We start from the raw sequence: 227,132 nt of genomic DNA, 5'->3' as shown, positions 1-227,132 counted from the left end.
ATGGTAGACGAAAAATCCGCTTCCGACTTGCACACCCTGGCCAACTGGCTGGAGGGCTACTACAGCAACCGCACCCAGGCGATGGCAGAGCCGGTGTGGTTTGTGCCGGTCAGCCTTTGGTACGTGCGCCTTCCCCACCTGTTCTCGGAGGGGATCGGCTTTTTTACCGAGCAATTTAACCAGCACACGCCGGGCCAGTTTTATCGCAGCCGGGTGCTCCAGGTATTGGGGGATCCCTTGCGGATCGAGAACTACAAATTGCGGGATCAAGCAGCTTGGGCAGGTGCCTCTCAGGATCCGCAGCGCTTGGCGCAGCTCTCCTTGGCCGACCTGGAGCATTTGCCCGGTTGTCGCATTTTGGTGGAAAAGCGCCCAGACTGCTACCACGGCGAAATGCTGCCAGGTGGAGAATGTCGTCTGAACCCCGGGGATAGCACCTATATCCACATCGAGTTCGACCTCACCCCCAGCGAATTCATCACCTGGGATCGGGGCTTTGACGCCGCCACTGGCCAACAAACCTGGGGATCCCGCGCCGGACCCTACCGCTACCAAAAAGGGATCCCACCGGCTCCTCTTCAGGTCTGAACCTTCAAAACAGGAAGGGAAACAGATCTCGAAACCCTTTGCGCAGCCTGAGCAAAAAGATCAGCCGCTCCACCTCTGGAGAGACAGATCCGGTTTCGGGCCGAGCTGCCAAGGCTTCCTGGAGTTCTAGAGCTTCGGCGGCGGTGAGGGGCTGATTATCGACCGGAGAGGGAGCCCGCAAATCTGGCTGGGCCCGCAACACCTCTTCCGGGATCTCATCGGCAGGGGGCAGTGCCCAAGCTTCCGGCCAAAGCAGCAGCAGACCCGCGCAGCAGCCCAGTCCTGCACTCCAGAGCCGTTGGCCCATCCGACCGGTTCTCCTAGCGTTGTCCACTGAACTCCACCCCTTGAAGGGATCCCTCCCAACCTTTCCCAACCCCTCGACCTGTTGCTGGGGGAAAGGGGGGGATCCCTTTAGCTGGCCATGGCTTCCGAGCGCTCTTGGATCACCCGATCCACGATGCCGTAAGCCTGAGCTTCCGTGGCCGAGAGGTAAAAGTCTCGCTCCACATCCCGCTCGATTTTCTCCAGCGGTTGGCCGGTGGTTTGCGCCAAGATCTCGTTCATGCGTCGTTTGACTCGCAGAGTTTCGCGGGCGCGAATTTCAATGTCGCTGGCTTGGCCTTGGATCGTGCCCAGAGAAGGCTGGTGCAGCATGATGCGGGAGTGGGGCAGGGCAAACCGCTTGCCCTTGGTGCCAGCAGCCAACAAAAAGGCTCCCATTGAAGCTGCTTGGCCCACGCAAACCGTAACGATATCTGGCTTGATGTGGTTCATGGTGTCGTAGATGGCCATGCCCGCCGTCACAGAGCCACCGGGAGAATTGATGTACATCACAATGTCCTTTTGCGGATCCTGCGAGTTGAGGTAGAGCATCACCCCCACGATGGTATTGGCCAAGCTATCGTCAATGGGCTCGCCGATAAACAAAATCCGCTCTTGGTACAGGCGATCGTCAAGGCTAATCCACTGGCTATAGGGCTCGCCGGGCAAACGGTAGGGAACCCGAGGCACTCCAATCGGCATAAGTTTCTCCTGGCAAAGTATGAAACACAGAACGACGCGCTTGTAAGATATCTTCCGCGCTCAAATCCAGCTGGGGCAAAACCGAGGAAACAATGCGTCCAGATCCAGTTTTGACCTCGCCTTCGTATTCTCCGCCAACCCAGCGCACCGCGGAAACGGACTGCTTGGCTGGATCCACTGGGATCCCACGGGCAGCGTAATCTTTGCGCTTGTCTTGATAATCGTGTTTTTCATTGTCTACTCCGGGGGAAACGACTTCCACCACCAACAGCGGCAGGGGCATGTGCAGGCAAGGATTCCGCAACCGTTTCCCAGCAAGCTCACATAGCGGGATGCAAAGCCATCACCTCTGGATTGCGCAACCGAGCCTTGGCTGCGGGCACTTCGACCTCAACTTGGCCCAAGCTCAGGCGTTGGATGGGCAAAAACTTGAGCAATTCCGCAACCAGAAACAGCTCAATGAGGGTGTTGATGCGCTCCTCGGTTGGCACTTCCCGAATAGACCCGTCTTCAAGTTCAATCCGTCCTCCATAAGGCCAGTCCGTGAGGTGGAGGTACTCCTCCGCCGTTAAAGGCTGTACGGGAACTTGAACCATGGACGGATCCCTCTGCTTTAGTTTTTGGCTGCTGCCAACTTCGGCACGCCTTTGGAACTGGTCAGCACCTGATCGATGAGGCCGTAGGCTTTGGCTTCCTCTGGTGTCATGAAAAATAGCCGCTCCGTGTCCTTCTTGATGCGCTCCATAGGCTGGCCCGTGCTGCGGGACAGTTGCTCCAGCATCATGTTGCGCAAAGTCAGAATCTCGCGGGTGCGAATTTCGATGTCGCTGGCCTGTCCACGGGTGCCCCCATAGGGCTGGTGGAGCACGATCGTGGCATTGGGCAGACTGGCCCGAAATCCTTTGGCTCCTGCTGCCAATAACATGGCCGCCATCCCAATGGCATTGCCGATGCAGATAGTATGCACAGGCGGCTTGATGTAGTTCATGGTGTCCAGAATGGCAAAGGCCGCTGTGTCGTAGTTATAGGTGCCCGTCGAGTTGATGTACATCTTGATCGGCTTTTCCCGATCCTCGTACTGCAGATACAGCAGTTGCTCGATGATCAGCTTGGTGACGTTGGCATTCGACTCCTCTGCAAGGGGCAAGCCCAGGTAGACAATGCGCTCCTGCAGCAGCAGCGAAGCCAAATCTGGGGGTGGGGTACGAACCGGAGCGCCGCCATAGTAGTAGTAGGTCGATTGCACCATGCCAGAGATCTCCTACGCCTGGGTCTGTTCAACTGAAAAACACCAGAAAAACAACACTTGAGGACCACAAGGGATCCGCAGCATCCCAACGGATCCCTTGCAGTCTGAGGACCTCTCAAAGCCAGCTTTACTCCGCCCCTTGAGGCAAGAGAACCCGCTCCGGCTCCGTGACCAGCACCTTGGGCTTGCGCTCCTCATCCACATCGATGAGCACCTCCGATCCCTCCCGGACATGCCCAGTCAGGATCTCTTCCGCCAGGATGTCTTCCAGCAGGCGTTGGATGGCGCGGCGCAGCGGGCGTGCCCCGTAGCTGGGGTTATACCCCTCCTCCACCACCAAGTCTTTGAAGCGGTCGCTGACCGTAAGGCGGATTTTCTTCTCCGTCATGCGGTCAAACACTTCCTTGAGCAGGATGTCGGCAATCTGCTTCACCTCATCCTTGGTCAGTTGCCGGAAGACGATGATCTCGTCCACGCGGTTGAGGAACTCCGGACGGAAGTACTGCTTCAGCTCCTCGTTCACCAGGTTGCGGATGCGGTTGTAGTTGGCATCCTCGTCGTTGGTGTTGAACTCGAAGCCGAGGCTACCGCCGCCCTTCTCGATGACCTTCGAGCCGATGTTAGAGGTCATCACGATCAGGGTGTTCTTGAAGTCCACCGTGCGGCCTTTGGCATCGGTCAGGCGGCCATCCTCCAGGATTTGCAGCAATAGGTTAAACACATCCGGGTGCGCCTTCTCGATCTCATCGAAAAGCACCACCGTGTAGGGGCGACGCCGCACCGCTTCTGTGAGCTGACCCCCCTCGTTGTAGCCCACATAGCCCGGCGGGGATCCGATCAGCTTGCTGACCGTGTGCCGCTCCATGTATTCCGACATGTCGAGGCGGATCATGGCCGACTCGGAGCCGAAGAAGTAGGCTGCCAAAGCCTTGGTCAGCTCGGTTTTGCCCACCCCTGTTGGGCCGGAGAAGATGAAGCTGGCGATGGGGCGGTTGGGATTTTTCAGCCCCACCCGAGCGCGGCGGATGGCCCGGGAGATGGCCCGCACCGCTTCGTCTTGGCCGATGATGCGCTGGTGCAGGGTTTCTTCCATGTTCAGCAGCTTCACTGACTCGCTCTCGGTCAGCTTGGCCACCGGCACCCCCGTCCAGGCGCTGACCACTTGGGCCACGTCCTCTTCGGTTACCTCAGGCATTTCGCTGCGGCTGCTCTCCTCGGCTTTTTTGGCAGCGGCAATGGCGCGGATCTGCTGCTTGATCTCCATCTCCCGATCCCGCAGCTCACCAGCCTTGTCGAAGTTCTGGGCCCGCACCGCAGCGTCTTTCTCCTTGAGCACTCGCCGCAACTCTTGATCCAGCTCCCGGGCCGCCGGGGGCAGTTGAGAGTTGATCAGGCGCACCCGCGAAGCAGCCTCGTCGATCAAATCGATGGCCTTATCTGGCAAGAACCGGTCGGAGATGTACTGGTCGGCCAGCTTGGCTGCCGCATCCAAGGCGGCATCGGAGATCTTCAGCTTGTGGTGCTGCTCGTAGCGCTCCCGCAAGCCAAACAGGATCTCGATGGTCTCGGAGACCGTCGGCTCGCCCACCATGATGGGCTGGAAGCGGCGCTCCAGAGCAGCATCCCGCTCGATGTGCTTGCGGTACTCATCCAGGGTGGTGGCGCCGATGCACTGCAGCTCGCCGCGGGCCAAAGCAGGCTTGAGGATGTTGGCGGCATCAATCGCCCCTTCCGCAGCCCCGGCCCCGATCAGGGTATGCACCTCGTCGATGACCAGGATGATGTTGCCGGCATTGCGGATCTCATCCATGATTTTCTTGAGGCGCTCTTCAAACTCGCCGCGGTACTTGGTGCCGGCCACCAGCAAACCAATATCCAGGCTGATCACCCGCTTGTCGGCCAAAATATCCGGCACATCCCCCTGCACGATGCGCTGGGCCAAACCCTCGGCGATGGCGGTTTTGCCTACCCCCGGCTCGCCAATGAGGACGGGGTTGTTCTTGGTGCGGCGGCCCAAGATCTGGATCACCCGCTCGATCTCCCGCGTCCGACCGACCACCGGATCCAGCTTGCCCTCCTGGGCCAGTTGGGTGAGGTTGGAGCCGAATTCGTCCAGGGTGGGCGTTTTGGTGCGGCTGGAGGATCCCCCCCCTGCCGTCACTTCGGCAGTCTCGCCCAACATGCGGATCACCTGGGTGCGCACCTTGGACAGATCCACCCCCAGGTTTTCCAAAACGCGGGCTGCCACCCCTTCCCCTTCTCGGATTAGTCCCAGGAGCAGGTGCTCAGTGCCGATGTAGTTGTGGCCGAGCTGGCGGGCCTCTTCTAGGGAGAGTTCCAGCACTCGCTTGGCGCGGGGAGTGAAAGGGATCTCGACGGCCACAAAACCGGATCCCCGACCGATGATTTTCTCGACTTCAATGCGGGCGTCCTTCAAGTTCACTCCCATGGACTTGAGAACTTTGGCGGCGACCCCAGTGCCCTCGCCGATTAACCCCAACAAAATTTGCTCGGTGCCAACGAAATTGTGACCTAACCGTCTGGCTTCTTCTTGGGCCAGCATGATCACCTTGATGGCTTTTTCTGTAAAGCGTTCAAACATGATCCTCGGGCTCCCTACGCCTGCATCAAGGCGGACTTGATAGGGGTAATCCTAGCACAAGTTCTGGCGAAACCAAGGGACGGTAAATACCCCAGACGGAAGCTGTCTGGGGCCAAAACGCGCCTGGAGAGATTTGAACTCCCGACACCGTGGTCCGTAGCCACGTGCTCTAGTCCACTGAGCTACAGGCGCAAAAGGGGCGGGCCAACCACGGTTGACTGTCTGTCCATACTATCTGTCCATAGTTACTCAGATACTATCCAGTACTATCCAGAGATAGAGATGGACATCTATCAATGTGGCTTAGGCATTCTAGCACAAGAGCGTTTTTTGGAAAGTCCAACGGGGGTGTAGATATCCGCCAGCGTTAACATTGCCCTTGCCAAGGTTGCCGGACTTCTCCCCCCACTTCCAGGCCGGCTTGGGGGCTGGTGGCCTTGATCACCGGCGTCCAGACTTGGCCGTTGCGCTGCCAAAGCTGCAGGTGCAGATGTCCTGCCAGGGTATCCCGACAGTTGCGCTGCATCCCTTCTGGGCCAGGGGCGAATACAGTTTGGCCAGGCCGCCGCGTGTGCCCTTCTAGCTGAATACACCAGAGGGCGCTCTCTCCCCGGATTCGCCAAGATCCCCAGGGATCCACTTGCCAGGTCAGCCGAGCGGATCCGGGTCGCCATTCCAAAAAGGGCTGGGATCCCCATCCATGCAGGCTGATCAGGGCCACTTCTTCGGGGCGGGTGAGCACCTGCCGCTCAGCTCCGGCACAGGTGAGGCTAAGGCCGGGATGTTGGGGAAAGGCGTTGCACTGGATCCAAAACCAGCGGCGAGGAAAGCTTTGGCCCCAATTTTTTTCGGCGTAGGCGGGAGCCTGCTGAAATGCATAGCGCCTGCCTCTCCACTCCACCCAGCCGGTGGCCAAGCCATGGCTCATGAGGATCTGCCAGCCCGGCTCAAAGATGGGCAGATAAGACCAGGCTCCCATGGTGGCTCGGGGTGGGATCCCATAGGCAAAACGAGGCTGAATGCGGTAAAGCCAGCGAATGGGCTCAGAGCCCAAGGGATCCGGCAAAATCCCCTGATTGAGGTGGGCGGTGTATTGGTAGCCACTGGCGGTGCGCTGGAAGAAGGTGAAGGGATCCTGAAGGCCGCGACAGCCGGGGCCTGGGATCCCTGAGTGCCCCAAGGCCAGATGGGTTGAGCTGGCCCAAAAGCGGCGGGGATTGGGGAAGGTGCGCCAATGCAGCTCCTCCTCTGGCCCCAACACCTGAGCCATGCCCCCGCGCTTGGGATCGATGGCGTACATGAAGGCAAAGCTAATGGGCGGATCCCCGGGCAAGGTGACGCGGCTATACCAACCCTCAAAAAACCGCTCTGTGCAGCCATCCCAGTGATAGCCGGCATGGGGCAGGGATCCCCAATCTGTTGAGTTGTTTTGCCCAGAGCAAGCCGCCGTTGGAGGAAACGCCATTGAGACCTAAGCCATCGCAACAATGATAAACGAAAGTCTATGCTTACCAAAATAATAATTGTATTGTTTCTATATTTATTTGCCCTTAGGATATCAACCAAGCTGAGATTTAAGGATTTCTTGAGATTTCACGAAGGAAATCCGTGGGTCAGGCAACTTGAACCGGAAAGCTTCCATCTTGCCTTCACATATCCTTTCGATGAGGTGAGCATGACGTCACGTCGTAACTTTTTGCTGTCTGCGGGTGCGGCCACCGTGGGTGGACTCGTGAGTGGCAGCTTAGCACGGGCCAGCACAGGCTACTGGGTTGCCCAGGCCAGCGGCCCAGAAACCCCCAATCTCAGGTTAGGCTTTATACCGATTGTGGAGTCTGCCCCCCTGATCATCGCCAAGGAGAAGGGCTTTTTCGACAAGCACGGCATGACCGGTGTAGAGGTGTTGAAGCAGGCCAGTTGGCCGGCAGCCCGTGACAACGTGGTCATCGGCTCAGCGGGTGGGGGAATCGACGGTGGCCAGTGGCAGATGCCGATGCCTCACATGATCCACATTGGCGCCATCACCAACAATCAGCCGGTGCGCATGGCAGTTCTGTGTCAGCTGATCACCCAAGGCAACGGGATTGCCATTGCCGGAATGCATGCTGGCAAGGGTTTGGGGCTGGATATCTCGGGAGCCGCGGATTACATCAAAAATTTCAGCGCCAGCAACGGGCGCAAGTTCAAAGCTGCCTATACCTTCCCCAACGCCAATCAAGATTTTTGGATCCGCTACTGGCTTGCCGCCGGGGGGGTGGATCCGGATCAAGACATTGACCTGTTGGCGGTTCCCTCTGCCGAAACGGTGCAGGGAATGCGCAATGGCACCATGGATGCTTTTAGCACGGGGGATCCCTGGCCCTACCGGATTGTGGCCGATGGGATCGGGTTTATGGCGGCTCTTACTCAACAGATTTGGCCCTTTCACCCCGAAGAATACTTGGCCATTCGCGCCGACTGGGTGGAGCAAAACCCCAGAGCCACGCAAGCGGTTTTGATGGCGGTGATGGAAGCGCAGCAATGGTGTGATGATCCGGCCAACCGAGAAGAACTGACACGCATTCTCTCAGGGCGTGCCTACCTGAATGTGCCGGTTGAAGTTCTCACCCCTCCCTTTCAAGGCAACTACGAATTGGGAGACGGCAAGCCAGCTGTTCAAGATTTCAATGCCGGGCCCTTGTACTGGGAAGATGGCCGAGGCAGCGTCTCTTACCCCTATAAGAGCCATGACCTTTGGTTCCTGACGGAATCCTTGCGTTGGGGCTTCCACGCTCGCTTCCTTCCCGATCTGGATACTGCCCGTCGTCTGGTGGATGAAGTGAACCGTGAAGATCTCTGGCGTGAGGCCGCCCAGGCACTGGGGGTGAAGAACATCCCCAACAACACCTCGCGGGGAACAGAGCGTTTCTTTGACGGTGTGGTGTTTGACCCACAGGATCCGCAGGCTTACCTGAACAGCCTGAAAATCAAAAGGGTCTAGCTGAATAGCTTGATTGGGCCAAGTTCCTCACCTTCTTTCGCAGGAAGTCCATGGCTTACCGTTTCCTTGTTCGAATCTCTCGCGCGACAGGGATCCTGCCTACCTGCGGGATCCCACGAGGTCGAAAAAAGCTGTGCCGAGCTTTCTGCCCAAACGATGGAAAGTTGATGGATGCTATGAGCCTCGCACTTTTTGAATAACTTTGAATGCTATGTTGAGGATCGGCTATGTTGGCTCTACTTCACGTTCCGCGCGAACTCTTCAGGGATCCTCCTTTTGAGAGGCCGGCCCAGCCTCGCTGGGACAAGCTCATCCTTTCAATAGCCGTAGGAATCCTGAGTTTTCTGATTGTCGTGAGAGTTTTGTTGAGTTTGCAATCCCTGTGTTTGCCCATCCAACGAAAAGGCAAGGCCAATCCCAGTTCATGCTCTGTTTCCAACACGTTGTAGAACCCTGCGGCTGGAATGTTCTGAGAGCGCGACAACAGAGAACCTTGTAAAACCCTATCCTCTCCAGGAGCTATGACGACAACACTTTCTTCTCCGGCAAAATCTGCAACGGCGAAGTTCGATTTGGCGAAGTACCGAGATCAGATTCTCCCCCCTGTGGTGGGTATTGTTGGATTTCTGCTCATCTGGCAGATCTTGGCCAGTGCCAACCTAATTCGGCTGCCGGGGCCCTGGGATGTGTGGATGGATGAGCGCAGCCGGTACCTGATCCTGCATCCTTTGTATCGCAACAGCGACCTCGACCAAGGGCTGCTGCGCCAAACCTTGGCCAGCTTACAAAGGGTGGCCATCGGCTATTGCAGTGCCGCTTTGGTGGGCATCACGTTGGGCATTTTGGTGGGAAGCAGTGTGTGGATCAACCGAGCTTTGGATCCCATTTTCCAATTTTTGCGCATGGTAGCTCCCTTGGCTTGGGTGCCCATTTCCTTGGCTGCTTTGCAACGCAATGAGCCGGCTGCCCTGTTCGTTATTTTTATTACCTCAATTTGGCCCATTCTCATCAACACGGCTGTGGGGGTGAGACAGATCCCGGAAGACTACATCAACGTCTCCAAAGTGCTCAAGCTCTCCAAAGTGGACTTCTTTTTTAAGGTGTTGCTGCCCTCAGCCCTGCCCTACATGTTCACAGGTCTGCGCATTGGTATTGGCCTGTCTTGGCTGGCCATTATTGCCGCAGAGATTGTGATGTCGGGTGTGCCGGGGATCGGCTTTTTCATCTGGGATGCCTACCAGCAGAACTACGTTACGGAAATCATCGTTGCCGTCATCTACATTGGAGCGGTGGGATTGCTTTTGGATCGCCTGATGTCTGTTTTGCAAAACAAGATAGCCAATCAATGATGTGTTGGATGTGTTGTCAGTATGTGGTTGGTTTGAGGCTAGACGGGTGATAGGTTGGGAGGTTTTCTGTGTCTGTATTGGTCAGTGTGGAGCAGGTGGAAAAATCTTTTCCTCTGTCCGGAGGGCAGGAATACCTTGCTCTGAAAGGGATCGATCTGCAAATCCATCGAGGGGAGTTTGTCTCCTTAATCGGCCACTCCGGCTGTGGCAAATCCACCCTATTGAACATGGTGGCGGGGCTGTCTTTGCCTACGGGGGGGATCGTGGCTTTGGATGGGCATACCATCACCGCTCCCGGCCCCGATCGCATGGTGGTGTTTCAGCATTACTCGCTTTTGCCTTGGCTAACGGTTCGGCAAAACATTGCGCTAGCGGTGAATGCCGTTCTTAAAAACCATTCTCCAGCCGAGCGTCAGCAGATCGTGGAAGAGCACATTGATCTGGTGGGCTTGCGCCACGCAGCAGATAAGCTCCCAGCCCAATTGTCCGGGGGTATGAAGCAGCGGGTGGCCATTGCCCGTGCCCTGGCTTTGCGGCCCAAAGTGTTGTTGTTGGATGAGCCATTTGGCGCTTTGGATGCGCTCACGCGCGGGAACTTGCAAGAGCAGTTAATTCGCATCTGTGAAGAACATCAGATGACCACCCTCATGGTCACCCACGATGTGGACGAAGCGGTTCTTCTGTCAGATCGTGTGGTCATGCTCACCAACGGGCCGGGATCCCGAATTGGGAACATTTTGACCATTGACATTCCTCGGCCCCGCCGTCGGCTGGAGGTGGTCAACCATCCCAGCTACTACAGCTACCGCAGCGAGATCATCTACTTTTTGAACCAACAAAAACGCATCAAGCAATGGCGTGCTCGCCGCAGCACTGTGGTGGCCAAGCATGGCTTGGAAAAGATCAACCTGGAGATTGGCTTTGTGCCCCTCACTGCCTGTGCTCCCTTGGCTGTAGCTAAAGAAAAAGGGTTTTTTGCCAAACACGGCTTGGAAGAAGTGAATTTGGTGCGGGAAACCAGTTGGCGAGGGATCCAAGACGACATTCAGGGAGGTTATCTGGATGCGGCCCAAATGCCCGCCGGTATGCCGGTGTGGATGTCTTTGGGCGGAGGGGATAACCCGCCTCAGCCGGTGGTTACGGCCCTCACCTTGACCCGCAACGGCAATGCTATCACCTTGCACAAGCGGTTCTATGAGCAAGGGATCCACACCCTCAGCCAGTTGAAGGCTTACATTCTGGATAGTCCCAGCCGTCGGCTTACCTTTGGGGTGGTGCATCCCAGCTCTATGCACAATTTGCTGTTGCGCTATTGGCTGGCAGCCGGCGGGATCCACCCGGATCACGATGTGGTACTGAAAACGCTGCCTCCGGCCCAGATGGTGGCCAACCTGACAGCCGGCAACATCGATGGGTACTGTGTGGGAGAGCCCTGGAATTTGCGGGCAGCCTTAGAGGGCAGTGGCTTTACGGTGGCTACAGATCTGGAGATTTGGCTGGGCCATCCCGGCAAAGTGTTGGGGGTGCGAGAAGATTGGGCCAGAGCCTACCCCAACACCCACATTGCCTTGGTCAAAGCGCTGTTGGAAGCCTGCCGCTACTGTGAAGACCCGGCCCATCACGACGAGATTCGCGAGCTGCTCAGCCGCCGCGCCTACCTGAGCACCGACCCATCCTACATTCATCTGGGGGATCCCCAGCGTCTGATCTGTGACTTGGACAGGCCGATGCGGGAATATGCCCACCACCGCTTCTTTCTGGGAGCCGGCAACCGTCCCAGCCGCACCGAGCATCTGTGGATGATGACCCAAATGGCCCGCTGGGGGGATCTGCCCTTCCCTCGCAACTGGGTGGAGATCGTGGAGCGGGTATGTCAGGTGGGGGTATTCAGTACGGCAGCCCGCGAGCTGGGGCTGGATGTGTCTTACCAGCGGCAGCCCATTCAGTTGTTCGACGGGATCCCCTTTAATGGTGAGGATCCCCTGGCCTACCTCAACAGTTTGGCGATTAAGCACGATATTTATGTAGCCGAGGTTGCCTTAGATCGTCGTCCTGTGTTGCTCTAGATACCCACTTGGGCGCCCTTGCAAAAGCACATTCCCCGTTGTGAGAAAATCATGAGTTGGAGCACCCTACGATGACTGCCCTCTTGACAACCTCTACCCCAGCGAACGTAGCCGCAGAACCCTACCTAAGCCTTGAGAATGTCAGCAAGACCTACTCAACTCCCAAGGGGGATTATCCCGTCTTGCGAGATATCAACCTCAGTGTGAACGAGGGAGAGTTTGTCTGCTTGGTTGGGCATTCCGGCTGTGGCAAAACCACCCTGCTGAATATGGTTTCCGGATTTGCCCAGCCCACCAGTGGCTCGGTGAAGCTGAAAGGGCAGCCGATTACAGCTCCTGGCCCGGAGCGCATGGTAGTGTTTCAAGGGTATGCCCTGTTGCCTTGGCTCACGGTTTATGAAAATGTTTATTTGGCCGTTCGGTCGGTATTTCCCCAAAAGAGCCAGTCGGAAAAGCATCGAATTGTGGAAGAACATTTGGATTTGGTGGGGCTGGGGGAAGCCGCTCAGAAATATCCCTCGCAAATTTCGGGAGGGATGAAACAGCGGGTAGCCATTGCTCGTGCGTTGGCCATCCGTCCAGAAGTGCTGATTTTGGATGAACCCTTCGGGGCCTTGGATGCCATTACCAAAGAGGAGCTGCAAGAGGAGCTGTTGCGCATTTGGGATGAACATCGCTGCACGGTTTTGATGATTACCCACGACATTGATGAGGCGCTGTTTTTGGCCGACCGCCTGGTGCTGATCGCGCCAGCGGGACGGAGTCCTTTCGCGCCAGCGGGACGGAGTCCTTTGACCAATGGCCCTGCAGCCACCATCGGGCAGATCGTGACCATCCCCTTCCCGCGCCCTCGGGATCGCGAGCGGATTCTTGAAGATCCGCAGTACTACCGCCTGCGCAACTCGGTTCTCAGCTATCTCTACGGCCATGAAGCCAACCCAGAGGCGGCTTACCGGTAAATCCAACCTGGAGCAGTTGACGGAGCGAGAGGGCGACAAGGCAACCCAAAACCCAAAAACCACACACCTTGGCCATCAGGTGCAGCCCCTGGTCAGGCGATCCGCAAACCTCTCTTGGAACTCGCACACAACGCCGTGCAACCGCTCGTCCAAAACGGCCAGCGTCCGGGATGCGATCTCGTCCGGCACGCCGCCGAAAAACGCCTCCGCAATGCCCCCGGCAATGCAGGCCATGGTGTCTGCGTCTCCACCAAGGGAGATGGCGTTGCGCACCGCGTCTTCAAAACCGTCTGCCTCTAGGAACGCGATGATCGACTGGGGCACCGAGCCCTGACAGGAGACATCGAAGCAGTAGTGCTCCCGGATATCGTCCAGCCGCTCGGATAGGCAGTATCCGAACTCTTGCTCGATGTACGTCTTGATGTCGGCCTTGGTGTACCCTGACCGGGCGAGAAACACGGCGGCTGCCGTAGCCTGAGCGCCGCGGATGCCCTCCGGGTGGTTGTGGGTTACCTCGGCACTGGCCCGCGCCTGGGCCAGCACTTCTTCCAGCGTGTTGCAGGCGATGCCAATGGGGCTAACCCGCATGGCGGCTCCGTTGCCCCAACTGTAGTACGGCTCACGGCAGCGATGCTCGGCCCAGTGGATGAAGCTGCTCCCGTACCCAGCCTCTGGGTAGGCGTGGAAGTACTCATGGTACCAATCGACGTAGCTACCGCCCCGCAGCAGCCGCTCGGCCACAGCGACCGTCAGAACCGTGTCATCGGTAAATTGGCTGGCCTCGACGAACAGCGGAAAGTTCTTCGTTTTGGTGCCCGAGTGCTCATGGACAGAGCCGATAACATCCCCGGCAATGGCTCCCAGCATCAGTACCCTCTCCTTTTTCTTTTCCCAGTTCTCAATCTCCCGGTTCTCAATCTCGCCGTTTCCGAAAAGGCTCGCCCGCCCATCCAATTCTGAATCCGCACCCCTAGGCAATCAAGCGGCGCACCGCCCGAAGCAGCTCCGCGGGGGGAGGAGAGTTGGGATCCCAGCGAATTTCCAACTCAGGTGAGTCTTTGAGCACTTGAGGAGGGCCGGGCGAGGTGTGCAGGATGGCCACACAGCGCAAATTGCCCCGGTCTCGACAAAACTCGTGCCAGAGAGGGATAGCCTCGGGATCCCGGCTGACCACCAGGTAGTGGGAGCAGGCTTCCAGGATCGGCTGCTTTTGCGGATCCACCTTGCCGCCCACATCCACAATCACCAAACTCTTTTGCCGGCGCAAAGCCAGAATGGCCTGGGCATGGAAGCTGAAAAATTCGGGGGTAAAAGAGCCCCGGTACTGGTGCTTGAGGATCTTCGCCTCTTCTGGTGGCAAGTCTAAAGTCCAATTGCCTTCCCCATCCCAATGGGCCCGTTGCAGATAAATATCGGGATGCTCCGGCAGCAGAGCTTCGAAGAGGGCGCGGGCAAGACGGCTTTTGCCACTGTCGGGGGGGCCCACCACCATCACCGCCGCTGCCAATTCTGTTCGCGTCAGCGGGCCGTAGGCCTTGCCCGGCCTTCCCTGCACCCAGGGGATGACCTGGCCCACCCGCACTTCGGGGGTATGGCTGGAGACCACCACCGCGCCCAAGCGTGGGTCATAACAGGCCACCCAACGGGTGAAGTGGCACTCATGCACCAGCCAGCCATACAGCCAAATGGGGGCCCGCCCCGTCAGAACCACCCCCAGCTGGGCATTGATCCCGGCAGGCAGCTGAAGCTGAGCCAAATCCTCTGGAAAAACCAGGCGATCCGGTCGGGTCAGCTCAATTTCGATGACCTGAAAAGACAGTTCCGAAGAATGGGATCTTCGAGGGTCCAAGGACTCCGTCCCGCTGGCGCGAAAGGACTCCGTCCCGCTGGCGCGAGCGGCCAGACAGCCGGAAAGCAAATGCAGTGCCACAGCAGCCATGGGCAGATTTGACGAGACAGGTTGACTTCAGTATGGAAGAGATTGGAAGTGGAAGGTTCCAACTCATGTCAGAGTGGTCAGGCTCTCACTTGCGCCTTGCTCCAAGAAAACCCCTGGCCTGGAGTGCCATCAACTGGTTGACCTAAGAACCGAGGGAACTGTCGGATGAGCGGATTTGAGCTGCCTTTGACGGTGGAAGTGTTGCGTTGGTTAGCGGGCGGTCAGTTGGCCGAGCGCCTGGAGCGGGCCGTGCGCCTGTGGGTACTGCTCCACTGCCTCTATGGCGAAAACCGCTGGCCAGACCTGCCGGAAACCTTTGGCTACACCCACATCCGGGATCGCTTGCTCTCACCACGGCACCCCAAGCAGGATCTGGCACAAGGGATCCCTTCACCCTGTCCTGATGTTGACTGCATTTGCTGGAAACCCTTGAGGTTTTGGCTGAAGGATCCCAACCTATTGGCCGCCTTAAAAGTAGAAGTTCCGGATCTGGAAGCGCTGCTATCTGCCCGACCCTTTCACAAGACCCACCGCACCCTGCGCAAAGAGCTGGACTACCTGGCCGCCCAGGGTTGGCTGCAGCAAATTCAGGCCAACCCCAAGCGAAGAGACAACTTCCGCTGCTGCGCCCCAGGGGCTCATCCCCAGTTGCCGGCACCTTCATCCACTTGGACTCTATCGGGCAAGCAGCTTGAGCAGATTTATCACATCCTCAGCGATGTGGCCTTTGTGCATCCAGATGTCCAGGTTTTGCTGGATGAAATCTGGGCCAACCAAAGGACTCCGTCCCGCTGGCGCGATCAGCACTCGCAGCGGCGGCTGTTTGTGTGGTTTGAGTACATCCTCTCGGACGAACAGCAAGAACGGGTGGATGAATATCAAAGCCAGCTAGAAGCCCTTTGGGCCAACCCAGAAGCAGGGGTGATCGGTTTTGACTACGCCACCCGCCAACATGGGATCCGACACGTTCTCACTTACCCAGTCTGTTTGTTCTATGCCCGCCGCGCCAAGTATTTGGCAGCCTTTGGCCAGCTTCCCACCCCCGAAGGATCCCTGGGCTGGCACAATTTCCGCTTAGATCGGATCCAGTCTGAGCGCCTGGCGGTGATTCCCTGGGACGCTCCTTCCATTCCGCCAGAGCTGGCAATCCGCAAACGGCAAAAGAAGCTGCCCAGCCCAGAGGAAGTCCAAGCAGCATGGGAAGAAGCCTGGGGATCCGATTTTTACTTGCCCAAGGCATTGTTGATCCTTCGATTTTCCCCGGAGTTTGCCCGTCGCTATGTGGAAAGCACAGTGCGACATCCCACCTTCCAGCCCATTGCCTACGAGCGGATCCCGGCTTTGGTGCAGCAGGCAGTGGCGGATGCGCGGGAGCGCGAACAGATTTTGAACATTGTCCGGCAAAGACCAACCAGCGACCGGTACTTCCGCGCCTGGGTACGGGTGGGAGATACCAATTTCACCATGCGCCTGCGGGATTGGCGGCCCAACGGCGAGGTCATCGCTCCCCTGGCCTACCGGGAACAGATGGCTCGGGAAGCCCAGGCAGAGCTGCAGTTTTATCGCCCCGACGTAAACTACCCGGCTCCGACCGCTAAGCGGTACGGAGCGGGCTTTCAGTAGCCCTGAGCCTGTTCTGCTCTACCAGAGAACAAAACAAGCCCGGACCTCTAGGCTGGTTTACGACAGCCCCCAAGAGCGCAATCACATTCGCACCATTCAAATCCGCATCCCCTTCCCATCCACAGTGCCCACACTTGAACGACTTACCACTGCGATAGGATTGCGTAGGATCGGGATGGATGTGCAAACACCGGTGGCAGGTCTGCGACGTGTAGGCGGGCGACACCAGTACCACAGGTACTCCGGCGATGGCAGCCTTGTAGGCCACGAACATCCTGAGCTGGTAGAATGCCCAACTATTGGCCCGCCTGCACTCTGTCTTACCTCGTGGCTGTTGATTGACCCTTTCCCGGATCCCTGTCAGGTCTTCCAGGGCAATAGCGCTGTTTGTGGTCTTTGCCCTAGAGACAATAGCTTTGGAGATGCGATGATTGACCCACGCCTGAAAGCGCCTCTCCTTGCCAGACAGCCGTTGCAGCAGTTGACGGCATCTGCGTCGCGAACTGCGTGTGCCCTTACTGGCTTTGCGTTGGAGTACCGCCCTCAACCGCGAGTAATGGTCTCGGACTTTGTTCAGCTGCTGTCCATTCCAGTTATCTCCTTCCGATGTATGAGCAATATCCGTCCTGCCCAAATCCACCCCCAACACTCTGCCCGTGCGTTGCGGTGGGGATGGCTCCGCTTCCACACAGATTTGAATGAAGTAGGAGCCATCTTTGCGTTTGACCAGAGTGGCGGATTTTGGATTGGAGCCTGTCAGCTGTTCTCTCTGGTAACGGCCAATCGCCAGCTCAAAGCGCTCTCGACCCTCCACCGTGGTCAGCGACACCGTCCAGTCTTTCTCGCGGAACGAAAAGATACGTGCATCGTAGGTAGCGAAGCCACCCTTGAACACTTTGACGGGGCGGTTTTTCTGTCGGGCAACTTTACGGGCGCCGGCCAGCCGTCTGCAGACCTGCTGGGCCAAGTTACTGGACAAGCCGAACCGGGCCCGGATTTCGCGGTAGCACAGAGACTGGAGCTTAACGGCGTTGGCGACTTTCTCCGGCGTGTTCTGGTTGACCCAGTTCAAGGCTTGGCCAAAAGCCTCCATCGTCGCGTCCAATTTGGCGGCTTGCGACTGGGACACCTTGAGCTTGCAGGAGACGGTCAGGACTTGGGTCATGGTTCTATCATAACTTCCGCATTCCTCCCGACCCTCGTCCTACGGACAGAGGGCGGGGCTCCTGCGATTTCTAGCTGACTCTGCCGGCACAAGATTTTAAGGGAAACTTTAGATCTTTTGCCCCGATTGGCCCAAAAACGTGACATAATGGCCGTAGCAAGCTCAATTTCCCCGCTTGCGCTTGGCCGCGAGGACAATGTTAACATCTGTGTCGAGGAATCTCCGTACTCCCTCGCGAACGCACCTTGAAAACCTCATGAATTCAGGCTTTTCCGAGGGTAGGGTTGATCCCTACCTTTTCCCCGCAAGGGGACGGAAACGCCCAGTCGAAATGGGGAAAACCATCGACGATGTTGTTGATCCCTACCTTTTCCCCGCAAGGGGACGGAAACGCTGAATAGAGTCTCTCCCACCCGGTTTCCCGGATGGTTGATCCCTACCTTTTCCCCGCAAGGGGACGGAAACCCCCATTTGATCGTTGCGCCTTCGGGAATGTCGTGTTGATCCCTACCTTTTCCCCGCAAGGGGACGGAAACGAAAGACTCCGATTCGGATCCAAAATTAGTCTCGTTGTTGATCCCTACCTTTTCCCCGCAAGGGGACGGAAACAGTCATAGAAGTCTATGACCAGGCCATCCTTAACCAAGTTGATCCCTACCTTTTCCCCGCAAGGGGACGGAAACTTGTGCTTAGAACGGTAGGAGCAGTCCTTGCTCGTCAAGGCTTGTTGATCCCTACCTTTTCCCCGCAAGGGGACGGAAACCATAGTAGTGAGGAATATCGCAGTCAATTCGCTCGTATTGTTGATCCCTACCTTTTCCCCGCAAGGGGACGGAAACTAGAGAGAAGCGAGTAATGAGCAAAGAGAAGTGAGGTTGATCTCTACCTTCTCCCTGCAAGAGCATGCCTCTAACCCCCAAAACCCTGAACTTTGCTGAATTTACTGAGCTTTAGGCGGTTTGGCAAAAGTCATTGAGAGGGATATAGTAGACCAAGTTTCCCCCTGATCCTTGAGTCCACCGCAACGGTTGCCGGGAAGTGAAGGGGGAAAGCGCTCGGGGGGTATTCCTCAGGGCTTTGCGGGATACCGCCTTCCTGCTCAGAGATAGGCAGGATGCGATCGCTTCTTTCCTGAACCATGTTCAGGAGAGTTCAGCGTGAATGTATCAGGCTCAACAAAGTACCTCAAGTCATCTAGGGAAGACTGCTCGACGAGTAGTCCTGGGATCCAGACTGGAGAGAGCGGCGGGCCAGCTTGGCATAGGTCTTCACCGTCTCGTAGGGCATCTCCAAATCAGCGGCGATCTGTTGTAAGCTCTCTCCACCTTCGCGGCGGGCCAGGATCGTCGCCCACAGTTGGGCAGTTTTTTCGGCGCGGGATCCCCCTTGTCGTTGCCGCTGGCTGAGAAAGAGGGCGCTCAGCTCCTCGATCCGCTGGGCCACCTGCTCTTCCCGGGAAGGGACAGGGGAGGCGGGTAGCTCTTCGGCCAACCAACCCAGGCGGGTTTGCCCTAGCCCAAAGGGGGTTTTGTGGCCGGTGCCGCAGTAGGGGGCAAGGTGGATCAGGGCTTGGAGCTGCTGCTGCAACAGCTCAGGCGCACGGGAGGAGACAGCCAACTGCACACAGCCGATGAATCCCGTCACGGATCCCTGGCGACCTGCGGTGGTTTTGACCGATTCCAGACGGTGCCGCTGGATGATCACTTCCCCATCCACCCAATCCAGAAAAGGCTCCGCCTCGATGGGCAGACCGGAAAAATCGTTCCAACGGCGCAGATAGCTGTGGAACAGGTTGCGAGGGATCGGCAGCGGCAGATGGTGGCCCCGGTGGCGAAAGCTGGTGGGCGAGACGAAGGAAAGGCTCCAGGAGCGGGGGGAAAGAGGCTGCTCCAACAGTTGACGATAGGTGCGCGGGGGGATCGAGATCTGCCATCCCAGGATCTGCAGCGGGGATCCCCGCAATTCCAGCCAAGTGGGCAGCCGTTGGCACCACCCTCGCAGCCACTCCACCACCGGCGGGTTGAGGCCGGTGATCCACCAGCGGAAGGGGAGATGAGGCGGGATCAGCGGTCGCCCCCCCTGCTCGCGGAACGGCCCCATCAGCCGGGAGAGGGTAAAAGGTTTCTCCGATTCTCCATCGTGCAAATAGGCCGATAGCTGCGGGTCTGTCTCTTGCACCTGGCTCAAGAACCAGGCGTGCAGCCCTTTGGCATAGTGGGGATCCAGCAGGTAAGACCGAGGAGCCTGAACTTCCAAGGTGATCCCCACCAACTCGGATCCCGTCGGCCACTTGCCGTTCGCTTCTCTATCAGCAGATGGCTCTGAGAAACTCAGCATAGGCACAGCCCATTCCCAGTCCACAGCAACAATCAACACAAAACCCAACTTTCCATTGAGAAAATTTTAGAAGGGATCCCTTCTTATTGGGTTTACTCTCGAATTGCCCGTTGTACAGGCAGAAAAAATCTCACAATCTGAAGAAAGCCTTGAAATCGTCTGCAACCCATCGCACTCGATCTATACTGCCAGCAAGCTAGAGGACTGAAAACCATGAGGCGAGAGCGTTTATCGGATATGGCTGAAACAATCGGTAACCTCAATGGCATCTCTCGGCTTGATTCGATTGGTTACCCACCCAACCGGCAAACCCTTTTTTGAAGGGCTTTGGTCTTCCGCGAAGGATTAAAAATCGAGGCCAATTGCCCCCAGCCTTTAGGGATCTGTCCGTCGCAGCCGATGGAAGCCCTGTCCAAGACTTGTCTTCCTTTTTCGCATTTCGCAGGTGCTGCTCATGACCCCTACTTCCGCTCCCTCTCCCGTTCCTGTTGCCTTGGCCTGGTGCCTGGCGTGGGGAGACCAGCGGGATCCCCAGTTTGCCCTGGAGACCTTGCAGCAGATGCGGGCCGCCGTTCGCGCCGACAACGAGGCCGGGATCCCAGAAGAGCTACGGCCCATTTTGGCTCAGGTGCGCCAATTTCAGGAGAGCATGGCGGCGAAGACCTTTCCCAGAACCCCGGCGGAGCTGCAATCCCGCTACCCGGAGCTGTGGCAGCAGACAACCCGCATCGGCTTGGTTTACGGGGGGGCCACCAAGATCAAGAGCTATGTCTTCGAGTCGGCCAAGCTGTCGGAAATCCGCGGGGCCTCCGCTTTGTTGGATCGCATTAACCTGGTGGATCTGCCCGCCTTTTTCGGGGATCCCGAGCAAACCTACCTGGGATGGGAAGGTTTGGGGAAAGAGTCTCAAGCAGAGCTGAGGGCCTATGTGGCCGAGCAGATCCGGCCTTGGCTGCAGCAGCACTACCCGGCTTTGGCGCAAGCCCTGATCCCGGAGCTCATCATCTACTCCACCGGGGGCAATCTCCTGGCCTTTTGCCCGGCGGCCCATGTGGACGATCTCTGTGAGGCCATCGAGCGGCGCTACACCGAAGAAACCCTCACCGCTAACGCCTGCGCCGTGGGATCCGCCTTTCGGCTGCTGGAACTGCGCTACGGCCTGTTGCGGGATCCCATCGAACGCACCCCCTGGCTGGATTGGCTGGCGCAACACAAAACCCATCCCCTGGTGAGAGCCTATTTTGGGGATGGCAGCGAAGCCAGATTTCAAGACCGCAAAAGTTTCAACGAGTTGGTGGGTTACCTGGCCGCCCGCTTCAACCACCGCCGCAACGGCAATCCGGATCCCGGTCGCCCCAGCCGCGCCCATCCCGCCTTTTTTGAAACCCATCCCTACCTGCGCCGCGACAGCACCGACCGTCGCCCTGCCATCGCCAAAGCCGACCTGGTCGATCAGCCCTGGCTCTCGGAAGCCACCGCTCGCAAAGCCCTGGTGGGTCGCCAGGCCAAGCGCATTGAAACAGGCAAGCAAGGGTGGTTCCGCAAGTTCCCCACCTGGGATCCCGGCTTTGTGGAAAGCTGGGTAACGCGATTTGCCCGCTTTCTCAACTCTCCCGCCGGCGAGCCCTACCGGGAGCGCTATTTGCAGCCCCATCAGGGATCTGTCCAGGGGATCGGCGAGGCCCAATCTCTACGGGAAGTGGCCAACGCCAGCCTGGGCAGCCAGGGCTTTGTGGCTTACCTTTACGCCGATGGCAACGACATGGGGGGCTATGTGCAGCAGATCCAAACCCCAGAAGCCTACCGACAATTTAGCCGGGATGTTTCCGAGGCAACGGAAAAAGCCGTTTACCACGCCCTCGCCCAGCACCTGCAGGCCCATCGGCTGCACGGCCTATCCCCAGATCCGGAAACCGGCAGAGACCGCAACGGCGAGTGGATCCACCCCTTCGAGATCCTGACCATCGGCGGAGACGATGTGTTGGTGGTGGTGCCTGCCCACAAAGCCCTGGAAATTGCCGCCACCTTCTGTGAGCAGTTTGAGCAGCTCCTGCTGGACACCTCGGCAACCTATGCAGCTCAATCTTCCGGCAAGGTGCCTCACCGCTACCCGGCGGCAGATCGGAAGCTCTGTCGGCTCTCCGCCTCGGTGGGGGTGCTGATCGCCTCGGAAGACACCCCCATTTACTACGCCGAAAAGCTCACCGAACAACTGTTGAAATCCGCCAAGAGCTACGCGAAAAAGCTGAAGCCCAAAGACAAGGACTGCTCTGTGGCCACCATCGACTTTCTCTCGTTGAAGTCGGTCGCCCTGGTTGTCTCCAGCATCCAGGATTTTCGTCGGGAAGCTCTGGAGATCCGCCAGAACAGCCACACCCTCAAGCTCTACGCCGGCCCCTATACCGTCCCGGAAATCCACGGGTTGCTGAGAACGGTACAAGCCCTGCAGGAGGCCAATTTTCCTCGCTCCCAGCTTTATCAGATTCGCAGCTTCTTGGAAAAAGGCAAACGCACCGCCACCCTCAACTATCTCTATTTCCGCAGCCGCCTGGGCAAAAAGGGGCAGCCGCTGATGGAGGCTTTTGAGCGCACCTGGTGCAAGGCCAAAACCAACGACGGCCACCTTCCCCCCTGGATGTATGTTGAGCCACAGGTATCCTCGTCAACGCCAACCTATGAAACCATCTGGCGGGATCTGGTGGATTTGTACGCCTTTGTGCAAAAACAGCCCCAGGCCGAGGGTCGGCCCGTTCTGGCGGAGGTGGAGTGATGGTGAGACTGGCAGAGCTGCCCCAAGCGGGGCGAACGATCACCTCTATCCCTTTGAGGGCCACCCTCGCCTCTGCCCTGGCGGTGGGAGCCGGCGGCTCCAGCGGCTCCCTGGCGGATAAGCCCCTGCTCAAAGATGCCTTTGGCAGGCTGATCATTCCCGGCTCCCAACTGAAGGGGCGGCTGCGCCACGAGTGCGAGAAACTGGCCCGTGGCCTGGGCTGGGCCATTTGCCGCTCTCCCGACCCAGAGCGCATGTGTCCGCAGCGGGAGGGCAGCGCAGGAAATTTCCACCGCCCCGAATACCAGGTGGAGGGCTACGCCGGATCCCATTGTCTGGTCTGCCAGATATTCGGCAATCCGGCCCTGCCTGCCCGCCTGTGGGTGGAGGATCTCGTCTGCGAGGTGCCGCCAGCAGCTCTGGAACCAACCCTTCGCCCTGGGGTCACCCTCAACCGCCGCCGCCGCACCGCCGAGGATCAGCGGCTCTACCTCATTGAGACCTCTCCCGCGGCTGAGCTGACTTTTTCCGGATCCCTGCAGCTTTTGCCCGATTGCCCTTCCTGGGGCAAAACTCTCCTGTTGGCGGCCCTGCACCACCTGATCGCGCTGGGGGGCAGCAAATCCGCAGGTTTGGGCTGGCTGCACTGGGATCCTGGATCCCTGCAGGCTCTCCAGCCCACCGCAGCCGATTGGGCTTTCTTGGCCCAGGGAGGGAGCTGATGGAAGCCATTCAACTCACCCTAACGGCTCAGTCTCCCTTGGCCATCGGTCGGCAAAAGCCGGGCGGCTCCATCAGCGAGGCCCAGGATTACATTCCCGGCAGCGTGATTCGCGGTGCTCTGGCCGACCTCATGCTCAGCCAAACCCAACATCGCCCTGCCGAGGCGCTGGAAGGAGATTTGGCCGCCCTGTTTACGGCAGCTCGGCCTGCTGTGTTTACCCACGCCTATCCGGGATCCGGCAGCAAGGTCTTGCCGGCCACGGCCTTCAGCTCGAAAAACAATCCCGGCTTCCGCTCAGAGGCGGGCAAAACGGGGGTGTTCGACACGCTCCTGGATCGCTTCTGCTCACAGCGGCTGGGGATCCCGTTCGATCCCACAGAGCCGGACGGTTCCGGGGGAAGAGTGGAGCCCTTCGGGGGGTTCTACAGCCAGCAGGAGTCTGACCTGGGGCCCCGCTACGAACGAGCTGCTGTGTCCAAACGCCTGCTCACGCGGGTGGGGATCAACCGTCGCCGCGCCACTGCTGCCGACCAAATCCTCTACAGCCTAGAGGTGATGAACGAGGGCAAAGCCCGCCCCAATGGGCATCTGGAGCGCTCCCTTTTCAGCGGCTACATCTACCTGCGGGATCCCAAGCTGGCCGAGACCCTCACCCGCTACCTCAACGCCCACGCCCACCTGCTGCGCTTGGGAGGAGGGGTGTCGCGGGGATTGGGCCGGGTCAACGTCACGGCTCGGTGTCTGGCTGCTCCCCGGCCTTCCCTGGCCCAGCGGGTGGAAGCCTTCAACCAAAAGCTGCGGCAGCGCTGGCAACAATGGCAGGTGTTCGGGGATCCCTGGCAGCCCCTTCCGCCGGAGCGGCAGTATTTCTCCATCGGGCTGCAGTCGGGGGCCATCCTCAAGGAGCGCTGGCAACGCACCACGGTGCTCACGCCGCCGATGCTCCAGGAGGAGGCCAACTGCGAGGACGGATCCCTGGTCTTGGAGCTGGCCTGTAGCAGCTACGCCTATGTCTCCGGCTGGAACGCCGCCTGGGGTCTGTTCAAAGATGTAGAATTGGTAACCACGCAGGGCAGTGTCTTTCTGCTGAGCACCACGCAACTGGAGCGTTGGATCCCGATTTTGGCGGAGATGGAATACTGGGGGATTGGCGAACGCACTGCTGAAGGATTCGGCCAAATCGAAGTTTGCAGTCCGTTCCATCATCATTTCTGGGAGAACCCGCTATGACCTTCGCCACCAGCGAGATCACATCGGAACAAGAGCTCAAGATCCAACGGCAAATCCGGCTGGCCGAAGATGATCTGGTCGCCAGAATTCAAGCCGCCTTGGATAACTTCAGAGGTCTCAACAGATTGGAAGAGGCCCAATATCGCAACCTATTGCACGTGGCAGCTTCCACCGAAAGCTCAGAGGTGATCAAGAACTTTTTGCGCTACCAGGTGGGGCGCGGTGACAAGTGGGGGCGGGGCAAAGACTCTTTGGCAGAAGCCATCATCAAAGACATCGACAACTGGATTCATCAAAGGGCTATAGCCATCGCCAGGGAAGCCGGAATTGAAAGAGCATCCCCCAAAGTCAACGAGATCAAAATTGACTTGATTCGGCGCTACCTGGGCTATGGGGCCCGCTACCTCAAGTACAAGCGAGAGGGAGGAGGATCCTAGACCGTGACCTACAGCAGTTTTACCCTTGAGAGAGCCATTTCGACCTTTCAGCTCAGGTCAAGAATCATCCATGGCCTGTTTGCAGAGGTTCCACTGACTGAGTGCTCCGATTACTTGAAAATAACCCTAGATCGCTATCTCGGCTTGGCCACCTCGGTCAACAGCGAAAAAGCCCGCTCCGAGTTTATCATCGCCCCTGTGCTGGGAGAGGTGAAGTACCTATGTCGGGATCAAATCTCGCTGTTTTCCGGCAAGGAATTCAACGTGGATCCCGAGAGGGGGTTGGTGGGCCTATGCGACTACATCATTTGCCTATCCCCTCTCCAACTCTACATTCAAGATCCGGTGGTGATTATCGTTGAGGCCAAAAAAGAAGACTTGATCGGGGGTCTGGGCCAGTGCGTTGCCGGTATGGTGGGGGCACAGGTCTTTAACAAGAACTCCAATTCTCAAGTAGACAGTGTCTATGGAGCAGTAACCTCAGGAACCAACTGGCGATTTGCAAAACTCGAGGGTGACCAACTCTTTATCGATGACAGGGAGTACTTTATCTCAGAAATTGCTCAGATCCTAGGGATCCTCTTGAGTTTTATTAAGGGCTCCGTCTCGCTTCGGGAATGGCAAACCTCTGCAGTACAAGCCTTAACTTGAGCAGCCATTTGAGGGAACAATGTTCGACGTTTTCAAAAACCGCTTGGAAATCACCGGCACCCTCACCACCGTGACCGCTCTGCACATCGGGGTGGGCCGCTCCACCGAACCCATCGGCTCGGATTTGCCGGTTCTCAAGGATGCGCTGGGCCGTCCGCTCATTCCCGGCTCCAGTTTGAAGGGGGCGATGCGCTCTCGCCTGGAAAGTTTCTTGCGGGGCATCAACCCAGAGCTGGCCAGGGATCCCGGCGAATTGACCAGCAGCGAGCAATTTCAGATCATCAACCAAATTAAAAATGACTACAAAGGGGACGATGCGGCTCTGACTCAAAAGCTCATTGAGGCCACCGACTGGGTCTCGCAGGTGTTTGGATCCCCTTGGTTGGCCGGCAAGGTGCAGATCCGAGATTTGCCCGTGGTGCCGGAAGCCTGGTTTGGCCAGTACCAAGAGCGGGATGGCGTGGCCATCGATCGGGATACGGAAACGGCGGCAGATGGCAAGCTGTACGACTTGCAAGTGGTGCCTGCCAGCACCCCCTTCCGGTTTCATGCCGTCGTCGAAAATGCCGAGGAATGGGAACTGGGCCTCTTGGCCATTGGCCTGCACCAATTGGAAACGGAACAGATCCCCCTGGGAGGGGGGCGCTCCCGTGGCTTGGGGGTTGTCCGCCTGCAGATCTCGGCAATCTATTGGTTCGACTCGGAAGGGGATCCAAGACGGCTGCTGGCCTACCTTCAAGAGCTGGTGGCCGGATCCCGACAGCCGCTCAGCCCGGAGCAGGCTGCCGCTTTGCGCCAAGACTGGGTGGAAGCCCTGGTTGCCAAATTAACAACGGCCTCTCAACGGCAATCGGTCGGCCCCCGCCGCTAGCCCTATTTCATGTCAGGAGGGATCCCGATGGTCTTCATGGACTCTACAACGGTTGGCGATACGGTCAGCGTTTTCCACCCCTATCGGTTGACAAACTGGACAGACTGCTTGCCGCCCCAAGCCCCTCAACCAAAAGCTCCTGTTCTGGTGTGAAGGATCCCAGGCTATGCACAAACGCTACGTTAACCATTGCACCCTCTGCCTCACCCTCAAGCCCGATGGCCCTGTTCTCATCAAGGCGGGCAAAGAAGGGGCTGACCCGACGAAGCCGGATATGGAGTTCGTCGAAACCTATCACGGCGGCGGGCGAACGGTCTATTTTCCCGGCAGCTCCCTCAAAGGGGCAATTCGCGCCCATGCGGAGCGCATCGTCCGAACGGTGGGCAGCGACAGACGTCCTGAGGGGGGAGGCTTCAAACTCTGGGCCAGCGATCCCCTCGACCAAAAGGCCAATCAATGGCTGGAAAAAATTGAAGAGCCCCACCAGGTTTACGCCCTTTCTTCCTTTACGGATCAGATGTTCGGCAACACAGCCATCGCCAGCCGGGTCCGCATCGAAGATGCCTATCCCAAGCCGGGAACCCCTCTGCGCCTGGAGGAACGTAATGGGGTGGCCATCGACCGCGTCTTCGGCTCAGTGGCGGTGGGGCTGGGGCCGTTCAGCTATCAAGTGTGCGTAGAGGGATCCTTTCAAACCAAGATCCACCTGAAAAACTTTACCCTGGCCCAACTGGGTCTGCTGGGACTGGCGTTGCGGGATCTGGATGAAGGCTGGTTTGGCATCGGCTTTGCCAAGTCCCGCGGCATGGGCACCGTTCGGGTTGAGTACGAGTGGGCGACGGTGGACTACCCGGGCTGCCTGGTGGATGAGGCAAACAGGCAGATTCGACTGCTGGGATCCCCCCTGACCTGGCCACAGGGATCCCTGTTGGGGGCGGGCGAATTTTTAACCCCCGAAGAGGCAGGCAAATACGGCTTCCCCAAACCCGATTGCCAAGCGGTGCCGGTGGGAGCGGAGCCAATGCCTTTGGGATTTGGGGCGCGGCTGACCTGGGATCAGACGTCTGAGGCCAAGGTGGAACATCTGCTCGCCACCGCCGTCAACAGTTGGGCCAAACTCCTGCAAGCGGAGGCCAAAGCCGTATGAAACCAGCCTACGTCGCCTCCCTCAAGATTCAAGATGGGGCAGAGTCCTCGCTTTCCCAAGTGCTCTCGGCTTGTTTTTCCACTTCTGAAAAAACCTACTCCTTTCTGCGCTGGCCCCATCGAGTCAGCGGCATTCAGGTGGGGATCCCGGCGGATCCCGTCTGTCCAGAGGGGCAAGTTTTCTCCCAACAAGGGGAACTGCGCTGGAAAAGCACCCCCCACGGCTGGGATCTGCTGTATCTGGGGATCCAAGCTCCCCCGGACTCCTTTATCCCTCTGCCGGGAGAGTGGCGGTGGGAGGATCACGCAGCCGACCTGTACGGATCCCAAAATCGAGAAACCCGCTTTCCCAAGCCCCTCAGCCATCCCCAAGATCTCAAGGTGGGCCAGCGCTACTTCCGAGATGAGCGAACTGCCCGCGTTCACTTTATTGCCCTGATTCCGAGGTGACCATGACCCCCCAAGGCCCTCGCCCATTGCCCAACCAGGCCGCATCTGCAAGATCGTCTGCCGGCAACAGCAGTCGAGGTGGAGGTAACCCAACCGTGTCTCCCAAACCCTATGAGCTGATCCCGTTTCCCACCCAGCCCCCCAAGCTGGAGCGGCCCGCCGGCCACGCCCAGTTCCATCCCGATAGGTTGCACGGCACCCTCTTCCTCACCCTAACGGTGCAGACTGCCGTCCACATCTCCACCGGCCACTTGGCCTTGGGCAGCGATGTCGGGGTGAAAGGGATCCCGGTGCTCAAAACCATGACCACCACTCCCAACGGAAGGCTTAAAATCCAGGGCAGCTCCCTCAAGGGGGCCATCCGGGCCATGTACGAGGCGATCACCAACAGCACCCTTGCGGTGATGACGAGCCGGTACCGAAATCGGATCCCCCCAGAGCGGCACCCCTGCCGCAACAAAGAGCAGCTTTGTCCGGCCAGCCGCGTTTTCGGTGCCCTGAACTGGCAGGGATTGGTGGAGTTCAGGGATGCCATTGCCACCAGTGCCGGATCCGGCGGCGGATCCCTGCCCCCCCTGTACCGTCCACGCCCGGATCAGTGCAAAGCTTATTTTCAGAAGGAAAACGGCAGAGTCATCGGGCGCAAGTTCTACTACACCCACAGAAACGCGTTGCAGGACAGTTCAAGGGGAACGCCCACCCAGCAAGCGATACAAAACACAGTTTTCAAAACCCAAATCCATTTCAAAAACCTCACCCCTGCTGAGCTGGGCACCTTGCTCACGGTCTTGGGGCAGGATCCCAAGCATTCCATGCTGCTGAAGGTGGGGGGCGGCAAGCCCGTGGGCCTGGGATCCCTGCAGGTGACCCTCGACAAGATCGAGCGGCCCGGCAACCTAAAAGATCGCTACAGCCGCTACGATCCCCCAGAAGCCGATACCCTGGAAGGAAAACGCCTCCAAGCCTTTGTGCAAGAGCAAATTGGAGCTGCCCAGGGCTACATCTTGCCCGAACAACTCAAGCGATTGGCCGCCATCCTGAGTCCCACTGCTCTGCGCGAGCCACCCACCGGAGTGTACTGAGGGTTCCCCCATGCTGTCAGACACTGTCGATCTCAGCCCCCAATCTTGGGATCTCGCCCACGGCATCGCCATGACCTTGGCCAAAGAAAGGGTGGATGTCGACGAGTTGAGCAAGTGCATCGCCTATCTGCGCTCGGTTGCCCATCACCCTGACGCGGGATCCCGTTTCTTCCGATTCACCGGCGAGCTGGTGCGAGAAACTGGCCTCCACCGCAGCAACGAAACCCCACGCTACTACCGGCTCATCGACCAAACCTGTAAAAAGTACTTGCAATCTCTGCAGGATAGGCCGGCTGAGATGCTGCAGATCCTGGGCTGGGCCGCCCGCCTGGCCCGCTACTACAAAGATGGGGGAGTGCCCATTGGCGAGATTCCGCCGCCTCAGGGATCCCAACCCAACGACAACTCCGGTCGCAAGGACTCCGTTCCCCAAGGGGCGGGAAACAAATCCCAGGACGACAGACAACAACAAAACCATCAACACCAACAAGACCAGGCCCAGCATCAGGCCCGCAAAGCTCGCTTCCAGACCGGGCAAAAGCTGAAGGCCACCATCACCAACATCAAGGGCAACGAAGTCACCTTCCAGATTCTGGACACAGACACCAAGCTCACCCAGAAGGAGCCCAAACGGGCGGGATCCCTCTCGGTGGGGCAAGAGGTGCAGGTGGAAGTTCTGGGTCTAAAGGAAGATGGCAGAATCCGCAAGGCCAAGCTGCTCTGAGCACAAAGCGGAACAGAGCCCTCGAAAAGTTTGAGTTAACCGGCCATCCATGCAGACCATCATCATGACGGTGGGCACTTCCTTGCTCACCAATCCCGACAAGAACCTAGAGCCGCAGCGCCCCTGGCTGGGACAAAAAACCATTGGGGATCCGGAGCAAGCGCTGGCCTGGATGAAAAGAACCGATCTGGAGCTGATCAGCGCCGAAACCAACACCTACTTGCAGCTGGATCCCACCTCGAATGATGCCTTGATTTTGCTGCACTCAGAAACCCCCGACGGATTGGAGTGTGCCCAGATTTTGAAGCTCTTTTTTGAGCAAGAGCTGGGTCAGCAGCAGGTCTCTTTGGTTCCCCTTCCCGGCATCAACTACGAGCTAGAGGGATCCTCACTGGAGCGGATGGCCGAGCTGTTGAAACAGTTGGCAGAGAGCGCCAGGGGGATCGTCACCTTTGCCGCTACCGGCGGGTTTAAAGCCCAAGCCATGATCATGGCTGTGGTGGGCAGCCAATTGGGGGTCCCGGTTTGCTACATCCATGAGCAATACAAATCCCTGGTCTACTTGCCCTACCTACAGCCGCAAGTTCAGCCCCGGATCCCACGGGCAGATCTCCCCGATTCAGGCCGAGATCGCTCCCAGATCATCCAAATCCGAAGCGATGCCAGCCATCACCGACCCCGCAGTTGGGCCAAAGTGGAAAGACTCCTGCGAGACATTCCCTGGGTGGATCTGGTTCGATACGATCCACACGCCTACGCTGCCCCCAAAAACAGCGTCAAAGCCTCAAACCGCAAAACCGAAGATGGCCGCCACATTCTGTGGATCCACCTCCACGAGAGCCAGGACACCCACCTCGCTGTCAGAGTAGAAACCACCGGCTACACCCCCGAGCACCTAGAGCTGGCTGCCACCGAATTGCGGCAACGCTTGGGCCGTCTGCTTTGAGTGTTTCCATGAATCCCGCTTCCCCAAAGGGAAGTGACTTATCAGGTATAGGGTTTTTGCTACGCAAACCTACATAAAATAAGGTATCGCATTCGGAACAACGGTTGATCCGGGTGGCGTGGAAGTTGCTTGCGGCTCAGGATCGGTTCCATTAACAGGAAATTACCGAGTACAGCGTATTCGCTTCGACCATCATCCGTTTCAACTACCCCTGCCAAAAGTGCCAGATCAGATCTAGATCATCACGTCTGCAGTTATTAAGCTTGTCTGAGACACATATTACGAACAACGCGAAAAAAGGAAGTAATATGGTAGAACATGAAAGCCTGAATACACCAACCAAACTTCTCCTAGTTGGAGTGGAGATCCTTTTTGTCTGTGCCCTGTTTCTCATGCGTCTTGGAGTCGCCGGTTGGCTTCTAATGATGTTTGGAGCGCTGCTTATTTTGCTGCTTACTTTATGGGCATTTGTGCATATAGCTTTGATGATCACATTCATTAGCGTTTTTGAATCAAGAAAGAGCGATATTGCGCTCTACCTCGCGACTCATTTTTTCTATCTTTGGGCCTGGTTATTTCAATTCGATGGCGATGATACCAGTGTAAAGTGGACTATTCGTCTCCTCCCATGCACGAACTTTCTGGAGCCTCTCCTCCGGAAATGGGGCGGAGTTCTATTTTTAACCACGAGTATCGCTACATTTGTTTGCTATTTGATAATCTTCATTTTAATAGTTATTCGCTTGGCTCGATTAATTTTCCATTGAGTTTTCATTAATTCCACTGCCCCGAAAGGAAGCGACTTCCGCCGATTATAACCCTTGCCCAGAGCGGGATCCAGGGGCCTAGATCGACAGGGTCTCGTTTAAGGACTCCGTCCCGCTGGCGCGAACGGCTGCAATTTCCCCTTATTTTTCTCCGCCGAGGGGCCTGAAACCCTTGCCCAGAGCGGGATCGACCGGGTCAACGGAAGAATCAGGGTTTGAGGCTTGTCGCCGACCCTGTCGCTAACCATGTTGGTGTAGAAATTAACATGGATCCCTGTGTGGAGGTTGCTGGGGAGCTGCTCCTGAGACGCTGAAGTAGGGGGCCAATGGGGCGAAAAAAGGACTCCGTCCCGCTGGCGCGATGAGAGGCTAGGGAGCAACGACATAGCGATCTTGGGAGAGGCGCTCGTTACCCCGATACACGCTCACCTGCAAATGCTGGGGATCCAGCCGGTGCCCCTCTACACGGATGGGTGGGATCCTCAGGGCGTGGCGGGATCCCCGTCCCAGCACGGACACAATCAGGTTTGGGCCGCGGATCTGAACTCGTAGGCGCACCGGCCAGGGGAAAGGGTTGCGCAGCTTGAGGTCGGCCAAGCCGTACCAAACGGTGGCATCTAAGCCAGGGGGCACCGACTCTACCTGCCGGTAATGGGGGTGCCTCTCCACCACCTCCAGCCCTGCCAACAGAGCGGCATTGTAAAGGCTAGAGGACACCTGACAGATTCCTCCCCCAACCGAATCCAGGGTTTCGGCCACCATAAACACCGGCGCGGGCACATAGCCTCGTTCCAGGCTGCGCGGCCCCACCACTTGGTTGAAGGAAAAAATCACTTCTGCCTGTTCCTGTGAGCGTGTCGCAGGCATGATGTAAACTCCATCCAGGCTTTGGACGGCTCGGCGAATGTTGTGGAGTTGAGAAGGAGTGCGCTCCTGCAAAGAAGTAACGTATTGGCTTAGGGTTGTTGGCGTGGGATCCGTCCACCACAAGGCCAGAAGGGCCAGTAGCGCCCCCACCAGCACAGCCAACCTCCGCAGGTCAACCCTTCCTCTCACCTCACACCTTGCCCGTCAGAAGGGGTTTCAAGGACTCCGTCCGAGTAGCGCGAGCGGGCAGTTGGCGGGAACCGGTCGCGACCAGCAGCTCTTGGGCGCGGGTACCTGCCGGCAACGTGCGGGATGGGCGTAGGGCCACCAGAGCAGAGCCTTGAGCATCCACCTGAAAGTCACCACAGTGGAGGAACTCGCCATTATCCAGCTTGAGCCAGAGGGAGTAGCGCTCCCCCGCCACCGGTTGGGGCAGATCCCGTGCGGCCAAGATAACCTCCTGCCAGTCTCCTGGGCGAAACAGCACATTGGCCGTCCCCACCTCCCCCTGCAAATGCACCAGACGGGATCCCGGCTGTTGCAAGAGATGGGATAATGCCCGCACCGATTCTAGCTGGGCCAGTTGCAGTGCTTGCCGCAGTCGCCAGTTGTCTAAGCTGAGCAGAACCAAAATTGCCGCCACCAAGCCTCCCAGCCAGCGCCACCCAACCCCAAAAGCAGGCAATGGGGAGTGAAGGGGGATGGCCATCTCCTGTTCGCGCAAGCCCATAGCCCCCACCTCTGCCATCACCTGGTCGCGCAAGCTGGCGGGCGGGAGCACTCCTGGCAATCCGTAGGGCAACAACTCCAAGGTTTCTTGCATAGCTTGCAGCTCGGCCACCAGCCGAGGGTCTTGAGTTAGGCGTGCCTCTAGAGCACTCGCCTGTTCAGGAGATAAGTCCCCCAGCAGATAGCCGGCCAGTTCTTCCCGTTCCTCTGTTAAAGGGGGCGAGGTGGATAAGGACTCCGTCCCGCCGACGCGAAAGGACTCCGTCCCGCTGACGCGATCAGACATGGCCATCCCGACACCAGAACTCAACTCCAAACCTAGGACTCCGTCCCGCTAACGCGAAAGGACGCGGTCCCGCTAACGCGAGCAGAAACCCAGAAGGGCGCGCAGGGATCCCCGCAATTTGCAGAGAGCTTGGCGAGAGCGGGTCTTAACCGTCCCCAACGGGATCCCCAATTGGCGAGCAATGTCCGCCTGGCTCAACCCTTGGTAATAGAGCAACTCCAGGATCTGCCGTTGGTTTTCGGGCAATTGGCTGAGGGCCGCTTGCACCGCTTGCCGCCGCTCCTCGATGGAAACCTGCTCAAAAGGGAACCGAGTCTTGCTAAAGGACTCCGTCCCGCTGACGCGATCGGCGCTGAGAATGGTCTGCCAGCGTTTCAAAAGAAGTTGGTGGCTGCCCTGAGAACGCAGACGGTCAATGGCCCGCGAGCGGGTCAGGATGCACAAAAAACTGCTCAGGGATCCCCGCCGCTCGCGCGACTCGGACGGAGTCCTTGGATCACAGCCAACCTTGCGCCACAGCTCGACAAACACCTCCTGAGTCAGGTCTTCTGCCTCGGCCACGTGGCCCAGGATCTTGAAGGCCAGCCCATAGACCAAGCCGGCATAGCGATCGTAGAGCGCAGCCAGAGCAGCAGGTTGCCCCGCCTTGAGCGCTTCCATCAGCTCCCAATCGGCGCGGGATGACCAATCTCTCACCCGCTCACGCCAGCGGGACGGAGTCCCTGGTTGCTCACCCATGCTACACCCAGTTTCGCCCCACACAACTAGAGGATAAACCTGCCCGATCGCGCCAGCGGGACGGAGTCCTTAAGTCTACCCCCTCAGCCACGACGGGCCGCCCATTCCAGGCTGAGCAAGGCTGTGTTCACCAGCAAGGCCAGGGATCCCACCGCCAGGGATCCGGCCCAGATCTTGTCGTAGCGACCGGCCTGGGCAATGCCATCGAACAGCAGGGTTCCCAGTCCCCCTGCCCCAAACTTGGCGCCCACGGTGGCAATGGCAATGGCCACAATTGCCGCCAGCCGCAGCCCTGCCAAAACAATGGGCAGCATGAGCGGCACCTGCACCTGCCACCACCGTTGCCAGAGGTTCATCCCCATGCCCTTGGCAGCTTCCAGGATGGCAGGCTCGACCGAGCGCAGGCCCACGCAAAAATGGCGCACCAAGATCACCTGCGTGTAGATCACCATCGCCACCACCACCGAGCGGGCATTGAGGCCAAGCCAGGGCACCAACAAAATGATCAAAGCCAGGCTGGGCACTGTGTACAGGATGCTGAGGATCCCCATGACCGACAGGGCCAACCAGCGCACGTGGTGAACCAGCAGAGCCAGCGGCACCGCCAGCACCACCGCCATGCCCAAGGTCATCCCCACCATCGCCAGATGCTCTTGGGTGAGCTGCCACATCAGGCCGGGGTGGTTGAGGAGATAGCTCACGCGGATCCCCCCTCCAGCATGGCCAAGCTGCGAATGTGATCCAAGGTCAAAACGCCGATGGCCCGCCCGTCCTCCCACACCGTCAGGGCTGCCGCCCCTGTGCGCAACAGCAGGGACAAGGCTTGCCGCAAAGTGGCCTGGGGCCTCACCATCGCTCCCTCTTGGATTTTGTGGTTGTGCGGGATCCCGGCCATCGCCGTTTCCACCCGCAGCACACTCAACTGCCGTACCATGTCATCTGCCCCCAGCAGTTCCCTGACAAAGGGAGTAGCCGGCTGGGTGAGCAGCCGAAAGGGAGTGTCGAACTGCACCACCCGCCCCTTCTGCATCACCAAAATGCGATCCGCCAGGCGCAGCGCCTCTTCCACATCGTGGGAGACGAACAGGATGGTTTTTTTCAATTGCCGTTGCAGGCGCAGGATCTCCTCTTGCAGCTTGCTGCGGGTAATGGCGTCGATGGCCCCAAAGGGCTCGTCCATCAGCAGCAGCCCTGGATCCCCGGCCAGCGCCCGCGCCAGCCCCACCCGCTGTTGTTGTCCGCCCGACAGTTGGGCAGGGTAGCGGTGGCGGTACTCGTGGGGGGGCAAATTAACCAAGCTGAGCAGCTCGTCCACCCGCTCGCGGATGCGCTCCTTCGCCCATCCCAAAAGTCGCGGCACTACCGCCACATTCTGGGCCACCGTCATGTGGGGAAACAGCCCCGATTGCTGGATAACATAGCCGATCCGCTGCCGCAGAGCCGTGACGGGAAACTGGCGGATATCCCGCCCGTCCAAGCGAATCTGCCCCTGGGTGGGATCCAGCAAGCGATTCACCATTTTCAGAAGGGTGGTTTTGCCGCAGCCAGAAGGCCCCAAAATGACCACCAACTGGCCCGACTCCACGGAAAAACTGCACTCCTCCACAGCCGGCTGGGAACTGTGGGGAAAGCGCAGCGATACCCGCTCGAACTCGACGGTGCTCACCTCAGGGTCTCATGCAACAGGCAAGGTTATTTCTTGAGAATGCCGGCTTCCACCAAGAAAGTTCTGGCCACCTCCGCCGGCTCCTTGCGGTTGCCGCTCACCTCGTAGTTCAACCGCTGCATCACCTCGTCCGTCAGCAGGGGGGAAAGGGCATTTAAGGCAGCGGCAATGCCGGGGTTGGCCTCCAGGGTGTCCTTGCGCACCACCGGCGCCACCTGGTAGGGGGGGAAAAGCTGCTTGTCATCCTCCAGCAGCACCAGGTCAAAGGCGGCAATTTCTCCATCGGTGCCGAAGGCCACTGCCACATCCGCTTCCCCATTGACCAAGCCCTGGTAGCGGAGGCCGGGATCCACTGCTTTGTAGGCCTTGAGCCGGAAATTACCGTAGACGGCTTGGATCCCGGGTAGGCCATCCTCGCGGGCTTGAAACTCCGGCGGCCCGATCATCACCAGCTCGCCCGCTTTGGCCACCATGTCCGAGATGGTGGCAATGCCCAGCTCAGCCGCTCTGGCGCGGGTCATGGCCAGGGCCTGGGTGTTGTTCAGGGGGGCGGGATCCAGCCAAATCAGTTGGAACTGGCTCTCGTACTCGCGGGCCACCGTCGCGTACACCTCTGCCGGGTCGCCGCTGCTGGGCAACTTGAGCACTGTCAGCAGGCCAGTGCCGGTGTACTCGGGGTAGAGATCGATCTCGCCGCTCAACAAGCCCGCATGGGCTACCGGCGTGCCCCCCAGGTTGAGCTTGCGCTCCACCGTGAACCCTGCCGCCTCCAGGGCTAAGGCGTACATTTCCCCCAAAATAAACTGCTCGGTAAAGTCCTTGGAGCCGACGGTAATGGGCTTGGCGAGGCCCCCTAAGGACTCCGTCCCGCTGGCGCGATGGGGAGTGAGAACAAGAGCTGCCAGCCCCGACAGGGCCAGCAAAGCCAAGCGACGAGTGGTTTTCAGCATAGGCAAGGGGAGAAGGGATCCCAGGCTAATGACAAGAGGCCCTGCCGAGAGCGTTCCGGCCTGGGCCAGGAAGTTTCGACTGTTAAGTCACCATTAAACCATTATTTTCCCTGAGCCGTAACTGCAAGAACCAACCGTAGAGATCGCCAGTACGGTCACTGCAAGTTGGTTTGAAATAGCCCAAGTGTAAGGACTCCGTCCCGCTGGCGCGAAAGGACTCCGTCCCGCTGGCGCGAGCAGCACCGCCCCAGCCCCTCTCCCAGGGGAAGAGGGAAGTTCACCCCCATTGAGAACAACCCTGCTGTGTCGCTGGGGTCTGGTTGATACTTGAGGGGCGGTCAACCATGCCCAATCAGCCTCCGCTGGGGGCCGGGAAAGAGCCTGTTACCGCGCGGATCTTCTGTCGCCGCCCGGCTCGCTCGATCTCCAGCTCCAGGGTGCTGCCCACCTCAGTGCGCTCCACCTCCTGTTGCACCTGATCGGCTGTGGTTACGGCACGACCATTGATGGAGAGAATGACATCCCCAGACCGCAGCCCTGCCCGTTCCGCCGGGGATCCCTGGATGACTTCGCCGATCAGTACACCCTGATCCACCGTTATCAAAATGCGGCTATTGGGATCCTGGTTGAGGCGCTCCTTCAGCTCTGGAGTCAGCGTCAGCATGCGGATGCCCAGGTAGGGGTGATCCACCTTGCCGCGAGTAATCAACTGATTGGCCACCCGCTGGGCCGTCTCAATGGGGATGGCGAAGCCCAACCCTTGCGCTCCCTGGATGATGGCGGTGTTCACCCCGATCACCTCCCCTTGGGCGTTGAGCAGCGGCCCGCCGGAGTTGCCGGGGTTGATGGCCGCATCCGTTTGGATAAAAGATACCCGCTTGTCAGGCACCCGAATCTCCCCGCTGGAACGGCCCAAAGCGCTGATGATCCCAGCCGTAACGGTGTTATCCAAACCCAGGGGGTTGCCGATGGCAATGGCCCACTGGCCCGGCTCCAGGGTTTCCGAGCGCCCCAGCTTCACGGTCGGCAGGTTCTGGGCGTTGATCTTCACCACGGCGATGTCCGTAACCGGATCCGAACCGATGACCTGCCCATCAAAGCTGCGGGTATCCTTGAGCGTCACCGTTACCTTGTCGGATCCCTCGACCACATGGGCATTGGTGATGATCTGGCCGTCTGGGCTGATGATGAACCCAGAGCCGGTTCCCTGCTGTCGCCGCTGCCGAGGGATGGAAGGGATCGCTTGGCCAAAGAAATCCCGGAAAAAGGGATCGCTGAAAAACTCCTCCGGAAAAGGGGCAGGGGCGCGCACCGTCCGCTCAGCATCGATGCGAACCACCGCCGGCCCCACCTTTTGCGCCACATCGGCGATGAAATTCAGGTTCAGTTGGGGCGGGGTTGCCGTCGTCTGGGCAGATACCCCCTTGCCCCCCACCAGAGCCGCTCCCAGCCCAATGCCCAGCAGCACCAGCAGCACTGACGAGAGAAGAGACTTCCAAGTGGAGATGGCAAAAGGCTGGAAAGAGGATTGAGCAGGTTGGGCGGAAGCTTCTGACCCGGGAGAGGGCTGGCCCGGCATGGATGTGCTGCGCTTCATAGCTACAAGAAGAGGGTTGGGATGCTGCAAGACTTCGGCCCCACGCAGGGGAAGAAACCTAGAGCCTAATCTAACATGGACAGCAGGGATCCCAGAGTGGGCAACCCTAGCGTTTTTCCGTACTTCTATCTGGAGCGAAGAGCAGCGGAATCTGCTCACCTGAGGTAGCCCATTTCCATTCAGTTGGCTTTGATCAAGATAGGTAAAAGATAGGTAAGGCCCGAAAGGCTCCCGGTTTTGTCCGGTTTGCAGCTAGCGTAGGAATGATGAATGGGGGTAAGACCATGACCAACCCAGCCAGCCGCCTGTTGGCTCCTCTGCTTGGCGGATTGCTCTCAGCGCAGATGGCCGCCCCAGTTTTGGCCCAAATGGGGCCCTTGCCACCACCGCCTGCCGGTGAGGGATGGCGTCCTGTGAATCCTCGCCCCCTTCCCCCTGGCCCTCAACCCCTGCAACCTGGCCAGCCCTTTCAACTGCAAACCACGTTGCTATTGCGCTCTGGGGATCTGATCCAGGCGGTGCATCGCTCCCCAGAAACCCTCTTGATTGCCCCTGGGGAAACCCGTGCCGTCAGCCTTAGCTTGGATACCCCTCTGCGGGACATCTACGGCAACATGGTCGTCCCGGCGGGGGCTGTTTTGGAAGGCCAATTTCAGCCGGTGAGCGGCGGCACCCAGTTTGTTTCGCGGGCTTTGATTTTCAACGGCCAATCCTACCCCCTCTACGCTCAGAGCCAGGTTATCCCGCTGCGCAAGGATCCCCGCCACACTTCCGGGGAAGCGATTGTGCAAGATGCCTTGATTGGGGCAGCTGCGGGGGCCATCTTGGGAGGCTTGTTCGGCGACCGCGTGATCTCGACGGAGAAAGTGCTGGGTGGAGCGGCGGCAGGGGCTGTCATCGGCAATGTAACGGCGCCGGAAGTGGCGGTGATCGACGCCAATGCCAACTTGACGCTGACGGTCACCCAAGATTTTCAGCCCTACCTGCCCTAGCGAGCTTCTGAAAACAGCTCTGGCCAGGGATCCCTTTCTAGGGACTGGCCGTGAGCCGATCCAAAATCTCGTCGTGGGAGAGGCCCTTGCGCACCCATTCCTCGCAGTGGTGCAGCCGCTGAGCCGTGCCGATGAGGAAGCGGTTGAGATCGGCCCCCAGGGATTCGCAGGTGGTCTGTACGCAGATGAGATCCCGCCCCGAAAGCAAGGAGAAGAGGCTGGCCAGCATTCCCGCCTCCAAATATCCGGCAGGCTCTCGCCGTGCAGAAGGTTCCTCCGGGTTGAAGCTGGCGCGAGCGGCAAGGGCAAACCCGGAATTGCGGATCCCGGCCTGAACCAAGCCGTGGTCAGCAGCGGAAAAGTCCAGCTCCAGGCGTCCCCAACCGTGGGTGGCCCAGAGGTCGCTGAGGGCATCCAGGAAGATCCCCATCGGCAATTCCTGCAGCAGCTGCTGGTAGTAGCCGGAAAGCTCGTCTTCAACACGGCGGAAAAATGCCTCTCCCCAATCGCGGCCACAGTTGTAGAGAATGACGCGGGTGGCTTGGCCAGTTTCATAGCGCAGGCCGGAGTAGAGAGCTTCCAGCAGGGGCATGGGAAAGGCCGCCAAGCGGTATCCTCCGCGGCTGTACAGCAGTCCGGTGTGGATGTCAGGGCGGATGTAGTAGGCAGGGCTAAAGCAGTGCCCAGGCAAGATCTGGTCTTGCAGAATCTCTTGCAGGGAGATCATGGCTATTCTCGCAGTCAGGTGGACAAGAGGGCGGGGATGGATAGATTGGGGAGCGGCTGGAATTTTTGGCGTGAGGGAATGAATGATTAAGGAGTGAGCTGTATAAGCTGTATACAGTAAATCGGGAGAAGGAGGTCGCTATCGGAGGGCGCAGGGAACTTTGGTGAATAGATTGAGGGCGAATGGACCTAGTTAACCAGCATGGATTTGGCCAAAAGCAGATAAGGACGGATCATCTCGCTCTCTTCTGCCCCAAAGATGTAGGTCAGGGAGTCGAGCATTAACTTGTAGGCAGGCTGGCATTGGTCGCGCATCTTGAAGGATTTCAGGATCGTCTCCAGCCAGTAGAGCAATTTATCCCTCAGGTAGTCTTCGTCGTTGAGCAGCATGGCCATGCAGCAGTAGCGCCACACCATGCTCAGATCCCGGCGGCAGCGCTCCCAGGCCAGGTGACCATGCTGGCGGATTAAATTCGGCATCATCGGCTGAAACTTCTCCATCACCCGATCCAGCAGCTCTTGTTCTTTGGCCTGCAGAACCTGGTAAAGGCGAACCCGCTTCGGGATCCCTTCCACGTAGGCGTGTAGAGTTTTCAACTCATCTGGGCGCAGATAGCGGCCCTCACTTTGGTGCATCAGCTCGGCAACCCTTGAATTCATAGATAGAGCCTCCTTCAGTGGGCTTCACACAAACATTTCCGCCAAGGTGAGAGCCCTCTCCGGCGGAACTGTGGGCAGGTCAACCTCGGCCTCAGACCTAGAAGAAGAGGGGGAAGGGAACTGGGCCTGAGAAGTGGCGCAGACAGCTTGTAGCTCTTGCCAGTAGGGGGCAAGCAACCCCTGCTGATCCGCCGGCAGGGATCCCTGAACCACTGCCCGTAGCTGAGCGAGCGCTTGCGGCAACCCTAGGTACTGTTCCATCGCACCAAGAGTTACCTGCTGCACAGGGGTGGGATCCCCTATCAACAGGCTCAGGCCCAGGGAGCGCAAGCAAAAGGCCAATTGACGAGCCAAGAGGCGCTGAGCCGGGGTTAGAGAAGGTTCTGCCCCCTCTCTGGCGGGATTGCTGCTGGGCAACGCTGTCGCGACGGGGGTTGGCCCCTGCTGTTGCAAAACCTTTTGGATCCAGGTCAGCTCCTGCTGTTGTAAGACCTGGTAAAGCTCCAGCCGTTCTTGAAAAGAGAGAGAGTAGCGAATCAGGTCTTGCAGATCGTCGGGTGTTAGGTAACCCCCTTCTCGATCGGCAATGCGCTCCGGCCAAGAGTGAAGGTCATCCATGGGTGAAGTCTCCTTAAAAACAGAGGGCAAAACAAAACCGAGATCCCTGAACAAACCAGAGCTAGAGCAAAGCTCCGCCAAACAAAGCGGCAAAATCCTCAAGAGTAAAGGGATCCTCTGCCGGAAATTCCGGCAGCGGCTCTGAGCGTGGGCAGATGCCCGACCAATTGAAGCCGGCAAAAAACTGTCCCACCGACTGGGCAAAGAGCACGGGGGACTGCGGCGGCAGTTCTTGAGCGGAGGAAGCCTTGGCCGGGGGTCGGTTATCCCAGTTCAACCCCTGCAAAAAGACCGCCAGCGGCTGGGTTAAGTCCAGATCGGTGTCTAAGTTGAAGGTGACCATGGGCGTTTCTCCAAAGTGTCGAGGGATCCCAGAGAGCCTTCAAAAGCCACAAGCAAGCCTCACAACTGGTGCAAACGCTGCTCGATCTCGCGGGCGCTGGCCCCTTCGGTGATCCAAAAATTGGCGGCATCAATGCGTTCTTGCCCGCCCAACAGGAATTTGCAGTAGGTTTCCCCCATGGCGTAGCACTGGATCTCGATGCAGGCCAGCTCGCGGGAAGTCATAGCGGTGAAAAACCCGGCAAATAGCCCGGCATAGAGATGACAAACCGGCTTGCCCACATCCCCAAGGGTGCGAGCCACCATCGAGTCAAACAAGTTGATAAACAGGAAGCCTTTTTGTTTGGATTCGGTTTCCACCTCCCACTTGCCCCAGCCCTGAGCCGTAAAAGGCCACCACCAAGTCTCCAGCAAAAACAAAAGGTTGGACTGTTTTACGCCAATCCCATACTCCCGCTCGTACCACTCGGAGAAGTGCTTGGCATCGCGGATGCCCCAATCTCTGCCAATGGTGTACATCACCGCCGCCGAAGCATCCCCCACTTCCCGTTCCAGGCCTGTTTGCAAGCCCACAATAAAGTCTTCGCTCAACAGCAGATTTTGGGTGTTGTTCCAATCGATAATCGTGCCCTGATCTCGGTTGAAGCGAAAGAAATCGCGGTAACTGTAGTGAGCATGCTTGTCACGGCCCACAGGCATGGTGACTGCAGGACGGGGATCCGGTCGAGATGTGGTGGCCATGGCGCTCTCCTGATAAAAAATGGATAATTCTAGATTGCAAAGCAACAGGATTTGGTGGGATTTGTAGGGATCAACTGGGCCAGACAATGCCAATGAGTCAACAAAATGAATGGCTAAGCATTCGATAAACTTGTCAGCTATCTGAGGGATCCAACATTGTTCAACTCTTGTTTGATTGTTTATAAAACAACACCTGCCGAGCCCAAGGGATCCCTGAACATCGACAATCCATCAAACTTCCCGAGTTTGGGCAAGTGTACTGCCGATGATGCGGAAATCTTCATTTTCTAGCTGCTTAACAGTAGAGCGAGTGATGATCTTGCCCTGCTCCACCAAAACCTTCCCCGTCCGTGGGTGCAGCAGGTCTTGTTCGGCCCGCCGACCGATGAGCACTTCGATATCCCTCAGCGAGTTCACGTACATCCCCGGCGGCAGCTCCACCACCACGCCATCGGAAACCACCCGCGCCTGACAGGCCAGCCGGGAATTGCTGCGGGCGCTGGTAATGGTCTCCAGAGTCTTGGCCTCGCGGGGGGTGATGGGAGTGAGGCTTTCCATTCCCTCTTTGACGTAAACATGACAGGTGGCGCAGAGGCCGCGACCGTTACATTCCCGCGAAACCTGCAGCTCCTCCGACAAAATGGCCGACAGCAGATTGCTGTAGGTATCGACCTCCGAGACACGAGATAAAGGCTCTAGCCGGATTTGTTTAACCATAGACGGGATCCACATTAAGGGCAGACAAAAAACCCCGGCGGGCAAGATCTACTGCAAAAGCAACGCAAACAAATCACAACAATTAACTCCCTTCCCTGCAGTCCTTCTGCAGGTCTACGGCAACACCTGATTTCCCAGTCGATTAAAGTTAAATGTAGGTCACCTCAGATGATGAGTCCCGCACAAGCAACTCTGGGGAAGGCTATATTCTTTACTTTATTTTGGATTTGGATGAGGTCATCTTGGATGAAAATGTCATAATCCTTAACTACGGATAAACACGGAATCTTTTTATCGCCCAGAAAGCCACAAAGTGAAATCACGTAAATCAGAGCCAACGACAATCCTTTTGTAAATATTTATCGCGGATCTACGTCGGTTATTCTATCGTCAAGGTAAATCTCAAGTAGGCTCTTCATAGTCTTTTGTTGGCAGTTTTGTTGCAGAGGGATGTGCTGAAGTCCGCCGTAAAAGCGTATCGAGCCATTTGCTATTCCCTTCATAATTTCTTTAAAGTAGTCCCCCATTTTGTCTGTAAATCGATCTTTTCTGTTTTTGTTGGCTTCGTCGATTGGGAGCTAGGGTTATGGAATCGCGCCAGCGCCGGCAGGATCCGCAAACGTTGCAAAACCTGTTGCGGGCTGCCTACCAACAGCTTTTGGAACGCCAGCCCTACCAGCACGAGAAAACAGGAGAGCTGGAGAAAATCGAGCAGGACTTCTTGCGGGGGCGGATCGGGATTAAGCGCTTGGTTCGCCAGATTGGGGGATCCCGGCTCTACCGGCAACTCTTTTTCAGTGCCGGCTGCAACACCCGCTGTGTAGAGCAGGGCTTCAAGCACTTTTTGGGACGGGCCCCGGCCAGCAAGGAGGAGGTGGCCGCCTACCACGACATTTTGGTGCACCAGGGCTTGCAGGCCATGGTCAATGCCTTTATCGACTCGGAGGAGTACCGCCACCAGTTCGGCAACGACCATCTGCCCCACCCCCGCCAACGGCTGAGCGGCCACCCACCTTTGGCCTACTTGCTGACAAACCAAATGCACCGGCGCCATGAGCTGGGGATGCAGGGATCCCCGCTTTTGCACAGTTTGGCGGCGATGGAAGTGGGGATCCCTTAGGCAGTGGGGCCGGGGAGGAAGTCGAGGGTATAGGCTTGGCCCACATCCAAGTTGGCTTCCACCGTTCCCAGGGCCACCATCTCCTGAAAGTAGGTTTGCCAGCGCTGGTGGGTCATGGCCCCGATCCCCAGCGTGGCGGCATCTCCACTGGTGAGAAGGCCGTAGTCTTTTAGGGCTTGGTGGGCGTAGGCCAGGAGGGCCTCGCTCATGTTGGGGTTGTCTTGGCGGATGAGGCGATTGCCGGGGCGGGGATCCTCTAGGTAGCTCTGCCAGCCCTGGATGGAGGCAGCTACAAATTTTCGCACCTGCTCCGGGTGCTGTTCGGCAAAGGGGCGGGTGGTCTCCAGGGTGGTGGCGTAGGGGGAATAGCCGTAGTCGGCCAGCAGAAAAACGACGGGATCAAAGCCCCCCTCCTGGCGCACGCGGAAGGGCTCGGAGGTCACATAGCCCTGCTGGGCAGAAGACTTGTCCAGCAAGAAGGGCGTGAGGCTGAGGTTGTAGGGGCGCTTCTGCTCGTCGGTAAAGCCAAATTTGGCCCGCAAAAAAGGCCAGTAGGTGAGGTTGGCCCCCGGTGACACCCAGATGGGCTTGCCCCGCAGGTCTTCCAGGCGCTCGATGCCCACCCCTGGATGGGCCAAGAGACACTGGGGATCCTTCTGGAAAAAGGCGGCCACGGTGAGAACAGGGATCCCAGCTTGCAGAGCCGCCAGAGCGTCGGGGCTGCCGCCGAGCACAAAGTCTGCCGCTCCCCCGGCTAGCAGTTGCAGCACGTTAACCGCCGTTCCCCCCATGCGGATTTCCACCTGCAGACCGTAGTCGGCGTAGATGCCGGTGGCCAGGGCTTGGTAAAAGCCGCCGTGTTCGGCCTGGGCGTACCAGTTGGTGACCAGTCGCAAGGGCCGGGATCTGGCCGAAGAGGGGCGGGAGCCCGCTCCTACTGCTAGCAGAGCAGCTCCACTGGCCAAAAAACGCCGCCGCGGCCAAGGCTCTGGAGTTACACCGGACATAGGCAGGGATCCTCAGGCGGCCACGCTTTCAGTATCTCGCAAGTAGACCAGTTTTTCCTCAGGCTGGCCACCCCTTGGAAGAGGAGCTGTTGGGAGGCGTCTTCGATTTATATTTATATTTGCAAAGCAAGCGGGATCCCCTTCTTACAAGGGGCAAGATCGACATTCCAAGGGGTAGGGCATGGGCAAGGTGTATCTAGTGGGGGCAGGGCTGGGCGGGCGGGCGGGCCTGACGCAGGGAGCACTGGAGATCCTACGGCAGGCTGAGGCTATCTGGATCGACGAGCTGGTGGATGAGCGCTTGTTGGCAGAGTTGCCGCCGCAGGCGCAGGTGTGGCGACGCTCTGGGCCAGGAAGCCTCCAGGAGGGCATCCACTGGCTCATCCAGCGCTGCCGAGAAGGCAAACAGGTGGTTCACCTCAAGTCAGGGGATCCCTTGATCTTTGGCCGCGCTCGCGAAGAGATCCAAGCCCTTAGGGAGGCGGGCTGTCCCTTTGAGATTTGGCCGGGGTTGTCGTCGGCCCTGGCTGGCCCCCTCTGGGCAGGGATCCCCCTGACCGATAAGCACTTAAGCCGCGTTTTTGCCGTGCTGACTGCCCACGATCTAGAGGCCTTGCCCTGGAGCGCCCTGGCCCAGTTGGATACTTTGGTGATTTTGATGGGATCCCGGCAGCGACAGCACATTGGCGCACGGCTGATGGAGTCTGGGATCCCGGCAGACCGACCGGTGGCCTTGATCTGGGGGGCGGGGCAAGCAGAGCAGCAGGTGTGGGTGGGCACCTTGGCCGAGCTGCAGCAGGGGGAGAGTCAGGCAAAGTTGCCGGGCCTACTGGTGGTTGGGGAGGTGATCCGGTTGCGGCAGGACTTTTTGCCGGGGATCCCTCCTTTGCCTCCGCCGGCTCCCCTGGCAGGCAAGACGGTGCTGGTTACCCGTTCTGAGGGGCAATCGCCAGCTTTTCGGGAGCTGCTACAGGCCCAGGGAGCGCGGGTGCTGGAAATGCCCACCCTGGTGATCCAGCCGCCCACCTGTTGGGATCCCTTGGATGCCGCCATTGCCCGCCTGGGCCAATTCAACTGGCTGTTGCTGACTTCGGCCAACGGGGTGCAGGCTTTCTTTGAGCGGTTGCACCGGCAAGGTCGGGACAGTCGGGCTCTCCACCCCGTACAAGTGGCGGTGGTGGGATCCAAGACCGCTTCCGTGCTCGCCCAGTACGGCATCCATCCCGATCTCATGCCCCAAGAGTTTGTGGCCGAGGCCCTGCTTCAAGTTTGGCCGGAGCCGATCTCAGGGCAGCGGATTCTCTTTCCCAGAGTGGAGTCGGGAGGCCGGGAGGAGGTGGTACAGGGTTTGCGGCAGCGAGGGGCAGAGGTGGTGGAGGTGGCCGCCTATCAGTCTGCCTGTCCAGCAGCAGCGGATCCCCAGGTCCTGGAAGCTCTTAAAGCCCACCAGGTGGACATCCTCACCTTTGCCAGCTCCAAGACAGTACAGCATTTTGCCCACTTGATCCGGCAGGCAGGGCTAGGCCCTGAGATCTGGGATCCACCCGTGCAGATTGCCGCCATTGGCCCCAAGACGGCCGCAACCTGCAAGGCTGCATTTGGTCGAGTGGACATCGCAGCCCAGGAGTATACTTTGGAAGGATTGGTGGAAGCCCTCATCCAAGCGACCAACCGTTCTACCTAGCCTTTTCAGGCCGTTCGCGGTAGCGGTGCAGAGTACCCAGGTGCTCCTCTATAATGAACCCGCCCATGCCGCCCGCGTCAGCCAGCCGGGCATCCCAAGCAGATACACCCAGACACCATGTGGCAGACGGCCAAGCTCTACGAAGACATTCTTTACGAAAAAACGGATGGCATTGCCAAGATCACCATCAACCGTCCCCACAAGCGCAACGCCTTCCGCCCCAAGACCATTGCCGAGCTGATTGATGCGTTTGCCGATGTGCGAGAGGATCCCAGGATTGGAGTAGTGCTCTTAACAGGCGCCGGGCCCCATACCGATGGGAAGTATGCCTTCTGCGCCGGCGGGGATCAAAGCGTACGGGGCGAGGCCGGTTACCTGGATGAGGCCGGGATCCCTCGTCTCAATGTGCTGGATCTGCAGCGCATCATCCGCTCTTTGCCCAAGGTGGTGATTGCCCTAGTGGCAGGCTACGCCATTGGGGGTGGCCATGTTTTGCATCTCATCTGCGACCTGACCATTGCCGCCGATAATGCCATCTTTGGGCAAACCGGCCCTAGGGTGGGCAGCTTCGATGGGGGCTTTGGGGCCGCCTACCTGGCGCGAGTGGTGGGGCAAAAAAAAGCCCGCGAGATTTGGTTCCTCTGCCGCCAATACACCGCAGCCCAAGCCCTAGAGATGGGTCTGGTCAATGCCGTGGTGCCAGTGGAAGAGCTAGAAGCTGAAGGGATCCGCTGGGCGCAAGAAATTCTCCAGCACAGCCCCTTAGCCATCCGCTGCCTCAAAGCCGCCTTCAACGCCGACTGCGATGGGCAGGTGGGGCTGCAGGAGCTGGCCGGAGATGCGACGTTGCTGTTCTACATGACCGAAGAAGCTGCTGAGGGCAAACGCGCCTTTTTGGAAAAGCGCCCACCTAACTTTCGCCAGTTTCCCTGGCTGCCATAGTTTGTTTGTTTTCATTAATTCCACTTCCCCGAAGGGAAGCGACCTGTAGGGCTGGGCTTTACCTCAAACTCAAGCAGCAGCACCACCTGACGGAAATACCGCTGTCGATATTCCGCCAGGTAGTGTCGCGTATTTTGTGGGTTAAGCATGGAGGGCGGAATGGACCGAGAGGAGCTCAATCGGCCTTGCGTGCTTGCGCCTCAATCTCTGGTGTACAGAGCTGAAGCTTACCAGCTTTGAGCGCCCTAGCGAGATCTTTTTGTCGTTCAAGGGCCTCTGTGAAAGCTCCCTTAACCAGGGTATCGCGGGCGCGCGTGAAGGCCACATAGGTCAGGTTGGCCTCCTCTGGGTACAGCTTCACACACCGATGTGTAGGGTTCTCCTGGGCTAAGGTCACCCCTGTGAAGTCTTCTGCCAGAGTCACCCGATCCCACTCGCGGCCCTTGGAGCGGTGAGCGGTGGAGACTACCACCTCAGCATGTTCTTCGTCCACCAAACTGTTGCTCAAGGTATGGCACACCTTGGGAATCCTGTCCTTGTACTCCTCGACAAGGCGCTCGTAGGGCCTGTACTGTGCGGCTATAGAGGGAAAGCGCTCGATGAGGTACTTCAGTTGCTCCCAGCTTCTGAAGAGCGAGAACTCTGGGTGGCGGGGCTTCTGCCCCCGGTAAAGGTCGTAGGCGGCTTTCAGGACATCGGTGAGCTCCTCTATCTTATTCACCAGAGCTACTTTTTTGCCCTGATCTAATAGTACCAGCACCTCCCGAAGGGCCCCGACGTTGGTGCGGCTGAGGATGGCGGTAGAACCGTCCTGTTTTGGGTAAGGGTTGCCCCGCACCCGGCGGGTCTCCCCTTTGAAGAGATAGAGCAGCTCGCTGGCCTCGTCTGCAATGTGTTCCTTGAAACGAAAAGACTGAGAGAGGGGGAGCTCCTGCCCGTCAAGGCGTTCCATAGCGTTCACCGCGCCCCGCCAGGCGTAGATCTGCTGGTGGGGGTCACCCACGAAGATACGCCGAGCAGCCTGGGGCAGCAGGATGCCCAGCATGGCAGGATTGGCATCCTGCGCTTCGTCAAAGAGAATCACATCATAGGGGAGCTGAGGGCGGGAGAGCTGGTAGAGCTTGAGGTAGACATCGTGGCTGACCGGATAGCTGGCCTCTGGATCTACTAAAAGCTCCCAGGCCCGCTGGGCCAGGGGCACCAGGCAGGCCGCAAAGTCATCAAATCTCTCATCTTCCGCCTCGATCTTCAGGCGCAGGATTTCAGGGATGTGTTCAGCTGTGACAGTCTCAACCTCCGACTGGGTGAAGCGATTTACGGTCTCAAGCACCGGGAACAGGGCTTCTTCCCGGTCGCGGGAGCCCCACTCCAGAAGGCAATCGAGGTCGGGCATGTCCTCTGCCAGCTTGCGGCGGGCCTTGAAGAGGCTGCCCCCCAAGCGTTTTTTCTCTGCAAAGAGTTTGCCCGTCTCCTTGTAGGCCAGGGCGTGGTTGGTCATCACGTCGGCCAGGCTGCCGAACTTCTGCTTGGCCTCTTCTGCCAAGGCCTTGCTAAAGGTCAGGTAGAGGATGCGCTTGCCTGCCAGCGCCTTGGCGACCTCTACCAGGGTGAAAGTCTTGCCCGCTCCGGCGAAGGCCACCACCTTGAGGTGACTACCAGTCTTTGCGGCTTCTACGACCGCTTTTTGTTCATCCGTTAGCGTTGCCATTAATTTGGATTATAGGCTGTCGTAAAAGTCCTCCACGGGCAGTTACGCGGCCTTGGCTAGCCGCTTCACCAACAATCGTAGCATGCCCAGGTAGACCCAGGCCTCGCTTACCCGAGGGTTCTCCTCATAGTCCTTAAGTAAACAGGGATCTGATCATTATACAAACTGCTTGTAGGTCTGCACCTGCCGGTTGATGACGGCCCAGCACAGTACCCCATGTGGGAAAGATAGGCGATGGGGATGTTGCGCTCTAGGCAACTCTGGATCAGTTGGGTTGTGACTTGGGCATGGCCAAAGATCAAAATCTGATCCAAGTGGGGCAATTGAGCCTGTTGAAGAACAGCTCCAGCCCGTTTGACAACCAGGCGTTCCTGGTCGAGGCTGAGGTAGCAATCCTGTTGGGACACATAGAGTGTTCTACCCATGAGGCCACTCCCAGAAGCCTAAAATTGAAGCTGAGGTGGGAACAAAACGGGGTCTTCTTCAAGTTAAAAGTCAGGCCCAAAAATGCTGTAAGGGAAGATGCGAATGGCGAAAAAGCAGAGCAGGGTTTCTGGTGTGGGATCCGTTCGTGACGGTGCGCTCCTGATGAAAGATCTGCAAACCCTGAGACACTACGGCATCCTTGGGGATCTGGTGTATCGTTGGGGCTACTATCTCGGCTCTAGCACCATGACCGAAGTGGAGTTCAACGCCGCCCTCAGCGAGGGGATCCCAAAGCCCAAGAGGTCTTTCAGGCCCAAAAGCCGCGGTTCGGTTGACGCAGACGAGACAGAGCAAATCAGGGCACTGAAGGTCTCACTCTGGCAAACGAGCAAAGCTGACCCCTCGGTAGTAGTAGGCCAAAATTTGGCGGTAAGTCCAGCCTCGGCGGGCCAATTCTTGGGCGCCCCACTGGCTCATGCCAATGCCATGCCCAAACTTGGGATAGGGGCTGACATCCGGTAAGCTCCTCAAATAAGGGATCCCACTCACCCCGACGGTTTGGCCGCCGCTGCTGGCGCTGTACATGGCATTGACAAACTGACCCCCATACACCATGACCACACCACGGGTGGCTTGTGTTGCTTCCAGGGCGGCTGCCGACCGCTGGGAAAGCCCTCGGTACACCTGGGAGCGAGTATCGCTAAACACATCAAACCAACCGCGGGAGTTGCGATGGTAAAGAACGTAGCTGCGGGCTGCCACCGCTTGCGCCTTCAGGGCTTCTGGGAAGAACCGGGATCCCATTTCTGCATCCACCACACTGGCCACATAGTCTTCTAGATCCACGTAGTTGATGGCCATCACCATGTTGTAGCCAGTCAAGAGCACCTTGCCGGAGTACCAGCGGCCATTCACTGCCACCAGGCCACCCTCCTGAGGTTCGATGAACAGCACCGGGTCAACCACCCCATGCAGACGCACCCCTTGAGGGCTGGGCTGAGCCAAAAACCCTTGCATAGGGGGCAGATCTGCCAGCACCTCTCCCCGACCGTTGATCAGTTGGGCAGGGAGAGAAACGCCTACCACCAGAGGGGCAGTGGTATCGGCCAATTGCACTCGCACTGTCACCCCCCAGACAGACTCCACCCATCCCCAGAAGGCACTGACCACCAGGGATCCCATCAGGGCCAGCCAATGCCGCGCTTCCATAGCCCGTGCCCAGAGTTGCTTTTTGTACACCAACTCCAACTTAGGATAGGGCGAGTTTCCAGAAATGGGCCGGTTTGTCTGTAGAAACTGCAGAGGGCTTGAGTCTCAATTCAGGTGTGGATCAGGTGTGGAGCAGGGGGGATCTGATAGAGATATGAGACTATCTATGAACGGGATCCCGTCTCCGGGGGAGCGGGCTGACCCGGTGGCTCCAGGAGGTCGGGTTGCGGCTGTCCTCCAGACAACCCGAAAGGCTATCCGGCCCCAGGCCCAAGGCAAAGCGCAGCGAGTCCCCCGGTCGTCCATTGGAGAAGAAGAGAAAAGAACCCAAGGAAGCCAAGGAAAGAAGAGCCGCATAGCCAAACATGGCTCGATAGCCGGATCCCGCTGCTAAGGTGCCCAAAAGGGGCCCCGCCAGGCCAATGCCCAAATCAAACCCGCACATCACCAAGCTAAACAGGCGACCCCGCTCCGCCGGCTCCGAGCGATCGGCCACGAGGGCAGAAATGAGAGGGATCAAAGTCCCAAAACCGCAGCCTACCGCGACCCCAGCAGCCAGAAAAGCGCCGCTGCTATTGGCAACAATCAGGATCCCCATCGCCAGGGCATAGGTGACCAAGCTGAGGGAGATAAACGGCCCCCGCCCATAGCGATCGGAAGCGCGACCGGTGAGCAGGCGCACTCCAAAGCTGGCAAAGGCCACTGCCGTATAAAAAAGACCTGGATTCAGGGGAGCTCCGGCTTCTTGGATTAACAAGGCCACAAAGGTGGTCTGGGTGCCGAAGGCCAACCCCACCAAAAACATCACCCAAGCGAGGGAGCGCACCTTCGGGCTGCCCAGAAAGCTCCAGAAGGCCCCATCCATCGGCAGGGATCCCCAATGCTCACGCCGCTGTTCTCGAACCAGTTGGGTACAAAGAAAGCCCACCAACCCCAGCAGAGCAGAGAAGAGAAACGAAGGGCCATAGCCGGCAAACTCCTGCAAAAAGCCGCCCAAAGCAGGGCCAATGGCTGCGCCGATCGGATTGACCAAACTCATGTAGCCCAGGATCTCACCCCGTTTTTCTTCTGGGGCAAAATCCACCACCAAAGTCACATAGGCCGTGGCAAAAGCGGCGATGCTAACCCCATGAAAGGCTCGCACCAGCGCTACCCATGGGATCCAATCGGAGAGCCAGTATCCTATGGGGGCCATCCCCACCACCCCCATGCCGATAAGCAGCACGATCTGCCGGCTGTGGCCATCCGCCAGGCGACCCAACGCAGGGCGAAAGGCCAGCAACCCAATCGAAAAGGCCCCCATTACCCAGCCCACTTGCTGGCTGGTGCCACCGGCATCTCTGACGTAGAGAGGCAACGTGGGCAGCAGCGAGGATAAACTGGCCCAAAAGAGCAGCCCAGCCACAAACAAAATGCCCAAGTTGCGCCGCTGTGCCGGCTGCAGCTGCCCGAATACCCTCACGCCAACTCCTTATGCAAAATGGAACTCAAAGCGTTCTCCCAGAACCGCGCCCTAGGATAAGCCCACCTTCGCCGGATCCCTCAGCCCGAAATATTTAGGTACTAACCTTTCTGATTGTAACCGTATGGTCTGGGGCTGGGAACCGGCCCTGCTCGCCTTTGCAGGCGCCTCCAGTCTGGGATAACAGCTAACCTCAAGTTACCTAGAGATGCGCTTTTTGGACTCCGACCCATGCCTGAACGATCGGATCCCCTCACTCGCAGCTTGATTGCCCTGATCCGGGGTTACCAGGTGGGTATTTCTCCTTGGCTGCCGCCTGCTTGTCGCTACTACCCCACCTGCTCCCAGTACACCTTGGAAGCGGTGCGGCGCTACGGTGCCCTACGAGGGGGTTGGCTGGGGATCCGTCGCCTCTGTCGCTGTCATCCCTGGCACCCAGGGGGCTACGATCCAGTTCCCGATTTGCCGGGATCCGCGCCGACCCAGAAACCATTCCGCTAGCCGGACTCAGGAGACATTTAGGTCGATTGTGGGTAGCAGGCTACAACCTCGATTTCCACTCGGGCATTGAGGGGCAGGCGAGCCACCTGCACGCAAGAGCGGGCCGGAGCCGGATCGGTGGCAAAAAACTCTCGATAAACCTCGTTCATGGCCGCAAAGTCCTCCATATCGGCCAGGAAAACCGTTGTCTTCACCACATTGGCGAGAGTGGTGCCCCCCGCTTCCAGCACTGCCTGCACGTTCAGCAACGCCTGCCGAGTTTGAGAAACAATGTCCTCCCCCACCAGTTTGCCGGTTTTGGGATCCAGGCCCACCTGTCCGGCGGTGAACAGAAACGGCCCCAGAGCAGTAACGCCCTGGCTGTAAGGGCCGACAGGAGCGGGGGCAGCCTCAGTTTGCACAGCACAAGGGCCTGGCCCGATTTGGCCCTGCTGGTGGCCGATCTCTGGCTGGGCCGGCTTCGTCTGCTCCATAGAGGTTTGCCCAACTCTGTCGCTACGCTACCACAGGTGGATTGCCGAAGAGCGGGGCCAAGAATGCCAAGATGAATTTCAAGATGAATTTGTTGATAGGGAGAGGGATCCATGCCTTTGATCAAGCTGCAAACGTCTGTGCAACCAGAAATCGCCGCAGTAGAGGAACTGCTCAAGGTGCTGTCTGCTGCTCTATCGGAACAGTTGGGCAAGTCGGAAGCCTACGTGATGACTGCCTTTGAAGGTGGGATCCCGATGACCTTTGCTGGCAGTGGGGATCCCTGTTGTTACCTAGAAATCAAGAGTATCGGGCAATTTTCCGCCCAACAAACCCGGGCCATGAGCGAGTTTTTTTGTGGCACCATCGAGGCCCGATTGGGGATCCCCAAGAAGAGGATTTACATTGAGTTCAGCGATGCCAAAGGCTATCTTTGGGGATGGAACGGCACGACTTTCGGGTAAAGATACTTCCCCCACTCCAAGAGCTGTCTACTCTGGCTTGCCCTAGCTCGCCTCACAAGAACTTTGTAGGAGTTTAGCCAATGGAAGAGCTACCTCAACTCAACACAAATCCCCAAAAGCAGCGGATTTTGCTTAAGCTTGCTACCGGCTTGGGCTTGGCCATTTTTATCTTTTGGGCAGCCCATCGATTGGGATTTTTTGGAGTTATTCAAGACTGGCTCGCCGAAGCTCTGGCTTGGATTGAAAGCTTGGGGTTGCTGGGGCCGATCCTCTTCATTGCCATTTACATTGTAGCGACGGTGCTGCTTCTACCAGCCTCGGTGCTGACCTTGGGGGCAGGAGCTGTGTTCGGGTTGCTGGCCGGAACTGTGTACGTGCTGATCGGGGCAACCATTGGAGCCAACTTGGCTTTTTTAATCGGGCGCTACTTGGCGCGGGAACAGGTGGCGAAATGGATTGAGGGAAATGCCAAGTTTGCGGCCATCGACCGAGCAGTGGGACGTGAGGGATGGAAAATAGTCGGCCTGATTCGGCTGTCGCCTGCGTTTCCCTTCAATGTGCTCAACTACGCCCTAGGGCTGACCCGAATTTCTTTTCTGGATAACTTGTTGGGCACTGCCGGGATCGTGCCGGGTACTTTTATGTATGTGTACATCGGCTCGTTGGCGGGATCCCTGGCCGACATGGAAGGCGCGGAGTTGGATCCTCAGGCTCAAACCGCCCAATGGGTCGTTCGCCTCGTGGGGCTCATCGCCACCATAGCCGCTACCGTCTACGTCACTCGCATTGCCCGCAAAGCCCTACAAGAAGCGGTGGAGCCTGCCTAGGGAATTGCATTTTAAACAAGAATGAAATCTGTTGCATTGCTTCCCAACTCCTCTCTCTCTGGGAGAAGGACTGGAGGTGGTCGCGGAAGCGGCGCGGAGCGTTTGGGCAGCAGTAGGAGTGTCTCAATCCAGTTTGAAATGACTATAAGTTGGCTCGGCGAGCTAGTGTGTAGAAAGCACCGGGTTGAGAACGCTCACCGTTGGGCAGAGGCTTAGCCGACAGCTTGACAGAGGGTTTCCTGCCTCTCTCGGTCTTGTTCGGCCAGCTCCTGGATGGCCTGTTGGTACACCTGGGCAGGTGTGGATCCCTGGTTGACTTGCTTCAGCCAGCGTTGGGCCTCATTGCCCTGGTGGAGCAGAGTTTGCAAGGGAGCTAGAAAACAGCCCAAGCCTTGAGGTTGGCCAATACGCCAAGCTTCGGTCAGCAGCTCTTCGATCCACTCTTGGGCCGCCCGTTCCCGGCCTGTCCGCCAATCGACCAAATGAGATTGCAGCGATTCTCGAGCAGCAGCCTGCTCGTTGGCTTCGCAAAGGCTCTCCAGCTCTGTTGGGGTAAAGGGCCCCCGCAAGGGATCCAGCGCTTCCGGCTGGGCCAGCAACTGCCAGAGACGGGCTTCCACCAAGGCGGTAATGGCCAGAACCATTACCGGATCCCCCACCAGATCGCAAATGCGCAGCTCCACGCGGTTGAGGTGGTAGGGCCGCTCCGGGCCGTTGGGTCGCACCGAGGCCCACAGGTGGCGCACATTCTGCATGGTGCCCAAGGCTAGCTGCTCCTGGATCCAGGCAATGTAGTGGGCGTGATCCCGGAAGAAGGGCACCTGAGCCGGCGTTTTGGGGAACACCTGCCAACGGCTGGAATGGGATCCCGTCACCCGTCCGTCCAGAAAAGGAGAGGAAGCGCTCAGAGCTAGGTAGAGAGATGCTTCCGCTCGCAGCAGGCGACAGGCCCGGAAGATGGCCTCGGTACCTGGCAGGCCAACATTGATGTGAATGCTAGCAGTTACCACCCGCGTGCCATAGGTGCGCTCGATGTAGTCGTGGTAGGGGTTGCCGGGATCCGACCGCTCGAAGTGATCGCTGCCGCCCAAAGCCAGCGTACTCCCTGGCAGAAGGGTGTAAGGGCCAAGACGGCGCAAAAATTGCCGCAACTGCAGGCGAGGTCGCAGCAGAGCGCAGAGCAGGTCTTCGTAGCGGCGGAGAGGGGGGGTGATGTACTCCACATTGCGCCGATCCGGCTCCCGCACAAACCCTGGCAAAGCCTGGCAAATGCGATCCGACAAGCCCACCACTTCCCCGGCGGCGGTGCCGGTGTACATTTCCACCTCAAAGCCCTTGGTTAACAGCACAGGCCAGCCTCCAGCCGCAGCCTCACCAGTCTAACCTTTCTCTTCTCCCCTCATTGTCCTGGGGTTTGGCAGGGAGTTGGCCGATGGTAGGGAAGTTTCTCGACCTGTTTTAGAGCCGTTTTATAATATTTACACTCTCACTCTTAGAGGGTGTCAATTGAACCAAGCGGTATCTCAAAAGTCCTAGACTTTGGCAAGGAATCCACAGGGCCTTAGGGTGGAGATCAAAAAGGAACCACGACCTCTGGCAGGTGAACTCCGACGACGATTACCAAGAAGAAATCAAAGTGCCATCTTCACCCTTAACGATTCAGCGATGAGCTTTCCTCTCAGTCATCTGTTGCAGCGAGGTCGGCAGTACCTTGCCCCTTTCTTAGGGCAAATCTTGTTGCCCAGCTTGGCCTTGACGGTGCTGCAGATCTTCATGATCCCGTTCTGGAGTGAGGAGAGCGACTATGCTTCTGCCTTCACAGCCCTGAGTCAGCGGGATAGCTATTGGTATCTCAGCATTGTGCGGCGAGGGTACCAGTTTGTGGGCTTTGACAAGATTGCCTACGAGCAGAGCAACGTAGCTTTTTTCCCCGGCTATCCCCTGGCAGTGGCCGCAATCAGTCACCTTGTGGGAGTTGACCCTGAACTGGGGCTCTACCTCACCGCCCAGCTCTTTTGCTGGCTGATGTGGGTTTACCTTTTCCTGCTTTACCGCAGGTGGCAAATTCCCCCCCTCTGGCAAATTTTGGCCAGTTTGCTCATCTTCTTTTATCCCACCAGCTTTTACCTGGTCGTGGGCTACAGCGAATCTTTGTTTATGGCCAGCCTACTGGGTTTTCTCTACTGGTCAATTCACGGGGGCCGTCCCCTGCTGATGCTCCTGGCTGGGATCCACGGCTTGGTGATGAGTGCTACTCGGATTGTCGGCTTGCCGGTGGCGCTGCTCCCTTTTTTGAATCTCCTGAAAGCGGGGGAGAGAACCCAAGCCCGCCGTTGGTTTTGGACGAGTATGGCAGCGAGCTTGGCTCTGTTGGGTGGCCTGGGCTTTTTTCTCTACTGTCAGCTCCGCTTCGGACGCTGGGATCTCTACCTGGAAATGCAGCGTTACTTTACCGGCGTGAAAGCCAATTATCAAGCTATTTTCCAAGCTCGCACATATGTCCTTTCCGCCGAACGCTGGCAAAGCTTACTCTCTCTTTCTGCACCGATGAAAGACCCTGGGCTGTGGGCTGACGCTCTTAGCCAACTGTTTGTGTCTGCCACCCTGGGATCCCTGCTTGTTACAGGTTTAATGGATGCGGCAGGAGTTATGGCAGGTAGAAGCCAGTGTTGGCGGGAGCGGCTGGGATTTCATCTGGCTGCTTGGGCCATGTTTTACATTGCCCTGACGGGTACGAGCCCCTTGGGCCAGCGAAGCATGAGCCGCTATTGTCTGCCGGTTCACATCCTGCAGGTGTTGGCGTTGGTACATTGGGCCAAACACACCGATTTCAGCTTCATCCCCCAAAGGGTGCTTGGCTATCTTGGCACTATCCTGAAGCTGGGCTACGGGCTTCTAGCTTTGATCTTCCTCGCCCTCAACCAAATCCTCACCTGGCGCTACGTCCACCATCTCTGGGTGGCTTGACTCCGCTTTCCTGAAGATAGGATGTGAGGGATCCCAACTTCTCACCGGCTGAGAGCTGTGGCCTTCTCTTCTCCCCGCAAGTCTCCCCGTCAAAACTCAGCCCCGCGTGTCGCTCAGACCCTTGAGCCCGCCAAAATTTACCCCTGCCCGTGCTGCCATCAAGGTCAGTTGCGCCTGATCACCCTAACCGAAGCCTTTGGGTGTAGCCGTTGCCAGCATATTTTTGCCATTACCCCCGACCGCCTGTACATCGAGCAACTGGCCGTTTCTTATCCCTATCGCAAAATGTGGTTCTGGAACGGCTACCAATGGGTGTTGCGGCGGGAAAACACCCTACAGGGATCCGCGCTCTTGGGCCTCACCCTCAGCTTGGGCATTGTCTTGGCGGTTGGGTTCATCGGCGCAGTGCTCTTCCCAAACCAAACCCAGTTGCTCAGTTGGTTCATGATTCTCGGCTTGTTGCTAACGCTGCTGATGGTAACGGCGATCCTGCTGCTGCGGCGGCCCTGAGGTGAGTGAGATTTTCTCCAGCGACTGGTCTCCAGAATTGGCAGCCCCAGCACTTGTGGATCCAACCATTTCTTGTTAGCAGTGGTCTGGAGAACGCAGCGGGTCTGTCTCTAATGGGCTAGGCGGGAGAAGTTCAAGTGACAGATTTCGGTTCAGACTTTGACTTAGGTACCACTCTGCGACAGGTACGCCGCTTACTACCGCAGATGCAGCGGTTGAGCAGCCAAACCAAGCGCCAGGCCCTGCTGGCTCTCTCGCGGTGTTTGTTGGAGCGCTCCGATCTGCTCCTGGAAGCCAATACCCTCGACCTGGAAAGTTGCCGCGAGCAAACCGTACCGGAGTGGATCCTCAACGGCCTGAAGCTCACCCCCGAGCGCCTACAGCGATCCGCCCAGTTGCTGACTCTCCTGGCCCAGCAGCCGGATCCCATTGGCAAGCTGGAGAAAGGGCACCGCCAGGAGAACGGCCTGTTTATTGGCCGCTACCGCGTCCCGTTGGGGTTGATCGCTCTGGTCTATGAAATCTACCCCGAGTTTGCCCTAAATGGCATTGGCATGTGCTTAAAAGCGGGAAACGGCGTGATTTTGGCCAGCAGCGGTCCCATCCAGAAAACCCACCAGGCTATGGTCAACCTGTTGGCAGAGACGGCTTACGAGCACGGGATCCCGGAAGGAGCCATTCAAACCTTGCCCGCCCAAGACCGAACCGCAGATCCCCAAGTAGATTCCCCACTATTGCCGTTGTTACAGCAAACCCGCTACCTAGACCTGGTGATTCCCTGCGGTCGCCCCGGCTGGGTGGAGTTCCTGTTGCAGGCCAGCAAAGTGCCGACTCTGGCTACCCATTTGGGCTACGGCCACATCTATCTGGATCGCACCGCCCCTTGGCCTTTGGTCAAGTCGGTTTTGTTGGATCCCCTCGCCCAGTATGGCTCAGAAGGGATCCCTATCTATCAGCCCCTCACCCTTTGGCTGCTGATCCACACCGATTGGGCCGCCAACCATCTGACCGCCTTGGTGGAGGACTTGCTGGGTCACGGGATCGCTGTACAGGCAGCAGCACCCATCCTAGAGCAGTTCCCGCAGCTCCAGCCGCTTGGGCAAGGCTTTGACTCGACAGAACGACCTCATCTGCGCCTGCAGCCCATTGCCGACCTGACGGAGGCGATCGCCTGGATTAACAAAAATGGTTGCCGTCAATCGGAGACGATCCTCACCGATAGCCAATCGGCGGCCCAGCGCTTTCTCCAGGAAGTAGATGCCGCCCTGATCCACATCAACACTTCCCCCCTCTCGGCAGGCCGGGGAGCTGGGATCCCCACGTTGGGAGCGTTTCGCGACCTGTCTTTGGGCATTTCTACCCAGCGGCTGCACGTGCGCGGGCCCATCGACGTGGAAGCCCTGACAACGGTGAAGGTGGTGGCTCAGGGCGATCTGTAGAGCCGGGCAGCAACCCAACTGATGCGCCAAGGTTGGCCGGTCTGCCCAAGATCCAAGAGCTGGGATGAGGCTGGAGAATGAGAATGTAGATCGCCATCAGCTCAACATCCAACTGAGGCCAAAGGGAGGACTTTTTTGGGGATCGACCTTCGCAGTTACGTGTTTTTGGATCGGCTGCAACCCCAGTATGCTGCTTATCTGGGCACAGTAGCCTACGGCTTTTTGCCCCTGCCTGGGGACACTTCTTTGTGGGTCGAGATTTCCCCCGGCATCGAGATCAACCGCGTTATGGATATTGCCCTGAAGGCCACCTCGGTGAGGCCGGGGCTGCAGGTGGTGGAACGCCTCTACGGCCTTCTGGAAGTACACTCCAGCAACCAAGGGGATACCCGCACCGCCGGACGGGCGATTCTGGCTGCCTTGGGGGTGAGCGAACAGGAGCGCCTCAAGCCCCGCATCATCTCCAGCCAGATCATCCGCAACATCGATCCCCACCAAACCCAGTTGATTAACCGTTCCCGCCGTGGCCAAATGCTCCTGGCCGGCCAAACCCTCTACATCCTGGAGGTGCAACCGGCAGGCTATGCCCCCCTGGCTGCCAACGAGGCAGAAAAATCTGCCCAGATCAACATCCTGGAGGTGATGCCTTTCGGTAGCTTTGGCCGCGTGTACTTGGGAGGGGAAGAGCGAGATATTCTGGCCGCCTGCCGCGCTGCCGAAGCCGTCTTGGCGGGGGTTTCCGGTCGGGAGCCCCTCTTGTTGCCTGAGGAGGTGTAGCCAATGGCAGACTCCGATCCCAAGCCAAGATCGCCCCTGTCGCAACGCCGGGATCCCTCTTCAGCAGAGCAGGTGAGGCTGTTGACGGAGCTGGCCGCTCCCTACCGCAGCTTGCGGCGCTTCATCTACTTGGCGGTGGGGTTCTCGGCTACCATCGGGGCGTTTGTGTTTTTCTTTCGAGCCCTGGCGGGACGGGACTTGAACACCACCTTGCCCAGCTTGGCCTTGCAGTTGGGGATCCTGGCCGGCGCCATCGGCCTGAACAGGCTGGAAAACCGCTCTCACCAGAAGGTGATCAGACAGGTCAAACAACGCTTGGGCATGCAGCAAGACTCCCAGGAGCCCCAACGGTCGGCGGACAGTTAGCCCGCCCATTCCCCGCAGCCCCTTTCTCAATCCAGATCAAAGTCATCATCATCCGCGTCAGCACTGCGCAGATAGCGGCGCTGAGTTTGGCGAGCGGGATCCCCTTGTGACCACTTTTGGACAATTTGGACGCCCAGAAAGGTCAGAAAGGCCCCCAAAGCCACAAACGTGAGAAGTGGGATCGCCAGGATCACCACTGCGCCCAGGACATAGATAGCCACCTTGGGCAGAGACGGATCCACCCCCCAGCGGTGGCTGCGCACCCAGTCGGTGAGCTGCTGATCCCAGCGGCGTAGGCGAGGGACGTTTTCCTCGAAGATCTCCAGCAAAATTGGCCCCAGACGACGCAGATTGCCCTGAGTTTGCCTTCGCCAATCTTGCACCGAGCGCCCCATGTTCGGGATCCCTTGTCCTGTCATCTTCAGGCCGATCCTAGCCCAACCCCAGCAACCTTCCCATTGGCCCACCGGATGTAAATTTGTTTGAACATTTGGATCGGAGATTTTGGAGGCTTCCCAGGACTACTGTACACTGAGGGCACTTGCGCAGCGATGCTGCTGCCCTGCGGATTCGGTAAACCTTTTTTTAACGTTTCAACCTGCTCGACTGGAGAACGCTAATGGCTCACTCGGTCAAGATCTACGACACCTGCATCGGCTGCACTCAGTGTGTGCGGGCTTGTCCCACCGACGTGTTGGAGATGGTGCCCTGGAAGGGGAACAACAAGGCTGGCATGATCGCTGCCGCTCCCCGCACCGAAGACTGCGTTGGCTGCAAACGCTGTGAAACCGCTTGTCCCACCGATTTTCTGAGCATCCGAGTCTACCTTGGCCCCGAAACCACCCGCAGCATGGGCTTAGCCTACTGATGGGGGCACCTGGCCGCAACCCCACTCTCAACTGCCCACAGAGCACAAGTATTCCAGAGTACCAGAAAAGCAGTTTACTTCCCAACCCAGTTCCAGCCTTTCCCTCTTCCGGGGAGAGGCTGTGGCGTATGGCAGGTCTTAAGCTGTTTGGTAAACTACCCGACACCCGCGCTATGTGCAGGGTGCGAGCTTTATCCCAATCCCTAGCGGCCCCAGAGGACAGCTAAGTTTCGGAATTTCAGGCGAGTTTACAGTCGCCCCAAGGAGAGAGATTACTTGAGCAGCGTTATGGTCAGCATCCCCTTCCCACCCGCAGTGTCCACACTTGAACGACTTGCCATTGCGGTAGGACTTACCCCGCTCAGGGTGGATGTGCAGGCATTTGTGGCAGGTCTGACTGGTGTAGGCAGGCGGCACCAGCACCACAGGCACTCCGGCAATGGCAGCCTTGTAGGCTACAAACATCCTGAGCTGGTAGAACGCCCAGTTGTTAGTCCTGCGCCGCTCAGCCTTACTTCGAGACTTCTGATTCAGGCAATCTCTGATGCCTGTCAAGTCTTCAAAAGCCAGTGCCGCACCAATAGCCTGGGCATCCCTGACCAAGGTTTTGCTGATGTTATGGTTCAGCCATGTCTGGTAGCGCCGTTCTCTCCCAGAGAGCCTTCTCAGCAGTCTCCTAGAGCTGCGAGTGCGTTTGGATTGAACCTTGGCGCGTACACGGCTGAACCGGTCACGGACGGCCTGGATGTGCTCTCCACTCCAAGAGCGTCCGTTGCTAGCGGTGGCGATATCCCGCCTGCCCAAGTCAACTCCGATTACCTTTGGAGTTTTGCCAGTCGGGGGAGTATCCAGCTCAACAGCGATGTTGATGTAGTAGTCCCCTTGCTTGGTCTTGGACAGGGTTGCGCTTGTCGGCTTCTGCCCCCGCAGCAAAGCGATTTGATAGCCGCCAATCTTGAGCTTGAGCCAAACCCGTCCGCTCATCAGGGTCACGCCCACGGTTTGGTCGGACTCTCGGTACTTAAAAGTACGAGCGTCCAAAGTCAGACTGGTGGGGCGGAACCTGTGGACTTGCTTCACCGCCTTGGCGTTGCTAATCACCCGACGGAGCGCCTGACAGACGTGGTTGGCTTTCAGCCCCGTTGCTGCTCTTACCGGTCGATAGACCAAGTGGTGCAGCTTGGCGGTGTTCCAGCACTTCTCGCGCTTGGCGGTATCCAAGATCTGGTTACAAGCGTCAGCAAATCTCTGCAAGGTGCGGTCAATTTCTTGACGCAACTCTTGTGGGACTATCAGCTTGCAACGTACGGATATAGTCTGGCTCATGGGCTTATTGTAGCTCATCCAGGCTTTGACCAGCAAACCTATATGGAGGCGGGCTTTCCTCCCGACACCAAGCCTGCGGCTATGGTGCGGGCCTCCAGCCCGAAAATTTGGTGATTCTAGAGGGGGGATCCGCCCCCTTTTTTCCTTTAGGGCTGCAGATAGAGGCGGTGCTGACGGATATAGTGCTCCACAGCAGGGGGCACCAGGTAGCGGATAGACCCTCCCTTTTGGATTTGCTGTCGCAGGTAGGTGGAAGAGAGCGTCAGGGTAGGGGCTTCCAGGATTTGGGCTTGGATGGGCAGCTTTGCGGCCACCGCCTGCAGCACCTGGGCGGCATCGCCGGCATCCACCCGTGGGGCAACAATCCAATGGCAGAGGCGGGCCAGTTCTTCCGCTTGATACCACTGGGGCAGGTCCCGCAGAGCATCCACGCCGATGATCCAGTACCACTGGGTATTGGGTTGCTCCTGGATGAGGGTGCGCAGTGTCTCGATGGTGTAGGAGCGCCCCGAACGGCGGATCTCCAGCTCTGAGCAGGCGAAGCGCTCGTGGTCGGCAATGGCCAGCTTGACCATCGCCAAGCGGTCGGCTTTGCTGGCGCCAGGGGCCAGAGGCTTGTGGGGGGGATCCCCTGCCGGCATCCACAGCACCTGATCCAGGTCAAACTGCCAAAGAGCTTGTTCTGCCATGATCAAATGGCCGTGGTGTACAGGGTTGAAGGTTCCACCCAGAATGGCAATGCGGCGGTGCTTCATGGCTGCTGGCTCAGGTAGGTGATGGCATCCCGCAGCCAGTCTTCCGTTGGGCGGGGGTGGGTGGGCAGAGCTTGCAAGGCAGCCTGAATTTCCTGAGTGCTGTAGCCCAGGGCCAGTAAGGCCATTTCCACCTCTTCTCGGATGGGCATGGGCGGCCCCCCGGCCAAGGGTTGATCCGCAACCCCCATCCCCTGTCGCCAGTGGGCCAGCTTGGTTTTCAGCTCCAAGGCCAGCCGTTGGGCCGTTTTATGGCCTACCCCCGGCGTGAGGGAGAGCAGGCGCACATTTTCGGTCACCACCGCCTGCACCAGCTCCGGCAGGCCGAAGGTATTCAGCAGGGCCAAGCCCAAAGCCGGCCCCACCCCTGAGACTTTGATGAGTTCCACAAACAAATCGCGCTCGGCTGGCGAGCCAAACCCGTACAACACCAGCTCGGTCTCTCGCACCACCAAATGGGTGAACACCCGGACGGGCTCCCCCACTGCGGGCAGTTGCTTGAGAAAACGTCCTGGGGCCTTGACGCGATAGCCGATCCCCTGCACCTCAACGGTGAGGCTGCTGCGCTCTCCCCATTCGATGGCCACAAGGTGGCCGCTTAAAAACGCGATCATGCTGCGAGTTTAATCTGGGTTTGGGATACTCTGCTCGACTGGAGCTCCAGAGTCAGCCAAGCAATCTAAAGTCCTTGCCAAAAGCTGCTTCCCTACAAGGCTATTTCACAGACCATTTCTCTACCTGTAGACTGTTCCCCATCCGGCTCTGTATTCTCCCTCATCCATGCCGATTCGCCCTTTTCCCATCGGCCAATGGCTTTGGATCCTGTTCTCGCTGGGGGTGCTGCTCTTTCTCCATCTTCCTCTGCTGGTGATCGTCCTTTACGCCTTTAGCCCCGATGAGGCGACTTTGCGCTTCCCTTTGCCGGGGCTGACCTGGCGTTGGTTTGCCGTGGCCTGGGGGCGGGCCGATATTTGGCGGGCCTTGTTTTTGTCTTTGCGGGTGGCTGTGCTGGCTACCGGAGTGGCGGTGGTGCTGGGATCCCTGGCGGCAGCAGCAGTCTATCGCAGCCGATTTTTTGGCCGCGAGACGATCTCGTTTTTGGTGTTGCTGCCCATCGCCTTGCCGGGCATTGTCTCCGGGATCGCCTTGCGCTCGGCGATCCATTTGCTGCATATCCCTTTCAGCTTTTGGACAATTGTTATCGGCCATGCCACCTTTTGCCTGGTGGTGGTGTACAACAACGTGCTGGCCCGGTTTCGCCGCATGGGACGCTCTCAACTGGAGGCTTCTGCCGACTTGGGGGCCAATCCTCTGCAAACCTTTCGGTACATCCTTCTGCCCGAACTGGCCTCGGCCCTATTGGCGGGATCCCTGCTGGCGTTTGCCCTGTCTTTCGATGAAATCATCGTCACCACCTTCACCGCTGGCCAGCAGCAAACCCTGCCGATTTGGGTGTTCAGCCAGCTCACCAAGCCTCGGCAGCGCCTGGTGATCAGCGTGGTGGCTCTGGGGGTGATCGGCCTGACGGTGCTCCCTATTTGGCTGATCCATCACTTGACCCAAGAGAAAACCACGACTCGCTGATGGCTCTTTCCAGCCTCATGCAAGGTTTGCACTTGGAGGGATCCCCAAGCATTGGCCGGAGTCGCTGTAACAGCAAGGAAACGCTGGCCCTGGTTGATCGCAGAGCCCTTGTGAGAAAATGTAACAAGCATTTCATTTCTGAAATTGAGGTATCTATGGCTGTCACTCGTGCCGGACGCGCCCCTCTCGTGCGGGGCAGCAGCGAGGGAAATCCTGCCAAGTTCATGGAAATGGCCAGCGCTTTGCTCAACACCCGCACCCGCCAAGGCAGCGGCAAAAAGGTTCAGGATCGCTCTTCCTACGGCAAGGCGGGCAACCCGCAAGAGTTCATGCAGATGGCCAGCGAATTGCGCCGATCCCTGGAGCAGCAGGGTCGGTAGCCAATCCTGTCCACCCCCAGGGGATCCCCGTCCAGTTGCCTAAGCTGGACGGTTTTCTTGCTGCTCCTCTCAAGCCAGAGGCGGCCAATCGCTTCTGAGGCCGCTCACCGGTGTTGGATCCCGCCGCAGGCCCAACCTTGGATCCAAGGCTCCGCCCTTGAGCTTCTGGGCAATGAGCCGGCAGAAGAGCAGCATGTCAGGATGGGAAAAGTGCTCATCGGGGCGCTCTTGCCGGTGGACGTGATTGAGGCCAAGACGACATGAAAAACAAAGGCTTTTGGCTGGCCGGGATCCTGGGGGTGATCTTGGATCAGGCGACCAAGCACTGGGCAGTGGAACGGCTGCTGCCGGGGCCAGAGATTGAGCTGTGGCCAGGGGTGTTTCACCTCACCTACGTGGAGAATACCGGCGCTGCTTGGAGCCTGTTTGAAGATTCGGCAGAGCTCTTGAAGTGGATCTCGTTGGGGGTAGCGCTGGCATTGGGGCTGCTGGCCATCCGCGGCGGGATCCTGAGCCGTTGGGAACAGGCGGGCTATGGCTTGGTGTGGGCAGGAGCGGTGGGGAACGGCATCGACCGCTTCGTCAACGGCTATGTCGTGGACTTTTTCAATTTGATCTGGATTCGCTTTCCGGTATTCAACGTGGCGGATGTGGCCATCAACCTCGGGGTGGCCTGCCTGCTGATTGGTCTGCTACAGGACAACTCGAAGAAAACGGGATCGACTTCCGCCTCGCCTCGCTTGGAGAAAAAGCCCGGTCGCGACAGCACCCACTTTAAGGATTGACCAGCCGATGAACAGCCTTCAGGGATCCCTTGGGATGCTCAGGCCTTTGGCCAGGGGGATCCCCGGTCAGCTGCAAGGACTCCGTCCGCCTATTGCAAACGGCTGGCTTGCTGAGCCACCTGGCAGAAGCGCTCGACATCTGCGGGCAAAGTGTTAAAAGCCGTCACCAGGCGGATTAAGTGGTGACCTTCCCCCAGCCAGCGGTAAAACCGAAACCCCGCCTGCTCCAGGGCCTGGAGAACCGGCTCCGGCAGCTCGATAAAAACCTCATTGGCCTCGGTGGGATATACCAACCTGGCTCCCGGCAGGGATCCCAGTCCCTGGGCCAACCGTTGGGCCATCGCGTTGGCATGGCGGGCATTGCGCAGCCACACCCCATCCTGGAGATAGGCCTGCAATTGGGCAGACAAAAAGCGCATCTTCGAAACCAGATGGCCACTGCGCTTGCGACGAAACTCAAAATCGCCCACCTGATCTGGATGAAAAAACACCACCGCTTCCGCAGCCCAGGCCCCATTTTTGGTGGCCCCAAAGGACAGCACATCCACCCCCGCTTTCCAGGTCATCTCGGCAGGGGTGCAGCCCAAACCGACCAAGGCGTTGGCGAAGCGAGCCCCATCCATATGCACCTTGAGGCCAAAGTGATGGGCCAAATCCGCCAGGGATCCAAGCTGCTCCAAGGAGTAGAGGGTGCCGGCCTCAGTGGCTTGCGTCAGGCTGAGGCAGGCAGGCTGCACGTGATGAACCACCCCAAACCCCGCCCGCTCCAGGGCTGCTTTTAAGTTGCCCCAGTCGATACGGCCTTGCTCTCCGGGGATCCCCACCAACTTGGCCCCACCTGTAAACAGCTCTGGCGCTCCACATTCGTCCAGATTGATGTGGGCCTCGGGATGGCAATAAATCGCCCCGTAGGGCGGGGTGAGCACCGAAAGGGCCAGGGCATTGGCAGCAGATCCTGTTGCCACCGGAAACACTGCCACTTCATGCTCGAAGATCTCGGCAAACAGCCTTTGCACCTGCGCTGTGCATTCGTCCCCTCCATAGGGCATGGCGGATCCCCGGTTGAGGGCCAACAGGGCTTCCATCACCTCAGGACAAGCGCCTGTAACATTGTCGCTGCAAAAGTTCATGGCCTGGACAACTGGGGGATCTCGCCGAGGAAGGGTTAGGGCCGGCTTACTTCGCGCCAACCCAACCGGGATCCTCCAAAGTATCCCAGTCCCGACCTGCCTCTCCCTCGACCGTTTGCAATAGCGGGATGGAGTCCTGTTCAGGATGGGAAGGCGGCACAGGCTGGTCGCGATAGGGGGATGGAGTCTCTGCACTCCACCACAACCCCAAAGCGGGCCCCAACCCCAACAACAGGCCCAGCCCCGCCGGCGCAGCAATGCCGGAGCCCAGGCTCATCAGCAGGGCAAAAGCAAAATTAGCTACATAGAGCACCAGCGGCCCCACCAACTGGCGGCGGTCAAGGATGGGTTGATCCTCGCCCCACAGCAGATTGGCCACCGTCATGAAGGCAGCCCCAGTCAGCATCCAACCACCGAAGTTTTGCAGCGGCATACCGAAGAAGGGCCCCGGCTGAAACCACGTCCAGAAGGGAATCAAGCCGCGGGTCATGGCCGGATCCAGCACGAAGTCCCAGGCGGTGAGCAGCAGGGCCCCCAACATGATGGCCTCGAAGTGGATCAACCAGTGGCGCTGGGTTTGCAGAGCCACACGCGCCAACAAGTAGGATGACAACCCCACATAAAACCAAGACAGAGGGATGGTAAAAGGCACCAAACCGGCAATCTTGTAGCCCAGCCCACTCAGGTAGCCATAGTTGCCAAAGGGGATCCCAGTGCTGGTACCCAACAGCTCACTGCCCAAGGAAATGCCCACCGCCGGGATCAAAAACATCAATAGGCGCCGCACCCCCAACAGCCGGGATCCCATCAGAGCTGCCGCCAGCGCACCGAACACCATGTAGGCCACGCCGCCATTGCCCATGCTCAAGGAGAAAGCTTGAATGCCAATGGGGGGCAAACTGGCCACCCACTCAGGATGGGGTACAACCCAGAGCAACCCTGCCAACCCAAAAAGCAAAGACAGAATGTGCAAACCCAGAGCTAAGGCCTCCAGCCGCTGCCAAATCGAGCCAGACAGGGGCAGAACACTTCGCCCAACAGAAGACTGGAAAGGCAGGCTGACGAGAACACCAGAGGACGAGAACCAACGCATGAGAAACTCCCGAAGAGTGGTTAAGCGAAGCCGCTCTGTCTCCTTGCAACCCATACGGCGGCTGAGGGAAAAAGCGGATGGCCCCAAGAGAGAGCCTAAAGCCAAGAACAAGCCCGCTTGCTTGCAGGCCGGCCTACTTGGAATGGCCCTCTGGACGGAGATGTCACCACCGCTAACGGTGACACTGCTGATATTTTGCTGTCTATTGTATCAATTCGTAAACATATCGCCCGTTTTTCCTCAGGTCTCCTCCCCGTCTTCGCCGCAGGGATCCCGGGTGGGGGTGTACGCCCAACTGGCTCGTGCTGTGGAGCGCCAGGACTGGCTTCAGGCCCTGCAGCTGGTGGATCTGTTGCAGCAGCACACGGAAGATCCCGCCCAGCGTCAGGATCTGGAAGACTATCGGCTGGAGCTGGAAAAATATCGTTCTGCTTATGGGGATCCGCCGCCGCCCCAGTGGCCGTTTTTGCACAAGCCCTTTGTCGGAGAATTTCCCGTCACCAATCTCTTCGACCATGATCTGCCTTTGGGGGAGAGGGATGGCAACAGACGGTTTGTGAGTGGGCAAGGCCAGGTTTGGATCCCCGACCCGCTGCACCCGTGTGGCAAAAGCGATGGCCATGCCGGTTATGACTGGGAGATGCCGGTGGGCACCCCGATCCTGGCCGCTGCCGCAGGACGGGTCACCTTGGCCCGCGAGGAGCCGGAGTTTTTTTGCCCCAGCTTGGGCCGGCTGGTCAGGGGGTTGCGGGTGCGCCTTCTGCACGAGCCAGAACTCTCGGAGGGGGAGAGAACAGACGGGAGAGCACTTCCCCGCTGGGAGACCCTCTACGCCCACCTCAGTCAAATCGGGGTGCAGGAGGGGCAAGTGGTGGCCGCAGGAGCAGTCATCGGCCTATCGGGAGACAGCGGCTGTGCCAGCGGGCCCCATCTCCATTTCGAGGTACGTCGCTTCGACAACACCAACTCGGGCCAACCGGCTGCCGTCGATCCCTACGGGTGGTTTGGGTCTGGCCTGGATCCCTGGAGTATTCACCCCCTTGGGGCCGAAAGCCTGTTCCTTTGGCAGGTGGGACAAGCCCCCAGTTTGGGAGCTTGCTGGCAAGGGCAGCGATAGCCGAGACGGACATCCGCTCCGCGCGAGACCTCGCTGACAAAGATGGATATTGACAGGCAGATTCACAACAGTCACAACAGATGATGGACTTATAGATCTCGACGGACAAAGCCATCCCCCTCCCATTGGTAGAGGGTAGCCCTCAAGTCACGGCTGGCACCGGGCGGGCTTGAGATGACCAGGATCCCTTGCGGGCTGACCCGCAGGCTGGCATTGCTCAGATCCGTCACGCTCAGCAGCGGCACAAGTCCCTCAGGCCGGTGTTCCAAGACCAAGACAGAGCGCAGCAGGCTGATGCCCCCTCGCTCGGTGAGGAGCACCAACTTGGGCTGTGGGCTGGAGGTGATGTCCGTGCGCAGGTGAGCCTCCACCAACCGCCCTGGGATCGGCTCAGCCGTGTGGAGCAGACGAAAGCTATACCCCCCCTGATGCTCGAAGCTGAGAACGCGCACCACCGGCTCCACGGTGGGCTGCCGCTGAATCTGAAACACGGCCACCACATCCTGGCGAGATGGAGAGGTTAGGCTGGCCGGGAACAGGCGCAGGTTTTCACCGCGATTGCCGCGAATAAAATCCCACCAAATGGATTGATTGAATAAAGCCACAACCCCACCTCGAGCAGCGCCGCCCTCAGAAGGAACCGGCAGCAGCGGAAGCACAGGCTGGGGATAGGCAGGAACAGCAGCAACCGGTAGAGTGGCAGCCAAGGCCACTCCCCAGGCTATTCGACCACAGGAATACAGCAGTTTCCGCATATTTCCTCACTCCTCGCCCCTAAAATTCTAAGAGACAGCAAGGCTCCTCCAGTAAACCAAGGGATCCCTTTGTGTTGAACTCAACGTGGAGCTCACCTTAGATCTCCCCTAGAGATCTCCCCTAGATGGCCATAGACGGTTCCAGTGGACTACCGAATTCTCGCAAAAGGCCCCAAGATTCGCCTGTAACCGCCAAAGTCGGCTTGGAGAGACGCCCCGCCAATTGGAAAGGATCCTACAGGAGCAAGGGGCAGCCCCCCGACGGAGAGCTTTATTTTTCAGCAGCCAAAAACAATTGGGCCCGCCAAAAGCAGGCAATGGACTTGCTGTCCAAATCCATTCCCAAACGGGCCATTTCTGTAAGCTCAGAAGCAGAAAACTCCACTACGGTAATATCTTCATCCTCATCTTTATCGGGAGGGGAATCCAGCACTTCCAGCTCCCGCGCCAAATAGGCATACATAATCTCGCTGGAATAGCCGGGGCACAAATAAAATTGGCCAAGGGGATCCCAGCGATGGGCACGCAGGCCCGTTTCTTCTTCCAGCTCGCGGCGAATGGTGTCATCGGGATGCTCCCCTGGCTCGACTGTGCCTGCCGGGAATTCGTAAAGATAGGAAGCGACCGCAAAGCGATATTGACGAATGCAGACGAACTTGCCTGCTGCAGTTACAGGCACGGCCACCACCCCCCCGGGATGGATGAGGTACTCCCGCTCTCCCTCTTTGCCGTTGGGAAAACGCAAACGCTGGCTGACGAAGGTGTATTTATGGCCTTGATAGCGCAGGCGCTCACGAATCACCTGAGATGGGTTTTGCATGGCAAGGGATCCCGAGAGTAGAGCCGCTCTCAGCTTAATGGTTTCCGGCGCTGTTGCAACCGGGCAATCCAGAGGGATCCACACGCCCTTGGGATCCCGTGTCTGGGATAGAGTCAGGAAAAGCACAAAAGTTGCAGGCCATGATTTACCCTCCCTTGAAGGAGTTTCTTGCCCTCACCAAGCAGGGCAACTTTATCCCGGTGTACCAGGAATGGGTGGCGGATTTGGAAACGCCGGTTTCTGCCTGGTATCGGGTCTGTGCTGGCCAGCCCTACAACTTTCTCCTGGAGTCGGTGGAGGGGGGGGAACAGGTGGCCCGCTACAGCTTCTTGGGCTGCGATCCCCTGTGGGTTTTGGAAATACGCGGGGATCAGGCGCTACAGCGATACCGCGATGGCCGACAGGAGCACCACCAAGGGGATCCCTTTGCCATCTTGGCCCGCTGCTTGCAGCCCTATGAGCCGGTGCATTTGCCGGAATTGCCCAGCAGCATCGGCGGCCTATTTGGCTACTGGGGCTACGAGCTGATTCGCTGGATTGAGCCCAAGGTGCCCGTCCACCCCCTGCAGCCGGGGGATCCCCCTGATGCCGTTTTGATGCAGGTGGACAGCATCCTGCTCTTTGACCAGGTAAAGCGCAAGATTTGGGTGGTGGCCTTCGCCGATACCCGTCACCACGCTCCTGAGGAAGCCTATGCCCAAGCCTGCCGGCGGGTGGAAAAGCTGATGCAGCAGCTCAGCGCTCCTCTTTCCCTGGCCCATCTGCACCTCAACTGGAAGCCCCACCTGTCGGAAAGGACTCCGTCCCGCTGGCGCGAACAAATCCCCCCCAGCACCCTGAGCCGCCCGGCCTACTGCCAAGCGGTGGAACGGGCTAAGGACTACATCCGCGCCGGAGATATCTTCCAGGTGGTGCTCTCGCAGCGGTTTACCGTCTCCCTTGCCGGGGATCCCTTTCGCCTCTACCGCTCGTTGCGGCTGATTAACCCTTCCCCTTACATGGCGTTTTTGCAGTTTGGGGATCTCTGCCTCATCGGCTCCAGCCCAGAGGTGATGGTGAAACTCAGCCGCGTGGGGGAAGACCGCATCGCCACTGTGCGCCCCATTGCCGGCACCCGCCCCCGCGGCACCACCCCTCTGGAAGACCGGCAGTTAGAGCAAGAGCTGTTGGCAGATCCCAAAGAACGGGCCGAACATGTGATGCTGGTGGATCTGGCCCGCAATGACCTGGGACGGGTCTGCCAACTGGGATCTGTGCAGGTGGACGACCTGATGCAGATCGAGCGCTACAGCCATGTGATGCACATCGTCAGCAACGTGGTGGGGCGGCTGGATCCCCAGTACAGCGCCTGGGATCTGCTGCGGGCCACCTTCCCTGCCGGCACTGTTACCGGCGCCCCCAAAATCCGCGCCATGCAGATTATTCATGAGCTGGAAGGATGCCGCCGCGGGCCCTATGCCGGCGCCTATGGCTACTACGACTTTTCTGGCCAACTGAACACCGCCATCACCATCCGCACTCTGCTGGTTCATCAGGGCCAGGTGAGCTTGCAGGCCGGGGCAGGTATTGTAGCCGACTCGGATCCGGAGCGGGAATATCAAGAATGTCTGAACAAAGCGCGGGGCATGTTAATGGCTGTGGCCAGTTTGCAGGAGACCTAGCCGATGTTGGCCCAGTTGCGCTTCAGCCCTGCGGTTCGCGTCAGCGGGACGGAGTCCTTACAGGAGCTCCAGCAGCCGGATCCAGAGACCGTAGAGCAGGCTTTTGAACTGTTTTCCACAGAGGGCTATCTGGTGTTGCCGGAGATCTTTCCCCCCGAGCTCATCGACAAGTTGCACAGCAGCTTTCTGGCCACCTACAGCCGCTACTGCACCCACGAGCACCACGCTGATGCCCTGTTGGTGGGCAATAGACGGGTGATGGTAACGGTTCGCCTGGAGGGCCCCTTCAACGATCCCCTCATCTATGCCCATCCTCTGATCTTGCCCATCCTGAAGCGGATTTTGGGGCCAGAGTTGATCTTGAGCGGGCTGGGGGCGGTGGTCTCTCTGCCGGGATCCGCCGATCAACAAGTTCACCGGGATCTGTCTCATCTGTTTGGCGACGAGACCTTGGATGCGATCATTCCTTGCTATGCCCTGAATTTGCTTATTCCTCTGGTGGAGGTCAACGAAGAGAACGGCATGACCCGTCTCTGGCCCGGCAGCCATGCGGTCTTCGATGCCCACTATACCGAGCTGGCCCAGCAGATGCCCTTTATCGATCCACCCTTGGCCAAGGGATCCTGCCTCCTGTTCGACTACCGCCTGATTCATCTGGGTCGGGCCAATCGCTCGCCCGCTCCCCGTCCTCTTCTCTACAACACCTACAGCCGCGCTTGGTTTCGGGATCCCATCAATTACACTCAGCAACCTCCCCTGGTGATCCCGGCCCAAGAGAAAGAGCGGATCCCAGCGGAGCACCAAAACCTATTCGTGACGGCACAGATTGTGTAGATGGCCCGGAACTGCGAGCTGACCGAAAACTCGGCGGCTCAGGCCCCGGCATTTATGCCTAGGGATAAGCTACCGTCTCCTGATAGGATGTGAGTATCGCTCCACCCATTTATAGAAAGGTGCAGTGCTGAAGGTGAAGTAGAAGTATCTGGGGTGTTTCCACATCCCAGTAGCTGGTGCGTTCGCCTTGGCGGCGCGAAGCGCTTTGGCGTCCCCCACGGTGCTGCGGTATAAGCCACATGCTCGGTGTAGCTCAGTCAGTGGGAGTTGTTTTGCTGGCTGAGAACGGATCCTCTGGCTTTAGCCGTGGGGAGAACGTCAACCTCTCCTCTTGTTTGAGGAATCCGGTCAGCTAGACCGCCGAGAAGCGACGCCCTCTATGTATCAGCATGAGGGTCAGGATGAAAGGCGGAAACCCTTGCTATGGTGAACACAGAGCGGTGGGGCATCCCGTTCTTAAAGCTCAGGAAATGTCCTTAACAGGAGTCACTGAGAAGCTCGTACTCTTTCGCTTTAGCGGCGCGGAGCGCTTTGCATCAGCATGAGTGCGGGAGTATGTCACGATGTCTCAGAATGGGGGTGGTTATCCCCGTTATTGCAGTTTGATTGCGCATCCCACCATGAGCGAAAAGATCCCTCAAGATCCCTCCTCGCCGGAAATGGCGGCTGAGATGGCCTTTGCTGCAGAGCCCAGTTTAGAGGAGGTAGGAGCTACTGCGGAAGAAACCACCCCAGACTCGGATCCCGGCAAGGGATCCCCTGGCACCGGCGGGTCGAATGCGCAGCGTGTCCGTCAACTGCTGGGCATGAAAGGAGCAGAGGTGGAGTCTCGCTCCATTTGGCAGTTGCACTTGCAACTGATGAAGCCTGTCACCTGGATCCCTTTGGTGTGGGGTCTGATTCCGGGGGCGGCATCTTCCGGTCACTTCACCTGGACTTGGGAGAATGTGGCTCTCATTTTGGTGGGCATGATTCTGGCGGGCCCCCTGATGACGGGCTATACCCAAACGGTGAACGAATACTACGACCGCGAGATCGACGCCATCAACGAGCCCTACCGCCCGATCCCTTCGGGGGCCATCTCTCTGCAGCGGGTGGTTATCCAAATCTGGGTGCTGCTGATCTTGGGGTTGGGCTTGGCCTACGCTCTGGACTGGTACACGGGCCATGACTTACCGGTGATCACCTGCATTGCCTTGGCGGGAGCCCTCATTGCCTACATTTACTCGGCGCCGCCCCTGAAGCTCAAGCGCAACGGCTGGCTGGGCAACTATGCCCTTGGTGCCAGCTACATCGCCCTGCCCTGGTGGACGGGTCACGCCTTGTTCGGCGAGCTGAACTGGACGGTCTGCATCCTGACGCTGATCTACAGCTTGGCCGGGCTGGGGATTGCCGTGGTCAACGATTTCAAAAGCATCGAAGGGGACAGGCAGTTTGGCTTGGCCTCTTTGCCGGTGATGTTTGGGGCAATGGGGGCCGCTTGGATCTCGGCGCTGATGATCGACCTGTTCCAGTTCGGCATGGCCTCATTTTTGCTGGGGGCGGGCCTAAAACTTTACGCGGCCCTTTTGGTGCTGCTGATCATCCCGCAAATAACCTTCCAAGATATGTACCTGCTGCGGGATCCTTTGAACAACGATGTGAAATACCAAGCCAGCGCGCAGCCCTTTTTGGTGTTGGGCATGTTGGTGGTCGGGCTGGCGTTGGGCCGCTCGGGGCTGTGGTAGTCGAGCCGACGGCAAAGTGCCCATCTTGGCAACAGAGGTGACGGCTTCCGCCCTGGGTTCGGCCCGACATCTGGGCCAAGATCAAGTTAAGTTGAGCCAGGGATCCATCCCCTGCAAGGATCGTTGGCGGATCCCTGGAAGCTGTCATGGCCCTTGGCAAAAGGAGATGTCCGATGAACCCGCTTTTCCCCTTCAAACTCGGCCTGAGCCTGGTTTTGCTCTTGGGCCCGTTGGCCATCTCTCCCGCCCAAGCGCAGCGGATTGTCATCGACGGGCGAGGGATCGTTGTAGAACCCAGCACAGGTGGCTCGGTGATCCTCAATCCCGACCAGCCGGTCTTTTCTCCAATCTTGCCCTCTGCAGTTCCTTTTTCCATCGATGAAGAAGGCAAGATCGTCTCTGCCCCTGGCTACCGCTGCAGTGCGGCTACTGCTGCCGACAACTCCCCCATCATCTGTCGCTCCCGGTTCAACCGCAACGACGTGGTAGTGTATGAGCGGGACGGCCAATCCAACACCTTCTTCGTAAATGCTGACAACACAGTGATCCGGCCCTCCGGCAGTGGGCTGCGGATTGTGCCCAACCCTGAACCGGCGACTCCCTCGGGTAGCGGCCTGCGCATCATCCTAGACTGAGGGCAGGGATCCCTTCACCTCTTGTCCAGTTGCAACCGCAGCATTTGCTCTGCATCCTAGAGAGGTTTGGCGAAGAAATAGCCCTGGCCATACTCGCAGTTCAACAGCCTCATTGGTGCAGTCGCTGTAGGGTTTCGATCCCCTCGGCAGTGACATCCATTCCCAGGCTGCGGGCCAAGGTGATGATTAGGCAATGGTCTCGGCATTTTCTCCATTCGGCCCCAAGCGCGAGATGAAGGAGCGATCGATTTTCAGGCCATTTTTTCAGGCCATTGATGAGGTAATCCTGCAGGCCCCTGAGAGAGGAGTAGCCTGGGCCGAAGATCAAAACCCCCGCAATTGCGCCAGTTGCTCTGCCGCTAGAAACCGTAGCCTATTTTGCGGTGTGACATACTCCCGCACTCATGCTGACGCAAAGCGCTCCGCGCCGCTAAAGCGAAAGAGTGCGGGCTTCTCAGTGACTCCTGTGAAGGACGTTTCCTGAGCTTTGAGAACGGGATGCCCCACCGCTCTGTATTTGATGTTTATCGCCGCGTTGTGGTCTCGGCCTAGTTCCAGTCCACAATGCGGGCAAGAATGCCATCTGTCTCGAATGGTTTTCGGTACTTTTTGACCGCACTGAGAACAGTCTTGGCTCGTGCCTCTTGGATCCACTGCAATCGCCCTCAGCCCAGCTCTTTCAGCCTTGACTGCGAGAATTTGCAGGAATTGCCCCCACCCAGCGTCATAGATGGATTTCGCTAGTCGGGTTCTCGCAATACCTTTGGTGTTGAGCGCCTCATACGCAATATGCTTCCCTTTGCTTACTAGCTTCTTGGCTACTTTGTAGTGGAAATCTTTACGCTGATTGGCCACCTTGAGGTGTGCCTTAGCCACTCGCCCTAAGGCTTTCTTGCGGCGGTTTGACCCTTTCTGCTTACGGGATAATGACCGCTGCAGCCTCTCCAGGCGCTTTTGGGCGCGGCGGTAATACTGGGGCACTGGGACGGACTCCCCTGTATCAGTCACCAAAAAGGAGTCCAGCCCCATGTCGATCCCTATCGTGTTCTCCAGTGTTGCAGGCTCAGGAGCAAACTCGGGGACGGACGCATCTTGCAGGCTTAATGTCACATACCATCCATCAGCCTTACGGGTGATGGTGGCAGTCTTGATAACAAACCCGTCAGGCAACGGACGGTGCTGAATCAGCTTAATTGCTCCGATTTTGGGCAGATGAATAAACTTCCCTTGAATGCAGTCCTGCTTCATCTGGGGAAAGGTGAAGGAACGATACCGGCCCGCCCCTTTGAATCTCGGCCTTCCTGCCCTCTTGCCGTTACGGTCGCCTTTCAGCCAGCGGTCGAATGCTTTGTGCACCCGCTCTATGCAGTTTTGCAGGACTTGCGAATGGATTGCTTGGTATTCGGGGAACCTTACTTTGGTATTCACCAAGTCTCGTTTTTGGGAGTAGACATCCGGCCTGTCTTTCAGCTCAGGCAAATGACAGATTAAGGGGCAGGCGTTTATATTACAGCGGTTTTGTTCCCACCAGTTAAGCCGCTCTGCCAACCGATAGTTGTACTGCTTGCGCAACAGCTCCAGCCATTGCTCCATCAGGACAACTTGACTGGGCGTAGGCCGCAGGCGGTACTGATAGGCAGTCCTCATCTTAAGCGTACTCAGAAACCGCTACACTGATTATAGCGCCAGCAGGGATTAGCGACCATGAAGCATGATTTTGTTTCCAGCGGCAGAGCTGTATCTGATTTGAAGGCGCACTTGGTCTTAACCACCAAGTACCGTCGCAAGGTATTTACCAGCGAAATGCTGCAGCGATTACATGAAGTTATGTATGACCTTTGCCAAAAGTGGGGTTGCAAACTTATTGAGTTCAACGGCGAGGCAGACCATGTTCATCTGCTGTTCCAGTACTACCCGCAGGTGGATCTGTCCAAATTGGTAAACAACATCAAATCCGTCTCTAGTCGCAGGATGAGAAGCGAGTTTGCGGATTACATCAGCAAGATATACCGGAAAAATGTGCTGTGGAATGAATCTTATTTCATCGCTTCATGTGGTGGGGTAACAGTCTCGGCATTGAGCCAGTACATTGAAAGCCAAGGTACTCCCGCCTCTCATCCCGACCCAAGCGCTCCGCGCCGCTAGCACGTTCGCTTCAGCGGGCCGTAGGCCATACGTCCTACGGACAGAGGGCGGGGCTTCTCGGCGGTTTAGCTAAGGAGATCTTTCGGTGCTGGGGTGGTATTGTTGCCGTCTTTCTTCCAATTCCATCAGGATCTGCTGATGACGCTGCCGGGTGATTGGGTAGAACCACACCAGCAAGATCCCGCCGATCAAAGCCACTCCCGGTAAGGGGCCAATGGCAACGCGAATGGCCAACAAAGCCGATTCCGGCTGGATGGGCAGGGCCTCTCCGGCCACCGAAGGCACGAAGCCGGCCCAATCCAGAGCTTGCCCCACGAAAAACAGTCCCAGCGCCAGGCCCACCTTTTGTAAGAAGACCATAAAAGCGTAGAAGATCCCCTCCCGCCGCTCCCCGGTTTGTAGTTCATCCAGATCGATCACATCCGGCAACATCGACCAAGGGCCGAGATAGGCCGTAGCAGAAACCCCAATGCCGGCCAACAGAGCCAGCCCAATCATGATCCCCTGCTGGCCGGGCTGGAGGAAAAACAAGCCCGCCTGCGAGATCAGCCAAAACCCCGCCCCAATGAGGTACATGGTGCGCTTGTCCAGATGGGTGCTCAGTTGGGTCCAACCGAACAGCGTCAGCACTGCGATCCCCTGTACCGCCAGTACCACCAAGGAAATCCACACCTCCGGCAGGCCCATCCAGAAGACGATGAAATAAGGGATGATTGTGGCTGTGAACTGAAACGCTAGCCAAGAACACAGGTAGATGCCGCTGACAAACAGGTAGGGGCGGTTGCTGAAGGCCACCCGCAGTTGTTGAACCAGGGGCATGGGATCCCGTTGGGATGGATACCGTTCTCGCACCCCCCAAAAACAGATCAGCAAGGGCACAGCCGAGATCACTCCAAAACAGGCTCCGGCCAGCAGATGGCCGGCAGCCCGATCCGGCAGCAGGTTGACCAAGAGCGGAAAGGTAACCACCGCAACCATGCTGCCCCCTACAGAGAAGGCAAAGCGGAATTGGTTGAGCTGGGTGCGCTCGTCGTAATCCTGGGTCAGCTCCGCTGTCAGGGAGGCGTAGGGAATATTGGCCGCAGAGTAGAAGGTATTGAACAAGAGCGACACCGCCAGGTAGTAGGCAAACAGGGGGCCAATCCGACCGGGAAAAGGGATCCACCACTGGGCCAGGAACGTGAGGCCAAAGGGGAGGGCTGCAAACAGCAGCCAGGGGCGGCGACGGCCCCAACGGGTGCGGGTGCGGTCGCTGAGAATGCCGATGATGGGATCGTTGATGGCATCCCAAAAGCGAGTGATGGCGTAGATGCTGCCGGCTAGGCCTGCCGACATGCCAACGGTATTGGTGAGAAAGGGCAGCAGGAAAAAGATGAGGATGTTGGCCGTCATGCCTGTGCCCAGATCCCCCACCCCATAGGCCAGCTTCGTCCACAAACTGAGTCGCTGTCTGGTCATCATGTCCCCCTGGAATGCCAGGATTCCAGTGTAGGGGGTAGGTGGAGATTTCTTTTTTGGGGATCCCTGGAAAAGCTGATCAAAATTCAGGGTCTTCTCCCAGTTCCCGTAGCCGCTGGGCCAGTCGTTCGGCTCGGGAGCGTTCCAATTCTGCCCGCTGCCGTTCCAATTCAGCCCGTTGCCGTTCCAATTCAGCCCGCTGCCGTTCTAGTTCAGCTCCCGTAGGCAACAATTGCCCTGCCCTATCATACCAGCGCACCCAAAAGCGTTCTCGCCCCTCGTAGGATCCCCACCACCGACCGATACTCAAGTCCAAATCGGGCAACAGAATTGGGGGATGTTCTCCAGCGCCTGAGCCGGGGAGCAGCTCATAGTGTCCGCCCTGGAGTTGATAAACATTCAGCTCATCGGTCTCTAGCTCGAAGGTGACGTAGTAGGGGATCCGCAGCCGCCTTTCGTAGAGCTGGAATTTGGCTTGTCCGGGTTTTTCTTCCCCCTGGTCGTTGCAGATGATCTCCAAGATGAGAATAGGCAAGATATTCCCTTCATCCCAAACCACATAGCTTTTGCGGGCAGTGCCATCCCGCCAACGGGGAACCCCCAGCACCAGAAACAAATCTGGAACAATGACCTGCCGGGGTAGGGCGTAGTAAAGGCCCATATTGCAAGCCACAAAAAAGTCTTGCCGATCTGACCAGTGCAGCAGCAGCGGTTCCCGGAGGAGGGGGTATTGGCGGCCTTGATCCTCGTTGTCCAAGGGGGTGTCGTCTGTATCGGGCAAGTCGTGCTGGGTGGGCCAGCGATAGGGGGCGATGGTCATGGCCAGGCAGGAGCAGTATGCCTCCACTGTAGCGAATGGGTTAGGACTGCATTTGGCTCATGGCTTCCAGATCCAGCACTTCCGCCACCTGCTCTGGGGTCATGAGGTTGCGCTCCAAAACAATCTGTCGAATGGGCTGGCCGGTTTCCAGAGAAGCCTTGGCCACTTCTGCAGCTTGCAAATAGCCGATGTAGGGGTTGAGGGCGGTCACCAAAGCCAGCGTCCCTTCCGCGTAGCCGCGGCAGCGCTCCGGTTTGGGGGTGATGCCTTGAATACAGCGCTCGGCAAAGACCCGCAGGCTGCTGTTCAGAATCTGCAGGCTGTGCAGGAGGTCATAGGCAATCAGGGGCATCATCACGTTGAGCTCAAATTGCCCCGCTTGGGCTGCGAGGGTGATGGCGGTATCCAGCCCAATCACCTGGAAACAGACCATGTTCAACATCTCGGCTATCACCGGGTTGTACTTGCCAGGCATGATGGAAGAGCCGGGCTGCACCGGCGGCAGTTGGATCTCCTTCAGGCCGGTCTTGGGGCCAGAATCCATCAGCCGCAGGTCGTTGGCCAGCTTGATGCCATCTTGGGCCAGGTTGCGCAGGGATCCCGACAGATGCACAAAGGGGGCCATGCTCTGCATCGCCGCCATGGGGTGGGGAGCAGGGGTGAGGGGCAACTGGGTATACTCTGCCAGCCGTTGCACCACCTTTTGCCGGTACTGGGGATGAGTGTTGAGGCCGGTGCCGACGGCGCTTCCCCCCAGCCCCAAGCTGCACAGGGCCTGGCTGGCCTCCTCAATCCAGCGACGGTGTTGGGCAAAGATGGCCGCGTAGGCGCCGAAGCTATCCCCCAGCCGCACCGGCACCGCATCCTGCAAATGGGTGCGACCGGCCTTGAGGATGCCGCGAAACTCTTGGGCCTTCTGCTCCAGCGCCGCTACCAAATTGTCCAGCGTGCCCAGAAAATCCCGTCGCACCCGCAGCAGGGCAGCCAGACGAATGGCGGTGGGGATGACATCGTTGGTGGACTGGCCGTAGTTGACATGGTCGTTGGGGCTGACCCGCTCGTAGCGGCCCTTGGGCTCCCCCAGGATCTCCAGAGCGCGGTTGGCCAGCACTTCGTTGACGTTCATGTGGTGGGAGGTGCCCGCCCCCGCCTGGTACACATCCACCACAAACTGATCCCGCAGGGATCCCTGGAGGATCTCATCCGCCGCTTGGACAATCGCCTTGGCCACCTCTGCCGGAATGCACCCCAGCTCGCCGTTGACCTCCGCCGCCGCCTTTTTAATCAGCACGCAGGCCTCCACATACTCTGGCAGGGGCTTGAGGCCGCTGATGGGGAAGTTCTCCAGGGCACGGGCGGTCTGGATGCCGTAGTAAACCGACTGGGGTAGTTGCCGCTCCCCCATTGAGTCTCGTTCGCTGCGCACCTCAGCCAAGGCTTTTCCTCCCCCGTTCGCGGATCCTTGGGCTAGCTTCCGGCAGCCTTCTCTGAGGGTGTCTCGACGGCTGCAGATAAGTTTTGTAAAGTAGCCTGCAACTGCTGGCTGAGGCGCTCGTTGTTCTCTGCCAAGACCAACACCATGGCCGCACAGGCCAGATGCACCCCCGCTCGAAATTCTGCCGAAGACTTGTACTGGATCAGCGCTTCGCTATCCCCTTCCCGCGGGCTGAGGATGAGCTGAACCGACTTTTGGGCCAACTCTGTCAGTTCCCGTTCCGTTAAACCGAGCTGCACCGCTTCTGCCCTCCCTGCTGGCCGACAAACAACCTTTGATCCCATCAGGATCGCCACTTTGGTATCCTACCGCGGTTGTTGCCCCAATCTGGCAGGATCCCCAAGTGAGCGGGCCTTGACAACTCTTGATAGCTCTAGAAGGAGACGGAAAATGCCGGTTAGTATAGGTGCAGCCTGCCTTGGCCTGCGGGCCAGTGGCCGACTTTGATTGGAGAGTCCAAACTCAGGGTTCGGCACTGCTCCGAAGGGGGCTAGTCCTACTTAGCATTTGTCTTGTGTTGTTATTTCGTTGAGAGAGGAAAACTTGACCGTAGAGCGTCCACCTGACCGCTTCCCCCGCAAGCAGCGCGCAGAGCTGCCGGCTATCAACGAGCGCATCCGCTTCCCCAAAATCCGCCTTATCGATACCGACGGCACTCAGTTGGGGATCATGAGCCCGCGCGAAGCCCTGCGCCTGGCAGAAGAAAAAGATCTGGACTTGGTCTTGGTGAGCGAAAAGGCCGACCCGCCCGTCTGCCGCATCATGGACTACGGCAAGTTCAAGTTTGAGAAGGAGAAGAAAGAACGGGAGGCCCGCAAGAAGCAACACACTGCCGAGATCAAGGAAGTGAAGTTTCGCTACAACATCGGCGAGCACGACTACAACGTGCGCCTGCGCAGCGCCCAACAGTTCTTGGGGGATGGAGACAAGGTGAAAGCCACGGTGATGTTCCGCGGTCGTGAGGCCCAGCACGCCGAGTTAGGGGAAGAATTGCTGCACCGCTTGTTCAAAGACTTACAAGAAGTGGCGGAAATGCAGCAGCCCCCCCAAAAGGAAGGGCGAAACATCACGATGATTCTCTCTCCCAAAAAATCGGTCTGAGGAGGGATCCCACCCATGCCCCTTGCCGTTGGGGATCCGGCTCCGGAGTTCACCCTGCCCGATGCCGAGGGCAATCCCATCAGCTTGAGCCAGTTGCGGGGCCAGCGGGTGGTGCTCTATTTTTACCCGCGGGACAACACCCCCGGCTGCACCCAAGAAGCCTGCGGCTTTCGGGATGCCTACGCTGACTATCAAGCCCACGGCATCGCCATCTTGGGGGTGAGCGCCGACGATGCCCGTTCCCACCAAAAATTTGCCCAGAAGCTGCAACTGCCCTTCCCCCTGTTGGTGGATGAGGGGGCCAAGGTGGCCAGGGCTTACGGGGTCTATGGGCCGAAAAAGTTCATGGGCAAAGAGTACAACGGCATTCACCGCACCACTTTTGTTATTGATCCGGAGGGGAAGATCGAGGCCGTTATCACCAAGGTCAAGGTGGAAACCCACGCAGCGGAGCTGCTCAAGCAGTTGACTGGCTCTTAGGCTTTCCGGTGGGAGTTCGGCAGACCTGCTGCTGGGCTCGTTGTTCTGGAACCTGAGCCAAGACGGGAACGAAAAGAGCAAAAAAAGATGTAAAGTGCCGGTATTGATTCCTCGTGGGCTAGGGCCGTGTCCCGACGCAGCCGTACCCTCAAGTCGATTCACGACAGCTACCAAATGTTGGGTTTGGCCGGCCAAGGGCAGTACGGGCGTGTATTCTGTGCCCGTCCCCGTCAAGGAGGAGACCTGGTGGCCCTGAAGGAGCTGCCGGCGGAGCGCTTTCCCACCCAAAATCTGCTGCGGGAGCTGCGCCATCTGCTCACCCTGAACCACCCCAACATTACCCGCTGCTACGCCCTCGAACATGCCCGCGAAGGTCGCTACCTGGTGTTGGAGTACTGCGAGGGAGGCACGCTGCGGGAGCTGATCGACCAGGTGGAGCAAGGGCTGTGGCTGCCGGTCAAGCAGGTTTTGGGCTTTGTGGATCAGATTTTGGCCGGGTTAGATCATGCCCACCGGCAGGGGGTGATCCACTGCGATGTCAAGCCCGAGAACATCCTGCTCAAGCCCACGCCCCAGGGCTGGCAACTGAAGCTGACAGACTTTGGCATTGCCCGCCACTCCCAGCCTCTTCCTGATGAGATCAGCGCCACCGGATCCCCTGCCTACATGGCTCCCGAGCGCTTCTACGGTCAGTTTAGCCCTGCCTCGGATCTCTACGCGGTGGGGATCATCCTGCTGGAGCTGTTGACAGGCCGGCGGCCTTTTTCCGGATCCCCCGGCCAGTTGATGCACGCCCACCTCAACCAGCCGTTTGTCTGTCCCGAAGGGATCCCTGCCCCGCTGCGGGAGGTGCTGGAGATAGCCCTACGCAAGTTGCCCTTGCGGCGGTTCCGCACTGCTGCCCAAATGCGGTCGGCTTTGGCGGTGGTTGCCCAAGAGTGGCAAGAGCCGGCCAGTTGTTGGGTTGGCCCTCGCCTGCCCAGATGGCCGCCCCCTGGGGTACAGGTTTGGGATCTGCCGGATCTGGGCTCTGTTGACACTGGCGGGATGGAGTTCCTGGCCGAGCAAAAGTTCTGCATCTGCGAGGATCCCAGCGGCTCCAGATCCCCGCTGCTGTTGCGGGTGACCCCCCAGAGGCTGGAATGGCTGGAGCTCCAGAACCTTGCCCTGGGATCCCCTGCTTTGGCCCGTTTTTCCCTGGACGAGCCAATTCGGGCGGTGCTGCCCTTGAACACCTTCCCGGAAGCCCTGGCCTTCTCCCGAAGCAGCCTTTTGCACCTCAGCCCCAGCCGCATCCGCACCTTGCTCAGCTTTGAGGAGGATTGGCAGGCCACCTGGCTGGCAGAGCGACAGGAGCTGGTCTGGGCCACCGCCCAAGAGTTGGGGGCCGTACAATGGCAGCCGGCCACATCGACAGGAACACAGCCTTTCCCCGATTCCCGCTGCTATTTTCGTTGGCCTTGGCAGGGATCCCTGTCCCGCTTGCTGGCCCTCTCGGAGCATCTGGTTTTGTTGACAGGTGTGGGGCAGCAGTGGGTGGAGATGAGCCTCTTGCCCTATCCCAAGGGACACCATCCCACTGTTGCGACCGGTTGGTCTCTGCAGACGGGATCCCAGCCCATTCGCTATCGCCTGCCCTTGGATCCCCAAGGGGGGGTGATCAGCCTGGGGGAACGGTTGCTCTTTGCGGCAACAGATGAGGGAAGGGAAGGCCAGCAAGGTTGCTGCCCCTATCTCCACTCGGTGCAGGTGAATCCGCTGCGGGTGCGCCGCTGGTTCTTGAAAGGGCAACCTGTCCAGATGGCCAAGGCCCCTTGGGGCGTGCTGCTGCTGTGTCGAGAGGGCGAGCAATCCACTTCCCTCTGGCTGTACAGTGAAAAAGGGGATCCCTTGGCCCAAGTAGCTGTGCCTAACGGCTCACAGGTGTTGCAGGTGGGCCAAAGGGGCAAGATTTGGCTGCAGGTGCCCAAAGCAGAGAAATCTCACCTGTCTCAGCTTTGGCAATTGGATCTGAACTGCTTGCCGGTGAGTGGACAGCCTTCCCAGGTGATGCTGTGCGACCCAGCGATCTAGAGTTTCGCCAAGGACTCCGTCCCGCTGTCGCGACCGGACTCGGCCAGAACCGCTATCAGCCCTAAGATCAAGTTTGAAGATCAAGTTTGGCCAGATGCCCGGCCAGCTCTGCTGGGCTGTGGACCAGGGGAGTGGTGATCTGTCCAGCCTGTTGGAGAACAAGCATGAGTCAGTATCTGCCGGAACCTGCTGCTGTGGAGGAGGATCCCAGCTTGTTGGTAGAGCGGCTGCGCCGCAAAGAGGGCCGGTGGCTGGATTGGGCCAAGGCCTGTCAAGCTTTGCAACGACAGAAAATGACTCCCCAGGCCATCTTCGAGGCGACGGGGTTTGAGCCCATTCACCAAAACCAGATCATCGTTGCGGCCCAAGTTTACGAAGGGATAGCCAAAGCAGGAGCCAGCCCAGCAGTTCTGGAGCATTTTGCCCACAAAGGTAGCGATATCCTCTACGAGTTGCGCATTCTCTCTCCACAGGATCGGGTTCGGGTGGCGGAATTTATCTTCAGTCGCCATTTGCATGCCGCTGATGCTCATGAGATCGCCCGCGCCGTGAAAAATTATGCCCAGCTCCAACAGCTTCCGGAAGGGTTTACGGATCACCCCGGCGATGCGGTAGCCTATCAAGCCTGGCGGACGGCCCAGCAAACCCGCGATCTGCAGGAGCGAACTCGCGCTATCGGTCGAGCATTTCAGTATGTCCACAGTGATACAGCCCGCCGACAGGTGGAGCAGCTCTTGTCCACGATTGCCACCAGCTCCCGCCCCCAACGCAGCGTTTTGCCCAAGCTGTCCGTGTTTCGCTTGGAAGAAGATCTGCCGCGACTGCTGCCGGTGGCCGGATCCCTGCCTCTTGCAACTGCCGCCTGGGAAGGGATCCCCCCCAGCGAGCCGCAAGGGCCCTTTGGCTGGGTCAACAGCCCGGCGGAGCAGACTTGGATGGCCTTGCCTGCTTGGCCGGTGATTCAAAAGGCCGGGGATCCGGTGATCCTTCAGGTGGAAAACCGGCTTTTGGGATCCCTGTTGGGTTTGCCGGTGCCTGCCGGTGAAGAACAGGATCCGGTTTTGCTGGTGGTCGATCGCGCCGCTCGGGTTTGGGAGGGAGCTCAGATGGCGGGATTTTTCCTGGTGGATCGGGCCGGATCCCTGGCGGTGGAGTGGATAGAAGACTCGCCCTCCTCTCCCCTGTTGGGCCAGGTGCTGATGGCCGTGCGCCCCCCGCGGGTTTTCGATGAGGTGCTGGCTCAGGATCCCTGGCAGTTGGAAGAATAGGCGTTGGGATCCCGCCGTTGTAGCCATTCGTGCTAGTGGTGCAGAGCACCGCGCCTGGACTCGCCCCCATGGCCTCACCCATGGCCTCAATTGAGCAAGGCCAAGTTATCCCGGTGGACGGCAGTATCAACCCCTTCGTAGCCCAGGATGCGGGGAATCTCGGCGGTTTTTTTGCCCTTAATCTGCCGCAGCTCCTCGGCGCTGTAGTTCACCAGGCCCCGCGCCACCTCCTGGCCGCTGGGATCGCACAGGCGCACGGCAGCCCCCGCCTCAAACTCCCCAGAAATGGCTGTGATCCCTGCCGGCAACAGCGAGCGCCCTTGCTCGCACACCGCTCGTACCGCCCCCTCATCCAAAGTCAAAGATCCCTCGGGGATGAGGCCGTAGGCAATCCATCGCTTGCGGGCGCTGGCGGGCTGAGGAGCCGGATCAAAGCGGGTGCCGATGGCCTCGCCGGCCAGAATTGCCGGGATCTGCTCAGGCCGTTTGCCATTGGTGATCACCACCGTTACCCCTGCAGCTGTAGCAATTTGAGCAGCGGTCAGTTTGGTGGCCATGCCGCCGGTGCCCCAGCCGCTTTTCCCCTGGGCTTCGGCCTTCACCTGTAGCGGGATCCCGGGCAACACCCGCTCAATGGGCTGGGCAGAGGGATCTCGGTTGGGGTCAGCCGAATAGAGCTTGTCCACATCGGTGAGCAGGATAAGCCACTTGGCCTGCACCATGCTGGCCACTAACGCCGAAAGCGAGTCGTTATCGCCGAATTTCAGCTCCTCCACTGCCACCGTGTCGTTTTCATTGACGATGGGAATAACCCCCATCTGCAGCAGTTGGGCAAAAGTGCGATTGGCGTTCACGTAGCGGCTGCGCTCCACCAGATCGCCGCGGGTGAGCAGCACTTGGGCAATTGGCTGGTTCAGAGCCGAGAAGAGGTCATCGTAAAGGCGGATCAACCGCCCCTGTCCCACCGCAGCCACCGCCTGCTTCTCGGCAATAGCCGTCGGTCGTTGCCGCCAGCCAAGGCGAGCACAGCCCACCCCCACCGCCCCAGAGGAGACCAAGATCACCGCATACCCCTGCCTGCGCAGGTGGGTCAGCACCTCCACCAGCGGCCCCAACACCGAAAGACGCAACAAGCCGGTCTGAGTATCTGTCAGGCTGGAGGTGCCGATCTTCACCACCACCGTCACGTCTGTTGTTGCCATCGCCGTCACGTCTGTTGTTGCCATCGCCGCTCTCAACCCATCCTCCCACCCCTCTATTCACCATAGCGCCACCATAGCGGAGTCAAGACGCAGCTGTATTGACCAAAAGGCGCGGCAAGCCCCGTCCTTCAGGGCAGGGAAGGATAGCGCCGACCGTAGCCGACGCCCTTTAAAAACGCAGTGCCGGCCATGTGAATATCGTTGTCATCACGCATAGGCCAAGAATACGATTGAGCGGTGCAACGACTTCAAGCCTTCAAGTACGAATTGCTGCCCAACAGCCAGCAGGAACGGCAGATGCGCCGCTTTGCTGGCTCCTGCCGGTTCGTCTACAACAAAGCACTGGCGTTGCAGAAGGAGCGTCACGAGCAAGGCCAGAAAAAGCTAGGCTATGCGGGCTTGTGCCAGCTGCTCACCGCGTGGCGCCACAGCGCAGATACAGCGTGGCTGGCGGATGCGCCGGTGCATCCGCTGCAACAGGCGCTCCAGGATTTGGAGCGAGCCTACAGCCACTTCTTCGCCCAGCGCGCCGGCTTCCCGAAGTTCAAGAAAAAAGGCCGGTCGGACAGTTTCCGTTATCCCGAGCCCAAGCAAATCCAGCTGGACCAGGCCAACAGCCGCATCTTTCTGCCCAAACTTGGCTGGCTGCGTTATCGCAACAGCCGCGACGTGGTGGGCAAGGTCAAGAGCGTCACCGTATCCAAGCACGCTGGCAAGTGGTTCGTGTCGATCCAGACCGAGCGCGAGGTGGAGCAACCCAAGCCGAAGGGCGGCGTAGTCGGCATCGACGTCGGTATTGCCCGCTTAGCTACCCTCTCGGACGGCACGTTCTACGCGCCCCTCAACAGCTTCAAGCGGCACGAGGCGCGCTTGCGCAAGGCACAGCAAGCGCTCTCCCGCAAAGTCCAGTTCAGCAACAACTGGAAGAAGGCAAAAGCCCGCCTCCAGCGTATTCATTCTCAGATGGCCAACGCCCGCCGCGACTTCCTGCACAAGGTCTCGACCGCGATTAGCAAAAGCCACGCGATGGTGTGTATCGAGGACTTGCGGGTGCGGAATATGTCCAAGTTGGCGGCAGGGACAGCAGATGCTCCTGGGAAGAACGTCCGCGCCAAGTCAGCGTTAAACAAAGCCATTCTCGACCAGGGGTGGTATGAGTTCCGCTGCATGCTGGAGTACAAGCTGGCCTGGAAAGGCGGCAGGCTCATTGTCGTGCCGCCGCAGAACCCGAGCCGCACCTGTCCATGTTGCGGCCATGTTTTATCAGACAACCGCCAGACCCAAGCCTGGTTCGAGTGCGTGGCGTGCGGCTATGAGAATAACGCCGATCGCGGCAGCGGGCCGGAGGCCTTTCGCGGCAGCGGGCCGGAGGCCTTTCTGGTCGGTGCCATCAACATCCTTGCTCGCGGGATATAGCTGTTGCGAGACGAAGGGCAGGACACGGCCGACGCTGCGGTCGGGATGCGGGTGGGTGAACCACCCGTGTCAGCCCGGATGGCCTGTGGATCGAACTGCACGGGCGGTCGGAAGCAGGAACCCGCCGAGACGACTGCGCAAGGAGCCATCCATGCGTAGCGTGGTAGGAATCTCCGGCCTTCAGGCCGGGGAGGATGTCAATTGCAGAGAGCGAGTACCTTTGCTCAACAGGGTTGAGATTTGTCAACTCTTCTATACAAACCTTCTCAATCCCTTTTTTCAACAACCTTGTAGTCGGTAGAGTGTAGGGCATCTTCTGGGAACAGGCGACGTCAGGATCCTTAGCCCTTAGCTGCCAGGTGATACCGGTCACCGCCCTGAAGCTCTTTTGGGTGCAAGCTGAGAGTAACTGTGGCCACTTCCCAGATCTAGGAGATCGTTTAACCATGCGCAACCTCTCTTCCGTTTTGCTGTTCGGGATCCCTTTGGTAAGCCTAGGCTGGACAGGGATCCCGGTGGTGGCCCAATCCGCCAATCCAGCCCTCTGCCAGCAATTTCCCCAAGACATTCGCTGCACCCTCTCTGCCCCCAGACAGGTGGGACAAGCGCCGCAACCCACATCCCGTCCTCGGATTGCAGTCTTGGACTTTGATTTCAGCAGCCTCAGCAATCCCTACAGCTTCCGCGAGGCTTCTCGGGGGGTGAGCGACCTGTTGGTGGATCGGCTGGTGAGAGATGGCACCTTTTCCGTCATCGAGCGCTCGCGGCTGGACGCGATCTTGGCCGAGCAGAACCTGGGTCTATCCGGTCGACTGGATGCCAACACCGCTGCTCAGGTAGGCCGGATCCTAGGGGTCGATGCGGTGATCCTCGGCAGTGTGACCCAGTTTGATGTGTCTGTGCGCCGTTCTGGGGGTGGGGCACCGGTCTTAACTCCCTTCGGCAGCTTCCCGCTGGCGGTGGGCGCTGAGTCAGTGGATGCCGATGCCAACGTGCAGCTGAATGCCCGCTTGGTGAGCACCAGTACTGCCGAGATCTTGGCCGTGGTCGAGGGCAAAGGCAACGCCAGCCAGTCGGATAGCACGGTCACGGTTGCCGGCTTTGGCGGGGGATCCGCCACCAGCAACGAAGAGAAGCTGTTGGTATTGGCAAGCCAACAAGCGGTGGAGCAAATTGCCCAGCAGTTGGCCGGTTTTGCCGGGCGCTTGGCAGCTCAGCCTCGCTCTCTGCCAACGGTTGACGCCTTGGTGGCGGATGTCTACGGCAACCAGGTGATCCTGAACAAGGGCAGCCGCGATGGCTATCGGGTGGGATTGATTCTTTCTGTGGAGCGCGTCGTCCGCGAGGTGAAGGATCCGGCCACGGGGACAGTCTTGCGCAAATTGACTGAGCCAGCCGGACAGGTCCAACTGACGGAGGTGGATGACAGCTCCAGTGTGGGACGCATTCTCAGCGGGGCAGGCTTCAAGGTTGGGGATGTAGCCAAGCCTGTCCAATGAGCTTTCCCAAGCCCTATCCTCAGGATCCCTCGATGGGAGCAAAGCCCTGCCGTTGCGTGTTTTCGGTTACGGTGCGCGGCTCTAAAAATTGCAGCAGGTAGTCGGGGCCGCCGGCTTTGGATCCCACGCCGGAGAGCTTGAAGCCGCCGAAGGGCTGCCGCTCCACCAGCGCCCCGGTGATCTCGCGGTTGATGTAGAGGTTGCCGACGGCAAAGTCCCGGCGAGCCTGTTGAATGTGAGAAGGGGTGCGGCTGTAGAGGCCGCCGGTGAGAGCGTAGGGGGTGGCATTGGCCATCTGCAGAGCAGAAGAAAAGTCCGGCGCTGAGATCACCGCCAAAACCGGGCCAAACAGCTCCCGCTGCGCCAGCTCTGACTGGGGATCCACCTGGCTGAACACAGTGGGGCCGACGAAGTAGCCTTTTTCCGGCACGGGCAGGCTGAGGTCGAGGCGGGCATCAGCCTTAGCCGATTGAATGGCCTGTTGCAGGCGAGCTTGGGCCTCTGCATCGATGACCGGGCCAACTTGGGTGCTGGGGTGGGCTGGATCCCCCACATTTAAAGAGCGCACCGCCTCGATGAGCCGCCCCAAGAACAGGTCGTGAATGGACTGCAAAACGATCGCCCGCGAGCAGGCGGAGCATTTCTGGCCACTGTAGCCAAAGGCGGAGTTGACCACTCCTTTGACCGCCTGATCCAGGTCGGCGCTTTCGTCGATGAGGATGGCGTTTTTGCCCCCCATCTCGGCAATGACCCGTTTGATGTGGTGCTGGCCCGGCTGCAGTTGCGCGGCTTGGGCGAGGATCTGGCAACCCACCGCCTGGGATCCGGTGAAGGCAATCAGGTGCACCCGCCGGTCTTGAACCAACAGGGGGCCGATGGCTTCGCCCACCCCCGGCAGGAATTGAAAGACACCCTCCGGGATCCCAGCTTCGGCAAGGGCCTTGAGGATAAACTCCGCCAGTTTGGCGGCGATCAGCGAAGATTGCTCCGCCGGCTTGAGGAGCACGCAGTTTCCGGCCACCAAAGCCGCCGCTGTCATGCCACAGGGGATGGAGAGGGGGAAGTTCCAGGGGGCGATCACCACCGCCACACCGCGGGGCTGGTAGTGGTAATGGTTGGTTTCGCCGGGCAGGTTGCACTCCCGTCCCCGATCCAGGGCCTCCATCTGCTGGGCGTAGTAGCGGCAAAAATCGATGGCCTCAGAAATTTCCCCATCGGCCTGGGCAATGGGCTTGCCCACCTCCAGCACCATCCAGGCAGCCAGCTCCGCCCGCTGGGCTTCGATTTGCTCCGCCACCCGCCGCAGGATCCCCGCCCTCACAGCCACAGGGGTGCGCCTCCAGCTGGGGAAGCTGGCTTGGGCCGCTGCCAAGGCTTGCTCCACCTGTTCCGGCTCGGTCAACCCAATTTCCGCTACCACCTGTTGGGGATCCGCAGGGTTGAGGGAGAGCATGGCTTGTTGGGTGGGGCGATATTCTCCGGCAATCCAGGGCTGAACCCTCTGACCCAGTTGAGGCCGGATCTCGTCCAATGCCTGAAAAAAGGGATCCCGCTGCTGGGGCTGGCTGAAATCCGTATCGGGAGCGGCGGCAAACGAGAGGGAAGGAGCTGGAAAAACGGATCCCTCCTCCAAGACCGGTGGGGCCAACAGTTGCTCGGGGGTGTAACCCTGAACGCTTTGCCGCAGAAAAGAGGTGTTGGCGGTGTTTTCCAGCAAACGCCGGATCAGGTAGGCCATACCCGGCAGCAGCTCCCCGTAGGGGCAGTACACCCGCACCCGCTGTCCCTTCTGCACCAAGGCCTTGGCCAGGGGATCGGCCATGCCATAGAGCACCTGCAGTTCAAAAGCAGACTGGGGCACCTCCAGGGCTTGGGCAATGGCGATGGCTTTGGCCTGAGAGCGCACATTGTGGCTGGCGATGGCGGCGTGGAGATGGGTGTGGTGCTCCAACAAAAGCTGGGTCATGCGCTCGAAGTTGGCGTCGGTAGCAGACTTGCTGTTGTAAACCGGCTGTGGCCAGTGCTTTTGCGCCGCCAGGATGGTCTCTTGATCCCAGTAGGCCCCCTTGACCAAGCGCACCGTCACCGGGGATCCCCGCTCTTTGGCCCAGGCGATCAGGTTTTGCAGATCGGTGTAGCTATCCCGCAGGTAGGCCTGCAGCGTCAGGCCAACGTCGGTGCGGCTTTTGAACTCCGGCTCCAGCAGCAGCTCCTGCAAAATGGCCAGGGTGAGGGATTTGTAGCGGTACTGCTCCATGTCGAAATGGATCCCGACTCCCAGAGCTTCTGCCCGGCGCAACAGGATGCGAATCCGTTCCCCCACTTTGGCTTTGGCCCCCAGGGGATCGATGGGATCGAACTGGGAATAGAAGGCTGTCAGCTTCACCGACACTTGCGGCACAGGCTGCGGTTGTGGCCAGGTTTTGACCATCTTTGCCAAATGCTCCATCACCTGCAGATAGCGATCCAGATAGGATTGGGCTTCCGCTTCGGTGATGACGGCTTCCCCCAGCAAATCCAGCGTGAAAGCCATACCCTGCCGGTGCAGAGCTTCCAGAGTTTTGCTGACTTGCTGTAGAGTTTCTCCGGCAATGTATCGACGGGCCAAGGCTTCCACGGCAGCGGTGAGGGTGGTGGCAGCCAACTGCCCTGGCAGGGAGTCGGGGTCTGCAAAGTTGAGCAGGCTTTTCAGCATTCCCGGCAATTCCACCGCCGGATCTGAAAGATACTCCTGCAAATGGCGGGCCACCTCAGCCTTGCTTTTCAAGCTGGGCAAGACATCAATCAAGCGGAACAACTGGGTGCGCAGGTGGGGGTTCTCCATCGCCCAGGCCAGCAGCTTGTCCTCCCAGCGCAGTTGATCCCGCCACTGGGCCAGCAGGGATCTCTTCTCTCCCCAAAGAGAAGCCAACAGAGATTGGGCGAGAGCTTGGGTTTGAGCCTCGTAGGCGGTAGGAGCACCTTGGGCAACCATCTAATAACTGGGGTGTGAGATCCCTACCATCCTGTCATGGAAAAGAGGGAACCTGAGGCCGATTTTGGGAAGATAATGGCAGATGGGGCCACCGCAAATCCTCAAACAGCTACACCGGGTATAAACAGCTTTGCAGGAGAAACTTATGCAGGCTTTTGTTGCAGGGGCTACAGGAGAAACCGGACGCCGCATTGTCAAAGAGTTGGTGGGCCGCGACATCCCGGTACGGGCGCTGGTGCGCAGCCATGAGCTGGCCGCTCGGGTTTTGCCCCGCGAAGCGGAAGTGGTGGTGGGGGATGTGCTGGATCCGGCCACGCTGGAGACAGGCATGGAAGGATGCACGGTGGTGCTCTGTGCCACCGGGGCCAGGCCCAGTTGGGATCCCTTTCAGCCCTACCGAGTGGATTATGAAGGCACCAAGAACCTGGTAGATGTGGCCAAAGCCAAAGGGATCCAACACTTTGTTTTGATTTCTTCTCTGTGCGTGTCTCAGTTGTTCCACCCCCTCAATTTGTTTTGGCTGATTTTGGTGTGGAAAAAACGCGCAGAAGAATACCTGCAAAAAAGCGGCCTCACCTACACCATCGTTCGACCGGGGGGCCTAAAAAACCAAGACAACGACGATGGCATTGTCCTATCCAAGGCGGATACCCTCTTTGACGGCAGCATCCCCCGCACGAAAGTAGCCCAAGTGGCCGTCGAAAGTTTATTCCAGCCCGCCGCCCAAAATCGCATCCTTGAGATCATCGCCAAGCCGGGTGTGCCCAACCGCGACTGGAGCGCCCTCTTTGCCATGGCAGGATAGGATGTTCGCGCCAGGCTTGCCCTCAACTCTCCTCTGCCTTGGAATCAGCAGACTTCGCCAACTGCTGCAAGCGATCTAGGATCCGCGCCTCAGCGTTGGCATCGTGGAGTCGCAACGTCAGGCGGGGCACCCGCAGTGAAGCCGTAATCCGGCCTGAGGGCAGATCCAGCCACACCAGTTGCCCTTGAAAACAGCGACAGGCAGCCCTCCATTCCTGGGCCAGAACCTCTACCTCCGACCAGGCAAGGCAGCGCGGCAGCAGCAGGTCAGTGGCCCACCCCGCTCCACACTCCCGCCGCCTGAGGATACGCACCTGCATGGATCCCTACATCCGCAAGGACTCCGTCCCGCTGACGCGAGCGGCGTAGAACTCGCACCAGGGATCCCCCTTCTCTCTGGCCTTGGTCTCCTGGCCGTGGAAGAGCCCACCCCGCTGGAAGAGGCGGTTGTAGAAGACTTGATCCAAAACCGGCTTCTGCTGGATGTTGCCGTTGTAGACCAGATTCATCATCGCCGGCACCGCCCCTTGAGCAAAATAGCAGGCGGGATCTTCTGCCCGTGGGTAGGAAGCCAAAAAGTAGTTGGCTTCGTAGTTGCCATCAATGGCCACCCGGCAAGACTGGCCACTCACCACCTCCAAAGCCTGCCAGCGACCCCACCCCAGGCTGCTGGCCACCGCATAGCCGCCGTGGATCCAGTCGGTGTCTTTCTCCAGCATCGGCCCCACAAGGGTTTCCCACTCCACCGATTCCATGATGTTGCCAAAGGTGTAGAAGACACAAACATGCCCCGACTCGCGGATGAGAGCTTCCCCCACCCCCATCAGCTCAGCCTGCACCGCCTTCAGCTCCTGTAAAAAGCGATACTGAATGCGGTTGTAGTAGTTGGCAGGCATGCGCGTTAGCAACACGTTAAACGCGCGAATTTGCCCCCGCTCATCTCCGGCCAAAGGCAAGCCCCACAGAGCTTCGTTGACCGCATCGTAGTCCACTGCTGTTGTGGGCCGGGGGAACTGGAGCGGCTGCTCGATCAACTTGCCCATCCCTGGACTGGGAGTCAACAACTGGGGCCGCGGCAGCCGAGTGGCCTGGATCACGCAGTGATCCTTACGGGTAACGGCCATGCACTCCGTTTCTTCTGCCGTGTAGCTTCCCAGCTCGCCAAACGTGGCATCCAGAGCTGCCGCCACATAGCCCACCGCCAAGTGGTCAATCGGGCGCGTGCGGCTGACCTGCTCTCCGTACTTGCTCAGCCAACCTTCTGCATAGTGAGAATGGGTAAGCTGCACTTCCCCGCCTGAAGGTGTCACCTCAAACGCCAGCCGCCCAAATCCTAAAAAACTGAAGATCTGAGCTGCCACTGCCAGGCGCTCTTGGGTCTCCTGAATGCCAAGAGCCTTGAAAGCTCCGTACAGAAGACTGTAAAAGATCTCCTGGGCTGCCGTGCGCAGGATCCCTACTCCATCGATCCAGTCGGGATCTTCAATAGTCTGCTGCAGGAAGAGGTTGTAGTGATGGCAGTGGAAGATAACCGGCTCTCCAAACAGGGAGATCAGCTTGCGGTTGCGGTCGAGATGGAGATGTTCAAGCATGGACAAGTGGGTTGAGATGAATGATAGTGCTCAAAGCAGGCCCCTGAGCGCGGCAACTGCCCTCAGGCAAAGCTCGCCAGCCATTCTCGACTACTCAAACCGGCATGGCAATAGGCAGCCGCTCTCGGCCCAAAAGATCTGCTACCGCTTTGTAAAGAATGCGCAGCTCCTGTCGGGTCAGGGTGCCTTTTTCAAGGCGGTTGCGGTCTAGACCTGTTTTCAAAGACAGGCGCAGGGCCACAAAGTTGGGATCCGGAGCGTAGCGCTTGGCATAGTCCATCAGAGCCTGAGCCAAAGACATGGTGCTGTCCTGCACAGGGGGCAGTAGCGGCTTTCCGTCAATCAGAATGGCTTTGATGCGCTCTGAAATGGCTCTGAGGTCGGTGATGGAACGGGTCAGAAACAAGACAAAGTAGGGGCTTTTGGGAAACGCTTTGATGACAACCCGCAGCGCCGGAGTACCTGCCAAGAGGTAGTCCGCCTCTTGGTCGGGGCTGACGGTTTGACAAAGGCGGCTATTGGCCTGCAACAGGTCGCCGGCGTAGGTGCCCAAACGTTCTAGGGCTTGCTCCTCTTGGGAATCGCTGACGTAGGTTACTTTGGCTACTGTAGCACCATCAGTGGCCCGCCCTATCAAAACAGCAATCAAGCCCGGAAGGCCGGCGATGTGCTGTTCAATCACGCTGCTGAGGGTTCGGATAGCCATGATCTGACTCCTTCCTGCGGCTACATGGGATAATTTAAGTATAAGTATATACACGGGATATTGGAGTATCTAGTGAACTAGGATGGATCGGATATTTCCAGAGAAATCTCCTGACCGGCTTAGCTCCAGGGATCCCAGTTCTCGTGAAACTTGCCTTCCAAGATGGCCTGACGCATCTTTTGGGTGTAGCGCATCAGCTCCGTGATGTTGTGGATAGAAAGCAGGGTATAGCCCAGGATCTCCTGGGCGCGGATGAGGTGGCACAAGTAGGCGCGGCTAAAGTGGCGGCAGGTGTAGCAGGGACAGTCGGGATCGATGGGATCCAAGCTGCGGCGGTGTTCCGCATTTTTGATGTTCCAGCGTTTGCCCCGGCTGATCACCGTGCCATGGCGGGCATAGCGGGTGGGGATCACGCAGTCAAACAAATCCACTCCGGCGGCCACAGCAGCGCGCATCTCGGCATAGGTGCCCACCCCCATGAGATAACGGGGGCGATCTGCCGGCAGTAGAGGGGCTGTTTGCCGCACAACGGCGTGCATAAACTCGACCGGCTCCCCCACACTCACCCCGCCAATGGCATAGCCCGGCAGATCCAACCGACAGACCTCTTCCACCGCCCGCCGGCGCAGCTCAGGGTAAACTCCCCCCTGCACAATGCCAAACAAAGCCTGATCTGAGCGGCGATGGGCTTTCACGCACCGTTTCAGCCACTGGGTGGTTCGCCGCACTGCTGCTTCCACTTCCTCAGGGCTGGCAGGGTAGGGCGGGCACTCGTCGAAGGCCATGATCACATCGGCACCCAAGGCATTTTGAATCTGGATGGATAGCTCTGGGGTGAAGTGAATGATGCGGCCATCGAGAGGAGAGCGGAACGTCACTCCCTCCTCGTTGATTTGGCGAATGGCGCTGAGGCTGAAGACCTGGAAGCCCCCTGAGTCGGTAAGGATGGGGCCCGACCAGCCCATAAAGCGGTGTAGCCCCCCTGCCGCTTGAATGATGCTTTCGCCAGGTTGCAGGTGGAGATGATAGGTGTTGCTGAGGATGATGTGGGCACCTGTCTCCTTGAGCTGGGCCGGGGTGAGGGTTTTCACGTTGGCCAAAGTTCCCACCGGCATAAAGCAAGGGGTTGGGATCCCGCCGTGGGGGGTGACGAAGTATCCTGCCCGCGCTTGGGTATGGGGGCAGGTGCCCTCACAAGTAAAGGTAAAGTCGGCCAAGGTCAGCGTTGATCAGCTTTCATCTGGTGCGCAGCAGAGCTTAGCACAGATAGAGCCGCCGGCAAGGGATCCCTTTTGCCAGCCTTGACAGGGATCCCCTGCTTTGGGCACACTTGTAGATCGCCGCGGAACTGGCGGAATGGTAGACGCGCTAGATTCAGGTTCTAGTGGCAGCAATGCCATCGGGGTTCAAGTCCCCGGTTCCGCACTCCCCCAAAATGGGTTTCAGGGGATACTGCCAGGTTGTCTGGCTTCACCTCCACTTCTAGAGGGCCAGCTCCTTTTCGATTTGGCCAAGCTTGATGCGGGCAAGGGCCAAGTTGCCTTTCTCTCGATCCAGAACCAGATAGAAAAACAAACCAGAGATGTGCTGGACTAGATGCATTAGGTGGTACTGAGTCTCCAGCAGGATAAGAACCTCCTCGATTTTGTCAGTAAGCTTAAGAGACTCAGCAACTCGCATTTTGGCGCGAATTACTTCTGTGTTTCCGGCGATTGCCAGCTCCAAGTTAGCTTCAGGAAAAGCGGGGCTGTTGGTGCCCTTATATCCCAAGCACATCCCAGTTTTCCAATCCCCCAGCGCTACCCCCAGTGCTCCATCGATGCTCAGAGCTTTTACCAAACTGTCTTGGAGTTTTTGCATGGCTGAGAGTGTTCCCCCTTTACAAAGCTCGTCGCTCTATAGTAAGTCTTCCGTTGAGAAATTTCAACTCGAAGCTTGCTTAAAAATGTTAGGATTTGATTATTTATAGGGTAAGTGAAACCAAATGCATTAGAGGAAGCTTATTGAGCTTTCTCATCTTTGACATCAGTATAAATACTGAAACTGGGATCCGGTAAGTCTTTTTCCCTTCTGCCCGCGGCGGCTCTGGACGGGCCACGGCTCAGACCCTTATTTTGGCTCGTTTGCAGGAGCTAGAGTAGCTGACGCAGGCGTGGTGAAAATGTAGCGAACTGAACCAACGGGAAGCTGGTTTGGGGATCGGATCCCTGTAGCTTCCGGTAGAGAGGCTTGGAAGTTATGCTGGGGTTACCTCTTTTACCTTGAGACTATCGACCTCCGAGATCGGTGGATCGGAACCCTTCCTCTCCGCTTAGTTTGACCTATGCCTAAGGCCCCCCTCCCTCCCAACGAAGAGCAGCGGCTGGCTGCCCTGCGGCAGTATCAGATTCTCGATACGGCACCTGAAACTGCCTTTGACGAGATCGTCCGCCTTGCCGCCCACATCTGCGGCACGCCCATTGCTCTGGTCAGCCTTATCGACGAACACCGCCAGTGGTTTAAAGCCAAATTCGGCGTCGATGTGCAGGAGACCCCACGGGATGTGGCCTTCTGCGCCCACGCCATCTTGTCGCCTAAAGAGCCGCTGGTGGTGCCCGATGCCACTCAGGATCCGCGCTTTGCCGATAACCCGTTTGTCGCTCAAGAGCCCCACATTCGCTTTTACGCTGGCATTCCCTTGGTAACTCCAGAAGGGCAAGCCCTGGGCACGCTTTGCGTTGTCGATTATCAGCCTCGGCACCTGACCCCAGAACAACTGGAGCAATTACAAGCCCTGGCCCATCAGGTGGTGGCCCAACTGGAGCTGCGCCGTACTTTGAGGGAACTGGCTCAGACGCCTCTGCTGCCTAAGTCGGGGGATACTAAACCTGCCCGCAAAAACCGCTTTCTCCTCAAAGTTACCGCCGGTTTTGGCCTGGCTGCCTTGCTTTTGGGCGGGATCACCTACTCAGCTCAGCGGAATGCCTCTCAACTGCCGCAGCTTACAGAACGAGTGGCCCACACTCTAAAAGTGATCCAAAACTTGGAAGGATTGCTGGCGGAAACCCGCGCCGCCGAGGCCGGTAAACGTGGCTATCTTCTGACCGATAATCCTCGCTACCTCGGTGAGTACCAAGACAGCCTTGAAGCAATCTCTACCCGTCTGCGCCTGCTGCAGGAACTGACTGTCGACAACCCCCTGCAGCAAGAGCGCCTGAAGCGCCTAGAGCTGCTGCTGGAGCAACGGCTACGAGTCATCCAAGACTTGATCCGGCTGAGGGAGCAAGAGGGGCTACTCGCCACCCAGGAAGCCCTGGAAAGCAGCGAAGGGCCAAGGTTGGTGGAGCAAATTGCCGATTTGATCCTGGTGCTCCAGCAGGAGGAAAATCGCCTTCTGCAGCAACGCAGCCAGGAATTTCAGTTTGCCTGGGTTAGAACCAATCTCATTGCTTTTGGCGGGCTCATTTTTACTTACCTGGTTTTGGCCTCGGTTTACTTCCTCATCCGCCGGGAGACTGCCGAGCGGGAAGAGGCAGAACGATCCCTCAAGCAAGAGCGGGATTTTACCAACGCGGTTATCGATACGGCAGGGGCGCTGGTGGTGGTCATGGATCCAGAAGGGCGTATCCTGCGCTTCAACCGCGCTGCCGAGCAGCTTTCTGGCTACTCGCTGGCAGAAGTTAAGAACCGGCTGCTGTGGGATTTGGGTTTGATCCCGCCGGAAGATGTGCCTGGTGTGAAGCAAGCTTTTGAACAGCTCAAGGGCAATCATTCCCTCTTTTTGAATCGCCATGAGAATTTTTGGCGCACCAAGCAAGGGGCACTGCGGCTTATTTCTTGGTCTAACACCGCCCTAATCAACGCTGCCGGCGAGGTGGAGTTTGTCATGGGCACCGGCATCGACATCACCGACCGCAAGCTGGCGGAGCTGGCCTTGAAAGAAAGCGAAGAGCGCTACCGGGATCTCTTTGAAAATGCCACTGACCTCATCCAGAGCGTGGATGCTGAAGGGCACTTTTTATATGTCAACCGCGCTTGGAAAGAGACCTTGGGCTATGACGAAGCTCAAGTTTATCAAATGACCCTCTTCGACATTCTCCATCCCGACTGCCGAGAGCACTGCCAGGCTCTTTTCCAGAAGCTTCTAGCAGGGGAGAAACTGGAGAGGGTAGAGACAGCTTTCCTCACGGCCACTGGTGAAACTGTTTGGTTGGAGGGCAATGTCAGCTGCCGCTTTGAAGATGGAGTGATGGTGGCTACGCGAGGCATCTTCCGCAACATTACTGAGCAGAAGAAAGCGGCAGAGGAATTGGAGCGGCAAAACCGCCGGGCTCAGTTGCTGGCGAATCTCAGCTTGAAGATCCGCGAATCTTTGGATATCGCCGAGATCCTAGAGACGGCGGTAACAGAAATCCAAGCCCTGCTCAAAGCCGACCGAGTCTTGGTCTACCGCTTCCAGCCGGATGGTTCTGGGATCATCTCCAACGAGAAAACTCAGCCGGGGATCCCCTCCTTGCTGGGAGAGGTGATCGAGGATCCCTGTTTTCAGGAAAAGTACGCCCAGCTCTACAGCCAGGGCCGCGTTCGCGTTGTTAGCGATGTGGAAAGTGAAGGACTGGAGCCTTGTTACCTAGAGCTGCTGCAAAAAATGCAGGTCAGGGCCAACATGGTGGTGCCGCTGTTTTTGGAGCAGCAGTTGTGGGGGTTGTTGCTGGCCCACCAGTGCTCCGGGCCCCGTCAGTGGCAACCCTTTGAGATGGAGCTGCTGTCGCAGTTGGCCAACCAAATTGGCATTGCCCTCACCCAGGCAGCCCTTTTGGAACGGGAGAGAAAGCGCAGCCTGGAGCTGGAGCAGGCCCGCAAAGCAGCTGAGCAGGCTGCACAGGCCAAAAGCAGCTTCTTAGCCACCATGAGCCACGAGATCCGCACCCCCATGAACGCGGTACTGGGGATGACGGGCCTGCTGCTGGAGACCCCCCTCAATGCAGAACAGCGGGACTTTGTAGAGACCATCCGCATCAGTGGCGATGCCCTGCTCACCCTCATCAACGACATCCTGGACTTCTCCAAATTGGAGGCCGGGGAAATGGAGCTGGAGATCCTGGATTTCGATCTCCGCTCGTGTCTGGAGGAGGTGGCGGATCTGTTTGCCCCCACTGCCCACGCCAAGGGATTGGAGCTGGCGGTGCTCATGCCACCGGAAGTGCCGCGCTACCTGCGGGGAGATGCTTCGCGTCTGCGGCAAATCCTCAACAACTTGGTGAGCAATGCCATTAAATTTACCCACCAGGGGGAGGTGGTGATCCAAGCAGAGGTGCTGCAAGAAACCGCTACCCATGCCCACCTCAAGCTCTCGGTGAGAGATACCGGGATCGGGATCCCGGCGGCGGCGCAGAGCAAGCTGTTTCAACCGTTTAGCCAGGTGGATGCCTCTACTACCCGCAAATACGGAGGTACGGGACTGGGCTTGGCCATCTGCAAACAACTGACAGAACTGATGGGGGGAACCATCTCGTTGCAAAGCCAGGAGGGACAGGGCAGCACCTTCAGCGTCGAGCTGACTCTGGAGCGGCAGCCCTACGTCCAGCAGCTTTCCCAGCCTTCTGCTCGCATCCCGGTGGATTTGCAGGGCAAGCGGCTGTTGGCGGTGGACGACAATGCCACCAATCGCAAGATCCTGCGCTGCCAGGCCACGACTTGGGGAATGGTGGTGGAAGAGGCCGAAAATGCCTATCAGGCTATGGACAAACTGCGCCAAGCCGTTCGGGAAGGCAGACCCTTCCCCCTGGCCGTTTTGGATATGCAAATGCCAGAGGTGGATGGGGAGACCTTGGGCCGCTGGATCAAGGCAGATCCGCAACTGGCCGAGACGCAACTGGTGATGATGACCTCCCTGGGACTGGGGGAGCACTCCCGCCGCGCTGCTGAAATTGGCTTTGCCGCCTACTTGGTTAAGCCGGTAAAACAAAGCCGTCTGCAGGAAGCGCTGGTCATGGCCCTGGGGAAATCTTCTGGTTTATCCACTTCGCTCTTGGGAATGAGTCCCGTCCTCCCTCAGACGACCCCCAGGGAGGATCGTCCCCGTCAATCGCTGCGCATTTTGCTGGCAGAGGATAACCCCGTCAACCAAAAGGTGGCTTTGCGCCAGCTCGAGAGTTTGGGCTACAAGGCCGATGTGGTGGCCAACGGTCAGGAGGTGTTGGATCTCCTGCAGAAGGTCAGCTACGACCTTATTCTCATGGATTGCCAAATGCCGGTGATGGACGGCTACGAGGCCACCCGCCGCCTACGCCAACAGGAACGGAGATCCGGCCACCGCACAGTGGTGATTGCCATCACGGCCAACGCCATGCAGGAGGATAGGGAGCGCTGCCTGCAGGCAGGTATGGACGACTATCTCAGCAAGCCGGTGCTGAAGGAAGATTTGCAAAGGTTGCTCAACCACTGGAGCCAGGTGATTGCCCAGTCTGCAGGGGGATCCTCCAACCAAGCCGCTTCTGAAGCAGCCTCTCCAGCTTCCCCCGCTGAGAGCCGGGATCCCTCTTCTCCCACCCAGCCCTACCCCATCGACTCTGCCTACCTGGATCAGGTTTCCGGCGGGGATCGGGGGTTTCAGCGAGAGCTATTGCAGGTGTTCATCCAAGATTGCGAAACCCAGCTTCCGCAATTGCGCCAAGCCATTGCCGGTTACGACGCAGAAAGAATGCGGCGGATCGCTCATCGCCTCAAAGGAGCCAGCTCCAATGTGGGAGCCAACGCTTTTTGCCAAGTGGTTCGCGAGCTGGAACACTTAGGAGTGGCGCTGGCCCAGCAGGGATCCCAAGGTGGTCATGACCTAGAATGGGCACGCGCTCTCCAGGCCCCAGAAGACCTAGAACGCATCTTGGCCGATATCCGCCAGTACTTGCAGGATTTGGAAGAGTAGATTCCTAGGGATCCCAAGCCTTCTGCGCTGCTAGCTTTCACTCCCCGCCCCTCTCCCAGTGGAAGAGGAGAGTCAGCGGCAGAAGCAAGGCAGTGGAAGCTGGACTTAACAGCCTGCATTTCGCTTCCACTTCCATTTGGATTCATTCAGACCTAAATCCAGAATCGAGGGCAATGCGAAAGCCTGGCTGCTTTGCAGAGGGTGGAAACTACAGCCAGGCAAGCAAGGATCTACAGCAGTGTCGTAGGCCCACCGGGATTACATCAGGCCGATTTGAGAGAGGATCCCTTGGCCGGTCAGCAACTCGGTCGCAACGCCAATCACAAAGCCCAACATTGCCAAACGGCCATTCCATTTTTCGGCGAAGGTGGTAAAGCCAAACTTAGCTTCTTGGTTTTCCATGGTTCTAGCTCCATCAACGGGTGACATCTTTAATGTGGCTCAGATATTAAAAAGTGTCAAGTTTTATGTCGAGAGCTAACAAGGGATCCCTAGCTGCTTTTCACGGTTGTCCAGAGGGCGTCGATGAGGCGCAGCTCTTCCCCTGACAGCACTTTAAGGTAGGTGAGTTTGGCAAGGGCCTCTTCGTCAGGGTAGATGGCCGGGTTTTGCCGATCTTCTGGGTTGATCATGGGCAGAGCTGCAGCGTTGGGGGTGGCGAAGCGGTTGTGGTTGCTCAGTTGAGCGCCGACTTCAGCATCCAGGATGAAATTGATGAAGCGATTGGCCAGCTCGGGGTTGGGGGCCTGGGCGGGAATGGCCATTACATCCAGCCAAATGTGGGCACCCTCGCGGGGGACAAAATAGCCGATGTTGGGGTTTTCTTCGGCAGCTTGCAGGGCATCGCCGCTGTAGACGATGGCTACATTGGCCGTTCCAGAAACCAGTTGGTTTTTGCCCCCCACGCCCCCAATTAGGCCGGCACTGCGGCGCTTGGTGTCGATCAAAAGCTGCTGGATCTGCTGCAGTTCGGAGCGAACGGTGGTGTTCATATCGAAGCCCAGGTAAACGGCAGCAGCGCCGATCATGGAGCGCATCTCGTCGATCATCACAAAGGGGCCATACTGCTGCTGCGGGTCGAAAATCAATCCCCAAGAGCGTTCAAAGTTTTCGGGCAGGCGGTCTTTGCGGTAGCCAATGCCGGTGGTGCCCCACTGATAGGCGGCGGTGTAGGTGTTTTCTGGATCAAAGGGCAGGCCGACAAATTTTTCGCCCAGGTTGCTTAGGTTGGGGATCAATTCTTTGTTGAGAGGCTGCAGCAGTCCCAGCTCCAACATGTTGGGCACAATGTAGTCGGTGGGAACAACAATGTCGTACTGGCTGGTGCCTCCCCCCCGCAGTTTGGCCACCATGTCTTCGTTGGATTCGTACACGCTGACCAGCACGCGGCTATTGGTGGCTTTTTCAAAGGCGGTGAGGATGTCGGGATCGATGTATTCTGACCAGATGTAGAGATTGAGGGTCTGCCTCTGGGCAGAGGTAACATGGGGCCAAAACAAAACCAGGACAAGCACACAGCAGAGCAGGGTTGTAGCCGAGGCAATCCACTTTTTCATGAGATTTCTCCGACTGTGAAAAGTTGAAAACATCGTATCTGCTTTCATCCCCCAGCCGGCTACACCCGCGGCTAGGGGGCACGCCTTGGGCAATCGCCAAGCCCCGCAAACTCCGGTTGAGGCTCGGGTACTCACCCTTGTTTCCAAGACAACACCCAAACGGTATCAACGCCTCCGCGAGCGATCCGCCAAAAGCCGCAAAGGCCGATTCTTTCGTCGGATCCCTCGATGCCTTGCGCCACAAGGCTTTCCAGCCCCAAAACCCCCTCGCCACAGCTCTTTTTGCCGACTTTTTTCCGGATCCCTCGCAAATGGGTCTTGCATTCCTTGCCCTGCTTGGGTTTAATAGGGGTGGGTTCCCCCTTCGGGGGGATCCCTAGAAATTGGAAACACCTTCTAGCCCAGTTTTGGGGTGATCTGGAGATTCAGGAGGTTTGTTCCCCCTTCGGGGGGATCCCTAGAAATTGGAAACTTGATGACCGGTTCCTTCATATAGCCCTCCCTTTAATGTTCCCCCTTCGGGGGGATCCCTAGAAATTGGAAACAAAAAGAAAGTCGGCTATTACTGGATGATTCCTCCCGTTCCCCCTTCGGGGGGATCCCTAGAAATTGGAAACCTGAAAAAGTTCGTTGCTACATTGACGGTAACAAACATCTGTTCCCCCTTCGGGGGGATCCCTAGAAATTGGAAACTGATGGTTTTTATGTCTTCCTCCGTTGCCTGTTCTAGCCCGAGTTCCCCCTTCGGGGGGATCCCTAGAAATTGGAAACGCCAAAATGGGCGGCTTTTGTGTACGCACGAGGGTAGCGTTCCCCCTTCGGGGGGATCCCTAGAAATTGGAAACCCCACTCCCCCGGGAATTGCTTCCCATGTGAGGTTGTCGAGCGTTCCCCCTTCGGGGGGATCCCTAGAAATTGGAAACTTCGCCGCACGAATTTGCTCGCGCTGGATATCAGTGAGCTGTTCCCCCTTCGGGGGGATCCCTAGAAATTGGAAACCATAGTTTCCTCCTAAGGCAGGGAAAGACTGAACCTGTTCCCCCTTCGGGGGGATCCCTAGAAATTGGAAACCCCCGAATAAGGACTATAGCGGTATTCGGTTGACTCAGACGGAGGTTCCCCCTTCGGGGGGATCCCTAGAAATTGGAAACCGGGAGTCGGTGTTGCGTGAGCTGACCGTATGGTCAGTGAAGGAGTTCCCCCTTCGGGGGGATCCCTAGAAATTGGAAACCCAAAACTACGTTGCCAGAGCATGACACTGGCATTCCAGTTCCCCCTTCGGGGGGATCCCTAGAAATTGGAAACTCTAGTCAATCCGTTTTGCGGATTTTGCTGGATCCAAGTTCCCCCTTCGGGGGGATCCCTAGAAATTGGAAACCTTACACGGCGGTGTCCGTATATCCAGTAGTATGTAGTTCCCCCTTCGGGGGGATCCCTAGAAATTGGAAACATCATTCGTGCCGAGAGATGCGCGCTTTTGCGGGATCTTGGTTCCCCCTTCGGGGGGATCCCTAGAAATTGGAAACGCAGTACGGCTGCAACCCCGAGGTAGTTTTAGGACATACGTTCCCCCTTCGGGGGGATCCCTAGAAATTGGAAACGCAGTACGGCTGCAACCCCGAGGTAGTTTTAGGACATACGTTCCCCCTTCGGGGGGATCCCTAGAAATTGGAAACAATTCCGCCACCGATCCTGGCTATACTGAGGACACGCTCACCCAAAGTAGGGGTGAGCTTTCACTCGGCAGCGATTCACATGAGTTTTTGGAAGGGCCTGTTCGGGTCAGCAGGAGCTGCTACAACCAAAGAGCCGGCGCAAACAGCTGGGGCCGACCGTCGCCAGGAAACGGTGGTGGTACGAGGGGAGACAATCCTCTTCAGCTTGGATCCCAACTTGGATCTGTACGAGCTAGAGGAGCTCTGCGATGCGGTGGGGTGGTCGCGTCGCCCCATTCACAAGGTGAGAAAAGCCCTGCAGCACAGCTTTTTGGTGGTGTCGATGTGGCAGCAGCGGGGCAGCTACCGTCGCCTCATCGGCTTTGCCCGGGCAACGTCCGACCACGCTTTCAATGCCACCATTTGGGATGTGGTGGTTCATCCCGATTTCCAGGGTAGGGGTCTGGGCAAGCGGCTGATGGAAAAGGTGATCCACGAGCTGCGCGCCCGAGACATCAGCAACATCACCCTTTTTGCCGATCAGGGAGTGGTCAGCTTTTACGAACGGCTGGGCTTCACCGCCGACCCTGAGGGGATCAAAGGCATGTTCTGGTATCCCCGCTAGCGTATGGCCCCTGTGGTGATTTTGCCCGGTTATCTGGCGGGTGCGTCGGAGTATGAGCCCCTGCGCCAAGAGCTGGAAGCCCGCGGCTATGCGGCACGGGTGGTGCCGTTGCAGGTGCGCAGTTGGTTTCCCACGCTGGGGGGAAGGCCTGTCACTCCCATCCTGTGGGCCCTTCGAGAGACCATCCAAAAGACCTGCGCTGAGTTTGGGGTTGACCGAGTTAACCTGGTGGCCCACTCCGCCGGCGGCTGGATTGCCCGCATCTACCTGGGATCCGTGCCCTATGGGGGACAGGTGTGGCAGGGGCGGGAGCAGGTCGCTGCGCTGATTAGCTTGGGATCCCCCCACACCAGCCGGGAGCGCTGGACGAAGCGCAATTTGGACTTTGTCAACACCCACTATCCGGGGGCCTTTTGGCCCGAGGTCAAATATGTGTGCGTGGCGGGCAGGGTCATCCAGGGGCAGAGGTTGAGTCTGGGATCCCTGTGGCGACAGGAGCATTATCTGGCTTGGCTGGCCTACAACAGCTATTGGCTCACGGCTGGACAGGGGGAATTGTGGGGCGATGGCATTACCCCCATCGAGGCTGCCCACCTGCAGGGGGCTGTTAACCTCACTCTGCCCAACTGCTACCATTCCGGTCGGGGTGGACGGCGCTGGTATGGATCCCCCGAGGTGGTGGAAACTTGGGCTCAGTATCTGGCTTAGGGCCGGGGTTTAGCTGCCAGGCTTGCTTGGGTCGCCGAGGGAAGTCTCGGGCAAAGAGGCGGCCGATTGGCGGCGTTCCTGCTGACGCCGGGCGGCTTTTACCATCTCCTCGACCACAGCCCGCGCCTGCTTCATGCGATCCAAACTGCTGCGATAGAGCTCCAGATCTTTTCTCACCCGCTCTGTTGAAAAGGGCAGCTTGCTCACCACATTCTCCAAAAAGCGGCGGGTGCGTTCTTCTGGTTCTTCGTAAAGGGACTTGGCCACAACTTCATAGGCTGTGTAAAGGCCAACAGCTAAGACCCGGCTGTAGGCGTAGGGCGGCTGAGTCATGCGCTCCAAAATGGCTTTCAACCCACCCACATCTTCCGCCTCTGGCTTGAGACAGAGGAGATCAAGTCTTTGACGGGGATCCCCGCTTCCCATCAACTCCAGCAGATCGCGGGCATTCTTGCGCAACACCTCCGGCTTGAGGTGCAGAGCCTTACAGAGGGCGTTGAAAATGGCTTCTCGCTGCTCAGGGGGGTGATAGGCTTCCATCAGCCCGTCGTAGAGGGTGACCAGCCCCAAGGCAAAAAACGGATCGTAGACGAAGGTGCTGTTGACGGTGGTCAGGTGCAGCTCCACCAACAACTCCTCCACCACCCGGCGATAGACGGCGTTGATCGGGCGAGGGTAGGCGCTGAAAAAGGCCGCTTTGGTGGCGGAGAGGGTGCGAACAGGATTCACAGGCAGACAAAAATGAGCTTGAGGATGGCTTCTCTGTTTTTTTATTCTCACCTGTGCTGACCCTGAGGGCAAGCTGTGTTGACATCCTCCCCGGCCTGAAGGCCGGAGATTCCTACCACGCTGCGCATGGATGGCTCCTTGCGCAGTCGTCTCGGCGGGTTCCTGCTTCCGACCGCCCGTGCAGTTCGATCCACAGGCCATCCGGGCTGACACGGGTGGTTCACCCACCCGCATCCCGACCGCAGCGTCGGTCGTGTCCTGCCCTTCGTCTCGCAACAGCTGTATCCCGCGAGCAAGGATGTTGATGGCACCGACCAGAAAGGCCTCCGGCCCGCTGCCGCGAAAGGCCTCCGGCCCGCTGCCGCGAAAGGCGTTATTCTCATAGCCGCACGCCACGCACTCGAACCAGGCTTGGGTCTGGCGGTTGTCTGATGAAACATGGCCGCAACATGGACAGGTGCGGCTCGTGTTCTGCGGCGGCACGACAATGAGCCTGCCGCCTTTCCAGGCCAGCTTGTACTCCAGCATGCAGCGGAACTCATACCACCCCTGGTCGAGAATGGCTTTGTTTAACGCTGACTTGGCGCGGACGTTCTTCCCAGGAGCATCTGCCGTTCCTGCTGGCTGTTGGGCAGCAATTCGTACTTGAAGGCTTGAAGTCGTTGCACCGCTCAATCGTATTCTTGACCTATGCGTGATGACAACGATATTCACATGGCCGGCACTGCGTTTTTAAAGGGCGTCGGCTACGGTCGGCGCTATCCTTCCCTGCCCTGAAGGACGGGGCTTGCCGCGCCTTTTGGTCAGCGGTGCGTACTCTTCAAACTCGCTCCAAAAAGGCCACCCCCTCCACATGCCCGGTTTGGGGAAAGAAGTCAGCCGCCCGCCATTGGGTAAGGCGATAGGATCCCTCTGCCAGTAGGATCTGCAAGTCTCGCGCCAAAGTGGCAGGGTGACAGCTAATGTAGACGATGCGTGGTGGTCGTCGCAGCTTTAGGGTCTCGAGCACTTGGCGGTCGCAGCCGCGCCGCGGCGGATCCAGCACCACAATGTCGGCAGGGGGCAGGGTCGGCAAAACCTGTTCCACCGTGCCCTGGAAAAATTGGGCTGAGGCGATACCGTTGAACTGGGCATTGTAGCGGGCTTGGGCCACCGCTTCCGGCAAAGCTTCCACCCCCATCGCCCGTTTCGCCCGTTGCGCCAGCAGCAAGGTTAAGGTGCCGATGCCACAGTAGGCATCCAGGATGGTTTCCTCTCCCCGCAGGTTCAGTTGGTCGGCTATCCAGGTAAAAAAGGCTTCTGCTTGCTCTGTGTTGACCTGGAAGAAAGAGGTGCTGTCGATCCAGAGGGAAAAACCGGCAAATTCCTCCCGCAAAGACCCCCGACCGGCAATCACCTCAGTCTCCGGGCCGAAGATGGCATTGGTGCGGGCCGAGTTGAGATTGAGACAGACCCCCACCAGGTCGGGGTAGCGCTGCATCCAGCGTTCGGCCCAGCTTTCCAGATGGGGCAGGCGACGACTGCAACTGACCAAGGTAAGAAGCACCTCGCGGGTGCGGCGACCGATGCGCAAACCCAAGTGGCGGAGATGACCTTGGTGACGACTTTCGTCATACACACTCCAGCCCGTCTCTTGAAGATCGCGCTTGATTTCCCTCAGGAACACATCCAGCCGCTCGTCTTGCACGGGGCATTGGTTGAGGTTCACCAGGCGGTGGCTGCCCCGTTGGTAGTAGCCCATGCGCAAGGGCTGGCCCTCCGGTTTGGCCATGGGGTAGGTGACCTTGTTGCGATAGCGCAGCGGCTGCTGGGATCCCAAAATAGGGACAGGCTGCGGCAGAGTCAGACCGCCAATCCGCTCCAGTGCATCCCTGAGGATTTGCTGCTTGGTGGCCAATTGCTGGGCATAGCTGACATGTTGCCATTGGCAGCCACCACATTTGTCCGCCACAATGCAGGCTGGTCGCACCCGTTGGGGAGAGGGAGAAATCAGCGACCGAATTCGCCCGACCAAGTAGTTGCGCTTGATCTCGGTTATTTGGGCCACCACCTGATCCCCGGGCACCGCCTGGGACACAAACACCACTCGCCCTTGTCCAAGTCCTACCGTGTGGGCAATGCCATCTCCCTGGGGGGTCAGGGCCGTGACCTCCAACGCCAAGAGATCCCCAGGTTTAACGGGATCAGGAAGGCCGGAAGGGATCGGATGTTCCATTAGGCTGTTTCGCCGAAATTCGAAATAACTATAACCATAGGTCAGGTCGTGTTGGCTGGAGTCAGCATTGCCGGAAAAAGCTGTAGCAAGGCAAAAAGCATGTCAGCCGCCAACTGCTTACGGGATTGAAAACCCCATCCAATGAAGTGGTTCACTCCTTGGTCAAAGCAGATAGAGAAGGCAAAACATCTTCTCGAAAAGGAACCTCGTTTTGATTCACGTTCTCCAGCTCGGCCAACATGAGAGGGTTAACCCGGTTTAGGTAGGGCACCAAAACCTGTTGTAGCCTTCGGCTGTAGAAGCGGTGGTAGCTGTACACAGGCGTGGCCGGAAATCCCCGTCGAATCTTATGGGATCCCCCTGCGCCGGGATCAAAGTTGCGGATCCCTTCTCGGATGGCGAGGGCAATGGGCTCGTAGTAGCAAACGTTAAAGTGCAAAAACTTCACCTCCTCCCGACAACCCCAGTAGCGCCCGAACAGGCGATCTCCCTTACGAATACAAAAAGACATCCCCACAATTTCTGCATTCCGTTCCCCGGCCACCAGCACAACTCGCTCCCGATAGTTGGGATAGAGAGACTCGAAAAAGCGGCGATTGAGATATTTGCTCCAGTTCCAAAATTGGGCGCAGGTGTTGCTGTAAAAGTCGTACATCAGAGACAACAGGCGGGGCGTGATCTCCTCTCCTGTGTAAATCTTGAGTTCTAGGCCGCTTTTTTCCATTGCAGCCCGCTCTCGCTTGATGTTGCGCCGCTGGTTGGCATTGAACTGGCTCAAAAAGTCTTCGTAAGAGCGGTAGCCGGGGTTGTGCCACTGGTAGTTGTGGGTGATCCGGGGCGTAAATCCATCCGACTCCAATTGAGTCCGCCAGTCCAGATCTACATAAAGCAAGCTAAACACCGAAATATCCTTCTCTTGGCAAAACCGGTCAATGGCTGCCAGCATCAACGACCACACCTCTGCTTCCGAATACTCGGGATGGACGAGGATGCGATAGCCCGTGGCCGGGGTGAAGGGGGCCATGCCGATTAACTTCGGGTAGTAGCGTTCCCCCAATTGGCCGGCAACTGCAGCCCATTCTTGGTCAAAGACAAACTCCCCCTGGCTGTGGCTTTTCAAATACAAGGGGGCAGCAGCAACCAACTGGCCGTCCGCCTCCACCAACAGGTGACAGGGCAGCCACCCTGTCCTGCGGCTGGCACAACCTGAGCTCTCTAGGCTGTGCAACCATTCGTATTCCAAAAAAGGAGAGGTGCGCTCCGTTTGCAAGGCGTGCCAGGCCCCTGCCGGGATCTCGCGAATATCGTGGCACCAGCGCCATTTCAACCCGGTTGACATTTGCCTGCTCGGATCAGACCAACCCGCCGCCCAGTTGCCTCAGCTTGGCTGGGAAAAGGCCCCCAATGCTCTTGCCGACTCAACGCCGCCAAATGCAGCACCTGGCAGGATCCCTGCGCCTGCTTGATCACGTACCACCCTGAAACGGGGTCGGAAACCACGCTGCTGCTCCTTTGCCCGTCCACAACTTCCCCAGCGGAAAACCACACTTGTGGGTTCTGGTTTGATTTTAATCGGGATCCCTGGGCTCGTAGTAACGGTTGGCCAATTCCAAAGCCATCTGAAACTTCTGCTCGCGGGTGAGATCGGCCCGTCGGGCAATGTGGGCAAAGCGGTTGATATCTGGGGGCAGGAAGTCGAAAGGACGCTGTTCCCGCACGATGTCCAAGACCAAATCGCAAAGGGCCTGCTGGTAATCGTTATAGAAGATCTCTCCCAAAGCCTTGAGCCGTCCATCGGGCACCGGATTGTTAAAGTCGATGGCCTGCAGCTCTCCCTGCTCGTCGATGAATAGCTCCACCGAGTTCATTTCATAGCCCAAAACTCGATTGATAATCCGACAGGTATTGATGACTTTCTGGCCCATTTCCGGGGTAAGAAATTCTGGATCAAACAGATATTCGCTGGCATCGAACTTGCGAAAGATATACTTGATCGGAATGATCTTTCGGCCAATGCAGAGGGCGCGAATCTGCCAAGGGTAAGGGGTTTTGACCTTCTCTTGGATCATCATCACCTGAGATCCAGAGCGGTCGTAAAAATAGAGGAGCTGCTCCATGTTGTGGGCTATTTCTACTCCAATGGCCTCTCGCCCCTCCGCCGGCTTAATCACAATTGGCCAGCCCAGATCTTCCGCCATCCCCTGCCAATCGAAAAACTTGTGATACTTAAAGTCCTCTGCTTTCAATGCGGGGGCTTCTTTAGGGGGCAGAATGTAAGTTTTGGGGATGGAGATCCCCAGCTCTTTGACCACCATGTAGGCAGCATCTTTGTTGCGCAGGTAGTAATAAAAGCTAAACGGGTTGTTGATGAGGTAAACCCCCCGAAAGGCAAAGCCCATGAACAGGCCGATGGCTTGGGGGTAAAGGTAGCTGAAACGATCCAGGATCAGGCGATACTTGGTGCGGTAATCCAGGTTCACCTCGTGAATGGTGACATGTTCGGCCCGGATCTTGTAAGTTTGGCCGTTGCGAGCTTGAACAGGGGGAAGTGCGTTGAGGCGAGCCAGAGTATCGTCCCCAAAAGGCTCGCTGAAGTGCAGGCTGCCAACCCAATAGTCTTCAATCATCAAAGCTCTCTCAAAAGCTATTCCCTGCAAGGGATCCTACGCGAAGGCGCGGATTTGCGCTTGCCAAGTGGGCCAGTCGTGATCCCCCTCCCATACCTCCAGTTGATGGGGGATGTCGTTGCGGCTGAGCACTTCTGCCAGGCGCAGGTTGTCGCTGAGGCAGTGGTCGTGGCGAGCGGTGAGCAACTTCAGCTCGGTGTTGCGCCCGCCCAACTGATCCCAGAGTTGCCGGCTCATGTTGGACATATAGGCCAGCGGGTTGATGAAATACAGCTCCTGCTCTGCCCGTTGGGGATCCCAGCCGGTGACAGAGCCGAGAGCGGCCACATCGTAGGGCCCCCCCAGAGCCAAACAACGGCGCACTAGGCCGGGATGCCGACAGGTGAGGTTGACAGCATGGGTAGCTCCCAGGGAAAACCCAGCCACCACCAGAAACTCATTTTGCGCCTCGGCCTTGGCGTAGGGGATCAGCTCTTCTACCCAGTGCTGCTCCAGCAACAGCCAACGCTCCCGCCGTTGGGGCAAGTCCAGCTGGCGGTTGAACAAAGTCTCCCAATCCAGGGTTTCCACGCAAAAAGCCTGCAAATAGCCCTGTTCCAGATGATGGCTGAGGCTGGCAATAATGCCGCGATCTTCCACGTCAAAAAAACGCCCGTTGCTGGTGGGCAGACAGATCAGCGGGTAGCCGTGATGCCCAAAGTGGAGCATCTCCATTTCCCGGCCCAAGATCTGAGAGGGAAAGCGCAAGTAGCGGCGAGCGTAGGCCATGAAAAACGGGGAAGGGATCCTCAAGAAATACCCAACCTTTCCGGGGGAAGCATTCTGCTCTGCCTGGTCGAGCAAGGCAAAGGGCACTCTCTGGAAAGGTCCACAAGAGCCACCAGAACAGATGGGAGCAGACCTGACCAACTGACAGGAACCTCAGGAAATTTCCGTGAACAGATCCTTGAGGGCCGTGCGGGCGGCCAAGTGCTTGCGGGTGGACTCGAGAATTTCGGCTTCCCGGCGCAGCCGCCTTTCGGTACTGACCATTTCCAGCAGAGCTTGCTGCTCTTGGGGGGCCCCATGGAAGTGGCTAGCCACCCAGTAGGACAGTTCTATGGGGGTGGTGGGGAGCTGCTCCGGCAACTGTGCATCCCGCTCCATTAGCTTGCCCGAGAGACGCACCACATCTTGAAGGAGAGTGGTAACCTGGCGCACCCAGCTCTGCAGGTCATCGGAAGGGGTGGTCGGCTCATCCTCAATCCATTCCACCAGCCCCACCCGGAAGGGTTTTTCCCGCACGTAATCCAAGACGCGGAAGCGCTGCTGCCCCAAGGTCAAAATGTCCATGCGGTCATCCGGCAATCGCTGCACCTGCAACACCTCAGCACAACAGCCCACCCGCACTGGGGATCCCGTCTGGGGATTGAACATCAGCACCCCAAAGCGGCGATCCGTCTCCAGAATGGTGTTGATCATCATGCGGTAGCGGTACTCGAAAATGTGCAGCGGCAGAGGTCGGCCCGGAAACAGCACCACCTCCGGCAAGGGAAACAGCGGTAGCTCGCGAACATCCACGGAAGAAGAAGGCATAGGGCTTGTGCTTCTCGCTGTACTGAGTCTAGCCCATCTTTATTGGCCAATCTTTATCTCTGCTAAAGGTAGGGGATTGACAGGGAGGGGATCCCTCAAGAGAAGCGGTGGTGCCAGACTGTGATGGCAATCGCCAAGGCATCGGCGGCATCATCCGGGCGGGGCAAGCTGGGCAGGTTGAGTTCCCGGGCCACGGCAGCTTGTACAGCCTGCTTGTCGGCGCGTCCGTAGCCTGTCAAACTTTGCTTGACTTGGGCGGGCGTAAACTCCACCGGCAACAGATGATGCTGGGCCAAGGTGAGCAGGATCACGCCACGGGCTTGGGCGATGGCAATGGTATTGCCCATTTTGTAGAAAAAAAGTTTTTCCAGCCCCACCTGATGCGGGCGCAGTTGGCGCAGCAACTGGCTCAAATCCTCGTGCAGCGTTTGCAGCCGCTCCGGCATCGAGTGTTGGCTGGGGGTGCTGATCACCCCATAATCCACAGGTTTCAACCCCGCAGATCCCGCCAGAATGCAACCAAAACCCATGGTTCCCAGACCTGGATCTAGGCCGAGGATGCGCTGCTCAGGTGGGGTGTCTGATACATTTACGCTGAACACTGCTGAACATCACTGTTCAACTATGCAGCGATAGCATTCTGTTTGTTTCCATTCGCGTTAGCGGGACGGAGTCCAAACAGAATGGCGGTATCCCGCAAAGCTTTGAGTAGAATACCCAAAGCGCAGTTTCCGTGTCGTCTTACTACCAATTTTCTGCTTTGCTTTGGCTACCATGTTGGCAGACTCGAAAGTAAACAGAAAGATCAACTGGTAGTAATCCGTACTGAACATATTATACATTATTTTCAGTATAGTTGAGCTTATTATTGACTAGAGTCATGCTCCTCTGTCGGCGAGGGGCGGGGGGATCTGACAAGGGCTATGGCCTGCCGGGTGACTGCGCATGATGGGGATGATCGGTGTGCAGGTAGGTCAGGCCCGAGATCAGGGTGAGAACCACCGCCACCCAAAAACAAGGGATCCCTCCCGGCCACCCCAAAATCAGCAAAGCAATGGCCAGGATTTGGGTTACCGTCTTGGCTTTGCCCCAGAAATTGGCACCGCGGATTTGGCTTTGGTTGACCCGCCAGCCGGCGATGGCCAGCTCCCGCCCCATCAGCAAAAACACGCCCCAAGCGGGGATCCGCCCCAGTTCCAGCAGGCCCAGCAGCGGCGCCAACACCAGCAGCTTATCCACCAGAGGATCCAAAAACTTGCCCATATCGGTTACCAAGCCATAACGGCGGGCCAAATGGCCATCCAGCCAATCGGTTGCCGCCGCCAACAGGAACGCCCAGAGGGCCAACCTCTCCCCCAGTGGGGATCGCAGGCTCAGGCCCAGCAAAACAAAAGGGATCCCTGCCAGCCGCAGCAGGGTGACGGCGGTGGGCAGGTTCACCCACTCCAGCTTGGCACGTTGGACGGCGCTGGGATTCTCCACCTTCGGATCTGGCCTCAAGGATCAGAACTATCAGAATTATCGGTAACGGCCCAGGCGCTCGGTGAGCAGGTGGTAAAACCCCTGGGCATCCACCCCAAAAGCCACCTGAACATTGGCGAGGCGACCACTGGATCCCCAGCGATCCACCACCGTCCGGCCCAGGTTCAAGGGGCTAGCCGTTTCCACCTCGACGTAGCAGGGCTTGAGCTCGAACAACTGCGGCTGTAACAGATAGGCAATCACACAAGGGTCGTGCAATGGCCCTCCCGGTAGCCCGTAGCGTTCTACGTCGACCTTACCGTAAAAGGTGAGCATATTGGCCACCGTCTGCCCAACGCGGGTGCCCAGGGCGCGGATGCGCTCAATCCGCTCCGGCGTGCTGAGGACCTGTTGGGTGACGTGCAAGCCCAGCATCACCACCTCCGGGATCCCGGCGCTGAGCACGATCTGGGCGGCGTGGGGATCGGTGAGGATGTTGAACTCGGCTGCCGGGGTAACATTCCCCTCAAAGGCGGATCCCCCCATAAACACCAGCCGCTGGATGCGCTCCACAATCCGAGGCTGCTGCACCAGGGCCACTGCCAAGTTGGTCATCGGGCCCAGCAAAGCCAAGGTAACCGGCTCAGGGGCAGCCATCAGGGTTTCAATCAGATACTCCACCGCATGCTGGGATCCCAAAGGCATCTGGGGCTCCGGCAGATCCGCTCCGTCGATCCCGGTTTTGCCATGCACCTGCTCGGCGGTTTCCAGAGGGCGCAAGAGAGGTCGAGGGCAGCCGGCATACACCCCCATCTGCGGCTGACCGGCCAATTCACAGATCTGTCGAGCATTGCGGCTGGTTTTGTCCAAGGAGACATTGCCGGCCACCGTGGTAATGCCCAGCAATTGCAGCTCTTCTGGCGACGCCATAGCCAGCAGCAGAGCCACCGCATCGTCTTGGCCAGGGTCACAGTCGATGATCAGGGGCACCATAGGGATCTCGGCAGCAGCTCACTCACCCCTAGTTTAGGTTTTTCTCCCGCTCTTTTCCTCTGGCCGGTGAGCGCGGATCCCGGTCAGATTTAAGATAGGAAATATATCTTCATCCTTTGTCTTGTTGCCTGACACCCATCCACTGCGCATCAACCTGTTGCTGGATTGGGAGCCGCCAGCAGGAGAGCCCCTAGCTTGCGAGGACTGGCTACCCCCTGAACGCTTTGTTGTCGAGTGTTTTCAGGATCAAGCTACCTTCCTAGAGGCTCTCAGAAAACAAGACGGCCATGTCGATTGCTTGGTGCTCCTGGTGGATCCCACTCGGCTGCAAGAGCTGCACGATCTGGGCAATCAGCTCTGCGCGTGGGGACTGCTGCTGCCGACGGTGTTGGCGATTGTGCTGGAAGAATCCCACCTGCAAAAGGAAACACCGGAGACGGAAGGAGAGATCCCTGCCACCTCATCTTTGGTGAAAGCATTGCTCAAGCGAGAGCAGTTTTTCTACCACAACGCCACCCTCGTCCGTCCCATTTCGCCACAGGAGCTGAAGGGGCAGGTGCGGGCCGACTGTACCGCTTCGGGATCCCCTTCCGTCTTGGAGCTGCTGGTGGATCGGGCCATCGCCTTGTTTCTGCAGATGTCTCCCACTTGCGGCCTCCCGCAGGGCCCAGTGCATCCCAGCGATCAGCCCTACCTGGCCTACAGCAACCAACAACAACGGCGGCTGGCGGAGAAATTGCGGGAACGGCTGGGCTACGCCGGAGTGTACTATCATCGTGACCCAGAGCTGTTTTACCGTCGCCTCCCGCCCCACGAGCAGCAAGCCCTCATGCGACGGCTGCGTAACCTTTACCAGGCAATCGTCTTGGACTATTTTCAATCTCCCGAGACCGTCAATGCCCGCATCGACGAGCTGGTGGCCTTGGCCTTTTTTGCCGATATCGGCGCTGCTCAACTGCTGGAGCTGCACATGAACTTGATGGAAGACTTTGCCAAACAATTGAAGCTGGAAGGCCGCAGCGAAGAGATCCTGCTGGATTACCGCCTTACCCTGATCGATGTGATGGCCCACCTGAGCGAAATGTACCGCCGCTCCATTCCCAAACCTGCCCCAAGGGATCCCTGATTATGTCCACTCGCAAAGCCTATGTTCTCAAGCTCTACGTGGCGGGCAACACCCCCAATTCTCTGCGTGCCCTCAGCACCTTGCAAGACATCTTGGAAAAGGAGTTCCGCGGCGTGTACAGCCTGAAGGTGATCGATGTCTTGAAAAATCCGCAACTGGCAGAGGAAGATAAGATCTTGGCAACGCCGACCTTGGCCAAAATCCTGCCGCCACCGGTGCGGAAGATTATTGGCGATCTGTCCAACCGCGAGAAAGTGCTCATCGGCCTGGATCTGCTCTACGAAGAATTGGACGAAGAGGCTTGAGACAGGCTGCAGGAGCAAGGAGAGTGGGATGAACCAGTCATTGGGGCCTTCTGAGCCAGAAAAGCCACAAGATAACACCGCAGAGGACTCCACCGAACCAACCCCAGACAACCACCGGGCGGATCTCTCAGAGCTGCGAGGGATCCCCAAAAAACAGACGGGCATCGAGGGCTTTGAAGACATCAGTCACGGTGGGCTACCCCTGGGACGCACCACCTTGGTCAGCGGCACCTCCGGCACCGGCAAAACCCTGTTTGCCATGCAGTTCCTTTACAACGGCATCGTGAAGTATCAAGAGCCGGGGATCTTCGTCACCTTCGAGGAAACCCCCGCCGATATCATTCGCAATGCCTCCAGCTTTGGCTGGGATCTGCAGGCCCTCATCGACAGGGGCCAACTGTTTATCCTGGATGCCTCCCCCGATCCCGAAGGCTATGAGGTGAGCGGCAACTTTGATTTGTCGGCCCTCATCGAGCGCATCCAGTACGCCATTCGCAAATACAAAGCCAAGCGGGTCTCCATCGACTCGGTGACGGCCATCTTTCAGCAATACGACCCTGCCGGTGTGGTGCGGCGGGAGCTGTTCCGCCTGACGGCCCGCCTCAAGCAGGCCAATGTCACCACCGTCATGACCACAGAGCGCACCGACGAGTACGGTCCCATCGCCCGCTACGGTGTGGAAGAATTCGTCTCCGACAACGTGGTGATCCTGCGCAACATCCTGGAGGGAGAGAAACGGCGGCGCACCATTGAGATCTTGAAGCTGCGGGGCACCACCCACATGAAGGGGGAATATCCCTTCACCATCACCAACGACGGGATCAACATCTTCCCCTTGGGAGCCATGCAGCTGACGCAGCGCTCCTCCAACGTGCGGGTCTCCTCCGGCATCGAGAAGCTGGACGAAATGTGCGGCGGCGGTTTCTTCAAGGACTCGATTATTTTGGCCACCGGCGCCACCGGCACGGGCAAAACCTCGCTGGTGAGCAAATTCCTGGAGCGGGGCTGCCTGGATGGGGAACGCTGCATTCTCTTTGCCTACGAAGAGTCGCGGGCGCAGCTGTCCCGCAACGCCTCCTCCTGGGGCATTGACCTGGAAGAGTTCGAGCGGCAGGGCCTCCTCAAGATCATCTGCGCCTACCCAGAATCTGCCGGCCTGGAAGACCACCTGCAGAAGATCAAAACCGAGATGATGGCCTTCAAGCCCTCCCGCATGGCCATCGACTCCCTGTCAGCCCTGGCGCGGGGAGTGAGCCAAAATGCCTTCCGCCAGTTTGTAATCGGGGTAACTGGCCTGGCCAAGCAGGAGGAGATCACCGGCTTTTTCACCAACACCACCGACCAATTCATGGGATCCCATTCCATCACCGAATCCCATATTTCCACCATCACCGACACGATTATCCTGCTGCAATACGTGGAGATCCGCGGAGAAATGGCCCGCGCCCTCAACGTCTTCAAAATGCGGGGATCCTGGCACGACAAAGGGATCCGCGAGTACCTGATCTCCAACGCAGGCATCCAAATCCGCGATTCCTTCCGGGGCTACGAGCGCATCATCAGCGGATCCCCGACCCGCATCAATGTGGATGAGAAAAACGAGCTCTCCCGGATTGTGCAAAACGTCCAGGCCCTCGAGGAAGAAGGGTTGTGAGCGGTTACAACAGTTCCGTGAGTGGGCGCGGCAACAGACCCGTTGAGTCAAGCGAATTTCCAACACCGCTCAACACCGCGCAAGCCCTGCACTTGCGGCTGGCAGGGAGGGATCGGCCCAGACAAGGATTTCCCCGCGGCCAATGGCGAACAGTGGTAACCCACCTACAAATTGGGTAGTATGCCTCTAGCAGTAGCGCAAAGGGCGGGGTTTCCCGGTGTGTTTAGCTTTTTCGGTGGCTCCAAAACCCGAACCATGCTTGGGGTGGACATCAACCCCGAGCGCATCGCCGTTGCCCAACTGAAAAAGCAGGGCAATGGTCGCTATCGTCTGGCCCACTACCACAGCGTGGACATGCCAGAAGGGGCGATGGTCGAAGGACGCATCCTCGATCCGAGCACAGTTGGCTTGATCCTGATGAATTTGCTCAATGAAAACAAGGTACCCACCAACCTGCCGGCAGCCACAGCAGTGCCCGTAAGGGAGGCCATCGTTCGTCTCATTCGCCTGCCTGCCGACCTACCCGCCGATGAGCTGCGCCGGGTGGTTTTGGAGCAGGAGGCCGAACTTTACATTCCCTATCCGCGGGATCAGGCGGATGTCGACTACCAGCCCTTGGGTCTCGATCTTTCCCAGGATGGCATTGAGCGCATCGAAGTCTTGCTGGTGGCCATCCCCAAAGAGGTGGTGGACAACTACCTGGAGGTGCTGCAGGCAGCCAATTTGCAGGTGCGCTGTGTGGAGCTGGCCAGCTTCTCCCTCATTCGCACCATCCGCGATCAGCTAATCCAGTACGGCCCCCAAGAGGCCGTGTTGCTCAGCTCCATCGGCTACGACAGCAGCGAGATCAGCATTTTGGTGAACGGGATCCCGCAATTTACCCGCACCGTCAACATCGGCACCATCCACATGCGGCAGGTGCTGGCCCAATCCCTGAATCTGCCGCTTAGCCGCACCGGCGACCTGTTGCGAACTCTGAGGTTACCCTTGATCAACCCCACCGATATTTTGGCCACGGGAGAACAGCCAGCGCCCAGCAATCCCGGTGTAGCAGCAGTAACGCGCGTTGTCTCCGATTTGGCGGATGAACTGAAGCGCTCCATCGACTTCTTTACGAGCACAGAAAGCAGCTCGCCTGTGGTGAAAGTACTGCTGGCCGGAACTGGGGCAAGCATCGGCCAAATCGACGGCTTCTTATCTCAGTCGTTGAGCGTGGCGGTGGAGTTGGCGGATCCCTTTGGCAACATTGTCGTGCCGGATTCAGTGGAACTGCCCCTGGAGGAACGCCCAGCAATGGGAGTGGCCCTGGGGTTGGCGTTACGGGAAGACACCAAGTAGCGGCAGCAGGCAGCGCAAGCTCGCCCAACCGATGGAATAGCGCACAAGGCGGTTAAAGAGATGTACACACCGGAGATCAATTTCCTCAAAGAAAGGCCGGATGTCCTCACCACAGCTCGAACAGGTGGGGGACCAGTAGTCGCAGCTGAGGCTGCAGAGGGATCCCAGAATTGGATCCCGGCCATTGGCCTGGGGGTTGCTGTTGCTGCTGTAGCGATGGGAGCTTTTTGGTATTTCCAAGACAGCTTTTCCCGCCAGAGAGAAACCTTGAGGGCGGAGCGGGCTCGCCTTGACAGTGAGCTCAGCACAGCCAATGCTGAGTTGTCCCAGCTGCAGAATGCCAATCAAGAGCTGCAAACCATTCGCGCCCAAACGGAAGGGTTCCGCTCCTTTCTGAGATCCGTCCAGCCTTGGTCGGCCATCTTGGAAGAGCTGCGGCGCAAGATCCCCGGCCAGGGGGTATGGATAACCAACATCAGCGCTTCCGGGGATACTGTCAATATCCAAGGAGGGGCGCTGGACTTTCCCCTGGTGAACGACTTTTTGCTCACCCTGCTGGATTCCAACTTTGTTACCAGCGCCGTCCTGAACAGCAGCTCCCGGGTGGACGGCACAGACGTAACCGAGCCCAGCGTTACCTACGGCATAACCGTAACCATCCGTACCCTGGGGGATCCTGACCCAGAATTTACCCGCGAGCTGGAGCAGCGGGGAGCGATAGGCTTGGTTGAAAAGATCCGCATTTTGCGTCGAGTGGAGGCGAACTGATGACTGGATCGGTTGAAGGTTTTCCCGACGAACAACTGGTGGTTCCCCCGGCAGGTCCGCCGGTACTGCTGGGCGTGGAGCTGACCCCCATTCGAATTGGTCTTTTAATCGGGATCACAGGGTTAGCCGCGGCGGGGTTTCTGGCCTTCACCCAACTTCGCCCCTTGATCGAGGAGGTACAGGCTTTGGAAAGGGAGGTAGCCAACAAAACCACCCAGTTGCAGGACATAAAGAGCCAGATTGCCAGTTTGCAAGATGTGCCCAATCAGGTCGAGAGAGCTCGCGTGGAGCGGGAACAGATCAGTGCCCTGCTCTCCACCCCCGAGAATGCCGACACACAACTGCTGGATCTCAACCGGCTGGTGCAGGGGCAGCCCAACAGCGAGCTGCGCAGCTTTAGCCCTTCTCCACTGACTCCAGCGTCTTCGGCCAATCCGGAAGTGCCTGGGATCATCGCTCCCGCCATCCAAGTGCAGACCACCCGTGTCGCTCTGCGTGGCCCCTATACGGAGCTGATCAATCTGATGGGAGATATAGAACGTCTGCGCACGCTGTTCCGGGTGAGCAACATCAGCTTAAATCCTGTTCAAGACACAGGGGAACTGGACGCTGCTTTTGATTTGATTGCCTACATCTACAACAAAGACGTTCCGTTGGGCACTGCTCCTCCACCTGAAGGGCAAACGGCACCTGGTCAGTAGCCCAGCCATGCCTTGACTCAGGGGGGGATCCTGCCAGTGCGGGATCCCCTTTGGTTTTCAGAAGACGGGAACAACCGCCGGTTCAGCACGGATAGTGTTGCCGAATCGAAGATCTGGGAAAAATTTCTTCCGAAACGGCTACAGGTAGTGGCAAAGTCCGAGATTTCGGCTTTGATCAGGGAAGCACGGGGTGAACGAGGCCAAAGGCACCCGTGGCGAGGTGAAGCAAGAATACGACTGGGTGAAGGAGTGAGGTGTGAGGATGATGAACCGTCGAGTTGCTTATGGGTGTGCGTTGGGCTTGATCCTGTCCCTGCCCCCATTGGCCTTAGAAAGCCGGGTCAATGAGGCAGCCGCTCAACAGTTGACCTCCGCAAACCCGCAACGCCTCAGCCGCATCACAGATATCCGCCTGGTGCCCAACGGCAACCGCATGCAGTTGGAGATCAACACCGAAGGGGGCGCTCGCCCACAGGTGTTCTTTACCCAGCAGGGACAATCTTGGATCGGGGACATCACCAATGCTCAATTGAGCGGAAGCCAGGGCCGCTATCGCCAAGAGTCTCCCCTGCCAGGGGTGCGCTTCATTGAGGCCTGGCAGTTGAGCAACGACAGCGTGCGGATAGAAATAGCCGGTGTGGCCGCAGCTCCCCAAGGCTTGCTGGCTCGGCGCAGCCCGACGCAGTTGGTCTTCGACTTTGAGGGCCTACCCTCTGCTCCACCGGCCCCCCTAGCGGCGGTTCCCCCTCAACCCTCGTCCAACCCAGTAGCGCCCGGCCAACCGGCGTCACTAAACCGACCTCAGCCCGTGGCTCCTGCTCCTCAGCCCGCAGCTCCTGCCCCTGCCTCCCAACCGGTCGCTCAAAACCCTGCCCCTCCGCAGACAACTCAAGCGGCTCCTCCTGCACCTGCTGTTCCTGCTGCACCCGTGATTTCTCAGGTCCCCCCTGTGGGCCAGCTCAACCAACCTCAATTGCCGCCGGGAAGTTTGCCCACCGAATCTCCTTTTCAGGGGAGAGCTGTGGCTCCTCCTGCTGGCGATATTGCCGTTGGCACAATCCTGCCTGATCCACCTACAGTGGATCTCGGATCCAATGCCAGGATTAGCTTGACCTTGAAAGATGCTCCTGTGGGCGATGTGCTGAGCTTGTTGGTGCGGCGAGCAGGGTTGAATGTGGTGCTCAACGACGTCCCACCCGATCTAACCATCTCTCTGGATGTGCAAGACTCGCCCTTACAGGAGACATTCAACTTTATCTTGCGGCTAAAACAGTTGCAAGCCCAGCGAAGGGGCCAAACCGTATTTGTTGGACAAAACCTGCCAGGGGTGACTGGGATCCTGGTGCGCAATTACCGCGTGAATCAGGCAGTCGCCACCGATTTGGCCAGTCGGCTGGAAGAAGTTTTGAACGCCGTTGCTCCCGGTGCCCAATTCGTTGTGGACGAGCGCACCAACTCCATTACGGTGATCGGCAACTCGCGGCAGCAGGACATCGCGGCTGCTCAGATTGCCCAATTGGATGTGCGTCGGCGACAGGTTTTGATTTCCCTGAGAGCAGTTGATATTCGCTTGGACAAAAACGAAAGCTTATCAGTTAACTTGGGAGGGGCATCTGGCAACTTTGCCCTTGGAACCTTGGGAGACGCCAACTTTGGTGGACGACCGCTCAATCAACCTGCGGGATCCTCGGTAAGCTCTATCGGCCCTGCAGGCCCATCAGGATCCATCACGGGAATATTTAACACTCTCAACCGGCTGCAGCAGTCTTTGGCTCTAAGAGTGCAGTCTGCAATACAAAATGGAACTGGAAAAATTCTAACTGACCCCAAAGTTGTGGTGGCAGATGGCGGATCCAGTCGAATTAGCATTGCAACCAGCGTGCCCGTTAACGTTGAAACCATCACCATACCCCAGGGCGAAAACCAGCCTCCAGTTGTTACTCAGCGTTTGCAGCGAGAGGATGCTGGGGTTATCCTTGACGTCTCAGAAGTTAGAATAGATGACAATGGGTTTGTTACCCTGACCATTCAGCCGGAAATTTCTATTCCTGTACCCAGTCAAATATTGGGAGGCGGAGACTTTGCAGGCATTCTACTTTTCAATATTGACAGGAGGCAGCTACAAGCATCTCAGCTCAGGTTAAGAGATGGGCAAACCTTTATTATTGCTGGCCTCATTCAAGACAGGGACATCGTTGACGTTCAAAAAGTGCCTTTCCTAGGCGACTTGCCTCTTTTGGGTGCTTTGTTCCGCTCTCAGAGTGTGAATAACGAGCGCAATGAGGTGGTCTTCATGCTAACGCCCTACATTATGGATGATAATGTTGCTTTTGGTCTTCCTCCCAATCCGTAAAATTCCCAATCCGTAAAATAGGGTTATGCCGAACTGCCAAGTTTCGTGACATCCTCCTAACACTGATACTATAGGCACAGCGCAGGACCCATAGCTCCCCACACCCCTCATGAGTTAACTCTCGACAGTCCTGAGTTACTGGCTGCATTAGCTTCGGGATCCGTTGAGTTGCACTCAGCAGCTAATGGCTTCTTCAAGTGGCCTGGGATCCACCTCGGGCAACAAGCGCCAATTCCACCTGATTTTCTTGGGGCTGCCCCAGTTGCACCTCCACATCTCGGCCAAAGAAGCCTTGCATTTTTTTCTGGTAGCTTTCCTGCCATTGTTGGAAGGGAACCTTGGGGGAATCGAACAGAAGCACCAAGGTATACCGGCCATCTCGCAGCTCTTCTCTGTACCCTCTCACCTTGGGCAGATCTGCTTCCAGAGGGCCGCGCAGACCCAGAAACTCCAGGGCATCTTCCAGGTGGGCATTAGCCCCGTAGCTATATTTGGTGATATCGGCGCGGACTTGCTTTTGAATTTCCGTGGCCTGCTGGGCGCGGGCTTGGATCACCTCGAGAGAAGGGGCGGCCAGGGCAGGTACCGGCTTGAGTTCCACTACCTTCATGGTCACCCCTCCCAACAGCAAGGGGATCCCGGCAAACAGGCCAATGAGATTGAGGGTGGGATCGTTGTAGTGGGCAAAGCCCCAAGCCGTGGCGGCAACGCCGGCCAGCAACACGAGAGTGCTCAGGGGGAAGGGCAGTTTTTCAAACATACAGGAGAGGAAGAAAGGCCACCTGAAAACCCAGGCTAGCAGGAAAAGCGCCAGCGGTGGACTTAGCCTCCATTGGGATGGATAATCACAAAATGCCCACCTGGTGTGTTGAGGAGTGGTCTGTGGTTCTGTCCAATCTGTCCAAAACCTCTCGTTGCTTGCGCTCGCTGGATCGCAAAGCCCAGGAGCGAGCACCTCTATTTGAGGCCATCCGCCACTATTGCAGCTTGGATAAGGCTCCTTTTCACACGCCAGGCCACAAACAGGGACGTGGGATCCCTGCCGACTTGCGGACCTTTTTGGGAGAGAACGTCTTCCGGGCGGATCTGACCGAGTTGCCAGAGGTGGACAACCTCCACGATCCCGATGGCGTGATCCGAGAGGCCCAGGAGCTGGCGGCAGCAGCTTATGGAGCGGATCGCAGTTGGTTTTTGGTCAACGGTTCCACCTGTGGCGTGGAAACACTGGTGATGGCGGTGTGCGATCCGGGAGACAAGATCCTCTTGCCGCGCAACTGCCACAAATCCGCCATTGCCGGGGTGATCCTCTCTGGGGCGGTGCCGGCCTATATCGAGCCGGATTTTGACCCGGAGCTGGGCATTGCCCACGGGATTACCCCAGCCGGTTTGGAGGGGGCCTTGGCGGAGCATCCCGATGCCAAAGGCGTTTTGGTAGTCAGCCCCACCTACTACGGGGTTTGCTGCGACCTGGAATCTCTGGCAGCCATCGCCCATGCCCACGGCCTGCCGCTATTGGTGGACGAGGCCCACGGGCCCCATTTTGGGTTTCATTCGGAATTGCCCATCTCGGCCCTGGAAGCCGGAGCCGATCTGGTGGTGCAGTCCACCCACAAGGTGATCTCCGGCATGACGCAAGCCTCGCTGCTCCACCTGCAGGGATCCCGTATCGACCCCAACCGGGTGCGCAACGTTCTGCAACTGCTGCAATCGACCAGTCCCAGCTATGTGCTGATGATGTCGCTGGATGTGGCGCGGCGGCAGATGGCACTGGAGGGAGAAGCCCTGCTGGGCCAAGCCTTGGCTTTGGCAGATCAAGCCCGCGCCCGTCTCAACCGCATCCCCGGCTTGCGCTGTTTTGGCCCAGAGCGTATCGGCTCCACCCCTGGTTTTTTCGATTTCGACCGCACCCGTCTCACGGTAACGGTGACAGAGCTGGGGTTGTTCGGCTTCGATGCTCACGACTGGGTTAACGATCACTTCCACGTGCAGCCGGAGATGTCCACCCTGCACAATGTGGTCTTCATTGTCAGCATCGGCAATACCCAGCGAGACATTGACCGCCTGGTGGAAAGTTTCGCCGCCCTGTCGCAACATTTTCAGGGATCCCGCCCATCCAGAGCGGCAATGGAAAAAATGCAGCGGCTGGCACAACTGCCCCGTCCTTGCTTGCCACCACAACGGCTATCACCCCGGGAGGCTTTTTTTGCTCCCATTCAGCGGGTGCCTTTCCAAGAAGCAGTGGGCCATATCTGCGCCGAGATCATCTCCCCCTATCCACCTGGGATCCCGATTTTGGTGCCGGGAGAAGAGGTGACTCAAGAGGCGGTGAACTATCTGCTGTTGGTGCATGAGGCAGGCGGCTTTATCAACGGCCCAGAGGATGTGCGCCTACAAACCCTGAAGGTGGTCAAAGCAACGGCCTAGTCCTCTCCAGCAGGTTTATGGACGGGTTTTTGCCGTTTGCGCCGGGGGGAGCAGCGGTAGGGAGTTTGCCGGAGTGCCGGGGCGGCGGGCTACCTTCACCCGATCCACCCGTGGCCCCTCCATGCGCACCACCTGAAACTCCATCTCTTGGTAGGTGAACTTTTCCCCAGCACGTGGGATCTTCTGCATGTGGTAGATCAAAAAGCCCCCTAGCGTTTGGTAATCCTCGTGCAGAGGCAGGTTGAGGCCACAGCGCTCGTTGATCTCTTCAATATCTAGCTGAGCCTGAATGAGCAGGGTATTTTCGTCGAGTTCTTGAATGTCCGGCTCCTTGGTGTTGGGATCCGGGCCATCGGAGAGCTTGCCGACAATCTCCTCCACCAAGTCTTGAATGGTGATCAGGCCCGCCGTGCCGCCAAACTCATCCACCACCACCACCATCGGCCAGTGGTGCTGCCTCATTTCGGGCAACAGTTCGGCAATCGGCTTGTTCTCCGGCTCAAAGTGGGCCTCGCGGATAAAAGGCGTGATGGGGCTGTGGAGGTCGATGGATCCCTTGGCCAACTGGCCGATCAACTCCTTAACGTGGATCAGCCCGCGGATGTCATCCAAAGACTCGCCGTAGACCGGGTAACGGGAGTGTCCTGATTCGGCCACCTCGGCCAGCACCTCTTGCACCGTTGCAGTTTCCGGCACCGCGTCGATGCTGGTACGCGGGATCATCACCTCGCTGGCCACCGTCTCGCCAAACTCGAAGATGTTGCTCAACAGCTCTCGCTCTTCCGCCTCGATGTTGCCCGACTCCACCGAGGAAGCGATCAACAGTTGCAGCTCCTCCACCGTCATGGTGCTGTAAAAGGAAGTGGCCTCGGGGATGCGGACGCCCAAGATGCGCAGCACACAGCGGGAGGAGAAGCGGAGCAGCTCGACAAAAGGATGCAAGAAGCGGCTTACCAAGCGGTTGAGCCAGGCCAGTTTGAGCGCAATCGGCTCCGAATAGAGGATGGCCAGAGTCTTGGGGATCAGCTCCCCCACCACAATCTGCAAGTAGGTAAGCAGCGAAAACACCAACACCACTGCCACCCCTCGAATAAGGGCCGGATCCACACCCTGAAACCAGTCCAAGCGGCTCAAGGCCAAAAACAGCGTGGGCGAAACTTGGGTGGCTCCAATCCAGCCCAGCAATACACTGGCCAGAGTAATGCCCAACTGGGTGGTGGAGAGGGCATATTCCAGTTGTTCCTGGGCTTTTTGCACAAGAGCTGCCTGCCGGTTCCCTTCGCTGGCCAACTGCACTATCCGGGAGCGCCGCGCCGATACCAAGGAAAACTCGACTGCGACAAAGAAAGCGTTGATGACCAGAAGACCGATGACCCAAAGGAGACTAAGCGACGCATCTCCCCACGAAAGCTCAGTGTTGGGGAAAGTAGCCGCCGAGGCTAAAGGGGGGTCGTCCATCAGGGGGAGCAGCAAGACGGATAGACAGCATTCTAGCTCAGCCTGACCCCGCCACCTGTCCCTAGCCAGCTGTCGAACCGGCTTCAGCCATCAGGCAGCTACCGTGTAGACGCTTTCCCCATGCCCAAAAGGAAAGGGATCCCTGACCTTTGCACAACCCAGCTTTCGCAGTTCTCAAGGTCGCTACTTTTTCATCAAGCAGTAACAGCTACAACCTTTTCCGGCAACGCTCACCCCCGCCTATGCAGAGGGCATCTCCTGGGTGCTAGTCGTCGATATCGACAATATTGCCGGTAGTGGCGTCGATCTTAACTTCAATATCGTTGGTAAATTTCACTTCCCAAACTAGGCGTCTATCTTCGCGCTCCAACTCAACTTCTTTGATCACAGCATTGGGAACAGCAGATCGAGCGATCCGAATAGCTTCCTTAATGGGGATACCCAGAGCAAAAGATTGGGCAAAAGCAGCCCTCCGGCTCCCACCCGTCGACAGCATCGGGCTAGCGGGGGACAAAATGCCAAGCAAAAGTAAGGCAGCAATCGAAAGTTTTGCAGGCTTTATTTACAGCTGCTTGAGCAACCACCTCCTTACCCTACCACCCTGAGACCAAAGAAGCCTTGCCACAAGGAGCATTGCTGCCTTCACAAGGAGTTCACCCCCTTTGCGTCATAGGGTGTAGCTGCTCGGCCCCTCTTCAGCTACGAACTGTTTGCTTCTCCAATCCAACCCTCTCGGAAACTGACTGGCTAAACAACGCTGCTGCGGGGGAGGAATACCTGATACATTCACGCTGAACTCTCCTGAACATGGTTCAGGAAAGAAGCGATCGCATCCTGCCTATCTCTGTTCGCGTCAGCGGGACGGAGTCCAAGCAGGAAGGCGGTATCCCGCAAAGCCCTGAGGAATACCCCCCGAGCGCTTTCCCCCTTCACTTCCCGGCAACCGTTGCGGTGGACTCAAGGATCAGGGGGAAACTTGGTCTACTATATCCCTCTCAATGACTTTTGCCAAACCGCCTAAAGCTCAGTAAATTCAGCAAAGTTCAGGGTTTTGGGGGTTAGAGGCATGCTCTACGCCTATCCCGCGTGCTGCTACTACAGGCAGGGAAGTCATGCTGACGTTGGAGCTCCCGGCACTGCACGAATCGGTGATAATATTCCTACCTCTCATTCCTACCCCGGTGGGTGCCGACCATGCCAGATTTTCTGCCCTACGCCTACTTTCAGGGCCAGATTGTCCCTTTTGCCGAGGCGAAGATCTCCATTGCCACCCATGCTCTGCACTACGGGACAGCGGCGTTTGGCGGCTTGCGCGGGATCCCAGACCCGCAAAACCCGGATCAAGTTCTGGTGTTCCGTCTGGATCGCCATTGCCGACGACTGAGTCAAAGCGCCCGCCTGCTCTGTTTTGATCTCCCTGCTGAACGGATTGAGCAGGTGATCGTCGAGCTGATCCGAAAAAACCGTCCCTCCACGTCTTTCTACATCCGCCCCTTGGTGTACACCTCCGACCTAGGCATCTCGCCGCGGCTGCACAACATTGAGAAAGACTTTTTCGTGTACGGCTTGGAACTGGGGGACTACCTCTCGCCAGAGGGAGTCAGTTGCCGCATCAGCTCTTGGGCCCGGCAAGAGGATCGCAGCCTACCATTGCGGGGCAAGATCACCGGCGCCTACATCACTTCCTCTTTGGCCAAAACCGAGGCGGCGCAGGCTGGCTATGACGAGGCCATTTTGATGAACTCCCAGGGCAAAGTGAGCGAAGCCTCGGGCATGAACATCTTCATCGTGCGCAATGGCGTGCTGATTACCCCCAGCTTCGACCAAGATATCTTGGAAGGGATCACCCGCGACAGTGTCCTCACCCTGGCCCGTGATCTGGGGATCCCTACCCAAGAACGGCCTGTCGATAAGTCGGAGCTGTTGATTGCCGATGAAGCTTTCCTGACTGGCACTGCTGCCAAGATTACGCCCATCCGCCAGATCGAGCAGTACGTCCTGCCCCCCTCCCGCCCCATCACCGAGCAGTTGCGGCAAAAGCTAACGGCAATCACCGAAAATCGGGATCCCGTCTATGCCCATTGGGTGAAGGTGATCCCTCTGAAAGAAAGCTAGTCCCTAGTCGAGGGGAGAAGCGTCATTATTAAACTGAGCACTCTAGATGGGTAGAGGGGGATCCCTTGCACGAAATTTCCATTACCTGGGCCGACTACCACCGCAAAATCGAGGAGTTGGCCGTCAAAGTCTACGAAAGCGGGTGGGAATTTAACCAAATCGTCTGTATTGCCAAGGGGGGGCTGCGCATTGGCGATACCTTGGCCCGTCTTTTCGACCTGCCCCTGGCTATTCTCTCAGCCTCTTCCTACTCTGGGCCTGGTAACCGCCAGCGGGGGCAACTGACCTTCTCGCGGGATCTAGCCATGACCACCGCCAACCTGGGCAGCCACGTGCTATTGGTGGACGATCTGGCAGACTCTGGCATGACCCTAAAGCGCTCTGTCCACTGGCTCAAGCACCACTATGGCTTCTACGTGGAGGAGATCCGCACCGGCGTACTGTGGTACAAGGCCGCCTCCGTCTATCAACCCGACTACTATGTGGACTATTTGCCGGATAACCCTTGGATCCACCAGCCCTTTGAGCCCTACGAGCAGATGACGCCCCAGCAGCTGATGCAGTTGCTACGCTCTTCCGGTTAGTTGAATTTGCTCAAATTGGCTTGCTCGCGGCGCCTGCAGTGTCTAACGTCAGTTGGACTTCTTGGCATGAGCTGTCTACTTACGATTGCCCACCCCCACTGCAAGCTCTGTTCCCCAGAAAAGTTGAATGACTTGCTCATACAACAGAAACCACCCAGCCCTGGAAAGCTCCTTGCTCAACACAAGCAAAAGAGCAAAATTCGGATCCAACTTTCTAAACCGATATCATGTCTGCAACTTTTTCCAGATCCAAGGGATGAATTGCAATGATGTTTAGAGCAGAAACTGGGTATTGCTGAGGTCTGACCATAGTTAGCTTATTCAGGAAACGATTGTACGTATAAAACTCATAGCCTAAAGGCTCCAGTATTTTAGCTGTAGCAGTTCCGGTAACCTTGGAGACATGTTCGTTCTCGAAAATAACGATAGGGTGGCCGGCGGCAAGTAATTCTAGCCCACCGGAGACAACCTGCTCTTCTGCACCTTCTGCATCAATCTTGATGAGATCAATCTGGGGTTCACCTCTCGAGCGCCAGACAGAGTTCAGAGTAATGAGATTTACAACCTTTCCATCATTCGATACTTGTTCCGGCCTTTGCTTTGAATCGCCGATAGAGTTGAATACACTAGCTCTTTCCTCTTGTAACTGAACAGTGCCTTCATGATCCCCAGCGGCGGCTTCTATGAGGAAGACAACATCCTCTAGGGAGCTGGCACTTATTGTCTTTCGCATACACTGAAGACAAGAAGCCGTGGGCTCAATTGCGATTACACTACCCGTAGGGCCTACCCGATGTGCAGCAAGGAAAGTGTATACCCCAACATTTGCCCCTACGTCGATTACATTCATCCCTTGTCTTAAAAAGTGCTTGCAGAAGCTAATCTCATCCTCAAACCATTCTCCTTGAGCAAGTAAGACGCGGGTGACGATACTTGAAAACGAAGGTTCGAGGAATAACTTGCAATTTTCGTAGTCAAAGTAAAGATCGGGCTGCGCAGGGGAAGAAGCTGTTTTCACTTGAGGTACAACCTCCCACATTGCAATTTGCTTGACCAGACTTGCTTGTTGATGGGTTGGGTCAAGGCCAAGTATGTGGTTGACTGGTATTAGCCCTTCTATCTTTTTCTGCGAGAGAAGCTCAATCGCTACCGCCAGAGCTGCTTGTCTATCATCTGGGTTTATCGAATAAGCTAGGTTCCAAAATCGCATGGCTTCTGGGCTGTACACGACCCCAACGTGAGCAGCCATCCACTTGGCTAGATAGTATAGGTAACTGTATTTTGTATAAGCACCCGGATCCGCAGAACCTTCGCTTTCAACCCAGATAGGAACATCTGTCAACTGAGAAGGTTGCATACTTTGTGCTTCCGTGCATAGAAATTCTAGGAGAGCGTAGGCATCTTCAAAAGCGCGAGAGCGATCGCCCAATACCAATAGGGCATGGATTCGGTTTAGCCAACACGGAACATGATAGGGATCCCTTGCCAAGCCCCTTCGCCACAAAGACAGCGCTTCTTCCCAAGCGGATTGGTGCGTTGAAACCGAAGCATCAGCACTTAGGGATCGAATGAGCTGGATCCCAGCTTGATTCCATTCATCTGGAGTTGAGTACAAGTCGTTGGGGTGAAACGTATAAGTTTCGTGGGATTTACCTTCTAGAATATGGAAGAAGGCAGCTTCCATGCTGCGAGCATGTTCTCTTGGATCCCAAATCACCGACCAACGGCGAGAATCCTTGATTTGCCTTTTGATCCGATTAATCCACTCCGGATCATTGCCCAGTTGGATCCCGCGTTGGATAAACTCTTCCACCGACCAAGTGATGCAATCTTCAAGGCCTACATTTTTCAGCAAGCTATAGCTCATTCGACCATAGTAATGGCGACCTACCAAGGTGAGAACTGGCACGCCCATGTAGAGGGCTTCCATAGTGTGGGTTGCGCCTGTGTAGGGAAAGGTATCTAAGACCAGATCCACCAAAGCCAGTTGGCCGCGATGCTCTTCTACAGTGCCGGTTTTGGCTAGAAATCGGACGCGATCCAAAACATCTAATTCTTTGGCTCTTTCCTGATAGCGCCTGATAACCGTGGCAATTTCCCCCGAGCCTTTGACGATCAAGATCCCCTTGGGAACAGCTTTCAGGATTTGCAGATGGGCATCAATACATTCGGGGGTACGCTTGTAAGCACTGGCCGCAGTTAGGAAAACAATATCTTGCGGGCCTATTCTCAGCTTGTTTTTGAAATTCACCTCATCTGCAGGAGTAATGTCCAGATACTCAACAGCACAGTAGCTAGGCAAGCGGATAATTTTTTCATGGTAATCGGCCTGTGCATCTTCAGGAAGGATATAGGGATCGGCGAAAAAGTAATCAAATTCTGGCAAACCGACAGCATCTCCGCCAAGCCAACCAATTTGGATAGGAGCGGCCCGCAAAGCTGCTACGATGCTGGCATCGTGACTGGTAAGGGAGTCCATAAAAACCATGATATCGATGCGATCCTCACGCGCTTGAGCAGCTACTTGAGGCGGATTGGTTTCTCCTGGAAAAAAGCGAAAATGGAGATTTTCGTGAGAGCGAAACTTTTGATACATATTGTCATGACTGGCCATATCTTCATTTTTCCACCCCTGGTAGTAGTAGTAGTAGACAACGTCCAGAAGATCGCGAGATAGGTTCCTGAGAGTAGCCTCACTGAGAAAGCCAACCGAATGTCGCTGAAAGCAGTTACCCAGAAAGCCTACTCGCAACTTGCGCTCAGCTCTACCGGATCTGCAGTAATCTTGCTGGTTTCTCTGCCAATACTCTGACCAGAGGAAGTCTCGCTGAGAAGCCATTAAGCTTAGGCAATCGTTAAAGATTCTACCACCAATCTGCTGGTAACGACGAATCAGAGAGCGATCATCAGTTAGATAGCTCCAGCAAAAGCAAACTCGAAACAGAATGACTTTAGCAATCGTTAGACTCTCGAGTAGATTTTCATCGTTAATTCTTAGTGATCCTAAGTCGGCTTCCCTCGATAAAATTAAGTCTATAATTTTCTGGATAACAAGGTTTATCCGTTCTGGCTGGGCAGCATGGATCAACTTTTCCAGCGATTCTGATAGAAGGGATAGACGAAGAGTAAAGTTCTCTTGCACCTGTGAGCTCTCGGCCGCCGTGATGAGAGCTTCTCCTAAAATGGAATAGCCATCGCTAGTAGAGTTTTGAAAAAGAGCGCAAGCTGCTTTTTGAAAGAAATCGCCGATCAAGTCCTCTATGATCCATAGCCCTTTGTAGCGATTGGCTTGCTCGGGATCCACAGCATGAGCCAGCTGGGCTAGCAAAGCAGCAAATCCGGATTTCTGGTCCTCCAAAAGACGAGCTTGTAAAGCTGTGGCCACCTCAAAAAACAAATCCAGGTAGCCGTCATCCCATAGCCGAGTGAGAAGTTGAGTCAGGAGGGGCTCCTGGGTGATGTCTAGGGTCTGCTCTTCTCCCAAACTGGCCAATTGCTCCGCCAAAGCCTGCCCATAAAAGCCAACTGCCAGCTCATCCTGAGCTTGCAGGGTCCGCATCAGCAAAACTTGGGTGTTGTCCCGCCGGCTTGGATCCAGCTCAAAGGCCATCTCCCGCAGCTTTAGACAAGCCTGAAGACGCTGCTGTGGATCCTGCGTGGGGCTATTTTCTAGACGACTTGCGAGGGATAGTAACAAATCCAAGACTTTCTCCTGGGACAGGATCCCTGTTCTCACCAGAGGCGTGTAGAGCTGGTAAGCAAGGCTCAGCTGGCCAGCAGCCAAAGCCTGCTCCAGCGCCGATAGGGTAATTGCCTCTGGCTCAGAGGGGAAGGCTGGCTCATTGGCCAATGAAGATGGAGAGAGGTCAAAGAAACCCCACAGGAACTCCCGCCAATCCTTTGCGCCTTGCTCTCGGTAAAAAGCAACCAACCACTCCGCAAAGGCATCGGGAGACTGCTGAAACAGTTGCTTGGCTTCCAGGATCCGGGCTTGCAGCGTAGGGTTCATAGGTTGAAGGAAGAGTGCTAGTCTTAGTCTGCCATGCTGAGGCCGGCTCAGCTAAACCACTGACCTGTGTCAGGCTCATCTGGCAAAAATCCGCAATTGCGCCAGGGAGCAGGCTGTTATGAATCGCCCTTGAGCGGGGTAAGTTAGCACTAGCAGGTGAGCTGCACAGTTAACTCTCTAGTTTGCTAAAGGATCTGGTACTCATGAGTGCAAAGTCTCGTCAGTCTCTGTTGCGGGCCAAACTGGCTCAGCAAATTCTCTCCAAAGCCAAGGGCTTCACCCTGATTGAGCTGTTGGTGGTGATTGTAATTGTGGGTGTGCTGTCTGCAGTGGCAATCCCGCAGTTCTTAAACCAAGTGCGCCGCTCCCGTACAGCCGAAGCTCAAGCGGCTCTCACTGAAGTAGGCCGTGCCTCTGAAGTCTACCGACTCGACTTCGGCGTCTATCCTGACAAGTATGTTAGGATCAAGTACGCTGGAGACTATACTGACAAGTACATGAACGATCCGTGGAGGGCTCCCAACTACCAAGATCCAGTGCCTACTGAACGTTCGACCACTGCTCCTCACGCACTAAGGTGGGACACAACATCCAACGGTGCTCCATACATCACCAGGTCTGGCAGCAAAATTCAATGCACCATTGGGCTGGGAGCGCAGGAGGCAGCTGTGACTTCTCTGGATACCTTCGTTGGTAAGAGCTGTAACGTCTTTCAATAATTTCTCTTTTCACTTCAAGTACTCCATGGCTCCCTATAGGGAGCCTTTTTCTTACCCTGACTAGTCTCGCACTGGAGAGCGGATAAGAGCTCAGACTAAACCGGTGAGGTAGAGAGAGATGACAGTAGCTGGGAAGGGTAGCAAATGCGTGTGAGAATGCCGTTTTCCATGAGGCTTTGACTGGCTTCAGGATTGTTGTAAAGTATAAACTCCTGATAGAGAGCTTCCATGCGAGTTCTATCTCCCGAGCAGTAAGCATCCCGTGAGGTTAAGTGAAAAGGCACCCGAATAGGATTAGACTTGGAGCGCCACCAGTAGTCGGGAAAGTTTCCCGGTTGGGCGTATTTTTTATAGTAGTTCTGGAATCCGCAGTTCAAGTAGTGCAAAATAGAGGGAGACGACGTTACTAGAGTATGATCCCCTGGAATATCAAAGCTATGTACGCTGTTAGGCAGAAGAGAGGGATAGATCCGAGCTGCTGACTTTCCATTCTGGTAAGCCAAAAAGTATTGACTCTTACTAGAGATCTTCTGAAACTGGGTATAGAATCCGGGATCCAAAATAGCAGGATTTCTCTTAAATAAAGTGACCTCGCGGAAGTAGTCTTCGATCTCAAACGCTTCGGGAGCTGCTTCGTGGTTTAGAAACGTAACTTGAAATATGTCGTCGCTTACTCGATCAAACCAATTTGGAGCCGTTGTCTGGCCAGGATAAAAAAGCTCGTCTCCGTCAATATGAAGAATCCAGTCCATGCCCTGATCCAGGGCAAGTTGTATAGCAGTTTCTACGTTAAGGATCTGACGAGCCATGACCTCATAGCCAACATGAGGGCCATATTTTGGATAGAGAACATTCCCCAATGCTTGTTGGACTTGCAAAGCTTCATCGTTGGGAATAGCCGTTACATCGGAAAACTGAAGTGCCACCTGAATAGCGGGATCCTCTAGATCGTCAAAGAAGATATAAATATGGGCAATTCCAAGGGCAAGGTGATAGCGAATGAACGACTCCAAGCACACGCCTGGATCCCGAACAGTGGTAATTATGCAAACTCTGGCCATGGTGGAGCTGCAAGCCTTTAGGTGAATTGCTTGGCTCCTAGCCAAGTATTGATAGTGAAGCGGCTATCGGCAAAGGCTTGGCTAGGGCTAAATACCGGCAGGATTTCATGTAGGCAACTGCTGGAGAAGAAGACGATGCTGTTATTTGTAGGAGTTACCTCATCGTATGCCCCGTGCAGGATTGGTGGATGAGGTTTTTGCCTTTGGGTATCGTAGATGCGCAGCTCACCTCCTCGATAAGGCTTTGGCTCTTTGTGAAAGTAATATACGCAGCTCACCTGGCGGAAGGCAGTTTGTGGGTAGGAGTTATCGGTGTGGGCGGTAAAGAAGCAGCCATCATGGCTGGCAATCATCTCCATCTCAAAGATTTGAATGTCAAAGTTCTCAATGCCTAGCTCGGCGAAGATTTGGGGAGCAACAGCCGCAATTTTTTCTCGCAGCAGGGATCCATGCTCCTGAAAGTAAGCGAAGTCCAGCCTCAGGGAGCGGCGAAATTTTAGTGACTCTGCCTCGGTGTTGCTCTTGCTGTAGCTCTTGGAAGGGATAAACTTGTCTTGGTGGGTAATGGCATGTTGGAGAATGGCTTGGTTGAGCTCTTGAGGCAGGAAGTTATCCAGCTTGATGTATTTACAGGGGTAAAACCGGTTGGGTTCTGAGGGATCCGGCTGGGTAAAAGTCAGGAATACCGGGTTAGCTGCCAGCAGTGATCCAGGGCCAATTGCTTGGATGTGAGCGAGATCCTGCTCGGTTAACCCTTTGTGCTGGGGATCCCAAGTGAGGAGATGGATCCCTTGGCCTAGATTGGGCAAAACCTTCTGCAGATGAAAACTGGGATCTATCCCCATCAAATCTAGGTTGGCTTGGGCTATGGCTCCGTAGCGGCAATGGTTGACCAAGTATAGGGCTGAGTCGGCCAAGTAATCCCGCAGTAGCAAAGAGTAAACTACCCGACTCCGACCGCTAAAGCGGTACGGAGCGGGCTTTCAGTAGCCCTGAGCCTGCCCTGCTCTACCAGAGAACAAAACAGGCCCGAACCTCTAGGCTGGTTTACGACAGCCCCCAAAAGCGCAATCACATTCGCACCATTCAAATCCGCATCCCCTTCCCATCCACAGTGCCCACACTTGAACGACTTGCCACTGCGGTAGGACTTGCCCTGCTCAGGGTGGATGTGTAAGCACCGGTGACAGGTCTGCGACGTGTAAGCAGGCGGCACAAGAATCAGAGAAACCCCTGCAGCCCTCGCCTTGTATTCCAGAAACTGACGGAGTTGATAAAACGCCCAACTGTTGGCCCTGCGCCGCTCGGTTTTGCTGCGGGGCTGTTGATTGACTCTTTCCCGGATCCCTGTCAGGTCTTCCAGGGCGATAGCGCTGTTGGTAGCCTTTGCCCTAGAGACAATAGCTTTAGAGATGCGATGATTGACCCACGTTTGAAAGCGCCTCTCCTTGCCAGACAGCCGTTGCAGCAGTTGACGGCATCTGCGCCGCGAACTGCGTGTGCCCTTACTGGCTTTGCGTTGGAGTACCGCCCTCAACCGGGAGTAGCGGTCGCGGACTCTGTTCAACTGCTGTCCATTCCAATTGTCCCCGTCTGACGTATGGGCAATATCTGTCCTTCCCAAGTCCACCCCCAGCACTCTGCCCGTGCGTTGCGGTGGGGATGGCTCCGCTTCCACACAGATTTGAATGGAGTAGGAGCCGTCTTTACGCTTGACCAGAGTGGCAGATTTGGGATTGGAGTCCGCCAGCCGTTCTCTCTGGTAGCGGCCAATCGCCAGCTCAAAGCGCTCCCGACCCTCCACCGTGGTCAGCGACACCGTCCAGTCTTTCTCGCGGAACGAAAAGATACGAGCGTCGTAGGTAACAAAGCCGCTCTTAAACTCCTTGACGGGACGCTTTTTCTGCTTAGCCACTTTGCGGGAACCCGCTACCCGTCTGCACACCTGTTGAGCCAAGTTACTGGACAAGCCAAACCGGGCTCGAATCTCGTAGTAGCAAAGGGATTGCAGCTTGACCGCGTTGACGATCTTCTCCGGCGTGTTCTGGTTGACCCAATTCAAGGCTTGGCCAAAAGCCTCCAAAGTCGCGTCCAATTTGGCGGCTTGCGACGGGGACACCTTGAGCTTGCAGGATATGGTCAGGACTTGGGTCATGGTTCTATCATAACTTCCGCATTCCTCCCGACACTGACCCTACGGGTACAGTGCGGGGCTCCTGCGATTTCTAGCTGAAGCAGACAGGTACGGTAGTCCGTGAGTTCAGTCCAGAAACAAACGCCAATCTGGGTCTCTGGGAAACATTGACCGAGATCTGCCAAAAGGGCAGGGATGGGGCCTTCTAGGAGTAGAACCCGTTCTTCTAATCCCAACTGAGAAATTTGGGTTTGGATATCTTCTGTGCTGATTGACTTTTCGGATGAGCTCTGTAGGGGATTCCGTAGAATCACTGCTAACTTTTCAGGATAGCGAAGCATTGCCTGCAAAACAGCTGCGGACTCTTCCCAGCCAATCTGGCAGAAGATTTGCTGGCTAGGAAGGCAGGCTAAAGCCCAATCTAAGAGCTGGGTGAGACTCTGAGCTTGCTCCAGTTCTAGGAGAAGATCCTGAGCAAGGTCTTGGCAATCCATGGGGAGGGATCCCTGACGTCTGCTCTAGCTTAATGTACCCGGATCCACCCCCAGTTCTCACAACTTTTAGGCCAGGCGCTCAGCCCTTTGCTGCTCCAGTTCAGCCTTGGCAGGCATCAGTTCCCCAGCGGCAGTGGCCCACAGAATCCAGGTGGCCTCCTACCCTCCCACTTCGCTGGGTACAGCCTCAAAACCTCGCTCGGCATGGGTGGTGGAGATGAGCAAGTCCATCTGGCACGTGTGCCGCCAGCTTTCCATGGGTATGCCATTGTCGTAGGAGAGCTCGTCTTGGGTAGGGGCCATCCAGGCAGGTAAACTGGATTCGGCTCTTGCAGACAGGGATCCATGGGGTTGCTTATAACCTATGCTCGGCTTATCGTTTTCCAGGGCAACAGAGATCCCTTGTTGTTGTGTCCAATCCTAGTAGCCTGTAGGAGCTAGAAGAACCTGCCGCTCAACTTGGGGAGTCGAGAAATGCAAGACATCAAGGCCAATGCTCCGCGAATTCTCCTCAATTGGCCAACTCCGCCAGACTATATCCCGCCCCCGCAGCTTTCAGATCGGCAGGTCAGTCTTTGCCCCAAGAGGAGAGCCAAGGGCTTTGGACTAAACTTTGTCAATCTCTCTAAGGAATTGGTGGAGTGCCCAGAGGGAGACTATGACCTCTATGACTTTGTGCAGCAGTCTGAGCAAATTACAAATAAGGAGTTTGACCTAGTTATTGTTTGGACTTCCAGCTTTGACCAGAGTAATCCCCTAAATACAAGGAAGTTTAAATGCCCCACACTCTTGCTAGCTGGAGACACCCACCACTGGAAGTTTCCCATCAACCATCTCTTGGCCTACTGGGCTGCTGAAGGGTTTGATTACGTCGCTACTGCCTATAACTTCCAGCATTTGCACTGGTTTGCCGCAGCAGGCGCTGAGAATCTTGCCTGGTTGCCTCTTATCTCCATGCGCACTGTTACCCACGATTGGGTGGAAGATAGAGAAAATCAAGTGGTCTTTATCGGCCAACAGGGATCCCGCCATCCCAGGCGTTGCCGGCTGGTTCAAGCCATAAAGAATGCAGATTTGCCCATCCTCATCAAAACAGCCAACCGCCAAGAGGCAGCCAAATGGTTTGCCCATTCTCTGATTTCCTTTAACTGCAGCCAAAATGGGGATCTGAACTTAAGGAACTTGGAAGTGATTTCCGCGGGGGGCTTTCTGCTTACTGACCAGCTCTCCTTCGCCTCAGGATTGGACGAACTTTTGGCGCCCGGCACCTACTGCGACACCTACAACTCCGAAGCCCAACTCCTGGAGAAAATCCGCTACTACCTAGACCATCCCCAGGAGGCCATTCAAATTGCCCGCCGCGCTTATCACACTTTCGACCAACACTGGCATCCCCGCCACCGCATTCAGAACCTGCTGGACTGGGTGTTTGGGGGAGAGCTGCCGGAGCCCTTTCGTTACTCGCCCCGCTCTGATGTGCGCTACTTTGTCAGCACGGCCAGCTCTGCCTGGATAGACACACGACTAGGAATCTACGAGCCCATTCAAGAGCTGCATCGCGTGCAGGAGCGACTGAGGGTATTTGTTGGCCGAGGCTGTCCTGGGGTGATAGCCGCAGACTTGCTGGACCTGCCGCGGCTGGAGCTGTACGTGGAAGAGGGGTTTGGGGATCCCTGTGCCCTGCTGCAGCAGAAGGGAGTGCCCGAGCGAATTCACGAGGTGAGGGGGGAGCCGAGCAGTTGGCCCAGCTTTGATGCGGTGGTGTGCACGGTGGGAGACTTGCAGCGGCTGGGGCGGCCTGTGAGGGCTAACTTTGCTTTTGTCTTGGCAGAGGACCACCAACTTCTTTTGGCCAATGCCAGTAAGTTAATGGAAGCAGTGTTGCCTGGCTTTGACTTTGGCAAACTCAGGTTTTCGGTAAAGCTCTACCCAGACACCGTTTTTTACGAGAGGACGTATCTTAACTTTCCTGTGTTTCTGTCTAGTCAGGTGCAGACGGTTATCGACATCGGAGCTGGGGTAGGCCTTGGTAGCGTTTGTTTTCGGGGTTTCTGCCCTGAGGCGGCCATTCATTGTTTTGAGGTGGATCCCTTGGCCTTGCACCTGCTGCAGCAGAATGCTCTTGGCCTGGGCAACTGCTTTGTGCATTCGGTGGGGCTGGCGGGGCAGAATAGCTGCAGAACTTGTCGGCTCTGGCCGGAGGATCCTCAAGCGAAGTGGGGAGTGGAGCAGCTGCTCCCTTTCCGGGAAGCCAGGGCAGCTCTCAAGGAGCTGGGTCTGGAGTTCATCGATGTGCTCAGGGTGGCTACGGGTGGGGATGAGGTGGAGGTATTGGCTAACCTGCAGCCGCAGCTTAGGGACATCAAGGTGATTTACGTGGAGTTTACCTCTGAGCAAGACCGCAAGCGGATTGACCAGATGCTGGATCCCTCTCATCTCCTCTGGCAGGAGGAAGTTTCTCAGGGTAACTACGGGTGCTTATGTTATCTGAATAGATGCATATTCTACGAAAGCAGTGGTAATCTTTAGAAGGCAATCTTTAGGAAGCTCTGAGACTGATGAATCCTCGAGTTCTACTAGTTTGGACGACTCCACCTGATTATGTCCCACCTCTCACTCTTTCAGAGCGTCAAGTAACTCTATGTCCGAAAGGAAAGGTTAGAAGACAGATATTTGATTTTTTTAGTGTTCCAAAAAGCTTAGTTGAGTGTCCTGACAAAGACTTTGACCTCTATGAATTTGTCCAGTATTCAGATCAAGTCGAAGACAAAGAATTTGACTTGGTGATTGTCTGGACATCGAGTGTTGATCTGACTAGTCCTTTCAACACGAAAAAATTTGGCTGCCCAACTGTCTTGCTAGCCGGAGATACGCATCATCACGTGCTCCCTATCACCCACCTTCTAACTTACTGGGCCACTGAAGCCTTTGATTATATTGCCACCGCCTATGACCGACAGCACCTCCACTGGTTCGCAGCAGCAGGAGTTCAAAGGCTAGCTTGGCTGCCTTTCATTCCCGCTTGTCTCACCAGCTCCAGTTGGATAGAAAAGAAAGAAATTAGAGTTGCGTTTGTGGGTAACCTTAATTTTAACTCTTATCATTACAGACGTCCTAAGTTGATCATGTCCTTGAAAAAACTGGGTCTACCTCTACTTATAAAGACTCGAGTCCACAATCCTCAACTAATATTTGGTAGCTCGTTAATCTCTTTCAACTGCAGCATGAACGGGGATCTGAACTTAAGGAACCTGGAAGTGATTTCTGCAGGGGGCTTTCTGCTTACTGACCAGCTCTCCTTCGCCTCAGGATTGGACGAACTTTTGGCGCCCGGCACCTACTGCGACACCTACAACTCCGAAGCCCAACTCCTGGAGAAAATCCGCTACTACCTAGACCATCCCCAGGAGGCCATTCAAATTGCCCGCCGCGCTTATCACACTTTCGACCAACACTGGCATCCCCGCCACCGCATTCAGAACCTGCTGGACTGGGTGTTTGGGGGAGAGCTGCCGGAGCCCTTTCGTTACTCGCCCCGCTCTGATGTGCGCTACTTTGTCAGCACGGCCAGCTCTGCCTGGATAGACACACGACTAGGAATCTACGAGCCCATTCAAGAGCTGCATCGCGTGCAGGAGCGACTGAGGGTATTTGTTGGCCGAGGCTGTCCTGGGGTGATAGCCGCAGACTTGCTGGACCTGCCGCGGCTGGAGCTGTACGTGGAAGAGGGGTTTGGGGATCCCTGTGGTCTGCTGCAGCAGAAGGGAGTGTCCGAGCGGGTGCATGAGGTGAGGGGGGAGCCGAGCAGTTGGCCTAGCTTTGATGCTGTGGTGTGCACAGCTCAGGACTTGCAGCGGCTGGGGCGGCCTGTGAGGGCTAACTTTGCTTTTGTCTTGGCAGAGGACCACCAACTTCTTTTGGCCAATGCCAGTAAGTTAACGGAAGCAGCAGTGTTGACTGGCTTTGACTTTGGCAAACTCAGGCTTTCGGTAAGGCTCTACCCAGACACCGTTTTTTACGAGAGGACGTATCTTAACTTTCCTGTGTTTCTGTCTAGTCAGGTGCAGACGGTTATCGACATCGGAGCTGGGGTAGGCCTTGGTAGCGTTTGTTTTCGGGGTTTCTGCCCTGAGGCGGCCATTCATTGTTTTGAGGTGGATCCCTTGGCCTTGCACCTGCTGCAGCAGAATGCTCTTGGCCTGGGCAACTGCTTTGTGCATCCAGTGGGGCTAGCGGGGCAGGATAGTTGCAGAACTTGTCGGCTCTGGCCGGAGGATCCTCAGGCCGAGTGGGGAGTGGAGCAGGTGCTCCCTTTCCGGGAAGCTAGGGCAGCCCTCAAGGAGTTGGGTTTGGAGCCCATCGATGTGCTCAGGGTGGCTACAGGTGGAGAGGAGGTGGAGGTGTTGACCAGCCTGCAAGAGCAGCTCAAAGACATCAAGGTGATTTACGTGGAGTTTACTTCTGAGCAAGACCGCAAGCGGATTGACCAGATGCTGGATCCCTCTCATCTCCTCTGGCAGGGGGAGATTTCTCAAGGTAACTACGGCTGTCTCTGTTACCTGAGCAGAGCTTACGTTTAGGTAAAGTAGCTGAACAAAGTAAAAAAATGAGCCACGGAGCGGAACAAATACGACTCTCTCTCAGATCTAAGCTTCCTCTTTAGGTCTACTTGCATGTTATCTTGCCTGTAAAGTCATCTTATCCCCAACTGAACTGACTATAACTGGAAAAAACTATACTGGGCAGACAAGTCAGGAGAATTTCTAGCCATCTTGTAGTAGATGTCAGACTGGATACTTACAAACAAACTTCTAGCCGGGATCCAAGCCCAGCAAGCAGGAGATTTGCGACAAGCAGAAGCCATTTACTCCGAAATCTTGGCGGATTTTCCTGAGCATGCAGATGCCCTTCACCTGTTGGGAACGGTAGCTCAAGCCAGAGGAGACTCGGAATTGGCAGCGGCTCTCATTGCAGAAGCCATTGAGCAACATCCCGAAGTGGCTCTGTATCACCACAATTTGGGTGTCGTCTATGAGTCTTTGGGTCAACTGGAGGAAGCGCTATCCTGTTATCAGCAAAGCCTGAAACTGAATCCACACGCTGCTGGATCTGCCTTTCAAGCTGGAAAAATCTTAGTTAACCTGCGACGTAGCGAAGAAGCCATTGCCCTACTCAATCCTCTACTGGAAAACTCGGATGAACAGACAGGGATCCCTTTGGCGCAGGTGCATCTGAATCTGGCTATCGCCTACCGAGATCAAGGAGAACACGCTGTTGCCTTGGATCACCTGGAGAAAGCATTGGCTTTGGATCCCCAGTTAGAACAGGCTCGTTGGTTTTATCATCTCTACTTGCCGGCAGTCTATCAGAGTGAGGAAGAGCTCAACTCCTTTCGTGCTCGCTTTGTTGAGCACCTGGATCGTCTTATTGAGGAAACTCCCCTAGAAACAGAGGAGCAACGTCGCACAGCGCTGTGGGCATCAGGACTGGGAACCAATCACTACCTACAGTACCAAGGCTACAACGACCTGGATTTACAGAAAAAATATGCCCAGTTTGTTCAACGTATAGTCAACGCTTGCTATTCCCAGTGGAGATATCTTCCTCACCAATCCCAGCCAGAGGATCCCATCCGAGTTGGGTTTGCCTCAGCTTCCATGCGAGCTTGCTCTTACAGCCGCTTATCTCTGGGTTGGGTTAAGTACCTGAACGCCAATTGGGCTGATGGACAGGCTAACTTTGAGCGGAAGTTTCAAGTTTTCGCTTATCACTTGGATCCCAGAACCGATTTCATGACAGACCGGTATCGTCAATATGCCGATGTGTTTCGACACATTCCCACCGGACTTGAGGATGCAGCCCGACAAATCCTGCAGGATCAGCTAGATATTTTAGTGTATTTGGAGATTGGTCTTTCACCTCTTATTCTGCAACTGGCTTCCCTGCGACTGGCACCGATACAGTGCTCCACTTGGGCTCATCCTGTAACTTCTGGGCTTTCTACGATTGACTATTTCCTCTCCAGCGATTTAATGGAGCCAGAGGATGCTCAGGAACACTACAGTGAAACCTTGATCCGGCTACCTCATTTGGGCACTTGCTTCGAAAAGCCGGTTTTGCCTCAGCAAAAGCGCTATCGTGAGGATTTCGGCCTGCGCAGAAACGCAGTGGTTTACCTAGCTTGTCAATACTTGGGTAAATATCTGCCCCAATATGACTATCTTTTTGCCGCTATTGCTCAGCGAGTGCCCAACGCTCAATTTGTTTTTTTGGCTCTACCCAATGCTGCTATTGCCCGACAATTTCGGGAACGGCTCACCCAGGCTTTTTCTTTGTATGGCCTCAATGTAGAAGACCACTGCCTGATCCTGCCCGGATTGGATTATCAAGACTACTTGGATCTCAACCGCTGTGCCGATCTTATGTTAGATTCCTATGGCTGGTCAGGTGGGATCACCACCTTAGAGGCCGTTGCGGTCGGATTGCCTGTGATCACTTGCCCTGGAAAGCTGATGCGGGGGCGGCATACCTATGCCATTCTCAAAAGAATGGAGCTGGACAGTTTAATTGCCTCGGATCTGAAAAGCTATGAGGATTTGGCCGTAAAACTGGGATCCGATTCTGAGTTTCGCTACCACATGGCTGAGGAGGTTCGGCAGCGATGCCACCTACTCTTCGAAGATCGAGAATGTGTGGCAGCCCTGGCCCATTTCTTCCTCACCCTCACCAAGAAGCCCGACGCTGGTCGTGATTAGTCCACTGCGAAAAAGGGTTTTGCTCTGGATCCCTTCCTGAGGACAAAATTGGCTCAACGGCCCCACTACGCCCTTGAAGCTCCCTTCTCGAGGTCAACAGCGGAACAGCCCCCCCAAGCCGGTGCAAGCCTAAACGTGGGAAAATCCTGTCAGTGATCTGCATTTTGCTGAGAATTGCTCAGAGCATCGTAATCTAGAGGAACATTGACATCCGGTGTCCGGAGGAGTGCTTATGCCAGGGCCAGCATCGAATGCTTCTAGAGCTCCGCAGGGATCCCTGCAGAGGGTTTTCTTGGGCCTTTTGGCCTCAGCTGCGGTTTTGGCAGGCTGTGGAGGAAGTGGAGGGAGTACAATACCGCCTCTGGTGAACGTCTGCGAACAAGCCTTCAGTCCAGGCCTTTTTGCATCGATTGGTCTGCGCCGACAGGGGGATAGGCGCAGTGGAACCTTGGGGCCGAATAGCCTTTTGGAGTATTATTTTGATGAGAGGGGCAATATTCAAAATGCCCGGGAATTCCCACCCCCTCCCGGCACGTTTACCTTCTATTCAGATGCGTTTCTTTACTTTCCCTCTGCAGCCAACGTTACCGGGGTTACAATCCGGCTGACCAGCCCGGTTTTCGACCCGCTATTGGTCATCGGCAGCTATGACAGCAACCGGAGATTGGATCCTGACGTTTTTGTAAATGATGATGCTGCCCCTGGCAACTTTACCACCTCTCAGCTAACCATCCCCGTGCGGCAAAACCGCTGCTACTTGCTCCGGGTGGAAAGCTACTGGGCGCAAAATGCCTCTCCAGCCGCTGGGCCGGGCAGCCCTGGGCGAGGCCCTTACACCATCGAAGTTGTGAGCGAAAGCTTTGCTGCTCCTCCTCCACCGCCTCAACGGCAACAGAAACCGGACGATAGGGAAGACGGCGGCGGCGGAGACCGAGGGGGGGGTGTCGGCCTCTAGCTCTGGCGGGTGAGCTTGATGGCAAAGTCAGCGCTGCCACAGGTGGCTCTGCCGCGAATCACGCGCCCGTCAGGGCTGACCGTGCCACTCCAAGCAACGGTTGGGGTACCGCTACCCCCTATCCTGCCGCTAACAGAAAGTTGGCTGCCGATAAGCTGGCCGCTGCGCTCAGAAAAGCTGGGGGAGGAAACGCTGATCTGGTTGCCCTCCTGACGAATGGAGACGGTTTCCTGGACGCCAGCCGCAACATTGACCTTGCACAGGGATCCCTGCCAGATAAAAGATCCTCCCTCGTAAAGCCACTCGCCGCTGAGGGCCAGCTCTGCCGCAGGTGTTGGCGTTGCTGGGGCAGGTGTGGCAGTGGGAGTGGGGGATGGAGTCGGGGTGGGGGTAGGAGTACGAGGGACAAGCGGGGTGAATCGAGGGATAGGGGTAAGCGTCGGTGTCGGAGTGGGTGTTGGTGCTGGAGTCGGGGTGGGTGTCGGTGTCGGAGTGGGTGTTGGCGCTGGAGTCGGGGTGGGCGTCGGCGTCGGGGTGGGCGTCGGCACCGGAGTGGGTGTTGGTGCTGGAGTCGGGGTGGGTGTCGGCGCTGGAGTTACCTCAGGGGTAGGCGTGGGGGTTGCTTCGGGCGTAGGGGTAGGCGTAGAACCGGGAGTTGGGATCCCTAGGATTGGTTTTACGGGTATAGGCTCTATGCGTATGGGCTCTACCTTGGGTTCGGGAGTTGGGGTGCGATCCGGCTGTTCCTGGGTATCGCGAACCGCTGGACGTGGCCACAGCAAAAAGGCGGCCAGCAAAGCCATAACGCCCAGGGATCCCCCGGCCAAGACCCACTTCAGACTGCTGCCGGAAGGCTGTAGAACCGTTTGGGGGGCAGCTTGTGGCAGAGGGCGGGTGCGGGGAGTATTAGTTCGTGGTGGTGTAGCAGGGCGAGCGACGGGGGGATCCTGAACGGTCGGGAGAGCGTTGCTGGCTGGGATCACTGTGGAGGGCGTTTTGGGAGTTTCATCCTCACTTTGGGGAGAGGGATCCGGTGTTTCCGGCGAAGCTTCTGCTGAGGAGGGTTCCCGCTCGGTGATGTAATAGGGGATCCCTGCACCTGGGGAGGGGGGAGAGACCGGCTCATCTTCGATGAGATCCAGATCCTCATCGCGGATATCTTCAAAGGCTCCAGAAGCTGATCCTGTATTGCGGGTGGTTTGGATTGGTGGCTTGGGGTCAGAAGAGGGTGGAGCATCCCGTTGAGCCTTAGCGCTGCCGGTGGGCAGGATCACAGTGCTGGCTTGGCCACTAGAGAGTTGGGTGGTTGCCGTCAGGTCATAGGCTTGCAGCAGTCGTTCCCCCAGCTCCCGCATCGTTTGCGGTCGTTCGTCTGGGTTTTTTTTCAGGCAATCCATCACCACCGCTGCTAAAGGGGGTGGGATCGGCTGGGGGGCTGCCTTCGGGTTGATCTCGATTGGGCTTTCGTAGCAATGGGCGTGGATCCAACTGTGCAAAGAGTCAGTTTCCAATTGAAAGGGCATGGATCCCGTCAGCATCTCGTAGAGCACTACCCCAAAGGAGTAGATATCCGAGCGGGCATCCAAGGCTTTGCCCCGCATCTGTTCGGGAGAGGCGTAGCGAGCTGTGCCGATAAATCCTCCCCCTTTTTGGGTGCCCAGGCTGAGGGTGTGATCCGCCAGGGTTTTGGCCACGCCAAAGTCGAGGATTTTCAGTTGGGGGATAAGCTTGCCATTTTGAAAAACTTGCTCGATGAAGAGGTTGCTGGGTTTGATGTCGCGATGGATAACGCCTCGAATCTCGCGACCCTCTACCTTGGCCTGAAACGTGTGGGCAAAGTGCAGCCCCTCACAGGCCTGCAAGGCTAGTCGAACGGCTTGTCGAACCGGCAAAGCCCCTTTTTCTCGGATCAGCTTGCCCAGATCCTGCCCCTTGAGGTACTCCATCACCAAGTAGGCCTGCTCCCCCTCTTGGCCGTGATCCAAAACCTTGACGATGCGAGGATGCTGCCCCAGAAGGGTGCTAACGCGGATCTCTTCGGCAAAGCGACGGCGCAAGTCTGTCTGGAAGTCGCCCCGGCTCAGCAGCATGGGGGCATAGAGGATCTTGACGGCTACCTCTTGGCCGTTGTTGTGTAAGTCTAAGGCGCGGAAGACGGATCCCATACCACCGCTACCAATTTCTTGAATCAGCTGGTAGCGGTTGCCCAAAATGCGGTTGGTGAGATCTGCGGTCATGGGTTTGCAGCTTGGAGAAGAGGAATTGCAGGGGGAATGTCCATACCATAAACCGAATTGCTGAGGTCTGCACCAGCCTACGCCGGTGGCTGAACTCAGGGATCCGGATTGGGGCCATCTGTTGGAAATGGCGGGGTTTTCGGTTGATTCTTCAAGGTGACTTCTCAGATTTACTTAACTGTTACTTAAAAGTTGTAGAAGAAAGCTCTGGCGGGGGCAGTGACGCTCAAGGGAGAGCTGCGGTGATCGGTTTCACCGTCCAAGAGAACATTTTCTGGTTAACTTTGGGGGGGAGAGTCTGGATTATCCTGAGCAATCCCCAGCCTGAAGAAGGGGACAATCGACAGGGATCCCTTGATGAGGTTGACCATGGACTTGGGCTTGGTGGTGATTGCCTACAAAGAGGGGGATCGGGAGAGCAAAGCCGCCTGCCAGAGGTGTGCGGAGCAGTTGCGCCGGCGCGGTGTTACGGTGTTAACGGCTCCCACCGGCTTGCACCACAACCCCTACCCAGTCTTTTTGGAGGCCACCTCGGATCCCATCGATCTGGCGGTGGTGCTGGGGGGAGATGGCTCGGTGTTGGCGGCGGCACGATACCTGGCTCCCCATGGGATCCCGATTTTGCCGATCAAAGCGGGGGGTAGGCTGGGGTTTTTGGCCCAGTCGGAGCGGGTGCTGCAACAGGATCCCTGGGATCGCATTCAGGCAGGGGATTTTTTCTTGCAAGCCCGCATGATGTTGCAAGCCCAGATTTGGGAACAGCCGCAGTTGGGGCAAGGGGATCCCTTGGCCGCCCGTGGAGAGGGAAAGTCGCAAGGCCGTCCGGTTAGCGAAGTCTACTATGCCCTCAATGAGATCTGCCTGAAGCCGATCAACCGAGAACGGCTGCCCGCCGCGATCATGGAGATCGAGGTCAACGGAGAGATTTTGGATCAGTACCACGGGGATGGCGTGCTGGTGGCCACACCGACGGGATCCACCTCTTACACTCTGGCAGCCAATGGCCCCATCCTCGAGCCCACCCTCGACGCCATCATCATCACCCCTATTTGTCCCCTGAGTTTGTCTAGCCGTCCTATTGTCATCAGCGGCACAGCCAGGGTGGACATTTGGCCTCTTGCCGATCCCGAAGGGTTGACCCGCCTGTGGACAGATGGCGTGTTGGCCCAGTCGGTGAATCCCGGCCAGTGGGTTCACATTCAGCAAGCGCCTACACCGGCCAAGCTGATGATCCTGGAAAAAGAGCTCTCCTACTTTCGCACTCTGCGGGAAAAACTGCAGTGGGCGGGCAGCCGCATTTACATCCCCACCACCAACCACCGCCCCGAAGGGGGATAAGGAGAGCTAGAGTGGCGAAGTTCACCACCCATCCGCACATCTCCCATGAGCCTGAGACTTTACCTCCTCAGACACGGCGAAACTCCCTACAGCCGTTCCGGCAGCTTTTGCGGCGCTCTCGATCCCGACCTCACCCCCGAAGGCAAACAAATGGCAGAAGCCTTTGCCGCAGCCTATGCTGGGATCCCTTGGCAAGCTCTCTACGTCAGCCCAATGCGGCGCGCCTTGGCTACCCTAAGCCCCCTGGCCGAGAAAGTTGGCTTGGAGATGCAGATTCGAGAGGGCCTAAGAGAAATTCACTACGGCGAGTGGGAGGGCAAAACCCACGCTGAGGCGCAAGAAGCCTACCCAGAAGCCTATTGGCGCTGGATGACCGAGCCGGCCTGGAACGCCCCTCCGGGGGGCGAAACCGCCGTGCAAATTGCCAATCGGGCCATGCCGGTTGTGGCCGAGATCCAGGAAAAATGGACAGGCGGCCACGTCTTGATCGTCTCCCACAAGGCCACCATTCGGGTTATTCTCTGCAGCCTGCTGGGCATCGACCTGGGTCGCTACCGGGATCGCATTGAGGTTTTGGCCGCCTCGGTCAGCGTGGTCAAGTTCGACCGCTATGGCCCCCTTCTGGAAATCTTAGGGGAACGCAGTTATCTGCCTTCCGATCTGCGAGAAAGGGCAGGTACCTAATTGTTAGAGGGAGCAAGGTTTAGGATTCTTGAGGTCTTTTGGGTCTCTTTTTGAGGGAGCAATCATGGGCAAAAAACTGGGATTAGCACTGGGCAGCGGCGGAGCGAGGGGATGGGCTCATATTGGTGTGATTCGAGCTCTAGAGCGGGCTGGGATCTCCGTTGACTACATTGCTGGGACGAGCATTGGCGCTTTTGTGGGAGCCATTTATGCAGCAGGAGAACTGGATGAGCTGGAAGACTTTGTGCGAGATCTCAACTGGAAGATGATCCTGTCTTTGTTTGATGTGGTCTTTCCCACCTGTGGCCTGCTGGATGGCAACAAAATTTATGAGCTGCTGACAGAACATTTGCAAGAGCTGTGTATTGAAGAGGCCGGGATCCCCTTTTGCTGTGTGGCTACCGACTTGATCACAGGCCAGGAGGTGCTGTTGCGTTCGGGCAAAATGGCAGATGCCGTGCGGGCCAGCATCTCTATCCCAGGGATCTTTACACCCTTTTACTACGAAGGGCGCTATCTCGGAGATGGAGGCATTGTCAATCCGGTGCCGGTGCGAGTGGTGCGGGAGATGGGGGCCGATGTTGTCATCGCGGTCAATCTCAACCATGTGGATCCCGCGGATGTGGAGTCGCAACTGGAAGAAACAGAGGTGGAAGAAACCCTTCAACGGCGACAGCGCTTGAATGCTGAAGGAGAAGTGATCGAAGAAGAAACCAACTTCATCACCCGCATTCGCAAACGCTATCAATCCCTACAACAAGGGATCCAAGAAAAAATTAGCCAATGGTTTCCAGATGAGCCCTCTGGTCCCAATATTTTCGACGTTATTGGCAAGACGTTGAACGTGATGGAGCAAATCGTTACCCGCAGTGTTTTAGCCGAACATCCGCCGGATTTGCCCTTACAACCCAAGCTGAGCCAGTATGGGATCTTCGATTTTCATCAAGCAGATCCGATTATTCAGGAGGGCTATCGACAAATGCGGCGGGCCATTCCAGAATTGCGACAAAAGTTGGAGCAGTGAACCACCACTTCTCCAGCAGTTCAACCTAAAGCTTTGCAAGGATCTGCAAGCCAAGCTTTCCAAACAATCTCAGATGGATCCTGCTATCAAAATGGGCCTGAAGCTCACTCAATTGGGATAAATTGCAACAGCGATCCCGTGTGGATGAGATGGGCCGGGGCAGATTTTCCATCCTGGTCGGGATGGGCCAGCAGCACACAGCGATCTTGAGGGGTGAGGTCAAACTTGACAGAGGGATCAGGTTCTCTTTCCAGTGGAGGGCTGAGCTGGGGATCCCCGACAAAAGTAAGTCGTGCCAACACGGTCAGCAGGTGATCTTGATGGGCCAGGTCTGACCCAAAAGGAGTCCGCTCTTGTAACGTAACAAGTGCTACCGGGTAACCTTCTCGCATCAAGTAGAAGAGGATCCCGGCACAGCGCTCTACAGCTCGCTCCAACTTGTCTCGATGGATCTCGGGCCTCTCTTTCTGGGGCTGCCAGCGGTTTTCAAAACAGAGGGTGATGGCCTGGGCTCGTGGACGCTCCAACTCCCGCACGATTAGTTGATCCCGTTTGGCCGAGATCTTCCAATGGACAGAGCGCACATCGTCCTGGGGGCGGTAGGGCCGTAAGCTCAGGTAGTCTCCCTCTCGACCGGGTTGGGGGCGCAATTGGTTGCCGCTGCTGAGCTGATCCCACAGCGCCAATCCTTGAACCGGGGCGAGCCGCGGAAACACGATCACCGTTTGGGGATCCCTAATTGCCACCGCCTTGCGGAAGAGTTCAAATGGGAAGCTGGTGGCAACTTCAAAACCTTGCAACTGCCAGGCTCCCCGCCTTGAAAAAGTCTGCTGATAAAAAGTGTCCACCTTGGCACCGGGATCCACCCGCAAAACATAGCTGGAAGGCCAATCTTCCCGCCTCAGCCCCTCAATGCGTTCGCTCACCTGCAACGAGAAGCTGGGCAGGCGCCGTTTGCGATTGACCAGCGTGAGACCCACCAAGACAGGCTGGCCGGCGAAAATGCGGCTAGGCAACTGCCGGCTGACCTCCAGATCTTTGAGGGTGATATCAGAGAGGGTACCGCTGATGAGGATGAGGCTGAGCAGCATCCCCAGCAACAAGTACAGGGGATTGTTGCCGGTGTTGAAAGCAGCAATACTTACCAACAGGGCGATCCCGACAAACCGCCCCCCAATACGGGTGAAGCGGAAGCGGCGCAGAAAACGAACCTGGCGCCTTGATTCCTGCTCTGAGGAGAAGATCCCCAGGCTTCCCGTCTGTTGAAGTAGTGGAACTAGTTTTCGGCTTAGTTTCCACAACACCGCAGTCCCCTCATCACTCCTTCATCCCCGGCCCCTCTCCAAAGGAGAAAGAGGTCTGGAATCTACAAGCTGCTTCAGTGTAATTTGAAATCACCATAACCAGTGCTACGGGCAGGTTTTTTCTGAGAGGATTTCAGCAATGGCCGCAGCCACCCGCTCTTGTTGACAGGTGGTCAACTCAGGAAAACACGGCAAAGACAACACCTGAGCCGCACATAGCTCGGCATTGGGCAGATCCCCCCGCCTGTAGCCCAGCCCTCGGTACACCGGCTGCAGCGGCAACGGCAGAGGATAGTAAACCCGACTGCCAATGCCCCGCTCCTTCAGACCCTGCTGCAAATCGTCCCGCCGCCGCGAATCCAACGGCTCAGAACCCACCACCCGCACCGTGTACTGGTGCCACACCGAGTTCCCCCCCACCCCCACCTGGGGCAACATCAAGCCCGGGATCCCTTGCAGCAAGCGGTGGTAACACTCCGCAATCCCCTGCCGCCGCCAGTTCCACTCCCGCAGATGGGGCAGCTTCACCGAGAGAATCACCGCCTGCAGCGCATCCAAACGACTGTTGAGACCCAAATGCTCGTGGTGGTACGGACGGGTCTGCCCATGCTCCCTGAGAGCCCGCACCCGCCTGGCCAGTTGGGGATCCCGCGTCACCACCGCCCCCCCATCCCCAGCCGCACCCAGATTCTTGCTGGGAAAAAAGCTGAAGCAGCCCACCTCCCCCCAAGTGCCCACCGGCCTGCCCCCCCAGCAGGCCCCCACCGCCTGGGCACAATCTTCCACCACCGCCAAGCCGTGCCGCCGGGCAATAGCCAGAATCTGGGTCATGTTGGCCGCCTGCCCAAACAAATGCACCACCACCACCGCCTTGGTGCGGCAGGAGATGCTCCTTTCCAGCAGCTGCGGATCCAGGTTAAAGGTGCACGGATCCACATCCACAAACACCGGACGCGCCCCCACCCGGCTGATGGCGGCAGCCGAGGCAAAAAAACTGAAGGCACTGGTGAGCACCTCATCCCCCGCCTGGATGCCCAAAGCCTGCAAAGCCAGCACCAGGGCATCGGTGCCGGAATTGCAGCCGACGGCCTCCAAAGAGCCACCCCCCAAAAACTGGGCAAACTGCTCCTCAAAGCGCTGCACCGCCGCCCCGCCGATGTACTGGCCAGAGGCCAGCAGCGCTTCCACCTGCGGCTGCAACAGCCCGGCCAAAGCGCGGTACTGCCCCGTCAAATCCAGCAGCGGAATCGGCTCCTCCGTCATGGTGCTGCCTTTGCAGAAGGTGGCGGCCACAGCCCATCATCGCGGATGAGAGCCTGTGTACACAACGCTCTGGCCCAGAAGGGTTCTGGGGTTTGTCTTCCGCGGGTCGAGCTGGCCCTGAATCTATCCACCCAATCTGAGATAGAGTAAGCGGGGATCCCCTAGGCTGGATACAGCTTTCTACAGGATGCTTTATGCAGGTGGCTTCTCGAGCAGTTGGCGGCACAGCGCCTTTGGCCCCCCGCCTTTTGGCTTTGGTGCCGGGCGGGATTGGTGACCAGATTTTGTTTTTTCCCACCTTGGCCAGTTTGCGGCAGCGCTTTCCTGAGGCGGAGCTGGAGGTGGTTGTGGAGCCGCGGGCGGCGGCTGCCTACGAGGTTTGTCCTTCGGTGAGTCGGGTGCTGACTTTTCCGTTCAAAGAACAGCTGTCGTTGGGGGATCTCAGCGACCTGCTGGGGCGCATTCGGGAGCGGCAGTATGACGGGGTGCTGAGCCTGGGCCGAAGCTTGGGGGTCAAGCTGTTGTTGTGGCTGACCGGCATTCCCAAGCGGGTGGGCTATGCGCCGCCGGGGCCGGGGCGACCTTGGCTGACCGACCCGGTGCCCCTGAAGCCGGCCCAGTATGCGGCCCAGATGTACCACGACCTGGTGCAGGGGTTTGGCATTGCTGCGCCGGCGGGGTTGCCCCAGATTCGTCTGAAAAAAGCAGACCTGGAGTGGGCAGAGCAGGAACGCAAGCGCCTTTTGGGGGATGCCGCTCAAGATTATGTGCTGTTGCATCCGGGGGCCAGCCAGCTGTCGCAGGAGAAGGGAATTCAGAAGATCTATCCCTCTGCCAACTGGGTCAAGGTCATCAAGGGTTTTCGGGAGCAGCGGCCGGAGCTGCCGTTGGTGCTGGTGGTGGGGCCAGAGGATGAGCAGCTGGCGGAGGGCTTTCTGGCGCAACTGCCGGAGCTGCCGGTGAGCCGTCCTGTCCGGCTGGGGCAGCTGGCGGCCTTGATTGGTGGGGCAACGCTGCTGTTGTGCGCCGATAGCGCTCCCATGCATTTGGCGGTGGCGGTGCAGACGCCGCTGGTGGCGTTGTTTGGGCCCACCGACCCGCTGCGGTTGCTGCCTTCAGAGGGGCCGTTTCGGGCGGTCAAGGGGGCCGATGGGAAGGTGGAGTCGATTGCCCCCGAGCAAATTCTGCAGGTGATCTTTCCGGCCTAGAGCCAAGGTTTTCGTGGCAGCAACCCAGTCCAGTTTCTCTGCAGGCGGACCGAGAAGCCTTCTAGCCTGGGAGATGTGTCCCTGTCTGCTTTTAGCCGGCGGGAGAGCTTGCTTTGTCACCTTGGCTCTCCTAGGCTTGCTGGCGAGCGACCGTAAGGCAGTCAGCATTGCTGTTGACCGGGGGAACTTCTGCCCTCTTGGGGGAAAGGGGCTGGGGAAGTAGGGGATTCTCATGCGGACGAAGGGACTTGAACCCTTACGCCTTGCGGCACTAGATCCTAAGTCTAGCGCGTCTGCCGTTCCGCCACGTCCGCAAAACCTGCATGACCCAACTGGTTACCTGCGCCAGCATTCCAGTTGGAGCCCGCCCACCTATGCTAACCCAAGCCGGCTCTGGCTAACCCGGCAGCTGGGCAACAGCAACCTTCAGATCATCTGTGGCGTCCAGAACCACCCAACCTTGCCCCACCGCCCGCTTCCACAGCTCAAAGTGGAGGTGCGGCCCAGTTACCGCTCCGGTCGCCCCCACGTAGCCGATGACGGATCCCCGCTCTACCACTTCCCCCGGTGTTACAGCAACTTCGGACATGTGGCCATAGCGAGTGCGCCGACCGCCGGCATGCTCCAGCACAACGGTGATCCCTAGACCCCCCAGGGATCCCGAAGTGACCACCTTGCCGCTTAAAGAGGCCAGGATCGGCGTGCCCATGCTGGCCCCCAAATCCACCCCGGCATGAAACTCTGGCTCTCCGCGGATGGGGTGAATTCGCATGCCAAATCCAGAAGTGATCGGCACCGGGTGAGGTAAGGGATAGAGCAGTCGTTCTTCACCTACGGCCAGTTCAGGCAACGTCGGCGTTCCCGGTTCAGGAGCTTGGGGCTGGCTGGGATCCTCAATGCGAATCTCTTGGCCAGGGGCGAGGATGATGCGGCGACCGGAGCTGCGTTCCATCAGCACCACCGGCACCCCACTTTCAGGCTGAGCATGGGGAACCCGGTCATGGTTCTTCTGGGGCTCAATCACAATCTCACGGCCCATGACCGTCTCTGTGCGGGTTTCTGCCTCAAGGGTCGCAGGGCTGCCCTCTCGTAAAGGAATGGCTCCATCCAGCAGCAGGGCTGCCGCCCCAGGCGTGTCTAGGGCCGGTTCCACCACAGGCGGCGGGGGCAAAGGGGTTGGTTGGGTTTGGGCCAGCAGAGCAGTGGGATAAAACCAGAGCAGAGCCAGCCCCAGCTTCAGCCAAAAGCGCAGCCGCCGAGCTCGGGGGGAGAAAAGGCGCGCTGCCATAACCAAAAGCTTCATCACCGAGTTCAACACAGGCCACATAAAAAACACAAGAGAAATTACAGGCTATCGCCCGCCGGCATGTGATAGCTCAAGCGAACTTGGTCGGGTGTAAGCGTCAGAATGGATGGCTGCTGTTGCCAATGTCGCTCCCCCCGTGTTTGTACTCGCATCCTCCCATCCTCGGCAAGGCCCAAGATCGTGGGGCTTGTTTCCGGCCATTGAAATTGAATTTGTGGCCTAACCATCCAGGCTTCGTACTCTGAGCGAACGGGGGCAAATCCCCCTTGCAACCAGACGTGGAATCCCTGCTCCATCCCCTGCAGAACCCAGCCGGCAATCTCGGTGCAGTCGAGTGAGCGGTGCAGAGGGGATCCCAAAATTTGGGCTAAGGTGATTGCCCCAATGGGAACGGGGTTGTTGACATTCACCCCCACACCGGCCACCAACCCCAGCAGTTGCCCGCTCCCCCCAAAGCGGCTTTGCACCAGGATCCCCCCCAGCTTGAGCAGAGAATCCGGGCGCTGCTCGTCCACCACCACCAAATCGTTGGGCCATTTCAGCCGCAGCGGGATCCCAAGGTTTTGCCGTAAACGGCCCGCAATGCCCCAGCCCAAGGCCAGGGTCAGTTCCAGCAGCGAGTAATGCAAAGGCGGGGATCCCAGCCAAACGGACAGGTATAGTCCCCCCGGCTGCGAGTGCCACACCCGCCCATGTTGACCTTGCCCAGCCCGTTGGCGGGTGCTGACCAAAACTGTGCCCACTGGCAGCGGCTGTGGGAACCGACGGCCCCAGTCCAAGAGCAGCCGATTGGTGGAATCGGTCACCGCCACTTGCAGCAGATGGCGGCCCCACCGGCCCGCCTGGGATCCCAGCCGCGAGGGAGAAAGCATCTCTACCCGGGATTAGCTCAACACAATGTCTTCCGCCGGACGCTGGGCCAGCCGCTTGAGGTTTTGGTAGCGCAACATGTCCAGCAGATCATTGCCCGAGCGCCCCTCCAGACGGGCCTCCACATGCAGCGCCTGCCCTAGGGCCTCCACCGCCTGCAGCCGCGGGATCCCGCGCAACACCAGGCGATCCACCGCATAGGCGTCAGCAGCCAACAGACGACGGTCATTGGTTTGGTCGCGGCGCAACTGCCAGAGGGCCAAGCCACTCAAACCACCCGAAACGGTTGCTCCCACGGGATCCTGTTGTACGGCCTCGAAGATCAAGCTCAACCCCCCCAGAGCTGCTATGGCCAGGTAAAAGTCGATCTGCCGCGACACCGCCCGACTGTAGTAGCCCACCTTGTGCAGGAACAGCCCCGCCCGCTGCAGGGGGGTAAATTGCCGCCACTCGTAGGGCTTGATGAACAGCCGCATCTGCCGTTCCCAGGGCATTTGCCGACGGCCTTTGATCACCACCGTTTGCCGTTCCGAGGCGGGCAAGATCTTCACACTCTCCCGCATACTGGCTGGCAGCAGATCCAACAGGCGCTCAATCTCCGCCTGATCCAGAACGTAGTTTTCGTAGCCGTAGTATTCCGAGTTCATGCCGGGCCTGCTCCTCAGCTTAGTCCCATCGCCTGACGCATCTCTCGCACCGCCCGATCCAGCCCCACCAGCACCGCTCGACTGATAATGCTGTGGCCGATGTTCAGCTCCTCCATGCCAGGGATCCGCGCCACTGGGCCGACATTCCAGTAGGTAAGACCATGTCCCGCATTCACCCGCAAGCCCAGCTGAAGGGCCTGTTGGCTGGCCTTTTCCAGGTGGTCAAGTTCCACCTGCCGCTGAGCTGCGGATGAGGCTTCTGCGTAGCGCCCCGTGTGGAGCTCCACCCAGCGGGCTCCCACTTGGGCAGCAGCGGCAATTTGGGTCGGATCTGGGTCGATAAACAAGCTGACGGGAATGCCGGATCCCTGCAGTTGGCCGACCACATCCCTGAGGCGCGACACCTGCCCCGCCACATCCAACCCACCTTCGGTGGTGATCTCCTCCCGCCGCTCGGGAACCAAAGTGACGTAGTCGGGCTTGACCTCCAGGGCAATCGCCACCATCTCCTCGGTGGCTGCCATCTCCAGGTTGAGGTGGGTGCGCACGGTTTGCCGCAACAGCCGCACATCCCGATCTTGAATGTGACGGCGATCCTCGCGCAAGTGCACTGTAATACCATCTGCCCCCGCCAGCTCGGCAATCACCGCTGCCGCTACCGGATCTGGCTCCACCGTGCGGCGTGCCTGTCGAAGGGTGGCAATGTGGTCGATGTTAACTCCAAGACTTAACAAGGCTTTACTGCTTTGGGTGTAGAGGAGAATACCCCTAGTATTACATTATTCAATTTACGCCGGTCAGATGAGCCAGGATGCCATGGGCCTCAGGCCGCGAGGGTGTAGGCTTTACTCTATGATCAGGTAGCGACGTCTCGCCTGTGCGGGATCCACTCCGGGCTTGCCATGACTGATCCAGATGCCTCTCTGGCGGTGGGACAACACTCCATTGTTGACCGGGCGCGAGTGCCGGCTCTAATTGCCCAGTACTTGCCGGTGGAGATCTGCATTTACTACCAAGTCGTCCCCTTGGCCCTGGATACCGACAGCCTCATCTTGGGCATGGTGGATCCCCAGGATTTGGCGGCGCTGGACTATGTGAGCAAAATGCTGACCTATTCCCAGATTTCCGTCCAGCCAATCCCTCTCACCGCTCAGCAGCAGCAGGATTTAATTGCCTACTACTTCAGCCATCCCCCCGACCCGGCAGAGGTGGAGCGGCTGCGCCTCCAGGCCCAAGCCAACCGGGTGACTCGGGAGGTTCCTGCTCCCGTGTCGGGGCCACCCACGCAGTTGAGGCCAACCCAGCCTCCGTCCGTCCCCGCCGACGAATCAGAAGAGACAGTGCAGCAGTTGCTCAACTCGATGCTGCGGCGGGCTTTGGATGAGAAAGCCGAGCAAATTTTCGTGGAGCCTCAAGAGGGGCCTTCTTGTCGAGTGCGCTACCGCCAGCAGGGGATTTTGCGGGATCTGTTCAAAGATCTCTCCGAGTCCATACGAGCGAAGTTGATCACCGCCATGAAGCGGATGATGGCGCTGGATCCGGAGTTGATCGGGGAGCCGCAGCAGGCAGAGGTGGAGCGGATGTACCGGGGGGAGCCACTGGTGTTGCAGTTGCGCATCATACCGCAGCGCTCCAAAAGTGGCCAGACTGCCGCCTCTAGAGAAGGGGCCATCTTGAGCATCCTGCGAGGGGAAGCTCTCCAGAAATATCAACAAGGCCAGAATAACCTCCGCGTCTCTGAGACCCTAGCTTTGGCCCAACAGACCTATCAACTGCTGCAACAATTGCAAAGTGCTCTCAGCAACACAGTTGACAAGCTTAAGCAGTACCCCAGTCCGCCGCGGAGCGACTGGCCCCTGATGACGGAGGTGTTGGCAGCTATTCAAGCCCAAGCCCAGATGATCGCCATCCACCAGCAGGACTGGGAAAAACTCAATTCCGGCAGTTGACCCCCCAAAACCAGCCCCGAGCAACATCCCTTCAACGGGATCCCTCCCGCAGCAGCACCAAAATCACTCCGGCAATGATGCTGATGGTGGCACCGGCAATCAGGCTGGTGGCCAGACGTTCCAGCCGTTCCCCGATGGTTTGTGAGGTGTCGAACTTAAAAGTGAGCTTTTCGACATCGCCCGAGAGCTTTTCAACATCGCCCGAGAGCTTTTCGACATCGCCCGAGAGCTTTTCAACCCGCTCCGAGAGTTTTTCGCTATCCCCTGAGAGCCGATCGATCCGCCTCAAAACTTCCTCTTGTTGTTGGGTGAGACGAGCTATTGCTTGGCTATTGGCCTCGACCAGGCGCTCGACTCGCTCTAGGCGCTCTTCTGTTGAAATCGTCATAGGGGCTAACAGTCGCGAGTACGGTACACCAGAATACCCATCCTATGCTATTGCCGGCTATTCGTCTCTCCGGCAGGGGTTTAATGGGAGGGCCTCCCATTCTGCTGCCCTGGATTGGGTGCGGTAATCTTGAGATCGTGAAGTCTTGTTCGTTAGCTTCCATGCCGTCAAAAGATCCAACTCCTCTGCCCAAGCCCCAGTCGCCATCAGGGGAAACCCCTGCCAGCTCGGGATCCCGCAGCTGGTGGCAGGCGCAACGGGAAAACCTTCTGACGGTGGTGCTGGCTCTGTTGCTGGCCTTCGGCATTCGCACCTTTGTGGCAGAGGCGCGTTGGATCCCCTCCGATTCGATGCTGCCCACTCTGGAAGAAGGGGATCGGCTGGTGGTGGAAAAGGTCAGCTACCGCTTTGGTTCGCCCAGACGAGGCGATATTATTGTTTTCAACCCTCCCGCCAAACTGAACTTCGACGGGGCCTACATCAAGCGGGTGATCGGCCTGCCGGGAGATCGCATTCGCATCGCCAACGGTGAGGTCATCATCAACGGGATCCCGCTGCGGGAAGACTACATCTATGCCCCCCCCGACTATTCTTGCCCTGGCGAGCGCTGTCCTGGAGTTCCCAATCAGGGATCCGAATTCGTGGTTCCTCCCCGCTCCTATTTTGTGATGGGGGATAACCGCAACGACAGCCAAGACTCCCATGTGTGGGGTTTCTTGCCGGAAGAAAACATCATCGGCAACACCATTTTTCGCTTTTGGCCCCCAAATCGCCTACACTTTTTCGCCCCGCCAGAATATCCTGAGCTTCTTCCAGAGGCCCAAGTGTTGGGCAACACAGCCCGGTAGAAAGCCAGCTTGACCCTGTCGGGACTGCTCAGTGCAGCCGCTCCAGCACATAGTCCACCATCTGAAACAAAGCACGACGCGCCGCAGAGTCCGGCAGGCTATACAGCGCTTCGGCAGCCCGCTGGGCGTAGTCGCGGGCCAACTGACGAGAGCGTGGGATCCCTTCGCTTTGATACACCCACTCCAGGGCCTGCTTCAGGTCTTGCGGGTTGGACAGCTCCCTGAGAATGAGCTCTCGCATCTGGGGAAATTCCTCTAGGGCAAACAGAACGGGTGCAGTGAGGTTGCCCTGGATGAGGTCGGATCCCACAGGCTTGCCAAGCGTCTCTGCCGAAGCGGTGAAATCCAGCAGATCGTCGACAATCTGAAAAGCAATGCCCAGATCCCGCCCAAAATCGAACAGGCGATCCGCCACTTCCTCGCTAACCCCGCTCAGCAGGCCAGCAGCCTTGGAACTGCCGGACATGAGGGAGGCCGTTTTGTAGAAGCTCTTGGCCAGGTAGTCTTCCATCGACACATCCGGGTCGAAGCGGGTGAGGCTCTGGCGCACCTCTCCCTCCGGCAAATCCATGATTACTTTGGAAAGGAGCTTCACTACCTCCAGGTTGTCCAGATTGGCCAAGTACCAAGCAGCTTGGCCGAAGAGGTAATCCCCCGCCAGCACGGCTATCCGATTGTCGAAGAGGGTATTCACCGTATCGATGCCCCGTCGCACATCGGCAGCGTCGATGACATCGTCGTGAACCAAGCTGGCCGTGTGGATCATCTCAGTAATCTCTGCCAAGCGCCAATGCCGTGGGGTAATCTCTCCATCTGGGGTGGTGGCACGGGCAATGAGGAGCACGATGGCTGGCCGGATCCCTTTCCCCCCCGCCGAAAACAGATGTTCGGCAGCCATGGCCAGGATGGGGTGCTTGGCACTGACCAACCGCGTTAGGTTCTGGCGTAAACGCTCCAGATCCGCTTCTACAGGGCCAAAGGGGGAGAGCACAGAGGTCATGGAGCCAAAGTATGAGAGGTTTTACAAAATTTCACATCTTTTTCTATTGTAGAGTACCCCATCGTTCTCGGGGAAAACCAAGCGGTATCATGCAGGCAGTCCTTTGCCCTTTTTATGTCGGATCCCGTCCCCCCACTTCGATCTCATTCCGTTCCGCCGCTCCCTTCAGAACCCGATTGGGAGGAGGAGTGGGAGCTGGCGCTGGAAAAGCCGCCGCTGTCTGGGCGGGCCCAGCCTCACCATCATGATCCCCAGTCTCGGCGCAAGTTGACCAACCGCTTGGCTCGCATCGAAGGGCATGTGCGTGGGATCCGCTCCATGATCGAGCAGGATCAGCCCTGTCCAGATGTGCTGCTGCAAATTGCCGCCGTCAAGGGAGCGCTGGATCGGGTGGCGCGGCTGATTTTGGACGATCACATTCGCCACTGCATCCGCCATGCCATCGAGACCGGCAATATCGAGGTGGAGCTGGAAGAGTTGCAGCGGGCTCTGGATCGCTTTATCAGCTAAGTCTCGATGGCCAGATTTAACTTGATGAAAGTCTCCCCTTGCTTGGCTCAGGGGAACGCCAAACTGGGCTGTCAATATCTGCAGCGGGGGCTGGCCGTTGTGATGCTATCTAGTACCCCAGGTCATTCAGAAGGTTGGGGGGAGGGCTGGGCATAGCGCTCCAGCAGGGATGCGCTTTTCAGTTGCCACTGCAGTCCCATGAAGGCCCAGTCGATAAACTCGTTGATCTCCTCAGCGCTGAACTGCATGGCTTTGCCGATCTGGAAAATAAGCTCCTCTTCCTTTTCCACCAACTGGCTGTTCACCACCGCCATCGCCGCCAGATCCCGCAGGATCAAGGCCCCCGCCGCGTTGCGCATGGGCGGGATCCCGCTGATATCCAAAGGCGCACCTGTTTCATCCGCCAGATAGGTCTGGGCCAGTGGCGCTTCGATGCCTACCCCTTCTGCAATTTGCATAAAAAAAGAGGTTTCTTCTTCGTCCAACTGGCCATCCACTCGGGCCACCGCGATCAGGGCTTTGAGGTAGAGCTGGCGCTGCTCGTCTGTCAAATCGGCGTAGTTGATCATGGGGGTCGTCGCTGAGTGTGGGTTTTCTCTTTAACTCTGCCATGAAGATTGCCCTCCAAACCGGGATCCGACATTTTCCAGTCGAGGGGAAGATCGCCTAAAATAAAAAGCCTATGTCTACCGGCCAAGCGGCGAGACTCCGGGTAAGGTTCTGGGGCTTCAGCAGGCTTGGCGGGTCTAGGCGAACTCTTTTTTGGATTTTTTGGATCTTTACAGCTTGCGGAGCGTCCCCCAAGGAGTGGATACCCCATGGTCAAATTGCGGCTCAAGCGCTACGGAAAAAAGCGGCAACCCAGCTATCGCATCATCGCCATTGAAAGTAAAAGCCGCCGTGAAGCCCGTCCGCTAGAGGAACTGGGTTACTATAACCCGCGCACCAAGGAGACGGTTTTGCAAACGGCAGGCTTGCTGAAGTGGTTGCGTTGTGGCGCTCAGCCCACAGAGACCGTGGACAGTCTCCTCAAAAAGGCCGGCATCTACGAGATGTTGAAAGCAGGGGAAGGCGGAGTGGTTGCCTCGATTCGCATCCCGGCCATGGCCAAGCCTGAAGCTGGGATCCCTGAGGCGGCAGAAGAGGCCCCTGCAACAGAATCCGTGGCCGAGGCTGAGGTCGCCGATGTTCCCGAGTCTGAATTGAGCGAAGCTGCCACTGAGACAGCAGCGGCAGAATTAAGTCCTCCAGAAGCTGAAGTTGAAAAGCCTCAGGTTGAGGAAGCGGTTGAGGCCTAGGGTCGGCTAAGCTTGGCTTGGCCAGTTGTTCCCTCCTGTCGTCTAGCTCTCTATGCCAGACTACAAGGCTCTCGCCCATCTTTTGATCGAACCGCTGCTCAGCAGCGCCTCTCTTCAAATGGATGTGGAAACCACCTGTGGCGGGCGAAAGGTATGGCTGCGGCTGGCCTTTGACCCGAAGGATCGGGGGCGGGTATTCGGGCGGGGCGGGCGCACCCTGCAAGCGATTCGACAGGTGATGATGGCCGCAGCTCAGTTGGCAGGTCAATCTCTGTACATCGATATCTACGGAGAGGCGGGAGAGCGGAATCGGGAGGAGCGGGAATGAGCCAAATTCTCACCTTTCTGGGCAAGGGGGGCACAGGTCGGAGCACCTTGGCCGTGGCGGCAGCTCGGGCCGCAGCCCAGCAGGGGCGGCGGGTGCTGTTGGTGGGCCATCAGGCGGGGCCGGGGCTGGAAATGCTTTTGGGCGGGATCCCGCTTTCCGGCGAGCCGGTGACCATTGCTGCCAACTTGAGCGTGGTGCAGTTGCGGACAACCCAGCTGCTGGAGCAGTTCTGGACGGCGGCCAAAGAGCTGGAAGCCCGATACGTGCGCACCCCCTTTTTCCGGGAGATCTACGGCCAGGAACTGGGGGTGTTGCCGGGCATGGATCAGGCCCTGGCCCTGGAAGCTCTGCGCCGTTACGATGCCAGCGGCCAATACGACTGCATTCTCTACGATGGGCCAGGGGATCTGACCACCTTGCGGGCCTTTGGGATCCCGGAGGTGGCCAGTTGGTACTGGCGGCGAGCCTCCCAAGCTTTTTTGGGATCCGACTTGGCCAAAACCCTGCGACCCTTTGCCGAGCCCTTGTTGCGTTCGGTAAGCACCGTGGAATTTTCCTCCCTGGAGGATCTGCCAGAGCGGTTGGGGGGCATGACCAACCTTTTGGAGCAGGGACGACAGGCTATTGCCAATCCGCGCCGCGTGTTGGCCCACCTGGTGACCACCCCTGACCCGATGGCCGTGCAAACCGCCCGTTACCTTTGGGGGAGCGCTCAGATGGTGGGGCTGACGGTGGGTGGCCTCTGGGTTACCCCTCTGGCTCCGGGAGAGGTCTCGGCCGCCGATTTTTTCCCGCTGACACTACGAACACTCCCCCTGCGTCAGGGATCCGATTGGTCGGCTTTGGAAGCAGCGGTGGGGGGGATGTTCGCTGTGCCGGATGTGCCGCCGCCCGTGGCCATCGACGAGGGATCCCGTACAGTCAAGCTGTTTATTCCCGGCTTCAGCAAGGCCCAAATCGAGCTGAGCCAGTCAGGCCCGGAGCTGACCATTACCGCCGGGGATCAGCGGCGCAATTTGTTCTTGCCCCCCAGCTTGGCAGGTCGGCAGGTGACCGGGGCCAAGTTTCAAGAACCCTTCCTGGTCATCAGCTTCGGCTAAAACGATCCCCAGTTGTTCCCCTCTGTTCGCGTTAGCGGTATGGAGTCCTTGGGAGAGAGCGATGTTGGCCAAACGGATCATTCCCTGTCTGGATGTGGCGGCAGGGCGGGTGGTGAAAGGGATCCAGTTTGTGCAATTGCGGGATGCCGGGGATCCGGTAGAGCTGGCCCAGGCTTACGATCAGGCAGGAGCCGATGAGCTGGTCTTTTTGGACATCACCGCCACCCACGAAGAGCGGGAGATCTTGCTGGAGGTGGTGCGGCGCACCGCAGAGCAGGTGTTCATTCCCCTCACGGTGGGAGGGGGGATCCGCGATCTGGAGGGGATCCGACAACTGCTGCGGGCCGGGGCGGACAAGGTCAGCCTCAACTCGGCAGCGGTTCGGGATCCTGATCTCGTGGCTCAGGCCAGCCGCTGGTTTGGATCCCAGTGCATTGTGGTGGCCATTGATGCTCGCGCCAAGCCGCAGGGAGGGGGATGGGAAGTGTACGTGCGCGGGGGGCGGCAGCCGACGGGCCTGGACGCGGTGGAGTGGGCCAAAAGCGTGGCCGAGCGGGGGGCAGGGGAGATTTTGCTCACCAGCATGGACGCCGACGGTACCCAGGCCGGCTATGACCTGGAGCTAACCCGGCGGGTGGTGGATGCGGTGTCGGTGCCGGTGATCGCCTCTGGGGGTGCAGGAGCGTGTGCCCACATCCGCCAGGCTCTGCAGGAAGCGGGAGCAGAAGCAGCGCTGTTGGCTTCTCTGTTGCACTACGGCCAGTTAACGATTGCCCAAATCAAAGCCGACTTGGCCGCCCACGGCATTCCGGTGCGTTTCTAGCTTGGGGAGGGATCCGTGCAGGCTCAAGATCTGGCCGCTCTCCTGCCTGAGGTGTGCCGCCTGGCAGAAGCAGCAGGGCAGGCCATCTTGCCCTTCTATCGGCAAAAATCGCTGCCGATCCAACTCAAAGCAGATGCCTCCCCCCTAACTGAGGCGGATCTGGCTGCCCACCACCTGATCCTGCAGGGCCTGCAAGAGTTGACCCCAGGGATCCCCCTCCTCTCGGAAGAATCCAGCGATATCCCCTACGCCCAGCGGCAGGTGTGGCGGCACTTCTGGCTGGTGGATCCCTTGGATGGCACGCGCGAGTTTATCGAAGGCAGCGGCCAGTTCACCGTCAACATTGCCCTTGTCGAGGTGGGGATCCCCATCCTGGGGGTCGTCCATGCCCCAGCTCTGGGCCTCACCTACGCGGCTGCGCAAAAGCTGGGGGCCTGCAAGAGGGAAAGGACTCCGTCCTGCGTTCACGAACAGCCCATCCGCACCTGCCCTTACGCCCAAGAACCCCTACAAGTGGTGGCCAGCCGTTCCCACAGCAACCCGGAGACGGAGCAGTTCCTCGAGCGGCTGCGGCAGCGCTGTGGCTCTCTGGAAGTGAAGTCTGTGGGCAGTGCCCTAAAGCTTTGCCTTGTGGCCGAAGGATCTGCCCATCTCTACCCTCGCTTCGGCCCCACCATGGAGTGGGATACTGCCGCTGCCCAGTGCATTGTGGAGCAGGCGGGGGGAAGGGTTACCGATCTGGTAGGGGATCCCTTGCGCTACAACAAGCCCGACCTGCACAACCCGCCCTTTGTAGCGGCTGCCGAAGGCATGGCCCAACTGTGGCAGAACCTGATCCCCTGAGCGAAGCCCCGGCTACATGCCCATCTCTGTGGGGTTAAAGCCATCCGGGAACTTGGTGTACTCGTCGTAAAGGGCACCGCGGAAATGGGTGTTGGTGATGATGGCTCCGCGCAGATCGGCCCCAATCCGCAGATCGGCTCGGTTCAGCTCGGCTTCGCTGAGGTCGGCCCTGAGCAATTTGGCCCGGTAGAGGTTGGCCCCCCGCAAATCTGCCTTCACCAACTTAGCCCCAATCAGGTTCACCCGTCGCAGCTTGGCTCCGCGCAGGTCGGCTCCCGAGAGATCTGCTCCCGACAAATCCGCCTCGCGCAAATCTGCCCCACTCAAGTCGGCATCCCGTAGGATAATGCCCTTCAAATTCGCGCCACTCAACTGCGCTCCACTCAGGTTGGAGCCCGAAAAATCCCGTTGGCCAGACGCATAAGCCTGCAACAGTTGCTTGGCATCCAAGAGAGGCTTGATACTTGCTGTTGTCATTGTTGCTTGTTCTCTCACAAAACCGTAGGCAAACTAACCTCAGCCCTGCCGGAAGCAGGCTGTGACCCTTTCGCAGGTTGATTACCCTCTGGGGATCCCTGCCACTCGAGGTGGAACGCTTTACTGACAGACTTTGCCCTGCTGGTCGGCAGAAGGGCTGTCAGAGTTCTTGTTGGTTAGCTTACCACCCCCCGGCCCAAACTCAGCCCGGCAAGCCTTGAGAGTCGGAGGAGAGCGACATTCCGCCTGTTAGAGCTGGTCAATCTCCTTGCGCAAATTTTCCAACTCCAGATCGACCTCGCTCTCACTTGCGGTGGAAGGTTGGCCTGAGGACTTTGACCCTCCAGAGGGCAACTGACCCTGGATCGACGCCTTGAGCATCAGCAGCTCGTGATCTACATCCGAGCCACCCGCCTCCAAAGCGGCAAACTGGTTTTCCAAATTGTCCACCGCCAGCTCTGCCACTGCCGCCGACTGAGCTTCCAGGGAGTTCACCTTCTCCTCCATGCGCTCAAAAGCGGCAAAGGCGCTTGTGGCGTCCACCCGCCCGATGACCTGGTTGATTTGTTGAGAAGCTTTGGCCGCGCGGGCGCGGGCGATGAGCATGTCTTTTTTGGTCTTGGCCTCAGCGATCTTGCTCTCCAGCTTGGTCATGTTGGACTTCAGGATCTCCACCTGCTTAGTCTGCTCATCCAACTGCCGCTTCAGGCTTTGGGCAGTCTCGGCAAAGGTTTTCTTGCGCACCAGCGCTTCCCGAGCCAAGGCTTCGTTGTTGTTGCGCAGGGCCAACTCGGCGCGTCTTTGCCATTCGTCAACACTCTGCTGCGCTTGCTCGTACTGTCGCTCTATTCGCTTCTGGGCAGCAATGGCCTGGGCAACCGCTTGCCGCATCTGGTAGTGATCCTCAGACATGTCCTGAATGGTCTGGTTCAGGATTTTCTCCGGATCCTCGGCGCTGCTGACCAGCGCATTGATATTGGATCTAATGATTCGGCTGACCCGATCGAACAATCCCATCGGTTGCTTCCCCCTCTAGCGGTCTGACCTAATGCTACCCTTGCTGCTTTGATGCCTTCCAGTGCTTCTACTCCAGTATAGGGATCCATAGGGCTCCGCTGAAAAAAGCTGTAACGTTCTCTTGCCCCAATACCCTCCAGAGCCGATAATGCTTGCTTAACTTCGTTTGCTGACCGACAATCCCTGTTCTCTGATCGGGGCCATCCGCAGGTCGAAACGAAGTTGAGTTTGGCCGGTGTTGTTGGGAGTTCTCCGCCCCAGGTTCACGATTCAGGAGAGGGATCCGTGGCTCAGCGCCCGATTATTCTGGGTATTGTTGGTGATAGTGCTGCTGGAAAAACCACCCTCACCCGTGGCATTGCCCAAGTCTTGGGGGAAGAAAACGTCACTGTCATCTGCACCGACGACTACCACCGCTACGACCGCAAACAACGCGCTGAACTGGGGATTACAGCCCTCCATCCCGACTGCAACTACCTGGATATCGTTCAGCAGCACCTGACGCTCTTGCGCACCGGCCAGCCGATCCTAAAGCCCGTCTACAACCACAGCACCGGCACCTTTGACCCGCCAGAGTATGTCAAGCCCAACAAATACGTGATTGTCGAAGGGCTGCTGGGCTACTTTACCCGTGGTATGCGGGATAGCTACGATGTCAAGGTTTATTTGGCCCCTCCCGAACATCTACGCGCCCTCTGGAAGATTAAGCGGGACACCCGCAAGCGCGGATATACCGAAGAGCAAGTGCGAGAAGAGCTCAAAAAGCGCGAACCCGACTCAGAGGCTTTTATTCGTCCACAGCGCCAATGGGCCGATGTAGTGGTCACCTTTTACCCGCCCCAAGAGGGATCCGACCAAGACGAGGTATTGCTGAATGCACGCTTGGTGCTGCGCCCCACCATTCCTCACCCAGATTTTTGGCAAATCCTCAATGCCCGCGACAATCACCTTAGCTCTGCCATTCGTTTGGATTTGGATCGGGATATGGGCAAGCCCGTCGATGTTTTGCAGATTGATGCCCATGCTACGGCCAGCCAAGTGATCGAATTGGAGCGGATGCTCTGCAACGAAATCCCTTACCTGGGCAAGTTCTGTAGCTTAGAGGGAAACCCCAATATCGGCCAATTGATCGGCACCACCGGCGAGCTGCTCCAGAGCTATCCCCTGGCTTTGACTCAGTTGCTGATCACCTACCACATGCTAAAAGCGGCCCATATCTACCAGTAGAATCCGTGGCGGTGAGGGATCCCCAGTTTCGCAAGACCTGCAGGGTAAGGCTCGGCCCAGCACGGTAACCCGCTCCCAGAGCAGAGTCTTGTGAGCTTCTGTCAAGGACATGGGCTGTGCTGGAATTGAACCAGCGGCTCCCACCGTGTCAAGGTGGTACTCTACCACTGAGTTAACAGCCCCTACGAGCGATGCCGCTGTGCATCTGCCTGAAGGCCGGAAACAAATAATATCACATCTTAACCTGTCCCATTGGGGTCAACCTAGGTGGAGAGTGGACAGGTGCCCTATTTCAAATCAAAAAGGGGATCCGGTCAGCAACTGGTAGTGCAGCACCTGGGGTGGGCGAGCAAAGTAGGGTTCGATGAGGGCACGCCAGCGGACAAAGTTTTCCGATTGGCGAAAGTTGACCAGATGGGCCTCTAGGGATCCCCACTGAACGAGCAGTAGGTATTGCTGAGGGTGCTCCAGACAGCGCTGCAGTTGGTGCCCTTGGTAGCCGTCGGTCTGCTGCAAATAGATGAAAGCTTGAGCGATGGCGGCTTCAAAGGCGGCTTCAGAGCCGGGGGTAATTTCAAACTGAGCCACCTCAAGGATGGAGGAAGCAGTCATGGGTTAGGTATGCAGGCCGCATTCGGTTTTGCTTGTGCCCTTCCAGCGTCCAGAGCGGGGATCCGCCCCTGGCTCAACAGGCGCAGTGCAGTGGAGGCAGCCGATACTGGGGTAGTGGCGATCGTGCAGGGGGTTGTAAGGGATCCCGTGGTCAAGGATGTATTTCCAAACTTGGCCATTTGTCCAGTCGGCCAGCGGGTTGAGTTTGAGGCGGTTGCGCTTGCCGTCCCACTGCACCTTGCCGATATCGGCGCGGGTGGGGGATTGTTCCCGACGCATCCCTGTAATCCAAGTGGTGCAACCGGCCAGAGCACGATTCAAGGGCTCCACCTTGCGGATGTTGCAGCAGAGGTCGGGGTTAGAGCGATACAGTTCTGGCCCGTATTGAGCTGCCTGCTCTTCCGGGGTAAGCAAGGGCTTGAAGATCTGCAGTTGCAAGTGGGGGTAGCGCGCCAACACCTGCTCCCGCAGTTGTAGGGTTTCCGGGAAGTGAAAATCGGTGTCCAGAAAAAAAGCGCGAACACGGGGGTTAATCGCCGTGAGCAGATCGATCAGCACTAGGTCTTCCGGGCCAAAGCTACAGGCCAGCACCAGCCCATCTCCAAATTCTTCAACCGCCCAGGTGAGCAGGTCGCTTGCCGACAAAGGCTCAAACCGTTCGCTCAGGGACGCCACTTGAGGTTGATACTGCTCCCGCAGCGCTTGAGCCGCCAGCTCCCAGCGGCTAGAAGGAGAAAGGCTTGCTGTCATAGGGGGAAGACACCGAACTCGACGATTTTTGCTTTTTTTAATCTACACTAATTCGGTCAAGCTTTAGGGGTTTTGATTACCAGGCGGCAGCGGGCAGAGGGAGAGAGCGGGATCCCTTGGCCCGGAGAGGGATTTGTCCCCAGCGATCCCGTCGGATCCCCATCACCAAGCCGTGCCAGAGGGGGCTGGGATCCAATGCCGGCAACTTAACCCAGTGGTAGCGCAACACCCCTCGCCGTGGGTTCACCTCCAGCTCAAACACCCGCAGAGCCGAAACCGGCCCCACCAGAGGAGGTGCTGTCAGGTAGGGGATCCCATCGCGGACATACACCTTCGGCACATGCAGGTGGCCACTCAGCACCGCCACCACCCGTCCGTGACGGGCCAAGAGAGCGTGTAGCGCCGAGGCTGGTTCGCTGAGGAGCCGGTACTTGCGAAACAAAACCGCGTCCATTTGAGTGGGAGCAATGAAGGGCGGCTGATGGATCAGCAGGATCAGCCATTCTTCCGGCACCGTTTGCAGATGTTCGCCCAGCCAGTGCAGTTGGGAGGGGCGGAGCACGCCCTGAGGCAAAGGGAAGCGTCCTAAGCTGGCGTCGAGGGCAATCAAGCGGATCCCGGGCAGAGGGGAAAGGCTGTAATCGACGTAACCAGTGGGAGCCAGGGACAGGGGAAATTGGCTTTGGCACCAACGGATAAACTGATCTCGGTTAAAGCGTCCCTTTCTCCTCAGGGTGTCGATATCGTGGTTGCCCAGGCTGAGGTAATAGGGCACCCGCAGTTGGGCAACAATCTCCTGGAAAGATTGAAAGCTCTCCGGATCCGCTTGATCCACCAAATCCCCGGTAAACACCACGAAGTGCAGATCGGGCACCTGGTTGAGATGGGCAACGGCGGCTTCCAACTGGCGGCGGGGGGAATCGGACATCCACCAACAGCGGCACCCCGTCTCGGGCATCAGGTGGACATCTGAGACTTGAGCAAAGCAAATGCGTTGGGTTGCCATTGTTTAGGTACTTATTCACACCTCACGCCCGCATCATAGTCAATGATGGGCTGGGGGGCTATGGGATTCTCTTAACCTCAGCCGGATCTGGCGAGCACCTATTGGGAACTGAGGACAGGTAGGGCTATGAAAGGGGCGCGCAGACTGGTCAAATTGGTCTGAGAGGGTTTCCCAGGCTGTCACCCCCAACTTCTCTCCCAGCAGGAGAGATTGAATGGATTGATGAGTAGTAAAGCGGTCTGTATCCTTTGCTCCATCCCATACTTCCCGGCTCTGGAAAACTGACGGATACAGTGCTTCAACACCGACCACATCCCCTCAATCCGATTCAACTCTGGTGTATACACAGGCAAGGGAGATTGGGTCGCCAAAATCCGGTTTACCCCCTTGCCCATCAAGCCGTGGGATCCAACCGCATCAACACCTGCCCAAACTCCACCGATTGCCCATTGCTCACCAAAATCTCGGTCACCACGCCTGCCGCTTCGGCCTCGATCTCGTTCATCAGCTTCATGGCCTCGATGATGCACAGGGTTTGGCCCTTGTTCACCCGTTGGCCAACCCGCACAAAGTCAGGTTCACCTGGAGCTGGGGCGCTGTAGAAAGTGCCCACCATTGGTGACGTCACGTCTATCCAATGGCTGGGGGTGGATTTGGGAGCAGTGGGAGGAGGGGGCGCTTCTGCAGGAGCAGGAGGAGGCGCAGAGGAGACAATAACCGGACTGGCGGGGGTGGAGGAGAGCTCAGTCGGGATCCCTTTGCGCAAGGTGAGGCGAAAATCTTTGAACTCCAGAGTTAGCTCGGTAACATCGCTCTCTTGCAGAGCGGCCAGGAGAAGACGAATTTCCTGCCAATTGACAACATCCAAGGGAAGGTTCACTCCTGATGCATCACCTGTCCACAACAGAAATCCATAACCGAAAAGGAGAGGGAGAACTCACTCCCGGCCCAGATAGGTGTCGGTGCGGGTATCGACCCGAATCCGTTCTCCAACCTTGATGAACAAAGGCACCTGGATCTCAGCACCGGTCTCCAGCTTGGCCGGCTTGGTTCCCCCAGTGGCGGTATCTCCTTTCACCCCTGGATCTGTTTCCACCACTTCCAGAACAACGGTGTTGGGCAGCTCCACATCGATCACCTGCCCATTCCAGCGCAAGATTGACACTTGCATGTTTTCTTTCAGATATTTCACGGCGGAGCCAATTTGGGCGGCGGTAATTGGAGCCTGCTCATAGGTCTCCATGTCCATAAACACCAAGTTGTTCCCTTCCGCGTAGAGATACTGCATCTCGACTTTTTCGATGGTGGCTGCGGGCAGGGTTTCACCGGCGCGGAAGGTTTTCTCCACAACGTTGCCAGTCTGCATGTTTTTGAGCTTAGTGCGCACAAAGGCTGCCCCCTTGCCGGGTTTCACATGCAGGAACTCGATCACCTTGTAGGGAGCTCCGTCAATTTCTACAGAGACGCCAGGGCGCAAATCGTTGCTTGAGATCATGTCAGCAGAGGGATCCGTTGCTTAGACTTCCCAATATTACCGTGACGATGGGGCACTCCGTTCGCGCTGGGGAGGCGGAGTCCGATTCAGCCCTCTGAGATCAATCGGGGGCTGGCGACCGTAGAGGGGCAACACCTCCTGCCACTGAGGGCGCAATCCGGCCCGAAAATCGGCGCGGGCCAATTCTGCCAACGCCACCACAGGTGCAGAATCCACAAAATCGGCGGCATTCACGGATAGAGCTTGCGGCCACTGTCGGAGAGTTGCCTGCCAAGCCTCTTCCTCCCAGAGCCGATCGGCCACTTCTGCAGCGACACCCTCTTCTGTCACCCGATACACGCCGCCATACCGCTCTCCTCGTTTGGCGTCCATCTGCACCGCCACCGTCAAGGGCTGGGGCGGGGATCCCTGCTCCTGCCACACCTGGCGGGCGAGGACGGCCAAAGCCGAGTAGCCAAACACGGGAATGCCCAGTTGCTGGCCCAGCAGACGGGCCACGCTCACCCCCAAACGGCTGCCCGTAAAGCTGCCCGGCCCCAAAGCTACAGCGATCCCAGCTATCTGCGACCAAGCTTGACCGGCCAAGAAGACTTTCAAGCAGGGGTGCAACTGCGCTGCCATCTCCCGATCCAGCCACCAGCTCTGACTGCGGGTTTCTCCCAACCCTGGCTCCAACGGCAGCAGGGCCAGGCCCAAAACGGGCGTGGTGGTGTGGATCCCTAAAATCCAGCGGACAAGCGACATGGCCTCTCTCAGGATCAAAAAAGGTGGTTGACGAAACTTAACGGATGTTTTAAGTTTAGGTTGTCAATCTTCGCACTTCCTCAGGGAAGTTTGTTCTCATGACTACTGTTATCCAACGTCGCTCAACCAGCAACGTGTGGGAGCAGTTCTGCGAGTGGGTCACCTCCACCGATAACCGCCTTTACATTGGCTGGTTTGGGGTGCTGATGATTCCCACCCTCCTGACTGCCACCACCTGCTTTATCATCGCCTTCATTGGGGCTCCGCCGGTGGACATTGACGGCATCCGCGAGCCCGTTTCTGGTTCCTTGCTGTACGGGAACAACATCATTTCTGGGGCTGTAGTGCCCTCTTCGGCAGCCATTGGCCTGCACTTTTACCCGATTTGGGAAGCCGCCTCACTGGACGAGTGGCTGTACAACGGCGGTCCGTACCAGCTGATTGTGCTGCACTTTTTGATTGGGGTGTTCTGCTACATGGGACGCGAATGGGAGCTGAGCTACCGTTTGGGGATGCGGCCCTGGATTGCGGTGGCTTACTCGGCGCCCGTGGCAGCGGCCACAGCAGTGTTTTTGATTTACCCGATTGGGCAGGGGTCGTTCTCGGATGGGATGCCCCTGGGGATTTCGGGGACCTTCAACTTCATGCTGGTGTTCCAGGCAGAGCACAACATCCTGATGCACCCGTTCCACCAGCTGGGCGTGGCTGGCGTGTTTGGGGGTGCGCTGTTTAGTGCCATGCACGGGTCGTTGGTGACCTCGAGCCTGATTCGGGAGACCTCGGAAGAGGAGTCTCAGAACCTGGGGTACAAGTTTGGGCAAGAGGAAGAGACCTACAACATTGTGGCGGCGCACGGGTATTTTGGCCGGTTGATTTTCCAGTATGCGTCGTTCAACAACAGCCGGAGCCTGCACTTTTTCCTGGCGGCTTGGCCGGTGATTGGGATTTGGTTTACGGCGCTGGGGATCAGCATCATGGCGTTCAACCTGAACGGGTTCAACTTCAACCAGTCGATTGTGGACAGCAACGGTCGAGTGGTTGGGACGTGGGCTGATGTGCTGAACCGTGCCAACCTGGGGATGGAAGTGATGCACGAGCGGAATGCGCACAACTTCCCGCTGGATTTGGCGGCGGTGGAGGTAGCGCCTGCGGTGCGTGGCTGATGGCCTGACCTGACGCTTCAACAGCATTGGTGGATCCCCCGGCTTGGTCTGGGGGATTTTTTTGTTCTCTTTGCTGGGGTGATCTTTCCCAGAGCTTTTCTAGAGTTAAATTGGGGCCATTGCCTCTGTGACTTAGGGATATGGCAATCATTTCTTCTCGGGATACAGGCCAGAACGCTGAGGGCCCCAAGCGGCGGCAGCAAAAGTCTTCAGCCTGGAGAAAAGAAGTCAGAGAGTTGAGCTTTGCTGGGGAAAGGGGAGCGGATCCCTCTGCCCTGTTGCAGCCGCAAGCCCACCCTGGCGAAGCCCAGGAAGAATCCCTGCGCCCGCGCACCCTAGCGGAATATATTGGCCAGACGGAACTTAAAGAAGTGCTCTCCATTGCCATTGCGGCGGCCCGCGCTCGCCAAGAGCCTCTGGATCACCTGCTGTTCTACGGCCCGCCTGGTCTAGGCAAAACCACGGTGGCAGCAGTGCTGGCGGCAGAAATGGGATCCCAGTTCTACATGACCACCGCGCCGGCTTTGGAGAGCCCCCGCGACATTGCCGGGTATTTGGTGCGCTTGAAGCGGGGGGATGTGTTGTTTATTGACGAGATCCACCGCCTGCCCAAGGTTACAGAAGAATTGCTCTATCCGGCGATGGAGGATTTTCGTCTTGATATCACCATTGGCAAAGGTCGCTCTGCTCGCATCACCTCTCTGCCCTTGGAACGCTTTACCCTCATCGGGGCCACAACCCGCATTGGCGCCCTCACTTCTCCGCTGCGGGATCGCTTTGGCCACGTGCAACGGCTGCGCTTTTACGAGCCTCACGAGCTGGTGCAGATCGTGCTGCGCACGGCTCGCCTCTTAAATGTCTCCACCGATCCAGAAGGGGCTGCAGAGATCGCCCGCCGTTCTCGGGGCACGCCCCGCATTGCCAACCGCCTGTTCAAGCGGGTGCGAGACTACGCCCAGGTGCGAGGGGATGGCCACATTAGCCAAGAAGTGGCAGCAGCCGCTCTGGAGCTGTTCCAGGTGGATCCCATGGGTTTGGATTGGATCGATCGCAAGCTGCTGACGGTGCTGGTGGAGCAGTTCGGTGGAGGGCCAGTGGGCTTGGAGACGATGGCCGCGGTGACGGGTGAGGATCCCCAAACCATTGAAGAAGTGTATGAGCCTTATCTGCTGCAAATCGGCTACCTGCAGCGCACGCCCCGGGGTCGAGTGGTTACCCCTGCTGCGCTACGGCATTTGGGCTATGAAGCCCAGTCTCCTCTGCCTTTGTGGAGCTAACTCGTCTCTCCCCTCACCCCCGACCCCTCTCTCACAAGAAAGAGAGCAGTTGAGAGCCCCATCTAGCTACGGTCATTGCCCACAGGGCTGAAGCTGGGCACCACCAGCTCGCGGTTTTGCTTGGTGAGACGACCGTACAGCTCCTGCGTGTTGGGGAAGTTGGCCGCCGGCAAGGTGGGGAAGCGGCGATAGGGCACTGTGTCCTCGCCGAAGAGATCCCGATACTCCTGGGTGTTCAGCAGGGCGCGCACAAAGGCTTTCACCCCCTGGGTGGCCAAGATCTGGTTGTACTTGCGGATCTCCTGCTGGTTGAGAGGAGCACGGCCCAGGAAGTGCTTGGTGCCCAGCTCGATCACCTTGGTGTTGGGATAGGGGGCATAGAACTCGGAGCGGTACAGCTCGGAACACCCCAGGGCCTCGATGAACTCCTTGACGGTGATCTCGCCGTTGCGCAGCTTGGACTCGGCAGAGCTGAGCTCGGCGCTGATGTTGTAGATGTCCATATCCCGCTCGAAGACCTGCCGGTAGGCGGCGCGGATGAGGTTGTTGACTTCCGCTTTGTTGGCCAGGCTGGTGAGCTTGAAGACAGGGATCTCTTGGCGTACCTTGGGCACCCCCTGCTGGGCCCGCCGCTGGATTTCCAGCTCGCCGGAAGGCATATCCCGAGGCTGACCCAACTTGACAAAGAGAGGGATGTCGTCGTCGGTGCGAATGGGCTTGGTCACTGCCATGTCGGTGGAGCCGGGGCGCATCCGCCGCAGCGCCAGGCCGCCGGGGGTGAGGTAGCGCTCGTAGGGCACGATATCTTCCCCGAAGACCTGCTGGTACTCCTCGCCGTCCAAGATGGCATCCACCACCGCGTAGAACCCCTGCTTGGAGGCAATGTCAAACAGGCGGTTCATCTCTTGCCGTCCGTAGGTGGGTCGGCCCAGTAGCTTGCGGTGGATGAACTCGATGGCTTTGCAGACATACAAGCTGGACCAGTACTTGTTGCGGAAGAGATCCGACTTGGCCAGTTGGCGAATAAACTCTTTGACGGGAATTTCCCCCGACTCCAGCTTGATCTCCCAACGGGTTAGCCGTTGGCCTTCGTAGGGCATGTAACCGTACACCTGCTGGTAGCAGGCGCGGATCACCGCTTGCGTCGAGACTTCGCTGCCAACAATCCCCGCCCGCACCCCTAGCCGCCGGCTGCGATCGCCGGGAGTTTGGGTGAGCTTGAAGACTTTGGGGCCAAGGCTGCCGGGATCCCCTGCTGCTCTGGGATTGGTGCGCTCGTTGGTCAGGGCAAAGCCGCGCCGGATGAGGATGCGCTTGACATCTTTGTTGAAGGGAGCAGGGCGGGCGCTGAGGGAACGGGTTTCCTTGGGGAAGATGGCCCCAAATTGGATCTCCAGCGGGTCATTGCCGGAGCCATAGGCATGCTGATCCGGCAGGGGCCGGTTGTAGCGGGCAAAGAGGGTAATGAACTGGGGCACCTTGCGGCGGGGGGCAGCGTAGTTGTAGAGGTCGAATTTGGCCCCCCAGTTGGCGCTGGTTTGCGCTTCTACCCCCAGCTTGCGCAGGTAGGGTACCGTCTCTTCGCCGAAGTAGTCTCCGTACTCGCGGCTATCCACCAGCGCGTCCACCAGGCCAGCCAGACCCTTGCTGGAGATGATGGAGAAGTAGGTCTGCACTTCCTCGCGGGTTTCGGGAGCCCGCCCCAGGAAGTGGCGGAAGGCCAGCTCCACGACGCGGCTGTTGATGTAAGGCTCGTAGAACTGCTTGCGATACAGCTCCGATTTGCCCAGGCGGCGAATGAACTCCTTCATGGAGATCTCGCCGTTTTTCACCTTCGACTCCAGGTCGGAAAGCTTGAGGCCGTAGGCGCGGCGGATATCCCGCTCAAACACCTGCCGGTAGGCGGCCTTGATGACTTCTTCTTTCTCGGCGTTGGACAGCCCCGGCTTCATGGCAAAAACGGGAACTTTTTCGGCAGCCAAGTTGTAGATCTGGGGTAGCTGCAGCCCTTGCAGAGGGATCCCGTCGGCGGTGCTGGCATTGCGCTGCCGCAGCTTGTCGGAAGGGGCGGGAGCGATGAACTCGCTCAGCAAAACATCGAAGTATTGGTTGATGATGGCAACTGCTTCGGCATCTTTGCGGAAGTAGCCAGCCGCTGCCCGCTTCATCTCTTGAATGGCGACAATGGTGGCCTCGGCGGAGCAGGCATTTTCGATGATCTCCCGCAGGCCGCGCGTGTTGACGGCGATGATACTGGGATCCCCGGCCACCAGGGCGTAGGTAACGTAGCGCAAAAACCAGCTCAGATCCCGTAGCGATTTGCGCATGTTGGCAGCTCCGTAGCGGGAGATGTTGATGGGGCGGAAATTGGGGGGAATCTCCACACCGCTGGCGCTAAAGATGTTGCGGATGGCCTCAATGAATCCGCCGGTGGATTCCACGTAGAAGGCAGTACCCAGCTTGAAGGCTTCTTTCTCGTCTTGGGTCGCTTCTGGCCGCTCCAGATAGGCCATGGGCGAGCCCCCTGTGAAGATGCGGTTGGCTGCCCGGCTGACGATGATTTCCGAATTGGCCGCAATGACCTCGGCAATCTCTAGCCGTTTCAGGCCGCTGGAGAAAAAGTCCTCGAGGCGATCCAGCTCGGTGCGTCCCAGATAGCGATCCTGCTGTTCCGCCTGGGAGATGGTCGATACAGGCACGGTTTGGTAGAGACGGGGGTTGGAAACGACTGCGCCAGCGGATACGTTGATACCCATCGATCTTTTAAACTCCGTTTTGATCGAAAAAACTGCCGACAAAGGCCGAGGACAGTGCCATCGAAGGGGGTGAAGAGGCTGACCCACGACTGGAGGAGCATCCCTCTCTAAGCTGAGAAGGATCGATGCCCGATCCCTGAGGGGGAAGCCAAGCCTAGAATACTAGGGGCACGGGCCCAGAGTGGGGAGGTTGTTGCAGTTTGTAACACTGTTTCTCATCCACAAAGACATGGCTCTCAACCCAGCTCTACCCTCCCATCTGTTGTCTTCCGCTTTTCTCCTTGAGGATTGGGAGCAGGGACATTACGAACGCGTTACCCAGGTTTTACAGCAACAGCTCGAGCAGGGATCCCCCTCTCCAGAGCTGTATTGGGAGCTGGGAGCCGCCTATCTCCTGCTGGGTCGGGAACTGGAGGCGCAGCTGGTGTGGCAAGAGGGCTTGGCAATGCTGCAAGCGGGGGGGGTGGCCGAATCCGAGGCCGTCTACCACCTGCTGAGGAGCTTGCAGGCTTTGGCGGAAAGCCTGTGGGAGAAGGGCCATTGGCCGCAGGCAGCAGCTCTGTATCGGCAGCTTCTGGAGTTGGGGGATGGACAGCTGGAGCTGTCTTCTGGCCAGGCTTTGGCTGCTCACCGCATTGGCCTGACCCAAGAGCGGAGCCGGCTGTGGGCTGCGGCAGCGGAGTGGTTTGAGCGGGCTTGCCAGCAGGATCCGACGGCGGCAGAGAGTTTTTGGCGCTGGGGCTTGGCCCTGATGAAGCTGGGCCGTTTGCGAGAGGCGATTTCCCCTCTGCAGGAGGCTGCGCGGCTGCGCCCTGAGTGGGGGGATCCCTGGGTACAGATGGGCCTGGCGTGGCTGGATCTGCAGGATCCAGTTCAGGCTGTGGGGTGTTTCCAGGCGGCTGAGGCGCGGGGCACCGGGACAGCGCAGCTCTACAGCTACTGGGCGGAAGCGGAAGTGCGGTTGGCTCACCCTGAGGCGGCTTGGGAGAAGGTTTGCCGAGCGGTGGCAGCGGAACGGAATTGGGTGCAGGCGTGGTGCGAGGGCAGCGGCGGAGAAAGCCCTCTGCGATCTGGACTGGAGCAGGCATGCAGGGGAGAGGGATCTGCGAGGATCCCCGATTTCCTGTATTCGGCTTGGCGGCAGCGTTGGGCTCCAGAAGGCGTTGCCCCTCCAGCAGACTCCTTTTCCCAGAGCACTCCCCCTACAACTGACTTCTGGCCAGTGCCAACCCAAGGCTACCTCACCACCCGACAGTGGCATCAGGCCACGGGCGAAGGGGACTACCAACTGCTGGATCCAGGGGGGGTTCTCTGTCTAAAAGCGCCCCCTGCGGCTGATCCCGCCATTTTGCAAAAGCTGCGCCCGCAGCGCATCCCCTTGGCAGAGACCTTTGTCGCCCAGATCCCCCGAGGATCCGTCCACGTGGGCCACTATCCCCGCCACCTCTACGCCAGCTTTGCCAGCGGGGTGCTCACCCGCCGGGGAGAATTGCTCGCCGATCTATCCCTGAGCTTGCCGCCGCCGGAGTTCCTCGACTGGGACTACAGGCCAGATCACCTGCGACACCACCCCCTGCTGGGCTTGCCCCATCTCCCCCCACCGATCCCACTGGATGGCCCCGTTGCCCTTTTGCCCTTGGGGGCAGTTAATTACTTTCACTGGATGGTGGATATTCTGCCGGCCCTCGATATCCTGCAGCGGTCGGGCGCCCTGGAAAAGGACATCCCCATCTTGATCCACGGGTATCAAAGAAAGCCCTTTCAGGTGCAGAGCTTGGCTGCTTTGGGGATCCCAGCCGAGCGCATCCTCAGCTTTGAGCAGTTGGGGGGATCCCATCTGCAAGCCCAGAACCTGATCGTGCCCTCAGCAGGCGCTCCGGTGGGGTGTTTGACGCCTAGGGGATTGGAGGTGCTGCGGCAACTGGCCCAGCCGAGTTTATCCATTGACCCCTTACAACCGCGGCGGATTTACATCAGCCGTCGCTCTGCCCGCTGGCGGCGGGTGATCAACGAAGCGGAGGTGCTGGCCTGCTTGCGCCCCTGGGGATTTGTACCGGTGCAGATGGAAACCCTCTCTCTTCCCGAGCAAATAGCCCTAATGCAAGGGGCAGAGGCAGTGATCGGGATCCACGGGGCGGGCCTGACCAACCTCGCCTTTTGTCCACCCGGCACCACCGTCATCGAGATCTTGCCCAGCAATGCAGTGCTTCCCTATTTTTGGAGTATTGCTCAGGTGGCAGGGTTAAGGTATTTCCCCTTGGTGGCGCCTGTTTGCGATCCGGCTTTGGTGGCTCTTCTTTCCAGCCCCGATTTGGATCGAGAAGATGCCTGGGTTCGGATCCCGGACTTGCTGAATGTGCTGGAACAGACAGGGATCAGGGGATAATGGGATCGGAGGGACTCGAACCCTCACGTTCTTGAGGAACAACGGATTTTAAGTCCGTAGCGTCTACCATTCCGCCACGATCCCAATCTGTCGGCAATAGCCGTACTACTCTACCAAACTGCTCGCCGTGGGGGGGCAAGTCTTTAAGTTGGTTCACTCAGCCTTGCAGTGGGGAGTATGAAATCGCCGCTCGCGCTAGCAGTGCCTAGCGCCAGATTGCTGCCTCTACTTATGGGATCCCTGCCGCGTTAACTTCCGCTTCTCCTTCAAAAAAGCGTTGGCCACCCAGATCCCCACCACCGCCAAGGCGGCCATCCCATAAAAGGTATAGCTATAGCTGCCCAGCCTATCGCGAATTTGCCCCGCGATCATCGTTCCCACCAAGGCCCCAACTCCATAGGCGGTAAACACAATGCCGTAGTTCTGGGCGTAGCGTTCGGGATCAAACAAGCGCAGGGTCAGGGCGGGAGCCATGGCCAGCCACCCCCCCAGGCAAAACCAAAGCAAGGAAAAAGTTACCCAGTAGGCCAGAAGGGATCCCTGAGGAGGCAGGAGCATTAGCCCACAGGCCAGCAGGATCAGCCCATAGGAGCCCGTAGTGACCTGATGGGGATGTAATCGATCGGCCAACCAGCCAAACAGAGGACGGCTGAGCCCGTTGAAAATGGCGAAGAGAGCCACGCTGTTGGCAGCCGCAGGGGGATCCAGGCCGATCAGCTCTTCCCCCACAGGACCAGAAATCCCAATGGCGCTTAAACCGATCAGAGTGCCGATGGCGTAGCAGATCCACAGGCCATAGAAGGAGGGGTTTCTCAGCAGAGGGAGAGAGCGCCGAGAAGTCAACGGAGAGCGATCTGGGCCATTCGTGGATTTTCTTGGAAAAGGTGAGGAAGGGATCCAATCGGGGGGAGGAAATCTCAGTTGGGTTGCGATCCCCAAGATCACCGCTGCAAAGAGGATCCCCAAAATCAGCAGCGTAGGCCGAGCCCCCAGTGCCTCGATCAAGCAGTTGGCCAGGGGAGCAGTGAGCAGGGGGGATAGGCCAAAGCCGACAATGGTGGATCCCACGGCCAATCCCTTGCAATCGGGAAACCAACGGGCTGCCACGGCCATCGGCACCCCATAGGCAACCCCTACTCCGCTACCGGCAATCACCCCATAGCAGAGGGTGATCCACCCAATAGAAGGGGCAAAGCTAGCCAGCCCATAGCCCAAACCCACCAAGCTGCCCCCCAGAGCCAGTACTCGGCGGGATCCCCAGCGGGGGATGACAAACCCTGTGATGGGCATGAGGGTAGCGTAGAACACGAGGGCAACCGTGTAGGGCAGCAGGCTCTCACTGGCCCCAATCCCCAGCTCTGTTTCCAGGGGCTTGCGGAAAATGCTCCAGGAATAGACGGTTCCCAAGCAAAGAAGAACCAGGAGCCCCTGGAGGATGAAAAGCCATCTCCCCATATGGGCCGGTTGTCCATACAAAGTAACGGGGAATCCAACCCTTTTCATGGGTATCTAGAGCTTGTTGGAGCTGAGTTCAACCCATTCTCTCAGCCCTTTCGGGGATGAGCCGATAGGAATAGAATTGCTTGAATTGTTCAGCCAACCGTTGGCTAGAGGCGTTTGGCCTCTACCGTCTTGGGCAGAGACAAAGGCTCCGGCAGCTCCGGGATGGACAATTCCCAACCGTTGCTCAAGGTGAAAATGGTTTCCCCGGCCTCTGAACGGGTGGCCACAACCGATTCTTCCAGATCTTTTTTGGGAACGTAGACCATCAAATGCCCGTAGGCACTTTCGTGCAGGATGACTTTCATAGCCCTTTCTCCACAAGTTCCAGCTCTTGGGCACGGCACCCCACCACCAAGCCTTTGGCCAAGCAGTGGACGGCATAGACGTAAAACCGTTGTAGAAAGGTGCCAATGGAAATCACGTAACCTTCGTCGCCCGGAACGGCCAAGATTTTCCCCACCGGCTGGCCGAAGAAGGTGCCATCGTTGCGGATGACCTTACGGATGCGGACTTTGTCGCCCAGCTCAAATTGGGGAGGGCGATCCAGCTCCAGTTCGTCGCTCATGGGGTACCTCCTGTGATTTCTGCCAGCACCTGACAAAGCTCTTGGCGGGTTAGGCTGCGGCCTACTTGGCGCGCCCGTCGAGACACGGCTGCCAAAATGGCCTGAGATTTGGAAGTTTCCTTTCCGGACAAGCGGTTAGACAACATCGGGATGGCTCTCCTCTGGGATGGGTTCTGGAGTGTGTTGCGCCCATTGCGTCAGCGTTGCGCGGCAATAACGGGCCAGTTCCGCCGGTGGGATCGGATGCTTGCAGTGGGTGACGTGCTGCCGCACCTGTTCCAGGAGCTTTTCCAGTTGGCCAGGTGGGATCTGCTCGACAGGGATCCCCTGTTCCTTGAGGATCTGGAGCAGCAAATGCCGGCCGGAGTGTTTGCCCAACACCAGCCGCCGCTGGCTGCCTACCGCCTCTGGTGGGAAAGGCTCATAGGTCTGGGGATCCCGTAGCACCCCTGCAGCGTGAATGCCCGACTCGTGGGCAAAGGCGTTGTCGCCAACGATGGCCTTCCAGGGGGGGAGGGGAGCACCGCTGGCCCGTGCCACCTGTTGAGACAGCTCCCGCAAACGGCGGGTATCCACCCCAACATCGATCCCCAAGGTGCAGCGCAAAGCCATCACCACCTCTTCCAAGGGGGCATTGCCGGCCCGTTCCCCCAAGCCGTTGACGGTGGTGTTCACCGACTGAGCGCCGGCGCGGATCCCGGCTAAGGCATTGGCAGTGGCCATGCCCAGGTCGTCGTGGGTATGCATCTCCACAGGGATATCGATGGCCCGCACCAGACGGCGAATCTGCTTGTAGGTGCTAAAGGGATCCAAAACGCCTACCGTATCGCAGTAGCGGAAGCGCCGACAGCCCCAGCTTTGGGCCATTTGGGCCAACTCGATCACCTGCTCCAGGGGGGTGCGGCTGGCATCTTCTGCCCCCACCGAGACCCACAGCCCTTGCTCCAAGGCCATCTCCACGCATTGGCGCAACTGTCGCAGCAGCCGAGGGCGATCCCCTTGGAACTTGGCAGCGATTTGCCGATCCGAGACCGGCACGGAGATGTGGATCCGCTTGAGGCCGCAACGAATAGAGGCGAGGATATCGCTGGGCACAGCCCGGTTCCACCCCAGCAGGTGGGCCCGCAGCCCCAGGCTGAGCATGGCGCGAATGGCTTCCGTTTCCACGGCGCCCATGGCCGGGATCCCCACCTCGATCTCGGGCACGCCAATGGCATCCAAGAGGGCAGCAATGGAGATTTTCTCGGGGATTTGGAAGGCTACCCCTGCCGCTTGCTCCCCATCGCGTAGGGTGGTGTCGTTGATGGTGATAGAGGAATTCATGGGATCCATCCTCCAAGACCTACGGCCCGCCTAGGCAATCGGTAACCGTCGATGGTGCTCCGCACCGCTAGCGGGACCCCGGTTGCGTCAGGGCAATCATGTCCAGGGTAGAAAGCTCAACCAAGTTGCCGCAGAATTCATCAGATTCCTGTAAGGCTTGGCTGTTCCTCTTAGCGGGGTGGAGTCTTTGGAGCAGGGGATCCTTGACAAAGTCCGACAAAGTCCGGCCTCTGGGATCCCCCTACTCCGGAAGCTAACGAATTAAGTCGAAGGAGATGTCGGTTTTGCCGGGGATGATGCTGCGCCGATCTGCCTCATCCAGAATGGTGTTGACAATCCAGTTAAGGAGGTTGAGCGCCCCCACATAGCCATAGGTGGGATAGCGATGCAGATGGTGGCGGTCGAAGATGGGGTAGCCGATGCGCACCAAAGGCGTGCCCGTATCCCGCCACAGGTATTTGCCGTAGGAATTGCCGATCAGCAGATCCACCGGCTCGGTGAACATCAGAGAGCGCAGATGCCAGAGATCCTTGCCCCCCCAGACGGTTGCCCCCTGTCCATAGGGACTGGAGGCCAGCAGTGCCCGCGCCTCGGCTTCGAACTCCTCGTTGCTGTTGGTCACCACCACATGGATCGGCTCCGCTCCCAGCTCCAGCAACAGGCTGAGCAAGCCCATCACCAGATCCGGATCCCCATACAGGGCTACCCGCTTGCCGTGGATCCACGCTTGGGAGTCCGTGAAAGCATCCACCGCCCGGCCCCGTTCGATCTCCAGCTCGGCGGGAATGGGCTTGCCCGTTAACTGGGATAGCTGCATCAAAAACTCATCCGTGCCCCGAATACCCACTGGCCGCGCCGTCAGGGTGGGCCGACCCGAGGCCTCTGCTAGAAACTCCAGGGTCTTGGGCGTGGTGTAGCGCTGGAAGGAAAAAGTAGCCTCGGCGTTCAAGCATTGGGCGGCCACCTCCAGAGGGGTTCCGCCGGGATACATGTGGAAAGTGCCGTCGTTGGGCGAATCCAAATAGTCGGAGTTGTCCGCCAGCAAAGTCAGCGGGATCCCGAATAAGCCGAAGATGCGCTTGATCTCCCGCAAGTTGCCCATGTAGGTATCGAAACCGGGGATGACGTTGATGTAGCCATTGCTACCCGTGCGGCCCACCGGCTCGGTGAGGGTGCTGAGAATGGCCTTGAGCATGTTGTCATAGCCGGTGATGTGGGATCCCACAAAGCTTGGCGTGTGGGCATAGGGCACCGGGAAGTCGCGGGAAATCACTCCCTCATTTCTGGCCGTGGTGATGAAGGCCCCCAGGTCATCCCCGATCACCTCCGCCATGCAGGTGGTGCACACGGCGATCATCTTGGGCTTGTAGAGGGCGTAGGCATTTTCCAGTCCCTCGATTAGGTTTTTGAGGCCGCCAAACACCGCCGCATCTTCCGTCATCGAGGTGGAGACCGCCGAAAAGGGCTCCTTAAAGTGGCGGGTGAGATGGGTGCGAAAATAGGCCACACACCCCTGGGATCCATGGACAAAGGGCAGAGTTCCCTCGAAGCCGACAGCGGCGAAGATGGCCCCCAAGGGTTGGCAGGCTTTGGCAGGGTTTATCGTCAAAGCTTCCCGCTGAAAGTTTTTCTCCCGGTATTCCCAAGATTTTGTCCATTCGGCCACCCGGGCCACTTCTTCCGGGGAAGGGAGATCTTCAAAGGTTTGCTTGCACTGCAGAAGCGCCTGATATTCCGGATCTTGAAACAGGCGGGCATGATCTTTGATGTCTTGGATATCTTGCGGCATGGTCGGTCTCCTAATGAGGGGCAGGGGAAGGAAGGGCCGTTGGCGTCTGGGATCCCGGCGGCAAGCTAGGATTTCCAGGGGGCTTTGACCAGATCCCAGGTGGGGCTATTCAAAGCCAAATCCATATCGCGAGCGAACACGGCAAAGCCGTCGTAGCCGTGGTAGGGGCCGGAGTAGTCCCAAGAGTGCATCTGGCGGAAGGGCAAAGCCATCTTTTGAAAGACGTACTTCTCCTTGATGCCGGAGGCGATGAGATCTGGCTTCAACCTCTTGGCAAATTCTTCAAACTCGTAGCCGGACACGTCATCGTAGATGAGGGTGCCATCGTCGATGTACTGGGTGGTGCGCTTGTAGTCGTCGCCGTGGCCGAATTCGTAGCCGGTGGCAATCACCTCCATGCCCAGCTCCCGGAAGGCCGGGATGACGTGGCGGGGCCGCAGTCCGCCCACCATCAGCATCACCCGCTTGCCCTCCAGGCGGGGACGGTACTTGGCAATGATGGCCTCGCTCTGGGGCTTGTACTTGGCGATCACCTGCTCTGCCTTGGCCTGGATGGTCTCGTCAAACCGCTGGGCGATGGCCCGCAGGGATTTGGCAATTTGGGTGGGGCCAAAGAAGTTGAACTCCAGCCAGGGGATCCCGTAGGCTTCCTCCATGTGGCGGCAGATGTAGTTCATGGAGCGGTAGCAGTGGATGAGATTCAGCTTTACCCGGGGGGCAAGCAACATCTCGTTCCAGGTGCCATCGCCGGAGAACTGGGTCACTACCCGCAGGCCCATCTCTTCCAGCAAAATCCGGGAAGACCAAGCGTCGCCGCCGATGTTGTAGTCCCCAATCAGGGCCACATCATAAGGGCCGGGCTCAAAGTTGAGGGATCCCTCCTTGGCTTTCTTGTCAGCAATGGGCAAAACCCAGTCCCGCACCGTATCGTTGGCGATGTGGTGGCCCAGGGACTGGGAAACCCCCCGAAAGCCCTCGCAGCGCACCGGTACCACCGGCTTGCCAATTTCTTTGGAAACTCTCTTGGCCACTGCCTCGATGTCATCCCCGATCAAGCCGACGGGGCATTCGGATTGGATGGTAATGCCTTTGGCCAAGGGGAAGAGTTCGCTGGCTTCTACCAAGAGTTTGGCCAGTTTTTTGTCCCCCCCAAACACCACATCTCGCTCCTGAAAATCGGAGGTGAACTGCATGGTGCCGAAGGTGTTCACCCCGGTGATTCCCACGTAGTAATTGCGCCGTCCCGACCAGGAGTAGTAGCCGCAGCCCACGGGGCCGTGGCTGAGGTGGATCATGTCTTTGACCGGCCCCCACACCACTCCTTTGGAACCGGCGTAAGCACAGCCGCGGGTGGTCATGACGCCGGGGATGGATTTAATGTTAGATTTTACTCCGCAATCTGCTTTGCCCTCGTCATAGACGTTGAGGTGCTTAGCTCTCTTTTTCTGAGCTTTTTCGGGGTAGGTTTCCAGAACCTCCGTTACGATTTTCCGGGTTTCCTCTTTGAGGGTACTTTTCAGAGTAGTCATGAGAACCTCAGCTATTGGGTGTCATGGATAAAAGCCACAGTGCGAAGGGGGGCTGAGGGAGGAAACCAGCTACCCCCAGCCCGTCTTTTCGGGGATCAGACAGGGGCCAGCTCTTTTTCGGTTTTGCCGATGAGGTGGGCGATTTTCTGGTCGTCGTCCAAAACGCCGAACTCTATCAACAACTGTTCCAGCTCATCCATAGAGATGGGGGTGGGGATCCTCAGATCCGTGTTGTTGATGATCTTTTTGGCCAAGGCCCGATACTCGTCAGCTTGGTTGCAGTCGGGGGAGTACTCGATCACCGTCATGCGGCGCAATTCTGCGTGCTGAACCACATTGTCGCGGGGGATGAAGTGCAGCATCTTGGTGTTGAGCTTTTCGGCCAGAGCCTCGATCAGCTCGATCTCGCGATCCACCTTGCGGCTGTTGCAGATCAGGCCACCCAAACGCACGCCGCCAGAGTAGGCGTATTTCAGCACGCCGCGGGCGATGTTGTTGGCCGCATACATGGCCATCATTTCGCCGGAGCAAACAATGTAGATCTCTTGGGCCTTGCCCTCCCGAATGGGCATGGCAAAACCGCCGCAGACCACGTCCCCCAGCACGTCGTAGCAGACAAAGTCCAGATCCTCGTAGGCTCCGTTTTCTTCCAAGAAATTGATGGCGGTGATGATGCCTCGTCCAGCACAGCCAACGCCAGGCTCGGGGCCACCGGATTCCACGCAGCGCACCCCTCGGTAGCCGGTGAGCACCACTTCTTCCAGCTCCACGTCTTCTACGGATCCCCGCTCAGCCGCCAGGTGAAGGACGGTGGTCTGGGCTTTGCAGTGCAACATGAGGCGGGTGGAATCGGCTTTCGGGTCGCAGCCGACGATCATGATCCGCTGTCCCAATTCGGCCATACCGGCAACGGTATTCTGACAGGTGGTGGATTTGCCGATACCGCCTTTGCCGTAGAATGCAATTTGTCTCATGGTTCAGTTCTCCTAATGAAGACTTGAGGAAAAACTTGAGGGCGACTTAAGGGTTAGAAATCTCTTGCCAATGGGCGCAACTGGTCGCATTAGCGAGACGGGATCCTTACTGCAAAGGATTTCAGCTCGCGGGGAGGCAGCCTTGGATCCCTTGGAATCCAAAAGCAAACCGGTTGAACGGTGGGGCTCTCCCGAATCGAGGCAGGAGATGGGGGAAGCGACGGGGAGTAACAGTGGGGCAGATCATAGGGCTCTCAGGCTTATCGAGAATGGGCAACTAGAGGGCATGCACGGTTAAGGTGGGCCACACCTGTTCTTGCAGGCGGGTTTCGATGAGCAACCGCAGGGTGTTTTGCTGGCTGGGGCAGGTGGTGCAGGATCCCTTGAGGCGTACCCACACCTGATCCCCTTCCAGGTCGTACAGCTCCACATCGCCGCCATCGGCCAACAGCAGCGGGCGAACTTCCTCCTCCAGGACGGCCTGAATGCGGGCGATCTTTTGCAAGGTGGTGAGGGGAGGGGGTGTCGCTGTTGCCGAGACAGGAGGGGGAGCAGCAGGAGAGGGCTCTGTCTGGTTTTGGGAGTTCCCTTTTGAATTTCTTGAATCTTCTGAAGGGATCGTGTCGGTCTCGGCCAGAACGGCGGCAATCAGGTCTTCAATCTGGGCCAGGCAGGAACCACAGCCACCACCCGCTTTGCTGTAGGCTGTTACTTCCTCAGCGGAGGTGAGGCGGTTTTCCCGGATCAGGCGGCGGATCTTTTGCTCGCTGACGCCAAAGCAGGAGCAGACCAAGGCGCTGTCATCATCCGTATGGTCAGGTAGGGGAAGGCCGCGATAGCTGTAGATGGCTGCCTCCAGAGCCTCTTGCCCCATCACCGAGCAGTGCATCTTGGCGGGGGGCAAGCCGCCCAGGTAATCGGCGATCTGGCGGTTGTCGATCCGCAGGGCTTCATCCAGAGTGAGGCCGGTGATCAGCTCCGTCAGGGCCGAGGAAGAGGCAATGGCGCTGGTGCAGCCGAAGGTTTGGAAGCTGGCAGCCAAGATGCGCTCGCTGGCCTCGTCCACCTTTAAGTAGAGCCGCAGGGCATCGCCACAGGTGATGCTGCCCACTTCTCCCACCACCACCCGAACACCAGGCTCGGAGCTGGGATCCATCGCCCCTTGGTTTTTGGGGTGGTAGAAGAGTTCCAAAACTTTTTCGCTGTAGTCCCACATGGCTGGATCCTGAGTTGAGGATGCTAACGGTCGAGGGAAGATGAGTTTGAGGGGGGTCAGCGGCGAGCCAGTTCCCGTTCCTGCTGTTGCAGCCAGTCTTCCGCCTCGTGGCTGAAGGGGGAGATGGCCCGCAAATGCTCAATGATCCCCGGCAAAACCTCCAGCACCCGCTCCACCTCTGCCGGCTGGGTAAAGCGAGAGAGGCTGAAGCGGATTGAGCCGTGCAAAACGGTGTAGGGCAGGCCCATGGCCCGCAGCACATGGGAGGGCTCCAGGGATCCGGAAGTGCAGGCGGAGCCGGAGGAGGCGCAGATGCCGTATTTGTTCAGCCAGAAGAGGATCGCTTCCCCTTCCACGAACTTGAAGCCCAAGTTGGTGGTGTTGGGCAGCCGCTGAGTGGGGTGGCCGTTAACCTGGACATCCGGGATCCGCTGTAGCAAGCCCTGCTCCAAGCGATCCCGCAGCAGCCGCTCATGGGGATCCCCCAGGTGGGCTTGGGCCAGCTCAGCCGCTTTGCCCAGGGCGATGATGCCCGGCACATTTTCCGTCCCGGCGCGGCGGCCCCGCTCTTGATGTCCTCCCAGCAACAGAGAACGGAAGCGAAAGCCCCGCCGCACATAGAGGGCGCCGATCCCCTTGGGGGCATGCAGCTTGTGCCCGGAAAGGGTGAGGAGATCCACCGGCAGGCGCTGCAGATCGAGAGGGATCTTGCCCACCGCCTGTACTGCGTCCACATGGACAACAGCCCCATAGCTGCGAGCCAGGGATCCCACCGCCTCGATGGGGAAAAGCACGCCCGTCTCGTTGTTGGCGGCCATGCAGCTCACCAGGGCAGTATCGCCGGTCAGGGCTGCTTCCAACTCCAGCAAGTCCAGGCAGCCTTGCTCATCCACCGAGAGGTAGGTGACGCGGTAGCCTTGTTTTTCCAGGTGCTTGCAGACGTTGAGCACCGAGGCGTGCTCTACCTGCGTGGTGATGATGTGGCGCTTCTGGGGTTGGGCTGCCAAGGCTGCATAAATGGCCGTGGTGTTGCCTTCGGTGCCGCCACTGGTGAAGACGATCTCCGTCGGGTCGGCTCCCAGAAGGGCTGCCACCTGTTCGCGGGCTTGGTTAAGGGCACGCCCCACCTGGCCGCCAAAACTGTGCATCGAGGAGGGGTTGCCGTAGAAGGTCTGCAAATAGGGCAGCATCGCCTCCAGAACCAGGGGATCCACGGCGGTGGTGGCGTTGTTGTCCAGGTAGATCACAGGGTTCATACAGGCTCCGGTACAAGATAGGGGTTGGGCAAAGTTAAACGGCTTGCGGAGCGTGGGAATGGCACTGCTTTGGGCAAATGCGGGCGCAAGCCTGACAGCCGATGCAGAGGGCAGCGTTGAGGATGGTCATCACTTTGCGCTCACTTTCTTCTTCCTCTTCGTTGTCGACAAACTCGCCGTCTTCGTTGAGGGCTCTGAGGGCGAACACACCCCGGCCACAGACTTTGAGGCAACGGCTACAGCCGAGGCAGCGGCTGATATCCAGGCTTTCGATAAACTGTGGGATCCAGGGCAGTCCGCCTTTGGTGAGAGCAGTTACAGTAGCCATGGCCGCGTCTCCAAAAGATGAGGTCTCAAGATCGGGAAGATTTGCTGTCCAGGGCCTGGTTGACCAACCAGGTGCGGTAAAACTTGAGGGCCACCGTTTCAATGAGGTCGTAGTCTTCCACCACTTCGATGCCGGCCTCGCGAATACGCTTCATGGGGCAATCGCCAATCTTGGAGACCAATACAGCTCGGCAATCCCGGATGAGATCCAGAATTTGCTCTAGGTTGTTGTCCTCGCCGGATCCCCCGTGGCAGTACTGCGGGATCTTGCGGTGGCCGACAAACTGCGCCCCACGGGCGTTGACCTCGTAGATCAAAAACTCCCGCGCATGGCCGAAGTGGCGATTGACCAAGCCACCGCCTTTGCTGGCCACGGCCACCAGGATGGAGGGGCTGTCGGGAGGCAGGTCGGCTGTCCAGTGGGTCGGGGCTGCCTGCTGCTGAGCTTGCAGTTGGGCAATGCTTGCCTGGACCTGGCGGCGTTTTTCGGGGTCGTACTCGGGGGTCATCTGCATAAAGCGCTCCTTGGTGAACTCTTGGCTGCGGTCTTCCCCCAGAAGGCCCACCGCGTCCGCCCGACACTGGCGACAGTGGCGCATCATCCGCATGTTGCCGGAGCACCGATCTTGCAGGGCTTTCAACTCCTGAGGGGTGGGGCCCCGCTGGCCGATAAGGCCGAAGTAGGTGCCGTGTTCGGGCGCCGAGATCAGGGGCATGATGTTGTGCAAGAAAGCCCCTTTCTCCTGGATCACCCGGTTCACTTCCAAGAGGTGGGTGTCGTTGATGCCGGGAATGAGAACGGAGTTGACTTTGCAGAGGATGTCTGCCTCCCGCAGCAGATCCAGGCTTTCCATCTGCCGTTCGTGCAGGATGCGGGCTGCCTCCACCCCTCGAATGCGCTTGCGCCGCCAGCGGATCCAGGGGTAGATCTTGGCTCCGATCTCTGGATCCACCATGTTGATGGTCAGGGTGACGTGGTCGATGTTCAGCCGTTTGATCTCGTCGATGTAGTCCGGCAACATCAGGCCGTTGGTGGAAAGGCAGAGCTTGAGATCCGGGGCTTTCTCGGCGATGCGGGCAAAGGTTTCGAAGGTTTGCTTGGGGTTGGCCAAGGGATCCCCAGGCCCAGCAATGCCCACCACCGTCAGTTGCGGGATCTTGCCGGCAATCACCAGCACTTTGTGGGCGGCTTCCGCCGGGGTAAGCAGCTCGCTGACCACACCGGGCCGGCTCTCGTTGGCACAGTCGAACTTGCGGTTGCAGTAGTTGCACTGGATGTTGCAGGCGGGGGCTACCGCCACGTGCATGCGGGCGTAGTGATGGTGAGCTGCTTCGCTGTAGCAGGGATGGGTGGCGATGCGTTGCTGCAGATGAGGGGGGAGAGCCTGGCGGGGGCTGCTGCTGCAAGCGCAGGCCGATGGGAAGGGGGATCCCTGGCGGGGCGGAGTTGAAAGGGGCGGCATAGTGGGGTCAACCAGGGGATAGAACGTTACTGGCGGTTATATCAACCGCCCTCTGCCCGCTCCGTTGCACTCAGCCCGGTAGAACTGATCGAGTTTATTGGCTTTGTACTCAAGACCTGCAAAGCCTAATGGCAGGCCAAATCCAACTTTTTTTAGGGGTCAAGGGTCTGGTTTTTCAAGGCCGGGGATGCCGTATTTTGACCCAAAGGGGCGGGGGATCCGGCTGTGGGGAGGATCCCCGGAATCCCTGATTCGACAAGGGCTTGGGGCAATGCTTAAGAAATACTAAAAATCTGCTCAGATGCACTCAAGCGCCGCAGCCTCGGCTGCGTTTTGCATCAATTGCTACGATTTAATATCGTATCAGCCCAAAAGTGTATTGAAAATAGCCGTTTGAGTTTGAGGAAAGATCCCCCTGGGGCAAAGTCCTCGCCAAGGAAGTGAAGACTATTGCGGCGGCAGGCCGTCGGACTTTCTTGTTGTGACAGGGGGGATGTACTCGCTCAAATACCCATACCCTTCCCCAAAAATACCGGATCCCTGCAGGCAAAAGACTCAACCCCCTATCCCCAGAAAAACTTTTTTTGCGCTCTGGGCCAAGCTTCCAGGGCTTGAGTACATCAGCAATAACTCAATCAGTCCTGATCGCCCGCTGCCAAGCCTGAGCCCCTGCAGCCGCTTGCTATAAGCGGGGGATATAAGCGGGGGAACAGAACCCCAACGGTTCTGCCCCTCTGTTGAGACTCGCCCCCTGCTTCCCAACCGGTGAGCTTATGTCCCCCCTTGTTTCTCCCCCACCGAAAACGGCTGAAGTGCTGCAGGTGCCCCGTTGCGATCGCTGGCGGATTCTCTACCGTCTGCAGGAGCTGGATTTGACCTGTGGCTGTACCCCGACCGGCCAACTGTGGGTGATGATTCGCACCCCCACCGAAGCCCTCCTCGTCCACAGTGTGCTCCGCCTTTTCACCCTCAACCGCTCTGGCTGGCTGAATTGGTTGGATCGCTGCTGGTCTCTCCAGACCTGGGATCCCCCTGAGAGATCTGCAGGAGGGGATGACCACCCCTGAACCTCTGCCGTTTGCCTTCTTGCTTCTCCTGTTCACCTCGTTTTGGTAGCGCCAATGACCACTCCATCCCCCTCAACTCGCTCCTTCCAACAAGTCCGAGACAACCCCGTTCACCTGGGACGGGAGATCACGGTTCCCATCTGCGAGGGCCTCAACCTGGCTTGGGCCAGTCTTCAGGGGCTGTATTTGCAGTATCTGAAGCACCATCTGGTTGTCGAAGGAGCAGAGTTCTACTCAATTCATCAATTTTTCAACGAAAGTCTACAGGAAGTTCAGAACCACGCCCATGAGGTGGGGGAGCGCCTGAACGGCCTGGGTGGGATCCCGGCCTCCAGCTTTGCCAAGCTGGCGGAGCTGTGCTGCTTCAGCCCAGAAGGGGACGATGCATTGGCCGTGCGGCCCATGCTGGAAGCGGATTTGCGGGCCGAGCAAAGCCTAATCGATCTGCTGCGTCGCCAGGCGGCTCTGGCGGAAAGTGTTGGGGATCGCGCCACCCGTCACCTCTACGAGCAGATTTTGCTGCGGACGGAAGAACGGGCCTTTCACCTGGCCCACTTTCTGGCTGCCGACAGCTTGGTTTTGGGCTTGTCCCCATCCTAGCTTGCCCATCTACGCCCACCCCTCGTTTTGGGAGACTCTGCCATGCTTACCCCCGATCGGGCGCCGCTGCTGCAGTTTTTGCAAGTTGAGCTTGGGATCCCGGAATCCGCCCTCACCTTCGCCCTGAAACGGCATGGGTGTGAACAGGGCCCTTTGCCCATGATTCTTTGGCATTACGGGCTGATTTCTTTGGAGCAACTGGAGCAGATTTTTGAATGGTGTGCTCCCCCTCCTCTTGTTACCAATTCTACCCATTCGGAGGTTTAAGCCATGACTTATCCCTACCCTTCTCTTCCCTTTCCCAGAGTCGGCAACCCTTTGGGATGGCTCGGCCTGGTTTTGAACTCAATTTTCAGATCCGCCCTGAAGTGGCCGCGCCGCTGGCTCAACAGCATTGAAATTCGGGGATCCCGGCAGGCCCGTTGGATTTGTCGTTTGATCCCGGCTTCCTGTCCCTTTGAGCGGGATATCCGACTGGGATCCCGCACCATCCACATTCCGGCCCTCTGTCGCATCAACCCCCTCTACGAGGAGATCATCGCCCTGCGGCTACGGGCGGCGGCTTATCTGGCCGAAGCTGCGGCTCAACCCCAGCCCCCCTCTTCTCAGGAGATCCCATCATGCCTTTGATCAGCCGGACTAAAGTGGCGGAGCTGCTCAACGAGACCGCCTGCGAGCACAACCACAAGAAAGACGGCAAAGGCAAAAACAAAGTCTGTGCCGAGCAAGCCAAGCCAGGAGGAGCGCAGGGAGGCTGTGCCTTTGACGGGGCTTCGATTGCCCTGGTGCCGATCGCCGATGCCGCCCATCTAGTACATGGGCCAATCGCCTGCAGCGGCAACTCTTGGGGGACGCGGGGCAGCCTCTCTTCTGGCCCCCAGCTTTATCGGGTGGGCTTCACCACCGATCTGAGCGAGAACGAGATCATCTTCGGTGGGGAGGAGAAGCTGTTCCAGGCCATCCTTGACTTGCAGGCCAAATACCAGCCTGCCGCCATTTTTGTCTATCTCACTTGTGTAACTGCCCTCATTGGCGACGATGTGGAGGCCGTGTGTCAGCGGGCCAGCCGCCAGCTTGGGATCCCGGTCATTCCGGTGAATGCGCCCGGCTTTGTGGGCAGCAAAAACCTAGGCAACCGTCTGGCCGGAGAAGCCCTGCTGGACTATGTTATCGGCACCGCCTCCCCGGAGTACACCACTCCCCGCGACATTAACCTCATCGGCGAGTACAACATTGCCGGCGAGCTGTGGGATGTCTTGCCTCTGTTTGACGAGCTGGGGATCCGCATCTTGGCCAAGATCACCGGCGATGGCCGCTACCGCGAGATCTGTACCGCCCACCGGGCCAAGCTGAACGTCCTCATCTGCGCCAAAGCCCTGCTCAATGTGGGCCGCAAGATGCAGGAGCGCTACGGGATCCCCTACATTGAGGCTTCCTTTTACGGGCTGCAGGAGATGAACCACTGCCTACGGGCCATTGCCCAAGGGCTGAAGGATCCCGAACTGCAGGAGCGTACCGAGGCCCTCATCGAGCGGGAAACTCGCGCCACCGAGGCGGCTTTGGCCCCCTACCGGCAGCGGCTGGCGGGCAAACGAGTTGTCCTTTATACCGGCGGCGTGAAAAGTTGGTCGATCATCTCTGCTGCCCGAGATCTGGGGATGCAGGTAACGGCCACCAGCACCCGCAAAAGCACCGAAGAAGACAAAGCCCGCATCCGCGAGCTGCTCGGCCAGGATGGCATTCTCTTGGACAAGGGCAGCCCTCAAGAGCTGCTCAAGGTGGTGGAGCGCACGAAAGCGGACTTGCTCATCGCCGGCGGACGCAACCAGTACACCGCCCTCAAGGCCCGCATCCCCTTTCTGGACATCAACCAGGAGCGGCACCATGCCTATGCCGGCTATCGCGGCCTGGTGAACTTGGCGCGGGAGATCGATGCCGCCCTCCACAGCCCCATCTGGGAGCAGTTGCGACGGCCTGCCCCCTGGGAGACTCCAGCCGAAGAGGAGGTGGGATGATGGCCCAGCTCATCCAAGAACGCAAGCCTCTCAGCGTCAACCCCCTCAAACTCAGCGCTCCGCTGGGAGCGGCCCTGGCCTTTCTGGGGATCAAGGGCTGTCTGCCCCTCTTCCACGGTTCCCAAGGCTGTACGGCCTTTGCCAAAGCGCTGCTGGTACGTCATTTCCGCGAGGCCATTCCCATGTCCACCACTGCCATGTCCGAAGTGGACACCATCTTGGGGGGGGAGGAGAATGTCGAAGCTGCCATCCTCACCTTGGTGGAGAAGGCCCAGCCGGAGCTGATTGGTCTTCTGACCACCGGCCTCACGGAAACCCGCGGGGACGATATGCCGCGCATCCTGCGGGAGCTGCGCCGACGCCAGCCGCAATTGCAGGATCTGCCCATCGTCTTGGCCTCCACGCCTGACTTTAAAGGATCCCTGCAAGACGGCTATGCCATCGCCGTCAACAGCTTGGTCAGCACCCTGCCGGAATCGCCGTCGGGATCCGTCCGCCCTGCCCAGGTAACGGTGCTGTGCGGGCCTGCCCTCACCCCTGCCGACGCCCAGGAGATCAAAGAAATGGCGGAGGCTTTTGGCCTAGAGCCGATCCTGGTGCCGGATCCCGCGGGTTCCCTGGACGGACACTTGGGCACCGGCTTTAGGGCGACCCCAGACGGCGGCACCACCCTTGAGCAATTGCGCCAGCTCGGGCGTTCCGGCCTCACCATAGCTGTCGGCGAGAGCATGCGCCCTGCCGCTCAGATCCTGGCCCAGCGCTTTGGCACCCCCTATCGGGTTTTCCCCCACCTGACCGGTCTCAAGGCTGTGGATCCCTTTTTGGCAACCTTGGCCGATCACAGCCAGCAGCCGGTGCCCTCTCGCTACCGCCGCCAGCGCAGCCAAGTCCAGGATGCCCTCCTGGATTGCCACTTTTTCTTCGGCAACCAGCGGATTGCCTTGGCCCTAGAAGCCGATCTGCTCTGGGGGTGGGTGGACTGGCTGCTGGATATGGGCTGTCAGATCCAGGCGGCCATCAGTCCCACACCGGATCCCCACTTGACCACCCTTCCCATTGAGGCAGTGCGGGTGGGAGATCTGGGGGATCTGGAGGAGCTAGCACCCGGGGCTGACCTGCTGGTGGGCAACTCCCACGTGGCGCGCCTGGGCAAGCGGCTGGGGATCCCGGTGCATCGGATGGGGATCCCCATCTTCGACCGGCTGGGGGCCAACCACCTCTGTCAGGTGGGCTATCGCGGCACCCTATCCCAACTGTTTGCTGTCGGCAACCTGCTGATGGAGCAGGAGGAAGCCCGTCACCCCAGCCCACCCCAGGTTTCTGGGCATGGATTCTAAGGGATCCAGAGCTTCGAAGGGCAGCCCAAGTGCCCCTAGCTCCCCCAAACCCTCAAGTTCACGTTTCTAAGGAGAACGCCTATGCAAGTGGCCTTTACAACCCGCGACGGCAAGCACGTCAATGCCCACTTTGGCTGGGCCAACCAGATCGACCTCTACGAAGTCACCCCCGAAGGCTACCGATTTTGTAAGACCCTCACCTTTGGGGGCAACTTGGAGGCAGATGGCAACGAGGACAAGCTGGTGCCCAAGCTGCAGGCTTTGGCCGATGTCACCCTCATCTACGTGGCTGCCATTGGCAGCAGTGCCGCCGCCCGCCTGATCAACCGCCGCATCACCCCCATCAAAGTGCAGTCGGAAGAAGAATCCATCGAGAGCTTGTTGCAGCGCCTGGTATCCACCCTGCACAACCCTCCCCCCTGGCTGCGCAAAGTGCTCTTGGCCGAGCGCGCCCGCAAAGCCGAAGCCCCAAATCCCTCTACTTCCCCTGCGGAGGTTTAGCCATGACGGTTACCCCTCTTTCCCCCTCGACCAGCCCCATCTTGCAAGAGATCGTTCGCCAGATGCGGGCGGCGGATCCCTACGGCACCTACCGCGCCTGGAGTGATGAGTTGCTGCTCAAGCCCTTTGTCGTCACCAAAGCCCAAAAACGCCAGATATCCCTCGAAGGGGAGGTGGATCCCGGGGTGCGGAGCCGCATTCTCATCTACTACCGCGCCATTGCCGCCCTGATCGAAAAGGAGACGGGCCTCCTGGCTCAGGTGGTGCTGGATCTCAACAGCGAAGGCTTTGGTTGGGTGCTGGTCTTCTCAGGGCGGTTGTTGTTGGTGGTCAACACCCTGCGGGATGCCCATCGCTTTGGCTTTGACTCCCTCGAACAGCTCAGCGAAAAAGCCACTGCCCTTATCGACAAAGGGATCCAACTGGCCCGAACCTACCCTGAGGTGGGCCGACTGTAGCCGCTTGTCTCCGTCCCGGCAGCCATTTTTTCTTCTTTTTCTTCAGCAATTAGGAGTGCCTTGCCCATGTTGAATGAGAGTGACGTTGAGAATGTTGTGAACGGCCTGGATTTCGAGCCCTTTGAACACCTGTCTGCCGACCAGCTCCGCACCGAGATCAAACGACTAAACAGCAAAGCAGGCCAACTGAAAATGGATCTGCACGATCTGGCCGAGGGGCTACCCGACGGGTTCGAGCGACTCCCCGACTTGGCAGCCCGCACCTATGCCCTGTTTGCCCGGCTGCACACCCTCAGACAACGCTTGAAAACCCTGGAGACCTGCCGATGAGTTGGAACCACAACCGCCGTTGGAAAGACTTCCAAGCCCTAGTCAATGCCGAGGATTATTTCGCTTTTTTCGAGCTCCCCTACGATCCGCGGGTGGTCAACGTGAATCGCCTGCATATCTTACGCAAATTTGCTCAGTATCTGGCTCCTCTGGAGCACTTCCAGGGCAGCGAAGAAGAATGGCTGGAGCAAGCCCGGCAAGCGCTGGAAAAAGCGTATCAAACCTTTCTCACTTCTACCCCGCAGCAGGAGAAGCTCTTCCGAGTCTTTCAAGACTATGGTTGTCCGGATCCCGTTGGCGGCTGTGCCGGCTGCAGCTCTTCGGGAGAGCGGGGCGAATGCAGCCCTGGGATCCCTGCCTAAGCTCCCTTGTTTACCCCTCGTCAACTCTCTGGAGATCTCATCATGGCTACCTACACAGTTCACTTGGTTAACCCAAAACGACGGCTCGACACCTATATCTCAGTAGATGAAGATTCAACCATCCTAGAAGCGGCTGAGGATCAAGATGTGGACTTGCCCTCTTCCTGCCGCTCCGGTAGTTGTTCCTCTTGCGTGGCCAAAGTGGTAGAAGGAGAAGTCGATCAATCGGAGCAAACCTTTCTGGATGAGGAGCAAATAGCCAAAGGATTTGTGCTGCTCTGCGTGGCTAAACCTCGCTCCAATTGTACGATTCGCACTCACCAGGAAGCTTACTTGTTTTGATAGATCGCTGCTTCCAAGCTGCTCGCAAATGGACTCGGGCAAGGCTCAAATGGCCTCTTCTAAGATTAGGGATCCCTATATGTTGGCACCGCCCACCGTCCCTAAGATCTCAATAACCATATCTCCTCTCCAACTCATGAAGGTTGGAGAAGAAGGTCGCATCTACCAACTGCGCGGATCCGAAGCTGCTTGCGCCCAATTGCAGCAAATGGGTCTCACTCCAGGTACCTATCTCCAGGTTATCCAACGTCACCCTGAGTGGATCCTACTCCTACCCAGTGGCCAACTTTCCCTTCCTGCTCATTTAGCTAAACCCATCTGGGTTTACATGGATCCCCGTTGCGCCTTGATGTCTACCCAAGAACCGAATAAGAAAACAATCTTAAATTTGCCAAGAGCCTTCTAAAATGTAGTCTATTTACCCAATTTTTAACCTGTAATGAGGGACACTCAAAGTAAGGGAAGCTCATCTCTTCATAACCTATCTTGATTTGGGAGCAAAGCCATGAACACCTGTTTGTTGCACCTGGGCTCCATCCTTAAAGCTGCTGAAGAGCTTAGCCTTGTGGAAAAGCCATTTCCCAAGTTGCAACACATTCAACTCTGCACAGGACTAAGCCCAGAGGAAATCGTGCGGGCGCTGGAGCTAGAACCCAATCCCTTGGGTTGGCATCTAGAGCCAAGCCACAACCTTGCCGATGAATCGACGTATTGGGTGGGCGGACGACCTTGTGTCGGCTTGGTTATTGAGCGTTTTGCCTGACACTTGCTGCAGTTCGGATCCCCAAAAGGCTCTCAAGGGGGAGGAGTAGCCTGCAAAGCCATCTCAAAAGTTCACTGTAAACATTAGAAGTTAAGAGAAAACAAAGCTTTCCAGAAGGTTCACCCTAGACCAAATCTCCCTGGCCTGCCGGGGATCTTTTGAGGTATCGTTCAATCCAGTTCACGAATTGAGCTTAGGAAACAGACCTTAAACTAAGGTCTCTCGCCGGGCTGCCACGGCTTTGCGAGGAAGGTCTCCATGGCCGGGTTTAGGGTTTTGCAGATGCGATAGCAGGCGTGAACAAAGGAGAGCTACAGGGAAACGCTATGGAGTTCGAGGGCTATGGCTTATCAAATCTCAGGGAATTGTATCGGTTGCAACGCTTGCGTAGATAGCTGTCCTACAAAAGCTATTGTTGTCCAGGATGGGGAATACTGGATTAATCCTCTGTTGTGCAATGACTGCGAAGGTTTCTTCCCAGAACCTCAGTGCGTTAGCCTGTGTCCCGGTTCTGCCCCGCAGCCTTATGAAGCCATGAAGGGGCGCAACCGCACGGTCACGGCCCGCATTCGCAGCAGTCCACCTCTATTTTTGAACGGCCATAGCCAGGCTTTTGCTTCGTCAATTGTGGTCTGGGAAGCTTGCAATTTCCTATCTCAATTTCAATCTCTCAATCTGCAAAAGCAGGGAGATAACCAGGTTTGCTATCAGAAATCTGTTGGCCACAACCAGGGATCTCTGACCCTAACTCTATGTTTGGACGGGATCCCACAAAGTGCTCCGATCGATGTGCGAACTGCCTGTTTGCATCTTATTTTTGCTGCCTATGCCGCCGGGTTGGATAGCCCCTGGAAGGAATCCTTTGTTTTCACCGACTCACAATTGGAGTCCTATTTGGGCTGGGATAAACGTAAAGATCTGAGCAAGATGACCCGTCTCCACCTGTTCATGACCTGGATAGAGCAGCTCTGTCGGATTCAAGTCTCCATCGATTGGCCGGATCAGGGGCGGGTGAAGGGGTTTTCGGTACCGGCTGGCCCTCTGTGGAGGCTGCTCAAGATGCATCGCCACTTTCAAAAAGATGAGCAGGGCTGCAACCATCTGGTGGGCCTGACTTGGGCGATTCAGCCCGGCGAATGGACACGGTACTTTCTCAATCGACAAGGGTGCCGCCAGGGGCAAGCCTTTTATCAGTACAGCAGCCTGCCCCTATCCCTGCTGCAGGCCGTGATGAGCCATTGGCAACACCATGAAGGAGCCATGCGCCTGCTGCTGTGGCTGTTGTTCAAAGTGAGGATGGGGCGGCAACAGCGTCTGACGGTGCCCACCCTGATGCGAGTGGCCTACGGGGAAGAGCGACTGCAGGAAGCTTATCTCAATCTCCAAGAACGCAAACGGCTGGTGCGCACCTTTGAAAGCGATCTGGAGGTTCTCAACCACTACGGCCTCAAGCCGGAGTTCGATCCCCTCACCTATCCTTCTTCCATTCAACCCCTGTGGGCTCGCCTGGAAGCTGTGCCCGAGGATGCGGACGAGGCATTGAACTTTTGGATTGAAGATGCCAATAATGGCGGCCTGCTGACCGCTGCCGGGCCGCGGGGCAAGTGGGGACTCTTGATGCAGGCTCGCATTCAACGATTTCATCTGCCCTCCGACTGGCATCGTCAAGCAGTTCAAGAAGCCAGATCCCCGACCCGAGAATCGGGATCCCGGCAGCGGCGTAGGGCAAAGTCTGCGCCTGTTGCAACAGACTCGGATCTCCCTGGCCCTCCCGAAAACCCAAAAGACTTCCCCTCAAGCAAAGCTTTGCGTGGAGCGGATATCTCGGCGGCACGCCGGCAAAAGGGAATCAGCCAGCGGGAATTGGCCCAGAGGCTGGGGCGCAGCCAGAGCTGGGTGCGGGATGTAGAGAATGGGCGGCTTCAGATCAGCCTAAACGATCGCCAGCGCCTTATCAAAGCCCTGTATTTGGATCCCAGGCAACAGCAAGTCTAGGCCAGTCACTCAATTTGCTAATCCACCACTAATCCACGGCGATGACCACATCTGAGGCTTTAATGGCAGCATACGCTTCTTTTCCAACTGCTATGCCCAACCGTTCGGCAGAGTGCTTAGAAATAATGGCTGTTATTTCTATGCCTGGTGCAACTTCCAGAACAATTTCGGCATTGACCATGCCCACCTGGAAGCTTTTTACAGTTCCTTTAAAAAAGTTGCGAGTGCTGATTTGCATGACTTCTCCTTTGTTGAACACTTAAAGCAACAGGGGTGTTGACCAAACTGAACAAGAAGGGATCTCGGCAGATGGCCATTCAACATTGGTTTCAATACTATCAGATGCTTATCGTTGCCTCTGGGGAGGAATGGCTGCCGATAGTCTAGGTGTGTATCTACAGATACAAATTACAACCCAATTCCGACAGTCAAAAGCACCGAACCATTGGCGGATTTTCCTGTTCTGAGAGTTGTCACGGGTCAAAGAAAAATGGCTATGAAACGAAGAACTGCAATGTTATTCCTGGGGATCCTGGCCGCCCTGGCTTTGAGGTGGGGGTCGGCTCCCGGCTTGGCACAATCTCAGCCCATTTTGGTGGGGGCTGCGGTGAGCTTGCAACCGGCTTTAACGGAAATCGACCGGTTGTTCACCGCCCGCTATCCCGACATCAAGGTTGAGTACAACTTCGCCAATTCCGGCTCTCTCCAGCAACAGGTGGAGCAGGGGGCGCCTTTGGACGTGGTATTTTTCGCAGCCGCCTCTTTTATGGACGCCCTTGCCAAGCAGAACCTGCTGGTGGAGGGATCCCGGCGAGATCTTCTCAGCAATCGCATGGCTTTAATTGTGCCTGCCAATGCCAGAACCAAGGTTCAGGATTTTGCCGACTTGGTGGCGGAAGAGATCCGGGTTCTGTCCATTGGGGATCTGCAGGCCATGCCCGCCGGACGCTATGCCCAGGAAATTCTCACCGAGGCGGGGGTGTTTGAGACGCTGCGGCCCAAGATGGTGTTTGCCAGCACGGTGCGGGAAATTTTGACGGCGGTGGAGCAGGGCAATGCCGACGCCGGGATCCTGTTTACCTCGGATGCTCAGCTTTCAAATCGGGTGCGAGTAGTGGCTACGGCGGATCCCATTACGCCAATTATCTACCCGGTGGCATTGGTGCGCGATACTCCCGCCGGACGGTCTTACTTGGAGTTTTTGACCTCAGGGGAAGCGGCAGAGGTGTTTGTGAAGTACGGCTTTATCCGCCTGTGAGGGATCCCTCTGCAATGGCGCGGATGAGTTACTCCAAATGAGCGACTACGACCTATCCCCGCTTTGGATCTCCCTACGGATTGCCGGCTTGGCCACGGGCATCACCTTTGGGGTGGGGACGCTGGCAGCTTATGGGATGTTGCACTACCGAGGTCGCTGGCGCTCTCTCATCGAGGCCCTCTTGTTGGCGCCGCTGGTGTTGCCGCCCACCATGGTGGGCTTCCTGTTGCTGCTGCTGTTTGGCCGGCGAACCCTTCTGGGACAACTTTTGGCCTCGCTGAACTTGTCGGTCATCTTCACCTGGTATGCCGGGGTGATCACGGCAGCGGTGGTGGCCCTGCCCCTGATGTACCGCACGGCCCTGGGAGCTTTCCAGCAGATCGACCCGACGCTGGTGGCGGCAGCCCGCACCCTGGGAGCAAGTAGGGCCAAGATTTTTACGCGGGTGCTGATCCCACTGGCCTTGCCGGGGATCCTAGCGGGGGTTACCCTCAGTTTTGCTCGCGCTCTGGGGGAGTTTGGCGCCACCTTGATGCTGGCAGGCAACATCCCAGGCCGCACGCAAACCCTGTCCATGGCCATCTTCTTTGCCGTTCAGGCGGGGGATATGCGGGGGGCGGCCATCAGCTCGGCCCTGGTCTTGGGGTTGTCCTTGGGGGTGATGACGGCAGTTAACCTTTGGTTTCAGCGACGGCCCTGGCAGCGACCTCCCTCTCGTCCTCTACAGGTTCTCACCAGAAGGGATCTGGATTTCTCAACTCCGGCCCCCCGCCTCTGGGTGGACATTGACAAGAAGCTGCCCCAGTTTGAGCTTCAGGCACAACTGAGCTGCGATGGGCGACCCCTGGGCTTGCTGGGGGCCTCTGGATCCGGCAAAAGCCTACTTTTGCGCTGCATTGCCGGGATCGAAACCCCGGATGGTGGGCGCATTTTGCTCAACGAGCGGGCGTTGTTTGACGCCGAACAGGGGATCCGGCTGCCCCCCGCTCAGCGACGGGTAGGGGTGATCTTCCAGAACTACGCTCTGTTTCCCCATCTCACCGTCGCCCAGAACATCGCTTTTGGGATCCCTGCGGGCTTGAGCGAAGCGGAAAAACAAGAGCGGATCCAGGCCCAGCTGCGGTTGGTCAAGCTGAAGGGCTGGGAAAACCGCTATCCCACGGAGCTCTCCGGAGGACAGCAGCAGCGGGTGGCCCTGGCGCGAGCCTTGGCTTCTGAGCCGGAGATCTTGCTGCTGGATGAGCCTTTTTCTGCTTTGGATGCCCACCTGCGCAGCCAACTGGAGCAGGAGATGGGGGAAATCCTAGCGGGCTACAAGGGAGTCACGCTTTTGGTAACCCACAACATTGAGGAAGCCTTCCGCCTCTGCGGGGATCTGGCTGTAATGGAGCAGGGGCGAATCATTGCCCAGGGGGACAAGCGTCAGCTATTTGAGGCTCCCCCCTGCCTTAGTGTGGCGCAACTGACGGGTTGCAAAAACATCTCGCGGGCCAAGCTCCTGGGCCCTCAACGGGTGCTGGCCTTGGATTGGGGCTGTGAGCTGCAGGTACAGGGATCCCCAGCGGGAGAATACATCGCCATCCGCGCCCACCACCTCACCTTCAGGCCCGACGGGAAGCTGCCCAACACGTTTCCCGCTTGGCTGGTGAAGTGGAGCGAGACCCCCCACCGACTGACTCTCTTCTTTAGGCTGGGCGGTCCTCCTGCCCACCGCCAGGACTATCACCTGCAAGCTGAGGTGTGGCGGGAGCGCTGGCGAGAGGTGGAGACTTGGGGATCCCCCTGGTGGCTACAGTTGGATCCCCGGCATCTGAGGGTGTTTTGAGTCTGGAGCCCAGGAGTCAGGTGGGCTCGCCCAAGCGGTAGCCCCGCGGGGTAATCAGCCGCTCCCCATGGCGAAAGGTCTGAGAGTTGCCGATAAGAACCAGGGTGAGCATGTCCACCTCCTCTGGATCCAGCTCCCCCAGGGTGGTAAGGCGGAGAGTTTCGCCAGGGCGGTAGAGGTTGCGGGCCAAAGCCACAGGGGTATGGGCGGGCCGGGCCTGCAAAAAGATCTGCAGAGCCTTGAGGAAGGGATCCACCCGCTGCCGGGAGCGGGGGTTGTAAAGGGCCACCACAAAATCGGCAGCTGCAGCCGCCTGCAGGCGTTTTGCAATCACCGGCCAAGGGGTAAGCAGATCCGAGAGGGAAATGGCGCAGAAGTCGTGCATCAGCGGAGCCCCCAGCCGGGCAGCAGCCGCCTGGAAGGCAGAGATCCCCGGCAGCACCTCCAGAGAAGGGCGGATCCCATCCCAGCCAGAGCGGACCAAGCACTCCAGCACCAAGCCCGCCATGCCGTAAATGCCGGCATCCCCCGAAGAAATCACCGCCACCTTCAGCCCCTGCTGCGCCCAAGCAATCGCCCGTTCGGCTCGCTGCAGCTCTTGGGTAATGGGAGAGGCCTCCCGGATTTGGCCGGGGTGCAAAAGGGGATCCACCAGATCCAGATAAAGCTGGTAGCCAACAACCACATCGGCCTGAGTTAAAGCCATACGGGCAGCCAAAGTCAATTGACCCAGATCCCCAGGACCAGTGCCGATGAGCCAGAGGTGGCCGCTGCGAGGGGAATACTCCTGCGCCGCGCGGGCAATGGCCAGGGTGCAGGCCCCTTCGGTTTCTGACGTGAAGACCTGCTTGGGGCAGAGAAGAGTTGCCTTCCCCTCCGCAACGCAAGAGGGCCTCTCAAAAGCTCGGTCACCTCTTCCCCAGATCTGAGCCGCCAAAAGAGCAGCCGCCTCCGCTACCGAGGGAGTGCCCACCGCCTGCCGCACCGCCTCCGAAGGGTGGGGCACTGGGATCCCAGCCAAAGCCTCTGCCGAGAAAAACTCAATGGGCCAGCCATAGGCTTGGGCCAGCTCCAGAAGACCTGGCTCGTCTTGCTTGAGCTCTAGGGTGGCCAGGCCGGCAATGGCCTCGAACGCCAGCCCCTGGGCCTGCAGCAGGCGGCGCAGGGATCCCTCTAGCCAAGCGCGGGTGGTGCCCCGCTCGCAGCCCACCCCCACCCACAGCACCCGCGGATGCCAGTGCACTGTCGGGATCTCCGTGGGAGGGGAGAGGTATTCCCCAATCCAGATCTGGGCAACGGGATGGGGAGGAGAGGAGGCCACTAGGGGATGATCTGCCGGCCAAGCTTGTCGCCAAAGCCGCGTGCCGCAGGTCTGGTGAACGGCCACCGGCTCTCCCCGCGTCAAGGCGGCTGCCACCCCGTTCCAATCTCCAGCGCCCCGCCGCCAGCCGTAGGGATCCCCCAGCAAATCCAAAGGCGGGATCCCCAGCCCCTCGGAAGCAGAGGTGAGAACCGGCTGGGCTCCCAAGGTAGCGGCCACCTGCCGCGCCAGGGCATCGGCCCCCCCCACATGTCCCCCGCACAGGCTAATAGCCCAGCGACCGGCTTCGTCCACCACCACCACCGCTGGATCCCGCTGCTTGTCCTGCAAGAGGGGGGCAATGAGCCGCACCACCGACCCTGCGGCCAAGATGAAGAGACAGCCCTGCACCTGGGGCCAGGTTTGGGCAACGGCTTCTGCTAGGGAGCCTGGCGCTGTGGGATCCTTGGGATCCCCGTAGGCTTGCCAGGGGGAGGGCAGCCCCTGCGGTTCAGCTTTGCTCCAGCAGATGACCTCCTTGCCTAGGAGGGGGATCAGGGAGTTGGCCAACCGGCGGGCGCGCGGGCTGGGGGCAAACAGAGCAAGCTTCATCGAGCGTGGGCCAAGGCCAGGATTCTCCCCGGATCCTATACTGGACATAGAGCCACCCGCGAAGGGACAAGTGCCGATGGTCATCCCACCTGGACTGATGCTGCCCCTAATCCCCCTGGAGGTTTTGCTCTCCACGAAGGGGCTGATGTTTTTGCTGCTATCGGCCTATGGGGGGGCCATGTGGACATTCTTAAGCGGCGCTCCCCGCGTCCACACCATCATCGTGCCGGACTTGGAGCAGGCCAGAGGGTTTTACGAGAAGGTGTTGAAACTGCCGGAAGCGGAGCTGCCCCTGCAGTACTACTACGGCTACGAGCAAAGCATGGTCGGCTACAGCCTAGGATCCGCTTACTTTCCAGGGGATATTGGCCTCAGTCCCCGCTTCGATGCCAAAGCCCGTCCCACCTCTGGGCCCACCCAATTGGATACCCCCGGACTTTGGTACCAACTCTCCGACAATGTTCAATTGCACGTGATCCCTGGCTCTACAGATCCCTATGCGGGGTCCGGTTCCTACGGCAACGCCTCTAGGCCTAGCTCCTCATCTGCTTCTGCTTACGGGACTGTACCGGCAGCGGGCCGCAGCAGCGGCGTTCGCTATCGCCATGTCAGCTATGAGCGGGAGTCCCTTAAGGCCCTTCTGAAGCGAATCAACAAACAAGGGATCCGCAACAGCATTCGCTCCGAGAAGCCCTTCGTCTTTTGGGTGCGGGATCACCAGGGTCAGATTATCGAATTTGCCGAACTGAAAGGCTGACGGGATCCCCTAAGATTGTTAAAGGAAAGCCAAAAGTCGGCGGTGGGGAGACGCCAACGATGAAACGGGTGCTGCTGTTGGTGCTGGGCTTGCTGTGGCTTGGGGTGTGGGGCGGCCAGCCGGCCATAGCTCTATCGCGGGCCAAAGACAATCCGGTGGTGAGCGTGCAATCCCCAGCCAAGGACTTCATCACCACCGAGTCGGGATTGCAATACTACGATATTGCTCAAGGCAGTGGGCCTTCGCCTCAGCCGGGGCAAACGGTGGTGGTCAACTACGTGGGCAAGCTACAGGATGGCACCATCTTCGATAGCTCCTACAAGCGCAATCAGCCTTTTGTCTTCACCTACGGAGTAGGGCAGGTGATCCGTGGCTGGGAGGAAGGGCTGGCCACCATGCGGGTGGGGGGCAAGCGCTACTTGCGCATTCCGCCGGAGTTGGCCTATGGCAGCCGCGGGGCAGGCGGGGTGATCCCCCCCAATGCCACCTTGGATTTTGAAGTGGAGCTCCTGGCCATCCAGTAGATTCAGATCTTGCAGAGACCGAATATCCAAGCGGCATTGGGCTTGTGCAGGAACTCCCTTCCCCGGAACTGTCTTCTTCTTGGCGGCCCAGTTCTCTGGCAGCAGATCCTGCCCTAGAAAAAGCTCGCCTGCGCCAGCACTTTCGCCAGCTACGGCAGGGGTTGGACAGATCCCTTATCAGCCAAAAGGTAGTGGCTCATTTGGCCTCTTGCCCCCAACTTTTGGCCGCCAAAACCATCCTGGCCTATGTGGCCTTCGGCTCCGAGGTGGACTTGGGATCCCTGTTTGCCCTTTTTCCAGAGAAGCAGTGGGGGATCCCCCGTTGTCTGCCGCGGCGGCAAATGCAGTGGCACCGCTACCAGCCGGCTGAGCTTGTCCCCAACTGCTGGGGCTTGTTGGAGCCTTCTCCCGGCAGCACAGTTATCGACCCTGGCAAGGCGGATTTGATCCTGGTGCCCGCCCTGGCCTGCGATCGTTGGGGAAGGCGTTTGGGCTATGGCGGCGGCTATTACGACCGCTTTTTGGCCGCTTTGCCGGATCCCAGTGTGCCCAAGTGGGGCATCCTCCCCCAAGCCTGCTTGCTGGAGCAGCCCCTGCCTCAGGATCCTTGGGATCAGCGCCTGGATGGGATCCAAACCGAGGAGAGGTTCTACGAGACGGGGATCCCCTAGACTAAAGAGGGTGGGCCTTGGAGGAAAAACGATGAGCCAAGTTTGGAAGCCGGCGCAGTGGCTAACCCAAAAGCTGCGTCTTGTCTGCATGAGCTTTGGCTGTGTGGCATTGGCGGCGCTCTTGCTGGGTTTTGGAGCCATCCCCCTGCAACTGAAGGATTTGCACCTCACCCCCTGCCCGGATACCCCCGAATACACCAACCTGGTTACCAGCAACGGCAACCCCATACCGGCCAGGTGCCTATTCATTGAAGGCACGGTGGTCAACCGCTCCAGAAATACTGTGCTGAATGCGGATGTCTTCGGTCGCCTTTACGATGCCAACGGCAATGAGGTTCTGCCGGAGCGCACCCGCCTGGGAGCCATCGAGGAGGTTCCCCCCGGCGAAAGCCCCTTCTCCATTCGCATCTCCGTGCCCGTGACCAGCCCGCTGCCTCTGACTATGGAGCAGTTCAAAGCCAGCGGCTTCAGCGGCACCGTGCGCCGTTAAAGCTGGCGGGTGAAGTCCACCTGGGCCGAGCGCCCCGGCAAATGGAGCTGGGCAACCACCGGCGGGGTTTGGGCGATCAGCCGTCCCCGGCGGAAGACATACAGGCAAGCTGGTTTCAGGCGAATAGCTTCGACGGCATCAGCAGCCTGGAGCACCACCAAGTCGGCATAGCAGCCGGGTTCTAGTCCGTAGCCTTCTAACCCCAGAATGCGGGCCGGGTTTTCCGTAACCGCCAAGAAGCACTGCCGCATCTGCTCATAGCCTGTCATCTGGGCAGCGTGGACGGCCATGTGGGCCACTTCCAGCATGTTGCCGCTGCCCAGAGGGTACCAGGGATCCATCACACAGTCCTGGCCAAAAGCCACCGTCAGCCCGGCGGCCATCAGCTCCGGCACCCGCGTCAGCCCCCGCCGCTTGGGATAGGTATCGTGGCGGCCCTGCAGCACCAGGTTCACCAGCGGGTTGGCGATCACCCCCAGCTCTGCTTCGGCCATCAGGGGAATGAGTTTGCTCACGTAGGCGTTGTCCATTGAGTGCATCGAGGTGAGGTGGGAGGCGGCCACCCGCCCCTGCAGGCCCAGCCGCAGCGTCTCGTAGGCCAGGGTCTCCACGTGGCGGGAGAGGGGGTCGTCTGTTTCGTCGCAGTGCAGATCCACCCGCAGGCCCCGCGCGGCTGCAATCTCGCACAGAGCCCGCACTGAAGCGGCTCCTTCGGCCATCGTCCGCTCGAAGTGGGGGATCCCACCCACCACCTCCACCCCCAAATCCAGAGCCTTCTCCAAAAGCTGCACCGCCCCCGGCGAGCGGTAGTAGCCATCTTGGGGAAAGGCCACCAGTTGCAAATCCAGGTAGGGGGATACTTTTTGCTTGACCTCCAGCAAGGCCCGCACCGCCACCAGGTTGGGATCGCACACGTCCACATGGGCGCGGATGGCTAAGATCCCGCGCGCCACTGCCCAGTCGCAGTAGGTTAGAGCCCGCTCGATGACCGCCTCCGGAGTTAGCAGTGGCTTCAACTCTCCCCAGAGGGCGATCCCTTCCAGCAAGGTGCCCGATTGGTTGACGCGCGGGATCCCGTAGGTAAGGGTGGCATCCAGGTGAAAGTGGGCATCCACAAAGGGGGGCGACACCAAGCGGTTGGTGACATCAATTTCTTGGGGGGCAGTGGCTTGTAAGTTGCTTTCCAGAGCCACAATGCGATCCCCCTGGATACCGATATCGATTCCCTTGCGGCCATCCGGCAAATTGGCCCGGCGCAAAATGAGATCCATATGTTGTGGCTATTTGTTTGAACTTAGGATGGAAAGAAGCAACTACAGTTGACTGAATGATAGGCCAAATCAGATAAAGATGTCTTAAATTACCTCAAAGCCCGAATTTAGGAAACCAGTTGATTGGGTTATTGCTCACTTTATAAAAGAGGGCTGTAGTCCCCAACAGCATCCGGTTGTGCAAGATATCAACCAAGTAGTCAGAAGGATAATCTATCGAGAGCTGATTTGAGAGGACTTGGCCCTTACATCCATTCCAACCGTCAGCAAAACTTCGTTGTCCATTACAAACAAGCTCCTTCTCAAAAAATTGTATTTCAGGATACATATTTTCAGGGATCTCCCCCTTAGGATAAGCCGAGCAGTAACCCGATCTCGAACTAACCTCAACAGAAGCGACTATGGCACGTTTAGAACTCTCCCGGCGGGACTTCTGCCTGCGTTCTGGGGCTTTTGTGGCTGGCCTGATGGGGAGCCGCTGGTTGGTTCGCGATGCCGCGGTGGCTCAAGGAACCAAGCTGAAGGTGGCCGGGGTTTATACGGTTCCCATTGAGCAGCAGTGGGTGAGCCGGATCCATAAAGCCTTGATGACCGCCCAGGAGCGGGGGGATATTGACTATACCTGGTCGGAGTCAGTTTCCAACACCGACTACCCACGGGTGCTGCGTCAGTATGCCGAGAGCAGCGTCCAACTGCTGGTGGGTGAGGTCTTCGGGGTGGAGCGGGAAGCGCGGGAAGTAGCCAAAGACTATCCCAAGGTCAGCTTTTTGATGGGATCCAGCCTCAAGCCGGATCCTGCCCTGAGCAATTTTGCCGTGTTTGACAACTACATCCACGAGCCTTCCTATTTGACGGGAATGGTGGCCGGGGGGCTGACGCGCTCCAAAATTATCGGCATGGTGGGGGGCTATCCCATTCCAGAGGTGAACCGCCTCATGAATGCTTTTATGGCAGGGGCGAGGGAACTGCAGCCGGAGGTGAAGTTTTTGGTCACCTTTATCGGCAGTTGGTTTGATCCCCCCAAAGCCAAAGAGGCGGCTTTTGCCCAAATTGATGCCGGCGCGGATATCCTCTATGCAGAGCGGTTTGGGGTATCTGATGCCGCCAAAGAGAGGGGCGTTTTGGCCATCGGCAATGTGATCGATACCCAGCCGGACTACCCGGAAACGGTGGTGGTCAGCGCCCTGTGGCACATGGAACCCACCATCGACAGAGCCATTGCCGCGGTGAAGGCCGGAGAATTTAAGGCAGAGGACTACGGGATCTACAGCATGATGAAATATGGGGGATCCAGCCTCTCCGACTGGGGAACCTTTGCCGACAAGGTTCCGGCTGAACTGAAAGCTAAGGTGATGCAGCGGCAGGCAGAGATTTTGGCGGGGTCTTTTGTTGTGGCCATCGATGACAGCGAACCCAAGTCCACCCTCTGAAGCGCCTTTGGCCTTGAAGGTGGTGGGCATTACTAAGCGCTTTGGTGCTCTGCTGGCCAACGACCAGATTGATCTTGAGCTGCGGGCCGGGGAGATTCTGGCCATCTTGGGGGAAAATGGGGCGGGCAAAACGACGCTGATGAATATCCTGTTTGGGCACTACGTTCCCGATCAGGGTCAGGTGTGGGTGTTTGGTCGGCCCCTCAAGCTGGGATCCCCGGCGGCTGCCCTGGCGGCGGGGATAGGCATGGTGCATCAGCATGTGGTCTTGGCCGATAATCTATCGGTGCTGGACAACATTCTGCTGGGCACTCAGCCCCTGTGGCACCTATGGTCTCGGCGGCGAGAGGGACGGCGGCGCATCCAAAAGCTGGCTGAGGAATTGGGGTTGGCCGTGGATCCCGATGCTCTGGTGGGATCTCTAACCTTAGGGGAGCGGCAGCGGGTGGAGATCCTCAAGGTGCTGTATCGAGGGGCGCGGATCCTGATTTTGGATGAGCCTACGGCGGTGTTGACCCCACCGGAAATTGAGCCGTTTTTTCACACCCTACGGCAGATGGCCGGTCGCGGACTGGGGATCCTGCTGATTTCCCACAAGCTCCAGGAGGTGATGCGCATCAGTGACCGGGTGATGGTGCTGCGCTCAGGGCGGGTGGTGATGACGGGCAAGACGGCTGAGATCCATCCCACAGCTCTGGCGGAAGCGATGGTGGGGCAGCGGTTGGCGGCGGTGGTCAAAGCCCCTTTGTCTCCGGGGGAGACGGTCTTAGAGTTGCAGCAGGTCTCCTGTCGGGTGGGGCAGCAGCATCTGGAGCAGGTTTCTTTGACGGTGCGGCGTCACGAAATCGTGGGTATTGCCGGGGTGGCGGGCAATGGGCAGGCCGTTCTGGCAGATCTGGTCTGTGGGGTGATCCGGCCCCACCAAGGTCATCTCCATCTGCATGGCCGAGTCCTGCGGCTGATCTCTCCTGCTGAGATGGTGCGGCAAGGCATGGCCCGGATCCCAGAAGACCGCCACAAAACTGGGCTGATTGGTTCCCTTAGCCTATGGGAAAACTGGGTCATCGAGCGCTATCGGGATCCCGAATTCTCGCGGTGGGGGATCCTGCGTCACCGCCAAATCTATCAGCAGGCCCACACCTGGCTACAGACCTACGATGTGCGGGGACTCCAGAGTGGGGATCCGCGGCAGGCGCTCCAGATGCCAGTGCAACTGCTGTCCGGCGGAAATATGCAAAAAGTGATCCTCTCGCGGGAGCTGTGTCGGGATCCCCAGGTAATTGTGGCTCACCAACCGACGCGGGGACTGGATCTGGGGGCTGTGGCTTACGTGCATGCCCAACTGCTGGCAGCAGCCCGGGCTGGAGCCGGGATCCTGCTCATTTCCGAAGACCTGGATGAATTGCTGAGTTTGGCCGATCGGGTGGCGGTGCTCTATCGCGGTCGGCTTTCCTCGGCAGTCCCGACCCAAACCACAACGGTGACCGCCTTGGGGTTGCGCATGGCCGGGCAGGAGGTGGCCGATGCGTGTTGAGCCTCGTTCCACTGTGCCCCTTTGGCTGATCCTGAGCGCGCCGATGGCAGCCATTGTCCTGGCTTTCCTCTCCTGTAGCCTGCTGATCCTGTGGACGGGATCCCCGGTTTTGGCAGCCTATGGAGCTTTGCTGCGGGGAGCGGTGGGATCCCCCTTTGCCCTAAGCGAGACCTTGACTCGGGCCATTCCCCTGATCCTGACGGGATTGGCGGTGGCGGTGTGTTTTCGGGCCAAGTTGTGGAACATCGGTGCGGAAGGCCAGTTTTATGGCGGGGCTCTGGTTGCCAGCCTCTTGGGCACCGCTGGGCTTTCGCTGCCGCGCCCGTGGTTGGTGCTGGTGCTGCTGCTGGCGGGCTGGATTGCCGGAGGGCTGTTGCTGTGGATCCCGGCCTGGCTCAAGACCCAGTTCCAGGTGGACGAAGTGGTGACCACCCTGCTGCTCAATTTTGTCATTCTTCTCGGGATCAGCTATCTCCTGGAAGGCCCCCTCAAAGATCCTCTGGCTCTCGGTTGGCCCCAAGGTCGTGCCCTGGCGGAGAGTGCTCTTCTGCCGCGGCTGATCCCCCGCAGTCGTCTCCACGCCGGTTTGATCATCGCCCTGCTTGCTGCCCTGGGGGTGTGGGGGCTGGAGCAGTTCACCGTTTGGGGCTTAGAAATGCGAGCCGTAGGCGCGAACCCGGAAGCGGCCAGGTTTCTCGGCATCCCAGTCCAGGGAGTTATTTTGTATACCTCACTGCTGGGAGGGGGGCTGGCAGGCTTGGCGGGAGCTTGTGAACTTCTCGGGCTCAAGGGCTATCTCACCTTGGATTTATCCCCGGGCTTTGGCTACACCGGCATCGTCGTTGCCCTGTTGGCCCAACTGCATCCCTTGGGAGTGGTGGGGGCGGCGGTCTTCATTGCCGGGGTTTATGTGGGAGCCGATACCATGGGGCGTAGCTTGGGCGTTCCCACCTATCTTGCCGATGTCATTGTTGCTGCTGCCCTGCTGTGGATGTTGGTCTGCATGGGATTGGCCCGTTATCGTCTGCGCTGGGACTGAGCACCCGTGTCTGCACTCCTGAGTCTAATCAGCTTAATCAGCACCACCAGCTTTTGGGTGGCCACCCTGCGCATTGCCACTCCCTTGCTCTTTGGCACTTTGGGCGAAGTCCTCTGTGAGCGGGCCGGCGTTCTCAATTTGGGCATCGAAGGGATCATGACCCTGGGGGCCATGACCGGTTGGCTGGTGGTCTATCAGGGATCCGGATTGTGGTGGGGCGTAGCCTTTGCTGCCACCCTAGGTGCCGGCGTGGGCTTGATTCACAGCCTGTTGACCGTCCGCCTTGGGGTTTCCCAGCACGTCACCGGCATCGGCATCACCCTCTTGACCATTAATGCCGCCTATTTTGTCTATCGCATGGTCCTGCCCCAGGTCACCTCTCCTCCCAAAATCGTCCCCTTCAGCCCTTGGCCGATCCCGGGTCTCTCCAGCCTGCCCTTTCTGGGAGAAACCCTGTTTACCCAGCCGCCCCTCACCTACCTCAGCCTTCTCCTGGTGCCCCTCATGGCCTACATCCTCTACCGAACTCCGCTGGGCCTGGCCGTGCGCATGGTTGGAGAAAATCCCCAGGCTGCCGCTTCCCAGGGGATCCCGGTCTATGCCGTTCGTACCGGAGCGGTGATGGTGGGCAGCGCTCTTATGGCCGTGGCCGGTGCTTTTTTAACCCTCTCTGCGTTCGATGCGTTTTTCTTCAATATCGTCAATGGGCGGGGGTGGATTTGCATTGCTCTGGTGGTTTTTGCCGCTTGGGATCCGTGGCGAGCCTTAGGAGGAGCGTTGCTGTTTGCCGGGTTTGATGCTTTGCAATTGCGCCTTCAGCAGCTTTGGGGTAGCCGGATCCCCTATCAGTTTTTCTTAATGTTGCCCTATCTGCTCAGTATTGTGGCGTTGATTTTGGTCTCTCGCCGTGCCAAAGCGCCCCGCGCCCTTTTAATCCCCTTTCGCCCTGAAGAACGGATTTGACTACTGGACTTTCAAGAAGCCGAAAATTACTCCTATTGAGCCTTTGCCCTTGCCCCAGAAGCCTGTATGTCTTACGTCAAGACGATTGTCTGTTTCGCCAACTCCAGAAAAATGGCCGGTCGCTGTATTGCCGGCAAGGAATGGCAGAACGGAGAGCCAGGAGAATGGGTGCGTCCTGTCAGCAGCCGCCCGTCACATGAGGTCTCTGAACATGAGAGGTACTACGAGAGCGGTGGCGACCCAGAACTTCTTGATATTCTCTGTGTCTCTTGTGATACACCTCAGCCACTACCTCACCAGAGGGAGAACCACGTTATCAATCCAAAGCACCGCTGGAAAAAAGTTGGCCACCTGCCTTGGGAGGATATCAACAGTTGGCTAGACAACCCTGAGAATCTCTGGGGCACTGGCGAGAGCAGCTATGCTGGGTGGAACAACCGGTTAAGTGTCGGGCGAGAAAGCGGAGTTTCTCTTTACCTTGTACCGGTCGAGCATTTGCGTCTGTTGGTTGGTTACAAGGCACCAGGATACCCGAATTCTAAGCGTAGAGTACGCGGCGAGTTTGTATACAAGGGAGTAAAATACTGCATGGATGTTACCGATCCTGTGATTGAACGGGATTTCCTAATGGGCGAAGACGGTCAATATGACATCCCCGATCCGGTGCTGTGTGTTAGCCTTAGCGATCCCTACTTGGGCTATTACTACAAGCTGATAGCGGCTGTTCTCTACTCAGGTCGACTCATATGAAATCAGAGATCTACACGATTGGTCACTCAAACCACGAGATTGATTTTTTCATAGACTTACTGCGCCAGTACAACATCACCGGTATTGGCGACGTTCGCTCACGTCCATATAGCCGTTACGTCCCTCAATATTCACAAGAAAAGTTGAAAAGTGCTTTAGCGGCAGCAGGTATTGCTTACGTCTTTCTGGGCAAAGAATTGGGAGGACGTAGCGAAAATCCGAGCTGCTATGATCAGGGTAGGATTCAGTATGAACGACTGGCAAATGAGCCAGCCTTCCTCGAAGGGATCGACCGTCTGATCCAAGGTTCTAGTCGGTATCGGATCGCACTGATGTGTGCTGAGAAAGACCCTATTGAATGTCATAGATCGTTGCTGGTGGCGCGTAAACTTTTTCAAAGTGGGATTCCGGTCAACCACATCTTGGCCAATGGCTCTTTGGAGACTCATGAGGCTCTAGAATCTCGTCTTCTTGCCCTTTGCAAACTTCCAGAGGGGGACTTGTTTAGAAGTCGGGAAGAGTTTATAGCCGAAGCCTATCTCATTCAAGGCAGGCGTGTCGCCTATCGAGATGAGAAAATGTCAAAAAGTGATGAGCGGAGCGCGAGGCCATGAAGATATTTACGATAGGGTTTACGAAGAAAAGTGCAGAGCAATTTTTTAATCGCTTAAAACAGCCTGGTCTGGTTCGAGTTGTTGATACTCGACTTAATAACACCTCGCAACTGGCGGGATTCACGAAAAAGAGGGATCTAGAGTTTTTTCTTCACGAGATCTGCAAGCTTGGATATGTTCATTTGCCGGAACTTGCACCAACTCAAGAGATTCTCGATGCTTACAAAGCCAGTGGTGAATGGTCTAACTACGAGAGACAGTTTTTGTCGCTGATGGCCGAGCGTCGCATTGAAGATCAAGTGGATAAAAGTATTCTCGATGGAGGGTGTCTGCTTTGTAGTGAAGCTACTCCTGAGCACTGTCATCGTAGGCTGGTTGCTGAATATTTGCACAGAAAATGGGGTGATGTTGAAATCGTGCATCTATGATAACTAAGAGCTGGCACTACGGATTTTTCCGATTTATGCAGCTACTCCGAGTTGCAGCAGGATTCCGGCAACACGGAGCGAAAGGGATCCCTGACTGCCCAACCGATTTGGAAACTCTCTCACCGACAGCAAGCTCAATACAGGGATCCCAGCTTGGGCAGATCCAACACATTGACATCTTTGGGGTTGACCTTGAGCAGATGATGGGCGAGCAGGAAGCCTGTGATCGTCTGGGTTTGGCTGCCCCATGCGTACCTCTGTTGGGTCATGGAAGTATTCCGCCTACTTTTGTTCGGGAATGACCTTGGTTTGAATGTTGCACCCGTTGCTGATGACATCGCCGTACTGTTGCCCCCGCAACACTGGGCCAGTGTTTGCCACCGTTGCTTTTGGATCCCAAGTTCCTGCGGGCAGCTAGCGTGTATGGTAGATGAAAGCTTGTTTTTGGGTCTTTCCCCGTCCCTATGCCCAGGGCTAGCACCTCTCGCCATCAGACCGACCCCCGCTTCAGCTCTGCTATCGCTCCACGACGCTTTCCCGAACAGGCCAAAGGGTTAAAGCCCCACCAACAAAAGCAACTGCAACGGCTCTATCAACTGCGCCTACCCCCCGACCGCTTGGTGACGGTGGAGTTTGCCCAACGGCTGGGATCCCTGACCCAAGATCTGGAAGGTCAGCCCATCAGCGTTTACCTCAACCGGCGCGGCCAGGTGATCCGCGTAGGGGTGGGATCCCCTTTTGAAACCCAGATTCCCGCTTGGGAATTGCCCCGCCAGGGGGCCGAGCGCCTATCCGGGATCCGCTGCATCACCACCCAAATGGGGGAGGGGGGCCCCGGTCAAAAAGCGCTGACGGCCATGGCTTTGCAGCGTTTGGATGCCCTCATCACCCTTTCCGTGTCCAAGTCAGGAGGGCACCGACGCCGGGGAGGAGCGGCTACGGGCTTTGTTCACCGGGCCTATCTGGCCCATCTGCTGCCGGAGGGAGAGCGCCGTTGGCAGGTTTCTGAGCCTTTGCCTTTGGGGATCCTGGCGGAACAGGATCTGCAGGAGCTGGTGGCGGAGCTAGAAGATGGCTTTCGGCGCCAAGTGACCGCCCGCCAGGTGGATCTGGATCAGGATCGGGCCATCCTGGTGGGGCTGCAGGAGTCCGGGCAGAGCTACGAGGATCTCATGGATGGGTTGGCGGAGCTGAGCCGCCTGGTGGAGAGTGCCGGCGGACAGGTGCTGCAAGCCCTCTGGCAGAGGCGGGAAGGCCCCAATTCGGCCACGGTAATCGGATCCGGTAAGGTGCAAGAGCTGGCTCTGCTGGTCCAGGATCTGGGCGCTAACTTGGTGGTGTTCGACCGGGAACTCACCCCCAGCCAGGTGCGCACCTTGGAAGAGGCGGTGGGGGTGCGGGTGGTGGATCGCAGCGAGGTGATCCTGGATATTTTTGCCCAGCGGGCCAGAACCCGAGCCGGGAAGCTGCAGGTGGAGCTGGCGCAACTGCAGTATTTGCTGCCTCGCCTGGCCGGTCGCGGTCGCACCATGTCTCGGTTAGGTGGGGGCATCGGCACCCGTGGCCCTGGGGAAACCCAACTGGAAATGGAGCGGCGGGCCATCCAGCGGCGCATCAGCAAGCTGCGGCAAGAGGTGGAAGAGCTGCGCCGCCACCGCCAGCGGCTGCGCCAACGGCGCGAGGCATCCCAAATTCCCGTGGTGGCCCTGGTGGGCTACACCAACGCCGGCAAATCCACCCTCCTCAATGCCCTCACCCATGCCCAGGTCTACGTGGCCGACCAACTCTTTGCCACCTTGGATCCCACCACGCGGCGGCTGGAGCTGCCCGACCAGCAGGCGGTGCTGTTGACCGACACAGTGGGATTCCTAACCGAATTACCAGACCAACTGGTGGATGCCTTTCAAGCCACCCTGGAAGAGGTGACGGAAGCGGATGCCCTGCTGCATGTGGTGGATCTGTCTCACCCCAACTGGGAAGGACAGATCGAGGCGGTGGAAACCTTGCTGGACAAGCTGCCCTTGGCCACCGGCCCCCGGCAACTGGTGTTCAACAAAATCGACCGCCTGGATCCCGAATGGGTAGAGGATGTGCGCCTGCTCTACCCCAAAGCCCTGTTTGTTTCCGCCACCACCGGCCAAAACCTGGATCAGTTGCACCACACCCTGGCCCAATTTGCTGCAGTTCTAAGCCCCAACCCCTTCGATAGTCAGGAACCCAAGGATCCCTAAAAGCATTCCATAAGGATTTCCAAACCTGCATAGCTCATCTTCATCCGCCGTCAACATAAACATTCAGTTACATTGAGATCAGGATTGTGACCCGACTTAAAGTTAGGGAGAGAACATGGCCACCACTGCAGTTGCACCTCAAGTCGCACCTCGCCTGGCCCAGCCCCATCTGACGCTGCAAACTCTGCCCATCGGGGCCGACACCCTTGCCATTCGCTCCCAAGATTGGGATCGGGATCGATTTGATATCGAATTTGCTCTGGAAAACGGCACCACCTACAACTCCTTCTTGATTCGCGGCGAGAAGGTGGCCCTCATCGACACCTCCCACGAGAAGTTTCGCCAGTTGTACTTGGATTGCCTGCAAGGGATCCTAGATCCTGCCCAGATCGACTACCTGGTGGTCAGCCACACCGAGCCAGATCACAGCGGCCTGGTTGGGGATCTGCTGGAGCTGGCGCCCCAGATGACGGTGGTGGCCTCCAAGGTGGCGGTGCAATTTCTGGAAGATCTGGTGCATCGGCCCTTCCGGCGGCTGGTGGTGAAACAGGGAGATCGCTTGGATCTGGGCAAAGGGCACGTTCTGGAGTTCATCTCGGCCCCCAACCTGCACTGGCCCGACACCATCCTCACCTACGACCACGGCACCCAGATCCTTTACACCTGCGACGTGTTTGGGATGCACTACTGCGACGATTTCGCCTGGGACGAACATCCCCACCTGTTGCAGGCCGACTTCAAGCTCTACTACGACTGCCTCATGGGGCCCAACGCCCGCTCGGTGTTGTCCGCCCTGAAGCGCATGGAAGCCTTGCCGCCCATCGCTGCCATTGCTACCGGCCACGGCCCCCTACTGCGCCATCACCTGTCCGACTGGGTGGGGCAATATCGCACCTGGAGCCTGGAGCAGGCCAAAGCCGAGCGCCTGGTGGCAGTGTTCTACCTGTCCGGCTATGGCCAGGCGGAAACCTTGGCCCAGGCCATTGCCCGCGGGATCCAAAAAACCGGCATCCAGGTGGAGCTGGCAGATTTGCGGCTGGTGGATGCCCACGAGGTGCGGGAGCTGATGAGCTTGGCCGCCGGTGTGGTGATAGGCATGCCGCCCCAATCAGGGCCTGAGGCCGCCACCACTCAAGTGCTGCTGAAAACCCTGCTGGCCTCTGCCCACAGCAAGCAAGGCTTTGGTCTGTTTGAGTCGGGCGGCGAAGATGATGAGTCGGTGTACCTCTGCCGCAACACACTGCAAGAAATCGGCGCCAAAGAGGTGTTTGCCCCCATTCTGCTCAAGCAGCCTGCTGGCGAGGCCCTGCTGCAACTGGCCGAAGAAGCAGGTACCGATCTGGGGCAGTGGCTGACGCGGGATCGCAACATTCAGCAGATGAAAGCCTTGGATGCCGACTTGGATCGCGCCCTGGGCCGCATCAGCAATGGCCTCTACATCATCACTGCCCGCAAAGGGCAAGCCACCAGCGCCATGCTTGCCTCCTGGGTGGCCCAAGCCAGCACCGATCCGCCAGGGATCAGCATTGCGGTGGCCAAGGATCGGGCCATCGAATCCTTCCTGCAGGTGGGAGATACCTTCGTGTTAAATGTGCTGCAAGAAGGCCATTACCAACCCTTGATGCGCCACTTCCTGAAGCGATTTCCACCGGGAGCCGACCGCTTTGCCGGGATCAAGACCTACCCTGCTGCCAACGGATCCCCCATCTTGGCCGATGCTTTGGCCTACCTGGAGTGCCGTGTGGTGAGCCGCCTGGAAACCAGCGATCACTGGGTGGTGTACAGCACCCTAGAAGCTGGTCGGGTCTCCAGCCCAGAGGGCCTCACCGCCATCCACCACCGCAAGGTAGGGAATCATTACTAATACTGTACTAATACTGATAGTGAGCAGTGAGAAGAGAGAAGTGAGAGATAATTTCTCACTCCCAGCCCTTCTCCCTGGGGAAGCTGGGATCCCTGTAGCGAACAGACTCACAAAAACTTCAATAGGACTGCCGATAGACCAACCCACTGGGATGTAGGAAAAAAGGGCTGTCTTCTCCCAGGCGGATCCCGATCTGCTCCAGCTGTTCCCCTTGGCGGGTCGCAGGCCCTAAGGGCAGCCCCTCTGTTCCCTGTTGAATCCTTTGGGATCCCTGCTGGGCTGGCCGA

217 protein-coding genes, 5 tRNA genes and 2 CRISPR repeat arrays (1 of these 224 running past the window's edge) are annotated in these 227,132 nt (G+C 58.0%); of the genes, 110 read left to right on the top strand and 112 right to left on the bottom strand.

Annotation, left to right across the window (positions count from 1 at the left end; all coding sequences use genetic code 11):
- The gene (locus CYB_RS02915) at window positions 1–588 is read left to right on the top strand and encodes a chromophore lyase CpcT/CpeT (RefSeq protein ID WP_011432259.1); all 588 of its coding nucleotides are present in this window, start codon (window positions 1–3) and stop codon (window positions 586–588) included.
- A 4-nt stretch (window positions 589–592) separates the two neighbouring features.
- Here CYB_RS02915 and CYB_RS02910 read toward each other — a convergent pair whose 3' ends face one another.
- The 8 genes from CYB_RS02910 to CYB_RS02875 all read right to left on the bottom strand — a co-directional run bounded on the left by CYB_RS02910 (window position 593) and on the right by CYB_RS02875 (window position 6,930).
- Window positions 593–895, bottom strand: a complete 303-nt coding sequence (locus tag CYB_RS02910) for a hypothetical protein (RefSeq protein WP_011432258.1) — start codon at window positions 893–895, stop codon at window positions 593–595.
- Window positions 896–1,002: 107 nt separating this feature from the next.
- Window positions 1,003–1,614 carry an ATP-dependent Clp protease proteolytic subunit gene (locus tag CYB_RS02905; protein ID WP_011432257.1) on the bottom strand — a complete coding sequence of 204 codons (612 nt, stop codon included), beginning with the start codon at window positions 1,612–1,614 and terminating at the stop codon, window positions 1,003–1,005.
- Window positions 1,562–1,897, bottom strand: a complete 336-nt coding sequence (locus CYB_RS02900) for a Uma2 family endonuclease (RefSeq protein ID WP_049749557.1) — start codon at window positions 1,895–1,897, stop codon at window positions 1,562–1,564. Before CYB_RS02900 ends, CYB_RS02905 begins: the two co-directional genes overlap by 53 nt.
- A 37-nt stretch (window positions 1,898–1,934) precedes the next feature.
- A complete protein-coding gene (locus CYB_RS02895; RefSeq protein WP_041436231.1) occupies window positions 1,935–2,210 on the bottom strand; it encodes a hypothetical protein in 276 nt (91 codons plus the stop codon).
- Between the two features lie 17 nt (window positions 2,211–2,227).
- Window positions 2,228–2,863 carry an ATP-dependent Clp protease proteolytic subunit gene (locus CYB_RS02890; protein WP_011432256.1) on the bottom strand — a complete coding sequence of 212 codons (636 nt, stop codon included), beginning with the start codon at window positions 2,861–2,863 and terminating at the stop codon, window positions 2,228–2,230.
- A gap of 127 nt (window positions 2,864–2,990) precedes the next feature.
- A complete protein-coding gene (locus CYB_RS02885; RefSeq protein ID WP_011432255.1) occupies window positions 2,991–5,465 on the bottom strand; it encodes an ATP-dependent Clp protease ATP-binding subunit in 2,475 nt (824 codons plus the stop codon).
- Between the two features lie 118 nt (window positions 5,466–5,583).
- Window positions 5,584–5,657 (bottom strand) — tRNA-Arg (locus tag CYB_RS02880).
- 175 nt (window positions 5,658–5,832) lie between these two features.
- The gene (locus CYB_RS02875; protein WP_011432254.1) at window positions 5,833–6,930 is read right to left on the bottom strand and encodes a tocopherol cyclase family protein; all 1,098 of its coding nucleotides are present in this window, start codon (window positions 6,928–6,930) and stop codon (window positions 5,833–5,835) included.
- Window positions 6,931–7,140: 210 nt separating this feature from the next.
- Here CYB_RS02875 and CYB_RS02870 point away from each other — a divergent pair, with 210 nt between their 5' ends.
- The 4 genes from CYB_RS02870 to CYB_RS02855 all read left to right on the top strand — a co-directional run bounded on the left by CYB_RS02870 (window position 7,141) and on the right by CYB_RS02855 (window position 12,819).
- On the top strand, window positions 7,141–8,445 hold the full coding sequence (locus CYB_RS02870) for a CmpA/NrtA family ABC transporter substrate-binding protein (RefSeq protein ID WP_011432253.1): 1,305 nt from the start codon (window positions 7,141–7,143) through the stop codon (window positions 8,443–8,445).
- Window positions 8,446–8,966: 521 nt separating this feature from the next.
- Window positions 8,967–9,794 (top strand): nitrate ABC transporter permease, encoded by an 828-nt coding sequence (gene ntrB / locus CYB_RS02865; RefSeq protein ID WP_011432252.1) that lies wholly within the window; start codon window positions 8,967–8,969, stop codon window positions 9,792–9,794.
- Window positions 9,795–9,862: 68 nt separating this feature from the next.
- Window positions 9,863–11,860, top strand: a complete 1,998-nt coding sequence (locus tag CYB_RS02860) for a nitrate ABC transporter ATP-binding protein (RefSeq protein WP_011432251.1) — start codon at window positions 9,863–9,865, stop codon at window positions 11,858–11,860.
- A 71-nt stretch (window positions 11,861–11,931) separates the two neighbouring features.
- On the top strand, window positions 11,932–12,819 hold the full coding sequence (locus tag CYB_RS02855) for a nitrate ABC transporter ATP-binding protein (protein WP_011432250.1): 888 nt from the start codon (window positions 11,932–11,934) through the stop codon (window positions 12,817–12,819).
- A gap of 75 nt (window positions 12,820–12,894) precedes the next feature.
- On the opposite strand, the gene CYB_RS02850 is transcribed toward CYB_RS02855, so the two are convergent.
- Both CYB_RS02850 and crn3 read right to left on the bottom strand, forming a co-directional pair.
- Window positions 12,895–13,686, bottom strand: a complete 792-nt coding sequence (locus CYB_RS02850; RefSeq protein WP_011432249.1) for an ADP-ribosylglycohydrolase family protein — start codon at window positions 13,684–13,686, stop codon at window positions 12,895–12,897.
- A 103-nt stretch (window positions 13,687–13,789) separates the two neighbouring features.
- Entirely contained in the window at window positions 13,790–14,758 is a 969-nt protein-coding gene (gene crn3, locus CYB_RS02845) for a CRISPR-associated ring nuclease Crn3/Csx3 (RefSeq protein WP_011432248.1), read from the bottom strand.
- 165 nt (window positions 14,759–14,923) lie between these two features.
- On the opposite strand from crn3, the gene CYB_RS02840 reads away from it, so the two are divergent.
- Window positions 14,924–16,381 (top strand): TIGR03985 family CRISPR-associated protein, encoded by a 1,458-nt coding sequence (locus tag CYB_RS02840; protein ID WP_011432247.1) that lies wholly within the window; start codon window positions 14,924–14,926, stop codon window positions 16,379–16,381.
- Here CYB_RS02840 and CYB_RS02835 read toward each other — a convergent pair.
- Together CYB_RS02835 and cas6 are read right to left on the bottom strand one after the other, a co-directional pair.
- Entirely contained in the window at window positions 16,353–17,546 is a 1,194-nt protein-coding gene (locus tag CYB_RS02835) for an RNA-guided endonuclease InsQ/TnpB family protein (protein WP_011432246.1), read from the bottom strand. The genes CYB_RS02840 and CYB_RS02835 overlap by 29 nt on opposite strands.
- Before the next feature lie 283 nt (window positions 17,547–17,829).
- Window positions 17,830–18,457: a CRISPR direct-repeat array (repeat unit 37 nt; unit sequence GTTGATCCCTACCTTTTCCCCGCAAGGGGACGGAAAC).
- Window positions 18,458–18,740: 283 nt separating this feature from the next.
- Window positions 18,741–19,922 (bottom strand): CRISPR-associated endoribonuclease Cas6, encoded by a 1,182-nt coding sequence (gene cas6, locus CYB_RS02830; protein ID WP_011432245.1) that lies wholly within the window; start codon window positions 19,920–19,922, stop codon window positions 18,741–18,743.
- A 415-nt stretch (window positions 19,923–20,337) separates the two neighbouring features.
- Between cas6 and cas10 the strand changes: the two genes are divergently transcribed.
- The 11 genes from cas10 to CYB_RS02775 all read left to right on the top strand — a co-directional run bounded on the left by cas10 (window position 20,338) and on the right by CYB_RS02775 (window position 30,914).
- Complete coding sequence (gene cas10, locus CYB_RS02825) at window positions 20,338–22,653, top strand: type III-B CRISPR-associated protein Cas10/Cmr2 (RefSeq protein ID WP_041436228.1); 2,316 nt, start codon at window positions 20,338–20,340, stop codon at window positions 22,651–22,653.
- Window positions 22,653–23,375, top strand: coding sequence for an RAMP superfamily CRISPR-associated protein (locus tag CYB_RS02820; protein WP_011432243.1), 723 nt, complete (start codon window positions 22,653–22,655; stop codon window positions 23,373–23,375). Before cas10 ends, CYB_RS02820 begins: the two co-directional genes overlap by 1 nt.
- Window positions 23,375–24,607 (top strand): type III-D CRISPR-associated RAMP protein Csx10, encoded by a 1,233-nt coding sequence (gene csx10 / locus CYB_RS02815; RefSeq protein WP_011432242.1) that lies wholly within the window; start codon window positions 23,375–23,377, stop codon window positions 24,605–24,607. The genes CYB_RS02820 and csx10 overlap by 1 nt, the downstream gene beginning before the upstream one ends.
- Entirely contained in the window at window positions 24,604–25,044 is a 441-nt protein-coding gene (locus CYB_RS02810; RefSeq protein ID WP_011432241.1) for a hypothetical protein, read from the top strand. The genes csx10 and CYB_RS02810 overlap by 4 nt, the downstream gene beginning before the upstream one ends.
- 114 nt (window positions 25,045–25,158) lie before the next feature.
- Entirely contained in the window at window positions 25,159–25,695 is a 537-nt protein-coding gene (locus CYB_RS02805) for a hypothetical protein (RefSeq protein ID WP_148202689.1), read from the top strand.
- Between the two features lie 19 nt (window positions 25,696–25,714).
- Complete coding sequence (gene csx7 / locus CYB_RS02800) at window positions 25,715–26,566, top strand: type III CRISPR-associated RAMP protein Csx7 (protein ID WP_011432239.1); 852 nt, start codon at window positions 25,715–25,717, stop codon at window positions 26,564–26,566.
- A 166-nt stretch (window positions 26,567–26,732) separates the two neighbouring features.
- Window positions 26,733–27,713 carry an RAMP superfamily CRISPR-associated protein gene (locus CYB_RS02795; protein WP_011432238.1) on the top strand — a complete coding sequence of 327 codons (981 nt, stop codon included), beginning with the start codon at window positions 26,733–26,735 and terminating at the stop codon, window positions 27,711–27,713.
- Entirely contained in the window at window positions 27,710–28,162 is a 453-nt protein-coding gene (locus tag CYB_RS02790) for a hypothetical protein (protein WP_011432237.1), read from the top strand. The genes CYB_RS02795 and CYB_RS02790 overlap by 4 nt, the downstream gene beginning before the upstream one ends.
- A gap of 95 nt (window positions 28,163–28,257) precedes the next feature.
- Entirely contained in the window at window positions 28,258–29,244 is a 987-nt protein-coding gene (locus CYB_RS02785; protein WP_041436226.1) for an RAMP superfamily CRISPR-associated protein, read from the top strand.
- Window positions 29,245–29,254: 10 nt separating this feature from the next.
- A complete protein-coding gene (locus CYB_RS02780; RefSeq protein WP_011432235.1) occupies window positions 29,255–29,968 on the top strand; it encodes a hypothetical protein in 714 nt (237 codons plus the stop codon).
- Between the two features lie 49 nt (window positions 29,969–30,017).
- Window positions 30,018–30,914, top strand: a complete 897-nt coding sequence (locus tag CYB_RS02775) for a putative CRISPR-associated protein (RefSeq protein WP_011432234.1) — start codon at window positions 30,018–30,020, stop codon at window positions 30,912–30,914.
- Between the two features lie 1,136 nt (window positions 30,915–32,050).
- Here the strand turns inward: CYB_RS02775 and CYB_RS02765 are convergent.
- From CYB_RS02765 to CYB_RS02735, 7 genes are all read right to left on the bottom strand, one after another.
- The gene (locus CYB_RS02765; protein ID WP_238376876.1) at window positions 32,051–32,737 is read right to left on the bottom strand and encodes a VanW family protein; all 687 of its coding nucleotides are present in this window, start codon (window positions 32,735–32,737) and stop codon (window positions 32,051–32,053) included.
- A 1-nt stretch (window position 32,738) separates the two neighbouring features.
- Window positions 32,739–33,563: an anti-sigma factor domain-containing protein gene (locus CYB_RS02760; RefSeq protein WP_041436220.1), complete on the bottom strand. Its 825-nt coding sequence runs from the start codon at window positions 33,561–33,563 to the stop codon at window positions 32,739–32,741.
- 72 nt (window positions 33,564–33,635) lie between these two features.
- Entirely contained in the window at window positions 33,636–34,301 is a 666-nt protein-coding gene (locus CYB_RS02755) for a sigma-70 family RNA polymerase sigma factor (RefSeq protein ID WP_049749556.1), read from the bottom strand.
- An 83-nt stretch (window positions 34,302–34,384) separates the two neighbouring features.
- Complete coding sequence (locus CYB_RS02750; protein WP_011432231.1) at window positions 34,385–35,002, bottom strand: ABC transporter permease; 618 nt, start codon at window positions 35,000–35,002, stop codon at window positions 34,385–34,387.
- A complete protein-coding gene (locus CYB_RS02745) occupies window positions 34,999–35,967 on the bottom strand; it encodes an ABC transporter ATP-binding protein (RefSeq protein ID WP_011432230.1) in 969 nt (322 codons plus the stop codon). The genes CYB_RS02750 and CYB_RS02745 overlap by 4 nt, the downstream gene beginning before the upstream one ends.
- Before the next feature lie 26 nt (window positions 35,968–35,993).
- Complete coding sequence (locus tag CYB_RS02740; RefSeq protein WP_011432229.1) at window positions 35,994–36,917, bottom strand: glycine betaine ABC transporter substrate-binding protein; 924 nt, start codon at window positions 36,915–36,917, stop codon at window positions 35,994–35,996.
- 352 nt (window positions 36,918–37,269) lie between these two features.
- On the bottom strand, window positions 37,270–38,514 hold the full coding sequence (locus CYB_RS02735; protein ID WP_011432228.1) for an HhoA/HhoB/HtrA family serine endopeptidase: 1,245 nt from the start codon (window positions 38,512–38,514) through the stop codon (window positions 37,270–37,272).
- 284 nt (window positions 38,515–38,798) lie between these two features.
- On the opposite strand from CYB_RS02735, the gene CYB_RS02730 reads away from it, so the two are divergent.
- Window positions 38,799–39,506 (top strand): hypothetical protein, encoded by a 708-nt coding sequence (locus CYB_RS02730; protein ID WP_011432227.1) that lies wholly within the window; start codon window positions 38,799–38,801, stop codon window positions 39,504–39,506.
- A gap of 37 nt (window positions 39,507–39,543) precedes the next feature.
- Here CYB_RS02730 and CYB_RS02725 read toward each other — a convergent pair whose 3' ends face one another.
- The 6 genes from CYB_RS02725 to CYB_RS02700 all read right to left on the bottom strand — a co-directional run bounded on the left by CYB_RS02725 (window position 39,544) and on the right by CYB_RS02700 (window position 43,310).
- Complete coding sequence (locus tag CYB_RS02725) at window positions 39,544–40,233, bottom strand: V4R domain-containing protein (RefSeq protein ID WP_011432226.1); 690 nt, start codon at window positions 40,231–40,233, stop codon at window positions 39,544–39,546.
- A gap of 188 nt (window positions 40,234–40,421) precedes the next feature.
- Entirely contained in the window at window positions 40,422–40,892 is a 471-nt protein-coding gene (locus CYB_RS02720; protein WP_011432225.1) for a phycobilisome protein, read from the bottom strand.
- A 24-nt stretch (window positions 40,893–40,916) separates the two neighbouring features.
- Window positions 40,917–41,510, bottom strand: a complete 594-nt coding sequence (locus tag CYB_RS02715; protein WP_011432224.1) for a hypothetical protein — start codon at window positions 41,508–41,510, stop codon at window positions 40,917–40,919.
- Between the two features lie 61 nt (window positions 41,511–41,571).
- Complete coding sequence (locus CYB_RS02710; RefSeq protein ID WP_011432223.1) at window positions 41,572–41,853, bottom strand: hypothetical protein; 282 nt, start codon at window positions 41,851–41,853, stop codon at window positions 41,572–41,574.
- 59 nt (window positions 41,854–41,912) lie between these two features.
- A complete protein-coding gene (locus CYB_RS02705; protein ID WP_011432222.1) occupies window positions 41,913–42,593 on the bottom strand; it encodes a V4R domain-containing protein in 681 nt (226 codons plus the stop codon).
- Between the two features lie 231 nt (window positions 42,594–42,824).
- Window positions 42,825–43,310, bottom strand: a complete 486-nt coding sequence (locus CYB_RS02700; protein WP_041436217.1) for a 2Fe-2S iron-sulfur cluster-binding protein — start codon at window positions 43,308–43,310, stop codon at window positions 42,825–42,827.
- Between the two features lie 586 nt (window positions 43,311–43,896).
- Here CYB_RS02700 and CYB_RS02695 point away from each other — a divergent pair.
- On the top strand, window positions 43,897–44,430 hold the full coding sequence (locus tag CYB_RS02695; RefSeq protein WP_011432219.1) for a phycobilisome rod-core linker polypeptide: 534 nt from the start codon (window positions 43,897–43,899) through the stop codon (window positions 44,428–44,430).
- Here CYB_RS02695 and CYB_RS02690 read toward each other — a convergent pair.
- On the bottom strand, window positions 44,427–45,437 hold the full coding sequence (locus CYB_RS02690) for an ABC transporter substrate-binding protein (RefSeq protein ID WP_011432218.1): 1,011 nt from the start codon (window positions 45,435–45,437) through the stop codon (window positions 44,427–44,429). The genes CYB_RS02695 and CYB_RS02690 overlap by 4 nt on opposite strands.
- Window positions 45,438–45,618: 181 nt before the next feature.
- Between CYB_RS02690 and cobA the strand changes: the two genes are divergently transcribed.
- Together cobA and menB are read left to right on the top strand one after the other, a co-directional pair.
- Window positions 45,619–47,121, top strand: coding sequence for a uroporphyrinogen-III C-methyltransferase (gene cobA / locus CYB_RS02685; protein WP_011432216.1), 1,503 nt, complete (start codon window positions 45,619–45,621; stop codon window positions 47,119–47,121).
- Window positions 47,122–47,238: 117 nt separating this feature from the next.
- Window positions 47,239–48,063 carry a 1,4-dihydroxy-2-naphthoyl-CoA synthase gene (gene menB / locus CYB_RS02680; protein WP_011432215.1) on the top strand — a complete coding sequence of 275 codons (825 nt, stop codon included), beginning with the start codon at window positions 47,239–47,241 and terminating at the stop codon, window positions 48,061–48,063.
- A gap of 175 nt (window positions 48,064–48,238) precedes the next feature.
- Here menB and CYB_RS02675 read toward each other — a convergent pair whose 3' ends face one another.
- The 4 genes from CYB_RS02675 to CYB_RS02660 form a co-directional block, all read right to left on the bottom strand.
- The gene (locus tag CYB_RS02675; protein ID WP_011432214.1) at window positions 48,239–49,771 is read right to left on the bottom strand and encodes a UvrD-helicase domain-containing protein; all 1,533 of its coding nucleotides are present in this window, start codon (window positions 49,769–49,771) and stop codon (window positions 48,239–48,241) included.
- A gap of 107 nt (window positions 49,772–49,878) precedes the next feature.
- Window positions 49,879–50,196 carry a CRISPR-associated endonuclease Cas1 gene (locus CYB_RS14265; protein WP_011432213.1) on the bottom strand — a complete coding sequence of 106 codons (318 nt, stop codon included), beginning with the start codon at window positions 50,194–50,196 and terminating at the stop codon, window positions 49,879–49,881.
- Between the two features lie 373 nt (window positions 50,197–50,569).
- Window positions 50,570–51,436 (bottom strand): SpoIID/LytB domain-containing protein, encoded by an 867-nt coding sequence (locus CYB_RS02665; RefSeq protein ID WP_238376874.1) that lies wholly within the window; start codon window positions 51,434–51,436, stop codon window positions 50,570–50,572.
- Window positions 51,437–51,566: 130 nt separating this feature from the next.
- Window positions 51,567–52,868, bottom strand: a complete 1,302-nt coding sequence (locus tag CYB_RS02660; protein WP_011432211.1) for an MFS transporter — start codon at window positions 52,866–52,868, stop codon at window positions 51,567–51,569.
- Between the two features lie 231 nt (window positions 52,869–53,099).
- On the opposite strand from CYB_RS02660, the gene yidD reads away from it, so the two are divergent.
- Entirely contained in the window at window positions 53,100–53,369 is a 270-nt protein-coding gene (yidD, locus tag CYB_RS02655; RefSeq protein WP_011432210.1) for a membrane protein insertion efficiency factor YidD, read from the top strand.
- Window positions 53,370–53,386: 17 nt separating this feature from the next.
- Here yidD and CYB_RS02650 read toward each other — a convergent pair whose 3' ends face one another.
- The gene (locus CYB_RS02650) at window positions 53,387–53,770 is read right to left on the bottom strand and encodes a RidA family protein (RefSeq protein ID WP_011432209.1); all 384 of its coding nucleotides are present in this window, start codon (window positions 53,768–53,770) and stop codon (window positions 53,387–53,389) included.
- Window positions 53,771–53,953: 183 nt separating this feature from the next.
- Here CYB_RS02650 and CYB_RS02645 point away from each other — a divergent pair, with 183 nt between their 5' ends.
- Both CYB_RS02645 and CYB_RS02640 read left to right on the top strand, forming a co-directional pair.
- Entirely contained in the window at window positions 53,954–54,304 is a 351-nt protein-coding gene (locus tag CYB_RS02645; RefSeq protein WP_011432208.1) for a phenylpyruvate tautomerase MIF-related protein, read from the top strand.
- Between the two features lie 80 nt (window positions 54,305–54,384).
- A complete protein-coding gene (locus CYB_RS02640) occupies window positions 54,385–55,131 on the top strand; it encodes a TVP38/TMEM64 family protein (protein ID WP_011432207.1) in 747 nt (248 codons plus the stop codon).
- 212 nt (window positions 55,132–55,343) lie between these two features.
- Here the strand turns inward: CYB_RS02640 and gshA are convergent, their stop codons facing one another.
- Window positions 55,344–56,480 carry a glutamate--cysteine ligase gene (gshA, locus tag CYB_RS02635; protein WP_041436211.1) on the bottom strand — a complete coding sequence of 379 codons (1,137 nt, stop codon included), beginning with the start codon at window positions 56,478–56,480 and terminating at the stop codon, window positions 55,344–55,346.
- Between the two features lie 316 nt (window positions 56,481–56,796).
- Between gshA and CYB_RS02630 the strand changes: the two genes are divergently transcribed.
- The 5 genes from CYB_RS02630 (at window position 56,797) to CYB_RS02610 (ending at window position 61,190) form a co-directional block, all read left to right on the top strand.
- The gene (locus CYB_RS02630) at window positions 56,797–58,098 is read left to right on the top strand and encodes a hypothetical protein (protein ID WP_148202687.1); all 1,302 of its coding nucleotides are present in this window, start codon (window positions 56,797–56,799) and stop codon (window positions 58,096–58,098) included.
- Between the two features lie 168 nt (window positions 58,099–58,266).
- Complete coding sequence (locus tag CYB_RS02625; RefSeq protein WP_238376873.1) at window positions 58,267–58,608, top strand: hypothetical protein; 342 nt, start codon at window positions 58,267–58,269, stop codon at window positions 58,606–58,608.
- A 137-nt stretch (window positions 58,609–58,745) separates the two neighbouring features.
- Window positions 58,746–60,047, top strand: a complete 1,302-nt coding sequence (locus CYB_RS02620; protein ID WP_011432203.1) for a gamma-glutamyl-phosphate reductase — start codon at window positions 58,746–58,748, stop codon at window positions 60,045–60,047.
- 135 nt (window positions 60,048–60,182) lie between these two features.
- Window positions 60,183–60,824 (top strand): hypothetical protein, encoded by a 642-nt coding sequence (locus tag CYB_RS02615; RefSeq protein WP_011432202.1) that lies wholly within the window; start codon window positions 60,183–60,185, stop codon window positions 60,822–60,824.
- A gap of 3 nt (window positions 60,825–60,827) precedes the next feature.
- Window positions 60,828–61,190: a DUF3493 domain-containing protein gene (locus CYB_RS02610; RefSeq protein WP_011432201.1), complete on the top strand. Its 363-nt coding sequence runs from the start codon at window positions 60,828–60,830 to the stop codon at window positions 61,188–61,190.
- 26 nt (window positions 61,191–61,216) lie between these two features.
- On the opposite strand, the gene CYB_RS02605 is transcribed toward CYB_RS02610, so the two are convergent.
- Window positions 61,217–61,609: a hypothetical protein gene (locus CYB_RS02605; RefSeq protein WP_238376872.1), complete on the bottom strand. Its 393-nt coding sequence runs from the start codon at window positions 61,607–61,609 to the stop codon at window positions 61,217–61,219.
- Window positions 61,610–61,809: 200 nt separating this feature from the next.
- Between CYB_RS02605 and psaC the strand changes: the two genes are divergently transcribed.
- Window positions 61,810–62,058 (top strand): photosystem I iron-sulfur center protein PsaC, encoded by a 249-nt coding sequence (gene psaC / locus CYB_RS02600; RefSeq protein ID WP_011432199.1) that lies wholly within the window; start codon window positions 61,810–61,812, stop codon window positions 62,056–62,058.
- Window positions 62,059–62,229: 171 nt separating this feature from the next.
- Here psaC and CYB_RS02595 read toward each other — a convergent pair whose 3' ends face one another.
- The 3 genes from CYB_RS02595 to ruvA form a co-directional block, all read right to left on the bottom strand.
- Window positions 62,230–63,384: an RNA-guided endonuclease InsQ/TnpB family protein gene (locus tag CYB_RS02595; protein ID WP_011432198.1), complete on the bottom strand. Its 1,155-nt coding sequence runs from the start codon at window positions 63,382–63,384 to the stop codon at window positions 62,230–62,232.
- 146 nt (window positions 63,385–63,530) lie between these two features.
- On the bottom strand, window positions 63,531–64,139 hold the full coding sequence (nadD, locus tag CYB_RS02590) for a nicotinate-nucleotide adenylyltransferase (RefSeq protein WP_011432197.1): 609 nt from the start codon (window positions 64,137–64,139) through the stop codon (window positions 63,531–63,533).
- Window positions 64,136–64,750, bottom strand: coding sequence for a Holliday junction branch migration protein RuvA (gene ruvA / locus CYB_RS02585; protein ID WP_011432196.1), 615 nt, complete (start codon window positions 64,748–64,750; stop codon window positions 64,136–64,138). Before ruvA ends, nadD begins: the two co-directional genes overlap by 4 nt.
- Before the next feature lie 166 nt (window positions 64,751–64,916).
- Here ruvA and CYB_RS02580 point away from each other — a divergent pair, with 166 nt between their 5' ends.
- Window positions 64,917–65,720, top strand: coding sequence for an ABC transporter permease (locus CYB_RS02580; RefSeq protein WP_011432195.1), 804 nt, complete (start codon window positions 64,917–64,919; stop codon window positions 65,718–65,720).
- Between the two features lie 155 nt (window positions 65,721–65,875).
- Window positions 65,876–66,100: a hypothetical protein gene (locus tag CYB_RS14675; protein WP_148202686.1), complete on the top strand. Its 225-nt coding sequence runs from the start codon at window positions 65,876–65,878 to the stop codon at window positions 66,098–66,100.
- A gap of 69 nt (window positions 66,101–66,169) precedes the next feature.
- Here the strand turns inward: CYB_RS14675 and CYB_RS15500 are convergent, their stop codons facing one another.
- The gene (locus CYB_RS15500; protein ID WP_011432193.1) at window positions 66,170–66,295 is read right to left on the bottom strand and encodes a hypothetical protein; all 126 of its coding nucleotides are present in this window, start codon (window positions 66,293–66,295) and stop codon (window positions 66,170–66,172) included.
- A 65-nt stretch (window positions 66,296–66,360) separates the two neighbouring features.
- On the opposite strand from CYB_RS15500, the gene lspA reads away from it, so the two are divergent.
- Complete coding sequence (lspA, locus tag CYB_RS02565; RefSeq protein ID WP_011432191.1) at window positions 66,361–66,885, top strand: signal peptidase II; 525 nt, start codon at window positions 66,361–66,363, stop codon at window positions 66,883–66,885.
- An 89-nt stretch (window positions 66,886–66,974) separates the two neighbouring features.
- Here lspA and CYB_RS02560 read toward each other — a convergent pair whose 3' ends face one another.
- Both CYB_RS02560 and CYB_RS02555 read right to left on the bottom strand, forming a co-directional pair.
- Entirely contained in the window at window positions 66,975–68,075 is a 1,101-nt protein-coding gene (locus tag CYB_RS02560) for a threonine aldolase family protein (RefSeq protein WP_238376871.1), read from the bottom strand.
- Window positions 68,062–69,108 carry a carotenoid biosynthesis protein gene (locus tag CYB_RS02555; RefSeq protein WP_011432189.1) on the bottom strand — a complete coding sequence of 349 codons (1,047 nt, stop codon included), beginning with the start codon at window positions 69,106–69,108 and terminating at the stop codon, window positions 68,062–68,064. The genes CYB_RS02560 and CYB_RS02555 overlap by 14 nt, the downstream gene beginning before the upstream one ends.
- A gap of 283 nt (window positions 69,109–69,391) precedes the next feature.
- On the opposite strand from CYB_RS02555, the gene CYB_RS02550 reads away from it, so the two are divergent.
- Window positions 69,392–70,225: a M23 family metallopeptidase gene (locus CYB_RS02550; protein ID WP_238376870.1), complete on the top strand. Its 834-nt coding sequence runs from the start codon at window positions 69,392–69,394 to the stop codon at window positions 70,223–70,225.
- A gap of 89 nt (window positions 70,226–70,314) precedes the next feature.
- Here CYB_RS02550 and CYB_RS02545 read toward each other — a convergent pair whose 3' ends face one another.
- Window positions 70,315–70,980 (bottom strand): hypothetical protein, encoded by a 666-nt coding sequence (locus CYB_RS02545; protein ID WP_011432187.1) that lies wholly within the window; start codon window positions 70,978–70,980, stop codon window positions 70,315–70,317.
- 271 nt (window positions 70,981–71,251) lie between these two features.
- Complete coding sequence (locus tag CYB_RS02540; protein ID WP_011432186.1) at window positions 71,252–71,800, bottom strand: NUDIX hydrolase; 549 nt, start codon at window positions 71,798–71,800, stop codon at window positions 71,252–71,254.
- Window positions 71,801–71,940: 140 nt separating this feature from the next.
- Here CYB_RS02540 and trpE point away from each other — a divergent pair, with 140 nt between their 5' ends.
- The 4 genes from trpE (at window position 71,941) to CYB_RS02520 (ending at window position 76,657) form a co-directional block, all read left to right on the top strand.
- Window positions 71,941–73,461 carry an anthranilate synthase component I gene (gene trpE / locus CYB_RS02535; protein WP_011432185.1) on the top strand — a complete coding sequence of 507 codons (1,521 nt, stop codon included), beginning with the start codon at window positions 71,941–71,943 and terminating at the stop codon, window positions 73,459–73,461.
- Window positions 73,462–73,464: 3 nt separating this feature from the next.
- Window positions 73,465–74,295 (top strand): phytanoyl-CoA dioxygenase family protein, encoded by an 831-nt coding sequence (locus CYB_RS02530; protein WP_148202685.1) that lies wholly within the window; start codon window positions 73,465–73,467, stop codon window positions 74,293–74,295.
- A 620-nt stretch (window positions 74,296–74,915) separates the two neighbouring features.
- Window positions 74,916–76,022 (top strand): chlorophyll synthase ChlG, encoded by a 1,107-nt coding sequence (gene chlG, locus CYB_RS02525; RefSeq protein WP_202943707.1) that lies wholly within the window; start codon window positions 74,916–74,918, stop codon window positions 76,020–76,022.
- 173 nt (window positions 76,023–76,195) lie between these two features.
- Window positions 76,196–76,657, top strand: coding sequence for a hypothetical protein (locus CYB_RS02520; protein WP_011432182.1), 462 nt, complete (start codon window positions 76,196–76,198; stop codon window positions 76,655–76,657).
- Window positions 76,658–77,059: 402 nt separating this feature from the next.
- Here CYB_RS02520 and CYB_RS02510 read toward each other — a convergent pair whose 3' ends face one another.
- Window positions 77,060–78,304 (bottom strand): RNA-guided endonuclease InsQ/TnpB family protein, encoded by a 1,245-nt coding sequence (locus CYB_RS02510; protein ID WP_011432181.1) that lies wholly within the window; start codon window positions 78,302–78,304, stop codon window positions 77,060–77,062.
- Window positions 78,305–78,361: 57 nt separating this feature from the next.
- Here CYB_RS02510 and tnpA point away from each other — a divergent pair, with 57 nt between their 5' ends.
- A complete protein-coding gene (gene tnpA / locus CYB_RS02505) occupies window positions 78,362–78,802 on the top strand; it encodes an IS200/IS605-like element ISSoc10 family transposase (RefSeq protein WP_011432180.1) in 441 nt (146 codons plus the stop codon).
- Between the two features lie 69 nt (window positions 78,803–78,871).
- Here tnpA and CYB_RS02500 read toward each other — a convergent pair whose 3' ends face one another.
- The 4 genes from CYB_RS02500 to CYB_RS02485 form a co-directional block, all read right to left on the bottom strand.
- The gene (locus CYB_RS02500) at window positions 78,872–80,260 is read right to left on the bottom strand and encodes an MFS transporter (RefSeq protein ID WP_011432179.1); all 1,389 of its coding nucleotides are present in this window, start codon (window positions 80,258–80,260) and stop codon (window positions 78,872–78,874) included.
- A 79-nt stretch (window positions 80,261–80,339) separates the two neighbouring features.
- Window positions 80,340–81,080, bottom strand: coding sequence for a Uma2 family endonuclease (locus CYB_RS02495; RefSeq protein ID WP_011432178.1), 741 nt, complete (start codon window positions 81,078–81,080; stop codon window positions 80,340–80,342).
- A gap of 40 nt (window positions 81,081–81,120) precedes the next feature.
- Window positions 81,121–82,506, bottom strand: a complete 1,386-nt coding sequence (locus tag CYB_RS02490; RefSeq protein ID WP_011432177.1) for an aspartate ammonia-lyase — start codon at window positions 82,504–82,506, stop codon at window positions 81,121–81,123.
- Window positions 82,507–82,547: 41 nt separating this feature from the next.
- Entirely contained in the window at window positions 82,548–82,859 is a 312-nt protein-coding gene (locus CYB_RS02485; RefSeq protein WP_011432176.1) for a hypothetical protein, read from the bottom strand.
- 259 nt (window positions 82,860–83,118) lie between these two features.
- Here CYB_RS02485 and infC point away from each other — a divergent pair, with 259 nt between their 5' ends.
- The 4 genes from infC to raf1 all read left to right on the top strand — a co-directional run bounded on the left by infC (window position 83,119) and on the right by raf1 (window position 87,497).
- A complete protein-coding gene (infC, locus tag CYB_RS02480) occupies window positions 83,119–83,676 on the top strand; it encodes a translation initiation factor IF-3 (RefSeq protein WP_011432175.1) in 558 nt (185 codons plus the stop codon).
- A 15-nt stretch (window positions 83,677–83,691) separates the two neighbouring features.
- The gene (gene bcp / locus CYB_RS02475) at window positions 83,692–84,156 is read left to right on the top strand and encodes a thioredoxin-dependent thiol peroxidase (protein WP_011432174.1); all 465 of its coding nucleotides are present in this window, start codon (window positions 83,692–83,694) and stop codon (window positions 84,154–84,156) included.
- A gap of 126 nt (window positions 84,157–84,282) precedes the next feature.
- Window positions 84,283–86,229: a serine/threonine-protein kinase gene (locus CYB_RS02470; RefSeq protein ID WP_238376869.1), complete on the top strand. Its 1,947-nt coding sequence runs from the start codon at window positions 84,283–84,285 to the stop codon at window positions 86,227–86,229.
- Between the two features lie 164 nt (window positions 86,230–86,393).
- Window positions 86,394–87,497, top strand: a complete 1,104-nt coding sequence (gene raf1, locus CYB_RS02465; RefSeq protein ID WP_011432171.1) for a RuBisCO accumulation factor 1 — start codon at window positions 86,394–86,396, stop codon at window positions 87,495–87,497.
- A gap of 86 nt (window positions 87,498–87,583) precedes the next feature.
- On the opposite strand, the gene proB is transcribed toward raf1, so the two are convergent.
- Entirely contained in the window at window positions 87,584–88,699 is a 1,116-nt protein-coding gene (proB, locus tag CYB_RS02460; RefSeq protein ID WP_041436197.1) for a glutamate 5-kinase, read from the bottom strand.
- A 237-nt stretch (window positions 88,700–88,936) separates the two neighbouring features.
- Here proB and CYB_RS02455 point away from each other — a divergent pair, with 237 nt between their 5' ends.
- Window positions 88,937–90,115: an RNA-guided endonuclease InsQ/TnpB family protein gene (locus CYB_RS02455; protein WP_011432169.1), complete on the top strand. Its 1,179-nt coding sequence runs from the start codon at window positions 88,937–88,939 to the stop codon at window positions 90,113–90,115.
- A gap of 446 nt (window positions 90,116–90,561) precedes the next feature.
- Complete coding sequence (locus tag CYB_RS02450; RefSeq protein WP_011432168.1) at window positions 90,562–91,614, top strand: CsgG/HfaB family protein; 1,053 nt, start codon at window positions 90,562–90,564, stop codon at window positions 91,612–91,614.
- A 19-nt stretch (window positions 91,615–91,633) separates the two neighbouring features.
- Here CYB_RS02450 and pruA read toward each other — a convergent pair whose 3' ends face one another.
- Entirely contained in the window at window positions 91,634–94,588 is a 2,955-nt protein-coding gene (gene pruA / locus CYB_RS02445; RefSeq protein ID WP_011432167.1) for an L-glutamate gamma-semialdehyde dehydrogenase, read from the bottom strand.
- 145 nt (window positions 94,589–94,733) lie between these two features.
- On the opposite strand from pruA, the gene CYB_RS02440 reads away from it, so the two are divergent.
- The gene (locus CYB_RS02440) at window positions 94,734–95,393 is read left to right on the top strand and encodes an SDR family oxidoreductase (RefSeq protein WP_011432166.1); all 660 of its coding nucleotides are present in this window, start codon (window positions 94,734–94,736) and stop codon (window positions 95,391–95,393) included.
- A gap of 22 nt (window positions 95,394–95,415) precedes the next feature.
- Here the strand turns inward: CYB_RS02440 and CYB_RS02435 are convergent, their stop codons facing one another.
- From CYB_RS02435 to tgt, 4 genes are all read right to left on the bottom strand, one after another.
- On the bottom strand, window positions 95,416–95,712 hold the full coding sequence (locus CYB_RS02435) for a hypothetical protein (RefSeq protein ID WP_011432165.1): 297 nt from the start codon (window positions 95,710–95,712) through the stop codon (window positions 95,416–95,418).
- 6 nt (window positions 95,713–95,718) lie between these two features.
- Complete coding sequence (locus CYB_RS02430; protein ID WP_011432164.1) at window positions 95,719–96,984, bottom strand: 4-vinyl reductase; 1,266 nt, start codon at window positions 96,982–96,984, stop codon at window positions 95,719–95,721.
- A gap of 94 nt (window positions 96,985–97,078) precedes the next feature.
- Window positions 97,079–97,690 carry a hypothetical protein gene (locus tag CYB_RS02425; protein ID WP_011432163.1) on the bottom strand — a complete coding sequence of 204 codons (612 nt, stop codon included), beginning with the start codon at window positions 97,688–97,690 and terminating at the stop codon, window positions 97,079–97,081.
- Between the two features lie 119 nt (window positions 97,691–97,809).
- Window positions 97,810–98,913, bottom strand: a complete 1,104-nt coding sequence (gene tgt, locus CYB_RS02420; RefSeq protein ID WP_369791767.1) for a tRNA guanosine(34) transglycosylase Tgt — start codon at window positions 98,911–98,913, stop codon at window positions 97,810–97,812.
- Between the two features lie 119 nt (window positions 98,914–99,032).
- On the opposite strand from tgt, the gene CYB_RS02415 reads away from it, so the two are divergent.
- Window positions 99,033–99,115: transfer RNA gene (locus CYB_RS02415), tRNA-Leu, on the top strand.
- 57 nt (window positions 99,116–99,172) lie between these two features.
- Here CYB_RS02415 and CYB_RS02410 read toward each other — a convergent pair.
- Window positions 99,173–99,550, bottom strand: coding sequence for a hypothetical protein (locus CYB_RS02410; RefSeq protein ID WP_011432160.1), 378 nt, complete (start codon window positions 99,548–99,550; stop codon window positions 99,173–99,175).
- Window positions 99,551–100,013: 463 nt separating this feature from the next.
- Between CYB_RS02410 and CYB_RS02405 the strand changes: the two genes are divergently transcribed.
- On the top strand, window positions 100,014–104,594 hold the full coding sequence (locus CYB_RS02405; protein WP_011432159.1) for a GAF domain-containing protein: 4,581 nt from the start codon (window positions 100,014–100,016) through the stop codon (window positions 104,592–104,594).
- Between the two features lie 258 nt (window positions 104,595–104,852).
- Here the strand turns inward: CYB_RS02405 and CYB_RS02400 are convergent, their stop codons facing one another.
- Both CYB_RS02400 and CYB_RS02395 read right to left on the bottom strand, forming a co-directional pair.
- The gene (locus CYB_RS02400; RefSeq protein WP_011432158.1) at window positions 104,853–105,023 is read right to left on the bottom strand and encodes a chlorophyll a/b-binding protein; all 171 of its coding nucleotides are present in this window, start codon (window positions 105,021–105,023) and stop codon (window positions 104,853–104,855) included.
- A gap of 62 nt (window positions 105,024–105,085) precedes the next feature.
- The gene (locus CYB_RS02395; protein ID WP_148202683.1) at window positions 105,086–106,150 is read right to left on the bottom strand and encodes a polyamine ABC transporter substrate-binding protein; all 1,065 of its coding nucleotides are present in this window, start codon (window positions 106,148–106,150) and stop codon (window positions 105,086–105,088) included.
- A gap of 355 nt (window positions 106,151–106,505) precedes the next feature.
- Window positions 106,506–107,826: a CRISPR direct-repeat array (repeat unit 36 nt; unit sequence GTTCCCCCTTCGGGGGGATCCCTAGAAATTGGAAAC).
- A gap of 79 nt (window positions 107,827–107,905) precedes the next feature.
- On the opposite strand from CYB_RS02395, the gene CYB_RS02385 reads away from it, so the two are divergent.
- Window positions 107,906–108,430, top strand: a complete 525-nt coding sequence (locus CYB_RS02385; protein WP_011432155.1) for a GNAT family N-acetyltransferase — start codon at window positions 107,906–107,908, stop codon at window positions 108,428–108,430.
- Window positions 108,431–108,433: 3 nt separating this feature from the next.
- Complete coding sequence (locus CYB_RS02380) at window positions 108,434–109,138, top strand: esterase/lipase family protein (protein WP_011432154.1); 705 nt, start codon at window positions 108,434–108,436, stop codon at window positions 109,136–109,138.
- 9 nt (window positions 109,139–109,147) lie between these two features.
- Here the strand turns inward: CYB_RS02380 and psb29 are convergent, their stop codons facing one another.
- The 10 genes from psb29 to CYB_RS02330 form a co-directional block, all read right to left on the bottom strand.
- A complete protein-coding gene (gene psb29, locus CYB_RS14670; protein WP_148202682.1) occupies window positions 109,148–110,542 on the bottom strand; it encodes a photosystem II biogenesis protein Psp29 in 1,395 nt (464 codons plus the stop codon).
- Window positions 110,543–110,687: 145 nt separating this feature from the next.
- Entirely contained in the window at window positions 110,688–112,082 is a 1,395-nt protein-coding gene (gene rlmD, locus CYB_RS02370) for a 23S rRNA (uracil(1939)-C(5))-methyltransferase RlmD (RefSeq protein ID WP_011432153.1), read from the bottom strand.
- Window positions 112,083–112,233: 151 nt separating this feature from the next.
- Window positions 112,234–113,421, bottom strand: a complete 1,188-nt coding sequence (locus CYB_RS02365; RefSeq protein ID WP_011432151.1) for a GNAT family N-acetyltransferase — start codon at window positions 113,419–113,421, stop codon at window positions 112,234–112,236.
- The gene (locus CYB_RS15120; protein WP_187147261.1) at window positions 113,406–113,582 is read right to left on the bottom strand and encodes a hypothetical protein; all 177 of its coding nucleotides are present in this window, start codon (window positions 113,580–113,582) and stop codon (window positions 113,406–113,408) included. The genes CYB_RS02365 and CYB_RS15120 overlap by 16 nt, the downstream gene beginning before the upstream one ends.
- 68 nt (window positions 113,583–113,650) lie before the next feature.
- A complete protein-coding gene (locus tag CYB_RS02355) occupies window positions 113,651–114,709 on the bottom strand; it encodes an ATP-grasp domain-containing protein (RefSeq protein ID WP_041436180.1) in 1,059 nt (352 codons plus the stop codon).
- A 36-nt stretch (window positions 114,710–114,745) separates the two neighbouring features.
- Window positions 114,746–115,564 (bottom strand): alpha/beta hydrolase-fold protein, encoded by an 819-nt coding sequence (locus CYB_RS02350; RefSeq protein WP_238376868.1) that lies wholly within the window; start codon window positions 115,562–115,564, stop codon window positions 114,746–114,748.
- Window positions 115,565–115,630: 66 nt separating this feature from the next.
- Window positions 115,631–116,284 (bottom strand): LON peptidase substrate-binding domain-containing protein, encoded by a 654-nt coding sequence (locus CYB_RS02345; RefSeq protein WP_011432147.1) that lies wholly within the window; start codon window positions 116,282–116,284, stop codon window positions 115,631–115,633.
- Between the two features lie 95 nt (window positions 116,285–116,379).
- Window positions 116,380–116,886, bottom strand: a complete 507-nt coding sequence (ruvC, locus tag CYB_RS02340; RefSeq protein WP_011432146.1) for a crossover junction endodeoxyribonuclease RuvC — start codon at window positions 116,884–116,886, stop codon at window positions 116,380–116,382.
- 319 nt (window positions 116,887–117,205) lie between these two features.
- Window positions 117,206–117,724, bottom strand: coding sequence for a CDP-diacylglycerol--glycerol-3-phosphate 3-phosphatidyltransferase (pgsA, locus tag CYB_RS02335; protein ID WP_011432145.1), 519 nt, complete (start codon window positions 117,722–117,724; stop codon window positions 117,206–117,208).
- Between the two features lie 78 nt (window positions 117,725–117,802).
- Complete coding sequence (locus tag CYB_RS02330; RefSeq protein ID WP_011432144.1) at window positions 117,803–118,738, bottom strand: nucleoside hydrolase; 936 nt, start codon at window positions 118,736–118,738, stop codon at window positions 117,803–117,805.
- Between the two features lie 121 nt (window positions 118,739–118,859).
- Here CYB_RS02330 and CYB_RS02325 point away from each other — a divergent pair, with 121 nt between their 5' ends.
- The 7 genes from CYB_RS02325 to CYB_RS02295 all read left to right on the top strand — a co-directional run bounded on the left by CYB_RS02325 (window position 118,860) and on the right by CYB_RS02295 (window position 126,983).
- On the top strand, window positions 118,860–119,864 hold the full coding sequence (locus CYB_RS02325) for a circadian clock protein KaiA (protein WP_011432143.1): 1,005 nt from the start codon (window positions 118,860–118,862) through the stop codon (window positions 119,862–119,864).
- 2 nt (window positions 119,865–119,866) lie between these two features.
- A complete protein-coding gene (gene kaiB, locus CYB_RS02320) occupies window positions 119,867–120,169 on the top strand; it encodes a circadian clock protein KaiB (RefSeq protein WP_011430723.1) in 303 nt (100 codons plus the stop codon).
- Between the two features lie 28 nt (window positions 120,170–120,197).
- Window positions 120,198–121,823, top strand: a complete 1,626-nt coding sequence (gene kaiC / locus CYB_RS02315; RefSeq protein ID WP_011432142.1) for a circadian clock protein KaiC — start codon at window positions 120,198–120,200, stop codon at window positions 121,821–121,823.
- Between the two features lie 180 nt (window positions 121,824–122,003).
- Window positions 122,004–123,161, top strand: coding sequence for a type IV pilus biogenesis protein PilM (gene pilM / locus CYB_RS02310; RefSeq protein WP_238376866.1), 1,158 nt, complete (start codon window positions 122,004–122,006; stop codon window positions 123,159–123,161).
- Window positions 123,162–123,221: 60 nt separating this feature from the next.
- Window positions 123,222–123,929: a PilN domain-containing protein gene (locus CYB_RS02305; RefSeq protein WP_011432140.1), complete on the top strand. Its 708-nt coding sequence runs from the start codon at window positions 123,222–123,224 to the stop codon at window positions 123,927–123,929.
- A complete protein-coding gene (locus tag CYB_RS02300) occupies window positions 123,929–124,630 on the top strand; it encodes a hypothetical protein (protein WP_011432139.1) in 702 nt (233 codons plus the stop codon). The genes CYB_RS02305 and CYB_RS02300 overlap by 1 nt, the downstream gene beginning before the upstream one ends.
- A gap of 262 nt (window positions 124,631–124,892) precedes the next feature.
- A complete protein-coding gene (locus tag CYB_RS02295; protein ID WP_011432138.1) occupies window positions 124,893–126,983 on the top strand; it encodes an AMIN domain-containing protein in 2,091 nt (696 codons plus the stop codon).
- Between the two features lie 193 nt (window positions 126,984–127,176).
- Here the strand turns inward: CYB_RS02295 and CYB_RS02290 are convergent, their stop codons facing one another.
- The gene (locus tag CYB_RS02290; protein WP_011432137.1) at window positions 127,177–127,743 is read right to left on the bottom strand and encodes a DUF2854 domain-containing protein; all 567 of its coding nucleotides are present in this window, start codon (window positions 127,741–127,743) and stop codon (window positions 127,177–127,179) included.
- Between the two features lie 122 nt (window positions 127,744–127,865).
- Here CYB_RS02290 and CYB_RS02285 point away from each other — a divergent pair, with 122 nt between their 5' ends.
- The gene (locus CYB_RS02285) at window positions 127,866–129,407 is read left to right on the top strand and encodes an aminotransferase class I/II-fold pyridoxal phosphate-dependent enzyme (protein ID WP_011432136.1); all 1,542 of its coding nucleotides are present in this window, start codon (window positions 127,866–127,868) and stop codon (window positions 129,405–129,407) included.
- A 15-nt stretch (window positions 129,408–129,422) separates the two neighbouring features.
- Here the strand turns inward: CYB_RS02285 and CYB_RS02280 are convergent, their stop codons facing one another.
- Window positions 129,423–130,865 carry a hemolysin family protein gene (locus CYB_RS02280; protein WP_011432135.1) on the bottom strand — a complete coding sequence of 481 codons (1,443 nt, stop codon included), beginning with the start codon at window positions 130,863–130,865 and terminating at the stop codon, window positions 129,423–129,425.
- 265 nt (window positions 130,866–131,130) lie between these two features.
- A complete protein-coding gene (locus CYB_RS02275; protein ID WP_011432134.1) occupies window positions 131,131–131,391 on the bottom strand; it encodes a PepSY domain-containing protein in 261 nt (86 codons plus the stop codon).
- 668 nt (window positions 131,392–132,059) lie between these two features.
- Here CYB_RS02275 and CYB_RS02270 point away from each other — a divergent pair.
- Window positions 132,060–132,980 carry a branched-chain amino acid transaminase gene (locus CYB_RS02270; protein ID WP_011432133.1) on the top strand — a complete coding sequence of 307 codons (921 nt, stop codon included), beginning with the start codon at window positions 132,060–132,062 and terminating at the stop codon, window positions 132,978–132,980.
- Between the two features lie 65 nt (window positions 132,981–133,045).
- Entirely contained in the window at window positions 133,046–133,564 is a 519-nt protein-coding gene (locus CYB_RS02265; protein ID WP_011432132.1) for a phosphoribosyltransferase, read from the top strand.
- A 214-nt stretch (window positions 133,565–133,778) separates the two neighbouring features.
- Here CYB_RS02265 and CYB_RS02260 read toward each other — a convergent pair whose 3' ends face one another.
- Window positions 133,779–137,495, bottom strand: a complete 3,717-nt coding sequence (locus CYB_RS02260) for an FkbM family methyltransferase (protein WP_187147260.1) — start codon at window positions 137,493–137,495, stop codon at window positions 133,779–133,781.
- A gap of 281 nt (window positions 137,496–137,776) precedes the next feature.
- Between CYB_RS02260 and CYB_RS14025 the strand changes: the two genes are divergently transcribed.
- Window positions 137,777–138,292 (top strand): type IV pilin protein, encoded by a 516-nt coding sequence (locus tag CYB_RS14025; protein ID WP_011432129.1) that lies wholly within the window; start codon window positions 137,777–137,779, stop codon window positions 138,290–138,292.
- A gap of 95 nt (window positions 138,293–138,387) precedes the next feature.
- Here CYB_RS14025 and CYB_RS02250 read toward each other — a convergent pair whose 3' ends face one another.
- From CYB_RS02250 to CYB_RS15310, 4 genes are all read right to left on the bottom strand, one after another.
- Window positions 138,388–139,353 carry a glycosyltransferase family 2 protein gene (locus CYB_RS02250; RefSeq protein WP_041436172.1) on the bottom strand — a complete coding sequence of 322 codons (966 nt, stop codon included), beginning with the start codon at window positions 139,351–139,353 and terminating at the stop codon, window positions 138,388–138,390.
- Between the two features lie 17 nt (window positions 139,354–139,370).
- The gene (locus CYB_RS02245) at window positions 139,371–140,288 is read right to left on the bottom strand and encodes a 2OG-Fe(II) oxygenase (RefSeq protein ID WP_238376865.1); all 918 of its coding nucleotides are present in this window, start codon (window positions 140,286–140,288) and stop codon (window positions 139,371–139,373) included.
- Window positions 140,289–140,296: 8 nt separating this feature from the next.
- Window positions 140,297–141,508: an RNA-guided endonuclease InsQ/TnpB family protein gene (locus CYB_RS02240; RefSeq protein ID WP_011432126.1), complete on the bottom strand. Its 1,212-nt coding sequence runs from the start codon at window positions 141,506–141,508 to the stop codon at window positions 140,297–140,299.
- 632 nt (window positions 141,509–142,140) lie between these two features.
- Window positions 142,141–142,284: a hypothetical protein gene (locus CYB_RS15310; protein ID WP_011432125.1), complete on the bottom strand. Its 144-nt coding sequence runs from the start codon at window positions 142,282–142,284 to the stop codon at window positions 142,141–142,143.
- A 171-nt stretch (window positions 142,285–142,455) separates the two neighbouring features.
- Here CYB_RS15310 and CYB_RS02230 point away from each other — a divergent pair, with 171 nt between their 5' ends.
- The 4 genes from CYB_RS02230 to CYB_RS02215 all read left to right on the top strand — a co-directional run bounded on the left by CYB_RS02230 (window position 142,456) and on the right by CYB_RS02215 (window position 149,691).
- Entirely contained in the window at window positions 142,456–144,510 is a 2,055-nt protein-coding gene (locus tag CYB_RS02230) for a glycosyltransferase family protein (protein WP_011432124.1), read from the top strand.
- Window positions 144,511–144,539: 29 nt separating this feature from the next.
- Window positions 144,540–146,561 carry a glycosyltransferase family protein gene (locus CYB_RS02225; protein WP_011432123.1) on the top strand — a complete coding sequence of 674 codons (2,022 nt, stop codon included), beginning with the start codon at window positions 144,540–144,542 and terminating at the stop codon, window positions 146,559–146,561.
- Window positions 146,562–146,762: 201 nt separating this feature from the next.
- Window positions 146,763–148,736: a tetratricopeptide repeat protein gene (locus CYB_RS02220; RefSeq protein WP_011432122.1), complete on the top strand. Its 1,974-nt coding sequence runs from the start codon at window positions 146,763–146,765 to the stop codon at window positions 148,734–148,736.
- 448 nt (window positions 148,737–149,184) lie between these two features.
- Window positions 149,185–149,691: a hypothetical protein gene (locus tag CYB_RS02215; RefSeq protein WP_187147259.1), complete on the top strand. Its 507-nt coding sequence runs from the start codon at window positions 149,185–149,187 to the stop codon at window positions 149,689–149,691.
- Here the strand turns inward: CYB_RS02215 and CYB_RS02210 are convergent.
- On the bottom strand, window positions 149,688–151,928 hold the full coding sequence (locus tag CYB_RS02210) for a serine/threonine protein kinase (protein WP_011432120.1): 2,241 nt from the start codon (window positions 151,926–151,928) through the stop codon (window positions 149,688–149,690). The two genes, CYB_RS02215 and CYB_RS02210, sit on opposite strands and share 4 nt — an antisense overlap.
- Before the next feature lie 369 nt (window positions 151,929–152,297).
- Between CYB_RS02210 and CYB_RS02205 the strand changes: the two genes are divergently transcribed.
- The 3 genes from CYB_RS02205 to CYB_RS02195 all read left to right on the top strand — a co-directional run bounded on the left by CYB_RS02205 (window position 152,298) and on the right by CYB_RS02195 (window position 154,974).
- Window positions 152,298–153,266, top strand: coding sequence for an NAD(+) kinase (locus CYB_RS02205; RefSeq protein ID WP_011432119.1), 969 nt, complete (start codon window positions 152,298–152,300; stop codon window positions 153,264–153,266).
- A gap of 45 nt (window positions 153,267–153,311) precedes the next feature.
- Window positions 153,312–153,950 (top strand): histidine phosphatase family protein, encoded by a 639-nt coding sequence (locus tag CYB_RS02200; RefSeq protein ID WP_011432118.1) that lies wholly within the window; start codon window positions 153,312–153,314, stop codon window positions 153,948–153,950.
- A 64-nt stretch (window positions 153,951–154,014) separates the two neighbouring features.
- The gene (locus tag CYB_RS02195; RefSeq protein ID WP_011432117.1) at window positions 154,015–154,974 is read left to right on the top strand and encodes a patatin-like phospholipase family protein; all 960 of its coding nucleotides are present in this window, start codon (window positions 154,015–154,017) and stop codon (window positions 154,972–154,974) included.
- A 104-nt stretch (window positions 154,975–155,078) separates the two neighbouring features.
- Here CYB_RS02195 and CYB_RS02190 read toward each other — a convergent pair whose 3' ends face one another.
- Together CYB_RS02190 and CYB_RS02185 are read right to left on the bottom strand one after the other, a co-directional pair.
- On the bottom strand, window positions 155,079–156,122 hold the full coding sequence (locus CYB_RS02190; protein ID WP_238376861.1) for a DUF58 domain-containing protein: 1,044 nt from the start codon (window positions 156,120–156,122) through the stop codon (window positions 155,079–155,081).
- 261 nt (window positions 156,123–156,383) lie between these two features.
- Window positions 156,384–157,541: a DegT/DnrJ/EryC1/StrS family aminotransferase gene (locus CYB_RS02185; protein WP_011432115.1), complete on the bottom strand. Its 1,158-nt coding sequence runs from the start codon at window positions 157,539–157,541 to the stop codon at window positions 156,384–156,386.
- A 194-nt stretch (window positions 157,542–157,735) separates the two neighbouring features.
- Between CYB_RS02185 and CYB_RS02180 the strand changes: the two genes are divergently transcribed.
- On the top strand, window positions 157,736–158,749 hold the full coding sequence (locus CYB_RS02180) for a glycosyltransferase family 9 protein (RefSeq protein WP_011432114.1): 1,014 nt from the start codon (window positions 157,736–157,738) through the stop codon (window positions 158,747–158,749).
- Window positions 158,750–158,982: 233 nt separating this feature from the next.
- Here CYB_RS02180 and CYB_RS02175 read toward each other — a convergent pair.
- From CYB_RS02175 to CYB_RS02155, 5 genes are all read right to left on the bottom strand, one after another.
- Window positions 158,983–159,063 (bottom strand) — tRNA-Leu (locus CYB_RS02175).
- A gap of 83 nt (window positions 159,064–159,146) precedes the next feature.
- Window positions 159,147–160,037, bottom strand: coding sequence for a M23 family metallopeptidase (locus tag CYB_RS02170; protein WP_238376860.1), 891 nt, complete (start codon window positions 160,035–160,037; stop codon window positions 159,147–159,149).
- Between the two features lie 56 nt (window positions 160,038–160,093).
- Window positions 160,094–160,927 (bottom strand): biotin--[acetyl-CoA-carboxylase] ligase, encoded by an 834-nt coding sequence (locus CYB_RS02165; protein WP_011432112.1) that lies wholly within the window; start codon window positions 160,925–160,927, stop codon window positions 160,094–160,096.
- Window positions 160,928–160,939: 12 nt separating this feature from the next.
- Window positions 160,940–161,572 (bottom strand): DUF3318 domain-containing protein, encoded by a 633-nt coding sequence (locus CYB_RS02160; protein WP_011432111.1) that lies wholly within the window; start codon window positions 161,570–161,572, stop codon window positions 160,940–160,942.
- A 14-nt stretch (window positions 161,573–161,586) separates the two neighbouring features.
- Window positions 161,587–162,306 (bottom strand): pyridoxine 5'-phosphate synthase, encoded by a 720-nt coding sequence (locus tag CYB_RS02155; RefSeq protein WP_011432110.1) that lies wholly within the window; start codon window positions 162,304–162,306, stop codon window positions 161,587–161,589.
- A gap of 168 nt (window positions 162,307–162,474) precedes the next feature.
- Here CYB_RS02155 and CYB_RS02150 point away from each other — a divergent pair, with 168 nt between their 5' ends.
- The gene (locus CYB_RS02150) at window positions 162,475–163,521 is read left to right on the top strand and encodes a general secretion pathway protein (RefSeq protein ID WP_011432109.1); all 1,047 of its coding nucleotides are present in this window, start codon (window positions 162,475–162,477) and stop codon (window positions 163,519–163,521) included.
- 31 nt (window positions 163,522–163,552) lie between these two features.
- On the opposite strand, the gene CYB_RS02145 is transcribed toward CYB_RS02150, so the two are convergent.
- Entirely contained in the window at window positions 163,553–163,909 is a 357-nt protein-coding gene (locus CYB_RS02145) for a hypothetical protein (protein WP_011432108.1), read from the bottom strand.
- Between the two features lie 161 nt (window positions 163,910–164,070).
- Here CYB_RS02145 and lepB point away from each other — a divergent pair, with 161 nt between their 5' ends.
- The gene (gene lepB, locus CYB_RS02140; RefSeq protein WP_041436160.1) at window positions 164,071–164,757 is read left to right on the top strand and encodes a signal peptidase I; all 687 of its coding nucleotides are present in this window, start codon (window positions 164,071–164,073) and stop codon (window positions 164,755–164,757) included.
- A 28-nt stretch (window positions 164,758–164,785) separates the two neighbouring features.
- Here lepB and sds read toward each other — a convergent pair whose 3' ends face one another.
- Window positions 164,786–165,757: a solanesyl diphosphate synthase gene (sds, locus tag CYB_RS02135; protein WP_041436149.1), complete on the bottom strand. Its 972-nt coding sequence runs from the start codon at window positions 165,755–165,757 to the stop codon at window positions 164,786–164,788.
- A 114-nt stretch (window positions 165,758–165,871) separates the two neighbouring features.
- Between sds and CYB_RS02130 the strand changes: the two genes are divergently transcribed.
- Window positions 165,872–166,267, top strand: coding sequence for a metal-sensing transcriptional repressor (locus tag CYB_RS02130; protein WP_011432105.1), 396 nt, complete (start codon window positions 165,872–165,874; stop codon window positions 166,265–166,267).
- 122 nt (window positions 166,268–166,389) lie between these two features.
- Here CYB_RS02130 and CYB_RS02125 read toward each other — a convergent pair whose 3' ends face one another.
- Entirely contained in the window at window positions 166,390–166,836 is a 447-nt protein-coding gene (locus CYB_RS02125; RefSeq protein WP_011432104.1) for a TerB family tellurite resistance protein, read from the bottom strand.
- Window positions 166,837–167,085: 249 nt separating this feature from the next.
- Between CYB_RS02125 and rpsP the strand changes: the two genes are divergently transcribed.
- From rpsP to cysQ, 5 genes are all read left to right on the top strand, one after another.
- Window positions 167,086–167,565 carry a 30S ribosomal protein S16 gene (gene rpsP, locus CYB_RS02120; RefSeq protein ID WP_011432103.1) on the top strand — a complete coding sequence of 160 codons (480 nt, stop codon included), beginning with the start codon at window positions 167,086–167,088 and terminating at the stop codon, window positions 167,563–167,565.
- A 52-nt stretch (window positions 167,566–167,617) separates the two neighbouring features.
- Complete coding sequence (locus CYB_RS02115; RefSeq protein WP_011432102.1) at window positions 167,618–167,893, top strand: KH domain-containing protein; 276 nt, start codon at window positions 167,618–167,620, stop codon at window positions 167,891–167,893.
- Window positions 167,890–168,993 carry a Get3/ArsA fold putative tail anchor-mediating ATPase NosAFP gene (locus CYB_RS02110; RefSeq protein WP_011432101.1) on the top strand — a complete coding sequence of 368 codons (1,104 nt, stop codon included), beginning with the start codon at window positions 167,890–167,892 and terminating at the stop codon, window positions 168,991–168,993. Before CYB_RS02115 ends, CYB_RS02110 begins: the two co-directional genes overlap by 4 nt.
- Before the next feature lie 61 nt (window positions 168,994–169,054).
- Window positions 169,055–169,816: an imidazole glycerol phosphate synthase subunit HisF gene (hisF, locus tag CYB_RS02105; RefSeq protein ID WP_011432100.1), complete on the top strand. Its 762-nt coding sequence runs from the start codon at window positions 169,055–169,057 to the stop codon at window positions 169,814–169,816.
- A gap of 15 nt (window positions 169,817–169,831) precedes the next feature.
- The gene (cysQ, locus tag CYB_RS02100; RefSeq protein ID WP_011432099.1) at window positions 169,832–170,659 is read left to right on the top strand and encodes a 3'(2'),5'-bisphosphate nucleotidase CysQ; all 828 of its coding nucleotides are present in this window, start codon (window positions 169,832–169,834) and stop codon (window positions 170,657–170,659) included.
- A gap of 12 nt (window positions 170,660–170,671) precedes the next feature.
- On the opposite strand, the gene CYB_RS02095 is transcribed toward cysQ, so the two are convergent.
- Both CYB_RS02095 and CYB_RS02090 read right to left on the bottom strand, forming a co-directional pair.
- Entirely contained in the window at window positions 170,672–171,136 is a 465-nt protein-coding gene (locus tag CYB_RS02095; RefSeq protein WP_011432098.1) for a pentapeptide repeat-containing protein, read from the bottom strand.
- 249 nt (window positions 171,137–171,385) lie between these two features.
- Entirely contained in the window at window positions 171,386–172,153 is a 768-nt protein-coding gene (locus tag CYB_RS02090; protein ID WP_011432097.1) for a PspA/IM30 family protein, read from the bottom strand.
- A gap of 285 nt (window positions 172,154–172,438) precedes the next feature.
- On the opposite strand from CYB_RS02090, the gene CYB_RS02085 reads away from it, so the two are divergent.
- Window positions 172,439–173,380: a phosphoribulokinase gene (locus CYB_RS02085; protein ID WP_011432096.1), complete on the top strand. Its 942-nt coding sequence runs from the start codon at window positions 172,439–172,441 to the stop codon at window positions 173,378–173,380.
- Window positions 173,381–173,490: 110 nt separating this feature from the next.
- Here CYB_RS02085 and CYB_RS02080 read toward each other — a convergent pair.
- The 7 genes from CYB_RS02080 to tsaB form a co-directional block, all read right to left on the bottom strand.
- Window positions 173,491–173,562 (bottom strand) — tRNA-Val (locus tag CYB_RS02080).
- Between the two features lie 115 nt (window positions 173,563–173,677).
- Window positions 173,678–173,992 carry an antibiotic biosynthesis monooxygenase family protein gene (locus tag CYB_RS02075; RefSeq protein ID WP_011432095.1) on the bottom strand — a complete coding sequence of 105 codons (315 nt, stop codon included), beginning with the start codon at window positions 173,990–173,992 and terminating at the stop codon, window positions 173,678–173,680.
- A gap of 3 nt (window positions 173,993–173,995) precedes the next feature.
- Window positions 173,996–174,742 (bottom strand): phosphoadenylyl-sulfate reductase, encoded by a 747-nt coding sequence (locus CYB_RS02070; protein ID WP_011432094.1) that lies wholly within the window; start codon window positions 174,740–174,742, stop codon window positions 173,996–173,998.
- A gap of 76 nt (window positions 174,743–174,818) precedes the next feature.
- The gene (locus CYB_RS02065; protein ID WP_011432093.1) at window positions 174,819–175,748 is read right to left on the bottom strand and encodes a metallophosphoesterase family protein; all 930 of its coding nucleotides are present in this window, start codon (window positions 175,746–175,748) and stop codon (window positions 174,819–174,821) included.
- Between the two features lie 394 nt (window positions 175,749–176,142).
- The gene (gene accB / locus CYB_RS02055; RefSeq protein ID WP_011432092.1) at window positions 176,143–176,616 is read right to left on the bottom strand and encodes an acetyl-CoA carboxylase biotin carboxyl carrier protein; all 474 of its coding nucleotides are present in this window, start codon (window positions 176,614–176,616) and stop codon (window positions 176,143–176,145) included.
- 69 nt (window positions 176,617–176,685) lie between these two features.
- Window positions 176,686–177,243 carry an elongation factor P gene (efp, locus tag CYB_RS02050; protein WP_011432091.1) on the bottom strand — a complete coding sequence of 186 codons (558 nt, stop codon included), beginning with the start codon at window positions 177,241–177,243 and terminating at the stop codon, window positions 176,686–176,688.
- A 36-nt stretch (window positions 177,244–177,279) separates the two neighbouring features.
- Window positions 177,280–177,987 carry a tRNA (adenosine(37)-N6)-threonylcarbamoyltransferase complex dimerization subunit type 1 TsaB gene (gene tsaB / locus CYB_RS02045; protein WP_011432090.1) on the bottom strand — a complete coding sequence of 236 codons (708 nt, stop codon included), beginning with the start codon at window positions 177,985–177,987 and terminating at the stop codon, window positions 177,280–177,282.
- A 98-nt stretch (window positions 177,988–178,085) separates the two neighbouring features.
- Here tsaB and psbA point away from each other — a divergent pair, with 98 nt between their 5' ends.
- Together psbA and ruvB are read left to right on the top strand one after the other, a co-directional pair.
- A complete protein-coding gene (gene psbA / locus CYB_RS02040) occupies window positions 178,086–179,150 on the top strand; it encodes a photosystem II q(b) protein (protein ID WP_011432036.1) in 1,065 nt (354 codons plus the stop codon).
- Window positions 179,151–179,290: 140 nt separating this feature from the next.
- Window positions 179,291–180,427: a Holliday junction branch migration DNA helicase RuvB gene (ruvB, locus tag CYB_RS02035; protein WP_011432089.1), complete on the top strand. Its 1,137-nt coding sequence runs from the start codon at window positions 179,291–179,293 to the stop codon at window positions 180,425–180,427.
- 62 nt (window positions 180,428–180,489) lie between these two features.
- Here the strand turns inward: ruvB and CYB_RS02030 are convergent, their stop codons facing one another.
- Complete coding sequence (locus tag CYB_RS02030) at window positions 180,490–183,183, bottom strand: phycobilisome rod-core linker polypeptide (protein WP_011432088.1); 2,694 nt, start codon at window positions 183,181–183,183, stop codon at window positions 180,490–180,492.
- A 193-nt stretch (window positions 183,184–183,376) separates the two neighbouring features.
- Here CYB_RS02030 and CYB_RS02025 point away from each other — a divergent pair, with 193 nt between their 5' ends.
- Window positions 183,377–185,569, top strand: coding sequence for a glycosyltransferase 61 family protein (locus CYB_RS02025; protein WP_238376858.1), 2,193 nt, complete (start codon window positions 183,377–183,379; stop codon window positions 185,567–185,569).
- Here CYB_RS02025 and CYB_RS02020 read toward each other — a convergent pair.
- From CYB_RS02020 to nifB, 13 genes are all read right to left on the bottom strand, one after another.
- Window positions 185,570–185,653, bottom strand: a tRNA-Leu gene (locus CYB_RS02020).
- Window positions 185,654–185,794: 141 nt separating this feature from the next.
- The gene (locus CYB_RS02015) at window positions 185,795–186,976 is read right to left on the bottom strand and encodes an L-lactate MFS transporter (RefSeq protein ID WP_238376857.1); all 1,182 of its coding nucleotides are present in this window, start codon (window positions 186,974–186,976) and stop codon (window positions 185,795–185,797) included.
- 200 nt (window positions 186,977–187,176) lie between these two features.
- Window positions 187,177–187,377, bottom strand: a complete 201-nt coding sequence (nifT, locus tag CYB_RS02010) for a putative nitrogen fixation protein NifT (RefSeq protein WP_011430645.1) — start codon at window positions 187,375–187,377, stop codon at window positions 187,177–187,179.
- The gene (locus CYB_RS02005; RefSeq protein WP_011430646.1) at window positions 187,374–187,637 is read right to left on the bottom strand and encodes a nitrogen fixation protein NifZ; all 264 of its coding nucleotides are present in this window, start codon (window positions 187,635–187,637) and stop codon (window positions 187,374–187,376) included. Before CYB_RS02005 ends, nifT begins: the two co-directional genes overlap by 4 nt.
- Entirely contained in the window at window positions 187,634–187,783 is a 150-nt protein-coding gene (locus CYB_RS15115; protein ID WP_011432085.1) for a hypothetical protein, read from the bottom strand. The genes CYB_RS02005 and CYB_RS15115 overlap by 4 nt, the downstream gene beginning before the upstream one ends.
- The gene (gene nifV, locus CYB_RS02000; protein WP_011432084.1) at window positions 187,773–188,960 is read right to left on the bottom strand and encodes a homocitrate synthase; all 1,188 of its coding nucleotides are present in this window, start codon (window positions 188,958–188,960) and stop codon (window positions 187,773–187,775) included. The genes CYB_RS15115 and nifV overlap by 11 nt, the downstream gene beginning before the upstream one ends.
- A gap of 253 nt (window positions 188,961–189,213) precedes the next feature.
- A complete protein-coding gene (gene nifK, locus CYB_RS01995) occupies window positions 189,214–190,749 on the bottom strand; it encodes a nitrogenase molybdenum-iron protein subunit beta (RefSeq protein WP_011432083.1) in 1,536 nt (511 codons plus the stop codon).
- Between the two features lie 65 nt (window positions 190,750–190,814).
- Window positions 190,815–192,278 (bottom strand): nitrogenase molybdenum-iron protein alpha chain, encoded by a 1,464-nt coding sequence (nifD, locus tag CYB_RS01990; protein ID WP_011432082.1) that lies wholly within the window; start codon window positions 192,276–192,278, stop codon window positions 190,815–190,817.
- Window positions 192,279–192,373: 95 nt separating this feature from the next.
- Entirely contained in the window at window positions 192,374–193,252 is an 879-nt protein-coding gene (gene nifH / locus CYB_RS01985) for a nitrogenase iron protein (protein WP_011430651.1), read from the bottom strand.
- Between the two features lie 277 nt (window positions 193,253–193,529).
- A complete protein-coding gene (nifU, locus tag CYB_RS01980) occupies window positions 193,530–194,468 on the bottom strand; it encodes a Fe-S cluster assembly protein NifU (protein ID WP_011432081.1) in 939 nt (312 codons plus the stop codon).
- Between the two features lie 56 nt (window positions 194,469–194,524).
- On the bottom strand, window positions 194,525–195,724 hold the full coding sequence (gene nifS, locus CYB_RS01975; RefSeq protein WP_041436140.1) for a cysteine desulfurase NifS: 1,200 nt from the start codon (window positions 195,722–195,724) through the stop codon (window positions 194,525–194,527).
- Window positions 195,725–195,758: 34 nt separating this feature from the next.
- Window positions 195,759–196,052, bottom strand: a complete 294-nt coding sequence (gene fdxB, locus CYB_RS14255) for a ferredoxin III, nif-specific (RefSeq protein WP_011432079.1) — start codon at window positions 196,050–196,052, stop codon at window positions 195,759–195,761.
- A 25-nt stretch (window positions 196,053–196,077) separates the two neighbouring features.
- The gene (gene nifB / locus CYB_RS01965; RefSeq protein WP_011432078.1) at window positions 196,078–197,514 is read right to left on the bottom strand and encodes a nitrogenase cofactor biosynthesis protein NifB; all 1,437 of its coding nucleotides are present in this window, start codon (window positions 197,512–197,514) and stop codon (window positions 196,078–196,080) included.
- 773 nt (window positions 197,515–198,287) lie between these two features.
- On the opposite strand from nifB, the gene CYB_RS01960 reads away from it, so the two are divergent.
- From CYB_RS01960 to CYB_RS01895, 14 genes are all read left to right on the top strand, one after another.
- Window positions 198,288–198,581, top strand: coding sequence for an Asr1405/Asl0597 family protein (locus tag CYB_RS01960; RefSeq protein ID WP_041436135.1), 294 nt, complete (start codon window positions 198,288–198,290; stop codon window positions 198,579–198,581).
- Window positions 198,582–198,635: 54 nt separating this feature from the next.
- Window positions 198,636–199,181: a ferritin-like domain-containing protein gene (locus CYB_RS01955; protein ID WP_011432075.1), complete on the top strand. Its 546-nt coding sequence runs from the start codon at window positions 198,636–198,638 to the stop codon at window positions 199,179–199,181.
- Window positions 199,182–199,223: 42 nt separating this feature from the next.
- Window positions 199,224–199,448: a DUF2949 domain-containing protein gene (locus CYB_RS01950; protein ID WP_011430659.1), complete on the top strand. Its 225-nt coding sequence runs from the start codon at window positions 199,224–199,226 to the stop codon at window positions 199,446–199,448.
- Between the two features lie 3 nt (window positions 199,449–199,451).
- On the top strand, window positions 199,452–199,811 hold the full coding sequence (locus CYB_RS01945; RefSeq protein ID WP_011432074.1) for a Mo-dependent nitrogenase C-terminal domain-containing protein: 360 nt from the start codon (window positions 199,452–199,454) through the stop codon (window positions 199,809–199,811).
- Entirely contained in the window at window positions 199,802–201,196 is a 1,395-nt protein-coding gene (nifE, locus tag CYB_RS01940) for a nitrogenase iron-molybdenum cofactor biosynthesis protein NifE (RefSeq protein WP_011432073.1), read from the top strand. Before CYB_RS01945 ends, nifE begins: the two co-directional genes overlap by 10 nt.
- Complete coding sequence (nifN, locus tag CYB_RS01935) at window positions 201,193–202,533, top strand: nitrogenase iron-molybdenum cofactor biosynthesis protein NifN (RefSeq protein WP_238376856.1); 1,341 nt, start codon at window positions 201,193–201,195, stop codon at window positions 202,531–202,533. Before nifE ends, nifN begins: the two co-directional genes overlap by 4 nt.
- Window positions 202,534–202,614: 81 nt before the next feature.
- Window positions 202,615–203,034 carry a nitrogen fixation protein NifX gene (gene nifX / locus CYB_RS01930; protein ID WP_011430663.1) on the top strand — a complete coding sequence of 140 codons (420 nt, stop codon included), beginning with the start codon at window positions 202,615–202,617 and terminating at the stop codon, window positions 203,032–203,034.
- Between the two features lie 2 nt (window positions 203,035–203,036).
- Window positions 203,037–203,492: a NifX-associated nitrogen fixation protein gene (locus CYB_RS01925; protein WP_011432071.1), complete on the top strand. Its 456-nt coding sequence runs from the start codon at window positions 203,037–203,039 to the stop codon at window positions 203,490–203,492.
- A gap of 66 nt (window positions 203,493–203,558) precedes the next feature.
- Window positions 203,559–203,822 carry a CCE_0567 family metalloprotein gene (locus CYB_RS01920; RefSeq protein WP_011432070.1) on the top strand — a complete coding sequence of 88 codons (264 nt, stop codon included), beginning with the start codon at window positions 203,559–203,561 and terminating at the stop codon, window positions 203,820–203,822.
- Window positions 203,819–204,184 (top strand): nitrogenase-stabilizing/protective protein NifW, encoded by a 366-nt coding sequence (nifW, locus tag CYB_RS01915; RefSeq protein ID WP_011432069.1) that lies wholly within the window; start codon window positions 203,819–203,821, stop codon window positions 204,182–204,184. The genes CYB_RS01920 and nifW overlap by 4 nt, the downstream gene beginning before the upstream one ends.
- Before the next feature lie 42 nt (window positions 204,185–204,226).
- The gene (locus tag CYB_RS01910) at window positions 204,227–204,526 is read left to right on the top strand and encodes a 2Fe-2S iron-sulfur cluster-binding protein (protein WP_011432068.1); all 300 of its coding nucleotides are present in this window, start codon (window positions 204,227–204,229) and stop codon (window positions 204,524–204,526) included.
- Between the two features lie 28 nt (window positions 204,527–204,554).
- Window positions 204,555–204,932, top strand: coding sequence for a ferrous iron transport protein A (locus CYB_RS01905; RefSeq protein ID WP_011432067.1), 378 nt, complete (start codon window positions 204,555–204,557; stop codon window positions 204,930–204,932).
- A 99-nt stretch (window positions 204,933–205,031) separates the two neighbouring features.
- Window positions 205,032–205,289 (top strand): hypothetical protein, encoded by a 258-nt coding sequence (locus CYB_RS01900; protein WP_011432066.1) that lies wholly within the window; start codon window positions 205,032–205,034, stop codon window positions 205,287–205,289.
- 342 nt (window positions 205,290–205,631) lie between these two features.
- Window positions 205,632–207,284: a helix-turn-helix domain-containing protein gene (locus CYB_RS01895; protein ID WP_011432065.1), complete on the top strand. Its 1,653-nt coding sequence runs from the start codon at window positions 205,632–205,634 to the stop codon at window positions 207,282–207,284.
- A 28-nt stretch (window positions 207,285–207,312) separates the two neighbouring features.
- Here the strand turns inward: CYB_RS01895 and CYB_RS01890 are convergent, their stop codons facing one another.
- Window positions 207,313–207,522 carry a TOBE domain-containing protein gene (locus CYB_RS01890; RefSeq protein WP_011430671.1) on the bottom strand — a complete coding sequence of 70 codons (210 nt, stop codon included), beginning with the start codon at window positions 207,520–207,522 and terminating at the stop codon, window positions 207,313–207,315.
- A gap of 258 nt (window positions 207,523–207,780) precedes the next feature.
- Here CYB_RS01890 and modA point away from each other — a divergent pair, with 258 nt between their 5' ends.
- Window positions 207,781–208,542: a molybdate ABC transporter substrate-binding protein gene (gene modA, locus CYB_RS01885; protein WP_041436131.1), complete on the top strand. Its 762-nt coding sequence runs from the start codon at window positions 207,781–207,783 to the stop codon at window positions 208,540–208,542.
- 37 nt (window positions 208,543–208,579) lie between these two features.
- The gene (modB, locus tag CYB_RS01880; RefSeq protein WP_011432062.1) at window positions 208,580–210,367 is read left to right on the top strand and encodes a molybdate ABC transporter permease subunit; all 1,788 of its coding nucleotides are present in this window, start codon (window positions 208,580–208,582) and stop codon (window positions 210,365–210,367) included.
- Window positions 210,368–210,383: 16 nt separating this feature from the next.
- On the opposite strand, the gene cobJ is transcribed toward modB, so the two are convergent.
- On the bottom strand, window positions 210,384–212,279 hold the full coding sequence (cobJ, locus tag CYB_RS01875) for a precorrin-3B C(17)-methyltransferase (protein WP_011432061.1): 1,896 nt from the start codon (window positions 212,277–212,279) through the stop codon (window positions 210,384–210,386).
- A gap of 97 nt (window positions 212,280–212,376) precedes the next feature.
- On the opposite strand from cobJ, the gene CYB_RS01870 reads away from it, so the two are divergent.
- The 4 genes from CYB_RS01870 to CYB_RS01855 are packed head-to-tail and all read left to right on the top strand — an operon-like array spanning window position 212,377 to window position 214,721.
- Window positions 212,377–213,036 (top strand): hypothetical protein, encoded by a 660-nt coding sequence (locus CYB_RS01870; protein ID WP_238376855.1) that lies wholly within the window; start codon window positions 212,377–212,379, stop codon window positions 213,034–213,036.
- A 59-nt stretch (window positions 213,037–213,095) separates the two neighbouring features.
- Window positions 213,096–213,560 carry an FKBP-type peptidyl-prolyl cis-trans isomerase gene (locus tag CYB_RS01865; RefSeq protein ID WP_011432059.1) on the top strand — a complete coding sequence of 155 codons (465 nt, stop codon included), beginning with the start codon at window positions 213,096–213,098 and terminating at the stop codon, window positions 213,558–213,560.
- A gap of 44 nt (window positions 213,561–213,604) precedes the next feature.
- Window positions 213,605–214,231 carry a 5-formyltetrahydrofolate cyclo-ligase gene (locus CYB_RS01860; protein ID WP_011432058.1) on the top strand — a complete coding sequence of 209 codons (627 nt, stop codon included), beginning with the start codon at window positions 213,605–213,607 and terminating at the stop codon, window positions 214,229–214,231.
- 31 nt (window positions 214,232–214,262) lie between these two features.
- Window positions 214,263–214,721, top strand: coding sequence for an FxLYD domain-containing protein (locus CYB_RS01855; RefSeq protein WP_011432057.1), 459 nt, complete (start codon window positions 214,263–214,265; stop codon window positions 214,719–214,721).
- Here CYB_RS01855 and CYB_RS01850 read toward each other — a convergent pair.
- Entirely contained in the window at window positions 214,718–215,992 is a 1,275-nt protein-coding gene (locus tag CYB_RS01850; RefSeq protein WP_011432056.1) for an amidohydrolase family protein, read from the bottom strand. The genes CYB_RS01855 and CYB_RS01850 overlap by 4 nt on opposite strands.
- Before the next feature lie 401 nt (window positions 215,993–216,393).
- On the opposite strand from CYB_RS01850, the gene CYB_RS01845 reads away from it, so the two are divergent.
- From CYB_RS01845 to CYB_RS14250, 7 genes are all read left to right on the top strand, one after another.
- Entirely contained in the window at window positions 216,394–217,422 is a 1,029-nt protein-coding gene (locus CYB_RS01845; protein ID WP_011432055.1) for a BMP family protein, read from the top strand.
- Entirely contained in the window at window positions 217,394–218,956 is a 1,563-nt protein-coding gene (locus CYB_RS01840) for an ABC transporter ATP-binding protein (protein ID WP_011432054.1), read from the top strand. Before CYB_RS01845 ends, CYB_RS01840 begins: the two co-directional genes overlap by 29 nt.
- Window positions 218,946–219,995 (top strand): ABC transporter permease, encoded by a 1,050-nt coding sequence (locus CYB_RS01835; RefSeq protein ID WP_011432053.1) that lies wholly within the window; start codon window positions 218,946–218,948, stop codon window positions 219,993–219,995. The genes CYB_RS01840 and CYB_RS01835 overlap by 11 nt, the downstream gene beginning before the upstream one ends.
- A 6-nt stretch (window positions 219,996–220,001) precedes the next feature.
- Entirely contained in the window at window positions 220,002–220,958 is a 957-nt protein-coding gene (locus tag CYB_RS01830) for an ABC transporter permease (protein ID WP_011432052.1), read from the top strand.
- 66 nt (window positions 220,959–221,024) lie between these two features.
- Entirely contained in the window at window positions 221,025–221,708 is a 684-nt protein-coding gene (locus CYB_RS01825) for a dual OB domain-containing protein (RefSeq protein WP_011432051.1), read from the top strand.
- Window positions 221,705–222,322 (top strand): DUF488 domain-containing protein, encoded by a 618-nt coding sequence (locus CYB_RS01820; RefSeq protein WP_011432050.1) that lies wholly within the window; start codon window positions 221,705–221,707, stop codon window positions 222,320–222,322. The genes CYB_RS01825 and CYB_RS01820 overlap by 4 nt, the downstream gene beginning before the upstream one ends.
- A complete protein-coding gene (locus tag CYB_RS14250; RefSeq protein ID WP_011430421.1) occupies window positions 222,319–222,750 on the top strand; it encodes a DUF488 domain-containing protein in 432 nt (143 codons plus the stop codon). The genes CYB_RS01820 and CYB_RS14250 overlap by 4 nt, the downstream gene beginning before the upstream one ends.
- A 134-nt stretch (window positions 222,751–222,884) precedes the next feature.
- Here the strand turns inward: CYB_RS14250 and CYB_RS15305 are convergent, their stop codons facing one another.
- Complete coding sequence (locus CYB_RS15305) at window positions 222,885–223,019, bottom strand: glycoside hydrolase 100 family protein (RefSeq protein WP_238376854.1); 135 nt, start codon at window positions 223,017–223,019, stop codon at window positions 222,885–222,887.
- Between the two features lie 195 nt (window positions 223,020–223,214).
- Between CYB_RS15305 and hflX the strand changes: the two genes are divergently transcribed.
- Both hflX and CYB_RS01805 read left to right on the top strand, forming a co-directional pair.
- Complete coding sequence (hflX, locus tag CYB_RS01810; protein ID WP_011432047.1) at window positions 223,215–224,981, top strand: GTPase HflX; 1,767 nt, start codon at window positions 223,215–223,217, stop codon at window positions 224,979–224,981.
- Window positions 224,982–225,096: 115 nt separating this feature from the next.
- Entirely contained in the window at window positions 225,097–226,845 is a 1,749-nt protein-coding gene (locus tag CYB_RS01805) for a diflavin flavoprotein (protein ID WP_011432046.1), read from the top strand.
- 118 nt (window positions 226,846–226,963) lie between these two features.
- On the opposite strand, the gene CYB_RS01800 is transcribed toward CYB_RS01805, so the two are convergent.
- On the bottom strand, window positions 226,964–227,132 hold the 3' portion of the coding sequence (locus CYB_RS01800; RefSeq protein WP_148202679.1) for a hypothetical protein. 143 nt of this gene lie beyond the right edge of the window; only the last 169 of its 312 coding nucleotides appear in the window; its start codon lies off the right edge, out of view; its stop codon occupies window positions 226,964–226,966.

The organism is Synechococcus sp. JA-2-3B'a(2-13) (genome assembly GCF_000013225.1).
Taxonomy (GTDB): domain Bacteria; phylum Cyanobacteriota; class Cyanobacteriia; order Thermostichales; family Thermostichaceae; genus Thermostichus.
Note: the sequence above shows the minus strand (reverse complement) of the source record. Positions and strands in the feature narration are given on the sequence as shown.

Bases quoted from the DNA above. Each gene is read 5' to 3' on its own strand.
- CYB_RS02915 (WP_011432259.1), top strand. From the start codon at position 1: ATGGTAGACGAAAAATCCGCTTCCGACTTGCACACCCTGGCCAACTGG.
- CYB_RS02910 (WP_011432258.1), bottom strand. From the start codon at position 895: ATGGGCCAACGGCTCTGGAGTGCAGGACTGGGCTGCTGCGCGGGTCTG.
- CYB_RS02905 (WP_011432257.1), bottom strand. From the start codon at position 1,614: ATGCCGATTGGAGTGCCTCGGGTTCCCTACCGTTTGCCCGGCGAGCCC.
- CYB_RS02900 (WP_049749557.1), bottom strand. From the start codon at position 1,897: ATGCCCCTGCCGCTGTTGGTGGTGGAAGTCGTTTCCCCCGGAGTAGAC.
- CYB_RS02895 (WP_041436231.1), bottom strand. From the start codon at position 2,210: ATGGTTCAAGTTCCCGTACAGCCTTTAACGGCGGAGGAGTACCTCCAC.
- CYB_RS02890 (WP_011432256.1), bottom strand. From the start codon at position 2,863: ATGGTGCAATCGACCTACTACTACTATGGCGGCGCTCCGGTTCGTACC.
- CYB_RS02885 (WP_011432255.1), bottom strand. From the start codon at position 5,465: ATGTTTGAACGCTTTACAGAAAAAGCCATCAAGGTGATCATGCTGGCC.
- CYB_RS02875 (WP_011432254.1), bottom strand. From the start codon at position 6,930: ATGGCGTTTCCTCCAACGGCGGCTTGCTCTGGGCAAAACAACTCAACA.
- CYB_RS02870 (WP_011432253.1), top strand. From the start codon at position 7,141: ATGACGTCACGTCGTAACTTTTTGCTGTCTGCGGGTGCGGCCACCGTG.
- ntrB (WP_011432252.1), top strand. From the start codon at position 8,967: ATGACGACAACACTTTCTTCTCCGGCAAAATCTGCAACGGCGAAGTTC.
- CYB_RS02855 (WP_011432250.1), top strand. From the start codon at position 11,932: ATGACTGCCCTCTTGACAACCTCTACCCCAGCGAACGTAGCCGCAGAA.
- CYB_RS02850 (WP_011432249.1), bottom strand. From the start codon at position 13,686: ATGCTGGGAGCCATTGCCGGGGATGTTATCGGCTCTGTCCATGAGCAC.
- crn3 (WP_011432248.1), bottom strand. From the start codon at position 14,758: ATGGCTGCTGTGGCACTGCATTTGCTTTCCGGCTGTCTGGCCGCTCGC.
- CYB_RS02840 (WP_011432247.1), top strand. From the start codon at position 14,924: ATGAGCGGATTTGAGCTGCCTTTGACGGTGGAAGTGTTGCGTTGGTTA.
- CYB_RS02835 (WP_011432246.1), bottom strand. From the start codon at position 17,546: ATGACCCAAGTCCTGACCGTCTCCTGCAAGCTCAAGGTGTCCCAGTCG.
- cas10 (WP_041436228.1), top strand. From the start codon at position 20,338: ATGACCCCTACTTCCGCTCCCTCTCCCGTTCCTGTTGCCTTGGCCTGG.
- CYB_RS02820 (WP_011432243.1), top strand. From the start codon at position 22,653: ATGGTGAGACTGGCAGAGCTGCCCCAAGCGGGGCGAACGATCACCTCT.
- csx10 (WP_011432242.1), top strand. From the start codon at position 23,375: ATGGAAGCCATTCAACTCACCCTAACGGCTCAGTCTCCCTTGGCCATC.
- CYB_RS02810 (WP_011432241.1), top strand. From the start codon at position 24,604: ATGACCTTCGCCACCAGCGAGATCACATCGGAACAAGAGCTCAAGATC.
- csx7 (WP_011432239.1), top strand. From the start codon at position 25,715: ATGTTCGACGTTTTCAAAAACCGCTTGGAAATCACCGGCACCCTCACC.
- CYB_RS02795 (WP_011432238.1), top strand. From the start codon at position 26,733: ATGCACAAACGCTACGTTAACCATTGCACCCTCTGCCTCACCCTCAAG.
- CYB_RS02790 (WP_011432237.1), top strand. From the start codon at position 27,710: ATGAAACCAGCCTACGTCGCCTCCCTCAAGATTCAAGATGGGGCAGAG.
- CYB_RS02780 (WP_011432235.1), top strand. From the start codon at position 29,255: ATGCTGTCAGACACTGTCGATCTCAGCCCCCAATCTTGGGATCTCGCC.
- CYB_RS02775 (WP_011432234.1), top strand. From the start codon at position 30,018: ATGCAGACCATCATCATGACGGTGGGCACTTCCTTGCTCACCAATCCC.
- CYB_RS02760 (WP_041436220.1), bottom strand. From the start codon at position 33,563: ATGTCTGATCGCGTCAGCGGGACGGAGTCCTTTCGCGTCGGCGGGACG.
- CYB_RS02755 (WP_049749556.1), bottom strand. From the start codon at position 34,301: ATGGGTGAGCAACCAGGGACTCCGTCCCGCTGGCGTGAGCGGGTGAGA.
- CYB_RS02740 (WP_011432229.1), bottom strand. From the start codon at position 36,917: ATGCTGAAAACCACTCGTCGCTTGGCTTTGCTGGCCCTGTCGGGGCTG.
- CYB_RS02735 (WP_011432228.1), bottom strand. From the start codon at position 38,514: ATGAAGCGCAGCACATCCATGCCGGGCCAGCCCTCTCCCGGGTCAGAA.
- CYB_RS02730 (WP_011432227.1), top strand. From the start codon at position 38,799: ATGACCAACCCAGCCAGCCGCCTGTTGGCTCCTCTGCTTGGCGGATTG.
- CYB_RS02725 (WP_011432226.1), bottom strand. From the start codon at position 40,233: ATGATCTCCCTGCAAGAGATTCTGCAAGACCAGATCTTGCCTGGGCAC.
- CYB_RS02720 (WP_011432225.1), bottom strand. From the start codon at position 40,892: ATGAATTCAAGGGTTGCCGAGCTGATGCACCAAAGTGAGGGCCGCTAT.
- CYB_RS02715 (WP_011432224.1), bottom strand. From the start codon at position 41,510: ATGGATGACCTTCACTCTTGGCCGGAGCGCATTGCCGATCGAGAAGGG.
- CYB_RS02710 (WP_011432223.1), bottom strand. From the start codon at position 41,853: ATGGTCACCTTCAACTTAGACACCGATCTGGACTTAACCCAGCCGCTG.
- CYB_RS02705 (WP_011432222.1), bottom strand. From the start codon at position 42,593: ATGGCCACCACATCTCGACCGGATCCCCGTCCTGCAGTCACCATGCCT.
- CYB_RS02700 (WP_041436217.1), bottom strand. From the start codon at position 43,310: ATGGTTAAACAAATCCGGCTAGAGCCTTTATCTCGTGTCTCGGAGGTC.
- CYB_RS02695 (WP_011432219.1), top strand. From the start codon at position 43,897: ATGGAATCGCGCCAGCGCCGGCAGGATCCGCAAACGTTGCAAAACCTG.
- CYB_RS02690 (WP_011432218.1), bottom strand. From the start codon at position 45,437: ATGTCCGGTGTAACTCCAGAGCCTTGGCCGCGGCGGCGTTTTTTGGCC.
- cobA (WP_011432216.1), top strand. From the start codon at position 45,619: ATGGGCAAGGTGTATCTAGTGGGGGCAGGGCTGGGCGGGCGGGCGGGC.
- menB (WP_011432215.1), top strand. From the start codon at position 47,239: ATGTGGCAGACGGCCAAGCTCTACGAAGACATTCTTTACGAAAAAACG.
- CYB_RS02675 (WP_011432214.1), bottom strand. From the start codon at position 49,771: ATGGCAACGCTAACGGATGAACAAAAAGCGGTCGTAGAAGCCGCAAAG.
- CYB_RS14265 (WP_011432213.1), bottom strand. From the start codon at position 50,196: ATGGGTAGAACACTCTATGTGTCCCAACAGGATTGCTACCTCAGCCTC.
- yidD (WP_011432210.1), top strand. From the start codon at position 53,100: ATGCCTGAACGATCGGATCCCCTCACTCGCAGCTTGATTGCCCTGATC.
- CYB_RS02645 (WP_011432208.1), top strand. From the start codon at position 53,954: ATGCCTTTGATCAAGCTGCAAACGTCTGTGCAACCAGAAATCGCCGCA.
- CYB_RS02640 (WP_011432207.1), top strand. From the start codon at position 54,385: ATGGAAGAGCTACCTCAACTCAACACAAATCCCCAAAAGCAGCGGATT.
- CYB_RS02630 (WP_148202687.1), top strand. From the start codon at position 56,797: ATGAGCTTTCCTCTCAGTCATCTGTTGCAGCGAGGTCGGCAGTACCTT.
- CYB_RS02610 (WP_011432201.1), top strand. From the start codon at position 60,828: ATGGCAGACTCCGATCCCAAGCCAAGATCGCCCCTGTCGCAACGCCGG.
- CYB_RS02605 (WP_238376872.1), bottom strand. From the start codon at position 61,609: ATGACAGGACAAGGGATCCCGAACATGGGGCGCTCGGTGCAAGATTGG.
- psaC (WP_011432199.1), top strand. From the start codon at position 61,810: ATGGCTCACTCGGTCAAGATCTACGACACCTGCATCGGCTGCACTCAG.
- CYB_RS02595 (WP_011432198.1), bottom strand. From the start codon at position 63,384: ATGAGCCAGACTATATCCGTACGTTGCAAGCTGATAGTCCCACAAGAG.
- nadD (WP_011432197.1), bottom strand. From the start codon at position 64,139: ATGAAGCACCGCCGCATTGCCATTCTGGGTGGAACCTTCAACCCTGTA.
- ruvA (WP_011432196.1), bottom strand. From the start codon at position 64,750: ATGATCGCGTTTTTAAGCGGCCACCTTGTGGCCATCGAATGGGGAGAG.
- CYB_RS02580 (WP_011432195.1), top strand. From the start codon at position 64,917: ATGCCGATTCGCCCTTTTCCCATCGGCCAATGGCTTTGGATCCTGTTC.
- CYB_RS14675 (WP_148202686.1), top strand. From the start codon at position 65,876: ATGGCTGTCACTCGTGCCGGACGCGCCCCTCTCGTGCGGGGCAGCAGC.
- CYB_RS15500 (WP_011432193.1), bottom strand. From the start codon at position 66,295: ATGCTGCTCTTCTGCCGGCTCATTGCCCAGAAGCTCAAGGGCGGAGCC.
- lspA (WP_011432191.1), top strand. From the start codon at position 66,361: ATGAAAAACAAAGGCTTTTGGCTGGCCGGGATCCTGGGGGTGATCTTG.
- CYB_RS02555 (WP_011432189.1), bottom strand. From the start codon at position 69,108: ATGCGTTGGTTCTCGTCCTCTGGTGTTCTCGTCAGCCTGCCTTTCCAG.
- CYB_RS02545 (WP_011432187.1), bottom strand. From the start codon at position 70,980: ATGCGGAAACTGCTGTATTCCTGTGGTCGAATAGCCTGGGGAGTGGCC.
- CYB_RS02540 (WP_011432186.1), bottom strand. From the start codon at position 71,800: ATGCAAAACCCATCTCAGGTGATTCGTGAGCGCCTGCGCTATCAAGGC.
- trpE (WP_011432185.1), top strand. From the start codon at position 71,941: ATGATTTACCCTCCCTTGAAGGAGTTTCTTGCCCTCACCAAGCAGGGC.
- CYB_RS02530 (WP_148202685.1), top strand. From the start codon at position 73,465: ATGTTGGCCCAGTTGCGCTTCAGCCCTGCGGTTCGCGTCAGCGGGACG.
- chlG (WP_202943707.1), top strand. From the start codon at position 74,916: ATGAGCGAAAAGATCCCTCAAGATCCCTCCTCGCCGGAAATGGCGGCT.
- CYB_RS02520 (WP_011432182.1), top strand. From the start codon at position 76,196: ATGAACCCGCTTTTCCCCTTCAAACTCGGCCTGAGCCTGGTTTTGCTC.
- CYB_RS02510 (WP_011432181.1), bottom strand. From the start codon at position 78,304: ATGAGGACTGCCTATCAGTACCGCCTGCGGCCTACGCCCAGTCAAGTT.
- tnpA (WP_011432180.1), top strand. From the start codon at position 78,362: ATGAAGCATGATTTTGTTTCCAGCGGCAGAGCTGTATCTGATTTGAAG.
- CYB_RS02500 (WP_011432179.1), bottom strand. From the start codon at position 80,260: ATGACCAGACAGCGACTCAGTTTGTGGACGAAGCTGGCCTATGGGGTG.
- CYB_RS02495 (WP_011432178.1), bottom strand. From the start codon at position 81,080: ATGACCATCGCCCCCTATCGCTGGCCCACCCAGCACGACTTGCCCGAT.
- CYB_RS02485 (WP_011432176.1), bottom strand. From the start codon at position 82,859: ATGGGATCAAAGGTTGTTTGTCGGCCAGCAGGGAGGGCAGAAGCGGTG.
- bcp (WP_011432174.1), top strand. From the start codon at position 83,692: ATGCCCCTTGCCGTTGGGGATCCGGCTCCGGAGTTCACCCTGCCCGAT.
- raf1 (WP_011432171.1), top strand. From the start codon at position 86,394: ATGAGTCAGTATCTGCCGGAACCTGCTGCTGTGGAGGAGGATCCCAGC.
- proB (WP_041436197.1), bottom strand. From the start codon at position 88,699: ATGGCAACAACAGACGTGACGGTGGTGGTGAAGATCGGCACCTCCAGC.
- CYB_RS02450 (WP_011432168.1), top strand. From the start codon at position 90,562: ATGCGCAACCTCTCTTCCGTTTTGCTGTTCGGGATCCCTTTGGTAAGC.
- pruA (WP_011432167.1), bottom strand. From the start codon at position 94,588: ATGGTTGCCCAAGGTGCTCCTACCGCCTACGAGGCTCAAACCCAAGCT.
- CYB_RS02440 (WP_011432166.1), top strand. From the start codon at position 94,734: ATGCAGGCTTTTGTTGCAGGGGCTACAGGAGAAACCGGACGCCGCATT.
- CYB_RS02435 (WP_011432165.1), bottom strand. From the start codon at position 95,712: ATGCAGGTGCGTATCCTCAGGCGGCGGGAGTGTGGAGCGGGGTGGGCC.
- CYB_RS02430 (WP_011432164.1), bottom strand. From the start codon at position 96,984: ATGCTTGAACATCTCCATCTCGACCGCAACCGCAAGCTGATCTCCCTG.
- CYB_RS02425 (WP_011432163.1), bottom strand. From the start codon at position 97,690: ATGGCTATCCGAACCCTCAGCAGCGTGATTGAACAGCACATCGCCGGC.
- CYB_RS02410 (WP_011432160.1), bottom strand. From the start codon at position 99,550: ATGCAAAAACTCCAAGACAGTTTGGTAAAAGCTCTGAGCATCGATGGA.
- CYB_RS02405 (WP_011432159.1), top strand. From the start codon at position 100,014: ATGCCTAAGGCCCCCCTCCCTCCCAACGAAGAGCAGCGGCTGGCTGCC.
- CYB_RS02400 (WP_011432158.1), bottom strand. From the start codon at position 105,023: ATGTCACCCGTTGATGGAGCTAGAACCATGGAAAACCAAGAAGCTAAG.
- CYB_RS02395 (WP_148202683.1), bottom strand. From the start codon at position 106,150: ATGAAAAAGTGGATTGCCTCGGCTACAACCCTGCTCTGCTGTGTGCTT.
- CYB_RS02385 (WP_011432155.1), top strand. From the start codon at position 107,906: ATGAGTTTTTGGAAGGGCCTGTTCGGGTCAGCAGGAGCTGCTACAACC.
- CYB_RS02380 (WP_011432154.1), top strand. From the start codon at position 108,434: ATGGCCCCTGTGGTGATTTTGCCCGGTTATCTGGCGGGTGCGTCGGAG.
- rlmD (WP_011432153.1), bottom strand. From the start codon at position 112,082: ATGGAACATCCGATCCCTTCCGGCCTTCCTGATCCCGTTAAACCTGGG.
- CYB_RS02365 (WP_011432151.1), bottom strand. From the start codon at position 113,421: ATGTCAACCGGGTTGAAATGGCGCTGGTGCCACGATATTCGCGAGATC.
- CYB_RS02355 (WP_041436180.1), bottom strand. From the start codon at position 114,709: ATGATTGAAGACTATTGGGTTGGCAGCCTGCACTTCAGCGAGCCTTTT.
- CYB_RS02345 (WP_011432147.1), bottom strand. From the start codon at position 116,284: ATGCCTTCTTCTTCCGTGGATGTTCGCGAGCTACCGCTGTTTCCCTTG.
- CYB_RS02330 (WP_011432144.1), bottom strand. From the start codon at position 118,738: ATGGTGCCCCTGATCATCGACTGTGACCCTGGCCAAGACGATGCGGTG.
- kaiB (WP_011430723.1), top strand. From the start codon at position 119,867: ATGTCCACTCGCAAAGCCTATGTTCTCAAGCTCTACGTGGCGGGCAAC.
- kaiC (WP_011432142.1), top strand. From the start codon at position 120,198: ATGAACCAGTCATTGGGGCCTTCTGAGCCAGAAAAGCCACAAGATAAC.
- pilM (WP_238376866.1), top strand. From the start codon at position 122,004: ATGCCTCTAGCAGTAGCGCAAAGGGCGGGGTTTCCCGGTGTGTTTAGC.
- CYB_RS02305 (WP_011432140.1), top strand. From the start codon at position 123,222: ATGTACACACCGGAGATCAATTTCCTCAAAGAAAGGCCGGATGTCCTC.
- CYB_RS02300 (WP_011432139.1), top strand. From the start codon at position 123,929: ATGACTGGATCGGTTGAAGGTTTTCCCGACGAACAACTGGTGGTTCCC.
- CYB_RS02295 (WP_011432138.1), top strand. From the start codon at position 124,893: ATGATGAACCGTCGAGTTGCTTATGGGTGTGCGTTGGGCTTGATCCTG.
- CYB_RS02290 (WP_011432137.1), bottom strand. From the start codon at position 127,743: ATGTTTGAAAAACTGCCCTTCCCCCTGAGCACTCTCGTGTTGCTGGCC.
- CYB_RS02280 (WP_011432135.1), bottom strand. From the start codon at position 130,865: ATGGACGACCCCCCTTTAGCCTCGGCGGCTACTTTCCCCAACACTGAG.
- CYB_RS02270 (WP_011432133.1), top strand. From the start codon at position 132,060: ATGCCAGATTTTCTGCCCTACGCCTACTTTCAGGGCCAGATTGTCCCT.
- CYB_RS14025 (WP_011432129.1), top strand. From the start codon at position 137,777: ATGAGTGCAAAGTCTCGTCAGTCTCTGTTGCGGGCCAAACTGGCTCAG.
- CYB_RS02250 (WP_041436172.1), bottom strand. From the start codon at position 139,353: ATGGCCAGAGTTTGCATAATTACCACTGTTCGGGATCCAGGCGTGTGC.
- CYB_RS02240 (WP_011432126.1), bottom strand. From the start codon at position 141,508: ATGACCCAAGTCCTGACCATATCCTGCAAGCTCAAGGTGTCCCCGTCG.
- CYB_RS15310 (WP_011432125.1), bottom strand. From the start codon at position 142,284: ATGGCCCCTACCCAAGACGAGCTCTCCTACGACAATGGCATACCCATG.
- CYB_RS02230 (WP_011432124.1), top strand. From the start codon at position 142,456: ATGCAAGACATCAAGGCCAATGCTCCGCGAATTCTCCTCAATTGGCCA.
- CYB_RS02225 (WP_011432123.1), top strand. From the start codon at position 144,540: ATGAATCCTCGAGTTCTACTAGTTTGGACGACTCCACCTGATTATGTC.
- CYB_RS02220 (WP_011432122.1), top strand. From the start codon at position 146,763: ATGTCAGACTGGATACTTACAAACAAACTTCTAGCCGGGATCCAAGCC.
- CYB_RS02210 (WP_011432120.1), bottom strand. From the start codon at position 151,928: ATGACCGCAGATCTCACCAACCGCATTTTGGGCAACCGCTACCAGCTG.
- CYB_RS02205 (WP_011432119.1), top strand. From the start codon at position 152,298: ATGGACTTGGGCTTGGTGGTGATTGCCTACAAAGAGGGGGATCGGGAG.
- CYB_RS02200 (WP_011432118.1), top strand. From the start codon at position 153,312: ATGAGCCTGAGACTTTACCTCCTCAGACACGGCGAAACTCCCTACAGC.
- CYB_RS02195 (WP_011432117.1), top strand. From the start codon at position 154,015: ATGGGCAAAAAACTGGGATTAGCACTGGGCAGCGGCGGAGCGAGGGGA.
- CYB_RS02185 (WP_011432115.1), bottom strand. From the start codon at position 157,541: ATGACGGAGGAGCCGATTCCGCTGCTGGATTTGACGGGGCAGTACCGC.
- CYB_RS02180 (WP_011432114.1), top strand. From the start codon at position 157,736: ATGCAGGTGGCTTCTCGAGCAGTTGGCGGCACAGCGCCTTTGGCCCCC.
- CYB_RS02170 (WP_238376860.1), bottom strand. From the start codon at position 160,037: ATGGCAGCGCGCCTTTTCTCCCCCCGAGCTCGGCGGCTGCGCTTTTGG.
- CYB_RS02165 (WP_011432112.1), bottom strand. From the start codon at position 160,927: ATGCTTTCTCCCTCGCGGCTGGGATCCCAGGCGGGCCGGTGGGGCCGC.
- CYB_RS02160 (WP_011432111.1), bottom strand. From the start codon at position 161,572: ATGAACTCGGAATACTACGGCTACGAAAACTACGTTCTGGATCAGGCG.
- CYB_RS02150 (WP_011432109.1), top strand. From the start codon at position 162,475: ATGACTGATCCAGATGCCTCTCTGGCGGTGGGACAACACTCCATTGTT.
- CYB_RS02145 (WP_011432108.1), bottom strand. From the start codon at position 163,909: ATGACGATTTCAACAGAAGAGCGCCTAGAGCGAGTCGAGCGCCTGGTC.
- lepB (WP_041436160.1), top strand. From the start codon at position 164,071: ATGCCGTCAAAAGATCCAACTCCTCTGCCCAAGCCCCAGTCGCCATCA.
- sds (WP_041436149.1), bottom strand. From the start codon at position 165,757: ATGACCTCTGTGCTCTCCCCCTTTGGCCCTGTAGAAGCGGATCTGGAG.
- CYB_RS02130 (WP_011432105.1), top strand. From the start codon at position 165,872: ATGTCGGATCCCGTCCCCCCACTTCGATCTCATTCCGTTCCGCCGCTC.
- CYB_RS02125 (WP_011432104.1), bottom strand. From the start codon at position 166,836: ATGATCAACTACGCCGATTTGACAGACGAGCAGCGCCAGCTCTACCTC.
- rpsP (WP_011432103.1), top strand. From the start codon at position 167,086: ATGGTCAAATTGCGGCTCAAGCGCTACGGAAAAAAGCGGCAACCCAGC.
- CYB_RS02115 (WP_011432102.1), top strand. From the start codon at position 167,618: ATGCCAGACTACAAGGCTCTCGCCCATCTTTTGATCGAACCGCTGCTC.
- CYB_RS02110 (WP_011432101.1), top strand. From the start codon at position 167,890: ATGAGCCAAATTCTCACCTTTCTGGGCAAGGGGGGCACAGGTCGGAGC.
- hisF (WP_011432100.1), top strand. From the start codon at position 169,055: ATGTTGGCCAAACGGATCATTCCCTGTCTGGATGTGGCGGCAGGGCGG.
- CYB_RS02095 (WP_011432098.1), bottom strand. From the start codon at position 171,136: ATGACAACAGCAAGTATCAAGCCTCTCTTGGATGCCAAGCAACTGTTG.
- CYB_RS02090 (WP_011432097.1), bottom strand. From the start codon at position 172,153: ATGGGATTGTTCGATCGGGTCAGCCGAATCATTAGATCCAATATCAAT.
- CYB_RS02075 (WP_011432095.1), bottom strand. From the start codon at position 173,992: ATGACTGCTTCCTCCATCCTTGAGGTGGCTCAGTTTGAAATTACCCCC.
- CYB_RS02070 (WP_011432094.1), bottom strand. From the start codon at position 174,742: ATGACAGCAAGCCTTTCTCCTTCTAGCCGCTGGGAGCTGGCGGCTCAA.
- CYB_RS02065 (WP_011432093.1), bottom strand. From the start codon at position 175,748: ATGGCAACCCAACGCATTTGCTTTGCTCAAGTCTCAGATGTCCACCTG.
- efp (WP_011432091.1), bottom strand. From the start codon at position 177,243: ATGATCTCAAGCAACGATTTGCGCCCTGGCGTCTCTGTAGAAATTGAC.
- tsaB (WP_011432090.1), bottom strand. From the start codon at position 177,987: ATGTCGCTTGTCCGCTGGATTTTAGGGATCCACACCACCACGCCCGTT.
- psbA (WP_011432036.1), top strand. From the start codon at position 178,086: ATGACTACTGTTATCCAACGTCGCTCAACCAGCAACGTGTGGGAGCAG.
- ruvB (WP_011432089.1), top strand. From the start codon at position 179,291: ATGGCAATCATTTCTTCTCGGGATACAGGCCAGAACGCTGAGGGCCCC.
- CYB_RS02030 (WP_011432088.1), bottom strand. From the start codon at position 183,183: ATGGGTATCAACGTATCCGCTGGCGCAGTCGTTTCCAACCCCCGTCTC.
- nifT (WP_011430645.1), bottom strand. From the start codon at position 187,377: ATGAAAGTCATCCTGCACGAAAGTGCCTACGGGCATTTGATGGTCTAC.
- CYB_RS02005 (WP_011430646.1), bottom strand. From the start codon at position 187,637: ATGAGCGACGAACTGGAGCTGGATCGCCCTCCCCAATTTGAGCTGGGC.
- CYB_RS15115 (WP_011432085.1), bottom strand. From the start codon at position 187,783: ATGTTGTCTAACCGCTTGTCCGGAAAGGAAACTTCCAAATCTCAGGCC.
- nifV (WP_011432084.1), bottom strand. From the start codon at position 188,960: ATGAATTCCTCTATCACCATCAACGACACCACCCTACGCGATGGGGAG.
- nifK (WP_011432083.1), bottom strand. From the start codon at position 190,749: ATGCCGCAAGATATCCAAGACATCAAAGATCATGCCCGCCTGTTTCAA.
- nifD (WP_011432082.1), bottom strand. From the start codon at position 192,278: ATGACTACTCTGAAAAGTACCCTCAAAGAGGAAACCCGGAAAATCGTA.
- nifH (WP_011430651.1), bottom strand. From the start codon at position 193,252: ATGAGACAAATTGCATTCTACGGCAAAGGCGGTATCGGCAAATCCACC.
- nifU (WP_011432081.1), bottom strand. From the start codon at position 194,468: ATGTGGGACTACAGCGAAAAAGTTTTGGAACTCTTCTACCACCCCAAA.
- nifS (WP_041436140.1), bottom strand. From the start codon at position 195,724: ATGAACCCTGTGATCTACCTGGACAACAACGCCACCACCGCCGTGGAT.
- fdxB (WP_011432079.1), bottom strand. From the start codon at position 196,052: ATGGCTACTGTAACTGCTCTCACCAAAGGCGGACTGCCCTGGATCCCA.
- nifB (WP_011432078.1), bottom strand. From the start codon at position 197,514: ATGCCGCCCCTTTCAACTCCGCCCCGCCAGGGATCCCCCTTCCCATCG.
- CYB_RS01960 (WP_041436135.1), top strand. From the start codon at position 198,288: ATGTCCCCCCTTGTTTCTCCCCCACCGAAAACGGCTGAAGTGCTGCAG.
- CYB_RS01955 (WP_011432075.1), top strand. From the start codon at position 198,636: ATGACCACTCCATCCCCCTCAACTCGCTCCTTCCAACAAGTCCGAGAC.
- CYB_RS01950 (WP_011430659.1), top strand. From the start codon at position 199,224: ATGCTTACCCCCGATCGGGCGCCGCTGCTGCAGTTTTTGCAAGTTGAG.
- CYB_RS01945 (WP_011432074.1), top strand. From the start codon at position 199,452: ATGACTTATCCCTACCCTTCTCTTCCCTTTCCCAGAGTCGGCAACCCT.
- nifE (WP_011432073.1), top strand. From the start codon at position 199,802: ATGCCTTTGATCAGCCGGACTAAAGTGGCGGAGCTGCTCAACGAGACC.
- nifN (WP_238376856.1), top strand. From the start codon at position 201,193: ATGATGGCCCAGCTCATCCAAGAACGCAAGCCTCTCAGCGTCAACCCC.
- nifX (WP_011430663.1), top strand. From the start codon at position 202,615: ATGCAAGTGGCCTTTACAACCCGCGACGGCAAGCACGTCAATGCCCAC.
- CYB_RS01925 (WP_011432071.1), top strand. From the start codon at position 203,037: ATGACGGTTACCCCTCTTTCCCCCTCGACCAGCCCCATCTTGCAAGAG.
- CYB_RS01920 (WP_011432070.1), top strand. From the start codon at position 203,559: ATGTTGAATGAGAGTGACGTTGAGAATGTTGTGAACGGCCTGGATTTC.
- nifW (WP_011432069.1), top strand. From the start codon at position 203,819: ATGAGTTGGAACCACAACCGCCGTTGGAAAGACTTCCAAGCCCTAGTC.
- CYB_RS01910 (WP_011432068.1), top strand. From the start codon at position 204,227: ATGGCTACCTACACAGTTCACTTGGTTAACCCAAAACGACGGCTCGAC.
- CYB_RS01905 (WP_011432067.1), top strand. From the start codon at position 204,555: ATGGACTCGGGCAAGGCTCAAATGGCCTCTTCTAAGATTAGGGATCCC.
- CYB_RS01900 (WP_011432066.1), top strand. From the start codon at position 205,032: ATGAACACCTGTTTGTTGCACCTGGGCTCCATCCTTAAAGCTGCTGAA.
- CYB_RS01895 (WP_011432065.1), top strand. From the start codon at position 205,632: ATGGCTTATCAAATCTCAGGGAATTGTATCGGTTGCAACGCTTGCGTA.
- CYB_RS01890 (WP_011430671.1), bottom strand. From the start codon at position 207,522: ATGCAAATCAGCACTCGCAACTTTTTTAAAGGAACTGTAAAAAGCTTC.
- modA (WP_041436131.1), top strand. From the start codon at position 207,781: ATGAAACGAAGAACTGCAATGTTATTCCTGGGGATCCTGGCCGCCCTG.
- modB (WP_011432062.1), top strand. From the start codon at position 208,580: ATGAGCGACTACGACCTATCCCCGCTTTGGATCTCCCTACGGATTGCC.
- cobJ (WP_011432061.1), bottom strand. From the start codon at position 212,279: ATGAAGCTTGCTCTGTTTGCCCCCAGCCCGCGCGCCCGCCGGTTGGCC.
- CYB_RS01870 (WP_238376855.1), top strand. From the start codon at position 212,377: ATGCTGCCCCTAATCCCCCTGGAGGTTTTGCTCTCCACGAAGGGGCTG.
- CYB_RS01865 (WP_011432059.1), top strand. From the start codon at position 213,096: ATGAAACGGGTGCTGCTGTTGGTGCTGGGCTTGCTGTGGCTTGGGGTG.
- CYB_RS01855 (WP_011432057.1), top strand. From the start codon at position 214,263: ATGAGCCAAGTTTGGAAGCCGGCGCAGTGGCTAACCCAAAAGCTGCGT.
- CYB_RS01850 (WP_011432056.1), bottom strand. From the start codon at position 215,992: ATGGATCTCATTTTGCGCCGGGCCAATTTGCCGGATGGCCGCAAGGGA.
- CYB_RS01845 (WP_011432055.1), top strand. From the start codon at position 216,394: ATGGCACGTTTAGAACTCTCCCGGCGGGACTTCTGCCTGCGTTCTGGG.
- CYB_RS01840 (WP_011432054.1), top strand. From the start codon at position 217,394: ATGACAGCGAACCCAAGTCCACCCTCTGAAGCGCCTTTGGCCTTGAAG.
- CYB_RS01835 (WP_011432053.1), top strand. From the start codon at position 218,946: ATGCGTGTTGAGCCTCGTTCCACTGTGCCCCTTTGGCTGATCCTGAGC.
- CYB_RS01825 (WP_011432051.1), top strand. From the start codon at position 221,025: ATGTCTTACGTCAAGACGATTGTCTGTTTCGCCAACTCCAGAAAAATG.
- CYB_RS01820 (WP_011432050.1), top strand. From the start codon at position 221,705: ATGAAATCAGAGATCTACACGATTGGTCACTCAAACCACGAGATTGAT.
- CYB_RS14250 (WP_011430421.1), top strand. From the start codon at position 222,319: ATGAAGATATTTACGATAGGGTTTACGAAGAAAAGTGCAGAGCAATTT.
- CYB_RS15305 (WP_238376854.1), bottom strand. From the start codon at position 223,019: ATGACCCAACAGAGGTACGCATGGGGCAGCCAAACCCAGACGATCACA.
- hflX (WP_011432047.1), top strand. From the start codon at position 223,215: ATGCCCAGGGCTAGCACCTCTCGCCATCAGACCGACCCCCGCTTCAGC.
- CYB_RS01805 (WP_011432046.1), top strand. From the start codon at position 225,097: ATGGCCACCACTGCAGTTGCACCTCAAGTCGCACCTCGCCTGGCCCAG.